We start from the raw sequence: 230686 nt of genomic DNA, 5'->3' as shown, positions 1-230686 counted from the left end.
TGTGCGTTTTCCCGCTTTTTTCAGAATCTCATCGACCATGTGGGTCGTTGATGTTTTGCCGTTTGTCCCTGTTATCCCAATCAGCTGAAGCTTCTTCGTCGGCTGTCCGTAAAACGCATCAGACAAAACGCTGAGCGCGCGAAGTGACTGCCGGACAATAATAACAGGAACATTCACATCGACCTCTCTTTCTGCCACAATAGCCGCTGCGCCGTTTTCTACTGCTTTTTGCGCAAAATCGTGGCCATCCACCGTATACCCTTTTACACATACAAAAAGACTCCCTTTCTTTACTTCTCTGGAGTCCATCTCAATTGAAGTTATTTCAGGGTCTTGTGAGTCGTTTACAGAAGGTTCGGTTGTTAAGTATGTAAGCAGCTTTGTAAGTTTCATCGTATCAAACCTCTCAACATTCTAATTCGTTCTTTTTATCATTGAAGTCACATCAAATGATGTGGTAATGATTTTAAGCATACAGTTCATATTTTAGCGTAAATAAAAGGATACATCCAGCTAATCTTGAAAGATATCAGCATTTTTTCTGCAATAAAAGAATAGGCAGCCCGAATCAATCGGCTGCCTCCTTTTCATCTTCTTCAGTCAAATACACGCGTATCTTTGAGCCTTCTTTTACTTTCGTTCCGGCAGCTGGCGATTGTTTAACGATTTTGCTCCCTTTCCCGGAAGCATCCACATTGAGATTCACCAATAGTGACTCAAGATCTGAGACAGACATCCCTACAACATTCGGAACTTCTATTGTTTTTGTGTCGTTCCATTGGTATTTTTTCTCGATTTGATTTTTCCGGGGCTTCACACCAAGTTCCGGCAGACTGTCTCTCATAATATTTCCGACAATAGGCGCTGCAACCGTTCCGCCAAACTGAATCGTGCCTTTCGGGTTATCCACCGCAACGTAGACGACTAGACTCGGATCATCAGCTGGCGCGAAACCGATAAATGATACAATATGGTTGTTCTCAAGGTATTTTCCATCTTTAACCTTTTGTGCAGTTCCCGTTTTTCCTCCGACACGATATCCTTCTACAAATGCATTGCGGCCTGTTCCTTCTGCGACGACGCTTTCTAGAGCATAGCGGATTTGTTTGGATGTTTCCTCAGAAATGACTTGTTTCTTTGCGATTGGTGATTGTTTTTTGACCGTTTTCTTCGTAACAGGATCGATCCATTCCTTTGCAATATAAGGTGTGTAGAGCGTTCCTCCGTTTACAGCGGCGGATACTGCTGAAACCTGCTGAATCGGTGTGACGGATACTCCCTGTCCGAAAGCCGTAGTTGCTTGCTCCACAGGGCCCACTCTCTCAAGCGGGAATAAGATGCCTGTTCCCTCGCCTTGGAGATCAATCCCCGTTTTTTGTCCAAAACCAAAGTCTTTGATATATTTGAAAAGCTTTTCCTTTCCTAAGCGCTCGCCTAATTCAACAAACCCCGGGTTGCAGGAGTTCTGCACAACTTCCAGATACGTCTGCAGCCCGTGCCCGCCTCTTTTCCAGCAGCGCAGTCTCGCTCCGTCCACTTCCGCATGCCCTTTATCATAAAATTGATCCCGTTTCAAATTTACTTTTTGCTCTTCAAGGGCTGCTGCAAGTGTAATAATTTTAAAGGTAGATCCCGGTTCATACGTGCTCCATACTGGCAGATTTCGATTGTAGACGGACGGATCAACAGATTGGTAATCAGCAGGGTCGAAGTCAGGCCTGCTAGACATCCCCAAGATTTCTCCGTTTTTCGGATTCATGGCTACGGCAATCATGCCGTCCGGATGATATTTGGCCTCAGCGTTATCAAGCTCTCTTTCCATTATCGTCTGGACCTTTGAATCAACCGTCAGCTTCATATCAAGCCCATCCTTAGGCGGCGTATAGTCATCCGCTTCATCAGGCATTTTTTTACCCTTGGCATCTGTATAAAACTTAACAGAACCTTTTTCCCCTTTTAAATCATCGTCGTAATAGGCTTCAAGTCCAAGGAGCCCTTGGTTGTCAATTCCTGCAAATCCAAGCACATGAGATAAAAAGCTGCCGAACGGGTAATGACGGATACTGTCCTCCGCAACATACACACCTTTTAAATCAAGCGCTTTGATTTCCTTCGCCTTCTCATTTGAAATTTTTCTCCCTTCAGGAGTGATCTTTTCGATTGACGCTTTTTTAGTCACATGTTTATATACTTTTTCTTCTGACATGTTGAGCACCGCCGCAAGCTGCTTGCTCGTTTTCATCGGATTCTGAACTTGGCGCGGCACGACGAATACGGTCGGCGCACTTTTATTTGTTGCGAGCTTCACACCATTCCGATCCAGAATCTCGCCTCTCTCCGGCTCAAACGGCAAGTTCCGGCTCCAGGAATCTTTCGCCAGCGAAGTCAGTTTTTCGCCCATCACAAACTGAACATACCCCAGCCTTGTATCAATGATCAGAAACACGATCACGCCAAAAAGCAAAACAAATAATAAACGTTTTCTAACCGTTACATTCGAGACGCGCAAGAGACCGTTCACTCCTTATTTAGGCTTGTTTCATTTTATGCCTGAAATTGGACAGGTAGAACGATGCTCCTCTAGGCATAAAAAAAAAGAAAGCCTGCATAACGCAAGCTTTCTTTTTAATCAGGATTTTTAAACTTGACCTTGATTACGGTTTTGTCTTTGATTTCTTTGTCTTTCTTAACACTTTGGCTGACAGCGTAGCCTTGCCCGTTTACTTCAATATGAATTCCCGCGAGCTCACCGTACTGCAGAACCTCTCTTCTCGACCAGCCTGTCATATCAGGCATTTTGATTTTACCGCCCGTTTTCAGGAAGACCTTTTGATTGGTGAGAACTTCCTCACCCGCTTCCGGATACTGTTCTTTTACAGCGACATCACTGCCGATGACAATTGGTGTGAGATTCTCCTCTTTTGCTTTCTTTTGAGCAGCAGCTACCGTTTGATCTGTTAAATCAGGCATTGTCTGTGCTTTTGTTTCTTCCTTATCTGAGTCAGATTTTTCAGTTGGTTCAATGTTTAGGTAGTGCAGGCTGTTTTTCATTGTTGGGTTGAAGATTTCAGATACTGGTTCTGAACTGCTCTGTCCTGCTTTTAACTGCGGCTGCTGTACAGCAACATAAATTAAAAGCTCAGGATCATCTTTTGGTGCCATACCCATAAACGAAAAGATATAGTTATCTGTGCCGTCTAAATATCCGCCTTTACCGGCTATTTGCGCAGTACCTGTTTTCCCGGCAACATCAAAACCTTCGATTTTATAAGCTTGCCCTGTTCCGATCTTCGATGTAACGACTTCTCCCAATATATCCCGCACCTTTTTCGCAGTGCTTGCAGAAATCGGAGTTCCGGCTGATTCCGGCTTATTTTGATAAATAGTTTTATCTTTATCTGGGTCAACGATATGGTCAATCACATAAGGTTTCATCATTTTACCGTCATTCGCAATTGCCGTCGCAGCCTGAAGCTGCTGAATTGGTGTGACCGCAGACGCTTGGCCGTATGCAGTTGACGCCTTATCAAATTCATATTTAAAGTTGATTTTACTGGAGACTTCTCCTGGTAAATCAATACCTGTTTTCTGGTAAAAATTGAATTTGTGCAAATATTGATTGAGGCGGTCATATCCCAGCTTTTCTTTCGCCAGTTTCGCAAAAGCGACATTCGACGACCTTAGGACGCCGTCATGATATGTTGTCGGACCCCAGCCTACTCCGTTATTGTGATCCTTAACAGGTGCTCCGCCAACTTCAAATGTTCCTGATTTATATTGTTCGTTCGCATTAAACACATTTTCCTGCATTGCAGCAGCGAGTGTGAAAATCTTCATCGTTGATCCGGGTTCATACGCATATGAAATCAAATCATTATAGTAGTTTGTCACATCGCGCTTGTTCGGATCAAAGCTTGGGCGCTGTCCCATAGCAAGGACTTTGCCCGTTTTCGGATCGACAACTGCGGCCATGATTTTTTTCGGATTATACTTTTGCGCTACTTTTGTCATGCTGTCTTCCAAAAAGGTTTGAATTTTCTGGTCAATGGTTAAATATACATTGTCACCATTTTTTGGCGCTTTAATTTTATTTTTGCTGTTCGGAAGCTCCCAGCCGGATTTGTCGCTTTCATATGTCACATATCCGTCGCGCTCCTTCAAATACTTATCCAGCACTTTTTCTAATCCCATCGCGCCGGAAATTTCATTTGTTTCTTGATCAACCTCGGCATAGCCGATTAAATTGGATGCAAAAACACCGTTTGGATAATAGCGTTTTGTATCCCGTAAAAATGAAATGCCCGGGAGTTTCAGCTTTTCGATTTTTTGCTTTTGCGAATACGTAATATCCCGGCCAGCTGAGCCAAACTCGACTTGTTTTGCATCCTCCTTATTTAAGATATCAAGGATGTCGGCCTTGTCCAAGTTTATCACTTTAGACAATGCTTCTGCCGTTTTTTCTTTGTTTACAACATGCTGAGGATGCTTGACATCAGTGGTCATTTTTTTATCGAGAATCGCAATCAGTTTATACGTCGCTGTGTCCTCTGCAATGACTTTTCCTTTTCGGTCTAAAATCGAGCCGCGGCTCGCTTCGATGGTCCGTTTCTTTTCATGCTGCTCTGTCGCTTTTGTCGCAAGCACTTCGCCATTCGCTTTTCCGGTTATTTGAATATATGCCATTCTCCCCAGGATGACAAAGAAAAAGAGAGCGAAACAAATACTTAGAATCGCTGCTCCTCTATTCATAAATTTATTCTTTTTTGGCATTTGAATCATTCCTGTATGTTTTTCACTTTTTTATCTTTTAAATTCAAGCCGTTCTTTTTCGCAATGTCCATAATGCGCTGCGGTTTGCTTAAATCAGCAACGCTTTTTTCGAGGTCACCAATTTGCTTATTTTCGGATGAAATTTGCTCCTCAAGCTTTTGCACCTCAATATTGGTTTGATATGCCGCATACGCCTTCGATACGATCAAAAGCGATACACTGAGCACCGCCGCAGCAAAGAGGACAAGAAGCACTTTTTCTCCGAGAGTAATGGAAGCCCTTTTCTTGACAATCACTTTTTTCTCAGGACTGATCGCATGCCGCTGCTGTTTCTCTGGTTGGTAAGCTAAATTGCTCATAGGCTGATGACCTCCTTTTAATTTTGCGTTCGCGTTTTGTTATTTTCTTTTTTCAGCAATCCGAAGCTTGGCAGAACGAGCCCGGTTGTTCTCTTCAAGCTCTTCTTGAGATGCCGTAATCGGTTTTCGTGTGATGAGCTTCAGCTCCGGTTCAAACTCTTCCGGTATAACAGGAAGCCCCGGAGGAAGTTCCGGAAGCGACGACTTTTCTTTAAAAGTGGTTTTGCAAATTCTGTCTTCTAGCGAGTGGAAGGTAATGACTGATACCCTGCCCCCTGGCTTCAGAACCTCAATTGCCTGCTCCAAAGCTTCTTCAAACACCCTAAGTTCATCGTTTACGGCAATTCTGATTGCCTGAAACACGCGTTTAGCGGGATGTCCGCCGCTCCTTCTCGCTGGAGCGGGAATCGCGTCTTTTATTAGATCGACCAGTTGGCCCGTAGTTTGAATAGGAGACTTCATTCTTGCCTCCTCAATTTTTCTGGCGATCTGTTTACTGAACTTCTCTTCTCCGTATTTAAAGAAAATACGGACGAGATCCTCATAGCGCCACTCATTAACGACTTCTTTCGCCGAAAGCGTAGCCGACTGGTCCATCCTCATGTCCAACGGTGCGTCATGATGGTAACTGAATCCGCGCTCCGGTGTATCCAGCTGCGGAGAGGACACCCCTAAATCAAATAAAATGCCGTCTACTTCTGTAATGCCTTGTTCATTCAAACATTCTTTTAAATACCTGAAATTGCTTTTAATCAGAATGAGCTGTCCTTTATAATCGGACAACACTTCTTTAGCATGCTGTAATGCCGTATCATCTTGGTCAAAAGCGATTAAACGCCCCTTCTCGGATAACTGCTGCAATAAGTATGTACTATGCCCAGCTCCGCCGAGTGTGCAGTCTACATATGTACCGTCTGGTTTAATATTGAGTCCGTCTACGGTTTCACGAAGAAGTACTGTCTTGTGTTGAAACATATTGTGTTGGTCCCACCTTTTATCAGGATGAATTGAAATTGTTTTTAGAGTGTTATACACGAAGAATCATTATATATCAAACCCAATCATGTTTTCAGCAATTTCAGCAAATGAATCTTCTTGCTCTTCTGTGTATTGTTCCCAAATTACTTTACTCCACAATTCAATTCGATTAGAAACCCCGATAACAACACATTCTTTTTCCAGTTTGGCGTAATTCAATAGAGATGATGCGATATTTACCCTGCCTTGCTTGTCCAGTTCGCATTCAGTCGCCCCTGAAAAGAAGAAACGGGTAAACGCGCGGGCATCTTTCTTTGTGAGAGGAAGAGCTTTTAGTTTTTCTTCAATTTGTTTCCATTCGTGCATAGGGTAGCCGAAGAGACATTGGTCAAGTCCTCTAGTCAGCACAAATTGCTCACCTAGGCCTTCTCTGAATTTAGCGGGTACGATCATGCGGCCTTTCGCATCGATGGTATGCTGATATTCACCCATAAACATGATCTCTTGCCCCACTTTCTCTCCTTAACTCACCACTATTCACCACTTCGCTCCACAACTTCATTTTACACTGTTTACCCATAAAAAAAAACCCTGAACTATTCAGGGTTCTTTAAAACTTTATTTCAAAGTTTGACAACTTGATGTTGATTTTGAAAAGAAAATGGCAGATTCTTGAATGTCGTGAAGAATTTTGGACCATACCTGTTCAAATAATACATGATATTCCAAATCCGTTCTTGCGGCGCAAGCAGCGGCTTAATGCTATTTTGAATTCTTTCATAATCCTTCAAGACGTAGCCTTCTTTTTCTTCAATTCGCTTCGTCACTGTGCGCTCTAAGAATTGAAGCTGATCCTGAATAAAAGCGGCATTTTTCAGGAGTAAAGGTTCCAAGCTTTGATCAACCTTTAACGCCTCCTGCCGGACCGTTTTGTGTATCGCTTCAATTTGGCTTTTCGTCTGATCCATCACCGCCGTAAACTCTTCCGGAATCTGGCGCTCAAAGTATGTCTCTCTTTGATTCTCCGTTCCGCGCTCAATCGCGTCTTGTAACGAGATATTCCGTTCAGCCAGTTTTTTCTCAATATGCCGCTCAAGTATCGTAATGTTCAGCCTTGGCATGACAGGAGGCATTTTGAAGCCCATCACCGCAAAAGCCTGTTTGAGCTCGCCCCAATAGTTGATTTCTCCAGGCCCTGCAATAAATGCTAAAGTCGGAATGAGAAATTCCTGCATTAACGGCCTCGTTACAACATTGTTGCTGAAACGCTCTGGATGTTCTTCCATATGTGTATGAAGTTCATCCATCGTCCATCCTAGATCAAGCTCTTTGATGACAAATCGGCCGTTATCTTTTTCAATTAAAAAACGCTCTTCTTCGTATTCATAAAACAGATTCGCCTGCTCTTTTCCGGACTCGATAATCGGTTTGTAGCCTGCTTGACGCATGAAGGCCTGCTGATCTGATACAGCCCGGGCGAGTTCATCATTTTCTCGAAGAATCTTTTGGAACATGGCCGTTTCCAGCTTTTTAATCCCCGGATCTCCAGAATTTAATAAAACTAAGCCCTCTTCTTGGAACAGATCCGCTATCAGCAGTTCAAAGAAGTCAGTAAACGTAACAGATTCCCTTAAACATCGTTTCACATTGTCGAGAAGTGTATTCGTATGGTCTGTTTCTTCAAAAGCGGCAAAAACATCATCTATCCACGCGGCACACTTTTCCTGATCAAGCGATGTACTCGCTGCTGATGATTTCTTCCAATAAGACTGAGGCAGCTTTTTTTTCACAGGCCCATTCTCTTCAGATGTATGAACAAAATTAATCTCATCCAAATCGTGGTCTTCTCCAGCCACCCAGAAGATTGGTATGACAGGCACTTGCAGTTCCTTTTCTTGTTGCTTTGCTAAAACAATGATTGAAATGATTTTATGTATGGTGTAAAGCGGTCCTGTTAAAAGTCCAGCCTGCTGTCCGCCGACTACAGCGGCACTTGACGGGTCCTTCAGCTTCTCAATAGCAGACTGCATCGCACTTGAACCGAATTTATTATGGTAAGAGGTTAAGTACGCCGCCAATTCCTCTCTTGCGAAAAACCGGGAAGATAAGTCTTCCAGTCTTTCGCGCCACATGTCCTTATGATGAATACTGTAATCAAAAAAAGAAGACATTTCTTCTTTGCCATCTATATAGTGCTGTACAAACACATTCTGATTTTTGATGGAAAGTTCAGTTAGCTGCATCTTCTAGAACTTCCTTTCTCCAATAAATAGTTAGTGATCCGAAATGAGTATAGCATGTTACCGAAAAAGCTCAAAAGACTTTGTTTGTATTTCGCTCCAATGCTTTGATGCTGCCATATAAAAACTCTAGGTGGACGGCATCAAGACCTTGAAGACTTGCTTCCTTCAATAAGTATCCGATAATGGCGTCAGCTTCCGTCTGCCGGCCTCCAATGACGTCAACCAGCATTGATGAACGATTCTCTTTCGTTTGCCCACAAACGGCCTGAACCCGCTCCCAAGCCTTTTCTTCGTTTTCAAGTTTTAAAATGCGGCATGCCTCCTGAAATACCAGCTTCATAAAAGCCAGATAAGCTGGCGTTGTCAGCAGTTCTCCATTTTTCACCTGCAATAACGCAGTTAAAGGATTAATACACGCATTTACAATCAGCTTGCCCGTCAGCAGACGGTACCAATCCGTCTCATAATCAATCGGAAAATCCGAATGGTTATGCTGAAACATGATGTTCAGCCGGTCAGGTTCAGCATCGTCGAACGCGCTCCATTTTATCGCACCTAGGCCTGTATGATCAACAGCTGTATCCGATTTTCTTACAGCTCCGTGCTCAACGATTCCAACATAAATGGAATGGCCAACGTGCCAGTCTTTTAGGTCGTGGATATGCCCCATGCCGTTTTGCAAAAATAATATATTCGTCTTCCCGATCCGTTCAAGCGACGAAAAAACAGATTGAAGCTGATGCTGCTTCACTGTCACGACAAGCAGGTCAAAGTCCGAATTGATACTCGTGTCCGCACTGCAATCAGCCCTGAATTCCTCCCCGCCTTTATAAAGCCGGATTCCTTCAGACTGAATGGCCGCAGCCTGTTCTTGCCGCCTCGTCACAACAGTCACGTTGTGATAAAGTGACAAATAATAGGCGCATAAAAGACCGACGGAGCCTCCGCCGATAATTCCAATTTTCATGATGTCACACCCAATTTAGCATTTACGTATTATCATAGCAGAAGTAAGAAGAAATTACTTCTCAAAGATCCCATGTGCTTAAAATTAAAGTTTAAATATTTGGATTTTTTAAATAAAGCGTTTACAATATATGTAGAAACAACAAAGGGGGAGATTTGTTTGACAAAGGTAGAACGTCTGCTTATCAACTATAAAACGCTGGAAGAATTCAAGAAATTCAAAGAATACGGCATTCAGGAGCTTTCAATGCTTGAAGAACTTCAGGATAATATTATTGAAAATGACAGCACCTCGCCTTTTTACGGGATTTATTTTGGCGATAAACTTGTAGCACGAATGAGTCTGTATCAAGTTAACGGCAAATCGAATCCCTATTTTGACAACCGCCAGGATTATTTGGAGCTGTGGAAGCTTGAGGTTCTTCCGGGCTACCAGAGCAGGGGATACGGGAGAGCCTTGGTTGAATTTGCAAAATCATTCAAAATGCCGATCCGGACAAATCCGAGAATGAAATCAGCGGAATTTTGGAACAAAATGAACTTTAAAACTGTTAAGTATAATATGGCGCGGGACAAAGGGGAAAACCCGCTCATCTGGCATCCTGATATGGACCATGAAATGACACCGGGAGAGTCTGCATAGAAATCAAAACAACCGGCCTATTCTTACTATAGGGCCGGTTCATTTCAGGCGTTTCTTTACGTTTCTTGAGCCGCTTTTTTCATTCTTCCGTCTTCCTTCGAAACAACCATTTTTCTGGCCCGATCCATGATATCGATCAGTGCCTTGTAATCCTCTTCTGTCATCTCTAGCTGATTCCGCAATGTCTGATTTTCACTCCGCAAATCCTCAAGCTCTTTTTGCAGCGATTGGATTTGCTCCTTCAATTTTTCCCTTTCAAGCTGAAATTCTTGTGCAGACGGTGCTTCTTTGAATTGTTCGAGAAATTGAATGACATCCTGAATGGACAAATCTCGTTTTCCTTCTGACGATGCCGAGGCAGTCTGCTTCATGGAATTCGGCATATTGACCGAATGAACGCCGATTTGCTTTCTCAGTTCTTTCCTTTGCTTTTTTGCAAGCTCTATACCTGACTGGTATTGTTTTCTCACATACGAGTTCCACCTGAAACCACAGGCTGCCGCGGTTCTGGTCAGCGCCCTTCCAACCTCCTCAAAGGCTGAAAGCTGTGTTCCTCCCTCTCGAATATGACGAAGCACCACTTCTGCCAGCAGCAAATCCTCATCCTGAGTCCAAGCATCTTGTCTTGTAATGGTCAAATTCAATCTCCCTCCATGTCAGCTTATTTATCTCATACATATGCCGGTAATAGATTAGATAGACTATTTGCACTCACAAATTTTCCGCAAGCTGACAGGAAGAGAAAAAGAAAAAGCGCAGGGCTTTCACCCCGCGCTTTTCTTATTAGTTACTTTTTACATTTATGTCTTTGCCGTTGTATGATCCGCATGCTTTGCATACACGGTGAGACAACTTCATCTCTCCGCATGACGGACATTCTGTCATACCAGGTACATTAAGTTTGAAATGTGTACGGCGCAATCTTTTCTTCATTTTAGAAGTTCTTCTAAAAGGTACAGCCATTATTCCCACCTCCTTAAAGAGTTAAGATTCATCATCTTGTTTTAAGAGCTTTTCGAGGGCTGCAAGTCTCGGATCAACTTGATTCTTCTTGTCTTCTTCCGAAATGACTTGCCAATCCTTTCCTTCTTGAGGAGCAGCTCCTTTTTCTTGTTCAGATTCACAAAAGATTTGCATAGGGATTTCTAAAAGAATTTCTTCTTTCACGATCGGAGTTAAGTCGATAGTATCGTCCTCAACAATATGAACGTCATCATCTTCTATATCATCCGTGTGATGAAATATAAACAGTTCTTTTGTTGAAATTTCAAATGGATACGGGACATCAACGAGTGTTCTTGAGCATGGCAAAATCATTTCGCCTGAAATTGTAAAATCAAACGAAACCTGTTTGGATTTGATATCCGCTCTGCCCTTCACCCGGACGGGAGAAATGCGGCGAATGTCAGAATTCAGCTTTGTCAGCTCATTTAACTCAACTGTTTCATCAAACTCAAAACTTTGTTTTGGCATTTGATGCAGCTGATAAATCGTCCATTTCATTTGTATCACCTCAGGAAAGCAACAAACATGATTATAGCTTTTAAGATTGTTTTTGTCAATATTTTTTCTTTACAGCATAATGCTGCCATTGAAGTATCGTTGACAGCGGAATATGCTATGCATACACTTAAAACAAAAATAAGGCGTAAGAGTTTTCATTTGCAAATGTACCATACGTTTTTAAACATAGCAAGAAAGGCGGAAAAAATATGAAAGCTGTCGGATTGGTGGTTGAATATAACCCCTTTCATAACGGTCACCTTTATCATGCCCAAACAGCAAAGCGGCAAACCGGATGTGACACGGCTGTCGCGGTCATGAGCGGGCATTTTTTACAGCGCGGGGAACCCGCTGTTGTATCAAAATGGGCCCGAACAAAAATGGCGCTGCAAAGCGGAGTTGATCTTGTCATTGAGCTGCCTTATCTTTATGCCGTGCAAAAAGCAGACATTTTTGCACGCGGCAGTGTTTCCATCCTGAACGAACTTGAATGTGAGGCGCTGTTTTTCGGGAGTGAAAATGGGGATATCAAGCCTTTTTTAGAAACAGCACAGCTTATTGATGAGCATAAACATATATTAAATGACCGAATTAAAGAAGAACTTAAAAAGGGGGCCAGTTACCCAGTAGCGGCGGCTAGCGCCTTCAGCTCCATTTTGCATACTGAAAGTGCACTTGACTTGTCAAAACCAAATAACATTTTGGGATGCCAGTATGTGACCTCGATTCTAACCGGGGGATATCCTATGAAACCTTATACTACGGCACGCATCTCTTCGAACTATCATGATGCCGATCTCCCTGAAGGCGAAAACCATATCGCAAGCGCCACAAGCATTAGAAAAGCGATGACTGGCCAGAATCTCGAAGCTTGCTTTCGTTTTCTCCCTGCTGCATCTGCACGTGAATTAGCAGCTTACCGCAAATCTTTCGGATTGTGGCATACACCTGAGAGCTACTTTTCTTACTTAAAATACAGCCTTTCAACTGTAACAGCACAGGAATTACAACAAGTATACGAGGTGGAGGAAGGTTTAGAGCACAGAATTCTTCGTTCGATCAGAAAATCCAGCTCCTATCAGGAATTTATGGAGCTGCTGAAAACAAAACGCTATACGTGGACAAGGCTCCAGCGGATGAATACACACATTTTAACCAGAACAAAAAAACAGGATATGCAAAAGCTGCTTGACGACGATAAGGTGCCGTATATCAGGCTTCTCGGCATGACGAAAAAAGGACAGACTTATTTATCCGAAAAGAAAAAAGCACTGTCTGTTCCGCTTGTCAGCAAACTGTCCTCTTTCGCCCATCCAGCTCTCGATCTGGACGTAAAAGCAAGCAGGATTTACAGCCTGCCGATAGAAGAGCCGCTGAGAACTGAGTTTGACCTGCAGGAATACGGACATGCACCGATTCGATATGACGAAGATGAACAACACTTTTTAAATGTATAGAAAAAGCACCTGAGAATCAGGTGCTTTTCGCTTTCAGCTTATTCAAATAATCAATCGCATCCTGCATGGTATCAACAGGAACAATCTTCATATCTGAATCAATATCTTTTGCTGTTTTTACTGCGTTCTTATAATCGGAATTGCTGGCGCCGTTTTGATTTGGCGCGAAGAAAATGTCTTTTCCGGCTTTGTCTGCGGCGACGACTTTTTGATCAATGCCGCCGATCGGGCCTACTTTTCCGTCAACATCAATCGTACCTGTTCCCGCAATATCGTAGCCTTTTGTTTCGTCTGGTTTTGTCAGCTGATTATAGATTTCAAGGGACATCATTAACCCTGCTGACGGGCCGCCAATATTTTCGATTTCAAAATCAATATCAGGCTCTACCTTCACGTTTCTGTCTGTATAAAGTGAAACTCCGATTCCTGCCCGATCCGGCTCATCAGGAAATTGTTTTAACGTAAGGGTGACACGCTTTTCTTTTTCTTCTCTTTCGATCTTTAACGTGACTTTATCTCCCGCTTTTTTGCTGCTGATATAATCAATTAGCTTTTCAGCAGACTGATAGTTTTTGCCGTCTGCGCTGATGATTTTATCACCGACTTCTATTTTCCCTTTTGCCGGCATGTTTTCTACAACAGAGCTTGCGTATATGCCGTTAAAGGAATAGCTGACTTTTTTTCCTGCCTTTTGATAGGCGGCTATAACCGCATTTTCTTGCGAGCTTTTCATCATTTGGAGCTGTCTTTTCATATACTCCTTATCTGACTCGCCTTCCTCCTTAATGCTCTCATCAGGAACAATTTCATAATAAGGGTGCATCTTTGCCCACACATATGTAAACGGATTAGCCGGTCCCACTTTAACAGTCATTAAGGACAGGCTTCCTTTTTCCGGGTAGCCTCCCTCCACTTTTATCAATGAAGCAAGCTCTGTCGCTTCTCCCGGTTTTGTAATATAGTATGGAAGTTTTATAAATGATAAAACGGCGATCAGTATGAGGATGACGAGCATCCAGCTAAAATGTTTTTTACGTAGCAAATTATGAGCCCTCCCAATTCTCTATTTCTTTTCTTATCTTGCTGACCATTCGGTTTGTCGCCTCTTCGCCTGCCGATATCATTTCTTCAATATTGGCAAACGAGCTTGAGCTGTATGTTTCAAGGGAAGGGCGAATCATGATATCTGCGGCAATTGTTTGATGCCGCACTAATTCATTTTGCAGTATATCCATACTTTGCATAATCACATCAAAAATATGCACTGCTGTTTCAGTTTTTCGAACCCTGGAAACATCCGAAGCGATGATAATATCAGCTCCCATGTCTTTCACAACAGAAACCGGAATTCGATCGACGACCGCGCCGTCTACAAGAAGGCGTCCGTCCAGCCGCTGCGGAATAAAGATACCCGGTATGCTGATGCTGGCCCTCACTGCATCTGACACTGATCCTTTTCGGAACACAACCTTTTCTCCCGTCTGTAAATCACACGCAACAATGCCCAGCGGGATTTGGAGCTCTTCAATCGGTTTTCCGAATGTATAAGCATGCACAAGCTGTCTGACGCGGTCACCTTTTAAAAAACCGAGCTTCGGCACCGTATAATCAGCATAAAGCCTTCGTTTAAAGGCTTTGGCTACTTTTTTCATCGTTGCCACGTCATGTCCGGCGGCATAAAAACTGCCCACCAAAGCGCCCATGCTGCTTCCTGCAATCATATCCACTTCAATTTGGTGCTTATGTAAACTGGAAAGCACACCGAGATGAGCAAGCCCTCTGGCCCCTCCCGATCCTAACGCTAACCCGATTTTAGGTTTGGCCAAAGCGTTAACCTCCTGCCTGAATTCCCTGTATACCGAATTCTATGGTCTAAACTGAACCCCTATGCTCGTATATTAGTACAAAGAATCAAGAGGACAGGTACTGCTTGGCCGTTTTACATCATACATTATTTTATCATGATATACATGTCATTGGGCATTTTTAGCATCGGGGAGGTAAGAATGAACTTGTCGAAGATTAATACACTTTTGATTGCCTCGTTTTTTCTTTTTTTAACAGCGACTGTCATCTCACATCCACAGGCCTCATTCGAAGCCTCTAAAACCGGGCTGTCTATGTGGTGGGAGGTTGTGTTTCCGTCATTGCTGCCATTTTTCATTCTGTCCGAACTCTTAATCGGCTTTGGCATTGTGCGGTTTGTCGGTGTTTTGCTTGAGCCTTTTATGCGGCCGATCTTTCGCGTGCCGGGTGTCGGCGGCTTCGTTCTTGCTATGGGAATGGCATCAGGAAACCCAGCGGGAGCAAAACTCACTGCCCGTCTGCGGCAGGAAAATCAGATTTCAAGAGTAGAAGCAGAACGGCTCGCGTCGTTTACCAATTCTTCAAACCCACTCTTTATTTTCGGCGCTGTTGCCGTCGGTTTCTTTCAAAACGCGTCACTAGGCATTTTATTAGCTTCTGCACACTATTTGGGGAATCTGGCTGTCGGTTTAACAATGCGTTCCTATGGCCGCAAGGAAGAGCAGCATCTCAGAAGAAAGAAAACGATACCTTTCCCTTCAGTCAAAGATGCTTTACACGCTCTTCATACCGCCAGACTTGCAGAAAAACGGCCCTTGGGTAAAATTTTAGGCGACGCCGTGACGTCTTCTGTTCAAACGCTTCTTATGGTAGGCGGCTTTATTATTTTATTTTCTGTCTTCAATCGGCTGTTGTCAGTGGTCCAGCTGACTGATGTTTTGTCTGTTTTCACAAAAGGAGCACTAACTTTGTTTCAGCTTCCGACTCAATTGGACATTCCGCTTTTATCAGGGATGTTTGAAATTACATTAGGCAGCAAGCTTGTCAGCGAGACAGATGTTTCTCTTCTGCAAAAAGCCATTATCGTCAGCTTTATTCTCGGGTTTAGCGGCTTTTCCGTACAAGCTCAGGTGGCAGGTATTTTATCGGAAACCGACATTAGATTTAAACCATTCTTTATCGCACGTTTGCTGCAGGGCGTTTATGCCGCTGTCTTCGTCATGCTTTTATGGAAACCTCTTTACACGGCATGGCATGATCCGTATCAGTATGTATTTAAATCTCTTAACAGCAGTGAAATGCCAACTGCCTTCATAAACGGCTGGAATCTGCTTGTGCAGATCGGACCTGCTGTCACACTATGCGCGCTGTTTACGTACATTATCATTTTTTCTTACAGACTGACAAACGGAACAAAAAAAGGATGAGTCAAAACCCTCATCCTTGTCTGAATTTTTGCTGAAGCGCCAGCTCTACTTCCGGCGGTACAAACTCTGATACCGAGCCGTTGTATCTCGCCACTTCTTTTACGATGCTTGAACTTAGAAACGAATATTGATTGTTTGTCATCATAAAAAACGTCTCAATAGATTCATCAAGCACACGGTTTACTGATGTCCCCTGCATCTCGTATTCAAAATCAGATACAGCTCTCAAGCCTCTTAAAATGGCTTTCGCATTTTTTCTTTTTGCATAATCAATTAACAGGCCTTGCGATGTTTCAACTGTTATGTTCGGAATGTCTTTTGTCACTTCTCTCAGAAGCTCACACCGTTCTTCCACACTGAACAAAGGCTTTTTTGAAGAATTATTCAGCACACATACATACACTTGTTCAAAAATATGCGCCCCGCGTTTGATGATGTCCAGATGCCCGTAGGTCACCGGATCAAAACTGCCGGGACAGACAGCTATACTCGCCACCTCACTACCCCCTCTTTTTATAAATCGCCACACCTGTAAGCCCATAGGTTTCTTTTCTTGTCATCACAAGATCTCCTACGGTTTCGGGAAGCTCGACTTCTCTGTCATGCTCAGCGACGATAAAGCCGTCTTCTTCCAGCATTTGATATTCGTCAATCATCGTTAAAAGTGCTTTCAGCTTTTGTTCCTTATACGGCGGATCGAGAAAAATTCCGCGAAAGCCGGTTTCTCTTTTAGCAGCAGCGTGCAAAGCACGTTCCGCATCATTGCGGTATACCTGTGCATGTTTGGTAAGCTCCAGCGTTTTCAAATTAGATTTTACCGTTTGAATCGCTTTAAAATCACGGTCAACGAATATACAATGCTCAAACCCGCGTGAAAGCGCTTCGATTCCAAGACCTCCGCTCCCTGCGAATAAGTCAAGTCCCCTGCCCCCGTCAAAATAAGGGCCGATCATATTGAAAATGGATTCCTTCACTTTGTCGGTTGTCGGTCTTGTTGATGTTCCGGGTACAGCCTTTAGTGAACGGCCTTTTTTTGATCCAGAAATTACTCTCATGTTCCACACCACTTTTTCTACAAGCTATTTTGTTTCTTTATTCGGCCGGACGCCGCTATGTACATAGAAAAAATCAATCCTATCTTAACATAAAGCATTCTTCCAAACAATGAACGCTAATCTTGATAAACAGGTGTATAGGCAGCAAGATCCTTGACCATACTATAAGCAACAGCATCTAGAGGATGTTGTTGCCAACCGCGGAGAAGACTTACGTTTCCCCATAAGTTCTTCCTCCGGTTTCTCCTCTCCCTTTGCCTTCTCCTTAACATATTAAGGAATAGAAGGACCCCGCAGATGCCTGCGGGGATTTTTTTATAGCTATATGCCGATTTTATAATCGTATTCTTTTGCCTTATCAAGCTTTGACTCGAATTCCAATTTTAAAAACGGTTTATAAGAAGGCTCCACTTTTTTCACAAATGAGTAAGACGCAATCTTGTCCATTGTTTTTTCAATTTGGTCCATATCACAGTACAGTACGACATATTTTAATCGTTTTGATACATAGTGCACATTCCCGAACTTCCTCAGCATTTTGCTCTGCTTTAGGGAGTGCAGATACACAACCATGCCCTGGCGCCTATTCTCCAATACAATCACCTGCCTGTTTTCTCTTATATGTAAAAGACGAGACGGCCAGTCTCGTCAGGACACTTTACATCCGCAGCTTCCACCTGAACCGCAGCCGCCTCCGCATGAAGACAAACCGTCAAAATAAGGGTTCCCAGTCGGAACTTTCACATGCTCCGAAACAGCTGTCCCAATCTCAACGCTGACCTCATCAAGAATAGACTGGAGCTCATTTTCAGCTCTCTTGAAGTCAGCCACCTTATCGTTCAGGTCCAGCTCACGTTTGATCTCCCTCATTTTCCGGGATATTTCTCTATAGTCAGGATGATATTTGCCAAAACGCTGTACATCCTCATACTGCTCTTTTATTTTGATAAAAGAACGAATAATCCGACCTGCCTCTTCATCTTCCTGGAGACGCTTGTAACAATTGCGGTAGTTCTCAGCCGTCTCCGACTGCAGAATCATCTCGGCAAGCTGCTGAGCTTCACTTTGAAGCCGCACGGATTCCATCGTCGCATACATAACATGCACCTCCAGTTGTTAGTTTACCATGAAACCAGCCAATTGGAAAATGCTTAACCGCAGCCGTATACAAAACCTTATGTCCGCATGAAAAAAGACCCTTTTTCGGGGCCTTTTAATCTTTTGTCCGCATCGCTTGAAACATTTGCATCATCATTTGCGCCATTTGAATCCCGTTCGTAAACTGATTCACCCGATGCGGAATGGTTTTTTCATAAAAATTCATCATTTCAAGCTGAAAGGAGGACAGATCATCCGGTTTTCTTGAAAGCCTGCGGTACCATATCGGCTGTTCTCTGATGAATCGTTTCCGTTCTTCGTTTGCTAAAATATATTCCTGAACCTCTTTGCGCATATGAGCTCCCCTTTTTTAATCCTTTCGAAAAGAAAAAGGATGCTGTCCAGAGCCTGGCTGAGAATGCTTCTGTCCGCTTCCGGAAAATGTATTAAGAAGGCTTTGCAACGATGAGATCGACTGGCTCATTTTATTGATTTGTTCGTTCATTTGATTGACATCCATCTTTTTCACCGCTGTCACCATTTTCGAGACAAAATCATTTTTTTGCGGTGTTTCAGGCACAGCTTCAGAAGCTTCTTCCGGTTCCCGATAAGGATCCCAAATCGGGTCGCTCTCCCCGAAGAGGACCCAATTTTCATATACGTCCTGCCAGCTTCTTTGTTCTTTGCGCACTTCTTTTATCAGCTTGGGATGCTTCTTGACGAATTGTTTAAAGTCATTGATTGAATGATTGGCATGTTGATTCGCCACAATCCTCACCCCCTCCGAAAATCGTTACCTACTACAATGTATCGTTTTGTCGGGCATTGTGTTCGCCTATATTCATTCCCAAATGAATTTTTAGCGATATCCCTATACACTGGTGAAAAAGCCTGATTGAAGGGATGGGAAACGGCCTTATCTGTAAGCTATCAGCACATTCATTCAGACCAGCTTGTATGGAAATAGAAAAAGCCGGGAACCATTCGTCCGCGGCTTTCATTACCATCGCTTAATAAAATTTTGGGTGTAATATTTCCGGTCTACTCCGACACCAAGATGCGTATAATCTGAATTCAGAAGCGCTTTTCGATGGCCTTCGCTATTCAGCCAGCCTTCTACAGCAGCCGGACCGTCCACATAATTGTATGCGATATTTTCTCCCGCTTGCTGAAAGTCAACATGCCCTTCTTCTAAGCGGTCTTTCAGCGAGCCGTATTTTTTAGAGACATGGGAGAAATAATTATTTTCCTTCATATCCTCACTATGTCCAAATGCCACTTCCGCCGTTGGCTGATCCCACTCAAGCTTCGCAAGTCCATGTTTAACGCGTATGACATTCGTCAAATCAAGGATTTGCTTTTCGCTCGTTGTTTGGATCTTTTTCCATTTCTCATCTGAAACGACTTTCGGTTTAATTAATTCCCCGCGGTACACTACCTCATAAGGTCTTTGCTTTACAAAGGTTTGCGCATCAAACGCCCTGATGCTGGATAGCTTCCCCTCAAATTTGTCCATATACAGCTGGACATACATCTTTCCTACCTTTACAGTCGGTCTTGTATTGATATCTTCTTCAGAAAATTCAAACCGATAGGAATTTCCTTTATACTCTACATTCACAAATGGTGCCACCTGGGTGGTCTTGAATACTTCGCCAGTTGATTCTCCAATTTTGAAAGGCTTGGCGTTAATATCATTACCCGCCGCGAATAATGTGACCACTTTATTGTTTAATACCCCGATTTGGATATATTGATCCTTACCTTGATTGTATACCCACCAATCGTAATCATAAGCCGAAGGGTCAATACGTTCAGGTTCCCCAAGCTTTTTCGTTACTTCATCGGCGGGCTTGCCCATGAAGGACAATAACCCTGAAGTCGGCATATGTATTCGTTTGCCGCTTTGCGCTTCCTCATTCGACACCTGAGGCTCGCTGTCATTTGATTTCTTTTCAGGAACAGATCCATATTGAATAAACAGAACATAAGTTCCGCAGATAATCAAAAGGATAACCATTGCTCTCAATATATTTTTCAATCTATCACCCCCGTGGCGATTCACAATCTCTTGCTTACATCCCATTACAATACAGCCTATTTAACATGTCAAAAATTTATGTGTTAATGAAAAAAGCCTTCTTCTCTATTATCACCCTCGGAAATATCCGATAAGGCGCTGCCGGCACGTTCATTCGTTTGCTCAGATAAAGAAAGATCACCGAGCGTGACAATTCCAGTCAGTTTTTTATTTTTTGTAACTGGTATCCTTCTGAGCTGATGCGATGCCATCAAATGAAGAACCTCATCGACTGAAGCATCTTCCTCCACACTGACAGGATTTTCGGTCATCGCGTCAGTGATTTTTTGCGAGTTCGGTTTTTTGATGGCGATTCCTCTTAATACGAGATCGCGGTCGGTTACGATGCCGACCAATGTTTCCCCGTCCTCATCAACTACCGGAATTGCTCCTACATTTGCGTCCTTCATCTTTACTGCAGCTTCATATACATTATCTAATACCGTGCAATATTGCAAGTCGGCTGTCATCAGATCTTTTATTTTTGTCATCCGTTTAACCTCCTTTAGTCTAGTGCTATTGTCGTCAAAATTTAATTTTTGCATACTTTCAAAAGAAGAAGATTCATTGAAAGTTTAACGCTTTCATACTATGATTGTCAGGAAAGGTAATTTTTATAAGGAGGGGTCAGTGTTGAAGTTTACTGAAAGCGGACTTGAAGGGGTTAAGGCTGAGCTCAGCTGGCTAGACGACTTAATGGAAAGCAAAGGTCTTATCAGAGCGGGTCAATGGGATTACGAGAGAGTCACCTATGACAAGAAGTTTTCGACGATTGAGGGTACGTTTTACCTGCGGATACAAGGCATTGCGGCAGAAGGCGATGTCGGAAGCGGGCGCGCCGTGATTCAATTAATGTCCCCTCTCCTAGGAAAGCATTACTACCCGCATGGAGTAGAATATGGAGAAACGGAAGAGTTTCCCGTACAGGTTGTGACAAAAAGCAAGGCACTGATTCAGGACATAGCCAACATGTTAAAAACAGTTCAAATGTAACGAAAAGGTACAGCATATTTCGCTGTACCTTTTATGATATCGTCTGCTGAATATACGGCGGCTCCTCCTGCCCGTCCTTTTCCCTTTCTTTCTTCACCCATTGGAAAAAAATAATGGCCAAAAAAGTACCGTACACAATTTCCTGAATGATTTTCATCATGACTGCTCCGAGCTGCTGATCCTCTAACAAAGGCAGTGTATTCAACATCTCTGGCCCTGTTAATGGGACCTGCCCCATCATATCCGCTGGCACGCAAAGCCTCATTGCCTCAGCCCATACAGCCGGATCTGTATAGGTGGCGTATAACGGTGCACCGCTGAACATGATCAAGGCGCAAGCAGGTGTGAGCAGCATACCATCCGCCATAATATAACCCAGCTTCATCAAGCCGCTGAGCTGCCGTAGACGCTCAACCTTATGAACAAGCGGCCACCACATGAAGAACGCAAGCACAAAGATAAGCCAAGTGATTAATGTATGGTAAAACGGATCCGTTTTGACAGTATCAAATATAAGCGGTACATGATATAAAGAAAAAATGCCGTTAAACAAAAGCAAAGCAATTAAAGGCGTTGTAAAAAAGGAAAAAACCGGTTTGATTGAAGGCCTGAAAATGATTTTTTCCCAGAGCCATGCAGGAATTCCCGCGATTAACAGCGGCGGGACAACCAAATACAGGACGGCCATTTGCACCATATGCGCGCTGAACATAATATGTCCGAGCAGATCAACCGGGCTTCCCTCGGCTGCATATAAAAACAGCATCGCCGACAGAAAGCATACCATCTCTTTACCAGTTATTCGATTTGGCTTTGAAGACATTCGCCTGTAAAAATAGAGATAAAGCGCCGTAATGCCTAACAGGATACAAAAAAGATAAGGGCTCCACATCGCGCGAAACCCGAATATCTCCAACTGATTCATTTCTTCACCTCCGGCGGCTGTTTCAAATTACCACCATATAATTGTCACAAACGCAAGCACAGTGATAAACGCGACAAACACCCCTGAATACAAAAACAGTGCCGGCGCCTCATGCCCTTTCTGATTCATATGCATGAAATAATACAGCTGAAAGATGACTTGAATAGCAGCTAGCAAAATAATGAAAGGAATCGTAAACCAGCTGCCGACACCGTCCGTGGCCACAGTCAGAAATGCAACAATCGTAAGACCGATCATTAAACCAAAAGACAGGACTTGATATTTCATCTCTCGGGCATGCTTTTTTTTCTTAAATTCAAGGTCGCTATTGATATGCCCTCTGCTTTTTTTATCGACCATGTTTATCCCACCATCCCCATTAAATATACAACGGTAAAGATGAAGACCCACACGACATCAATAAAGTGCCAATAAAGGCTGGCAACGTAAAACTTAGGCGCCGTATACAGATTCAGCCCTCTCTTGGCATTGCGAATCATAAGCGTGCTGATCCACATAAGCCCAAATGCCACGTGGGCGCCGTGTGTACCGACAAGCGTGTAAAACGCAGAACCAAGGGCAGAGCTTGTGATGGTAAAGCCAAATTCATGGGTGTAATGCTTGAACTCATAGATTTCCAGTCCTAAAAAGCCCGCCCCCAATAAAATCGTAATTCCCAGCCAAAGCTGCATCTTGCCGAAGGAAAAGTTCTTCATGTGGTACATCGCGTACACACTCGTTAAACTGCTCGTTAATAGAAGCATTGTGGCAATGAATACAAGTGTCACATCGAACATTTCCGTCGTAGGCGGATCACCGGCATTTGAATTCCGAAGCGCAAGAAACGTGGCGAAGAGAGACGCAAACAGAACAGTCTCTCCGCCAAGAAAAAGCCAAAAGCCTAAAAATTTATTTTTCCCTTCCAGGGTTACTTTTTCGGGAGAAGCTGGAAAGGTTTCTGCGGTGAATTTTTCTTGAACTTGCATTATGCCTTCACCCCTTTATCATCGTTCGGCAGTTCCTCTTTATGAATATGATAGCCGTGATCATCAATTACTGAACGAAGCAGCATCGTAATAAATGTGATGCCAAGCCCGATAAAGATCACTGGCAGGCCCCAAGCATAATCACTTCTGTACAGCAGCCCGAACGCTGCGACAAAAAGGCCGAAGGAAATGATGAGCGGCAGGATTGAGCCGTTTGGCATATGAATATCATCAACCGGTTCCGCCGGCGTCATTGATTTGTGCCCTGCCTGCTTCTCGATCCATAGCGGATCAAGTCCTCTGACAAAAGGAAGCTGTTTAAAGTTATACTCCGGCGGCGGTGAAGAAACGGTCCATTCCAGCGTACGTCCGTCATGCCATGGATCAGCACCTACATATTCACCTTTTACCGATGTCCATATGACATTGACCAGCAGAAGAATAACAGCTGCCGCCATAAAAAACGCCCCGATTGTACTGATCAAGTTGCCGGTTTCCAGACCCTGTCCTGGCAAAAACGTATAAACCCGGCGCGGCATCCCCATTAAGCCGACAAAATGCTGAATGAAAAACGTGAGGTGAAAGCCGATAAAAAACAATACAAATGAAATTTTCCCCATCGTTTCATGCAGAATTTTACCGAACATTTTCGGCCACCAGAAATGAACACCGGCTAAAAGGCCGAATACAACGCCGCCAATAATGACATAGTGGAAGTGCGCAACCACAAAATACGTATCATGGAACTGATAATCAGCCGCAGCAGCTGCCAGCATGACTCCCGTCACACCGCCGAGCACAAAGGATGGAATAAATGAGACAGCATACAGCATAGCGGTTGTATACTTCACATTTCCTCCCCAAATCGTCAACAGCCAGTTAAAAATCTTAATCCCGGTCGGAATCGCGATAGCCATTGTTGCAACCGCAAAAATCGCATTTGCAATCGGGCCGAGACCAGTCGTGAACATGTGATGCACCCAAACCATAAAGCCCAGAAAGCCAATGAGCACGATTGCAAAAACCATTGAAGAATAGCCAAACAAACGCTTTCTGGCGAACACAGGGATGACCTCAGAAAAAATACCGAATGCAGGCAAAATTAGGATATAAACCTCCGGGTGGCCGAAGATCCAAAATAAATGTTCCCAAATGACCGTATTTCCGCCAAGCTCCGGGTTAAAGAAATTGGTTCCGAACAGTCGATCCAGCATCATGAGAGCCAATCCAACCGTAAGCGGCGGAAACGCGAACAAAATCAATGCCGAGGCCACAAATGTCGTCCATGTAAACAAAGGCAGCCTCATATACGTCATGCCCGGAGCCCTCATGTTGATAATCGTGGCCAAAAAGTTAATCCCGGCTATCAGCGTCCCGAGCCCCGATATTTGGAGTCCGAGGACGAAAAAGTCTATGCCGTGCCCTTTAGAATGAAGCGAAAGTGAGGCATATGACGTCCAGCCCGCATCTGGCGCTCCGCCCAAAAACCAGCTTAGATTTAAGAAAATGCCCCCGAAAAAGAAGAGCCAAAAACCAAGCGCGTTTAAAAATGGAAACGAAACGTCCCGAGCCCCGATCTGCAAAGGCACAACCGCATTCATCAAGGCAAATAAGAGCGGCATCGCAGCCAGAAAGATCATCGTCGTTCCGTGCATAGTCATTACTTCATTGTATGCTTGAGCACTGAGAAACGCATTTTCCGGCTTTGCAAGCTGAATTCTGATAAACATCGCTTCAATTCCCCCGACAAGAAAGAAGAATCCCCCTGCCACTAAATAAAGAATCGCGATTTTTTTATGGTCCACCGTCGTCAAATAATCCCAAAGCATAGATCCGCGCGTCCGCTTTTCTGTAAGCGCATTCAACATATGTGACCTCCCCCAATATCTCCCTTTCTTCCCTACTTGCTTTCCGCTTTTAAGCCTTTTAAGTATTCATAAAGCGCATCTGTTTCGCTGTCTGAGAGCTTTGGATATGTGCCTGTCATTTTGTTCCCCGGCTTTATGCTGTCAGGGTCCTTCAGCCAAGCCTTCACATTTTCTTTGTTGGCCTCTTTCACCCCTGCCACTTTTGTCCTTTCACCGAAGGTCGCCAAGTTAGGTGCCGTTCTAGCGGCTTCTGCACGCTTATCATTCGGCTCTACCGCATGGCAGCTCAGGCAGTTTTTCTCTTTAAACAGTTCTTCACCCTGCTTAGCCAAATCGCTCTCTGCTGTAGATTTATAGTTTTTCATTTCTTTTGTCCAGCCCTGAAATTCTTTTGCAGACATCGTCTTCACCTTAAAATCCATCAGCGCATGTGAAGGGCCGCAAAGCTCTGCACACTTCCCAAAAAACATATCTCCTGCCTCTTTGCTTCGTTTTGAATCAAATGTCAGGAAGAACTTATTTTCATTATCCGTATTCGTATCAAGTTTTCCTCCAACTGAAGGAATCCAGAAGGAATGTTTTACATCAGAGGCTTTTAAATTAAAATATACACGCTGATCTGTCGGTACAATCAGCTCCTGGCTTGTGATAATGCCGTAATCAGGGTACTCAAACTCCCACCAGTATAAATTTGCCCTAACATTGACTACAAGAGCATCCTCAGCTTTGCGGCCTTTTTTATCCATTGGTGATGTGTCCGCTAGCTCCAGCGTATATAATACAACAGGAATCACAAGAATAATGAGCAGCAAAATCGGGATCACGGTCCATGTGATTTCTAAAAATTTATTCCCCTCTACCTGTTTCGGTATCGTGTTCTCACCGACCCGTGATCTTCTGAATCTCACAATCACATAAAAGAAGATAACAGATACTACTGCAACAACAACCACCATAATCAATGTGCTGAGCACTGTCAGGTCATACTGTTTATCAGCCACCTCGCCAGCAGGCTTGAGCGTGGATAAAAAAGGTTTTCCACATCCGCTTAATAGAAGCGGCACTAAGGCTAATAATAAAATAAGACGCCAATGCTTTACCATTTCACCCAACCCCTTTTCTGGTCAATACAAAGGCGGAAAGCGGATCGAAATCTATCGCCATCCAACCTATCACCAATAAAGCACTTACATTTCCTCTTCTCTTAAATTATGAGTTTTTTTACTCAAAATGCCATCTATGTATAAAAGTAAAGCCGCCTGATTAAACAAGAGGTCAAGGCGGCATTTACTAGTTGTCATCGTTTATTTTGAAGCGATAAAACAAGCATCATATCTATTTTTTAGAAAAGCGTCAAGACAACCATGGCAACGAAATAGATTGTCATGTAGTTAAGCGAGTAAACGAACATCTGCGTTGCCCACTTCATGATATTCTTGGAGCGGAATCCCATTAAGCCAAGAATCAGCCAGCCGATATTTAACAGCAAGCCGAGAATGACAATCGGAAGACCCAGGCTACCAAGGAAAAACGGAAGCGGCATCAGGCACGCAACCCACACAATAATTTGTCTTTTTGTCACTTCAAATCCGTATACGACAGGAAGCATCGGAATATTTGCAGCTCTGTAATCCTCAGTTTTCTTAATAGCCAATGCTAAGAAGTGAGGAATCTGCCAAATAAATAAAATCATGAATAACACCCATGCTACGACACCGATATTCCCTTCCACTGCCGTCCATCCAATAAGCGGCGGCACTGCACCGGAAACGCTTCCTACTACTGTGTTAATCGTATAGCGGCGTTTCGTCCACATTGTGTACAATACAACATACGTAAAGACTCCGATAAAACCGATAACAGCAGCCATGACAGTTGTCATCAGCAGCATGATCAATCCTAAAGCAACCAGCAAAATTCCAGACCATAACGCCTGACTCGGCTGAATTTTACCCGTAACCGTCGGTCTTACTTTCGTACGCTCCATAAGATGGTCAATGTCCCGGTCATACCAGTTATTGATCGCGCAGGAGCCCGCAATAATCAGTGAAGACCCGATTAACGTAAGAAGAACGGTGTTTATATTGCCTAAAAAACTTAAACCGGAAATATGCAGTGCAAGCCACATTCCAGTGAAAGTCGTGATGAGGTTAGAATTGACGATCCCTATTTTAATAAGGGACAGAAAATCTTTCCATGCCGTTGTTTCTTCAATTTGTCCGTCTATAGCTGTATCATTTAAGATTCTGGAGTTAGCCATAACGTAAACCTCCCTTACAAACCTAACGCAGGAAAATAAAATAACCTGCAACTCTATCATACAAGATAACATCTTGTAAAAAAACATCCTATTAAATATTAAACGACAAACAGGAATTTATTTGTGAACTTTTTATGAATTTTACCAAAGATGAAGGCAATCTCCAAATCGTCATTGCGTTTACCTTATTTCTATCAGACCCGGCATGAATAATCAAGTGTACATTTTCCAGAAGCCGTCATTCTATTATATTTTTGTGAACAAAAGGCTCTGGGAATTGCCACAAAACACATATTCGCTTACACTTGGAACGTATATAAAATTGCAGCAGTATGTTGAGAAGGTGAATATTGTATGAATAAAGCATTAAAAGCTCTCGGTGTTCTGACGACATTTGTCATGCTAATTGTTTTAATCGGGGGTGCCCTCGTTACAAAAACAGGTTCCGGCCAAGGATGCGGCAGACAGTGGCCGCTGTGTCACGGCCGTTTTTTCCCTGAACTGAATCCGGCTTCAATTATTGAATGGAGCCACCGATTCGCAAGCGGAATCTCTATTGTCCTTGTGCTAAGCCTTGCGTTTTGGTCATGGAGAAAAATCACGCCGATTTTCCGTGAAACAACGTTTCTCGCGATCATGTCAATTATCTTTTTATTTCTTCAGGCATTGCTTGGCGCATTGGCTGTCGTATTCGGTTCGAACGCGCTGATTATGGCGCTTCACTTCGGCATATCATTAATTTCTTTTGCTTCAGTGCTTATTTTGACATTGCTCATATTTGAAGCTGATAAATCAGTCAGAACACTGGTTAAGCCGCTTCAAATCGGCAAAAAGATGCAATTTCACATGATAGGAATTTTGATATATTCCTATATCGTTGTGTATACAGGCGCATATGTAAGACACACTGAATCAAGTCTGGCATGTCCTGATGTGCCGCTGTGCAGCCCGCTGAACAATGGACTTCCGACCCAATTCCATGAATGGGTGCAAATGGGCCACAGAGCAGCAGCCTTACTGTTATTTGTATGGATTATTGTTGCCGCTGTTCATGCTATTATCTCCTATAAAGATCAAAAACAGATCTTTTGGGGATGGATCTCATGTCTTATTTTCATTACATTACAGGCACTGTCCGGGATTATGATCGTATACTCTGAACTGGCTCTGGGCTTTGCACTTGCCCACTCGTTCTTTATTGCCTGTCTGTTTGGCGTTCTATGCTACTTCTTATTATTGATTGCTCGTTTCCGTTACGAATCCAGGCAATCATAAGGACTCAAGACCAAAGCCTTAGGCGGCTTTGGTCTTTTTTCATGTCTTGTTTTTTGGAACTTTATGCGTTTTAATCGCCAGCCTTCGCTGAACTTGATGATCAGTGAGCGGCTCACTTCAGTCTGTCCCTTTCTCATCGTATTATAGAAATTTCATATGGATCTATAGCCCGCGAACATAAGTATTAAAGCCTTTTAAATCAGATAGTGCTTAAAGAAATATGCATGGACTACTACAAAGCATCTAAAAAATTGGTGGTATATAAGCCTCTTTTTATTTTGGGCTTGTGACAGTACTGTATAATCTCTGAAGTCCCCTTATATCTCTTCTAACCATCTGATTCACTCCACATTTTCTTTGTAAAAAACAAGAGTGTATATCAAATGACATACACTCTTGTTTTTTATGCTTTTTCAATTTCGAGAAGCAGATCTCCCGTTTGGATTGGCTCGCCATTTTTCACATGAACCTGCTTGATTGTTCCTGAGAAAGGCGCCTGAACCGTTGTTTCCATTTTCATCGCTTCATTAATCATCAAATGATCACCTTTATTGACTTTTGTACCTGCTTCAGCCAATACCTTAATAACGGTTCCAGGCATGGAAGCTGCGATGTGGCTTGGATTTGTCCGGTCTGCTTTCAGCCTTTCCTTAACGGAAGACTTAATGCTTTCATCTTTAATGACTACTTCACGCGGCTGCCCGTTCAGTTCGAAATAAACGACGCGAGTGGCGTCAGGCTGAGGCTCACCGATTGAAATCAGCTTAACGATCAGCGTTTTGCCGCGCTCAATTTCAACTTCTATCTCTTCACCTAATGTCATACCGTAGAAGAATGTCGGTGTATCTAATACCGAAATGTCTCCATAGCTTTCTGTCGTTTTCACATAATCAGTGAAGACTTTAGGATAAAGGGCATACGCCACAGCATCCTGATCTGAAATTTCCAAGTTATGCTGCTCTTTAAATTCCTGTTTGATCGCTTCAAATGACACCGGCTCAAGCAGTTCGCCCGGTCTGACTGTAATCGGCTCCTGCCCTTTTAAGATCAGCTTTTGCAGTTTTTCCGGGAATCCGCCATGAGGCTGGCCGATATTTCCTTTGAAAAGCTCCACGACAGAATCAGGGAAATCTAAAGATTCGCCTCTTTCGTAAACGTCTTTTTCAGTCAGATTGTTTTGCACCATGTAGAGTGCCATATCTCCGACTACTTTTGAGGAAGGCGTTACCTTGACGATGTCACCGAACATATCGTTCACGCGTCTGTACATTTCCTTGACTTCGTTCCAGCGGTCGCCAAGGCCTACTCCCTTGGCTTGCTGCTGCAGGTTGCTGTATTGACCCCCTGGCATTTCGTGCTCATAAATTTCAGTATGCGGAGACTTCATTCCGCTTTCAAATTCACTATAATATTTACGTACCGACTCCCAATATTGGGACAGCAATTCAACGCCTTGGACATTCATTTCCGGACGGCGGTCGTTGCCTTCCATCGCATGATAAAATCCGCTCGCGCTAGGCTGTGACGTTAATCCCGCCATTGAGCTGACCGCCACGTCTATGATATCAACGCCGGCTTCAACAGCTTTCGCATACATATAAATACCGTTTCCGCTCGTATCATGCGTATGAAGGTGAACCGGAATGTCGATCGTTTCTTTCAACGCAGAAACGAGTTCATATGCAGCCTGCGGTTTTAACAGCCCTGCCATATCTTTAATCCCGAGAATATGGGCTCCGGCCGCCTCAAGCTCCTTCGCCATCGATGTATAATAAGCAAGATCGTACTTCGTCCGGTTCTTGTCAAGTATATCTCCCGTATAACAAATCGCAGCTTCTGCCACTTTTCCGGTATCCCGAACGGCATCAATGGCTAACGTCATCCCTTTTACCCAGTTTAAGCTGTCGAAAATACGAAACACATCAATACCGGATTGAGCTGATTGCTTCACAAATTCTTTAATCACATTGTCCGGATAATTCGTATAGCCGACCGCATTTGATGAGCGAAGCAGCATCTGGAATAAGGTATTTGGCACTTCTTTGCGAAGATCTTCCAAACGCTTCCACGGATCTTCTTTTAGGAATCGGTAGGCTACATCAAAGGTCGCGCCTCCCCACATTTCCATACTGAATAGTTCAGGCCATAACGCAGCCGTCGGATTTGCGATTTTTTTCAAATCATGCGATCTGATTCTAGTTGCCAATAACGATTGGTGGGCATCCCTGAATGTCGTATCAGTTAAAAGGACAGATTTCTGCTCCTTAACCCAATTTGCAAGCCCTTCTGCACCTTTTTCATCGAGAATTTGCTTTGTTCCTTTGGCAGGCTGCTGATCAACGTCTACCTTTACGCTTAACGGTTTGTCAAACGCCGGTTTTTCTTTTTTCCCGATTCCAGGGAAGCCGTTTACTGTCACATTGCCGATGTAAGTGAGCATTTTCGTTCCGCGGTCTTTTTGTTTAGGGAAATTAAATAATTCAGGCGTTGTATCAATGAAAGATGTATCATATTGCCCTGTCAGGAACTTCTCATGTTTTGCAACGTTCTCAAGGAACGGAATGTTCGTTTTTATGCCTCTGATTCTGAACTCCTGAAGGTTTCGCACCATTTTGGCAGCTGCCTGTTCAAACGTTAAAGCCCAAGTTGAAAGCTTAACGAGAAGTGAATCATAGTATGGTGTGATCACGGCACCCTGGAAGCTGTTTCCGGTATCAAGACGGACACCAAAACCGCCGCCTGAGCGGTAAGCCATGATTTTTCCTGTATCAGGCATGAAATCATTTTGCGGATCTTCAGTCGTAACCCGTGACTGAATGGCATAGCCGATTGTAAAAATGTCCTTTTGCTCAGGAATATTTACTTTTTTGCTGTGAAGGCTGTGCCCTTGGGCAACAAGGATCTGAGTTTGAACAATATCGACACCAGTAATCATTTCTGTTATCGTGTGTTCAACTTGTACGCGAGGGTTTACTTCAATAAAGTAGAACTCGTTGTTTGCAACAAGGAATTCGACCGTCCCCGCATTTATATAGTTTACATTTTTGGCAAGCGCAACTGCCGCCTCACAAATTTGGTCCCTTAATTCAGGTGACAGCGAGACACTCGGCGCCACTTCAATGACTTTTTGATGGCGTCTTTGAACGGAGCAATCCCTCTCAAAAAGATGGACGACATTTCCCTGCTTGTCTCCAATGACCTGAACCTCAATATGTTTCGGATTCTCAATTAATTTTTCTACATAAACTTCATCATTGCCAAAAGCTGCTTTCGCCTCTGATTTAGCACGCTCATATGCTTCTTTAACTTCACTTTCAGATCTGACAATCCGCATACCGCGGCCGCCACCGCCAAGCGAGGCTTTAATGATGATCGGATAACCGTTAGTTTGTCCAAATTGTTCGACGGCTTCAAGCGTTTCGGCAGGACCGTCGCTTCCGGGAATCACGGGGATTCCCGCTTTTTCTGCCTGCTCACGCGCTTTTACCTTGTCACCAAACATATCGAGATGCTCGGATTTTGGCCCTATGAAAACGATGCCTTCTTCTTCACATCGTCTCGCAAAATGAATATTTTCAGATAAGAAACCGTATCCCGGATGAATTGCATCGACTTTGTTTCTTTTCGCAATATCAATGATACCTTCAATATCCAGGTAAGCATCAATCGGTTTTTTCCCTTCACCGACCAAGTATGCTTCATCCGCTTTGTACCGATGGTAGGAACCGGAATCTTCTTTTGAATAGACCGCAACTGTACGAATATTCAACTCGGTACACGCCCGGAATATTCGGATTGCAATTTCTCCCCTGTTTGCTACTAATACTTTTTGTATCGATTGCTGAGACAAACTTTTCTCCCCCTTACCCGAATGGAATATAATCTATCATAGCGGAATATCCTTCCCCTGTACACACTTGTTTTTTACAGATAAACAGTTTTTTTGAGCTGTTTCTTTTTCATTCCCTTCGGCGCCAAGGGCTCTTTCTTTTTCTTATTCTCTGAATATTTCACAAACATGCTGATATTCGCTAATATCCCCATACTCCCCAGCAGCAGCACCAAAGAAGAGCCCCCGTAACTGATAAATGGCAGCGTAACCCCTGTAATCGGAATTAATCCGCTGACACCGCCAAGGTTAATAAACGACTGGATGGCAATCATGCTTGAAATGCCGATCGCCAGAAGACTTCCAAACGGGTCCTCGCATTTTCTGGCAATATAAAAACCTTTTATGACGACAAAACCCAATAAGAAAATCACAAACAATACCCCAAAAATGCCGAGCTCTTCAGCAATGACAGCCATAATAAAGTCAGTGTGTGATTCAGGCAGATATCCGTATTTTTGGATACTTTCACCGAGCCCCAGGCCGAAAATGCCGCCTGAGCTGATCGCATAATAAGAATTGATCACTTGCAAACCTGATGAATTTGCATACTTAAATGGGTCTTCAAGACTCTCAAAACGCGCCAAACGGCCTTTAGTTAAAATTTGATCCTGATTTAAATAGAGAATCGGGCTGACTAAAATGAAAACAATTCCGCCGAGCAAAAGCAGCCTCACCAGCGTCTTTCCGCTGAATCCGGAGCACAAGATCATGCACGTCGCAATTAACCCTATAATCATGGCTGTACCGAAATCTGGCTGCATGGCAATTAACCCGCAAATTATAAGCGTCATGACTACCGGAGGGGCTACTCCCGTTAACAGATGGTCGATATAACTTTGTTTTTTTGCATATACGGCTGCAAGGTATAAAATCACGACCAGTTTCACAAACTCCCCCGGCTGAATACTCATTCCGCCGATTTTAAACCAGCTCTGCGCGTTGCCGGCAACATGCCCGAAAACAAACAGTGAGATAAGCGCAAGAACAGATACAAGCAGTATCCCCTTCTGAAACTTTTGATGGGCCAGTGCTTTATAAGGAAACAACGCCATGAGAATAAATAGAGCGCCACCCGCAATTAAAGCAAACAGCTGCCGCATGAAGAAAAAATTACTGCTTACACCATACCGGGAGACAGCCGTAATCATACTTGAGCTGTATACCATCACTAAACCGAATCCGCATAATAAAACAATTGCGAATATCAGTGAGTAATCATAAGATTTTAGCATTTTTTTTAACATAACATCCTCTTCCCTGCTTCTAACTTCCATTATCTATGGTTTTTATGTATTTATCTTTTTTATTTTACTACAATTTATCAAACGAGACGAAGAATCTCTATACGATTCGGAAGGAATGTGTAAAAAAAGACCGTCTTTTATGAGATGAGAGAAAAATAGCAGTTATAAAAAAACCCAAACTGTTAATAAGTTTGAGTTTTATCATTTATTTAGCTGTAAACGCGTCATGCAAAGCAGACAATTCGCGCTCCAATGTGTATAAAAGGTCTTTACCGTCTTTTTCATCAACCAATCCCAGGCGGACAGCAAAATCGATTTCCCTCGAAAGCCCGAACATTTGAGTATCTAAAACCTCTTCATATAGAGGACATTGAGGCATCGTTAAGTTATCCATTTGTACTCGGATCAGCTTCAAAATCTTCTCAGCGTCCACTTTTAAGAGTTCAAAAGCTTTTTGCCGATGGTCAACTATCATCTCTGAAGCCAAAAGTATCCCTCCGTTCCCCAGGCGAGTACCTAATTCTTCTATTTATCATAAAGGGTATCAACAGAAAATGCAAGAGGATTTAAGCATATGACATAAATTAAAAAATACTCAGCCTGTACATCTCAGACATTATTTCCAAAAGCTTTACACCTGCAATGCTGTTCCCTTTTTCGTCTAATGCGGGGCCGAATATGCCGATCCCGAAATCGTAAGGCGAAATGCCCATAATCCCGCCGGATACGCCGCTTTTCGCAGGAATTCCGACCTTAATTGCGAATTCCCCGCTTGCATTGTACATTCCGCACGTCACCATAAACGTTTTGCAAATTCTAGCGACATCTTTTGAGATGACTTGCTCCCCAGTCTCTGGATGTCTGCCGTTCAATGCAAATACAGATCCGATTTTCGCTAAATCCAAGCTGTTCATCTCAATCGCGCATTGCTTCGTGTATAAATCCATTACTGCTTCTACATCATCTTCAAAAATGCCGTACTGCTTCATATAATAACACATCGCCCGATTAATCATTGAAGTGCTGTATTCAGATTCAGCCACTTCCCGGCAGTATGTAATCTCTTGGTTGTTTGTCAGCCTTCTGATAAAAGAAAGCAAATAATCAAGTCTCTCTTTCACCGTTCTTCCTCTTATCAGACTTGTCACTACCAATGCCCCGGCATTAATCATAGGGTTTAACGGCTTGCTCGGATTCACTGTTTCAAGCTTGATAATTGAATTAAACGGATCACCGGTCGGCTCCTGTCCAACATAACTGAAGACCTTATCTTTGCCGTATTCCATTAACACCAAAGCAAGGGAAAGGACTTTCGATATACTTTGAAGCGTAAATGTTTTTTCTACGTCACCTGCTGACAGACAAACATTATTGGAATAATAAATCGCCACTGACAGGTCGTGTTTATCAGCTTTTGCCAAGGCGGGAATATAGCTGGCTACCTCCCCCTTGTCTGTTACTTTTTTCGCCTTTTTCACTAAGGCTTCAAGCTCATCATTATGCTGGCATACCATGCAAACACCCTCGTTCCCTCAGCATTTCAATACACATAATTTGTACACAAAGTGACAATTCATGCGAAAACTTTTATAATTTTGAGAGAAGGGGGTCATATCATGAGCGTTATCCAAGTAAAAGGCAATGTTACATATCCAATTACCATTGATCCAAGCGTATGGATTTTTGATGATCGCAAATTTTCGTTTGACCGCAAAGGGGACAGTCAAGACACATATTTACAATCAGCCGGGGATGAATCCGACCTTGATCCGGAACGCGTCATCAGAGAGGGGCGAATCGCCCCGCCTACATTAAAGACGGAAAAGCAATATGAGAAGCAAAAACTGATGAACGGCAGTTTCGCAATGAGACTTGGGACTGTCCTGAAAAATGCTGAGCCGAACAGCTCTGCGACACAATGTGTATTTGTCACAAGTTCGGGAAAGGCCGCCGTTTCTCTGGAAACCGCTCTGAACAGTATTGTCCATTTCAGTGAGGCAGGCAAGCCGATTCAAGAAGGCGGCCCCGTGCATATTTACTTTGAAGACCCGATTCATCACAAACAGCCGATTACCGACGTAAAAGAGATCGAAATTATTTAATGTTACAGCAAATCAGCTGCGAGCTGGGCGAGACCTGATCTCTCACCTTTTAACAGCTTCACGCTGCCTGAGATGGGTTGTCCTTTAAACCGCTCAACCACATAGGCTAAACCATTGTTCAGACTGTCTAAATATGGGTGATCAATTTGTTCAGGGTCACCCATTAAGACAATTTTACTGCCCTCACCGACTCTCGTCAGCAAAGTTTTCACCTCATGCCTGGTCAAATTTTGCGCTTCATCAATGATAATAAATTGATCTGGAATGCTTCTCCCTCTGATATAAGTCAGCGCCTCTACCTGAATTGAGCCAATTCCCGCCAAAATAGCATCAAGCTCCCCTGGTTTTTTCGCATTAAACAGAAACTCTAAGTTGTCAAAAATCGGCTGCATCCAAGGCTTTAGCTTTTCCTCTTTTTCGCCTGGCAAATACCCGATGTCCTTGCCAACAGGAACAATCGGCCTTGCGACGACCAGCTTTTTATATATTCCCAAGTCTTCTGTCTGTAATAGCCCTGCCGCCAAAGCTAAGAGCGTTTTTCCGGTTCCCGCTTTTCCGATCAGGGTGACAAGCGGAATATCTTCCCGCAGCAAAAGCTCTAATGCCATTGTCTGCTGTACATTTTTCGGCCTGATTCCCCATATATGTTCATCATCAAATACGAGTCTTTTTAATACCGTTCCGGTTTTATCTGCAATTCCGACTGCCGAGGAGGACCCTCCTAGCTCATCCTTCATTAAAGCAAACTGATTCGGATAAAACGCATGCTGTTTCACATCGTTTACTGAAATTTGATTTTTTCCGTAAAAAGAGCTGAACAGCTGCTGGCTGATATATAAATCTTTATAGCCGCTGTACATTTCATCATTGTCCACAACCCGGTCATTCAAGAAATCTTCAGCAAGCAGTCCGATTGCGTCGGCTTTAACCCTGACCAGTACATCCTTACTGACGAGGATAACCGGCCTGCCATTTTCCTTGGTTTCTTCCTCGAGGCTCAAGTTTTTCGCAACGGCTAATATGCGATTATCGTTCGTCTTTTCAATAAAGATCTCTTGCAGCTGGTGAAACGAACGATGATTCAGTTCAATTCTCAGTGTGCCGCCGGTGTCAAGCGGGACATGCTCATGCAGCCTGCCCTTTTGTCTTAGCGCATCGATTAGCTTAGATACGTGCCTTGCATTCCTCCCAACTTCGTCCATATACCGTTTTTTTGAATCAACCTCTTCTAAAACGACAGCAGGGATGACAACCTCATTTTCTTCAAAAGAAAATATCGCGTTAGGATCCTGTAATAACACATTCGTATCTAACACATAAATTTTACTCAAGTCTCAGCCTCCTGATATAAGGGTCAAAGTTCTTCCTGCTTCTCTTTTGATGAAAAAGGTGAATGCCTGCTAAAATATATGTTTTTGTGCATAAAGATAGAAGGTTAATTCAACAATAAAATTAATGAAAGCATTTCAAGGAGGGAACCCGCAAGTGCGAATTCTTTTCATTATCATACAGCTGACACTTATCCTGTCCGCTTGTGCCTATCAACAAGGAAAACAGGGCCAGAATGTTGAAAAAGAATCAACAAGACAGCAGGAGACTAAACCGATTCACGTAAAGGACACAACTCAAGAAACAAAAGACAATGGAACAAGAACGGATATTGCCAAGCATCTTGTCAGCGTTGCTGAAAAAAACCCCGACGTCAAGGATGCAACAGCCGTTGTGCTGGGAGGTTATGCTGTTGTTGGGATTGATGTCGATGATACTTTGGACAGAAGCAAAGTGGAAACCATTAAATATTCTGTAGCCCAGGCGCTAAAGAATGATCGATATGGCGCCAACGCAGTAGTCATTGCTGATCCCGATACGGTCAGCCGCCTTCGCGAAATGAGCAGAGAAATCAGCGAGGGCCATCCGGTAACAGGTATACTGGATGAATTAGCTGCAATTGTCGGCCGAGTGCTTCCCGAAGTGCCTAACGATGTGATTGACAATGAAGACGAACCGCAAACAAAGCAGCAAAATGACCAATTAAATAGAAAACAGCAGCAGGAAATGGAGAAGGAGCAAAACGATCAATCTGATCATCATATGAAAAAGAACAACAATGACTAAGCTATAGCCTTGCGCTTTAGCTTTTTCTTATTTTGGACAGCTTCTGATCCGTGCTATAATACATGTTAGTGAAAGAGGTGATATGATGAGGGTCAAATGTTCTATTTGCGATAAAATTGAAACAATTGATGATGATACCCTGATCGCGAAACGGCTTCGAAACCGCCCGATCCATACATATATGTGCCAGGAATGCCACGATCGGATTGCCAAAAAAACAGAGGAACGACTGAAAACGGGAAAATTTACTTTTCACCCGGGACAGCAGAAAAAAGAAAAAGTCAAAAAATAAAGTGGCCGCTTAACCATACAGAACACAAAAAAGACTCAGCTTTCAGCTGAGTCTTTTATGATTTTGCAGACTGTCCTTTTTTCGACTGATACAGCCGGATTTTGTAAATGATTAAAATCAGCGCAGCGACGACCAATCCTTCTGCCACGGGCAAAAACACCCCTAAAAAAGTCAAAACAGTGCAGCCCAACGCCAAAAATACATACACCACTGCAGATTTTAATACAGGAAGCCGTTTAGCAAATCCAAGCTTAAATACAATAACGGCCAACACAAAAATCGTGCCGTACAGCAGCCACATGCCTGCCGCAGGCTGCCGGTCTACTTGATATAGAGCGGCGAAGAACGACAGACGTTCGCTTACGTCATTCAAAAAGATTCCCTCCCCTGTAAACGTACGGGTTCTATCTTTTCAAATTCTGCACGAGATTAAGACAATCCTGCTGTTTTTTTCTTTTTAGCTGCTTTTTCACGTTCGTTCTTATTGAGGATCTTCTTTCTTAAACGGATGGATTCAGGCGTTACTTCACAATATTCATCTTCGTTTAAGTACTCTAGAGACTCCTCAAGAGACATGATGCGCGCTTTTTTAATTGTAGTTGTCTGATCCTTTGTCGCAGAACGGACGTTTGTTTGCTGTTTCATTTTGCTGACGTTAACAACAAGGTCATTGTCACGGTTATGCTCTCCAACGATCATTCCTTCGTATACTTCAGTACCTGGCTCAACGAAGATGACACCGCGGTCTTCAATTCCTTGAATTCCGTATGATGTTGCTTTTCCGTTTTCCATTGACACAAGTACACCTTGACGGCGTCCGCCGACTTGGCCTGCCTGCATCGGCTGGTAGCTGTCAAACGTATGGTTCAAAATACCGAATCCGCGTGTTAATGATAGGAATTCTGTAGAGTAACCGATCAATCCGCGGGAAGGAACTGTAAAGATGAGACGGACTTGGCCGTTTCCGTTGTTGATCATATCAACCATTTCGCCTTTGCGGGCACCCATTGATTCCATGACAGAGCCAGTATGCTCTTCAGGAACATCAATTTGCACACGTTCAACAGGCTCACAGCGTACGCCGTCTATTTCTTTGATAATAACTTCAGGTTTTGACACTTGAAGCTCATAGCCCTCACGACGCATATTTTCAATTAAAATTGACAAGTGCAGCTCACCGCGTCCTGAAACAACCCAAGCATCAGGAGAAGCTGTTGGCTCAACACGCAAGCTCACATCCGTCTGAAGCTGTGATTGAAGACGCTCTTCGATTTTGCGGGCTGTTACATATTTGCCTTCACGGCCTGCAAACGGACTGTTATTCACGACAAATGTCATTTGAAGTGTCGGCTCATCAATGCGAAGGACCGGAAGCGGATCTTGATGGTCTACAGGACATACCGTTTCACCAACGTTGATATCTTCCATCCCGGAAACCGCAACGAGGTCTCCCGCTTTTGCTTCTTCAATTTCCACACGCTTTAAGCCTTGGAAACCAAAAATCTTTGTAACACGGAATGACTTAGCCGTTCCGTCAAGCTTCATAAGAGAAACCTGCTGTCCGACTTTCATTGTGCCGCGGAATACGCGTCCGATTCCGATACGGCCTACATAGTCGTTGTAGTCAAGAAGGGCAACTTGGAATTGAAGCGGCTCCTCTGCATTATCAACAGGTGCCGGAACATGCTTAATAATGGTTTCATATAAAGCTTCCATGTTTTCATCCTGTTGTTTCGGATCAAGACTCGCTGTTCCATTAATCGCGGAAGCATATACCACTGGGAACTCGAGCTGCTCTTCATTGGCATCAAGCTCAATGAACAGATCAAGAACTTCATCGATAACTTCCTCTGGACGAGCAAAGTCACGGTCAATTTTGTTTACAACAACAACAGGGTTCAGGTTTTGCTCAAGAGCTTTTTTCAGAACAAAACGAGTTTGAGGCATACAGCCTTCATATGCGTCAACGACAAGCACTACGCCGTCTACCATTTTCATAATCCGTTCTACTTCTCCCCCAAAGTCTGCGTGTCCAGGGGTGTCCAAAATATTGATACGTGTATCTTTATAGTTAATCGCAGTATTTTTCGCCAAAATTGTAATGCCGCGTTCGCGTTCAAGATCATTTGAGTCCATTGCGCGTTCAGCAACCTGTTCGTTGGCACGGAACGTACCAGCCTGATGTAAAAGCTGATCGACTAAAGTCGTTTTCCCATGGTCAACGTGGGCAATAATCGCGATGTTGCGAAGATCATTTCGAAGTTTCACTTTTTCATCTCCTAAAAAAATTAGATAACTTTCATATTATATCACACATCCTCTTTAAAAGCGTCACGTTTTTCTGTAAACTTAATATAAGACGTAAAAGGGGATGGAATTTATGAAAAAAATGAATTGGCTTTTACTATTATTTGCATTTGCAGCGGTTTTCAGCATTATGCTGATCGGCGTCTTTATCGCTGAAAAAAGCCCTGCAGGCATTATCGCCAGCATTGTACTTGTTTGCGCTGTCATGGGCGGCGGATTTACATTAAAAAAGAAAATGCGCGAACAAGGCTTGCTTGATTAAAAGCATTGCCCCGCCGGCGACATTGTAATCAAAAAACACCGCAAAGAAAGCGGTGTTTTTCATTTCTTTAAGCCTTATCTCCCCTGTTTCTTAGTCAGGAAGATGCAAATCATCCTTCATACATAGACAATCGTTCTAACGATCACACGTGCAGCCTTCAAAAAGTAGTTCGGCAACGATACACATAAAATACCATAGCGCCTATTCCTCCACCGGAAACTACTCCCTATAATGGAATTTGTAGCACAATTCATAAAAGGGAGAGAAGAAACATGAAGAAAACATTTGTAAAAAAAGCTATGTTAACGACTGCCGCAATGACATCAGCTGCTCTATTAACGTTCGGTCCTGATGCAGCCAGCGCAAAAACACTGGTTGATAACACTGCTGTTCAACTCCAGCATCAGGCGAGCACTAACGAAGATCTCAATACATTCATTGATATATTAAATCAATGTATTTACGAACAAGACGGTGTATATTATTTTGACAGCGAAAAAGCTGTCGAGTTAGGAATGACAAAAGAAGAGGCTCAGGTAATTGCTACACTCTGGGAATCGACATCAGAATTTTTCGGCATTGTTTCACAATGTGTGTATCTCGAGGATGGAAATTACAAATTTGATACAGAAAAAGCAGTTGAACTTGGCTTCACAGAAAAAGAAGCACTTGCACTTGAACAATTTTTCTCCGCTGTTTCTCTCAAGATTCACATTCTACAAGCAGCCATTGTGCTACAAGATGATGTGTACAGCTATGATAAAGACGCAGCGCTACAAGCAGGTGCAACGCCACTGCAAGCTGACGTTTATGAAAAACTCTTCAGTGCCCTGTCACAAGAACAGCTTGCCGCTATTTACGATATGATTCATCCCCAGGCTTAATGTAAAAAAGCGCTTGCCGGAATCGGACAAGCGCTTTTTTATATCAGCAGTTTGATGATCAGCATCATGGCAACCGCCGCTCCAAACCAGCAGGCAGCTTTCATGATCAGTAAACCATAGTACCTCTGTTTAAAACGCAGTTCTTCTTCCGGCAGAAAAGCCTCCTCAACGGCCTGTTCGCTTTCCAATTCAAATGGCTCAGCCATCGTGTCATACATGTCTCTGCAGCTGCTGCACATTTTTAAATGCTCTTCTATAACGTGTTCCGTTTCTCTTTTACAATCACCTTCAAGATACAGAGGAAGCAGGTCTCTTACTAGAAAGCAGGTCATATCCGCTCCTCCTCTCTACTTTTCGTCATGTTTTTCTTTAGCTCTAATCTAGCCCGGTGCAATGTGGTTTTCACCTTAGAAAGACTCCATCCTAATATCTCAGCGATTTCTTCATAAGAAAGCTCTTGGAATTCTCTTAAAATCAAAACGGATTGATGCTGATCTTTTAACTTCAGGAACTCCTGCCGCAGTGTTTCGCTTTTCACCGTCCGTGACAGATACTGTTCAGGCTGCTCATAAGTTGTTTGCGTTAACCCTTCATTTTTGCTGATATCAATAAATTGGTATTTGACATCCCTGCGGTACCAATTGATAAAGGTATGATGCGCAATGGTGTAGAGCCATGTTCTGATGGAAGAATGCCCCCTAAACGAAGCCAGACCGTTAAGAGCTTTCACAAACGTGTCCAGCGCTAAGTCCTTGGCTGTTTCAAGGTGATGAGTCCTTCTGAATAAATAATTTAAAATTTCTTGATAATACTGCCGATACAAGTCCTCAATGGAATCCTTATGCTTCATTAAAAGTGAAACCACACCGTCATCCAAATGGCCAATAAAATGAAACAGATATACATGGAAGACAGGTATACTTTCATATATCTGATTTGGCTTTCTTCTTCAGCACCGGGACTTCTCTTTAAACAAGTTTTACTCTTTAAGTCTTCCGCATTCTTTTGAAATAGGGATTCATGCTGTTTCATCCATTCCATTGATTCATCCTCTAGCTCTCCTTCTTTATACAGGTCGTATAAGTCTACAAAAACAGACTCTTTTTCTTTATGATTCATAAAGACATTTCACCTCTTGTGTTTCTCCATCCACTACATAGGCATCATGGCGATTTGAATCAAACGGCTGAATAATGATCAGCCATGCATAATGCCGTTCATCCCCTCTTTGAACGATAATCGGACGCATACGCTTTTTGTAAATGACATCCTGATATAGAGAAGCTACTTTTTCGTAAGCCAATGTTCCATTACGATACGTATAGGGGAATGACTGATCAGGTGTATCGCTGTATACATAAACGTTTAGCTGACCTTGATCTTCAAAAAACTCATATGTTTTAGAAGAATCAGTATACATCACCATGTCACCCTGACTGCTTTTTTTCTTCTTTTCTGATCCACGAGCATCGAAGATCGATAATATCTGATGCTGCAGTCGGCTGTTAGCCATTGAGATATTCTTTTTCATCGGAAGCGAAAGACTATGTAAACAACCGGATTCGCCCTCAAATTCCAAAACAATTCCACCTTTTGTTTCCACTCTCACCATGCTTCCGAGCAGGCTATTGCTTTCAATATCAGTGATCTGATAAGGCTGTTTTGAGATGTTCAGTACTGTAAACATTTGTTCCACTTTGTCTTGAATGTCTTGTTCTGTTATATGAACATGCAGAAGAGAGTCAAGCTGATAAATCGAAGGATCTTCACTAAAACCCATTAAGGTTTCCTTTTCCCAATAAAATACCGCGCCATCATCAGCATGATCTTTTTTATGAAGTTGATTTTTCAGGTAAATACGTACGACTGTTTGGCCGTCTTCTTGAGATACCTTTGTTTCGATATGATCCTTATGTAACACACGTCCGTGTCGCTCAAGGAATGCGATGGACTTTAGCTTGTACTCCTGATTCGTTAGCTTTTTTCCATGTGCTTTTTGTAAGTATTCATAATTACGAATCAGCTGCGATACTTCATCTACCTCAGCTTTATAACCTTTGCTTTCAAATGAGTAGAAATAATGCACATCCATGTTTGTACCATGCAAATAAAGTGTTTCATCCGTAGGAAAAAATGACTTTAGTATCTGTTCCGCTTTTTCTGATGAAATGTGCTCCCCGACATAATTGAATGAATCATGGACATTTATCGGTTTTGATACAGCGAAAGCAGCCGTTCCTATGTTATATATCGGATTTAACAGCAGGACAAAAAACACCATGACAGCCATCGTCAGCCACTTATTCACACGCACATAAACCTTTCCTGACTTTTGGAACAGATGATAGCTCATCAAAAATCCCGCCATTGTCAAATAAATCGTATATGGCATTACTGCACCATAATCTTTTGAGATTTGATTTGGATATGGCGCAAGCAGCAAGACAAGCAGTCCGATAATCAGCGTATAAAATATGCCTAGTAAAATCTTATTTGTTCTCCAATACAGCTTGAAAAACACAACATTCAACGCAATGGGAAGAGTGATGATGAAAAACAGAAACACGAATGCAATCGGCTCCATCCCATCCGGGTATTTCTTCCAATACGAAAAGAAACTGAATATCATTTGTACGATTGGCAAACTGACAACGGCCAGATCGAACGTATAAAACATACCCTTTCCGCCATGATCACGCGGCATCAGCATATAGTGAAAAGCCGTCAGCAGCACATATCCGTATAACAAAAAATGCAGCAGCGGCAGCAGTTCTTTTCCGTCCTCTCTTAAGTAAGCGCTGGTGAAGTTTGTTGATTGCACCTGGTGAATAAGTTCAACAGACACTCCCGCCAGCAGCACAATCCGCAATATAACACCCGCCAAGAACATTGTGCGCTGCCGGTTTATTTTGGGATGATGCACCAAAAGATATAAGCCCGCCAGAACAACAATTGACCATTGAATCAGCAAAGTGCTTTGTCTGCTTAATATAAAATAACGTTCGAAATGCAATACATAATGACTGAATAACTCCAACACAAACAACAATCCTTTACTTCTTATTAAGGCCTCATTCGGTTAGACAGCGGACTTTTCAAAAAGTTTCAAGATGAAACAAAAATATCTCATCTTCCCCTTGATATGTAAAAAACAGAACTCTTGAATGAACCATCACATGACACTTGACTCATCTTGATATTATTCAACAAAAACAAACACAGGACAATACTATCAATTTTGTCTAGTTATGTTAGTTTTTGTTGAGTATTCCAGAATGCTAGTTTAATATAACAATATAAAGTTTTCAGTATTTTCAAAAAGGGGGATTTATTGTGGGTTTAGGTAAGAAATTGTCTGTTGCTGTCGCTGCTTCGTTTATGAGTTTATCAATCAGCCTTCCTGGTGTTCAGGCTGCTGAAGGTCATCAGCTTAAAGAGAATCAAACAAATTTCCTCTCCAAAAACGCGATTGCGCAATCAGAACTCTCTGCACCAAATGACAAGGCTGTCAAGCAGTTTTTGAAAAAGAACAGCAACATTTTTAAAGGTGACCCTTCCAAAAGGCTGAAGCTTGTTGAAAGCACGACTGATGCCCTTGGATACAAGCACTTTCGATATGCGCCTGTCGTTAACGGAGTGCCAATTAAAGATTCGCAAGTGATCGTTCACGTCGATAAATCCGATAATGTCTATGCGGTCAATGGTGAATTACACAATCAATCTGCTGCAAAAACAGATAACAGCCAAAAAGTCTCTTCTGAAAAAGCGCTGGCACTCGCTTTCAAAGCTATCGGCAAATCACCAGACGCTGTTTCTAACGGAGCGGCCAAAAACAGCAATAAAGCCGAATTGAAAGCGATAGAAACAAAAGACGGCAGCTATCGTCTTGCTTACGACGTGACGATTCGCTATGTCGAGCCTGAACCTGCAAACTGGGAAGTCTTAGTTGACGCCGAAACAGGCAGCATTTTAAAACAGCAAAATAAAGTAGAACATGCCGCCGCCACTGGAAGCGGAACAACTCTAAAGGGCGCAACTGTTCCTTTGAACATCTCTTATGAAGGCGGAAAATATGTTCTAAGAGATCTTTCAAAACCAACAGGCACCCAAATCATCACATATGATTTGCAAAACAGACAAAGCCGCCTTCCGGGCACGCTTGTCTCAAGCACAACGAAAACATTTACATCTTCATCACAGCGGGCAGCCGTTGACGCACACTATAACCTCGGTAAAGTGTACGATTATTTTTATTCAAACTTTAAACGAAACAGCTATGATAACAAAGGCAGTAAAATCGTTTCTTCCGTTCACTACGGCACTCAATACAATAACGCTGCATGGACAGGAGACCAGATGATTTACGGTGATGGCGACGGTTCATTCTTCTCTCCGCTTTCCGGCTCATTAGATGTGACAGCGCATGAAATGACACATGGCGTCACCCAAGAAACAGCCAACTTGATTTATGAAAATCAGCCAGGTGCATTAAACGAGTCTTTCTCTGACGTATTCGGGTATTTTAACGATACAGAAGACTGGGACATCGGTGAAGACATTACGGTCAGCCAGCCTGCTCTTCGCAGCCTGTCCAACCCTACAAAATACAACCAGCCTGACAATTACGCCAATTACAGAAACCTTCCAAACACAGATGAAGGCGATTATGGCGGTGTACACACAAACAGCCTGAATTCCAAACAAAGCCGCTTACAACACCATCACAAAACTTGGTGTATCTAAATCACAGCAAATCTATTACCGTGCGTTAACAACGTACCTCACGCCTTCTTCCACGTTCAAAGATGCCAAGGCAGCTCTCATTCAGTCTGCCCGTGACCTCTACGGCTCAACTGATGCCGCTAAAGTTGAAGCAGCCTGGAATGCTGTTGGATTGTAATATTAGGAAAAGCCTGAGATTTCTCAGGCTTTTTTTGTTACATATCTTGATTTCTCTCTCAGCAGAAACGACGAAAAGATGCTGCCATGAGACAGAAACCGCTCCTGATTTGCAAAAAGAGGGATGCAGCCGCAAGTACGCATTTTATAAAAGCTAATGATTCAGTCCACATAATTGATAGACGAATTCTGCTCCAGGTCACGTGGCTATGTAAAGGATCGCGCGTCCAATTAAGAGCAAAAACATTGACAAAAAAATTTATTTATGCTAAAATTTACTATTAATATATTTGTATGTATAATAAGATTCTCCTGGCCAGGGGAATCTTATTTTTTGTGGAGGATCATTTCATGAGGAAAAATGAGTCCAGCTTAACGTCTTTGATTTCAGCTTTTGCCCGTGCATATCACAGCCGATATGACACACCACTTATTTTTGATGATTTTATCGCAAAAGATCTCATTAACGAAAAAGAGTTTATCGACATCAGTAAAAATATGATTCAAGGAATATCGTTTTTCAACAAAGAGATCGCCGAACGTTTCCAAAATGATCCTGAAAAAATATTAAAATGGGTTGCACAAATCCAGCTGTCTCCCACGCCCCTAGCACGTGCTTCTTATTGTGAAAAAGTCTTGCACAACGAATTAATGCTGGGAGCAAAACAGTATGTCATTCTTGGAGCAGGGCTGGATACTTTCTGCTTTCGGCATCCAGAATTAGAAAACAGCTTACAGGTTTTCGAGGTTGACCATCCGGCTACACAGCAATTGAAAAAAAATAAGCTGAAGGATGCAAATCTGACAATTCCGGATCATCTTCATTTTGTTCCTATGGATTTCACCAATACGTTTTCGTATGATCCTCTCTTAGATGAAGGATTTAAGAACACAAAAACATTCTTCAGCCTTCTCGGAGTGTCTTATTATGTAACACGGGAAGAAAATGCAAGCTTGATCAGCAATTTATTTTCTCATGTCCCGCCTGGAAGCTCTATTGTTTTTGATTATGCAGACGAAACACTTTTTACAGCAAAAGGGACGTCGAATCGAGTTGAACATATGGTGAAGATGGCTGCCGCAAGCGGAGAACCGATGAAATCATGTTTCACTTATCAAGAGATTGAACATCTGTTAGAGTCATCTGGTTTACTGATCTATGAACATCTATCACCAGACGACATCAATGACCTTTTCTTTAGTAATCGAAAAGACAATTTGTCAGCGTTTGAAACGATTCATTATATTCATGCGGTAAAAAAATAATTTTCAAATCATCAGAAGCCTCTCAATGTTTGAGAGGCTTTTTATTGAACCCGCATGCAGCAAATAAGCTGCCGTTATCATATGGAATCTTCTGCTAAAGGCTTCACCAAGATCATAAATGATTTGCCTTTCTCATCTTTTTCCGTTTTCAGCTGTTCAAAGCCGCATTGGCTTAAAAACAGTATCCATTCCCTGCGCTCAATGGGAACTCCCGCAAACATCGCTTTGTGTTTGGCTCTAAGCAATTTGCTGATCTGTTCAATGATCATCTTCGCATGTCCCTTTTTTTCTTCAGCCGGGTCAATCAGGACCGTTCCGAGCCACGGCTTACCGTTTGAAGGAGACCACTCGAGATGGTAGCTGACGGCAACAGGCAGACCGTCTTTTTCCCATACAAGCCATGACCCGTTGTACATGGAATAGGAGATGATATAGTCTTCTGCATCTTTATCTCCAAACTCCTCCTCTTTCCATACAGGATGAGCCTCCGCGAGCTTTTCTAACAAGCTGAGATCATCCTGCTCAAATGGCCTACTTCCCAGCATGAAGATACTCTTCAAATATCGTTTTATGTATAGATGGGTTTCCGGCTAGCACACTGTGGTTTTCTAAAAAGGTAAACGGCTCTCCTTCAATGGTCGTATAGATGCCTCCTACTTCATTTAACAGCACACAGCCAGCTGCGTAGTCCCATGGCGCAAGCCGCATCGTGATGTAAGCATCTATTCTTCCTGCCGCGACATTTGCCAGCTCTAAAGCGGCAGAACCGTAGGAGCGTGTGCCTCTGACTCTTTTCACAAGTGGCGCTAACACACTTTGATCAATTCTTCTGTTTTCCGTTACCCATGTTGCATTAATGGCAAGAATCGCTTCTTCAATGACGGTTTCTTTTAAAGGAGCCAGCTTCGTTTCATTCATATAAGCCCCTCTGCCGCTAAAAGCGTGATACAGCTCATCGTGCACCACATCATAAATTAAACCGATTTTCCCTTCACCGTTTTCAAAAATCCCAATGGAAATCGCAAAATTTCTTTGCTGGTGCACAAAATTCATCGTCCCATCAATCGGATCAATAATCCATACGACTCCCTCAAGTGAGTGGATTTTGTCTCCTTGCCCCTCTTCACCGAGTATCCGATGTCCCGGAAATGTTTCTTGAATTCGATCAATGAAAAACTTTTCGGTTTCTTTGTCAATATTGGTGACTAAATCATTCGGATTTGATTTCGTTTCAATTGTTAGGCTTTCATGCATGGATTGTGTAATTCTCGCGCCTGCTTCTCTTATCCATTTCTTTGCAATCTCATCAATTTCCGTCCAATTTGTCATTCGTTCGTACCTCTCTTCTATGTAGACCTTTTATTTTATAGGATACTGATAACGGCAATGAAAAAGCAAGGAAAATGAAAAATATCCCTTCTCACGTAAAAACGAACCATTCATGCGGTTCGTTTTCACTATCGCTTTTTTACCCGTTAAGACGAATCCATTCTTTTCTAAGTCGCTCAAGTTTGTTTTTGCTTTGTTCAATCTGCTCTTCATTTTCTTTCTGCATTGCTTCATATAGGGTTGCCAATTCATAATCAACCTCTAGTCTCCAGACAGCAACACGATTGTTTTTCTCTTCCTTAAATCCCTCTTTTACAACTTGCCTCATTGTCTTTCGCCCCTTCCAGAGATCATTTGTTTGTAAAAAAGCATCCCATTTTGCCATTCAACAATGATTACTTCTTATATCGTATGATTGTTCTATTTACGCGCAACATGATTCTGAAAATTGTGTGTTTACCTATTCGTTTATTACCACATTTCCCCTTACTTCAAACGCACTCAATCTTTTTGAAGCTCGTATGAACTGTGATAAAATATGTATACTTAGCATGAAGGAGGAAAATCATGACACAAATGCGTTTCACTGAAGAGGACTTTAACACATTTACAATAGAAGGCTTAGACGCGCGCATGGAAGTATTAAAAGAGACGGTCCGTCCGAAGCTTACAGCTCTAGGCGAACATTTTGCCCCAACTTTATCAGCTTTAACCGGAGATGAAATGTTTCCGCATGTGGCAAAGCACGCAAGAAGATCCGTCAATCCTCCGGCTGACAGCTGGGTGGCGTTCGCAAACAGCAAAAGAGGCTATAAAAAACTGCCGCATTTCCAAATTGGTTTATGGGAAAGCCACGTCTTTGTGTGGTTCGCGATTATTTATGAATCCCCTATCAAAGAAGAATACGGCAAATTGCTTGAAGTGAACCAAGAAACCATTACGAAAAATATCCCTGACAGCTTCGTTTGGTCTGCAGATCACACAAAACCGGGAGTACATAAACAGTCTGAAATGGACAAGGAACAGCTAAAGACACTGTTTGAGCGTTTGCAGACTGTAAAGAAAGCTGAGCTGTTATGCGGCATCCAGCTCCAAAAAGAAGAAGTGCTGAATATGAATAACCAGGAATTCCTTCAGCGTATCGACGATGCCTTTAAGCAGCTGGCTTTTCTGTACCGTCTCACCCAAAAAGTATCACAAGCATAAAAAAGAGCCGGGATATCCCCCGGCTCTTTTTCTTACATTTTAATCTTCGCGTGATCAGATTCTCTCGCCTGTTTGACCGTGCGATAAGGAGAATATGTACTTTGTTCCTCAAACTCGCCGCATAGCTTTTTTTCCTCGGCCTTCCCCGGTACAATTTCCTTGAAACGGCGGTAAGCTTTAAGCAGTTCTTCACGATCCGCCCCTTTTTCATATGCAAGCTCAACCTGCTGGAAAAATGCAATCACATCCACTGCTTCTTCGGTTGTCCAATCTTCATTCATCGGATATTGATACTCCATTTTCTTCACTCCTTATAGATTTACTTCCCTTAAGAGAAAGCATCTTCATTTGATCATAAATTGTTCTTTACATTCTTTCAAGTTCATAATATAATTCATTTGTTTTACGTCTAAAAAACGGTTGAGAAACTGATTTTAATACACACTATTATGCATAGGTATGATTACAAAGGTGGGAAAACAATTGTCGCAACATGAAACACCCTTATACACAGGACTGAAAAAGCATGCAAGCAGACAGCCTGTTCAATTCCACATTCCCGGCCATAAAAAAGGGGCAGGAATGGACCCAGAATTCAGACAATTTATCGGTGAAAACGCGTTAAGCATAGATTTGATTAATATTGAACCATTAGACGATCTGCACGCGCCAAAAGGCATTATTAAACAAGCACAAGATCTGGCTGCTGAAGCATTTGGCGCGGATCACACATTTTTTTCTGTTCAAGGAACAAGCGGCGCCATTATGACAATGGTAATGGCTGTTTGCGGACCTGGCGATAAAATTATTATTCCAAGAAATGTTCATAAATCAATTATGACAGCTATTGTATTTTCCGGAGCGGTTCCAATTTTTATTCATCCTGAAATTGACAATGAATTGGGCATCTCCCACGGCATTACACTTGAATCTGCTAAACGGGCGCTTACCGAACATCCGGATGCAAAAGGGCTTCTCGTCATCAACCCGACATATTTCGGTGTTGCAGCCGACTTAAAAAGCATCGTAGAACTCGCTCATTCGTTTGATGTGCCAGTGCTTGTGGATGAAGCACACGGCGTTCACATTCATTTTCACGACGAATTGCCGCTATCGGCTATGCAGGCAGGAGCGGACATAGCAGCGACAAGTGTACACAAGCTGGGCGGATCACTCACGCAAAGTTCGATTTTAAACATGAGAGAGGGTCTTGTATCAAAAGACAGAGTGCAATCCATACTGAGCATGCTGACAACTACGTCAACTTCTTACTTGCTTCTCGCTTCTTTGGATGTTGCCAGAAAACGCCTTGCAACAGAAGGCCACCAGCTTGCTGAGGAAACACTAAAGCTTGCCAATCAGACGAGAGATCGCCTCAACCAGATTGAAGGCATTTATTGTGTCGGTTCTGAGATTCTTGGGTCGAAAGCAGCTTACAGCTATGATCCGACAAAATTGATTATCTCTGTGAAAAGTCTTGGCCTGACAGGACATGACGTGGAAAAATGGCTTCGTGAATCCTTTAATATTGAGGTTGAGCTTTCTGATCTGTACAATATTTTGTGTATTTTCACTCCTGGTGACAGCCAAAATGATGCAGACCGGCTTGTAGAGGCTTTAACTGAGATCGCACAGCAAATGTCAGAACAAGATGTAACACATCAGCAAACTGAGGTTCTGCTTCCAGAAATACCTTTATTGGCAATGACTCCGCGTGATGCTTTCTATGCAAATACGGAAGTCATCCCATTAAAAGAAGCATCCGGACGGATTATTGCTGAATTTGTCATGGTATATCCGCCTGGTATTCCAATCTTCATTCCAGGAGAAATTATTACAGAAGAAAACATCAGCTACATTTTTAAAAACCTTGACGCAGGCCTCCCTGTTCAAGGACCTGAGGACTCGACTTTACATATGATCCGAGTCATCAAAGAACAAAAAGCAATTCAATAAAAAATAAAAAGCATGCGGCTTAAAGCCGCATGCTTTTTTTACTCTTCATCAACAGGACATTGACATTGTCCGCAGCATGTTCCGTATAATGTTGTCACTTTCTCATCTTCAAAGTAATGAATGGCTTCGTTGCAATCTTGGCAAACAATCGTACCCATCTCTTATTCCCCATTTCTTTGAAATTTGAAAACGCTTAATTTCTTTTGTTGTTATTATATTAATATGTCACATTTAAAATGTCAACAGCAAACTGTATAACACATTTTATTTTATATCATCATATTCACCTTGTTTTTCATTTTCCATCATACAATATCTTCTTCATACAGAAGCTTTACTCGATATATATGCCACAGCACATAATGTAATTTCACGTTTTCTTGAACTTTCATCCAAGAATGCAGCAAAAAATTCAATATACCCCAGGTTGCTATTTTAAACGATTGATATAATATGTAATCTCACTTTAAAAACGGTTTCAATTATATAACAATTAGGTAACAAGAAGCAGATTAAGCCGCCTCTCGTGATAAACTAAAGCTAGTTAACTACTGTTTATACAGAGGAGAAGATAGATGCGATATCGCGCGGTATTCCCCATGCTGATAATAGTATTTGCTTTATCGGGCTGTACGCTTTCCACCATCAATCCGATGAAAAAAAGCCGGATTGACAACATTCATCATACACAAATCCTGTTTTTTTCTGATGAGAACCAAATAGACCAGGAAGCGCCTTATTACGATGCACTGCTTGATTTAGAAAAAGATTATCCCGAGCAAATAGATAAAATGAAGGTCTATGATAAAAAAGAAGGCTGGGAAGATGAGATTGAAACTGTCCCTACCCTTATGGTTGTTGATCAGCGCCATGTCGTGGTGAAAATCGAGGGATGTGTGAAAAAGAAAGAAGACATCATTAAACCATTACAGCATGTGCTGTCAAAATAAAAAAACAGCCCCGCTTTGAGCGAGGGCTGTTTTTGATATGAAAATTATTTTACGATGTGAATCGGACTTCCGATTGCCACTTCAGCAGCTTCCATTGTGATTTCGCCCAATGTTGGGTGAGCGTGAATTGTCATCGCGATATCTTCAGCAGTCATGCCGCCTTCAATCGCTAAGCTTAATTCAGAAATCATATCAGAAGCACTTGCTCCGGCGATTTGCGCACCGATCACAAGACCGTCCTCTTTACGAGTGATCAGCTTCATGAAGCCGTCTGTTTCGTTAAGAGAAAGCGCGCGGCCGTTTGCTGCAAATGGGAATTTAGCAGCAACAATGTCAAGACCTTCTTCTTTCGCCTGTGCTTCAGTGTAACCAACTGATGCAAGTTCAGGCTCGGAGAAAACAACCGCAGGAATACCAAGGTAATCGATTTCTGCAGGCTCTCCAGCGATAGCTTCTGCAGCGATTTTACCTTCGTAAGATGCTTTATGAGCAAGCGGCGGTCCTTCGATGATATCACCGATTGCATAAATGTTAGGTACGTTTGTGCGGCACTGTTTGTCAGTTTTCACGATACCGCGGTCCGTCATTTCGATACCGACTTGCTCAAGACCAAGCTCATCAGTGTTTGGACGGCGTCCTACTGTAATCAATACGTAATCAGCATCAACAGTTTTTTCTTCGCCTTTTACTTCGAAAGTAACTGTTACGCCGTCTGGTCTTTCTTCAACGCCTTTAGCCATCGCGTTTGTATGGATTTCAACGTTGCCTTTTTTCTTCAGTCTGCGTGTAACGAGAGAACTCATTTGTTTTTCGAAGCCAGGAAGAATTTCATCTCCGCCTTCAAGAATAACAAGTTCAGTACCGAAGTTAGCATACGCAGTTCCAAGTTCAGTTCCGATGTATCCGCCGCCGATAACAACGAGCTTTTTAGGAATTTCTTTAAGAGCCAAAGCGCCAGTTGAATTCAGGACACGCTCACTATATTTGAAGTTTGGCAATTCGATAGGACGAGATCCAGTAGCAATGATTGCGTTTTTGAACGTGTATGTTTGAGCAGAGTTCTCATCCATAACACGAACTGAATTGCTGTCTACAAAGTAAGCTTCACCTTTTACAACATCTACTTTGTTGCCTTTAAGAAGACCTGCTACACCGCCAGTAAGCTTGTTGACAACAGAAGCTTTCCATTCTTGAACTTTTGTGAAATCAACTGTTACATTCTCAGCAGTGATTCCCATGTCATCAGAATGTTTTGCATTCTCATAACGGTGACCTGCATTGATCAGCGCTTTTGAAGGGATACATCCAACGTTCAGACAAACGCCTCCAAGAGTTGCTTTTTCAACGACTGTTACTTTTTGTCCAAGCTGTGCAGCGCGGATGGCAGCTACATAGCCGCCAGGTCCCGCACCAATTACAAGAGTATCTGTTTCAATAGGGAAATCTCCTACTACCATAACATTACGCCTCCATTAAAATTAATTGTGGATCGTTCAGTAAACGCTTGATGTGATTTAATGCATTTTGCGCAGTTGCTCCGTCGATCATACGGTGGTCGAAGCTGAGAGAAAGAGCTAAGACTGGAGCTGCTACGATTTCGCCATCACGAACAATCGCTTTTTCTGCAATGCGTCCGATACCAAGAATCGCAACTTCTGGATGGTTGATAACCGGAGTGAACCATTGTCCGCCGGCAGAACCGATGTTTGTAATTGTGCAAGATGCGCCTTTCATTTCAGCTGGAGCAAGCTTGCCTTCACGAGCTTTTGTTGCAAGGCCATTGATTTCATCAGAAATTTCAAAGACAGATTTACGATCTGCATTTTTCACAACCGGTACAAGCAAGCCTTTTTCAGTGTCAGCAGCGATACCGATGTTGAAGTAATGTTTTTGGATGACTTCATCTGTTTTATCGTCAATTGACGTGTTTAAAACAGGGAATTTTTTCAGTGCAGATGTAAGAGCTTTTACAACGTAAGGCAAGTAAGTCAGCTTGATTCCTTGATCAGCAGCAACTTGTTTGAACTGTTTACGATGTGCAACAAGGTTTGTTACGTCCACTTCGTCCATTAACGTTACGTGAGGAGCAGTGTGTTTAGAGTTAACCATCGCTTTTGCAATTGCTTTACGGATACCGCTCATTTTTTCGCGTGTTTCTGGGAATTCGCCCTCTGGAGCTGGTGCAGCAGCCGGTTTAGCAGCTGTTTCTTGTGGTGCAGCTGTTTCTTGCGGTGCAGCTTCTTGCGCTCCTCCGTTTACAAAGCTGTCGATATCTTCTTTTACAACACGTCCGTTGTTGCCTGAACCAGTAACCTTACGGATGTCTACACCTTTTTCACGAGCATATTTACGTACGGAAGGCATAGCGATCACGCGTTTGTTCGGGTCAACTTCAGCTTGATCCTGCTGTCCTGCGCCAGTAGCTTTTGCAGGCTCTTGAGCTTGCTCTTCTTTCGCAACGTCTTGTCCAGCTTCTGCAGTTGACTGAACTTGTGCTTCAGTTTTCGCATCGTCAGACTCATCGCTGCCTTTAAATTGAAGATCTTCGTAACCAGGTGCATCAAACGTAATAATCGTTTGTCCAACAGTTGCAACCGTTCCCTCTTCAACTTTTAATTCTAATACTTTTCCTTTAACAGGTGAAGGAATTTCTACTACTGCTTTATCATTTTGGACTTCAGCCAGTACATCATCTTCGTCTACCTCGTCGTTAGGCTTGACAAACCATTTTACGATTTCGCCTTCGTGGATACCTTCCCCGATATCTGGAAGTTTAAATTCAAATGCCACAGTTCTCGACCTCCTAGTTTGATTAAGCAATTTTAAAGTTTACATCGTAAGCATTGAAAACAGATATATAATAGAGGGAAAACGTTCATCTTCCCTCTCGATTATGCAGTTTGATTAAAATTCAAGCACTTTTCTTGCTGTTTCAAGAACGTCTTTATGGTTTGGAAGCCATACGCTCTCCGCTTGAGAGAAAGGAAATACTGTATCTGGCGCAGCCACGCGAAGTACAGGTGCTTCCAAGCTCAGGATCGCACGGTCATTAATTTCTGCTACTACGTTTGCAGCAATACCGGCTTGTTTTTGTGCCTCTTGAACGACAATCGCGCGTCCTGTTTTTTCTACAGAAGCGATAATAGTATCGATATCAAGTGGGCTTACTGTACGAAGGTCGACAACTTCAGCAGAAATGCCGTCTTTTTCAAGCTCCTCAGCAGCTTTTAATGATTCATGAACCATTGCGCCGTAAGTGATGATTGAAAGATCAGTACCTTCACGTTTCACGTCAGCTTTTCCAAGCTCAATTGTGTATTCTTCCTCAGGAACTTCCTGACGGAAAGAACGGTAAAGCTTCATGTGCTCTAAGAAGACAACAGGATCATTGTCTCTGATCGCAGAAATTAAAAGTCCTTTGGCATCGTAAGGAGTTGATGGAATAACAACTTTGATACCAGGCTGTTGTGCAACAAGACCTTCTAAGCTGTCAGCGTGAAGTTCAGGAGTATGAACACCGCCGCCGAAAGGAGAACGAATTGTTACAGGTGAAGTCCAGCGTCCGCCAGAACGGTAGCGCATACGAGCCATTTGGCCAGAAACTGAATCCATTACTTCATAAACAAATCCGAAGAATTGGATTTCCATTACCGGACGGAAGCCGTTTAAGCCTAAACCAAGGGCAAGACCGCCGATACCAGATTCAGCAAGTGGCGTGTCAAACACACGGTCTTCACCGAATTCTTTTTGCAATCCTTCTGTCGCACGGAATACGCCGCCGTTTACACCAACGTCTTCTCCGAAAACTAAGACATTTTCGTCATTTTTCAGTTCTGTGCGTAACGCATCCGTGATTGCTTGAATCATTGTCATTTGCGCCATGGCTTACTTCGACTCCTTCTGTGTATAAATTTCAAATTGCTCCTCAAGGTTGTGAGGCATTTTTTCGTACATGATTTTCATTAAATCAGTTACTTTTTGCTTCGGTTCAGCATCAGCTTTTTTGATCGCTTGCTTAATTTCTTCTTTCGCATCCTCAATTACTTTTGCTTCTTCTTCTTCAGACCATAAGCCTTTGTTTTCAAGGAACGCACGGAAACGTACAAGCGGATCTTTTTGTTCCCACTCATTTTCGATTTCTTTTGTACGATATTTAGTAGGATCGTCACCAGCCATTGTGTGCGGGCCATAACGGAATGTAAGTGTTTCAATTAGTGTTGGACCTTCGCCGTTGATTGCGCGCTCGCGTGCTTCAGCAGTTGCTGCGTATACAGCAAGCGGATCCATTCCGTCTACTTGTACGCCGACAATACCGGCAGCTACAGCTTTTTGTGCAATTGTTTCAGCTGCAGATTGTTTTTCAACAGGAGTTGAAATCGCGTAACGGTTGTTTTGTACCACGAAGATTGCAGGTGCTTTATAAGCTCCGGCAAAGTTAATTCCTTCGTAGAAGTCCCCTTGAGAAGCTCCGCCGTCACCAGTGTAAGTGATTGCGACAGCTTTCTTACCGCGTTTTTTAAGACCTAGCGCAACACCGGCAGTTTGAATGTATTGAGCACCGATAATGATTTGTGGAGAAAGGGCATTCACATCATCAGGCATTTGGTTTCCTCTGAAATGTCCGCGAGAGAAAAGAAACGCTTGATATAATGGAAGGCCGTGCCAAATTAACTGAGGCACATCACGGTATCCAGGAAGAACAAAGTCTTCTTTTTCAAGCGCGAAATGCGTTGCAATCTGAGAAGCTTCTTGACCCGCAGTAGGAGCGTAAAATCCGAGACGTCCTTGACGGTTTAATGAGATAGAGCGTTGGTCAAGCACACGCGTAAATACCATGCGGCGCATTAGCTCTTTTAATTGATCATCAGTTAAATCAGGCATCGCCGCTTCATTCACGACTTCTCCCTTTTCATTTAAAATTTGGAACGTTTCGAACTGCTTTTTAATGGCATCAAATTGCTTCTTACTGTCAACGATAGCTTTTTTCGTTTTTGCAGCCATACTAAGTCACCTCTTCCTTTCTTTTAAACAGTCATTAGACGTGCATTCCTTTTATACATACAAACTTAGGGTACCCTAAAGTATCAGCAGTAAGTCGTATTATATTTTAGCCGATCCCCAGTTTGCCAAAACCTTTTATGTAGGATAGTTACACTCTGCTTTGAACTGTATTATTTCGAAGTTGTAAAAAACTAATACAACACCGCTTAACATGGATTAGTTTACACCAAATAAAGAAGAACCGTCAATCGTTTTCATCGCTGATTTTCAATAAATGTATTCGCTTTACATTTTCAACAAAAAAACAGATGCCAACCGCACCCAAAACTGTACTAGTATACCTCACTATACTGTACTACAATAGAAATGAAAATTTTGAACGAAATCCGAATCGCATTTCATTCAAAAAAAGAGCTGATCGAGTCAGCTCTTTTTCACACGATAGCCTGCAGCATCATATAAATCTTCCCGGGCTTTATTATATTTTTCGGTTTGTTCATTAAATTCTCCGCTATATTTAAGGATCTTTTCATAAGAAGCATTGACTTTATCGATCTGCTGATCCAGACCATCTCTTGTCAAATCTTTGTCTTTCAGCTGCATATACAGTTTTTTATTAAGCTCAAGCGCTTTTTTATACTCTTTATACATGGTGCCATATGATGTATATCTTTTCTCCATATGGTTTGCTGCGGCATCGGCCTTTTCTTTTATGTCTTTTTCCTTAATATGTTCCGCTGACGTTTTTGCTTCCTCAAATTCTGTTTCCGATTTTTTCATGCTGTCATTTTCAAGCTTTAGGTGTTCTTCGCGCTTGCTGACATTTTCAAGCGCCTTATTAGATAAAGCAACAATTTTTTTATAATCATCCATATTGAGCTTCATAACACTATCGTAAAGCTGATTTTCTTTGGCCTCTAATTCTTTGAGTGTTTTTTGTTCTTCTTGAAACGGCTTTTCCGATTCCGCGGCTTTTTCTAATGAATGATGAAGTGAATCAACCGGGTCCTGTCCCATGCATCCTGTTAATATCAGTGCCATGGCACAAAAAGCTCCGATCTTCATTCCAGGCCGCCGTTTTATTGCGTCTTTCACGTTAAATCCCCCAATCTTGACAATTTCTACTATAGAATCCATGGGGACATTTGGCAATAGTCGTGCTGTATTAATGCAATACTGAAATTAAATCAAAAAAGTGAAAAATCAGGACAGATGACCATACAATTTTTTTGTTTTTACATAGGTTATATTAGACGCTATGCCTACTTATAAAGGCTCTGGCGTAATTAAAAGAGGAGGTTATGTAATATGTATGGATATGGTTACGGCGGAGGCTGCTGCAGTTATGGTGGTTACGGATATGGTGGCTGCGGATATGGCTACGGCCGCACCTTTGCGCTAATCGTTGTTTTATTCATTCTGTTAATCATTGTCGGAGCTGCTTATTTAGGCGGAGGCTGTTGCTAACCACACAGCATGAAATTGACCAGCCATATACGGCTGGTCATTCGTTTCGTTGCACCTTTGTGAAGAAATCCGATATAATTTACATATTAAGCTTTAGGAGTGAAGTTTCTTGATTACTATGGAAAACATCGTACGTGACGGCCATCCAGCCCTCAGAGAGACTGCCGAACCTGTTTTTCTGCCTCCAACTGAGGCAGAAAAACAGCAGCTGGCCGACATGATCGAATTTGTTAAAAACAGCCAAAATCCGGAATTAGCCGAAAAATACAAGCTGCGCCCTGGCGTAGGACTCGCAGCTCCTCAAATTAATATCAAAAAACGAATGATCGCCGTTCATGCGGAAGATGCTTCCGGTAAATTATACAGCTATGCTCTGTTTAATCCTAAGATCGTCAGCCATTCAGTTGAAAAAAGCTACTTAACAAGCGGCGAGGGCTGCCTCTCTGTAGATGAAGCGATTCCCGGTTATGTTCCCCGCTATGCTCGCATCAGAGTAAAAGGAACAACACTAGAAGGCGAAAATATTGATATTCGTTTAAAAGGATTTCCGGCTATTGTGTTTCAGCATGAGATCGATCATTTGAACGGCGTTATGTTCTATGATCATATTGATAAGGAAAATCCTTTCAAAGAACCTGAAAATGCAATCGCAATTGAGCGCTAATAGAAAAACGGCTGGCACAATGCCAGCCGTTTCTTTATTTTAAAAGGCCCAATTCTTTGACAGCGTATGCAATTCCATCCTCGTCCACCGGCTTTGTTACAAAGTCCGCGATTTCTTTCAGTTCGGGAACAGCATTTCCCATAGCAACGCCTGTCCCTACATATTCAATCATTTGCAGATCATTTAATCCGTCGCCGAAAGCATATGTATCGCCGATATCAAACGGAAGACGCTCAATCACTTTTTTGATTCCTTCTGCCTTCGAACCTCCGTGCGGCAGAACATCAGTCGATAGCTCATGCCAGCGAACTAGATCAAACTCAGGAAAAGCGGCATAGGCTTTTTCTTCTTCATCCTGACAAAATAAAAGAAGCTGAAAAATTTCTTTCCCTTCATAAAAAAGGTCATCGGTCTCTGGGTAATCGGTTTTAAGGCTGCCGATTCCCTCGAGAACATGAGGGTGATCCGCAACAGTCGCTTTCATCGTGTCCTCAGCCATAAACACAACAGGATGCTTGCCTTCATCCGCCTGCTTTAATAATCGCCTAATTGCATCTTCAGACAGCGGATTTTTATAAATCACTTGATTTTCAAAGACAACAAACTGTCCATTGTAGGAAATAAATGAGTGGATGCCCAGCTCCTCCAAAATCGGCTTAACCAAAAATGGAGACCGGCCGCTGGCAATAAACACATGATGCCCTTGGCGCTGCAGCTCCGCCACGGTTTTTCTCGTACTTTCCGGTATATTCTTATCATGATCATATATTGTGCCGTCAATATCAAAAAAGATTAATTTAGAATCCATCGCAACTTCCCCTTTATCGTCTTGGTCTGCAATTCCCACCCTCATCATACAAAAAGATTGTCATTCAGCAAACAATTTCGTTCAAAAATCATATTAAATTCCATTAATAACCACGAAAAGTCTTCCTCAATCTCCGTATACTATTTTTATAAAAGAACTCTGGGACAAATATTTTAATAAAGGAGGAACTGGCTAATGCTGCGTAAATTAAGAAAAAAACTCAGAAGACAATGGAACGGAATGCTCCGCAAGAAAGCAATTGCCTGACAAGGGATCTTTCACTTTTTGAGAGATCCTTATTTTGCTCAAGGCTTTCCTTATATTCCGTTTTCGAATATAATAGAATGAGCGAGTCTAACATACGGCATTTAAGGAGAGATTTGGAATGATTTATAAGGTATTTTATCAAGAGAAGGCTGACGAAGTACCTGTTCGGGAAAAGACAGATTCACTTTATATTGAAGGCGTATCTGAGCGTGACGTCAGAACAAAGCTGAAAGAAAAGAAATTTAATATTGAGTTTATTACACCTGTTGATGGTGCATTCTTAGAATATGAACAACAGAGCGAAAATTTTAAAGTATTGGAGTTATGAGCGGTATGAAATTTGTAAAAAATGATCAGACTGCTGTTTTCGCCCTCGGAGGTTTGGGCGAAATCGGTAAAAATACGTACGCGGTGCAATTCCAGGATGAAATTGTACTGATTGATGCGGGGATCAAGTTTCCCGAGGACGAACTGCTCGGAATTGACTACGTCATCCCTGATTATACGTATTTAGTCAAAAACGAAGATAAAATTAAAGGGCTTTTTATCACCCACGGGCACGAAGATCACATCGGCGGTATTCCATACCTGCTCAGACAAGTGAATATTCCTGTATACGGCGGAAAACTCGCGATCGGCTTACTTCGGAATAAACTTGAAGAGCATGGTTTATTGAGACAGACGAAACTGAACATTATCGGCGAGGATGATATTGTAAAGTTCCGCAAAACGGCTGTGTCATTCTTCAGAACAACACACAGTATTCCGGATTCCTACGGCATTGTTGTAAAAACGCCGCCCGGAAACATCGTACATACTGGGGATTTCAAATTCGACTTTACTCCAGTCGGCGAGCCGGCAAACTTAACGAAAATGGCCGAAATCGGTAAAGAAGGCGTTTTGTGCCTTCTTTCAGACAGCACAAACAGTGAAAATCCGGAGTTTACTATGTCTGAGCGCCGTGTAGGAGAAAGCATTCATGACATTTTCCGCAAGGTGGACGGCCGAATTATCTTCGCTACATTTGCGTCGAATATTCACCGCTTGCAGCAGGTAATTGAAGCTGCTGTACAAAATGGAAGAAAAGTTGCCGTATTTGGACGCAGTATGGAATCGGCTATCGAAATTGGACAGACACTCGGTTATATTAACTGTCCTAAAAATACGTTTATTGAGCATAACGAAATCAATCGTATGCCTGCTAATAAAGTAACAATTTTATGTACAGGAAGCCAAGGGGAACCAATGGCGGCGTTATCAAGAATTGCAAACGGCACACACCGCCAAATTTCAATCAATCCTGGGGATACAGTCGTATTTTCTTCATCCCCTATCCCAGGCAACACAATCAGCGTGAGTCGAACAATCAACCAGCTGTATCGTGCGGGTGCTGAGGTTATTCACGGCCCTCTTAACGATATCCATACATCCGGTCACGGCGGACAGGAAGAACAGAAGCTGATGCTTCGTTTAATCAAGCCTAAATTCTTCATGCCGATTCACGGTGAGTACAGAATGCAAAAGATGCATGTCAAGCTTGCAACAGATTGTGGCATCCCAGAGGAAAACTGCTTTATCATGGATAATGGTGAAGTATTAGCGCTTAAAGGCGATGAGGCTTCAGTTGCAGGAAAAATCCCGTCCGGTTCAGTGTACATTGACGGAAGCGGTATCGGTGATATTGGCAATATCGTACTTCGTGATCGCAGAATTCTCTCTGAAGAAGGACTTGTCATCGTTGTTGTCAGCATTGACATGGACGACTTCAAGATTTCAGCGGGTCCAGATTTGATTTCCAGAGGATTTGTGTACATGAGAGAATCTGGCGACTTGATCAACGACGCTCAAGAGCTCATTTCAAATCACTTACAAAAAGTAATGGAACGAAAAACGACTCAATGGTCTGAAATCAAAAACGAGATTACAGACACTCTTGCGCCTTTCTTGTACGAAAAAACAAAGCGCCGTCCAATGATCCTGCCGATCATTATGGAGGTTTAAAAAAGAGGCACTCCCTAAGGGAGTGCCTCTTTTTATTGCAGTGATATGTGTTGAAATGATTTTACATCGAATAATCCCTTAGTCGTCATTTTAATATCAGGAATGACAGGCAACGCTAAAAACGACAATGTCAAAAATGGATTAAATCCGCCTGTGAAACCGATTAACGGCAATTTATCATGCAGCGTCAGCAAGCTTTGATTCACTTGCTCTGCAGATTGGTCGGATAATAACCCTGCAATCGGTAGCGGTACTGAATGGAGCTCTTCCCCATTTTTTATAATCGTTAATCCTCCGCCAATTTCCTGCAGCTTATTAACTGCCGCCGCGATATCCTCATCATTCGTTCCGACGGCAATAATATTATGGGAGTCGTGTGAAATGGTTGTGGCAATCGCTCCGCTCTTGAATCCAAAACCTTTCACAACACCAAGTCCGGTTTCTTTTAATCCTTTATGCCGCTCGACAACTGCAATCTTTAACAAATCAAACTCAGTGTCAGGCTCAAATTCGCGGGCATCAGGAGCCGGAACTTGTACTAATCGTGTTTCAAGCTGATTTGGTATGATTTGAATGGCATTGATCTGCTGCTCTGAATTGATTGGCATATGAAAATCCTGTTTGTTAAGAGGAGCAGCAAGCTTAACAGAATCAAGCAGTGCCTGATCTGGTGCTGCAGTTGAAGCATGATCCTGATAGACCGCTTTGCTGTCTTCAGCAACAGTCTGCCCTTTTACCATCGTCATTGTGACAGTGACATTTTCCAGATCAGATACAAAGAGCAAATCAGCGTCAAAACCCGGGGCAATCGCTCCCTTTGTATCTAATCCATAGCATTCGGCTGCATTGAGGCTTCCTAGCTGATAGGCTAAAAACGGATTAAGTCCGGCTTGAATCGCCATTTTTACCTGATGGTTTACACTTCCCTCTGACAATAAATCATCCACATGCTTATCATCCGTACAGAAAAAGAACCGGCGTGCGTTCTTTTCATTTACCGCCGGCAGCACATTGAGCGTGTTTTTGGCGACTGATCCTTCACGCATCATGACATACATGCCCCTTCTGATACGATCAAGGGCTTCTTCCTTCGATGTTACTTCATGGTCATTTAAGACAAATGCGGTTCTGTAAATGTTAATGAGGTCTGTTGATAAACCAGCTAAATGACCGTCTATCCTTTTTCCTGCAACACGGGCATCGAGCAGTTTCTGAACCATGTCTTCTTCAGCCTGATGAACCGACACATAATCCATAACTTCAGCCAGCCCTAATACTTCTTCTTCTTCATAAAAAGGCTTGAGATCGGCAGCTTTGAGAATTGCGCCTGATCGCTCAAAACTTGCGGCAGGCACACTGGAAGGAAGCATAAAATGGATATTCAGCGGTGTATGCCGAGCTTGTTTAAGCATAAACACAATCCCTTTTTCACCAGACACATTCGCGATCTCATGAGGATCTGTAACAACCGTCGTCACGCCATGAGGCAACACTGCTTTAGCGAACTCAATCGGTGTAACCATTGATGACTCAATATGTACATGTCCATCAATAAAACCCGGAACAATCATTTGTCCCTCTGCATCAATAGTATTTTCGCCTTCATACTCACCGAGGCCTACAATAACTCCATCTGTAATCGCAATATCTTCATATATCCATTCTTGATTATATACGTCCATGATTTTTCCGTTCTTAATGACGATATCAGCTTTTTGTCTTTTGGCTGAAGCATTCAGCCTATTGACTAGCGCTTCTTTATTCAAATAGGCCCCTCCTCTTTTTTATTATATGGTACAATATGCTATCGGAACGCCTGTGCTTAGTCAATGAAATTTTAAGAAATTGGCGCTCAGTTCATTAAAGTTGTTATATTCTGATAATACGAAAAACCGCCCTTTGAGGACGGCTTATTTGACTGCTATTTAGTATGAAGAACTCTTTTTTCGAAACGGGAGATATCTGTAACTGATCCAATAACAATGAGTATATCTTCTTGGTGGATGACTTCGGTTGCAAGCGGTGATACGATGACTTCCTTGCCCCTTTTTATGGCTACGATGTTAATACCGTATTTTGCGCGAATATCTAAATCGAGAAGTGTATTTCCAGCCAGACGGCTGTTGGCTACGATTTCAACAAGACTATGCTCTTCAGACAGCTCCAAATAGTCAAGTACATTGTTGGACACGATATTATGCGCAATTCGTTTTGCCATATCGCGTTCCGGGTGGACGATGTGATCCGCGCCAATTTTAGACAGCACTTTTTCGTGATAATCGTTCTGCGCTTTAACTGTAATCGTATGGACGCCAAGTTCTTTCAGAATGAGTGTCGTTAAAATACTCGCTTGAATATTTTCCCCGATTGCTACAATAACGTGGTCAAAATTTCGCAGGCCTAAATTTTTCAGGACAGATTCGTCTGTCGAATCACCGATAACTGCGTGAGATGCAATCTTGGCATACTCGTTAACTTTATCTTCATCGATATCCATTGCCATAACCTCGACGCCTTCTTCGCTTAATGCTTTGCAAATACTGCCACCAAAACGGCCCAGCCCAATTACCGCAAATTCTTTTTTCATCGTGGTGCTCCTTTATATGACATGATATTGATCAAATTTTATCATATTCTTTTGTTACAGTGTTATCCTTTTGGCAGCGAATTCATATGCCGCTTGAGCTTTTCAGTAAACTCAGGCGACAAATACAGCTCCGCTCCGCGTTCGATTTCAATCTGATAGTGCTGAGGCGGGGCAATTTCCGCTTCTTTTTGGAGGACGAGAAAGGTTAAGCAGTCTTTATAGTGCCTACCGCCAGCTTCAACGTCTACAAATGCCGGCCGATACGTAAGAGATTCGACGCCCTCCCTTTTATATAGATAGGAGAGAGCAGAATAAGGAATACGGTATAAAACGCCTTCTGTTGTTCCTCCGTCTTCCAACATGTCCGCTCTTGAACCGTCATCCCTTTTTAGCGTGAAGCGGGTTGTGTATCCTTTTAAAACAGCTCTTCCTACTGGATCTTGAAAATAGTGATCGACTCCCGCTTTTTGAAAGCGGGCATTATCCATGCATGATCCATAGGCAAAATAATAAATGGGATTTTTCGATTTGCTGATCATCTGATGTTCTTTCCAGTCGCCGCTGCTTATTTTCGTAAAACCGGCACACCCTTCTTTGTTCATAAAATAAATAAGTGCATTTTTAATCCCGACATCCGTTACTACAAACACCGTTTGTTTATGATATCCTTGAAAAAATTGATCGAGCTTATGTATACACAATTCATCTGCTTCATATACTTCGCCGTATATATAGCCTTCACCATTTAAAACAGCTGTGGGCCCCTCTTTTGCAGCAAACAAACTTCCCTTTGTTCTCGCCTGCTCATTGATACATGCCGATTGTGCCAGCAAATGATGGTTTTTTTCATGCTTTCTTAATGTCCCGTATACAAACAGAAGCGAGCTCACTTTATTTTTCTCCTCTCAGCTGTCTGATTTTAAAGGCAAAACCACTTGAAAGACGCTGCCTTTTCCAGCTTCACTTTCGATTTTCAATTCCCCGTCATGTTCCTTCAGGATTCTCAAACAAATGGGAAGTCCCAGTCCAGTGCCCTTTTCTTTTGTTGAATAAAAAGGTTTGCCAATCTGCTTCAGCTTTTCCTGCGGCATGCCGTTTCCTTCATCCTTTACGCTTATCACTGCATGAGAGGCGGTTTTAGCAGTTGAAATGGTTACGACACCGCCCTTTGGCATTGCCTCAATTCCGTTTTTAATGATGTTGATAAAGACCTGCTTCAGCTGATTTTCGTCTCCATTAATCATACAGCCATCTGTCTCTTTGAAATTTTTCTCTATGACGATATTGGACAGAATTGCATTGGTATCAAGCAATGTCGTGACTTGTTTCAAGATCTCATTAAGCTGGTGTGTTTTAAATGTGATTGCCTGCGGTTTTGCAAGCAGCAGCAGCTCGCTGAGCACTAAATCGATTCTTTTAATCTCTGAAAAGATGATGTCAAAATAGTCTTTTCTGTCCGGATATTGTGTTTTCATAATCTGGAGGAAACCGCTGACAGATGTTAAAGGGTTTCTGACCTCATGAGCAATACCTGCGGCAAGTTCACTTGTGATTGATAGTTTCTGGGATTCCCTCGCCAGCCGTTCATTAATCTCAATGAGCTCATCTTCAGCCTCTTTCCGCTCAGTGATATCTGACATTGTACCCAGGCTGCCTGTAAATTGGTCATCCCGATCATAGTAAAGTTTATAATGAACTTCTCCCCAAAAAATCGTGCCGTTTTTTGTCACGTATTTTGCCGTAAACATGCCAGAAGACGCTTTGTTTTGGATTTGGGTGTTAATGTGGTCGGCTACATGCTTTTCTTTTATGAAGTAATCGTTATACATTGTTCCCATACATTCACTGATTGAAAAGCCGGTTATTGATGCCCACGCTTGGTTTAAATATGTAATTTCGCCTTTTGCATTCGTTTGAAATACGATTTCCTGCAAATTATCCATGATGCGGTTTTTTTCTTCAGAAAGCTGTTTATACTTCCATTCGTTATCCTTCATTTTCTTAACCAGCTGCTGTTTCTCATCAATATAATAAGCCAGCATCCATACACTTACCAGCGTGACTGCAGTATACACAATATCAACAGGCCAATTAATCGGATTTTTGCCTATATAATAAAATAAATAATCCCAAAACATTATAAAAATCATTGCCAAAATGATGGAAATGATACGAGCTTGATATTTTCTCATATGACCACCTGCCGCTTGTGTTTCTCTACTTATTGTACCATTCTTCGACAAATAATTGAGTAAAATATGTAAAGTATCCCAAATCATTCATTACCAAATATCTTGATGTCTTATCTTAGGCGGCGGTAATCAAAAATTGGCACGCAAAAAAGGCGGAGATGATATCGCTCCGCCTTTTTTAGCATGATTTTATTCTTTTAAAGCGGCTTGAATTTCTTCGAGAAGCAGCTGTGCACCCTCAGGGCTTAGCGTAATTTTACCGTTGCCGTATTCTTTATTTTCTGAAGTGATTTCTCCAGTCATTAAACAAACGCCATGAGGTTTGTACTTTTTCAAGATAATTTTATCTCCGTCAACAAAAAACTCAATGCTGTCTTTTATGGCAATATCCAATGCCCGTCTCAACTCAATCGGCATGACAATGCGGCCTAATTCATCTACTTTTCTCACAACACCTATTGATTTCATAAAAACCCTTCTTCCTTTAAATGTTTCTTTTCTCATGTAATGTTTTAAGGATGTACCTCAATATATCGTAGACGAATGAAACTTTGAAAAAGTTTCCCGCTTTCTATAAGAATTACAAGATATTTTTTCCATAAAACCGAAAAATGTATTACTTCTGTTACACAGTTCCTTGATTTTTTACAAAAACATTTCTTTACCGACGCACACCCCCAAAAATCGCAGTATTTCTGAGAAACTTTAAATGTAGAATCATATTAAATTAGGATAGAGATTGGGTGAAAACATGTTTCAATCAACTGAAATCGGGATTGACTTAGGAACAGCTAATATACTTGTTTACAGCAAAAATAAAGGGATTATCCTAAATGAACCATCTGTTGTCGCAGTGGATACGACGACAAAAGCAGTGCTTGCAATCGGAGCTGACGCGAAAAACATGATCGGTAAAACACCGGGAAAAATTGTCGCTGTCAGACCGATGAAAGATGGCGTGATCGCAGACTATGATATGACAACTGATCTGTTAAAGCACATTATGAAAAAAGCCGCAAAAAGCATCGGCATGTCGTTCAGAAAACCGAACGTAGTCGTTTGCACACCGTCAGGCTCAACAGCAGTAGAACGCCGCGCCATCAGTGACGCGGTGAAAAATTGCGGCGCGAAAAACGTTCATTTAATCGAAGAGCCAGTCGCAGCCGCCATCGGAGCGGATTTACCGGTTGATGAGCCGGTTGCCAATGTGGTAGTAGATATCGGCGGAGGGACGACAGAGGTCGCTATTATTTCCTTCGGCGGCGTTGTTTCCTGCCATTCTATCAGGATCGGCGGAGACCAGCTTGATGAGGATATCGTTTCTTTCGTCCGTAAAAAATACAATTTGCTGATCGGCGAACGCACAGCTGAGCAGGTAAAAATGGAAATTGGCCATGCTCTGATTGAACATATACCAGAGGCAATGGAAATTCGGGGACGCGACCTCGTGACAGGTCTTCCAAAAACCATTATGCTTCAATCCAACGAAATTCAAGATGCAATGCGTGAATCCCTCCTGCATATTCTTGAAGCCATCAGAGCGACACTTGAGGACTGTCCGCCTGAATTGAGCGGAGATATTGTTGATCGCGGCGTTATTTTAACAGGCGGCGGCGCGCTCCTTAATGGAATTAAAGAATGGCTCACAGAAGAGATTGTCGTGCCTGTACACGTGGCGCAAAACCCGCTTGAATCTGTAGCAATCGGCACAGGCCGTTCTTTAGAAGTGATTGATAAGCTGCAAAAGGCAATTAAATAGTCTTTACCCGCAAAATTCTCACACGCGGCAAATTTCTTGCTTCTTTTTTCCTCACTTCCTTCATATTGTGGGAAATGGAGAAACGTTAAGGAGGAAACAGATGCTAAGAGATTTAGGAAGAAGAGTAGCGATCGCAGCCATTTTAAGCGGAATTATTCTTGGAGGCATGAGCATTTCTTTGGCAAATATGCCCCATTCGCCTGCAGGCGGCACTGTAAAACTGAATCATCCATAATATTGAATAAACCCAAGACGTGTCGTTTTGGGTTTTTCACTTTGGGCTCCTTCTTTCCTTTATAGGATCATATTTGATATGATGAGAAAAAAGCTTGGAGGAATGATTCATGGATTCATTTTCACAGAAATTAAATATATATGCACAGCTGGCGGTAGAAGTCGGTGTTAATGTCCAAAAAGGCCAGTATGTAGTCGTAAATGCTTCAACAGACGTCCGGGATTTTGTCCGTTTAATTGTAAAACACGCATATGAAAAGGGCGCAAAAAACGTCACCGTGAATTGGCAGGATGACGAAGTCGCCAAATTAAAATACGAACTAGCGCCGTTTGAAGCATTTGAAGAATATCCTGAATGGGAAGCAAAAGGCAGAGAAGAGCTTGCCAAAAATGGAGCTGCTTTCATTTCTGTTGTGTCTTCAAACCCAGACTTGCTAAAAGGTATAGATTCCAAACGAATTGCGGCATTCCAAAAAGCAGCAGGCAAAGCATTACATACATACAGACAATATATTCAATCAGACAAAGTCAGCTGGACTGTCGTAGGTGCGGCTTCAGCAGGCTGGGCTCACAAGGTGTTTCCTGGCAAATCAGAGGAGGAAGCGATCCACCTTCTGTGGGAAGAAATTTTTAAAGCGACGCGCGTAAATGAAGACAACCCGGTTCAGGCGTGGATCAATCATGACCAAAATCTTCATGAAAAAGTTGACCATTTGAACGAGAGACATTACGCTGCCTTACATTATCAAGCTGAAGGAACTGATTTAACAATTAAGCTGCCTAGGAAGCATGTTTGGGCAGGTGCGGGAAGCGTGAATGAAAGCGGCCATGAGTTTATGGCCAATATGCCGACAGAAGAAGTGTTCACGCTGCCGCAAAAAGACGGGGTTGACGGAGTGGTATCAAGCACAAAACCATTAAGCTACGGCGGAAATATTATTGAAAATTTCACCCTGACGTTTGAAAATGGCCGTATAGTCGACATTAAAGCTGAAAAAGGTGAGGATATTTTAAAAGAACTGGTGGAAACAGATGAAGGTTCTCACTATTTAGGTGAAGTGGCACTTGTTCCTTACGATTCGCCTATATCACAATCAAACATTCTTTTCTATAACACGCTGTTTGATGAAAACGCGTCAAATCATTTGGCGATCGGAAGCGCCTATGCCTTTAATATTGAAGGTGGAAAGCAGATGTCTCGTGAAGAGCTTGTTAAAGAAGGCCTAAATGAAAGCATTACACACGTGGACTTTATGATCGGTTCTAAGGATATGAATATTGACGGAATTACGGCAGACGGGAAAAGAGAGCCTATCTTCAGAAACGGAAATTGGGCTTTTTAAGTAAATAAAAGGAGGCTTTTCCGCCTCCTTTTTTTATTTTTCTGCTTCATACATTTGCAGATTCGCATAAACGGTTTCTAATACTGGTGCAGCGAGAGATAAACGTTTAGCTTTTTCAAGCAAAAATCCATGCAGGTGGTCGCCTTCTGTCGTTTGGCCGTTTTCCATATCCCGAAGCATGGAGGACTTCATATGATAAGACATGCTGGTCATCGTACGAAAGCTCTCTTCCTCAAGATCCGGATCAGCCGGAACACCTTCTTTTCGTAAAACAGCGCAAATTTCCCCAATAAGAGTTTGGGCCGTGTGACGTCCGGCTTCTGTGGCGAGGATTGGGCCAAGCGGTCGTTGAAATAACGTTGTGATCCCCGCTTGCGCTGCAATAAAGAGATACTTTTTCCAAATGTCCTTCTCGATATGCCCGCTAATGATGACTTCAGCCTTCACACCTGAAAATGCCTCTTCAAGCGCTCTTATTCGCTCCGTACGCTCGCCGTTCCATTCTCCAAATACAAAACGATGCGATGCGCTCGTATGATGAATTTCTCCTTTGTTGTCTAAAGCACTTTCTATAAAACACAGGCCGCCCAGCACCTGTTCTTTTGAAAATGCCGCAAATAGCTGCTCATAGTGGCGGTACCCATTTAAGAAAGGGATCATGACAGATTCCTGATGGATAAATGGTTTGACATCGTCTATCACTTGGCCAAGCGAGTATGCTTTAGAAGCAATGATAACGACATCAAATTGCCCTGTTTCTCCTGCACTGATTAGTTCGGGCTGAAATGATACATTCCCTTTTTCACTATGGATGACAAGCCCGGTTTCTTTCAGCTGCTCAGCTCTTTTTTGGCGCACAAGAAATGTCACATCATTTCCTTTCTCCGAAAGCCGTGCGCCAATATACCCGCCTACTCCACCTGCTCCGACAACCAAAAATTTCATGTTGTGATCTCCTTTCATATTTAGGTATCAAAAAAAGCAGAGAAATCTCTGCTTTTTTTATTCCGCGTATAGTTCAGTCAATTTTTTCTGCACATCAGCATTTTCAAGGAACTCGTCATAGCTCATTTGCTTATCGACGATGCCGTTAGGTGTAATTTCTATAATTCTGTTGGCAATGGTCTGCACAAACTGATGGTCATGGGAAGTAAACAGCATAGCGCCTTTAAAGCTGATTAAGCCGTTATTGAGCGCTGTAATGGACTCTAGGTCTAAATGGTTAGTTGGCTCATCCAAAATTAAAATATTGGCGCCAGAAAGCATCGCTTTCGACAGCATACAGCGGACCTTTTCTCCCCCGGAGAGTACGTTTGCTTTTTTGTGGACTTCCTCTCCAGAGAACAGCATGCGTCCTAAGAAGCCGCGTAAAAAGCTCTCACTTTGGTCGTGCGGAGAATATTGGCGAAGCCAGTCTACAAGGTTCAGATCACTGCCTTCGAAATATTCGCTGTTGTCTTTTGGAAAATACGCTTGAGATGTGGTAACACCCCATTTAAACGTTCCGCTGTCAGCTTCCATTTCCCCGGAAATGATTTTAAACAGCGTAGTCACAGCAAGTTCGTTTCGGCCAGTGAAAGCAATTTTATCTTCTCGATTCATAATAAAGCTGACATTGTCAAGCACCTTTACGCCATCGATTGTTTTTGTTAAGCCTTCCACGCGAAGAACATCATTTCCGATTTCCCGTTCCGGCGTGAAGTTAACATAAGGATAGCGGCGGGAAGACGGTTTAATATCATCCAGCGTGATTTTTTCGAGAAGTTTCTTTCTTGATGTAGCCTGCTTAGATTTAGACGCATTGGCGCTGAATCTAGCGACAAACTCTTGAAGCTGTTTAATCTGCTCTTCTTTTTTCTTGTTCGCTTCTTGAGAAAGCTTTAACGCCAGCTGGCTTGACTCGTACCAGAAATCATAGTTTCCGACATAGATTTGAATTTTGTTAAAATCAAGGTCGGCAATATGCGTACATACTTTATTTAAGAAGTGACGGTCATGGGACACGACAATAACTGTGTTTTCAAAGTTAATTAGAAACTCTTCAAGCCACTGGATTGCCTGAAGGTCCAGGTGGTTCGTTGGCTCATCGAGCAGCAGAACATCCGGCTTGCCGAATAATGCCTGTGCCAAGAGAACTTTTACCTTCTCCGAACCGCCGAGGTCTGCCATCTTTTTTGTGTGCAGATCTTCTGAGATACCAAGGCCTTTTAACAGGATCGCAGCTTCACTTTCCGCTTCCCAACCGTTCAGTTCCGCGAATTCACCTTCTAGCTCAGCAGCACGAATCCCATCCTCATCTGAGAAATCAGGCTTCATGTAAATAGCGTCTTTCTCCTGCATGACTTCATACAGGCGTTTGTGGCCCATAATGACCACTTTCAGCACTTCATACTCTTCGTACTCAAAATGGTTCTGCTTCAAGACGGCAAGACGCTCGCCAGGACTCATATTCACGTCGCCTGTCTGAGGCTCGATTTCGCCTGACAGCACCTTTAGAAACGTTGATTTACCGGCACCGTTTGCACCAATTAACCCATAGCAGTTGCCTGGGGTAAATTTAATATTAACATCTTCAAATAACTTGCGATCCGCAAACCGCAAGCTTACATTATTTACAGCAATCATTTATTATCCTCCATCATGTCTATCATCAATAAAAGTATACCATGAATGCAGGGCAAGAGAAATGATTCCATGATAAAACAGAGAGAAAACACTTATACACCCAAACCAGCCAGCTGTGTTACAATTAAAGAGAGAGAATGCATCCGCCTGGAAAATTACACACTCTCATGGAGGAACACGTTGAGGCTTTTAACACTTACTGAATATTGCTTACTGATCTTTTTTACGGGCTTTTACCTTGCCGTAACAGGCTTTACCGCCAAAGATATCGGCTTATATATAGGCATAGCCCTTATTTACATATTTTCGCACATTTTTTCTAAACGGCTTTTAGAAAAGCGCGGAAAAGAGAACAAACAGGTTCACCTTTTCTTCAGTGTGCTAGCTATTATCGGTTCAGTGTTCATCACGGTTTTATGCATTGCATTGGTCGCTTCTTTTTCAAAATAAAAACGCCTGCTGTCCTAGGCCAGCAAGGCGTTTTTATTTTGTTTGACGCATTTCGTTAAACGGGAAAAAGACAAACTTCGATGTGCCGACAATTCGATCTTCCGCGATCAGTCCCAGCCCGTTTCGGCTGTCCATCGAATTCAGCCGGTTATCTCCCATGACAAAGTATTTGCCTTTCGGAACCTTAACCGGTCCAAAGTCTCCTGTCAGACTGACACCAAGTTTTTCTGCTTCCTTCTTGTTTTTAGACAAGTAAGGCTCGGCTACTTTTTTACCGTTTATATAAAGCGTGTCATCCTTCATTTGAACGGTTTCTCCAGGCTTTCCGATCAATCTTTTTACATAATGGATTTTAGAAGTTTCACCGTTGATAATAACGATATCTCCGCGCTTCAGCTCGCCGATATAGTTGACTGTTTTATTCACAAACAGCCTTTCTCCGTCATGTAATGTGGGATACATAGATGAACCTTCAACTAAATACGGTTCAAACAAAAAGTGACGGATCAGGAGAGCCAGCAGAACAGCGATGACAATCGCTTTACCCCATTCCAGGTACGTATTGGTTTTTTTCTTCGCCGTTTTCTCAGTATTCGTATTTTTTTCCTCGGTCAAAGTGTTTCCTCCTAGACAATTGCTATGTCAGTTGTTTCTCTTCTTTTACTTTATCATAAAAAAGAATAAAATACATAACTTAACCGCGCTCCCTGCCGGCCGGATAAGAAAAAGCGTCCTTTCGAACCAAGGACGCTTTTTTTCTTATTTTTCTGTAACAGGTTTTTTGACGATACCGAGGATAATTGCCATCACGACAGCACCGATCACGATACTTAAAAGGTAAAGCATCGGATGGTTTGTAATGAAAGCTACGAATACTCCTCCATGAGGGGCTGGAAGCGTTACACGGAAGAATTCAGTTAATCCGCCGGCAACAGCTGCACCGACTACAGCAGCTGGTATGACGCGAAGCGGATCAGCCGCAGCAAATGGGATTGCTCCCTCTGTTACGAAAGCAGCTCCCATGAAATAGCATGTAATACCGGCTTCACGGTCACGCTGAGTGAATTTGTTTCGGAAAATGGTTGTTGCAAGTGCGATACCAAGCGGAGGAACCATACCGCCGGCCATGATTGCTGCATGAGGTGCATAGTTGCCTGCATCGATCATGGCGATACCGAACGTAAAGGCTGCTTTATTAAGCGGGCCGCCCATATCGATCGCCATCATGCCGCCCAAGATAATACCCATTAACACAAGGTTTCCAGTACCAAGGCTTTCAAGCCAGTTTGTTAAGAAATTCATAAATGCCGCTACAGGTGTATTGACGACAAATTGCATTAATACGCCAGTGATAAAAATACCGAACAGCGGGTAAATCAAAACAGGTTTTAATCCATCAAGTGACTGAGGGATAAACGTAAATACTTTTTTCAGTAAAATCACGACATAACCGGCAAGGAATCCGGCAATTAAGCCGCCTAAGAATCCAGCATTCGCTTGAGTTGCCATAAATCCGCCGACCATACCAGGCGCAAAACCAGGACGATCTGCAATACTCATCGCAATGAAACCGGCCAGAACTGCAACAATCAGTTTTAATGCATTGTCGCCGCCGATAAAGTTTAATGCTGCTGCAAACGTGTTGTAGCTAGGATCATTCGGATCAGCAGAGTGAATTCCCCAGAAGAATGAAATCGCAACGAGAATACCGCCGCCGACTACGAACGGAAGCATGTTGCTGACACCGCTCATCAGGTGCTTATAAAACGCGTTTCCGATACCGCTTCCAGACTTGCCTCTCGCTTCTTCATCATCGTTTGAAGCTGCTGAACCGCCGCCGCTGCCTTGATAAATCGGCGCATCTTGATTCATCGCTTTTTCGATAAGCTCTTGCGGACGTCTGATACCCGCCGTTACAGGAACTTGAAGTACGCGCTTGCCTTTAAAACGTTCCATTTCAACCTGCTTGTCCGCTGCGACAATGATTGCAGGTGCATCTTCGATTTCTTGGGCAGTGAGCTTGTGCTTAATGCCGCTTGACCCATTTGTTTCGACCTTAATGTCCACACCAAGCTCTTTCGCTTTTTCTTTAAGGGCATCCGCAGCCATGAATGTATGGGCAATACCTGTCGGACATGCAGTAACCGCTAAAATTTTTCCTTTTCCGGCAGGTGCTGGTGCCGCTTCTTCTTCTTCTTCCTCTTCGTCATCATCTTTATCGTGCTGATTAATAATGTCGATGATGGCATCTTCAGACTCAGCTTCAAGGAGCTGCTTACGGATTTCTTCACGCATTAACAGTGTTGAAAGCCTTGACAATGCTTCAAGGTGAGTGTTGTTTGCGCCTTCAGTCGCCGCAATCATGAACACTAAGTGAGCCGGCTGACCGTCTAATGATTCATAATCGACGCCGTCTTTTGAACGTCCGAACGCGATCGCCGGGTTGATAACGCTTGCCGTTTTCGCATGGGGGATAGCGATTCCTTCACCGATACCCGTGGAGCTTTGGCTTTCGCGATTTAAAATGGCTTCTTTATAGGCTTGTCGGTCATTTAACTTTCCAGCCTTATCAAGAACAGTGACCATTTCGTCAATAACATTTTCTTTTTCTTTGCTCTCAATATTAAGCTTTATCGTATGCTTCGTTAAAAGCTCAGTTATTTTCACTTGTGTTTCCTCCTCTATAGACGTGTGACCTTAACTTCAGGAAGAAGCTGCTGGACAAATTCTTCTGTTCCAAGTTCTTCAGAGAACGCGGTAGCACTGCCTGAAGTAACTCCTAAGCGGAATGCTTCTTCAAGCGGCAGCTGTTTGGAAATTCCGGCAAGGAAACCTGCAACAACGGAATCCCCTGCTCCGACTGAGTTTACCAATTTCCCCTTTGGCACGTTAGCAAAATAAACAGCTTCGTTCGTAAACAGAAGCGCTCCGTCTCCGGCCATTGATACGATTACATGTTCAGCGCCTTGTTCTACAAGCTTTTTCCCATAAGGAACGGCTTCCTCAACAGATGTAATGGTCGTGCCGAACATTTCTCCAAGCTCATGATGATTTGGCTTCATCAAAAATGGTTTCATTTCTGTTGCTTTCAAAAGAGCCTCGCCTGAGATATCCAGAACAACTCGTGCGTTCTGCTGTTTGCAGGCCTCTGCGATTTTTTCATAAGTATCGTGAGGGAGTGAAGATGGAATGCTTCCTGCAAGAACGACGATATCTCCCTCTTGCAAAGATTGGAACTGTTCTAAAAAGGCTTTGAAATCTTCATCCGAAATTGTCGGTCCCTGCCCGTTAATTTCAGTTTCATCACCAGTTTTCAGCTTTACATTGATACGGGTATCCCCTTTTACTTCAGAAAAAGCTGTTTCCAGGTTTTCTTCCCGTAAAAATGTTTTGATATATTCTCCGGTAAATCCGCCGACGAATCCGAGCGCTTTAGACGCCACATGATGTCTTTTCAGCAGTCTCGATACGTTGATGCCTTTGCCCCCTGGATACTTGGTATCATACGAAGAACGGTTCAGGCCTCCTACAGTAAAATCTTCAACGTGAACAATATAATCGACAGATGGATTAAGTGTTACAGTGTAAATCATGGTTTCACTACCTTTACGACAGTTTTTTCTTGGTAATTATCGAATGTAAGCTCTTCAGCGTCAGTCGTAATGATTGTTGCGTCGCCTATTCCGGCGAATGCCGAAAATGAAATTTCTCCGAACTTCGAAGGGTCTGCTAAGACGTAAGCGTGTTTTGCCTGTTTGATCGCTTTCTGTTTTAAAAGGGCCTCATCAGGGTCCGGCGTTGTGAATCCAGCCTCTGTATGGACACCGTTTGTCCCCAGAAAACTCTTGTCAAATCTGTACTGGTCCATAGCAATCAATGAAGCGCCTCCAATAATCGCGCCCGTTCTGTGCTTTACGTATCCTCCAAGCAGATAAAAAGAAATTTCTTTCCTTATTAATGCATCGATATGCATTACCCCGTTTGTGACAACGACAATATCTTTGGTTTTATCCATAAAATCAATCATGTGCAATGTCGTCGTGCCTGCATCAAGGTAAATGCAATCCCCTTCTTCTAAAAGAGAAGCTGCTTTTTCAGCAATCTTCAGTTTATCGTGAAGGTTTTTGGATGATTTTTCAAGCATATCGGGTTCAAGTCTGATATCGGAAAGCTTGGCCGCTCCACCATGAACGCGCTTTAAAAAACCGCGTTCTTCAAGTGTCGATAAATCTCTTCTGATTGTTGATTCAGAAGCATTAGTCAGATTTATAAGCTCTTGAATCTTTACCACATCATGCTTTTCTATTTGATCAATAATCAATTGATGCCGTTCAGGAGTTAGCATGCTTCACCTCCTAATGAAAACGTATTCATTTTGAATACAATTTCATTGTAAACGCTATTTTCGGTTTAGGCAACTAAAATCATTCAAATTCATTCAATAACTATCAAAATCTTTCACGTTTCTCCATATTAACGTATGTCTATAGGGTTTGTAAACTGTAAATTCGACAAAAATAAGGACAATTGTACGACATTTTCTTCTTATTTTAATGAAAAAAGTCTTTTATATTCATAGTAGAAATCACTAAACATAAAAAAACCTCATGCATGTTGCATGAGGCTACTCATAACGCAGCGCTTCAATAGGATCAAGCTTTGCGGCTTTATTTGCAGGAAGCATGCCAAAAATAACACCAATGAGCATACTGAACAGCACGCCCCCGCATACAACCTGCCAGGATATGAGTGACGGCCAGCCCGCAATGGCTGAAACAAGCGCCGCCCCTCCGTATCCAATACCAATCCCGACCAGACCGCCAATCAGCGTCAATACGACTGACTCAATTAAAAACTGAGTCAGAATCTGTCCCCTCGTCGCACCGAGGGATTTTCTGATTCCAATTTCCCGTGTCCGTTCTGTGACTGATACGAGCATAATATTCATGACACCGATTCCGCCGACCAAAAGGGAAATACCTGCAATTGAGCCGATAATCGTCGTCATAATTGCCGTTACCTTGCCAATTCCGGCCGCAATCTCTTCCATGTTCATCACTTGATATGAATCCTCTATGCCATGATTGTCATTTACCAGCTGTGCCGCTTCTTTTCCTGCCGATTTTATGTCATCTGCTGATTCGACCTGCAATGATACGTTACTGAAATCACTTGTGCCAAAAGAGGATTTCATCATATTAAATGGCACATACATTTCACTTAAATCGAAAGAAAGCAAGCCTGTTTCTTTTTTCAGCACGCCGATAATTTCAACGGGCTGTCCGTTTATCCAGACAACTTCACCTAAAGGGGAGGTTTTATCGAACAGTTCTTCAGCCATCTTTTGAGAGATGATTCCGGCTCTATTCCCCACGAGAAAGTCATTGTCGGTAAATGTTCTGCCGCTTTCGATTTCTAAAGAATTGACAGTCATGTATCCATCATTTATTCCGTTAACCGTAGCATCGGTTTCTTCTTCGTGATAACGCGCTTTCATACTTTCAGAAGTCGAAGCAACGACTTGTTTAATGCCTTCTATTCCTTTTAAACCTTTAATATCGTTTTCTGTAAACGTAGATTCAGCTGCAGCGTTCGGGTTGCTTGCAAGCTCCTCGTCGCTAGGCATATAGTACAGCTCCACAGTATTTCCCGGGCCGCTGATCGACTGCTTCAGCATTTGCTCGCCGCCCTGTCCTACCGCAACGACAACAATGACAGAGCCTACACCAATGATAATGCCGAGCATCGTTAAGATCGAACGCATTTTATGGGCAAGGACAGAGCTTAGAGCCATTCTGATGTTTTCTAACAGGCTCATTCTCCCACACTCCTTTGTCCGGAGCTGGCAGGAACAATGTTTCCGTCACGCACCATGACGATCCGATTCGTGCAATCTGCTACTTCAGGCTCGTGAGTAACCAGAACGATTGTCGTTCCCTCGGCATTTAATGCTGTAAACTGATCCATAATCGCCTCGCTTGTTTTCGTATCCAGCGCGCCGGTCGGTTCATCAGCTAAAATCAATTTCGGCTCATTCACGATCGCCCTCGCAATCGCCACCCGCTGCTTCTGCCCGCCCGACAGCTCGTTGGGCATGTGGAGCATTCGATCGGCTAACCCGACCTTTTCCAATGCTCTCTCAGCCCGCTCTTGACGTTCTTTTTTGCCTATCCCGGAGTAAATCATCGGCAGCTCGACATTTTTTTTTGCGTTCAGCCGCGGAAGAAGCTGAAATTGCTGAAATACAAAACCGATGGACCGGTTACGGACTGCCGCCAGTTCTTTATCTTTATATGAAGAAATGTCTTCGCCGTCCAATTGAAATGTACCGGAAGTCGGCCGATCAAGACAGCCGATAATATTCATGATCGTCGATTTTCCTGATCCTGACGGCCCCATAATCGAGACATATTCACCTTGATGAATGTCCAAATCAATAGAATGGAGAACATCAAACGTTTCCTTTCCGATCTGGTAGCTTTTTCGCACATTAGAAAGCTGAATCATTTAAGATTTCACTTCCATTCCGTCAGTCACCTGATCAGATGGATTCAAAATGACTTGATCATCTTGGGTAAGCCCCTCTTTAATTTCTGTCAGGTCATCTGTCACTTCGCCGATTTTGACATCAACTCGCTTTGCTTCTCCGTCTTTTACTGTATACACATAATATTGGTCATCTTCTTTTTTGACTGCCTTTGAAGGAAGCGTATTTGCTTTCCGTTTATCTGTTTCAATATTCATGATAAATTTAAAGCCTGGCTTTCCTTCTGGAAGATTTCCTTTTATTTTCACTTGAAGCGGGTATTGGACCGCCTGTTCTGTTCCTTGTGCCGCAGCGCTCTCCTGCTGATCCGGAACAAGCCCGACTGCGGAAACCGTGCCTTTCCATGTTTTACCCTGTATTACATCTGAAGTGAGTGTGACCTTCTGGCCTTTTTTGACTTTCAATGTATCGTATTCAGACAATTTCCCTGAGACGACAAGGTCTTTTGGGTTGCCGATATGTATGACAGGCTCTTGAATATCTGACTTTTTGGATGCCGCTTCTTGGTTGACAGAAATAACGGTGCCTTCAATTTCGCTTTTCACTTCAAGATCTGATACCCGGTTGGCAAGTGACTGTCGCTGAAGCTCGGTTTGTTTTAATTCGATCTCCGCTGTTTTTTTCTGCATTTGAAGCTCTGTCCGTTCAGATTCGATTTGTTTTTCTGCTTCTTTCTTTCCTACCTGTTTTTCCAGTTCTCTTTCTTTGCTGTCTAAGGATTTTAACTTTTCTTGAATTTGGTCAATTTGAAGCCGATTGGATTCAGACGTTAACTGGTTCTGTTCTTTTTCCAGGCTCAGCTGCTCATTTGTATAGGTGACTAAAGGCGTGCCCTTTTTAACTTTATCGCCTTCCTTTACTTTAATGTCTTCTAATGTCCCTTTATCCGCTTCATAAAAGACATACTGTTCATTTGAAAATTTTAGCGTGCCAGGAACCATAACCGTTGATGAGATTTCATTTTCTTCAACGCTCCCCGTCTGTATCTCCTTGCCGGCGCTGCCGCTTGTCGGAGCGGCAGACCGGTATATATTGATTCCAATAAAAAGAGCGACTATAACTGCGATTCCAATTCCGATCCAGACTTTTTTCATGAGCTTATGCACCCGCCACAGAATTGATTAAACCTGAAAAGAATGAAAATACAACTAAAATTCCGAATAGAATAATTGCTGAAATCCACCCGGCTTTTTTGGAGATGCCTCCCGTTTTGTGAAGCCCGATTGCTAATAATACAAAGCTCCAGATGCTGAAAATTTCAAAGGTATTTAACACGCTGGCAAGAGCCCCATCAGATGAGATAATCCCTGCCAGTGACGTCGTGCTGTAAAGAGGATTCACGTCAGTCGTAAAAGCAACGATTCCATTAACCAATAATCCGAGACTGCTAATTAAAGAGACAAACAGACCGAGAGAAAGCATTTTTTTATATGTCGTAACTCCGCCTGATATTTTTACACAGAGCCAATAAATAAGAGGGGCAATAAATAATGCTGCGATACCGCCGATAATAGCGCCTGCCATTCCGCCAAATTTGGTTATTGTTGCGACAGTTTCCATTTGTTCAGCAGATAGCCCTTGCGTATCCTGGCTTTTCAAAAGCTCACTATAATCCGTACCGAGTGATTGCAGCACGGCACCGACGATGATAATTGCTGCAACAATCAAAAGCGGTCCCCATACAGCCGGCCTTTCTCTTATTCTTTCAAATTGAACGGACGGACTTGTGATTACTCCGAAAAGTGAAGGCTTTTCAGTCGCCGTTCCGCTGTTTTTTTCTACATTCGTTTCCATTTCAAAACCTCCTTGAGAATATCTAACAAATAGTACGGGAAGGATATCAAAAAGTTTCATGTTTTTCTAATAAATTTCCAAAAGTCTTCAATATTGAAGGCTTTTCATATTATTCTATCGCTGTGCTGTATTGCGCTTTCACAAGCCCGGCATAAATGCCTCCTTTAGCGATCAGCTGATCATGGTTCCCTTCTTCTATTTTCCTGCCGTGATCAAGAACAATGATGCGGTCGGCGTCGCGGATCGTAGACAATCTGTGAGCGATCATCACTGCTGTACGCCCTTTCAGAAGCGTTTTTAACGCTTGCTGAATTTTTACTTCTGTCTCTGTATCAATGCTTGCCGTTGCTTCGTCAAGGATGATAATAGCCGGATCGGCGAGCAATGCTCTTGCAAATGAAATGAGCTGACGCTGACCGGCAGACAGTACGCTGCCCCTTTCCTCTACCTCTGTTGCGTATCCTTCCGCTAAATCGGAAATAAACTCATCCGCTCCGACCGCTTGGGACGCTTTCATCACCTCTTCATCCGAAGCATTTGGCCTTCCAAAACGAATATTTTCCATGATGGTCCCAGAGAAAATAAATGTATCTTGCAGGACAATGCTGATTTGAGAGCGCAGACTGGCAAGGGAAAGATCCTTAATCGGTATACCGTCTATTTTAATGGTGCCTCCGGTCGCATCATAAAAACGGCTGATTAAATTCGCAATCGTCGTCTTCCCGCTCCCTGTATGCCCGACAAGCGCAAGCGTCGAGCCCGCCGGAATAGAGAAAGAAACGGCGTGAAGGGCTTTTCGTTTTTCATCATACGAAAATTCAACCTCTTCAAAACTGATCTCCCCCTTTATCTTTTCATTATGAATGGCATTCGGCTTCTCCTTGACATTTGGCTGTTCGTCCAGAAACTCAAAAATCCGTTCTGATGATGCCATCCCCATTAACAGCTGATTATAGACCTGACCCAGTCTCGAAATAGGTTCCCAAAACATCCCCAGATAGAAAGCAAAAGAAACGAAGACGCCAATCGTAATGGTTTCATTCATGATGAGTGTGGCTCCATACCAAATCAAGACAGCCGTCCCAATCGCATTCGTCATTTCTACAAGCGGACGGAACATGGCATTTTTTCTAGTTGCTTCCCGCCATGATTCGTAGTTCTCCTGATTGACACCGTCAAAATACGCCATGTTTTCTTCTTCCTGCGTAAATGCCTGTGTGACCCGGATGCCCTGAATGCTTTCGTTTAGATGAGAGTTGAGCTTCGATTGCTTTAGCCGTACCGTTTGCCAGGATCGGCGTATTTTTTTTCTGAGACTTGTTGAAATAAAAAACATAATCGGCAATGTCACCATGATGGCTATAGTCAGCTCAGGGCTCAGCGTAAACAAAATGATAATCACGCCGGCCAGAAGCAGCAAGTCAGTCAACAAATTGATGACTCCGCTTGTAAAGAGCTCCTGAAGAGAGTTAATATCATTCATGATCCTGACTAAGATCGATCCCGCCGACCGCTGATCAAAAAATCGATGGGATAAGCGCTGCACATGGGTAAATAAATGCTGTCGCAAATCGTAAATGACATGCTGGCCAAGCTGATTCATCCACCTGATTCTTAACACATTGGCGGCGTAATTGAGGACATATAAACCGCTAATAATAAAAATGAGCTGAATCAGCAGCTCCGAGTTTCTTCCTGTAATCGCTTGATCAAGAACATAAACGCCGATCAGAATGGGGATCACAAGCTTCACAGCAGTGCCAATCAATACGGTGAGAAAAGAAAGCGGCAAAATTGTTTTTCGATATGGTTTGACATAGCTCAGCAGCCGCCACATTTGAGCCCAGTTAAACGGCTTTTCAATGATTTCATCTGAAGAGTAATAGAAACGCTCTAAAATCGCCTGTTTTTTCGCTTGTTTCATTTGGCCCCTCCCTATCCGACCTCATGCGGCTCATTAATCATTTTGACATCACGGTATTGCAAATCGTAAATCTTTTTATAGTATCCGCCTTTTTCAAGAAGCTCATGATGTGTTCCCCTTTCACGAATGCGTCCTTTATTAAAAACGAGAATTTCATCGGCGTGTTTCAGTGAAGAAATGCGGTGTGCGACGATAAAGGTTGTGCGGTTTTTCATGACTTCTTTTAAGGCAAGCTGTATGTTGTGCTCCGTTTGCATATCTACTGCACTTGTGGCATCATCCAATATTAAAATGCTCGGGTTCAAGCAGATGGCTCTCGCAATGGCAATACGCTGTTTCTGTCCGCCGGAAAGTCCCATTCCCCTCTCTCCCAGCATGGTGTCATACCCATCAGGAAGCTCCATAATAAAGTTATGAGCCTGCGCCCTTTTTGCCGCTTCGATGACGTCTTCCATTGAGGCATCCGGCCGCCCATACGAAATATTTGATCTGATCGTAGATGAAAACAAGAAGGATTCTTGAAGTACGACCCCGATATTGGAGCGAAGGGTTTTTAACGAATAATCTGTGATGGGTTTGTGATCAATGGTAATCATTCCGCTAACAGGACTGTAAAATCTGGTGAGAAGCTGTGTCACTGAACTTTTGCCTGAACCTGTCGGGCCCAACAGTCCGATTACCTTCCCGCTGTTTGCCTCAAAGCTTACATTGCACAGCGCGTTTGTTTGTTCTTTCCCGTATGCAAGAGAAACATTTTTGAAATGGACATCTCCGGTTAATTTTTGTTTATGCAAAGCATGAGGATGATCTGTAATGTCTTCTTCTTTTTCCAGAATGTCGAGCAGGCGTTCCCCTGACGCTTTTGCTTGAGAGAACATATTGATGACAAAACCTAAGTTCATAATCGGCCACATCATATAATTGACAAGGCTGAAGAAAGCAACAAGCTCGCCGGGATTGAGCTGATTTTGCATAACCAAGTAACCGCCGTATGAGAGGAGAGCTACAATACAAATGTTACCAATGAACTCCATTAAAGGGAAATACGCAGACCAGATGGATGATGTTTGTAAATACTGCGCCCTGTATTCTGCATTGGCTTTATTGAAAGTGCTGATCTGAAAATCTTCCCTTGAAAGAGATTTAACCGTATTAATGCCGCTGATATTTTCCTGGACTTTTGTATTGAGTTTCGCAAACGATTTGCGGATGCCTCTGAAGGCGGGATGGACTCTTTTGTCAAACCGGTATACCGCAACCGCGAGAAATGGCAGAACAGCTATTGTCACAAGCGTGAGAGGAACAGAATAGTAAAACATAACCGACAGGCTGATGGCTACCAGCAGGCCGAATCGAATGAGCTCAGCGAGACCGTATGATAAGAAAAAACGAAGCCCTTCAACATCAGCAGTCAGCCTGGACATCAAATCTCCTGTTTTCGCGTTATCATAGTAAGAAAAAGAAAGCCGCTGCAGTTTTTCATACAGACCATTTCTCAGCCGATAAACGGATTTGATCCCGAACATATCACCTAAATACTGATGAAAAAAGGTAGCCATTCCTTTCAAAACCATTACCGCAATAAATCCTAAGCTGACCCACGCCGCAAGCTGATACTGCCGTCCCAGCACGATCTCATCAATCGTAATTTGCAGGATAATCGGATAAACGACAGTAATTGCAGTCATCAAAAGCATGGCTAGAAGCGACCACATAAACACTTTTCTGTACGGCCAATAATACATTTTTAATCTTTTAAATGTCTCCATATCCAGCACCTTTCCAACATTTATCATCTTCACTATATCGATATCCGAAATAAATTTCTATTATTTTTCGAAATTTCAGTCTAATTATGGAGTGAGTCTCTTACTTTATAGGGAGTAACATATGTAGAATAAACGCTTACAGAAAATCATTGTATGCTGGGGATACTTGGGGATATGCCAATGAAATACAGAAAAACCGGACGGCTGAAATGCCGTCCGGTTTTCATCCCCCGCTGACCGGCGGTATGATGGCTACCGTGTCACCCGAAGATACAGAGGTATTTTCTTTTACATAGCTTTCGTTAACGGCAATCATAGCCGTATCAATAGATTCAAGACCGTATTGTTCTTTTAGACTCGCTTTTATTTCATCTGTGGTTGCTTGTTCCACATCTATTTCTATTGCTTGTGTACCGGCCTGTTCAGCCAGTCCTGCAAATAAAAGAATTTTAATCATGCTGCTCTCCCTCGCTTAGGTCTGGTTTTCCGTTCGGATAAGCTGTTGTTTCTAGCTGGTCGCCGATCCATTGCTCACCGTCTTCCCAAATTTCTTTTTTCCAAATCGGCACAATCTGTTTAATGCGTTCAATCGCATACTCATTGGCTTCATATGCGGCTTTTCGATGGGGAGAAGATACAGCAATCACTACCGCTGCTTCACCGATATCGAGCACACCTATACGGTGCGTGATCGCAGCTGAGGCACCTTCCCATTTTTCTTCGATTTCAGCGCCGATTTGAGCAAGCATTTGCACGGCCATCGGTTCATATGCCTCATATTCAAGCCGAACCGTTCTTTTTCCGTTTGTCCATTCCCGAACCGTACCAATAAATGTCGTAATGGCTCCTGCTTCCCGTTTCTCCACTTTTTTGATGATGTCTTCAGTATTAATGGGTGTTTTCGTAATCTCAAACCGTTCCATTATGCAGATTCCCCCTTCAGCTGTGAAAGCACAAAATCCACGGCAACCGGATCATCCGCATGAAAAACGGGTAATCCCTGATGCTCTGTCATATGCTCTTTTTTTTCTATAGATGATGGCGATTATATTTACTGCTTGCAGCGCTTCCAGATCTTCCTTTTCACTTAGGATAACCACTTTAGGATAAGGGGCTTTTTTAAAGCCTTCAATCAGAAGACAGTCTGTTTCGAGAAATTGGTATAACTCGATCAGCCGTGCCAAATCCCAATTGCGGCGGGCAGTCAGCTGTAACACACCAGCACCTTCTACCGCTGTTACATCAGCACCTGCCGCCTTGTAACGGTCCGTGTCTTTTCCTTCCGTGAGCGTTTGCGGTTCACCGCCGTGACCATGATGCTTCAGGCAGCCCAAATGGACTCCCTGTTCAGAGGCTTTTTCAAGAATGCGCTCAATAAACGTTGTTTTCCCGCTGTTTTGAAATCCTACAACTTGGACGATCGGGAAAGGACGGACCAAGGCCATTCACTTCCATTCTCTTCTCTGATGAGCAGCACTTGAACCGTTCTGCCAGATTCGTAGCCTCGCGTGCCGCCCGGCAGGATAATAAATGCATTGGCATCTGCAAGTGATGTGACAGAGCTCGACTTATCTAAGCCAACGGGTGTCGCCAACAGCTTCCCTTCCTGATGGTGCACGAACGCACGAACAAATCGGGTAAATGGGTTCGGCTTCGGAAAATCCTTGATCAAAACAGCTTCCGCACAAATTGAATGCGGTGTTTCATTGAGCAGCCATGTCTGGATTATTGGTTTGACAAACAGTTCAAAACCGACATAGCATGCCGACGGATTACCTGAAAGGCCAAACAGCAGCATATCGTTTGCATGCGCCACCGTTGTCACGCTGCCCGGGCGCATGGCAACTTTATTAAACAGCACGTCCGCTCCAAGTTTTTCATAGATCGCAGGCAAAAAGTCAAAGTCACCGACTGACACACCGCCAGTTGTGATCAGGAAATCCACCTTTTTCATCGCTTCTTTAACTGCAGCAAAGCTTTTATCCAATTCATCAGAGATTTTCCCTAAATAAAGCGGTGTTGCGCCTGCTTCTATCGCTTGCGCATATACCATACTCGCATTGCTGTTGCGGATTTTTCCCGGTTCCAGCGGATCACTGACATTCAGCAATTCGGTACCGGTTGCGATAATCCCGACTACAGGCTTTCTCACGACAGGCACAGATGCGTATCCGAATGTTGCCAAAAGAGCCGTCACTCCTGGTGTCACCCGGGTGCCCTTTCTCAGTAAAACACTCCCTTTTTGAGCGTCCTCACCTGTTTTTGAAATATTATCCCCCGTCTGAAAGCGGCGTTTTAAAGACATAAATGACTTCCCATTCTCCTCAAAGGCTTGAGTCAGTTCAATCATGACGACTGCATCTGCCCCTTCAGGGATTTGCGCGCCAGTCATAATCCGCACGGCCTGAAACGGGCCAAGTTCTTTTTCAGATACTGCTCCCGCTCCAATATGGTCAATAACTTCAAACCGAACTGGGTTTTCACGTGAAGCTTCTGCCGTATCGCACGCTCTGACAGCAAAACCATCGTATGGCGAACGGTCAAACGCAGGTACGTGGTGATCCGCAGTTATATCTTCGGCTAAAAACCGATGAAGGCTGTCTTCAAGCGCCACCCATTCTGTTTCACCTTGTTTTTGAAAATGGCAGACACGCCGAACTGCCTCGTCTACCGGTATCGGTGTTCTTTTCTCCAGCATTCTGACCCCTCCTGTTGTTACAATCCAATCACTCTTGCCAACACGGAGTTGGCTTCTTTCACATCATTTGTTCCATGCACCAGTGCCCGTCCATCATTGAAAATGACAATTCTGAAATCCTCGTAAAAAATATGCAGCAAAAACGCATTGGCCTCGACCTTGCCGATTGTTTTCAGCCGCTTAATGAGCTCCTGTTTCGGGATTCTTTTTAATGATTCTGACCTTACCTGCACTGTATCACGGCCGCATAATACAGCAGCTTTTGGTGTGTTCCAATCCTGAAGATAAGGATATACCGCATTAGCTCCGCAAGATGGGCATTCCTCACGGCGTACATGATTAACGTTAATCTTCATATGCGAATTGTTCCAGACATCAAATGTCACAAAACCCCGCTGTATTGCTTCTATTTGGCCGGTTAACAGCTTTAATGCCTCAGCCTGCTGATATGCTGAAACGATATGCACAGCAGGCGGAATAATGCCGGCAGTATCACACGTCGCCCCGCCGACAGGAATTTGCTCAAACAAACAAGACAGACAAGGGGTTTCTCCGGGAATGACCGTCATGAACATTCCCTGGCTGCTTACACAGGCGCCATAGACCCAAGGTGTCTTTGTTTTCTGGGCAAGATCGTTTATCAGCATGCGGGTTTCAAAATTATCTGTCGCGTCGATCACGACATCTGCTTTTTCAATCAGCGGCTCAAGCGTTTCGGCTGTTCCTTCGGTAACATACGCATCAATATGTATTTCGCTGTTAATCGCTGATAGATGCTCTTTGGCAGCCATGGCTTTCGGCATGCGGAGTTTGGCATCGCTTTCTGTATAAAGCTGCTGCCTTTGAAGATTGGTCCACTCCACATAGTCACGGTCAATAATGGTAATAGTACCGACTCCCGCTCTCGAAAGCCCTTCAGCTCCTGCAGTGCCGAGCGCTCCCGCTCCGACAATCAGCACATGGCTGTCTGCCAGTCTTTTCTGACCCTCTTCCCCAATTTGCTTAAATCTGATTTGCCGTGAATAACGTTCCTCCATCAAACCTGTTCTCCTTATCTTTTATGTCATCTTATCATGTTATTGCCCCGTCAGTCCCGCTTGAGGGAATTCGATTTTTCTTCCAAACAGCTAAAATCATCACGTGTATTAATGTTGATAAACTCTGCCGGGTTTGCTCCGATATTTTCAGCCTGTACGTAACAAACCGAAATTCTGCCTAATAAATCTGATATTCTCAACCTCTTCTCAGAAAGCTGATCGTATAGAACTGGCATGATACGTTTGTGGTAAATCGCAATCAATGGCTGCACTTGTCCGTCTGAAATTGGGACTACCGCGTCCGCACCGGCAGTCATCAGACGTTTGAGCTCCAGCATCGTCCTTCTTTGTATCAGCGGTGTGTCACAGGAAAGAACAGTATAAAGATCACCGTCTGTCTTTTTAAAAGCGGTATATATACCAGCCAATGGCCCCATGCCTTGAAATGGCTCAGCATCTTGATACACTTCATTTTCACCGTTTTCTTGAAATCTATCAATAAATTCGGGACGGCTGATGATAACCGTATGTTCTCCAAGTGCCTCTTTAGCGCATTCATAAAGCATCCTGCCCTTCCATTTGACAAACGCCTTCGGTTCTCCAAATCGCCGCGAGACTCCCCCTGCCAGCAGTACGTGTACATGCTTCAAATCATCTCACCTCTAGTTTCGTTAAAAGCATAGCAAAAGCAAAGGCTCAACGCTACTGCTTGTCTGTTTATTAAAGAGGAATAGCTGTTCAGTATTTGCATATTGTAGTGTTAACATCATGAGGGAGATGGTTCGAATGAAAAGATCAGGTCCTTTTTTCCACGACGTGTCTCAGGAGAACCTTTATTTAAAATCCGAGCTTTCAAGGTGCCATAAGCTGATTTCTGAACTTGAAGCAAGCTACTTTCATCAGAAAAATAACAAACTGCTCAAAGAAAATAACGATATGAAAGAAAAACTCCAGCAGCTGTCTGCCGAATTAACACATATGTCAACAAAAGAAAAACATGCCTCCCACACCAGCCAAACCCTGCACCAAATAAGAGCTGAATTGCTTGATAAAATCGTTGTTTTGCAGGAGCTTCTATCTGCTGAAACCTATAAACGCAGAGCCGAAATCGAAGAAAAACATAAACTTCATATTGCTAAAGTCAAAATCGAAGAAGAAAATAAAAATCTTCATAAACGGATCAGCGAACTTCAAGCCTCAATTGAGCAGGAACAAAATGCACTGCTTCAGGCAAAACAGCAAGCCGAATTGATAAAAGCCGAAAATGGGCGTCTTAAAGAGCAAATGGTAGAAAAAGAATATCAGCTAAAACATATTAAAATAGAAGTTGATCATATGAAAGATCGAATCATAGAAACGAAAGAAAGACTGCTAGACATAGAAAAAACGAAAGAAAAATTATTTCACGAAACTATTATATCGTATAAACGGCAGCTTGATGAAAGCGATGCCTGGATTGCTTCTCATTTTGCTGATATTGATGGCGGCACGACACAAAAAGAAAAAACGGAAGAAGAAGCTCCAGCGGTCTACGCGCAGCCAAATCATGTAGAGACCATCCTTGAAGATGTCACCAAACAGATACATGTGCTTCAAAAACAGCTTGCCCGCGCCCAATCATCAGACCAGGCCAAGAGCCATACAATCGAAGAGCTGAAAAACAGAGCCGCTGAAGAAAAGCCTTATCAAAAGTGGGTGTATAAGCTTAATCTTGAAAAAGAAAACAAACCTTCACAGAAAAAACCTCAATAAAAAAACTGCTTGAGCGATGCCAAGCAGTTTTTCTTTATATTTATTCATTTGCTGATTCTGCAGATTCGATTTCACCCTCTAAAATGTACTGCCCGCGATATGGCTTTTTCACTTCCGGGTACATTTTAATTAAGCTTTGCATAAACGTTGTCATATTAGGGATTTCAAGACCGCTTTCTTTTTCAATCTCTTTTTGAAGCTCCGAGCTCTTAATCGCCGCGTTGTGGCGTTTTAATGTTTTAATAGCAGCTTCACGCAGCTTAGCTGCTTTTGATCCCGGTCTTGCCGTTCCTCTTCTTCTTCGTGTTGTTCCGTCTGGTATACCGGCAGGAAGAGAGGAAATAGATTGAAGCTGAGGCTGAACAGACTGCTGCTGTGATTGCGGCTGATAGCTTCTGATTTCCTGAGCCGCAAGCTCAGCGAGAACCGGCAGAGAGTCAGGTTTTTTTTCAGAACGGAAATCCTTTTTGATTTCGGAAGGGCTTCCATTTCTGTCCAGCTCTCTTAATTTTGCGTATATTTTATCACGTTCAATTTGATATTCACGAATGACTTTCACTTCAGCTTCATTTAATTGTTCTAACCGCAAGCGCAAAGCTTCTCTTTCATTAAACATTCCTCAATGTACCCCCTATCAAAATTAACATCTTTAATTAAGATATTAGATTACAAAAGTAATTTTATCAACTATTATTTTAGCATTTTACTATTATATTTACTCTATGAAAAATTCCTTATTTTCTGAAAAAGTTTTATTTTTCAAAAGAGTCCTTTATTCTCAAGGGGTCAAGGGTCTTTCTAGTTTATTTGGTATAATGTTGAAAATATATATTTTACTTACTTCTTTAAAGAAATTTAGTGTAATATCTACAATTTTCGAGTTATGAGATATGAGATTTATCTAAAATTGAGGAAAAACATCAAAAATCAGCTGTGTTTTTTAGCGTATCAATCAAACAAATCATCAATTCCTATACCCAAATTTGGAAAAATAAGCTTCTTACTCTTCTTCCATTGCTTTTTGCACAAATAAAAAACCTGATGTGATCAGGTTTTTAGGAAATACTATTTAGTCAGATACCTATTCCGTTTCAGCCAGAACGCGGTTCACACGTTTTTCAAGCATTTTCATACCGCTCCCGCCGGCTTGGAAGTGACGGAGCTGTCCTGTTTTATCAAACACATAATATGCAGGTACATATTCATTTTCAAATGCATCGGTTAAAGCATGGTCACTGTCAACAAAAATCGGCTGAGTGATATCGTGTTCAGCAGCTGTTTCTTTAATTTTACCAAGGTCAAGATCATCTTCGGAACGAGGCATATGCACAGCTACAACATTCAGTTGATCTTGATATTTATCACGAAATTCATTCACTTGCGGCATCGCTTCTTTGCACAAGTGGCAGCTGATGGACCAGAAATGAATAAGCGTCGGCTTTTCCCCAATCAAATGCCTTCTCGTCACTTCACCATTTAACCAAGCTTTTTCTCCCGTCAATTCCGGCATGGGCTGACGTAATTTCATTGCTTTTTCCCTCCTATTTAACAGAAAGGCCTAACGAATATGCTAGACCGCTTTTCGTTCTTGGAAAGAATTAAAGTGTTTTTTGGCCTGGTTTCCAGTTAGCCGGACAGAGTCCGCCAGTTTGCAGCGCCTGGAGAACACGAAGCGTTTCATCAACATCACGCCCAATGTTGTTGTGGAAAACAGTTTGATATTGAAGCTCCCCTTCAGGATTAATAATAAACAATCCGCGCAAAGCCACACCTTCTTCTTCGATTAAGACGCCATATTCCCGGGATACCTCATGGTTTGTATCAGCAGCAAGCGGGTATTTCAGCTGGCCAAGACCGTTTTCTTTGCGGTCTGTATTGATCCAAGCTAAATGAGTATGGATGGTATCAGTTGAAACTCCGATGAGACTTCTGCATCAAGATCTTCGAACTCGTCATAGCGGTCGGACATTGCTGTAATTTCTGTCGGACAAACAAAAGTGAAGTCCATTGGATAGAAGAACAGCACTGTCCATTTGTCGTTTTTCATGTTTTCCTCAAGACTTACTTTGCCGAATTCTTTGCTTGCAAGGACTGCTTCCATTTCAAAACGAGGAGCTTGTTTACCTACCATACGTTCTGCCATATGTATCCCTCCAATTTATTGTTTGGCTTAAAGGTCGAAATAGCTTGAAAATAAAGGGTGATTAACCATTTTTAGTTATATTGCAATGCCATTATATAAAAGTAGATTTCCTGAGTCAATTTTTAACAAATCATGCATGTCTTTGGCTTCGACATTTTTGAATAAAACGTTTAACATGGTCATGTACAGGGTAACTAGCCTCAATGTGCAGCAATCAATTAGAAAAGGAGCTCAACATGGACTTTATTAAACAATATGATTGGGCGGGACTGATTACAAATGCCGGTGTTCTGCTCATTAAACTCGCCATTATGATATTGCTCTATTTTATCGTTCGATCATTAGGCATGAAAATCATTAAACATCTGTTTGCAAAATTCGAGGAGCAGAATAGCTTGTCTATCGGACGTGCACATACGCTCCGAAGCCTGACTCTTAACATATTTGCTTATACTTTGATTTTTATATTCTTCGTCATGGTTCTAGATTTGTTTCATTATGATCCAAGCGCTCTTTTAGCGGGGGCAGGAATCGTCGGCCTGGCTGTCGGATTTGGCGCCCAAGGGCTTGTCAGTGACATCGTGACAGGTTTTTTTATTTTGCTTGAGAAACAATTGGATGTCGGAGACTATATTACCGTTTCCACCTTTGACGGAATTGTCGAGCAGGTTGGCTTAAGAACAACTCAAATCCGCAGCTTTGACGGAACATTGCATTACATCCCCAACAGAAACATCACAAACGTGAGTAATCATTCTCGTGGTACCATGCAGGCTCTTGTTGATATTAAAGTGCCGGCTGAAAGAAACATTGATGAAATGATTCATATTTTACAGCAGGTTTGTGATGAAACGGCAGCGGCTCTTCCACAAATAAAAGAATGCCCAAATGTCATCGGGATTCAAGAACTGGGGACTTCCGAAATTGTAATCAGGGTCATTGCCAAAACAGAAAATATGGAACAGTGGCGAGTCGAACGAGTGTTGAGAAAAGAAATAAAGAACGCGTTCGACCGCGCTTTCCCTAAAGAAACAGAATAAATAAAAGAACCGAAGCTTTTTGCTTCGGTTTTTATATTACTGAATTCTGCTTTCAACTTCGCTGCAAATTTCTTCAGCCGTCATCCCGGAAGCTGTAATGACAGGTGCTTGTGTTACCGTATCGGCTATCCCTTGCACATTATTATCAAGACCTGTTACGACACAGCAGTCACAGCCTTGAGCATCAGCAGGGCTTTTCATCATTACAACGTCATATCCTTTTTCTTTTAAAGCAGCTTCTACATCTGATAACGATTGTTCAATTCCAATTTTTTTAGCCATTTTTGAACACCTCCGTTTACTAGAGTGCTCATTTTATGGAATTTTATTCTTTCATTTGTACTTAATTGGCATAAACAGAAAAATAACCTGTCATGACATTAACCGCTGTTTCTATCGCATTTTCATCGGGATTCAGCTTAGCATGATGAAGCCCATGTTCAGAATCAGCGCCGAGCCAGAACATGAAGCCGGGATATTTTTTCAGCATGTAGCCAAAATCCTCTCCAGTCATAGCTTCTTTTGCTTCAATTACTGTTGCCAGTTGATGTTCAGCAACAAAAGACATAAATTCTTCTGTTAATCCGCTCGTATTGTAAACTTGGTGATAAACAGACGGATATGTCACTTTTCCTTTGCAGCGAAATCCGATTTCGATTCCTTTCACCACATCTTCAATCCGTTCCTTTACCTGTTTCATCGATTCTTCAGAAAGCGTGCGGATCGTGCCTTCCAGGTGGGCCGTTTCCGCAATGATATTTTGTGCCGAGCCTCCGGTAATGGTACCAACTGTAATAACAGCACTGTCTAGCGGATCTGTGTTTCTAGAGATAATCGTTTGCAGCTGGGTGACAAGTGTACTTGCCGCTACAACCATATCCTCCGCCAAATGCGGATATGCCGCATGTCCCCCTCTGCCTTCCAGATCGATGACTAGCTCTGATGTATTCGCAAATAGAAGGCCGCTTTTTGTCGCAATGGTGCCTACCGGAAGCTCTGGAGCAATATGAAGCGCAGTGATGAAATCAGGCTGCCATTTTTTTAATACATCGCTCTCAAGCATTGGTTCCGCACCGCCAGGCCCTTCCTCTGCCGGCTGAAACAGAAAAAGCAAATCATGTTTGACTGGGTGGTGAACAAAATGATCAATAATGCCGAGTGCAATCGTCATATGCAAATCGTGGCCGCAGGCGTGCATGTTGCCGTGATGCTCTGATGCGAATGGAAGACCAGTTTGCTCTTCTATAGAAAGCGCGTCGATATCCGCTCTGTACGCCAGCATTTTTTTCAGCGCCGTCCCGTTCACTTTTACAAAAAGCCCTGTTCGCCATTTCTCAATTTCAATTCTGTCTTGGGGATATTGTTCCAAGACATGTAATAAATACTGCTGGGTTTTGAACTCCTGAAATCCAAGCTCCGGTATACGATGCAGATCTCTGCGAATTGCGATGAGCTCCTCTTTCTTCATTTCTATTCCTCCTGCCTATACGAATAAGGCGTGGATACATTATCCACGCCTTTTTTATCAAACTTTTCCTTACAGCTGGCGTAATTCCTGCTTGATTTCAGTTTTGCCTTTTGTTTTTTCATCAATGTCTTTGATTTTTTTAGCTGGTGTGCCTGCAACGACAGTGTATGGCTCAACGTCATTTACCACGATCGCTCCCGCAGCAACAACAGCTCCTTTACCTACTGTTACACCTTCAAGCACAACAGCATTTGCGCCGATTACGACGTCGTCTTCAATCACAACCGGTTTAGCGGATGGCGGCTCAATAACGCCCGCAAGTACAGAACCCGCGCCGATATGGCAGTTTTTTCCAACAGTAGCTCGTCCGCCAAGCACAACGTTCATATCAATCATTGTGCCTTCGCCGATGACTGAACCGATATTAATAGAAGCACCCATCATGATAACTGCGTTATCACCGATTTCAACTTGGTCGCGGATGATCGCGCCCGGCTCAATCCGCGCTTTGATGTTTTTAAGATCAAGCATTGGGATCGCAGAATTGCGGCGGTCATTTTCAACCACATAGTCTTCGATTTTGCTTTGGTTTTCTTCGATTGCTGTTTGGATTTCGCTCCACTCACCGAAAACGACACCAGTGTTTCCGTTGATAAAAGCTTTCGCAGATTCGCCGAAATTGATTCCTTCCAGCTCACCTTTCACGTAAACCTTTACAGGTGTAGATTTTGTACTATTTTGAATAAATGAAATAATTTCATTTGCGTCCATCATTTTCATATGTATAGTCCTCCTCCTGATTTTCTACCTCATTACTGTATCAAAGGAAAGATACAAAGACAAGAAAAAAAGGAACAGCCGTTTTAGCAGTTCCCAGTGAGTGATCAGACAGCGCACCCGCTTTTCTTTGCGAATTGTCTCCCGAAGTTTATTAATTCTTCCTCTTCTTCACCTTCTGGATTATTTTCGATTTTTACCGAAGGCAGCACAATGTCTCCACCGCGTTCTTTTATTTTTGCCTCTAGCGTATCAACCGCTCCGCTGAAAAATTCATATGCTGTATCACCGGAACCGAATACAGCGCATGTTTTGCCGGAAAAATCAATCTCCTCCATGTCTTCAGCCAGATCTAAAAATTCATCAGGCAGATCTCCGTCTCCCCACGTATAGGTTCCCATTATGATATGGTCATAATCGGTAAACAGCTGGGCATCATCAATATCCATTGCTTCGAAACGGTCTACTTCTGCTTCCGCCTCCTGAAGCCCCTTTTCAATCAAATCTGCCATTGCTTCAGTATTGCCTGACATTGTTGCATAAACGAGCAAAATCTTCGCCAATTCCTTGTTCCTCCTCTAATGAATCATTGCTGAAACCTCGTACGGCTGGACAAATTTACATTCATACAAGCCTGCGCAAAAGAAATTCTCTTTCTGATTGGCCACTCTCCATCCATGCCCCTTAATGGTATCGAACCATTTTAACGACCGGGCTTCGAGATCAGCCTGGTAAATTCTCGAAAAACCATTTTCATCTTGTGTTGTAGTGACATATATAATGCCATCATCCTCTGAAAGATCAAGAAATGATTCTTCTATTCTGATCATGCTGGATTGAATGATGAATTCTTCACCATTCAAAAGATTCCGTACAGTGACAGCACCGTGCTTTCCTTTCACAGAACCCATCGCCGCCACCAGCCAATCTTCATTGAACACGAGCATGGATGCCGTCATCCGGTTTTTTTCTTTTTTGACAACTTGGACATTGTCACGCTTAATGTCGTAAGCCCAAATGCCGCCAAAATATTCGTGTATTTGCGTGCCGATAAAAAGATTGCCCCCGTGAAGGCATAGCGACCGGATAACAGGGGGATTATGAAATTCGGCAAAAGGTTTGGCTACGCGCCATGAGACACCAAAATCATCCGATACATAAATACAATGCTTACCGTGGGCGCAGACAAACCCGTTGTTTCTGCCGGTAATCGCCCACACTGTTGCATTTGTCGGAAAGCTCGACATCGTCCAGGTTTTCCCTTCATCAGCCGAACGAATGACTGTTCCCTTTTCACCGACGCCAAATAAGTAAGGCCCTATGTAGCTGATACAGTGTATCTTACTTTTCAAACGAAAAAGCTTTCTCCAGCCCCGCTCCAAAGAATAATGAAAAATGCCTTCTCTTTGTACCGCCACAAAATATCCAGAAAACGCCGATGCCGTAACAGCAGTTGCTCCTTTATGAAACATGGCTTTTTTCCTTGTTCATATAATCTGCCCATGCAAGAAAACCTCTCGCAAACGCTCGGCAGCTTTCCACATCTTCATCTGTTTCAGGCGCTAATTCAATTTTTAGTGTTTCCTGGTAAACAGCAGCTCCCGCCTCTTGCAGCATGGCATTGAACAAATTCACCGCTTCGCAAAACTGTGGATAAGAATAATCGCCAGACCCGAAGCAGGCTGTTTTTAAACCATTAAGCTGAAGCTGTTTGACCTCTTCGAAAAAATCCTCCGCTTCGTAGGGCAAATCGCCGTCCCCCCACGTATAGGTGCCAATCAGTACATAATCATAGGAGGTTAAACAAGACGCATCCACATCATCTATCTCGACACAATCGATATCCAACTCATATTCCTGAAGCGTATCTTTTATTATGAAGGCAATGTCTTCTGTATTTCCTGACATGCTGGCATATGTAATCAAGGCTTTAGCCATGTTATCACCCCATTAATTGATAATGATTTTCAATATCATATGTATCACTTTAAATGATAATGATTTTCATTGTCAACAGATAAATAAAAAAAAAGACAGCACCTCGCTGTCTTTAAAATGGATTTTCCTGATCCAGCATATCCTTTATCACTTGTACAAAAGCTTGAACTTGTTTCAGTTCAAAGGCAGGCTCATAGCCTAATAACCATGTATCCCGACCGATCGGATGCCCTTTCATGTCTAAAAGAGGCATTTTATTCACTTTATCTTCATTTTGAAGGGTAACAGACGGCAAAATAGCATAACCGATTCCGTGCAGCGCCATCTGTTTGCACGTTTCAATCTGATCAACCAATATCGTCTGTTTCGGCGACGTTTTAAATTTTTGATGCCACCAGTGCTGAATTTCCTGAAAATAAGTGCTATCACTTTTAAACTGGATAAACGGCCGTTCTGTATGGGCAATATCTTCGATGCAGGAAATTTCAGTATCCACTAAATACAGATGATCTGTCATTAAGTAATCTTTGCGCCCCTTCCACTCAGGGTTGCCTCTTATAATGCCGATATGAACCTGATCCTCATACAAGCTTTTCAGCATTTCGCTGCTCCACCCGGTTATGAGCGAGATCTTTGCATTCGGATACTTTTCCACATACGTCTTCAGGACTTTAGGGAGCCAATGCTGACCGATTATGGAGGCGACGGCAAGCTTCAACGTGCCGTGAATTTCACCTTCAAGCTCGTCAATATTTTCTCTTATTCTTTCCTGCTCTAATGTCACATCATTCGCAAACTGAATGATTTTCTCACCGGCGGGCGTTACCGTTAATCCTTTTTGGGATCTTAAAAAGATTTTTGTTCCCCACGCCTTTTCAATGGTTTGTAAGCGCTGAGATAAAGCCGGCTGAGATACAAAAAGCCGTTCTGCCGCCTTTCTCATATTTAATTCCTCAGCTAAAACTACGAGCATATGAAGCTCTTGAAGCTGCATGTCGTCCTCCTTTTTGTTATCAATAAGTTTTTCTTATCTCCCATTCTAATAAAATCTTAGTTTCTTATTCAAGCCCTATTCTCGTTTAAATTATGTATGCGCTTTCTTTTTCACTCTGCCTATATAATAAAAATAGGCTGTACAGCCTACTTATTCAATGAGCGTATATGCTTATTCAATTCCTTTAAAACGACTCTTCTCGTAAAAATCCCTTCAAAAACCTGCTCGTCATTTTCAACACAGACAAATCCGTTATTAATGACCATGCCGAATCCCTTCATAATCGGATCATTGATATGCAGGCGCGGAATGTCAGTCAGCATGACTTCCTCAACAGTGATTTGGTCAAGCTTTTCAAACTCAATTCGCTCAAGCCCAAAAATACTGTTCATGATCATATTTGTCCCGATTAAGCCATGTAAACGATAGGAAGGATCCAGAACCGGGATGGCTGTGTATCCGGTTTTTGTCAATACTAATAATGCATGCTCAAGGTTATTTCCGACTTGCACGTGCGCTACTTTGTCTGCCTCAATCATAAATTGTCCGACTGTTGCCTCAAGAAGTTGATCTGATTGTAAGCTTATCATGTTTTCGACCCCTTTTCATTTTCATCATCAATACATTCCCTATATTGCAATAATATAAACTTTATCAGTATTTGTCGAAAAGTTTCCTTTCAATAAAAAAGATACTCTTTGTGGAGTATCAATTATAGGGTGTCCCATTAATTTTCAAATCGAAATCGGTCGTATAGCGTTACAAGTTTTTTGTAGGTGGTTCCGTCAACGTTTTTGGTCCCTGTCTCTATATCGTTGATCTCACTGCTTAATAGCTCGATGGCATACTCATGGTTGATCAGGATATTCAGCAGAAGTTTTTGTTCTTCTTCTGTAAATCGTTCACCGATAAGACTCATTCGCAATCAGGCCCCCTGTTTTATACTGAATACCTCTGAAAGCAAGACAACTTACTTTCAGCTCTACCGCTAGAATAAGTAATCAGATAACAAACGTCAACCGCATAATTCGACATTTACCTTGGCTTTTCCAGCCAAATTATTTTGTGAAACGATTTGCATAGCTGAAGGCAGTGTATGAATCCGGCTTTATTTTGGCCTCAATCCCCATGGAGGTAATACGTCCAGTCATTTCTTGGATCAGATCTTTTGTAAGCCCTTTTTTCCCAATATCCAAGTGAACTTCAAAGGTAAGATCCGCCCCCTCACCGGTAAAGGGCAGGAGCAGATCGGTAATATCCATTAAGTGTCCATCAAGAATATGAGCGGCCGTTTCTTGGCTGTACGCCGTTTCTAACGAAATCTTCTCCCGAAGGCTATGTATGGGTCTGTCGACTGTATGATTTTTCAAGCAGCCCCAAGCTCCCTTGCCTGTACGATGCAAATGCAATGCGGTAATAAACTTTGTGTAATCGCGGTAAACCTGTGAATCGGTTCCGATCGATAACACATAAGAAGAACGGGGGTCCTTTTGAACAAAGGCTTTAAGCCGTTCCATCACATCTTGAAAGGTCATCTGTGCTTCTGAAAGATTATAAAACAGAAAAGAATCAGCCATCACGACACTCCTTTTCAAGGATTTACAACCATGAAACAAGTATGTTCCTTACCGTTTATTTCGATTACTTTTGCAAAGGCGGAAGCTTGTTCCCCCCTATTTCAGGAATCTTACTGAAGAAGTTCAAAGATTTCGATGGAAACCATGTCGATATTATCAAACGGATATGTGTTAGGTTTTTCACCTTTTTGGAAAACCGTCAGTTCAAACGTTTGATTTTTTTCGAAATATTTAACACTGCATATTTTCTCACCATTCACTTCGAAATAGCGTTGCATTGGCTCGTTAGCCGCTTCCGCTGTTTCTTGCAGACTTTGCAGCCGTGTGATGATACCCATTAATTGTGACATTCTAAAAAAAGACTCCTTTCAAAAAGCAACTTCAAATCAACAAGTATTTATTATAATACAAGTTCTATTGAGCATCATACCATAAAGTCGGACAGGATGGCATTTTCACTGCTGAATTTAAGCAAAGAAAAAAAGTGAAAAAAACTATTTTTCTTTAGTTTGAGGCTTTTTTTGAATGTCATGCACACAATTATAATTTTTTTCGAATCTTTGCAGCATTAAGAATGCCTTTTTGCAACTTTGTCAAAACCTTCTTTTGAATTTTCTGGTGAAGTCCCGCGTGGCCATAATCAATGGGAGTCATGCTGGATAGAGTAAACACGGACCTGAAATAAATAATCATTTCAGAACGAATTTTCCTCCTCACCCGTGCAGCAGTGTCAGGGGTGTTCGGCACTGAATGTTTCTCCCCGTGTTAAACGTTTACCACTAGTTAGGTTTATTGTTTCATTGGATTGTCCTATGCTTTGACAAATAAAAAACTTGGCGGGGGTAGCGCCAAGTTTTTTCGGATCTTGATCTGATAGAGGGGTTGGGGAACAGAGAGTAGCTTCTCTCTATAATTAAATGATAATGATTCTCAGTATCAATGTCAATTGTTTTTTGATATTTTTTTCAATTCATAAAAAAAACGGCCTCTCAGCCGTTAAATCAATCCATCCTGCTCATATAAATATGAATAAGGCAAGTCTATAAATAAATACACCTGATCCTCCATCGGATACGAAAACGTTCTAATCATTTCACCTGTTTCCAAATCACTATACAGATCACTGAAAAAACCTTTTCTGAGATTTCTCATTCTCATAATGTTCTCCAGAAAATAAGGCGCCAGCTCCAGTTTTTCTCCGCATATTCCGGCTGATAAATCCATTCTCCATCTTGCTTAAACACATTTCCCGTCAGCTGATCGCCTTCTTCATCACACATGTAAATCCTGAAGCTGCAATCTGTCAGCTCTTCCGCCAGCTTTTTAATAAAGTCATCATCAGAAGACAGATTGTTTTTTCTCAAAGAGGTCACAGCCTGATGCACTCGTTTGTAAAACTGTTCGGAGTGCTCATAGACTGTTTCCAGTTTCTTTTTCTCATGTGTGATAAATTGGTGAAATTCAGTTTTAAGTCTTTGTTTCAATACATCTCTCTCTAGAAACGTTTCAGATGGAGACACCAAGTAATAGCCCTGAAAATAGCGGCCTCCGTTTCTCCAAGCGTACTGAAGCTGGAAGTTCGCCTCAATGTCTTCATACAGCAGCGCCGCACCGATTTTTCTCGCTAATAAAGAGATGCTGTACAGCACATGCTCATATGACGGTGACGGCTGTGACACTTTCAGCGCCTGCAAATCGATTTTTAACAGATCTGGTGAGAGCAGCGCGATTCTGTCCAAGTTGCTGCTTTCTTTTCCGATGTTGTCAACTGCGATTTTAATTCCGTATGTACGATAGTATGCAAGCATATGGTAGAGCTGCTCAATATCCCCTTCAAAATTGTGCTCTGTAATTTCAAGCACAAAACGGTGGAGTTCGATTCCCTTCGCTTCATATTCTTTCAGAAGCTCCAGAAAGCTTTCACCATGATCCAGCATCAGCAGATTGGCATCCTGATTCATAAAAATCAGCAGATCAGAATCCGCCTCTAAAAAGCGGTCAAGAGCCTGGCGGATAATTCTGTTATCAACCTCTAATTTATATTCTTCGGGTATCCCTGCATCTAAAAAGAAGGGCCCGAGACTTTGGATTTCTGAATCTGCCAAAATTCGTCCAAGCACCTCATATCCGACGACCTTCTGTTCCTCGGCACTGAAAATCGCCTGGTAATATGGAAGGACATCATCAATGTTCGTTAAAATATCAAGTGGATCCAACATGTTATCACCTGCTTCTCTATCTTTGTCTGATTATACCACATTGAATCCAAAGATTAATATTCTTTAAAACGGATAAGGATTCAGCCATTGTCCCCCGTCCATTGTGATACAATCCCCGTTTATATAGGATGCTTCATCAGAAAGCAAAAACGCTGCCAAAGCGGCGATTTCCTCCGGTGTGCCCAATCGGCCGAGCGGCACACTGTTCATCGTGCGGGCCATCGCTTTTTCCGATTCAAATAGCTTCTCCGCACCGCCTGTTCGTTCAATCGGTCCGGGGGCTATCGCGTTTGTGCGGATGCCGTACTTGCTCCCCCACTCAACGGCCAGCGTTCTTGTCAGTGACAATACCCCTGCTTTGGCTGCAGCGGAATGAACGACCCCCGCTCCCGCTCCCCAAGCGTACGTGGCTGCCATATTTAAAATGACACCCTGCTGCTTCTGGTCAATCCAGTGCCTTGCCGCTGCTTGGTTGCAAAAAAATGTGCCGTTTAAAACAATCTCAATAACGGCTTTCCATCCATTGGGCGTCAGCTTTTCTGCCGGACAAATAAAGTTTCCGGCCGCGTTGTTAATCAGCGCGTCAAGCCGGCCAAAGGCTTTTATCGCTTCTTTAATCATGTCTGAAGCGGCGGAATCGGAACGGACATCCATTTGAAAACAAGCGACCTGTCCCTCAAAGGTCTGAATTTCTTTTTTTGTTTCCTCAAGTGCTTCATGGTTTCTCCCTGTCACCATAACGTGCCACCCTAATTCAGCCTGTTTTTTTGCCATCGCTTTTCCCATGCCGCTTGACCCGCCGGTAATGATAACCGCCTTTTTTTCCATGTTTCTCCCTCCTATTGTGAATGAGTATTCATTCAATAATATTCTATCATTATATCCCTGCCTCTGTCAGCACATGCTCATATGAGATTTTTATCAGATACAGATGATATAATAGAAAAACTCTATTAAAGGTTGGTTTGAAATGAAAAAGATGTCCAGAAGACAATTTCTAAAAGGAATGTTCGGCGCTCTTGCTGCCGGGGCTTTAACGGCCGGCGGGGGATATGGCTATGCCAGATATCTCGAGCCGCATATGATCGAGACAACCGAACACACAATAAAAAGCTCTCTCATTCCGCACGGATTTGACGGTTTTAAAATCGTGCAGTTCAGTGATACACACTTGAGTGATTACTTTACTCTCGAAGATTTAAAAACTGTCATTTTTACAATTAATGAATCTAAACCTGATCTCATTGTTTTTACAGGTGATATCATCGATAATCCTGATACGTACCAGCACCACCAGGCAGTCATTCCATTATTGAGAAAGCTTAATGCTCCCTTCGGCAAGCTTTGTATTTACGGCAATCATGATCACGGAGGCTATGGAACTGCCGTTTACAAAAGCCTGATGACGGCCGGCGGTTTCACGGTATATCGCAATGGCTATCAAACATTGTCACTCGCAGATGGCAGCAAAATCGAGATTGCTTCGCTTGATGACTTAATGCTGGGAAACCCAGATTATGAAGGCACCCTTTCAAGGCTGAGCGACAGACTTTTTTCCATTCTTCTCGTCCATGAACCTGATGCGGCCTTGAAAACAACAGATTATCCCGTGAACCTTCAGCTTTCCGGCCATACACACGGCGGCCAGATTCAGCTGCCTTTTTACGGACCGATTATTACGCCTCCATATGGAAAAGTCTACACAGAGGGAATGTATCAAACGGGCAGCACTCATATTTACGTAAACCGAGGCCTCGGGATGACCAGGCTGCCTTTGCGGTTTCTGGCCAAGCCTGAAATCACTGTCTTCACCTTAAAAAGCACAAATTAATGTAGCAGGATGGGCTCCTCATCAATACTTATAAGTAAAAAAGGAGGATGAGGAAACTGCTTACGTACCAGGTGAAGCAAGGTGATACACTGAACAGCATCGCGGCTGATTTCAGAATCAGCACGGCTGCATTACTCCAGGCTAATCCGTCACTGCAGGCAAGGCTCACCGCGGGACAGTCCATAGTCATCCCCGGACTGCCGGACCCTTATACAATTCCGTATCATATCGCAGTCTCAATCGGAGCGAAGACCCTTACGCTGTTCCTAAATAATCGGGTAATGAAAACCTATCCCATCGCCGTTGGTAAAATACTAACGCAAACGCCTACTGGCGAGTTTTACATTATTAACCGCCAGCGCAATCCCGGGGGCCCATTTGGCGCTTATTGGCTGAGCCTTTCAAAGCAGCACTACGGAATACATGGGACGAATAATCCCGCTTCGATTGGTAAGGCTGTTTCTAAAGGCTGCATTCGCATGCATAACAAGGACGTGATCGAACTTGCTTCAATTGTGCCAAACGGAACAAGAGTCACGATTAACCGGTAATGTTTTCTTATTTGTTTCAAAAACAGGCGGTTTATAATATGATAAAGTGGGACCTTTAGGGTAAGGAGCGTTTTTATGGATATATTTAAAAATCGTAATTTTGTTCGTCTATTTTTCGCAGCACTCGCTTCTCAAATGGGCACGACAGTAGGCAACATGGCCTTTGCTTTTTTTTTGCTGGACCGATTCAGCAGCCAGCCTTCATATACGACCTTGGCGGAGCTGATGTATTCTCTTCCGACCATATTTGTATTTCTGATCGTGGGAGTCGTCGCGGACCGGTTTGACAGAAAAAAGGTGGCAGAAAATTGTGATTGGATCAGAGCAGGCCTGACTGTCGTCCTTTTTTTCACTTTATTTACCGGCAATATTCCTCTTGTTTTTTGTATCTTATTTATCAGAAGCGCTGTAACAAAGTTTTTCTTTCCGGCAGAAAACAGTTTGGTACAAGCCATTCTGCCGAAGGAGCATTATGCGAAAGCCGCAGGGCTTAATCAGATGCTTTTTAGCATTTTTATGGTGTTTGGAGTCGGTATAGGCGCGTTTATGTACAACACCATCGGTATTGAAGGCGCCATTATTCTTGATTTTGTCAGCTTTATCATTTCCGGGCTGCTGATCCGCAGCTGCCGGATTCCAAAAGAAGCCCGACAGCCAAACGGTGCATTCAGCTGGAGAAAGACTTCTGTTAAGGATTCAATAAATGACTTTAGAGAAGGCATCCTCTATATTTTAAAAAACAAATTGCTGGCATCTCTTATTTTCGGCTTCTTCATTTTTGGATTTGTCAACGGAGGATTCGCCGTATTGCCGATGTTTACAATGAAATATGGATTGGCTCCTGACCGATATGAGTGGCATACGTCTGTATTTACGATCGCACTCGGGTTTGGGCTTCTGGCAGGAAGCGTAATCGGCACGATCATCTCTAAAAAAGTGAAGCCGCACTTTTTAATGTCGATACCGATTTTCATTGCAGGTTTGCTGATCTTCGTCCTCGGCTACACCAATATTTTATGGGTATATTACGCGGCAGCTTTTGCACTGGGAATGTGCATCGGACCGATCAACATTGCAATCGGAGGGTGGATGCCCAAAATTGTTCATCCAAAACTGATGGGACGTGTAAGCGGCATGCAGGACCCTTTTATGATGTTTGCACAGTCTTTGACACTTGGCTTAGTCGCACTGTTATTCCCTAAGTTTGTTTCAAACATTGATTATCTTTATTACGGCATGGGTGTTATTATCCTGCTCGTTTTTATTTTTTATTTTATTGCACTGCCAAAATACAGTGCTCAGGCTGTGGAAGTGAATGTTCAGGAAGCATTTCAAGAACAGCCGAAAAAGAAGGCAAGATCTGTATAATGCAGGTTAAAAATGCGCTTTTTTTCTTAGAAAAAAGCGCATTTTTACATTCAATATTTGCATTTCAACTTTAAAAAAGTATAATCTAAACATATAGAAATTGATAAGAGCAAAGGAGAGAAATAATGGACGACCATGCATATACGAAAGATCTGCAGCCAACCGTAGAAAATCTTTCAAAAGCAGTTTACACTGTGAACCGCCATGCAAAAACCGCCCCCAACCCTAAATACCTATATCTGCTGAAAAAACGGGCTTTGCAAAAGCTTGTCAAAGAAGGTAAAGGAAAGAAAATAGGGCTTCATTTTTCAAAAAATCCAAGGTTCAGCCAACAGCAATCGGACGTGCTTATCTCAATCGGAGACTACTATTTTCACATGCCTCCAACTAAAGAAGACTTCGAACATCTTCCGCATTTAGGTACACTTAATCAATCGTACCGAAATCCTAAAGCTCAAATGTCTTTAACAAAAGCGAAACACCTATTGCAAGAATATGTCGGCATGAAAGAAAAGCCGCTAGTGCCAAATCGCCAGCAGCCAGCTTACCATAAACCGGTCTTTAAAAAACTTGGCGAGAGTTACTTTTAAAATAAAAACAGCCGTGCCTCTTTCTGGCAACGGCTGTTTTTATTTATTCGATAACATACGTATCCACTTTTTTAATCAAATCACTGATCTCAGGCTTGCTGATTTGCTCATCTGCCCCTACAACTTCACCGCGGTGACGCAGATCATCCGTAATTAACGATGAGAAAATCATAACCGGCACATCTGAGCTTTTCGGATTTTCCTTCAACAGCTTTGTGAGCCTGTGTCCGTCCATTTTTGGCATTTCAATATCAGTGATGATCATATCAATCTGTTCTGATAAATCAGTTTCGTTTTCAGCAAGGTTCATAATGTATTCATATGCCTCTTTTCCATTTTCAAACGAAGCGATATTGTTGTACCCTGCTTCTTTTAATTCATCCTGCAAGAGGCGCATCAAAAGCGGTGAGTCCTCTACAATGATTAGCTTTTTATCAGTTCTTCTTTCATCGAAGCCCTCGGTATGCATATTATACGTGTCAACACCTGAATCTGATTCAATGTCATAAATAATTTTTTCATAGTCAGGCAAAAAGATCATCAGGTCTTCAAGCTTAATAATCCCGGTAAGGTGCCGCTCCATTCCTTGATTTAACGATGTCGGCTTTTCAATCGCTTCCCAGGATACTCTGTGAATTTGAGACACAGAGCCGACATGAAAAACAATTTTCCGTTTATTAAATTCAGTCACGATATATTTCTCATCTTTTGATCCTTCAGGCTCTACTCCAAAAAATGAGAAGAGACTGATCACAGGGAGGATTTCTCCTCTGAGTTTAATCATTCCTTCTACATGCTGATGGGAGTGAGGCACTGATGTCACCTCGACAGGCTGAATAATTTCTCTTACCTTCATGACGTTAATTCCGAAAGCATTTTCACCCACACCAAACTTCACAATTTCTAATTCATTTGTACCAGAATCCAATAAAATCTCGTATTGTTGTAACGACAATTCAATCCCTCGCTATTCGCATTCAGTATTGTACTGTATATATCGGCGTAATTTGTAAAAAGTGAATGGCAGCTCCTCAAAATCAAATTCCGAAGGCAGCAAACTGAGTTCCTCAAAAAAGAAACTTTTTTCCTAATAACCATTGACTTTCCAACTAACAGTGATAAAATAGTCAAGGATTTTTCCAAAGAAGGGTGTAAATAATGGGTACCTTAGTAATATTTAAAGAAAACGAAATGACTGTTTTAGAGGATATCAGTGAAGAAACTTACCTGAATATGAAGAAAGAATCAGCTGACCTTCAAGAAGAGCATCCTCCGTATCTGATTTGGCACGAAGACCTTCATTTTGATTATGGCTATTAATGAAATTGGCACATATAAACAATAATAGAACATGATACAATAAAGACAATCAAATCGCTGGTTGTCTTCTTTTTTTCTGAAAAGAAAGGTATGTTTAGAAAAAAGGCGCATACAATCGAAATATATCAGTTAAAAAGGTGACAAATGATCAGCTAGTGGTAAAATAGGATAAACTCATTATATTTGTTAAGGTGATGAATTATGGAACATTTGCTGAATCCGAAAGCAAGAGAGATCGAAATTTCAGGAATACGCAAATTCTCGAATCTTGTAGCCCAACACGAAGACGTCATTTCACTTACAATCGGCCAGCCTGATTTTTTCACACCGCATCATGTGAAAGCTGCCGCAAAAAAAGCCATTGATGAAAACGTGACGTCATATACTCCGAATGCCGGCTACCTGGAGCTGAGACAAGCTGTGCAGCTTTATATGAAGAAAAAAGCGGATTTCAACTATGATGCTGAATCTGAAATTATCATCACAACAGGCGCAAGCCAAGCCATTGATGCTGCATTCCGGACGATTTTATCTCCCGGTGATGAAGTCATTATGCCAGGGCCTATTTATCCGGGCTATGAACCTATTATCAATTTGTGCGGGGCCAAGCCTGTCATTGTTGATACTACGTCACACGGCTTTAAGCTTACCGCCCGGCTGATTGAAGATGCTCTGACACCCAACACTAAGTGTGTCGTGCTTCCTTATCCGTCAAATCCTACCGGCGTGACTTTATCTGAAGAAGAACTGAAAAGCATCGCAGCCCTTTTAAAAGGCAGAAATGTCTTCGTATTGTCCGATGAAATATACAGTGAATTAACATATGACAGACCGCATTACTCCATCGCAAACCATTTGCGGGATCAAACAATTGTCATTAACGGCTTGTCAAAATCACACAGCATGACTGGTTGGAGAATTGGATTTTTATTCGCACCGAAAGACATTGCAAAGCACATTTTAAAGGTTCATCAATACAATGTGTCGTGCGCCTCATCCATTTCTCAAAAAGCCGCGCTTGAAGCTGTCACAAACGGCTTTGACGACGCATTGATTATGAGAGAACAATACAAAAAACGTCTGGACTATGTTTATGACCGTCTTGTTTCCATGGGACTTGACGTAGTTAAACCGTCCGGTGCGTTTTATATCTTCCCTTCTATTAAATCATTTGGAATGACTTCATTTGATTTTAGTATGGCTCTTTTGGAAGACGCTGGCGTGGCACTCGTGCCGGGTAGCTCGTTCTCATCATATGGTGAAGGATATGTAAGATTGTCTTTTGCGTACTCGCTGGACACACTGAGAGAAGGCCTGGACCGTTTAGAATTATTTGTATTAAAAAAACGTGAAGCAATGCAGACGATAAACAACGGCGTTTAAGCCGTTGTTTTATTTTTTTGGAAATGAAATTTTAAACGCTGTGCCTTTTTCAGGATGGCTGTCCACATGTATAACTCCCTGATGGTTTTCAATGATATTAAATGTCACCATTAATCCAAGCCCCGTACCTTTTTCTTTTGTTGTTAAAAATGGCTCTCCAATCCGGTTTAGTACCTTTTCAGGTATACCTTCCCCTTCGTCTTTGACAGTAACATGAACAGAATGCTCATCTTCGGTTATGATAATGTCTACTGTTCCCCCATCAGGCATTGATTCAACTGCATTTTTGATTAAATTAATGAATACCTGCTTTAATTGGTTTTGATCCCCGTTTATATAAATGCTGTCTTTTTCATAGCTGGTTCTGATAAAAATGCCATTTAAATTTGCCTGTGTTTCTAACAGGGCTGAGACCTCACCAATTAATTTTTTCAAGTTCAAATATTCTTTGACAGCATTTTGCTGAGGCTTCGCCAGCATGAGCAGTTCACTGAGTATTAATTCAATGCGGCTGAGTTCAGAAAACACAATATCAAAGTAATGCTCGTTTCCTTTCATTGTCGGTTTCATCAGCTGTAAAAATCCTTTGATCGCTGTAAGCGGGTTGCGGATCTCGTGGGCGATTCCCGCCGCGAGCTGGCCTGCGATTGATAATTTTTCCGATTTCAGCATCAATTCTTCTGTTTGCTTTCTCTCTGAGATGTCCCGAAGAATGACCTGGACGGCCGCTTCACCAAAAAAGGTCGTCGGAATGCAGACCATCTCCGTATAGATGACCCTGTTCTGAAAGGTGAACCAGGATTGCTTGACAATTTCTGATTCTGTTTTTTGCTCAGCGATATTTTGGATTCTCTCTTTTACATCCTCGTGATCGCAAGGATGCAGCTGATCGTATATGTTTTTGCCAATTAAGTCCTCATAGGTAGCCGCTTCAAACAGGGAAATTCCAGACTCATTCATAAACACCCATTTTCCATTGTGAATCACCGCAATGGTATCAATGGAATTTTGAATCAGCAGCTGATATCGTTCACGGCTTTTTTGCAGGATGGTTTGGAATTTTTTCCTTGAAGAGATATCGATCAGCAGCAGCAGCTCAGCCTGCTGGTTTTTGTAGACGGTCGGGGATGCTTTCACTTCTAAATGAACAGGTGTGCCATCAAGCCTTTTCCACGTCTGTTCAATCATTCCGACTTCCATTCCTTTTTGCATTCGTATAATCCTGTTTTTCACGATATCATGATATTCTTCTTCAATAAATTCATAGGACCATTTACCAATAATAGCATCCTTGCTTGTGGCTTCCAGCATTGAAAGCATCGCGCTGTTTACATAGACGATCTTGCCTTTGACACTGATGCATAGCGGACTCGGGAGATTTTCAACCAACCGTTCATAATCATCCGTTATATATGTAGTCGATTCCGGGCTTGCAGGTTCGATTTCATGTTTTTCGCAGTTTAGGGATTGATGGCCTGTTTCTTCTTCAAGAACCTTCATTTTCAAAATGATTTCCCGTTCTGTCCGCTCAGCTCTTGTCGTAACAATTTCTACCGCAGCCTCCACCCACACAATCGTATGATCTTTTTTAATAAAACGAAAGGTGCACGGCATCAGATGATGTTCATTATAAAAATAGCTTTCAACCAAAAATTGGTCTTCCTCATGCAGAAACGTTTTGAGGAATGATCCGATCATCTCTCCTTGGAGATAGCCCAAATGCAGTTTGGAGTTGGCAGATATATAAATGATGCGTCCATTAGAGGCCAAGACTGCATGAATATCGGTTTTTGTTTGAAGTGGTTTAACATGCTGCGTATCCTGTTCCACAGAATCCCTCCTTTGCATGATCATCGTGTTTCGACATATACAGATTGACTTTTACCTAGTATGATTCGCTAGAAAATGAGTATTCTCCTTCTATTCTTATGGTGAACGTCAATTTTTGAATAAAAGAAAGGGCACACAATCTTTTAGTTGTGCACCCTGTTTTTTATTTTTTACTGTGTTTTTTTTCGAGCTCTGCGTAGGCGTGGATAGCTCTTTTGGCAATGAGTTTGTTGATCGGGTCGTGGTCGTTCGCTACAGAAGGGACAACAACACTGAATGCCACTTTTGGATTTTTTGATGGATAATAGCCGACAAATGTTAGATTGTACGTGCTTTTTCCCCACCAATTACGATTTGTTCCGTAATAAAATGTTTGAGCAGTTCCAGTTTTTCCGGAAACATCCTCTGCAAACGTATTTCTAGCTGTTCCCGAAGTGGTAACTAGCTTCATTCCAGTCTTCACCTGCTGAATGTCACTTTCTGAGTTATTAATTTTATTGAGAATGTTTGGCTTTCTTTGTTCAATGGTCTTCCCAAGGCCTTCTTTTTTGCTGGGCTCATGGATACTTGTAACAATTCTTGGCTGCACACGGTAGCCCCCATTGGCAATTGATGAGATGTACTGTGCCATTTGAAGCGGTGTATATGTATCGTATTGTCCAATGGCCAAGTCTAAAATTAACCCCCCTACCGCATCAGGTGTAGTTTGCATTCCGGCTGATTCCTGCGGAAGATCAATACCTGTCTTTACTCCCAGGCCAAATTGGCTGTAGTAATTTCTCATTTTGTTTAAATCCTTCTGGTCAGCAGGAAGAGGTCCATGCGGCTTGTATGTGACACCGGCAATGTGCATGGCGACATTAAACATGTATACGTTTGAGCTTTTTTGCAATGCCGTTAATTCATTAATAGTTCCCATATTCATATACGACTTCTTAGGCTTATTACCGTTTCCTGCAAAATACAGTGGCATGTCAACAAAATATTTATAATGCGGGATCCCGTCCTGATAGCCGGCTAGCACGGTGGCCCCCTTTACTGCTGATCCCATTTCATATTGGGTGGTAAATGCCCCTATCGCATAATCTTCAATTTTGTTGGTTTTTAAATCTATCTTTTTCCCTGCCATCGATAAAATATCGCCGTTATTCGGGTCCATCATCACGACAAAGGCTCTGTCAAGCATGTAATTTCCGCGTGCACGGCTGTTTCTTACTTCTTCTTCAATGATCTTTTCTACCTTTGCCTGAAGCTCCATGTCAAAAGAAAGCTGAAGATCGTATCCCCTGCTGCCTTTATCAATGGTTTTTTGGCTGACGACATTTCCTTTATTATCTTCTACGTATTCCACTTTTTCTTTATGCGAATTTAAATATTCTTCATATTGATACTCTAAATAACTTTTTCCCACCCTGTCATTATTCGCATAGCCTCTTGTTAAGTAGAAATCTTTCCGGTCGCTCAGCAGGCCCTGATCAGGTGTCGTGACGCCCCCGAAAACAGAATAAAGGGTTTTGTCATAAGGATATTTTCGTGTCCAATCGTTTACGATATCGATTCCCGGAAGTTCTTCTAAATGCTCAGAAACAATGGAAATTTCATCATATGTTAAGTCATTTTTTGGTCTTTGCGAGGAGTTTTTCTTCTCATCAAGCAGCGCTCCGTTTTTTCCATTGCTATTGCTCTTATTTGGATTCATTGCCTTTACGATTTGAGGTTCGTAAGCATTTCCGCTTGAAAACCTTGTATATATCGCAGCAGTTTCCATTTCTTCGTCATCTTGCTGAATAGCCTTTAATTCTTGATCCGGAACACGCTCTATTTGAAGCTTGTATGCCTGGTCTCCTTTCAGATTGCTTTCTGATTCCTTAAGCAGAGCGGCGGCTTTTTTCGGATGAGCTGCGATCCAGTAATCACGAAGATCCCTTTCCTTCAAAAATTCGGTATCAATATGAATGAAAGAAGCAAGCCGCTTCGCTGTTTTGATTTTATCTTCTGTTTTTGTGCTAGATGTTGATACATACACAATTTCTGGAACGCTCTGGTTGTCGACAGCAACTTTCTGGTTTCTGTCGTACATCTTCCCGCGAGGCGCAGGATAGTAAGCTGTTTTTGCATTTGATTTCTCAGCGTCTTCTTCATGCTGTTCGCCTTCAACAATTTGAACAACCCCGAGCTTAAAAATTAATGCAGTGAATAGAACAAAGACAGCTAGGAAAAAAAGATTCATTCTGATTGCTCTGTTTCCTTTGCTCTTTTTCTTTGGTTCACGTCCTATTTCAGTCACTTCTGGTTACCCCTCTCAAATCATTCAATATATTTACATATACTGAGATTAATTGTAACACCTTTGTAATAGTTGTTACAGCGAAAAGGAGTAAAAAAAGCTGTCAATATAAAAACACATTAAAATATAACTAACGGTTCAAAAAAAAGGAAGCTATGTAACGGTACGATAAAATCATATATACCGATGATTCCCTTATTCTTAGTGATTCAACGGATTTACTTTACGAAAATGACAATCTCTATTTGTCAAAGGAAAGTGCTGGAATCTTTATGACAAAAAAGCTATGTTATGATTTTTCTGTAGAAACAAACAACTCTAGGAGGTTACGAACTAATGAAGAAAGCATTTATTTTATCTGCTGCCGCTGCGGTTGGATTATTCACATTCGGGGGCGTACAGCAAGCATCAGCGAAAGAACTCTCCTGCCAGCCTGTGGTTACAGTAAAAACGGGGAACACAGTACAAAACATGTCACTTAACGATGCAGTGAAAAAACTGCATATTAACACAAATGTCAAAACGTTAAACGCTGCAAACGAAAAAGAGATTAAACAGCTTCTTCAAAAACATGCGAAGCAATCTAACGTGAAAGTTCAGGATGTTCAAAAGACAGAAACGGCAAAACCTGCACAAAAGACTACTGAAAAAGCAGCTGCTGATCAAAACACTGCTTCTAAAGCACCCGCAACTGCTGAAAAAACAAACACAACAACATCTGCACCTTCATCTGTAAGTGCATATGAGAAAAAAGTTGTTGAGCTTACAAATGCAGAAAGACAAAAACAAGGCTTAAAACCGCTTCAAATTGATGAAACGTTAAGCAAATCCGCACGCGCAAAATCTCAGGATATGAAAGACAAAAACTACTTTGATCACCAAAGCCCAACTTACGGCTCACCGTTTGATATGATGAAATCTTTCGGAATCAGCTACAAAACAGCAGGTGAAAACATTGCTAAGGGCCAAAAGACACCTGAAGAAGTAGTAAAAGCTTGGATGAACAGTGAAGGACACAGAAAAAACATTCTAAACCCTAACTTTACTCACATCGGTGTTGGCTACGTTGAGTCTGGAAGCATCTGGACACAACAATTCATCGGAAAATAATAAAAAAAGATTGCCTGTTTCGTACAGGCAATCTTTTTTTATTTCACCCAGAGCTTATAGATACTCTGTGTACCGCTGTTTTCTTCACCTTGTGCAGCGAGCTTGTCATATAAGGATTTTGCGAGCGACAAGCCTGGCATTTCTTCCCCCATTAATTCTGCTTCCTCTAGTGCAATTCCCATATCCTTAATAAAATGCTTCACATAAAATCCCGGTTCAAAGTTGCCTTGCAGCATACGGGGAGCAAGATTTGACAATGACCAGCTTCCGGCTGCGCCCGTTGTGATGCTTTTCAGAACATTTTCCGGCTCTAGGCCTGATTTTTGGGCATAAGCCATCGCTTCAGCAACACCGATCATACCGGCTGCAATTGCAATCTGATTGCACATCTTGGTATGCTGTCCGCTTCCAGCCGGTCCTTGATACTGAATGTTCTCTCCCATTAAAGAGAAAATCGGCATGCAGGCTTCAAAAGCTTCTTTTTCTCCACCGACCATAATCGCGAGTGTTCCGTTTTGTGCACCGACGTCTCCACCGGAAACAGGAGCGTCTAAAGCGAACAATGCTTTTTCTTTGGACGCTTCAGCAATCTTCTTCGCAAGCGAAGGCTTAGATGTCGTCATATCAATAAGATATGCGCCTTCTTTTGCGTTTTCAATAATTCCATTGCTTCCGAAATACACTTCTTCAACATCACTGGGATAGCCGACCATTGTGATGATAACATCCGCTTCGTTCGAAAGATCTTTGACCGTATCTTTCCAGATCGCGCCTTTTTGAAGTATGCTTTCTGCTTTTTCTTTTGTCCGGGTGTACACCAAAATAGGGTGGCCGTCATTCAGAATATGTGATGCCATGCTATTTCCCATCACTCCAAGACCGATAAAACCAATTGTTTTTTTCAAGGTCATTCCTCCCAGATGTTTCGTTTTGATTTTAGTTAAAATTTATCATTTTTCCTTCATTTTTTAGACTACCATATCTATTCATCTTATAAAATAAAAAATCCCCAAAACAAATGATGTTTGGGGATGTAATTGGATTACAATGTGAATTTTGCAATTGTGTTCATAAGCTCTTGGCTTGCATGTTTTAGTGTTTCCGTTGAGTGTTTGACTTTATCAAGGGTGACAAGCTGTTCATCGGTTGATGCGTTCACTTCCTCTGCTGCGGCAGCTGATTCCTGTGATATGGCTGAAATGCTTTGAATAGCTTCAGATATCGCAAGCTGTTCTTCACTCATTCTTTGAATTTCCGCGTAAATGTGATCAATACCTTGTACCAGTGACTGCATTTCTGCAGTTATCGTATTTAATACCTCTCCAGTTTCGTGAATTGCACTGTTTTGTTCATCATTCATTCTGCTTGCCTCAACCATCGCGTGAGAGGCCTCTTTTGTCTCAAGCTGGATAAGCTTCACAGTCTCGCTGATATGCTTTGTAGAAAGGGCTGATTGCTCAGCTAACTTCCGCACTTCATCGGCTACGACGGCAAAACCGCGCCCGCTTTCTCCGGCTCTGGCTGCCTCAATACTGGCATTTAAGGCAAGCAAGTTGGTTTGATCAGATATGTTTGAAATCGCTGTAACGACTTCTTCAATATTCTTAGTTTGATTTTCCAAATCCAGTAGCATCGTTTCAACCTTTTTCGTTTCCATATTGGCTTCGTTTGATTTCATCAGCAGCTGGCCGAGCGCGTCAAGTCCTTTATAGCTTGCATCCTCGGACGATTTTGAGCGTTCTTTAATTCCGCCTGCCTCCTCAGCGATTTGCCTGATTTTCGTTGACAGGCTTTCCGATTTTTCATTAATGGTTTCAACTTCAGAAGCCTGTTCCGATGCCCCTGCGGCTACTTCTTCAATCGCTTTTGCAATTTGTCCGCTTGTTTCATTTGTTTCGGCAGAGACAGCCGTTAATTGTTCAGAGGTGTCAGATACTTTCCCTGAAGAGAGTCTCACTTGCTCAACCATCTCCTTCATATTTTCAACCATCAGATTGAAGTCTCTTGTTAAAATACCGACTTCATCCTTGGATTTTGATTCCGCGCGCACTGTTAAATCGCCTGCGGAAACAGCTTTCGTTTTTGCGATCAGCTGCTGTATCGGACCGGTTATCGTTTTGGCCAGGAAGTAGCTGAGAATAATTGTTATGATGAGCGCAATCAATGATATCCAAAGATTTGCCCGATTCATTTTATCTGAAATCCACATTAATTGATCGGTATCAAATTGTGTTCCGACCTTCCAGCCCGTTTCGCCAATCGTTTGGTACACAACCATTTTCCCATTCACATCTTGTATCCCTTGTTTCTCGGATGCGATGGTTTGCAGTGTTTGATCCTTTGATATATTTTTTCCTTGATTTGACGGATGGGCTAAAAGATTGCCGCTCTCATCAGCTAAAAAGGCAAATCCATTGTAAGGCACCTTTTGTTTATTGACCATACTCTGGATAGCAGAGAGTTTCAAGTCATAGCTGGCAACCCCTATCACTTTTTGCCCGTCTAAGATTGCTTTCGATGCAGTAACAATCATATCTCCAGTCACGACATCTTTATAAGGTTCCGTCCAAACAACTTGATCCGGGGTTTCAGCTGCAAGCTTATACCACGGTCTTGATGTTGGATCATAATCCTCAGCGAAATCCGCTTTTGGATATGTAAACATTTCTTTTTTTGCGGTGCCTATGTAAGCCATCGCAACATAATCATCGTTATCTTTGATTTGCTTAATGTCATCGTGAAACAGCCGAGCAGCTTCTTTACTTGGTTTCGTTACAAATGTATGCGTTAATTCCCCATTAGCCAATCTTGATAACGAAATGGCATAACTCTTTAATTGCAATTCAATATTTTGTTCAAGTGACTGCGTCACGTTTTGAGTTGTATTTTTCCCATCCTCTGTAATCATCGGTTTTAGCGTCAAATAAGAAGACAGCATTAAAAGAACAACTGTGACGATTAACATAATCGAAACAAAAACAGCAATCTTCATGTGAAGTTTTTTAAACAAACCAATCCCCTCCTAATTTCTATATCGGCCCTTTTGTTTGAAAAATGAATAATCAAAAAATAAATTATAAGAAAATCGGAATATATTTACTAAAAATTCAATCTTCTTTATAATGAAACAACATAAGGAGAGTGATGATCATACTAAAACAAATGTATGTGCACAACGGCAGAAAATTTGAGGCTCTGACCATCAGAAACTACACTGAGACTGACATCGAGAGGCTGATTTCTCTTCAAAAAGAATGTTTCCCTCCTCCGTTTCCCCAGGAATTGCTGTGGTCAGAGGACCAGCTTGACAGCCATATCAAAACCTTTCCGGAAGGCGCATTATGCGCGTTTATCAATGGCAGAATTGTCGGTTCCATGACTGCTCTTATTGTACAATTTGAGCCTGAATCTCCTGATCATACATGGGCACAAGCAACAGACAACGGATCGATTAAAAACCATGAACCTCAAGGAAATACTTTATATGTAGTGGATATTTCTGTTTCTCCTCATTATCGAAAGCTTGGAATCGGAAAATGGCTGATGAATACGATGTATGAGCTGACTGTTGATAAGAGACTGGAGCGCCTTCTCGGCGGCGGCCGCATTCCTTTATATCATAAATACGCACACGAGATCAGCGCTGTTCAGTACGTTGAAGATGTGATGGAAGGCAGGAAAAACGACCCTGTGCTGTCCTTTCTCCTCCGTTGCGGGCGTTCACCTATTCGTGTAGTCAGCAATTATATAGAGGATAAAGAATCATTGAATTACGGCGTTTTGATGGAATGGAAAAATCCTTTTTATAAAAAGAGAGCTGTTGATCACAACAGCCCGTTTAAGTGAAATATTCAATTTTCGCGTTAGGAAAAAAGGTATCAATATAGGATTCAAGTGCTTCTCGAAGTGCATGCTCTTCATCTTTCTGATAAATATATTTTCCGATCCCGTAACGGCCCCATTTATAACGGCGCTTTTCTTCATCTAATTCGAGCTTCGTCTTCGGATAATTTTTCTCTATCACTCGTTTGGCCGGTTTTGTAAAACGGTGTTGAATTAATTCAAACGTTATGTCATGTCTAACGTCCTGCGGCAAAGCAGCATCAAGCTTTTCAAACAGATGTCTGTATCCTTCTTCCCAGCCTTCATGAATATAAATCGGAGCAACAATAAAGCCTAGCGGGTAGCCTGCTTTTGCAACTTTTACTGCCGCTTCTATCCGCTTATCAAGAGGTGAAGTTCCCGGCTCAAAGTTTTTAATCACATAGTCGGCATTAATACTGAATCTGAATCTCGTTTTCCCGTTATGCTTTGCGTCTAATAGGTGATCGACATGATGAAATTTCGTTACAAATCGGAGCTTTCCGAGATCACTTTGGCCAAAATGTTCAATGGCGCGCTTCAGCGTGTGTGTCAGATGATCAATTCCTACAATGTCTGACGTACATGATGCTTCGAACCTTGTGAACTCTGGTGCGCGCTCCTTCATATACTTATCTGCCTGATCCAAAATCTCTTCGACGTTTACATAAGTTCTGATATACGGCTTTGATCCCATGGTTGTTTGCAGGTAGCAGTAATGACAATGCCCCATGCAACCTGTTGCAAACGGAATAGCATACTCAGCCGAGGGTTTGGATGAATCAAACTTTAATGTTTTCCGGACACCGATAACTAAAGTTGATTTCGCATTGCGATATTGCTGAAGATGATTTTTCCCAGGAATATTACGCACCTGATTGTGGGATGTTGTTTCTCTGATTTCAATGCCCATATTCTCAAATTTATCTTGTAATTCTTGGCCTAGCGGATATTCCAGCGCCCTCGGTTCTATATATACAAGCTGCGGAACAAATGGGTTCTGCATGATGCCACATCCTTTTCCTTTACTAACGTTACTTTTCTCACTAGGCGGAAAGGATATGAGTTGTAATGATTTCCTTGTTACTCATACGGATCAATATCAAAGAGTTCTTTGTAAAGCGATTTAGCTTCTTCATAGCTTGCAAACACAGCATCGTCCTCTGCGAACGGATGATAGGTTTCATAAATAAACAGGGAAAGCTCGCCTTCATGGTATGGATGGTGCACAATTTCGGCTTCCTTTATGTGGGCTACATTGGCGGCGTGCGGATTTCTGTAGATCACATAAACAGTATCTCCTGCGTTAAATTGGTTTGACATACTATCCCTCCTAGCCATGTTATTGTGTCCTTCTATACCCTTACTTATGAAAAAAACCAGACAGGCCGGAGGCCGTCTGGTTTTTGTACATTACTTGAATGTTTCTTTTACGAACGCGACAACTTCTTCTGTCGTGCTCATAGATAAGATTTTCTCTTTGAATGACTCAGCTTCTTGTTTAGACAATTTGCTGATTTGTGTTCTTGCCGGAAGGATAGACGTTGCGCTCATTGAGAACTCATCTAAGCCTAAGCCGAGAAGGATAGGAATCGCAATCTCGTCTCCTGCCATTTCTCCGCACATGCCAACCCATTTTCCTTCTTTGTGTGCTGCTTCAATTACTAGTGTAATTAAGCGAAGGATTGCCGGGTTGTATGGTTGATACAGATAAGATACACGTTCATTCATACGGTCAGCTGCCATTGTGTATTGGATCAAATCGTTTGTTCCGATACTGAAGAAATCAACCTCTTTAGCAAACTGATCAGCGATGACTGCAGTTGACGGAATTTCAACCATCATACCGACTTCAATATCATCAGATACAGCCTGTCCCGCTTTTACGAGCTTTTCTTTCTCTTCAAGAAGGATCGCTTTTGCTTCTTTGAATTCGTTAACTGTCGCAATCATAGGGAACATGATTTTCAAGTTTCCGTATGTACTTGCACGAAGCAGCGCGCGAAGCTGTGTTCTGAAGATTTCTTGCTCTTCAAGGCAAAGACGAATCGCTCTGTATCCTAAGAACGGGTTCATTTCTTTAGGAAGCTGCAGGTAAGGAAGCTCTTTGTCTCCGCCGATATCAAGTGTCCGCACGACAACTGATTTTCCTTCCATACGCTCAAGAACCGTTTTGTAAGCATCAAACTGCTCATCTTCTGTAGGCAGCTGATCTCTTCCCATGTAAAGGAATTCTGTACGGTAAAGGCCAACTGCTTCTCCGCCGTTTTCAAGAACACCTTTTACATCATCAGGAGTACCGATGTTCGCTGCAAGCTCTACATGATGTCCGTCTTTTGAGACAGTCGGTTCATTGACAAGCTTCGCCCACTCAGCTTTTTGAGCCAAATAAGCATTATGTTTTTCTTCATACTCTTTTACAGTTTCCGCAGATGGGTCAATAATGACATCGCCATTGATACCGTCAACGATAACAGTCACGCCGTTTTGGATCGTGCCTGTAGCCGCTTTCGTTCCAACAACTGCTGGAATCTCAAGAGAACGTGCCATGATGGCAGAGTGAGATGTGCGTCCGCCGATATCAGTAGTGAATCCTTTTACGAACTCACGGTTTAATTGAGCTGTGTCAGACGGTGTTAAGTCTTCAGCTACAATAATAACCTCTTCTGAGATCATGCTTGGGTTTGGAATTTCGACGCCAAGCAGGTGGCCGGTTACGCGTTTTGTTACATCGCGGATATCTGCCGCACGCTCTTTCATATATTCGTTGTCCATAGATTCAAACATAGTAACGAACATAGAAGACGTTTCTTTTAAAGCGAATTCAGCGTTCACTGAATCAGTGCTGATTTTTTCTTTCACAGGGTTCAGAAGCTCAGGGTCACTGAGAACTAAAAGGTGAGCAGAAAAAATATCAGCTTTATCCTGACCCAGTTCTTTCAAAGCGTGCTCTTTGATTTTTTCGAGCTCTTCTTTTGAACGTGCAATCGCTTCATCAAAACGGCTTACTTCCGCTTCAGAATCAGAGATGTTTTTCTTTTCAACCGTTAAATCTGGCTCTTCAAGCCGGTATGCTTTTGCAATCGCGATGCCGGCTGAAGCGCCAATCCCTTTTAATTCTTGCATTACTCGCCGAGTCCTTCGCTTTTCATTGTTTCTTCTAAAGCGTTAAGAGCATCGTTTTCGTCAGCTCCGGAAGCAGAGATTGTGATCTCAGCGCCTTTAGCGATACCTAAAGACATAACACCCATAATAGATTTAAGGTTAACTGTTTTGCCGTTATATTCTAAATTAACGTCAGCGTCGTATTTGCTAGCAGTTTGTACAAGAACTGTCGCAGGACGAGCATGGATTCCAGAATCTGCAGTTACTTTAAATGTTTTTTGTGCCATTTTTATCATTCTCCTTTTAACTTAAAGCTTTATTACTTCACAATATTATATCATACAACCGTACTTGTCATCTGACAAGCACGGCGTACTAACACCCTTATTTTTCAATCTTCACAATATCTTCTTGTTCTCTGTTGACTGAACCGCTTGCTTTAATGCTGACTGTTTCTCCTTCAGCAAGGTTTGTAAATACAATCGGTGTCATGAGAGATGGTACATTCGGTTTGACTGCATCCAGATCAACTTCAAGAAGTTTTTGTCCAGGCTCAACGCGGTCTCCTTCTGATACGAAAGACGTAAATCCTTCGCCCTTCAGGCTGACGGTATCAATACCAAAGTGGATTAAAATTTCTCTTCCGCCGTCGGATTGCAGGCCGATCGCATGTTTCGTCGGGAACACATTGAGAATTTTTCCGCGAACCGGTGATACGACAATTCCTTCAGAAGGGAGAATCGCAAAACCGTCACCCATCATTTTCCCTGAGAAGACTTGGTCAGGAACATCCGTAATCGGGTGAATTTCCCCGGTAATCGGAGAAACGAAAACTTCCTCGCCGATTTCATTTTGCAGCGGTTCTGCAATCACTTCCTCAACCTGCTGGCCTACTTCCTCTTGAGCAGATGTTTTCGGTTCAGGTCTTGGCTTGCGTCCCGCAATAATGTCTTGCATTTGTGTTTTTAACCCGTCAGAACGCGGTCCGAAAATAGCCTGAATGTTGTTGCCGACTTCCAGCACTCCCGAAGCGCCAAGCTGTTTCAGACGGTCTTTATCAACCTTTTTCTGATCGTTTACAGTCACACGCAGACGAGTGATACAAGCATCAAGGTGTTTGATGTTTTCCTGGTCACCCATTGCCTGCAGAATCTCATAAGGAAGATCCCCTGCTTCACCTGTTTTCCCAGGTGCTGCTGTTTCTTCCGCAGCATCCTCGCGTCCAGGTGTTTTCAGATTAAATTTGCGGATGGCAAATCGGAATCCGAAGTAGTAAATGACCGCTAACCCTAAGCCGACAGGGATGACAAGCCACCATGCCGTCCGGTTCGGTAAAATACCGAATAGGAAATAGTCAATTAAACCGCCGGAGAATGTCATACCAATCTTAACATTCAACAGCTGCATGACCATGAATGAAAGTCCCGCAAACAAACAGTGAATCGCAAACAGGACTGGAGCAACGAATAAGAAAGAAAATTCCAATGGCTCTGTGATCCCCGTTAAGAAGGATGTCAAGGCCGCTGAACCCATAATACCTGCAACAAGTTTTTTGTTTTGCGGTTTTGCTTCATGATAAATGGCAAGCGCCGCAGCAGGCAGACCGAACATCATAAATGGATATTTACCTGTCATGAACGTACCTGCCGTTAACTGTACGCCGTCTTTAATCTGCGCCATAAAGATACGCTGATCCCCGCGGATAATTTCTCCTGCTGCACTCTTATAGCTGAAGAATTCATACCAGAACGGCGAATAGAAAATATGGTGCAATCCGAATGGGATAAGCGAACGTTCAATCACCCCGAAGATAAATGCAGCAAGGGTTGGATTCGCTTCCACTAATCCTGTTGAAAAGGCATTCAATCCATGCTGGATCGGAGGCCAGATCACTAACATAATAAGACCCAGAATCAGTGCAGAAATTGACGTAACAATTGGAACGAAACGTTTACCCGCAAAGAAACCAAGGTATTGCGGCAGTTCAATTGTGTAAAATCTGTTAAACAATAATGCAGCTAACACACCGACGATAATACCGCCGAACACCCCTGTCGCCAAGGTAGGTATACCAAGCATGTTTACATATGCAGGATGGTTTTCCGTAAAGAACTTTGCTCTTTCAACTGAATCCGAAGGAATGGTTCCGTTTGCAAGAAGAACCGCACTCATGGATACATTCATTACAAGATAACCGATAATTGCTGCAATCCCTGCAACTCCATCACCATTGGCAAGCCCGATGGCTACACCTACTGCGAAAAGAAGCGGAAGGTTATCGAAAACAATCTGCCCAGCGCTTTCCATTACACCTGCTACAAGCTGAACATTGTCATTGCTCAAGAAATGCAGGACCTGAATCATGTCCTTATTTTGCATCGCATTCCCGATCGCAAGCAAAATACCCGCAGCCGGAAGGATCGCAACTGGAAGCATAAGCGCACGCCCAATTTTTTGAAGAACGCCGAATAATGCTTTAAACATAAGAATTGACCTCCTCTTTTTACTAGTCTGACCTTACAGCTAAAAATCATGACAACGAATTCACAGGCGTAAGTCTTCCAGTTTAACCGTTTACATTTGCCCTTTTACACAACAAAAAGGCATGAGCAAAATTGGGTGCGCAAAAGAACGAGAATGAACTTCCCGTTTTTTTCCCTCAATCACTCATGCCTGATCGAATCAGTAACACGTTATAAGGATAAACTGAATTTATGACATTTTATTGGTTAATCGGTACAGATGAAGCGTCAGATAAACCGCTTCCGCCTCATGAACTGGTTTCTTCAATGTTTGCTGCAAGATTTTAATCAATTTCCAAGCTGTATTGTAGCATAGCGGATATTCATTTTTCAATAACAACATTAATTTTTCTGGTTCTTTAGTCGGTTCTTCTTTTTTAATTCTTTCTATTGTAAATCTGATATGCCTGATCAGCCGCAAATAGTTGACACTTTCCTTATTTACTTTCATTTGAAATGAGTCTTCAATCACCTCGACAAGCTGCGCCATGAGCTGAGAGTGCTGATTGACCTCGGACAGCGGACGGTTTGTTAACGCTGAATGGATATGCAGAGCGATAAAACCAATCTCCCCTTCAGGAAGACAGATTCCCGCTTTTTCATTGATTATATCTATGACTTCTTTGGCAATTTGGTACTCCTCAGGATATAGTGACTGAGTCTCCATTAAAAATGGATTTTTCATATCAAATCCCTGCTGCTGCCTTTTGATCGCAAATGCGATATGGTCTGTCAACGCAATGTGAATATGTTCATTTAATGAGTGATTAGTCCTATTGCTTATGTGATAGATGACATCGTTTGAAATATCAACGAGCTTTTCATCAACATAGTCAAGGAGCTTTTTAAACTGCTTTTGTTCCTTCTCGTCTTTTAAAATGAACATTTTATCGTAGCCTTTATCTTCAATGACATCATCTTGTTTTTTTCCGAAACCAATACCTTTTCCGATTAAAACGACTTCGCTGTATTTATGATGAGAAGCAATTAATACGTTATTATTCAGTACCTTTTTCACTGTGAAGGACCCATTCACGATCCTCAGCTCCTTTGTCATTCAATACCTCATATCGTACATAACGAACAGAATGCACGTCAAACCTTTTTTCAATGCATTCACTAAACAGTCGATCTTTCGATGAGACGGTAATCCAGAACTTTCCTTTCAATCGGCTGTCCTTGAATTCTTTTTTCCAGTATGGCAAATGCCTGCTTTCCCATTTCCCTTGTCTGAATATCGATCGTTGTGATTCCAAGCGCTTGGCTGATTTCGTGGTTATCAACGCTTAAGATTGCAAGCTCATCCGGTATTGACACCCGCTGGTTCTTTGCTTCAAGAAAAAGCCCTGCTGAGACTTGGTCATTGGCAACAAAAATAGCCGTCGGCTTTTCCTTCCACGTTTTCCATTTATGAAAAAGCGCCTTCCCATCATTGATTGTAATCGCTTTCTCGATTACCCAGTCTTCACGAAATACCTCGCCGATCTCTTCCAATGCCTCTTTGTAGGCTTTGATTCGAAAATGGCTGTTCATGCCTTTTTTTCTTGCCAAACAGATGGCTATTTTTTTGTGCCCTTTGGCAATTAAATAGTCCAAGCCGTTCCGAAATGCTTCTTGGTGAGGAATACTGATGGTTGGGAAGCGGGCATTATCTGAATTCTGGCAAAGCAAAATCGGGCCCTCCCATTCCATGAGTTTCTCATCAGCAAGCGCCTTTGAGCAAAAAATCAGACCGTCAACCTGGCGCTGCTTTAATTGGGACAGCGCAAAGATTTCTTTTTGTACCTCATAGTTTGTTTGGAATAAAGAGAGGTGAACCCCGGATTCCGCGGCTGCGTCGGCTATTCCTGCAATCAGCTCTGCAAAATATGGCAGATTAACCGTCGGCAAGACAACACCAATCATGTTTGAAAATCCTTTCGACAAATGTACAGCGTGAATATTTCTCGTGTACTCCAATGATTCCATTGCCTCAAACACTCTTTTTCGTTTGTCTTCACTGACGTATGGATGATTGTTTATGACTCGGGAAACCGTTGTAACAGAGACACCGGCTTTTTCTGCAATGTCTTTAATATTAGCCATAGATTCCCTTCTTTCTAAATCCCCTTGATCTGGAATGCGTTTCATACAATATGATATGGACGTACCAGATATCTTTTTGTGTTTTTAGCTGAAAGGAGAAGATCACATGGGTTTCTTCATTTTAATTGGGTTATGTCTCACTGTTCTCGGTGGCAGCTGTCTAGCTGTAAAACCTCTCAACCAAAAACATGAAATTAAACCCTTTCGAACATTTGATGATTTTTTTATTTAATGCAGATAAAAAAGGACGATGTCGAGAACAAAGTCCTTTTTTATTTCTATTACGGCAGTATGATTAATTCCTTTGGATATTGGGTCAGAGCAACTGCTCCGTCCTTTGTTACGTGAACGTCATCCTCAATGCGCACGCCGCCGATCTCAGGCACATAAATCCCCGGTTCGATCGTGTAGACCATGCCTTCCTGCAGCAGTGTATCGTTGGCCTGACTCATTGATGGATACTCATGGACAGAAATTCCGAGTCCATGCCCAAGCCGGTGAGGAAAATAATCACCGTATCCCGCTTTTTCAATGATTCCGCGGGCAGTTAAATCCAGATCTCCGATTCTCACACCGGGTTTGCTTGCCTCAATCGCGGCTTTTTCCGCTTGAAGCACAGTCTCGTAAATGGCCTCCTGCTTCGGATTGATGGTTTTGTATGCAAACGTTCTTGTAATATCAGAGCAATAGCCATCAAGAATAACACCGAGATCAAATAAAACAAAATCACCTTTCTTCAACGTGGCTGTACCAGGATTTCCATGAGGCTGGCCAGATTTTTCTCCGAATAAAACCATTGTAGAGAAAGACATGCCCTGAATTCCTTTTTTCTTCAGCTCATACTCAATTTGAGCGAGCACTTCCACTTCACTGATGCCTTCACGCAAAGCGGCTGTGCCAACTTCAACACCGTAATCTGCAAGCTTTGCCGCCTCTTTCAGCAAACGAATCTCATTGTCATCTTTAATCAGGCGAAATTGATTGAGTGTTTCTTCTGCTGAAACAAATTGAGCCCCGCCCGTCGCATGCTTCAGCTGTTCTGCACGTGATAGCGAGATTGAATCCTTTTCTACCGCAAGCATATGTATGCTGATATTTCGCTTTTTCAAGGCTTTCTCTATCAGCTCCCACGGATTTTCGTGATCCGCATAGCCAATGATTTCATGATTCCAGCCTGCGTTGCGGGCCTGTCCTGCTTCCATTCCTGGACAAACAAAGAAAGGCTCCTCTTCTTGAAAAATAAATAACCCCATTAATCTTTCATGCGGCTCTGTGTAAAAACCGGTTAAGTAAAAAACATTTTCTTTTGTATGAATAAATGCGGCAGTATGCCCCGCTTCCTTCAGCCATGAAGAGACGCGTTGTATTCTATTCACTTCTTGTTCCTCCCTGCCATTTGCAATGCATTGTTCTGTCTTCCATTGTAACAGGTTTTACCGGTGTTTGCCTTTCACGACGCCTTCATTTTCTAATGCATTTTATTTCCTGCTCCTCTTCCTGTATACTGACAGTAACGTTCAATCGCAGGGGGGTTGTTCCGTTTGCTGATGAATTTTTTCAGACGAAAAGCAGTTATGCTCTTAACGGTTTTGGGAATTTCCGCTCCTTTTATCGGGATGAAGATGGTGGGCTTTTATTATTACAGCTCTATCATAGGCTGTGCAGCGGGTTTCCTTTGCTGCATCCTCGCTCTCATCCTGGTTATGAAAAGATCTGATAAAGACAAAAATGAAGGGAAAGCTTGATACATAAAAAGCCAGCAGCCTGATGGGGCTGCTGGTTTTATTTTAGGAGTCTTAATCCGTTTAGTATGACCAAAATCGTACTTCCCTCATGACCAATCACGCCAAATGGCAATTCCATCACCTGCAAAAAGTTTGCACAAATCAGCAGGCAGATTACAGCTAGAGAAAACACGATATTTTGTTTGATGATCCTGTTCATTTTCCGAGACAAGCGGCACATGTTTACGAGCTTTTTCAAATCGTTTTTCATGAGGACCATATCAGCGGTCTCAAGTGCTACATCTGTTCCGCCGCCCATCGCAATGCCGACATCCGCCGCTTTGAGTGCCGGCGCATCATTGATTCCGTCACCCACCATTGCAATCGTTCCGAATTCTTCTTTTAACCGTTTGATTTCATTCACTTTTTGGTCAGGCAGGCATTCTGCTACGACAGTTGTCATGCCGGCTTCCTTGGCAATCGCTTGAGCCGTGTCTTCGTGATCTCCTGTCAGCATGGCCGTTTTAATCCCAAGTCGGTTCAGTTCTTCCATGACCTCTTTTGCTTCAGGCCTGATTTGGTCCTTCAGTGCGATACAGCCTGCTATTTGATCATCCTTTTTCACAAATACAATTGTATGACCGCTTTGAATGACATCTGATGCTGTTTGTTTCAAAAATTGTGCTGCCATTTCCTCGCCGATAAAACCTGCTTTACCGACCTTCCATTTCGCACCCGACACTTCTGCCATAACGCCAAACCCTGAGGTTTCTTCTATAGATATGTAGCCGGACTGATTCACGCCGCGGCTTTCAGCGTACGCCGTTATGGCTTGGGCGAGCGGATGGCTTGATTGCATTTCGATGGCATAGACAGCCTCAAGAACTTCCGCTTCACTGAATCCTTCTGCTATTCTGATCGTTTCTACGGCAGGCTGGCCTTTTGTTACAGTGCCGGTTTTATCAAAGGCGATCATTTGCACTGAGCCCAGCTGTTCAAGAAAGACGCTTCCTTTCACAAGCATACCGTTGCGGGCGCCATTTGAAATCAGGGACAGCGCCGCCGGCATAATAGAGGCGACAAGCGCACAAGGTGACGCGACAACCATAAACACCATTGCGCGGTAGAAGGTTTCACTCCAGCTCCAGCCCAGCGCAAAGTGCGGGACGAATAAAAGGAGCCCCACCGCAATTAGCACACCTTTCACATAAGCATTTTCAAATCGTTCGATGAAAGCCTGCGCAGGTGAAACACTATTTTGCGCTGATTCAACCAGTTTGATAATTTTTCTGAATAACGAATCTTCATTTGCTTTCGTGACTCGGACAGTCAAGGAGCCATTGCGATTCACCGTTCCTGTGAATACAGTGTCGCCTGTGTTTTTTTCTACAGGCATTGATTCACCTGTTAAAGCCGACTCGTCAAGGCTTGTCGAGCCCGATTCAATGATACCGTCTGCCGCTACGCGTTCTCCAGGTTTGATCACAATCATATCACCGGCCTGCAAGTCTGAAACCGGAACTCTTTTGGTTTCACCATTGACCATCAATGTCGCTTCTTCAGGCTCAAGCTGCATTAAAGACGTTAAATCTCTGCTGCTTTTATTCATCGTGTATGTTTCTAAAGCTCCGCTTAAGGAAAAAATAAATATTAAAATAGCACCCTCTGCCCAGTATCCGATCAAGGCGGAACCAACGGCAGCGAAAATCATTAAAAGTTCTACATTCAGCGTTTTGGATTCGAGTGTTTCTTCGATTCCTTCCTTTGCTTTAGCAAATCCGCCGATCACAAAAGCCAGCAAGAAAAGTATTATGGATAATACCTGATATCCGGATAAGAGCCAGCCTGCCAAAATAAGAGCGCCTGATACAAGTGCTGCAATAAGCTCCGCGTGCTGTGTCCAGTTTTTTTCCCTCTTGTCTGTTTTCAATGGCTCATGCGGGTCACGTTGAACGATAACTTGTTCATTCATATCGAATTCTCCTCTCTAATTGAGAACGCAAATCATCTTCATTTCTCTTATAAAAACAAAATCGCTGCCCAAAAGGCAGCTTTATCGTCAGTTATTTCTTGATGTCTTCCTTTATTATAGCACGCACGAAGAGAATTTCAATTATAATTATTTTAATTTCTTTTTGATAATAAGTATCATTAATGTTTATTCACTTCTTCTCTATATGAAAAAAGCTGAGAGTCTATGCTCTCAGCTATTCTTCCGTCCATTCCTTCAGTTGTTCCGCTGTCATCGGGCCAATTTTTGTTTTTTCAATTTCTCCCTTTTCATTCAGCAAAAATGATGTTGGGATCGTAATGATATGATACTCCTTCATCAATTCCCCTTTTGAGTCAAGAACAATCGGGAACGTCAGCTTGTTTGCTTTAATAAAGTCTTCAACGACTTGCTTATTTTGTTCCGAATTCACTAAATTCACCGTTACCAGCTTTACACTGTCGGATGGATGGGCATCATAAAACGATTGAAACTGGGGAAGCTCCTTTTTGCAGGGCGGACACCATGACGTCCAAAAATGGAGAATTGTTTTTTGCCCTTTTTTCGGAATCGAGATGTCCTCCCCTTCTATCGTTTTCATAAGAAAAACAGCGGGAACAGCAGGCTGTTTTTCCTCAGCCTGTGCCGCACCTGGAAACCATGCAATCAACCCTAATAACATAATGTATATAGTAAGCAAGCGCTTCGTCAACATGGAATCTTCCTTTCATGCTTTTCAATTAGCTTGCCCCTGCAGTTCCTATATCATCCTTCAATTCGCGGCGTTCTGGTCCTTCCCGTAAGGAATACGGATACCTTCAATGCTTTGCAGATCGTGGCATAGTGCAGGCTCGTCAAAAGAATCATGCCAGTGTTCATTCCAAGGATGATCCCGAGCATTTGCAGATTCTCCATTGATCCCAGTACATACATCATACTTAGCGCAACGATATGGCTCCATACATTGTGATAAAAAGCCTCTTTCACAAAACCCATCCCGATTAAGCACGCCTGCAGCGGCATGACAAACAGATGAAAGAGAAAGTAAGGCCACAACAGCTGCAGGTAATACTGCGCTTCAGGAGAGTGAAAAAACAAATGCGTGAGAGGTCCCGCAAACTGGAACATGACCCAGACGGCAGGTATACCGTAACCTAATGTAATGAAAATCGACTGCTTCAGCCTTTTTAACACGATGTCATACTGAGAAAGTGCATAAGCTTCCGAAATACTCGGTATCATGACGACCATTAACGAATGGGCAATAAAAGCAGGGAACGACCCTATCGTCACAGCCACTCCTGCCAGCATTCCGTATTGATCGATCGCCGCTGTCCCGGCAACGCCCGCAGCCAAAAGAGCTCCTTTTACTAAAAAGGGTTCAATTGCATTGACAACCGCATGAAAAATGCGCAGTCCTGTTGTAGGAATTGAAACAGCAAGCAGCCTTTTCCTTACATCCTTTCCGCGCAAATGAATGTGCTGCTGGCCGGATAACGCCCGCCTTGCCATGATAAATTGTGAATATAAATAAACAAGCACGACCACATCACTCACAACTAGAACAAACAAGGAAATCAGCACAGCCATGTCCAATTCAAATGAGTACCATTGAAAAAAGAGGAATAAGCACAAGAGCTGGATGATTTTTTTCAGCACATTGGCAATTGCGATCTTCCCCATTTTCTGCACACCCATAAAGTAGCCCCTGGCGATTGAAGTAAAGGCGACAACAGGAATTAAGCCGATGACAATCCCTTTAATAAACGGGTGGTATGTATCAAATACCGGTATAAACGGAAGCGCAATACTAGCGGCGGCAGTAGAAAAAGCAGTAAAAATGGCTGTCATTCTGAAAGCGTGCCTCAGCATGCTTTCATGAAGCTTAGGATTTGACTCGGCAATGAATTTAGAAATGGATATCGGCAGTTCCAGGCTCGCGATGACAATAATTAAAAAGATCGTGGGCAAAATACTCATGTAAAGCCCCATCCCATGCTCGCCAAGCTCCCGCGCCAAAATCATATTGACGACAAATTCAAGGCATTCAGCGAAAAAGGCGGCAATGGATAAAAGAATGATCCCTTTCACAAATCGATTCATGATGTCTCTCCTTGTCTCTTGTACTACCAACATCATATGAGACAAGTTCAAAAATTATTTTATTTTTACTCTTTATATGAAAAAAAGCACAGCTGAGACAAATTGTCTCTTCTATGCTTAGACGGCAAAAACGTGTCTGCCGATTTTTTCTACGATTTTTCTTGAACGAATCCAATTATCTGACGCTGTTTTCGGATTATAAAAGAATATGGCATCTGTTTCTCTATTTTTTGAGGACAGCGCTTCTTCGGCAGCTTCAATCGATTCTTTATCAGGCTTTTGGTTAATGCTCCCGTTTGCGACCGGTTCAAAGGCGTTTTTCTGATAAATAACCCCTCTTATCGTATCAGGAAAACCTTTTTTCTCCGTCCTGTTCAGTACAACGCTTGCTACAGCGACCTTGCCTTTATATGATTCTCCTTTGGCCTCTGCGTGAACGAGACGGGACAGCAACTCTTTTTCAGACTGTGTATATGTTTCTTTCTCATCATTTGTTTTGTCGGGTTTATCTTTCTCTTTCTTTTCAGTGTGTGCTGATAGCTTAATCGGTTTTATTTTCTTGTCCTTATCAGCAGACAGTGAAGGGAAAGATTCATTCGTATTTCGATCTATATGTGTAAGCCATTTCGCTTCTTCATGTTTTGTCTTCTTTGCGCTCAGTAGTGAAGCTTGTGTATGCTCAATTTTGGCTGCAGGCATGAAACAAAGAAGAAAAACAGCCAGAGCAGTGAATTTCGTTGTCATACAGTTTCCTCCTTAAAGTGCTCCAAAAAACACTTCATAACCTTAACAAGAGATCCATTCATTTTCACGGAAAAAGATTTTCCAACTCTCCCAAGGAGGTATCAGGATGGAATAAAGAGGATGACTCACTGCTTAATGGCAAAAAAACAGTCTGAAATTCTATAAATATTGTCAAATTAAAACATGTTTATCCATCTTTGGCACTTTACATTTTATTTACACCTGTTACAGACAGCTGTAATAAAAGGCTTGTATTCTGTCATATATGATAAAAAGGCTTCTCACGTATGAGAAACCTTCAGCTTCTTGGCTGTTCTAAGTATTGAAAGATAACATCTCCGCCTTGCTGGGCAATTCCTCGGAAATGTTTAAAATCATCTTGTTTAGATAACACGGCCCTGAAATTAAGAAAATGCTCTTTCTGGACTCTCAGTTCGGTTATGGCGCCGGTGCGCAGCTGTTCAATCATTTCTGTTATTTCTTCGGGACGCAACGAAAATTCCCCCCTTTTCTTTCTATTGACGAAAATCAATATATCATCTTTATAGCGACAGAACAATTCATAAGGGAGATAAAACTCCTTATCGCTTTACTTCTCAATGAAAATACTGCAAAATACTTTCAAAAGGCATTATTATGTTTAAAGGAGAGGAAGCTTGTGAAAATCGCTAAGGTTGGGAATGTCATTGAATTTAAAAACGGATTAACCGGTGTTGTTGAAAAAGTAAATGAGAATTCTGTTATCGTTGATGTGACAATCATGGATAACTATCGGGATCTTGAGTTAGATTCATTGACAGTTGTTAATCATAAAAATTATAAGATCATCAGAGACTCCTATTAAAACCTCCTTATTTCCACATTTATTCAAAAAACTGCAAGACGGACAATTTAACACCTTACATATGAAATTCGCTTTCTCAAAAGCTGCCGGCCGGCAGCTTTTTTACATAAAAAACACCGATCATGAATCGGCGTTTTTTTCTATTTCCGTTATTTCTATATAGAACTCGCTGACGGACCCTGGTTCGTACAGGTTGGTCAAAGATGTTGAATAATTTGTCATTTCCCCCCGGAAGGCAAGATCGCGTTCCGGAACCTCGACATTAAACGTTTTTTCATACAACAGGACAGCGATATCATGGTAAGTCTCACTCGTAACGTTTAAGGTAAATGCAATTTTACGCTTCGGCTCGCTCTCCTCTTGATATGCAGCCATTTCTAACGTTACATTGTTTAACCGCAATGTCTTCACTTCATATCACTCCTTTATAGTCCATGCATCTTAGCATACCTTAGCGAATATTTACAATGAATCTGTTCTTAACGGTTATATGAACCAATTCATTCGAAAAGACATCTTCACAAACATATGTTCGTTAAATTATAATAAAACAGACGAGCTGCCATCCAGCATCCCGTCTTTTCATTAGAAAGCGGCGAGTGGAATTCCCCCCGGATTCGCTCGTCTTTTTTATGTAAAACCCCCCTCATTTCTGAGGAGAAACTATATGGTCGATTATCAACAAGTCATGGTTCTCCATGCGTACCTTGGCGCCGAATTCCCCATCCTTTAATGAGATAACCCAGCATCCATTCAGGAAGTATATGAGGTAAGTTTTTAAAGTTCTAGTTATTCGTGCGCTTCCATATCGATCCTGAACAATTCTGAATGAAATGCAATAATCCCGCTATCAAGGTAGCGTGTGTATGACATAAATCATGGAAGCAGAATAAATTCAAGTCATCCGTAATTACTTGAAATGCGTTCTATAACATAAGTTTGAATGTGTATTTCAAGGCCTCGTATAGAACATTTCGGGACAAGGGTCTATGGAATGCCCTCACTGTTTTACCCGCACTCGTAATAAACACCTTTCAGTATGTCCAAGATTTAGAGATTCATTGCAATTATCTTCGAATTTTGCTTTGAACTATAAATCATTATATATTTTTAAACACTGTATTCCAGACTGACGCATCCTCTTGTCCAAGACTCCAGCTGCCAAGACCTTTCAGATTATATTTTTGAGCGAGTTTTATTTTTGCTCTGAGTGACTGTTCATTTTCAAACCATAATGTATATGTTCCCGAAGGCAACAGCCCCTTGTTATCGTGATTGACAGTAAAAATAGCTTTTGGAGATTGACTCTTTGTGTCAAAAATAATTGTCCCGTTATGCCTTTTTACTAATGAGTCAACAAGGTAAAGGGGAATGGCTTGAGAGGCAGATTGGCCTTTCATCCAACAGCGGCCATAGAATGGCAATCCTAAAACTAGTTTTTGAGGAGAGATGTTTTGGGTCAGAGCATATTGAATGGACTTTTCCACCCATCCTACACTTGCAGTAGGCCCAGCAAGGTGGCTTTCATCGTAGGCCATAATCATAAGGTAATCTGCATATTTAGCTAAATACTCGTAATCATATGATCCGTGCCAGCCCTTCGTCCAGCCAAAAGGATTTGCCGCCACTGCAACTGATACTTCTTTTTGTCTAGGAATACTTTTTCTTACCAGTCTAACAAAATCTATAAATAGATTCCGATCTTTTTCTGTAAGGTTTTCTATATCGATATTAACTCCGTCCAAATCCAGTTCTTCTATTGCATGAGAAATTTGTTTAGCTAAAAGAACTCGGTTCATTAATGCAAATCGTCCCAAATCCTGATCCCAATGATTGCTTAGAAAAGGAACTACTTTTAATTTCCTTCTATGAAGAGCTTTAATCACATCGGGATTAGCTGAACGGAGAAGTAATGATCCATCTTTTCTGATATAGAAAAAATCAGGAGACACAACATTTAATACTCCGTTCGTTTGATCAACGTGTTGAATAAAATCCCATCCTAATCCAGAATAGAAATAGCTCATTTGAAACATCTCATAACCCCTTCATCCTCAAAAATATGAATTCCCTACAAATAAAAAAATGAGGATTATCGTTTCAATTTGTTTCGTTTCCGAAATCTCAAAGATTACCTTTCTTTTATCTTTATAATTTGTCCAGGATAAATTATATCTGAAGAAAGCTTATTAAGATTCATAAGTTGTTGTACCGGGATATTGAAGGATTTAGAAATCGTCCATAATGTATCGCCGGATTCCACATGATATACTTCGTATGTCACGGGAAATTCCATATAACGAGGCGTTCTTTTTACTATATTCGCTTGATTTCTTATTTTAGGTATTTTCCCCTTCATTCATATTACTCTCCTTTAGAAAAATTTGTTATCAATATTTCTAAACAGTTTCTCTCTAATCTTAATGATTTGTCCAGCATATATTTGATCTGATTTGAAATGATTAAGCTCCATGAGTTGCTGCAGGGAAACATTATACTTCCTGGCAATTATTGATAATGTTTCACCGGGAGTAACATGATGGATCACGTATTTTTCTTTGAGAACATCTACATAATGAATGGTTTCCCCTAAGTTTCTTATAATTCCTCTGCTTTTTAGCACCTCAAGCATTCTCTCGGCTCTATGCCGATAGGAATCATTCTTTACAGCCTTTTTACCGTTTATCTGAATCTTTTTTCTCTCGCTATCATGATTCAAATAGTATTTCACCTTTTCCAATGTTTCTTTTGGGGAGGAAGAAACGATGAGATCGCGGCCAGGTTTGAATTTACCTCGAACTGCTGGTGTATCCGATGTCAATAAAAACCCCCCGGAACGAAGAATCTCATAGGTGCGTTGCGTAAGTTGGCTTTCACAGTTTTGCAAACCGATAATGATTTTTGCTGAACTGTAAACTTTATATGCTTCAGTATAATCAAGGTATCCATGGATCCAATTGCGGGGAATTTCTCTTCCTATATATTTACTCATTTTTTCCCAGTTTCTCCCCCAAAAATCAATGCGAATACCCTTCCGTATAAGAGGACGAATCAGCGTTTTTAAAGAGGACGAACGGAACACTTCCGGATGTTCTTCAAGAAAATTAGGGTAAGCATTAGCCACCACTGCTATATCACAACTGTATTTTGCTAATGGTTTAATCTGGTGATGTATACTTTCGTGAAATGCAAAGTCTAAGTGAGCTGCTTTAATCCCCATGCTTTCATAAGTTTTACACAGAGAAGGCGTAACCGTGAAAACAAAATCTGGTTTCATCTTTTTAATTAACGGGATAGTAAAGTTTTGAGTGTGCAGCGGGTCTTCAGTTGCCCAATAAACGAGAGGGATATTCACCTTTTTAATAGCGTTGCGAATCCAGGCCTGCTTTTCCCTTGAATGCTCTGGTGTCCATCCCATAGATACTATTAGATCTGGTTTAAATTCGTCTATCATTTCAGTGATATTTTCCCGACTTACAGGACCGGAAATCATTACGGTATGTCCTGCTTCCCTAAACCCATTCGGTAAACCATAGAGCCACATGGGATGACTCTCAAGGAAAAGAATTTTCACACATTTCCATCCTCTCTTTCACTTTTTAATGTCTACTTTATTGGTATGTATATGTAATATAACTTGTCGCGGTACTAGTCTATAAAAAAACGTTCAGGTGTGAGATCACGTGATAGCTTGTGTGGGATGCCCCATAAAAAAAGAAAGCAACCTACAACATATTTTCCTATGTGGTTATTCAGGACATAAGGATTCCTTTAAATATTTTCAAAAGTATTAGAATACAAGGACAGGGATATTATTTTTTATTAAAAGTCAAGAGAATGTTTAATTTTATTAATAATTAAGAAACCAAATGAAATGTCACACATTTTATAAACAAAAAGAGAGGATAGATGAACAGGGTGAAAATGCCTGTATTCAACTATCCTTTTTTTGTACAACAAATGACCTCATTTACTACAACAACGGTGTTGTTTGTTCTTCAACTAACGCCCCCGTTACTTTAAGTACATTTATTCACAGTGTAATCTTTTTTACAGGTCATTTAGTGGTAGCCCCAGGAAAATGCGAATTTACAACGTTAATCAAATTGAAACATAAAAAAGTCGAATTCCCTGTCCTTTAAGGAAAACGACTTTTTTATACGACTTCTTCAAGTAAATCCCCATTAACCTTTTTTGGGGACTATTTGTAATCTCTGCGCAGTGAAATTATACCTGTGCTAGCCCGCCATCTACGAACAATTCAACACCCGTCAAGTAACTGCTTTCGTCTGAAGCAAGGAAAGATACAGCGTTTGCTACTTCTTCAGGTGTCCCAACTTTTCCAGCTGGAACAGTATTTCTGGTATTTTCCATTGCTCCTTCAAGTGCATCACCAAAAAGCTCATCGTATGCAGGTGTAAGAATAACTCCTGGACTAACCACATTTACACGGATTTCAGTACCTTTTAGGTCAAGAATCCAGTTGCGAACTAGTGCTCTTAAAGCTGCTTTAGATGCTCCATATACACTAAACGCTGGGTTGCCAATTGATCCAGCAGTAGAGCCCGTTACAATAATAGAACCTACTTTGTCCGGGAATAGTGATAACGCTTTTTGAACAGTAAAGATGGTTCCTTTAACGTTAATGTCGAACGTTCTATCAACCTGCTCTTCAGTAATTTCACCTAATGGAAGGAAGTTGCCGATCCCTGCATTAGCAAAAAGAATGTCCAACTTACCTTTTTCCTGCTTTATAATGTCATATAGTTTGTCTAAGTCTTCAAGCTTAGAAATATCACCTTGAACACCGGTTACGTTCTTGCCAATTTGGTTAACAGCTTTATCAAGTTCGTTTTGTCTACGTCCTGTGATATAAACATATGCACCTTCGTTTACAAACTTTTGTGCTGTAGCAAGACCAATTCCACTTGTTCCACCCGTTACAAGCGCTATTTTACCTTCAAATTTACCCATACTTAACACTCCTTTAGAATTAATATTATTTTATGTCTAGTACCTTTAAGTACTTGAAGAACAACTTACAAGATATAGTATCCTTCAGTAAGCACATTATCGGAAGTACCCACTTTTTTGTGATATAGTAACTAAAAAGTAATAAATGTGGAATGGAGAGCTTTAGACATGAAAAAATTTAGCTGTGGGTTTGAAGTGACAAAGGAAGTTATTGGCGGAAAATGGAAAGGCCTTGTATTATACTTTTTAATGAATGGACCAAAGAGAACGAGTGAATTAAAGCGCATTATCCCAAATATAACTCAGAAAATGCTGATTCAAACACTTAGAGAGCTTGAAGCCAGTGGACTTGTGAGCAGAAAGATGTATAATCAAGTACCGCCGAAGGTTGAATATTCATCCACTGAACTTGGAGAATCTCTTAAACCTATCTTGCAGGAGCTCTGTCAATGGGGAAGCCATTATGCGGAGCAAGAGTATGCAGAAGGTGAATATGAAATTGTACAACCAGAACAACTAAGTTAGGATTGATGTAGCTGCTGAAGTAAATGCTAAACAACTTCAATACCATCACCTAACAGATGAAGAACAGTCAGAAATAAATGAGATATTCAATTTTGAAAGTGAAGTTCTAATAAGAAGTGTCATGGACTATATTCAGGAGAACTTTGATGAAATTCAAAAAAGAGCTGTTTCAAATGTTAAAGAGAAGGTTCAGAAACTTAGCCAAAAAATAATGAAGATATTGATAATAATATTTAATGCCTATGATCTCTAGATAGGCATTTTTTCTTTCGGATAAAAAAGAAAAGACGTACAAATTGTACGCCTTAATCTGCTTCTGTACTATCAATTTTTCACTGCATAAAAGTCACAGTTCAGGTTGCACCTCAGGTCACACTTTTTAATACAATTCCCATGAGTAGAGCCATTTTCAGGTGTGACTTTTCCCACTTTTAGTGTGACCGGGTCACACTCCGGTCACTTCGGGTCACAGTCGGGTCACACTTCGCTGTGACTCGGTTACAATTCCGCTGAAAATTAGCACTGAATGTTCGGATTTTACTGTGACTCCACTTCGTTTCACACTCCGTATCACACAACGGAATAATTAACGATTATCAATTGTCTCCGGATACAAATCATGGTTCATCATGCGGTACTCGGCCATTTTCTCATACTTCGTGCCAGGTTTTCCGTAGTTTGTGTACGGGTCAATGGAAATTCCGCCTCTTGGCGTGAATTTGCCCCATACTTCAATGTAGCGCGGGTCCATTAATTCGATCAAGTCATTCATGATGATGTTCATGCAGTCCTCGTGGAAGTCACCATGGTTTCTGAAACTGAATAGATACAGCTTTAATGATTTGCTTTCCACCATTTTTTCATCAGGAATGTAGCTGATGTAGATTGTTGCAAAGTCAGGCTGCCCTGTTTTCGGACATAAAGATGTGAATTCCGGGCAATTGAATTTTACAAAGTAATCACGGTTTACATGTTTATTCGGGAAGGATTCCAGCACGTCCGGTGCATATTCGAACAAATAATTTGTACCTTGGTTGCCTAGCAATGTTACACCTTCTAATTCTGATTCTTTTCTTGTCGTCATGTTCATCTTCCTTTCTATTATACTCCGCGTTTGTTGCCCCATAACAGGGTGTGCAGCTGCGGGAGCACTCTGACGAGATTCAGCTCCGCATCGACAGCTACCTTATCAACAAGCGCTTCATATTTTCCAAGCAAATGTGCAATCAGTGACTGATCATCTGTCGTATGCACGTCATCATTTCCGACTTGTAAATAAAACGGGATTCCCGGATACCGCTTGTGCACAGTTTTGGCAAATTCCAGATCTTCATCATTAAAGATGACAACCTTCAAGCTGACAGCATGCTGTCTATCATTCTCTTGAAGTGAAGTTAAAATGTGGTCAAGCTTTTGAAAGTTCGTTACCATTTTTGAGCTTGGCGGTTTTGGAGAAATTGTCAGGTCATCAATCAGCGTAAACCAATCCTGATAAACGGTCCCTTGAGTTTCAAGCGCTGCACGGATGTTATTTTCCTTCAGCAGTTCAATAAAAGCATCCAGCTGTTTTAACAGGGCCGGGTTGCCGCCTGAGATCGTCACATGAGAAAACGCGTCTCCCCCAATGTCCTTAAGCTCCGCAAAAATCTCCTCCGCCGTCATCCAGCGAATATCTTTTTTAGCAGACCCGTCCCAAGTGAAAGCGGAGTCACACCAGCTGCAGGAATAATCGCAGCCGGCTGTCCGGACGAACATCGTTTTCTGTCCGATCACCATACCTTCTCCTTGAATCGTCGGGCCGAAAATTTCTAATACAGGAATTCCTTTAGCCATTCAAACCACCCTTTTTCGGACGGTAGACACAGTAGCTTGTCGGTGTTTCACGGACAAACACCTGTACACAGGTCGGCTTATTCTCCAAAGTGTCTAAATAAGCCTGTACGTTGTCATAAATCGTTTTCGCCACGACTTCAGTTGTCGGCAGCGAATACTGGTCGTCCTGAGAAAAATCTTCATGATCATTTAATAGCGTGTGATCATAGTTTCCGTGCACCAGTTTTTTGAGTACGCTGAAATTGACGAGGAAGCCGGAATCGTCAAGTTCGTCGCCGGCAACGGTTATATTTACGGTATACGTATGCCCGTGAACCCTGCTGCACGCTCCCGCACTTTCCCTAGGGATAAAATGAGCGGCTGAGATATGCATGTCCTTATTCAGTTCAAACGAATAAGGATGCTGGGCCTGCGGATAAATTTGAGATAACAATTTATGCACGCTCTCCTTTCATCACCATATATTCTTCATAACCTTTTGAACGAAGATGACATGCCGGACATTCGCCGCAGCCGTCGGCGATGATGCCGTTATAGCATGTCAGCGTGTTGTTTTTCACAAACTCCAGCGCGCCAAGCTCATCTGCAAGCTTCCACGTTTCCGCCTTATTGAGCCACATGAGAGGCGTATGAATCACAAACGGCTTCTCCATCGCCAGATTTACCGTTACATTGCAAGATTTCACGAATTCGTCACGACAATCAGGGTACCCGCTGAAGTCTGTCTCGCAAACTCCTGTAATAATGTGGCGCGCGCCAATTTGGTAAGCCAGGATAGACGCAAAGGATAAGAAAACCAAATTGCGGCCTGGAACGAATGTGGATGGCAGTTCGCCGTCTTTTACTTCTATCTCAATATCATTTCTAGTCAGGGCATTCGGTGCAAGCTGATTTAAAAGTGACATATCAAGCAAATGATTTTTCACACCAAGCTTTTCCGCAATGGATTTTGCCACTTCAATTTCCTGCGAATGTCGCTGATTATAATGAAAAGTCACCGTTTCGACTTCTTCGAATTCTTTTAAGGCCCACAGTAAGCATGTGGTGCTGTCTTGGCCGCCGCTAAATACGACAATTGCTTTTTCTTTTTTCATGATTCCTCTCCTTCTCCGCAATAAAAACGCCGGCGAGAGACATCGCTACAGCTAATTCACGCAAAAAAACACCTTTTTTCGGAAGGTGCTCTAGAAAAACATAAAAAAGGCCGTATCCAAGGATACAGCTCGTCCTTAGTTTTTTATAGAGGGTGTAGCTAGAACCTCTCCCGCATATCGCACGGATTTTCTTCAATTTTTTCACTTCTGCTATCTTACCATAATGTTGTTTTTCTTGACAATAAAAAAGTCAGTCCCCGGTTCCAAGATCAATTATCGCTCTATAGTGACGGTTCGCTTCATTATATATATTTATAAACTGCGCCGCCGAGGAGCTTTTTTGCAAAGCAAAGCGCCTATGAAGGCCAGGCTCACATAGCCAAACAAGGGATAAATCGTTGAAATAAGCCTGCCGTACCCTATTTGGCTCGTAATATAAGCCGTGATCATAATGGCCGCAAAGATATATTTGCTTTTCACCGGAAGAAAGCTTTGCACTTGTTTTTCTAATCCATATAGATTGCCGATAACTGATGTGAACACTTCTCCGAAAATAATGAGTAAATAAATCAAATGGACAGATCGTGCAAAGAGATAAACCACTTGCGCCATCGGTATATCATACAAAAATACATCCGGAAGAGTCGACAAAGACAGAAAACTCGCGGACAGCACAATCGTCAGCATCGTGCCTCCGATTAAAGCGCCTTTTTTTATCACTTTCTCCGATGACATTTCATTCGCCAGCGGAACCAAAACCGCTTGGGCAAGCGATAAATTCAAAGCCCCGTAAGAAACAGCTGATAACAGCCAATCCCAGCGATGCGGCCAGACCCACTGAGCTGCGTTTCGTGATTCGCTGAATATAAAAGAGTCGGCCACCACAATCATTGAAAAGATGATTAAAAGAGGAACAACAAACACATTGACACCGAAAATGCCTTTTACTCCTCTAGTCATTACAATTAAACTCAGACCGATTGTAATGAGCATCCCAATCTGAGCGGACATCCCCAACTGTTCCTCAAAAAGCGCCCCTGCCCCTGAAAGCATAACAGATGTAACTCCAAGGAGAACAAACAGCATAAATACATTGATAATCCGCCCAGCCGTCGCCCCGAACAAAAATATGTTCATTTCTTGATATGACTTGGCATTGATTCGCTTTGAAATGATCATCAGCTTGGCCCCCAGTAACGTAAACATTCCGCCGCTGACGAGAATGCCGAATAAACCGAACCAGCCGAACTTCAGAAAAAACTCAACAATTTCCCTCCCAGTCGCAAATCCAGCTCCGACTACTGTGCCGACATACACAAAAGCAAGCTGACTTGCAGACCCTTTTGATTGTTCCATTTCTTCCCTCCGAACGAACCGCAGTTTTGTCCATATATGCCTTTTTATAACCTATGAGACAAGTTCCTTGAAAAGACGAAGAAAACATGTTTTACTTTGTAACAAATCAAAAATTTTTTGTGCATAAGACTTGAAAGTCAAAGATAGTCAGAGTATACTATTAATCAAAGTTGGTCAAACAAACCGGCCTTTTTTAAAAATCAATTGGTCAAAGATAGTCAAATATTCAGTCTGCTTTGAGCATATTGGTTTGAATGCCGTTAAGTTTGCCGTATACTAATAGTCAAAGAAGGTCAAATCCAATAGACCTTTTTATTCACTTTCATTGGTCAAAGAAGATCAAATTATTAAGGAGGTTTTGGCAAATGCGTTGTCAACATTGTCATCAAAACGAGGCGACGATTCGCCTTAACATGCAAATAAATTCCGTTCATAAACAGATGGTTCTTTGTGAAACTTGCTATAACGAACTGACCCGTAAACCTTCAATGAGTATGGGTCCTCAATCTTTCGGATTTCCGTTTGAACAGGCATTCCAGCCGAAAGAACACAGCGCAGCAAAACAAAGCGGAAAAAAAGGGTTGCTTGATGAGCTGGCTCAAAATATTACAAACGGTGCAAAAGCCGGTCTCATTGACCCCGTCATCGGCCGTGATGATGAAGTGGCGCGAGTGATCGAAATTCTAAACCGCCGGAACAAAAACAATCCGGTTCTTATTGGTGAGCCGGGTGTAGGGAAAACTGCCATCGCTGAAGGGCTCGCTTTAAAAATTGCTGAAGGTGATGTTCCAAACAAACTGAAAAACAAAGAGCTGTATTTGCTTGATGTTGCATCCCTTGTTGCAAACACAGGGATCAGAGGCCAATTTGAGGAGAGAATGAAACAGCTGATCACTGAGTTGAAGGAACGAAAAAATGTCATTCTGTTCATTGATGAAATTCACCTTCTCGTCGGCGCAGGCTCTGCAGAAGGATCAATGGACGCCGGCAACATTCTCAAACCGGCCCTAGCCAGAGGCGAACTGCAAGTCATTGGCGCGACAACACTGAAAGAATATCGTCAAATCGAAAAAGATGCCGCACTGGAAAGACGTTTTCAGCCTGTCATGGTGCAGGAGCCTTCAATTGAACAGGCTATCCTCATTCTGCAAGGGATTAAAGACAAATACGAGGCGTACCATGGCGTAACATTCAGTGATGAAGCAATCAAAGCGTGTGTCACTTTATCTTCCCGCTACATTCAGGACAGACACCTGCCGGATAAAGCAATTGATTTATTAGATGAAGCAGGTTCAAAAGCCAACCTGTTAATTGATGAATTGAATGATGAGGATGCCGCTGAACGCTTAACTGCAATTGAAGCCGAAAAAACAAAAGCCCTGGAAGAAGAAAATTACGAACTGGCGGCAAAACTCCGTGATGAAGAACTCGCATTGGAGAAAAAACTGAACAGCTCCTCCGCTCATACCGCTGTCACTGTGGAAGCTGAGCACATTCAGGAAATTGTTGAACAAAAAACAGGCATCCCTGTCGGCAAACTGCAGGCAGACGAACAAACGAAAATGAAAGAGCTTGAAGCAAAACTTCATGAACGCGTGATCGGACAAGAAGCCGCTGTTCAAAAAGTGGCAAAAGCGGTAAGACGAAGCCGCGCCGGATTAAAATCCAAAAACAGACCAGTCGGCTCCTTCCTCTTCGTCGGTCCTACCGGCGTAGGGAAAACAGAGCTTTCTAAAACACTGGCAGATGAATTATTCGGGACAAAAGACGCTATTATCCGACTCGATATGAGCGAATACATGGAGAAACACGCCGTATCTAAAATTATCGGTTCACCGCCTGGATATGTCGGCCATGAGGAAGCTGGACAATTAACTGAGAAAGTGCGCCGCAATCCTTACAGCATTGTGTTGCTGGATGAGATTGAAAAAGCACACCCAGACGTTCAGCATATGTTCCTGCAAATTATGGAGGATGGCCGTCTGACAGACAGCCAAGGCAGAACCGTAAGCTTCAAAGACACTGTGATCATCATGACAAGTAATGCGGGTGCTGGTGAGAAACAAACGAAAGTCGGTTTCCAATCAGATGACAGTGTCATCGAAGAACAAACATTGATTGATTCACTGAGCATGTTCTTTAAACCTGAGTTCCTCAACCGTTTTGACAGCATTATTGAGTTCCGCTCATTGGAAAAAGAACATCTTGTCAAAATCGTCAGCCTTCTTCTTGGAGAACTTGAAGAAACATTGGCTGAACGGGGCATCAGCTTGAATGTGACAGATGAAGCGAAAGAAAAAATCGCTGAGCTGGGCTACCACCCTTCATTCGGTGCACGTCCGCTCAGAAGAACCATCCAAGAATGGGTTGAGGATGAAATGACCGATCTGCTGCTTGATAATGGCGAGATCACAAGTTTTCACGTGATTTTAGAAGATGATAAAATCAAAGTGCGAGCGAAATAACAATCAGCGGTTTCCTTTTAGGAAGCCGCTTTTTTTATGCTTGCTTTCATACTCTTGACTTAGAAATTACCATCCCTTCCCCTGAAGCGCTACTTCCCTTCATCCTTTACACTTTTTTTAAGGAGGGATGGAACATGTTTATATACAGTGAATATGTATTTCTACTATTATATGAATACCATCTGAAGGACAGCTTGCAAGCAAGCTGCCAATTTCAGTAGACCCCCGGGCTTTTCAATTTTGGAGAGCCCGTTTTTGTTTATTTCTCCCTTCTATGCCTCTTCCTTGAATATTTCATGAACAAATTCACAATGTCCCTAAAGTTCCGGGCACCAAAACCGATATTAACCATAGACAAGCTAGTAAAAAAGGATTTGGTGAAAAACTATGGATAAAACTTCGTTAATCGGTATTATTCTTGCTTTTGTGGCATTGAGCGTCGGGATGGTTCTGAAAGGCGTCAGTTTCAGCGCCCTTGCAAACCCCGCTGCCATTTTAATTATTATCGCCGGGACAATCTCAGCAGTCGTTATTGCGTTCCCAACAAAAGAAATTAAAAAAGTGCCTGCGCTGTTTCGAGTGTTATTTAAGGAAAATAAACAGCTCACAATAGAAGAACTCATTCCTATGTTCTCTGAATGGGCTCAGCTTGCACGCCGCGAAGGTCTGCTTGCTTTAGAAGCAAGCATTGAGGATGTAGATGATGCTTTCTTGAAAAACGGGCTCAGCATGGCTGTTGACGGGCAAAGCGCGGAATTTATAAGAGATATTATGACAGAGGAAGTCGAAGCAATGGAGGACAGGCACCAAGCCGGAGCCGCTATTTTTACACAAGCGGGAACGTACGCCCCGACACTTGGAGTACTCGGTGCTGTAATCGGGCTGATTGCCGCTCTCTCTCATATGGATAACACAGATGAGCTTGGACACGCCATCAGTGCCGCCTTTGTTGCCACACTTCTCGGTATCTTTACAGGGTATGTGTTATGGCATCCTTTCGCAAATAAATTAAAACGAAAATCAAAACAAGAAGTAAAACTGCGTGAGGTCATGATTGAAGGTGTTTTATCCGTTTTAGAAGGACAGGCACCGAAAGTCATCGAACAAAAGCTTTTAATGTATCTTCCTGCGAAGGACCGCTTGAAATTTGCAGAACAAGGAGAGGCGCAAAATGGCGAGAAAAAAGAAGAAGAAGCATGAGGACGAGCACGTTGATGAATCATGGCTCGTTCCTTACGCCGACATCCTTACTCTTCTCCTGGCATTGTTTATTGTGCTGTACGCGAGCAGCTCGATTGACGCAGCTAAGTTTCAAATGCTCTCAAAATCATTTAATGAAGTTTTTACAGGCGGCACCGGTGTACTGGACTACTCCAGTGTCACTCCTCCTGAAAACGAGTCAGACGGCATCGATGAAGTGAAAAAGGAAAAAGAAGAGAAAGAGAAAAACAAGAAAGAAAAAGAAAAAGCAGCTGATCAAGAAGAACTTGAAAACGTGAAGAGCCAGGTGGAAAAGTTCATCAAAGATAAAAAGCTGGAACATCAGCTGGAGACGAAGATGACTAGTGAAGGCCTTCTGATTACGATTAAAGACAGCATCTTCTTTGATTCTGGAAAAGCGACCATCCGTAAGGAAGATGTGCCGCTTGCAAAAGAAATTTCAAATCTTCTTGTGATTAACCCGCCAAGAAATATCATTATCAGCGGACATACTGATAATATGCCAATTAAAAATTCTGAATTCCAATCAAACTGGCATTTAAGCGTCATGAGAGCGGTAAACTTTATGGGGCTCCTGATTGAAAACCCCAAGCTCGATGCAAAAGTGTTCAGCGCCAAGGGTTATGGCGAGTATAAACCGGTGGCTTCCAATAAAACTGCGGAAGGCCGAAGCAAAAACCGGCGGGTTGAAGTTCTCATTTTGCCGAGAGGCGCAGCGGAAACAAATGAAAAATAGCAAAAAAGGAAGCCTTGTGACATATCAGGCTTCCTTTTTTTACTTATTATGAAACTGTTTTGCGTTTAATCCTACTCTTTTTAACATTTCGGTGCACATCTCTACCTCTTCTTCGCTTAATACGCTGATCATTTCATCAATTTCAGCAGCGTGATCAGGGAAAATATCGTTCAAAAGACCGATGCCTTTTTCAGTAATTTGCGCAAATGTCACTCGTCTGTCTGTAGGAGACGCTTTCCGAATGAGAAGTTCTTTTTGCTCCAGCTTATCTACAACGTATGTGATGCTCCCGCTAGCCAAGAGAATTTTATCTCCTATCTGCTGCAGCGGCTGATCGCCTTTATGGTACAAAAGCTCTAGCACAGCAAATTCAGTCGGATTCAGCCCATGCTTATGAATATGCTTATTCATATGATCGTTAATAGACCGATACGCGCGCGACAGCACGATAAATAACTTCAGTGATTTTTCTGTCATGTCTCAATCATCCTTTTAGAAACCGTTACAGAGAAACATTAATAAACAAAGACCAAAATGTCAATAAAAATCTTTCCAATATTTCTCTTCTTTTTTAAAATGTAAGCTTGCCAACACCTTTTTCTAATTTTTTTGGTTATTTTTTCTTATTAAAGAAGAAGAAACAATGATATAATACCTCTAATCAGGTGTATGTTGGAGCGATGCAAATTGAAAATACTAAAAGGCGCCTGCGGGAGAGTCAAACTTTATATCATACTAGTCGTGATTCCGGCAATCGTCATCAGCTTTTTCGTATATGAAAAAGAAAAAGATACAATAGCTGCAGAACATAAACAAGAAGCAAGTGTCCTGCTAAACCTTCACCGCAACAAAATCAATTATTTAATCGGAGAAACAATGGCGAGAATGACCTCCTTGTCCATCGCCATCGACAGACCGGTTGATATAAAGAAAATGCAGTCAATTTTGGAAAAGACCTTTGATTCAGAGCCGAGATTTTCCGGTCTCTATTTTCTCAATGCCAAAGGAGACGTCACCGCAAGCACAACCGAATTAAAAACGAAAGTAAACCTGGCCGACAGATCTTTTTTTACAAAAGCAAAGGAAACTAAAAAGACAGTCATTTCAGATAGTTATTCGAGCAGAATTACTGGTCAGCCAATTTTCACAATTTGTGTGCCTGTTTTGGACTCAAAACGTAATGTGACAGATTATCTTGTCGCAGCAATTCAAATTGATTATTTAAAAAATCTCATTAACTTACTGAGCCCTGATGTTTATATTGAAGTTGTGAACCAAGACGGGAAAATGATTTTTGCGAGCGGACAAGCCTCTCATGCAGAGGATCAGAAACCTGTCAGCGGATATCTGGATGATATCAGCTGGAATATGAAAGTCTATCCGAACCCGGTCACAATAGAAGAACTGACGAAAAGCCTAGTGCTTCCGCTTTCATGTATTATTGTTCTGCTGAATATCCTATTTATTCTCGTGCTGTATTATTTGCTGAAGCGGCAGACCCAGCTGGAGCGCTCAGAAAATGAGGCGCAAAAATTAGAGCTGATCGGGACGCTTGCTGCCAGCACAGCCCATGAAATCCGTAATCCCCTCACCGGGATAAGCGGCTTTATTCAGCTGTTGCAAAAGAAATATAAAGGTGAGGAAGATCAGCTTTACTTCTCCATTATCGAACAGGAGATAAAGCGCATCAATCAAATAGTGAGTGAGTTTCTTGTTCTCGGCAAGCCGACAGCTGAAAAATGGGAGCTGAACTCACTTCAGGACATTATCGGAGAAATTATGCCGATCATTTATTCTGAGGGCAATCTATACAATGTTGAAGTCGAATTACAGTATTTAACCGAGCAGCCCTTACTCGTAAAATGTACAAAAGATCATATTAAACAAGTGATTTTAAATGTAGCAAAAAATGGCCTCGAGTCAATGCCTGAAGGAGGCAAACTGACGATCTCCCTGGGAGCTTTAGATAAAAAAGCCATAATCAAAGTTGTGGATAACGGTGAAGGGATTTCTCAGGAAATGCTGGATCACATCTTCCTCCCCTTTGTTACTTCTAAAGAAAAAGGAACCGGTCTCGGCCTTGTCGTTTGTAAACGGATCGTGCTGATGTACGGAGGCTCTATTCATATTGAAAGTGAAGTGCGAAGAGGCACAGAGGTGACAATCACCCTCCCCGTATCCGCTTCATAGCCCCCCTGACCATGTCAGGAGGGTTTTTTATCTTCGTGACCGGGCATTGCCATTCGATTTGCTTTCTGGTCTGCCAGAAAAAAGGATTTTGATGAAACCCAACAGCATTTTCAAAAGCAAAAAAAACATAAAAAACACTAAAAAACCCTTTATACCTTCCGTGGCATCTAAAAACTCCATATTCCCTCTCCCCGTCACCTTTTGCTGAATCTCAATCGCAAATACGATGACAATGATGACTGTAATGGTATAGATAAAGGACAAGGCTGTCATACTCCATTTAGAAAGCCATGTAAACACAGCGTGAGTGACGCCGAAAAAGAATATGCCAAAAATGCCGATCACCCAAAAATGCATTTCTTTGTCAGTTAAATCAATGCCAAATATTCCGCATAAGGAAATAAAAGCATCATGAAATTGATTGACCATTTCGGTAATGAGAATCGCCAGTTCTTTCATTAGTTCCCTCTTTCATATGAATTTTTCCCAGAAAAAAAGAGCGCTTCCGAAAAGCTCTCTCTTTATATATGCATCTGATAGGCCACTATTTATTTGCATCATATGCTGGCATAACATCTCTGCGGGGCCACAAGCCTAATTTCTTTACAAGGCCTTGAATCCCTTGGGAATGTTCGTTTTCTTGCATAAGCTGGTGATATTCATTTATTAAACAATCCAGCTCCTGACTGTGCCTGATCGTGTCACGCCCTGTAAATCCCTGCTTTCTAGCGGCATCTATCATTAACTTTCTTTTTTCATCAATAGACACCAACAATCTTTCTTGTTCAGAAGAACCGCCCATTCACTTCACCCCTCGCCGCTAAGAAATAGGAAACAAGTTTGATTGGGTTATTGTGCATTATTACAGATTATACTTTATTTGTAAACATATTTTCATTAAATAAGTTAATTTTTCAGGTATAATAGATATATTGATAGGATTAGAAGAACAATACCCAGGAGAAGAATATCTTAAACACGCCGCCAGGCAGGAGGTATGCCCAATGAAGAAAAAGAAAGCAATTATGCTCGGAGCGGCAGGCGGAAAAGCAATTTTGAAAAGGAAAAACCGAAAAAAATGTATTCAGCACATCACTACTTTTTTTCAGATGCTTCGCGATTGGCGAAATGGCGACTACCCTCGTTCACAGGTTAAAACACTTTTGCTGTTAACTGCCGCAATTCTGTATATCGTCATGCCGCTCGATATCATTCCAGACGTAATCCTCGGTATTGGGTTCATTGACGATGCAGCTGTTTTAGGTTTGATTTGGACACTGATTAAAAAAGAACTGTCACAGTATGAAAAGTGGCGTTTGCAATAAATATAAAAAGCCCCGTTCGATGAACGGGGCTTTCTCATGCTTATTGATTCACGCTGTCTTTTTCATAAATAGGAACCCAGCCTTCAGTTGTGACAAAAATTCTCACCGCGACAACTTTGCGGTCCTCCTGAAGCGTGAAGTAATGGCGGATATTCTCAGGCACAGAGATTAAATCTCCAGGGTTTAAACGGACATCAAAAAACGTGCCGTCCTTGCCTTGAATGACAAAAATACCGTGTCCGCTTACAATAAAACGAACCTCATCATCTGTATGGTGATGCTCTCTTTTAAAGTTTTCAAGCAGTTCATCAAGTTTCGGATTGCTGTCTGACAATGAAATAACATCCTGTGCTTTATAGCCGCGGCGGGTTGAGATATCTTTAATTTCAGTTTCAAAGGTATCAAGAATTTGCTGTTTTTCTTCTTCTGTCAGGTCATACTTCTCTGAAAGATGTTCCGGAAGCTTCGTGATATCCCATTGCTCATAAATAACCTCTTGACTGTCCAGAAAGCTTGCTACTTCCTCTTGATTTTCAATCGTTGTATTTGCCTCATCATGAATTTGAATTGTAGCCATTTCAATTCCTCCTTTTATTTAACCAGCTGATGCTGGAGTGTTTTCAATTTCAAATGGTAGCTGAACAAAAATTCATACGCTTCAAGCACTCTTTTTGCCTCAAATGCTGTTCTCCCCCAAGCCGTAATACCATGATTTCGGATCAGAACAGCTCCTGAATCTTCTGAAATCTCTTCCGCAAACAGTGCCGCAAGCGTCGGGATATGTGCCGGATTTTCTATAATCGGAATGGTCACTTCTTCGTTCTCTTCCCACAAGCCGAGTGCTTTTATAATTTCCTGGCCTTTGAATGTGATTTTCTTTTGGTCTCCGTATAACTCTGAAATCACATTATTGTTTACCGTATGGACATGCAGGCAGCATCCGGCATTGGTTTTATTGTACAAATGTGTATGCAAAAGCGTTTCTGCTGACGGTTTCAGAGAATGCCCGCTTTCAGCAGGCTCTCCGTTTTGGTCGACCAGCAGAAAATCTTCAACCGTCTCTTTGCGTTTATCTTTTCCGCTTGCAGTGACGAGAAATGTTAAAGGCTCATCTGTAACCTTAATTGACAGGTTGCCGCTAGTCGCCGGAAACCAATCTCTCTCTGCCAATTCCCGTTTTACTTCAGCGAGCTCTCGCCAGCGTTCTTGTTTTGCAGCCATTCCTGTACCTCCTTTACATTCTCAATTTCCTTTCTTATCTCATAAAAATCTTGATACGGAAGATGATTGAGGTTTTGCTCTCGGCATTCGTTTAATAAATAATCCCTTGCAAAGCATAGGTCAGACAGCTTTGCTGCCTCCACATCTGTAACCGAATCACCGATCATGATGATATATTGGTTCGGTTCAGAAAGTTCATGGATGACTGACGGCTTACAGCACCCGCATTGATTGCTGCAGGTGCCCTTGCAGGAATGAGGCCAGTCAATATGGATATAGTCATTGTCAAATGAAGCATGGTTGCAATAAATGCGGTCTTTCTCCACAATGCCTTCAAGCAAAGGATATACAAAAAAGTCCATTCCACCGCTTATGACATAAAACGGAATCTCGTGCTCATTGATAAATGCTACAAATTCCCGAAAGCCTTCCCTGATTTTTGCATCTTCCAATACAAAACTTGTAATCTCTTCTTTTAAACGGCTGGGCAGAAGGCCGAACATCCGCCCGACACCTTCCTTGATCGACAGCGTTTTGGAAAGCACGCCGTCTTTTAATGCCACCCACTCTGGGGGAGCAAATGTTTTCATGATATTTATAATGTTGTCGTTCATCGTGATGGTTCCGTCAAAATCACAAATAATAAAAGGTTTTCGAGTCGTCATACGGCTTCAACCTTTCCCCATTTATCTAGCGCAAGCTTAAGATCCTTGCATTGTTCGGCTTTTTCATCAATCGGCTGGGCCTCTAGGACTGCATCAATAATGGCTCTGAAGGCTCGCCCCCCGCCTTGGACACCGTTCGGATGTCCATGTACGCCTCCTCCGGCGTTAATAATGTGGTCTATGCCGAAATCACGCATTAATAGCGGAACCATGCCGGGATGAATGCCTGCTGACGGAACCGCAAATGTTTGGTTAAAAGCATCCTCTCTCACACATTCTTCATGAATCGCCAGTGCGTCCGCTCTTGGAAGCGCAACCGAACCATATGGAGACGGAAAGAGGCTGAAGTCAGCACCGCAATATCGGTTTAATTTTCCGAGTAAAAGAGCGTGAGAAAAACCGTAAAACGGAGAAGACGTAAACGCTCCGCTGACTGCTGGATGCGCCATAATCGGAACTGGGATTTCAGGATCTTCCGCAAGGCCTTGCATAACGTCCAAGCCGTAAGCGAAGACATTAAACAAAAGCGCATCCGCTCCCAACTCGGCGGCGCGTCTCGCTTTGTCTTTCAGATCAGTCGTACGTCCGGTCAAATTCACCGCATACAGCGTTTTATGTCCGGTTTGCTCATACGTTTCTTTCAATATTTGTTTTCCTTCTGCAATTCTTGTTTCAAAAGGTGCTAGACCTGTCTCAAAGAAAATTTCATCGTCTTTAATCAAGTCAACTCCGCCAAGCGCCTGCTGCCGGAGCTGTTCTTTAATATCACTCAGGTCCCTTCCGATTACGCCTTTAAATATGCTCATTAACAGCGGTCTCTCAAACTCTCCCAGCAGCTTCCGGATGCCGTATACGCCAAACTTCGGTCCCGGCAGTGCACGCTTAAATGCTTCAGAGAAGTGAAGATCGATTAATTTGATTTTTCCGTCCAGCGACAGCTTGCCAAACACTGTTGTCAGCAAAGCCGGAATATCCTGAGAGAAATTGATTTCAGGATAGGCAATTGTGATGACCGCTTGTTTTTCTGATGCAGCAGTTCCCTCTCTCTCCTCAACTTTTATCACCCGTCCCTTGTGCTTTTGCATTTGCTCCTGTTTTACAAGGGGCAGATCAGTCCAGGAGCCTACTGTCAATCCTGTTGCGATTTGTTCTGCTTTCTTCTCTGTATCGGCTCCCGGTTCGGTCAGGAGATATGTCGCTAATAACTCACTCATGCCAGAGCTCCTTTCATTTTCATCCATATCAAAAAACCTCTTCAAACTGCAATCGCGTCTAAAGAGGTTTCGTTTCTCGTCCGAATCTTATCTCTCAGCCGCTAGCTGCAAGAATTAGCACCGTGCTTTATAAGTCGGTTGCCGGGCTTCATCGGGCTCGTCCCTCTGCCTGCTCTTGATAAGAAAATATAGATTTTATAAATTATTTTGAATTATCCCATCGTTATAAGGTCTTGTCAATGCTTTTTTGGGTAAACAGGTTCAGTTTGCCAATTCGATAAGCGGCTTCCTTAAGTCTTTCTTCACTTGTTAAAAGTCCGACTCTGACGTAGCCCTCGCCATATTTACCGAAGCCATTTCCAGCCGCAACCGCCACATTCGCTTTTTCCAGCAAAAGATCTGAGAACTGCTCAGAAGTATAGCCTTCAGGCACAGGCAGCCATGCAAAAAAAGAACCTGCAGGAGCTGTTACATCCCAGCCGATTTCCCGGCATGCCGTGATCCAAGCGTTTCTCCTGCTCTCATATCTGGCATTTTGCTCTGCCACACACGTCTGATCGGCTAACAGTGCCTCTGCTGCAGCCTCCTGAGTCGCTCTGAAAAGACTGACAAACATATGGTCTTGATAAAGATTGATCGCTTCAATGACCGAAGCGTTTCCGACGGCAAAGCCAACCCGCCATCCTGCCATGTTATACGTTTTTGACAGCGTGTAAATTTCAATTCCGATATCCTTCGCACCTTCAGTCTGCAAAAAGCTTAAAGGCTTGCAGCCGTCAAATCCTACAGCGCCGTAAGCAAAATCGTGAACGACGCAGATTCCGTTTTCAGTCGCAAAACGCACGGTATCTTCAAAGAACTCGGAAGTAGCAACAGCTCCGGTCGGATTATTCGGATAATTTAAATACATCAATTTCGCCTGTTCCCTTGCTTCAGCGGCTATGCTGCTGTAATCAGGGAGAAACGCCCTGTCCTTTACGAGCGGCATCATTTCCATCTTCGCTTTTGCAAGTGTGACACCCGACCAGTAATCAGGATAACCCGGATCGGGAACCAAAATCGTATCACCGGGATTCAACAAGCATTGCGGGAGCTCGACTAGACCGGCTTTTCCGCCGAATAATACAGCGACTTCGGTTTCCGGATCCAGATCAATGCCGTATTCTCTTTTGTAAAATGCAGCAGCCGCTGACTTCAGACGGTATGAGCCGCGAAAAGACGAATATTTATGATTCTCAGGATCAGCAACAGCTCGTTTCATCTCCTCGACAATATGTTCAGGAGTCGGCTGATCTGGATTTCCCTGTCCTAGATTGATAACGTCATGTCCTTCTGCGAGCTTTCGGTTCACTTTCTGCACCAGAGAAGCGAAGAATTGTTTAGGCAATTCCTTCAATACATGAGACTGTTCAAATTTCATCTATTCTCACCTTCTAAAAAAATCTTGAAATGATAGTCCATCATCATATATGGTTAAATGAAAAAAGTAAAGAAAAATTTGGGGTGTTAAAAAGATGAAATGGACGATATCTTGTCTTCAATTTGATATTTCATACGGAAAACCTTCGGAAAATATAAAAAAAGCTGAATTTTTCATCGAAAAAGAAAGCAAACATGCTGATGTTCTTGTTCTGCCTGAATTATGGACGACCGGATATGATCTGGCCAATCTTGATGAACTCGCTGACGAAGACGGCCGCTCCGCTCAGAGCTGGCTGAAGAAAACGGCAAAAAAACATGGTGTTCATATTGTCGCCGGATCGGTCGCTGTCAGGGAGAATTCTGATGTTTATAATACAATGTACATCGCGGATAAGGAAGGGCAAATCATTAAAGAGTACAGAAAAGCCCATCTTTTTCAGCTGATGGATGAGCATCTGTATTTATCAGCCGGTTCCGAAGACGGATACTTTGAGCTTGACGGCGTCAAAAGCTCAGGATTGATCTGTTACGATATCCGTTTTCCGGAATGGATCAGAAAACATACGACAAAAGGCGCCAACGTGCTGTTTATTTCTGCGGAATGGCCTCTTCCCCGCCTTGATCATTGGAAAAGCCTGCTTATTGCGCGGGCCATTGAAAACCAATGCTTTGTCGCAGCCTGCAATTGTACCGGTTCAAATCCGGATAATGAATTTGCAGGTCATAGTCTGATTATTGATCCATGGGGGCGTGTACTTGCTGAAGGCGGCCGGGAAGAAGGCATAGTCCGAGCGGAAATTGACCTTCAAGAAAGCGCAGAAGTTCGGGAGAGCATTCCTGTTTTCGATGATATCAGAAAAGATTTATATTAAAAAATATATTGACAACTAACTAAATTACCTGTTACCATGTTCATCAACTGATAAATTAGAATTGTCAAACAAGTGAATATATTCTCTTATCGAGAGTTGGGCGAGGGATTTGGCCTTTTGACCCCAACAGCAACCGACCGTAATTCCATTGTGAAATGGGGCGCATCTTTTTCGCGCCGAGACGCTAGTCTCTTAAGGCACGGTGCTAATTCCATTCAGATCTGATCTGAGAGATAAGAGAGGCGGACATAGATGTTAAGCCTCCTTCTCTCTGAGAAGGAGGCTTTTTTACGGCCACATATTAAGTGATTACATAATTGGAGGTTATGATGATGGGAGTCACAAAAACACCTTTATACGAAACGTTAAATGAAAGCTCCGCTGTGGCGTTGGCGGTGAAGCTTGGCCTTTTTCCAAGCAAAAGCACGCTGACATGCCAGGAGATCGGAGACGGCAACTTAAATTACGTTTTTCATATTTATGATCAAGAACATGACAGGGCATTGATCATTAAACAGGCGGTTCCGTATGCAAAAGTGGTGGGAGAAAGCTGGCCGCTGACAATCGACCGTGCAAGAATCGAAAGCAGCGCTCTCATCCGTCAGGGCGAGCATGTGCCTCACCTGGTTCCAAGAGTGTTTTATTCTGATACGGAAATGGCGGTTACCGTCATGGAGGATCTCTCTCACCTCAAGATCGCAAGAAAAGGACTCATTGAGGGTGAAAACTATCCTCATCTGTCACAGCACATCGGTGAATTTTTAGGAAAAACACTTTTCTACTCATCAGATTACGCGCTTGAACCTAAGGTGAAAAAACAGCTTGTTAAACAGTTTACAAATCCAGAGCTATGCGACATTACGGAAAGACTTGTTTTTACAGATCCTTTCTTCGACCATGACACAAATGATTTTGAAGAAGAGCTCCGTCCTTTTGTCGAAAAGCTTTGGAATAATGACAGCGTTAAAATCGAAGCCGCTAAGCTGAAAAAGTCATTTTTAACGTCTGCAGAAACGTTGATTCATGGTGATTTGCATACAGGAAGCATTTTCGCAAGTGAACACGAAACAAAGGTGATTGATCCTGAGTTTGCTTTTTACGGACCGATCGGCTTTGATGTAGGGCAATTTATCGCCAACTTATTTTTGAACGCACTCAGCCGTGACGGGGCTGACAGAGAGCCGTTATATGAACATGTCAACCAGGTCTGGGAAACGTTTGAAGAGACGTTTAGTGAAGCCTGGCAGAAGGACAGTCTGGATGTTTACGCCAACATCGACGGTTACCTCACTGATACGCTCAGCCATATTTTTGAAGAAGCAATCGGATTTGCGGGCTGTGAGCTGATACGACGCACGATCGGCCTTGCCCATGTAGCTGACCTGGATACGATCGTGCCGTTTGATAAACGAATCGGCAGAAAACGCCTGGCGCTCGAAACCGGCACAGCCTTTATCGAAAAACGTTCGGAATTCAAAACGATAACAGATGTTATTGAATTATTTAAGTTACTTGTAAAGGAATGATCCATTCATGACCCATTCATTTGCTGTTCCACGTTCTGTTGAATGGAAAGAAACAGCTATTACCATTTTAAATCAGCAAAAGCTTCCTGATGAGACGGAATATTTAGAGCTGACGACGAAAGAGGATGTATTTGAAGCGATTGTCACGCTAAAAGTAAGGGGCGCTCCGGCGATCGGCATTACGGCTGCCTTCGGACTAGCGCTTGCTGCCAAAAACATTGAAACAGATAATGTCACGGAATTCCGCCGCAGACTGGAAGACATCAAACAATATTTAAACAGCTCACGGCCTACCGCCATTAATTTGTCATGGGCGCTTGAGAGACTGAGTCATTCGGTCGAAAACGCGATTTCCGTAAATGAAGCAAAAACAAACCTTGTCCATGAAGCCATTCAGATTCAGGTCGAGGATGAGGAAACGTGCCGGTTGATCGGCCAAAACGCCCTGCAGCTTTTCAAAAAAGGCGACAGGATCATGACAATCTGCAATGCCGGCTCAATCGCGACAAGCCGCTATGGAACGGCGCTAGCTCCGTTTTACTTGGCCAAACAAAAAGATTTGGGATTGCACATTTATGCCTGTGAAACAAGGCCTGTCCTGCAAGGTTCACGCCTTACTGCTTGGGAGCTGATGCAGGGGGGCATTGATGTCACTCTGATCACAGACAGCATGGCCGCCCATACGATGAAGGAAAAACAAATTTCCGCTGTTATCGTCGGAGCCGACCGAATTGCAAAGAACGGTGATACGGCAAATAAAATCGGCACATACGGTCTTGCTATTTTAGCAAACGCCTTTGATATTCCGTTTTTTGTCGCCGCACCTTTATCTACATTTGATACAAAGGTCAAATGCGGCGCTGATATCCCGATAGAGGAACGGGATCCCGAGGAAGTCAGGCAGATTTCCGGAGTTCGGACCGCTCCATCCAATGTGCCTGTCTTTAATCCCGCTTTCGACATTACACCTCATGATCTCATCTCAGGAATCATCACAGAAAAAGGGATTATGACCGGAAACTATGAAGAAGAGATTGAACAGCTGTTTAGAGGAGAAAAGGTGCATTAAAAAACCGCTGGACTTTGCTCATTTGGAGCCGAGTCAGCGGTTTTTTTGTTTCTTTTTGTTAACATTGATGATTTCATCTTTTTGAGCGCTTGATAAGATATGCAGTTTCACAAACAGTTCGGCAAAAACGGCAAGTTTCTCAGAGCGGCTCGGCTTCAATTGCTTTGTCCTCCTTTTTCATCAGACCAACTTTTTTAACTTAATAAAATGATATGTCGGCCGTGAAAAAAAGGGAACGTGCCATATGTTTTATTTTTCTTTATAGGAGATTCGCTCGATGTTTAGCAAAAATGCTTTGATCTCGGTTTTGCTTCCGGCGTATCCTGTTAACGCACTGTTTTTGCCGATCACTCTGTGGCACGGGATAAAAATCGGCAGGTCGTTACGTTTATTAGCCTGTCCGACAGCCCGCACCGCTTTCGGACTGCCGACCGCAGCGGCAATATCCGCATAGCTTCGGGATTCACCATATGGAATCCTCTCCAGTGCCTGCCACACTTTTTGCTGAAAAGGAGTGCCCTTTTGGCTGAGCGGCAGGGAGAATGTCTTCCTTTCGCCTTCGAAATATTCTTGAAGCTGTTGTTTCGCTTCTGCAAGATTAGGTGTTTCCTTGTGCTCAGTATTCTGAACCGTTTCTTTCCAATCCACCCAATCTTCCTGACTGAGAAATAGACGAGTGATCCGGTCCTCCTCTTCGGCAATGATAAGTTCACCGAGCGGCGTTTCGGCTGTCGTATAGTAGTTCATTCATCATTCCTTCTTTCTTCAGCATTCTGTCTGACAGGAAGCGTAATATGGAAAACGGTGCCCTTCCCTTCTTCACTTTCTACCATAATCTCGCCTTGATGTTCTTCAATAATTTTATAGCTTACCATAAGCCCAAGTCCAGTTCCCCGTTCCTTTGTCGTATAAAACGGTTCACCAAGTCGCTTTAATTTATCTTCTGTCATTCCGATTCCCTCGTCTTTTAAGGAGATAAGAACATGATCTGGATCCAATGCCTTTATCGTTACAAAAATATTTCCGCCGTCAGGCATCACTTCGATGGCGTTTTTTAATATATTGATAAAAACCTGTTTCAGCTGATTCGGTTCACAGTAAATCGGGGGAATGTCGTCAATTAAATCAAGTTGCATTTGTACATTGCTGAGATTGGCTTGCGCATTTAGAAGGTCTATCGTGTCCCTCATAATTTGGGTAACATGTTTTTCCTCATACATAATGGCCTGGGGCTTGGCTAAAATCAAGAATTCGGTGATGATGGATTCGATGCGCTTTAGTTCTGAGGTGATCACGTTGAAGTAAAGGGCGTAGTCTCCCTCGACACTCCCTTTCAGAAGCTGAATGAAGCCTTTAAGAGCAGTCATCGGATTTCTGATTTCATGAGCAATGCCGGCTGCAAGTTCGCCGACAACATGAAGGGTATCTGATTTGCGCAGGCGTTCCTCCAATTCTTTTCGCTCTGTTACGTCTTTAAAGATAGCCAAGTTCATATTTTGAATAATATTCCGTTTAAATGAGAATTCGAGTTTTCTGTTATCACCGCTGCTCAGCAAAAATGGAATTTCGTTGTCCATTTCATCAAAATTAATCTGCCTTGCCGGTGATGCCAGATTTTCTATTTCATAAGCAGAAATAATATCTAACAGGCTGTGCTGTTTTATCTCTTCATGTGACAGTCCCAAAATATGGCTTGCTAACGGGTTGGCGTCGATGATCCTGTATTGATTGTCGAACAATACATTGCCGTCCATTGAGCCGTTGAACACTTTTCTGAATTTCAGCTCGCTTTCCCGAAGCTCCTTTTCCATCCGCTTTCTGTCGCTTACATTTCTTAAGATCGTCAAATGCTGATTTTCAAGGATTGTCCGTTTTGAAGTAAATTCAAGCTCTTTGAATTGCCCGTTCCCCATTTGAAACAGCAGCTCTTCTCTGATCTCTCCGTATTTTGCGTATTTCCTTTTCGTTATGCTGTATTTCTGCTGCGAGTCAACGAGAAAATCACACAGCTTTCTTTTCAACAGCAAATTCATCGGCAGCTCAAAAATTTTACAGGCTGATTGATTCGCTTTTACGATTCTTCCGTCATTCGACCAGATGATGATGGCGTCCATTGCATTTTCAAAGATTTCTCTGAAGCGCTCCTCACTTTTAAAGAGCTGCAGCTCCATGGACCGCTTCTCTGTGATATCCCTCATAATGGACATATAAAAACCGCTGATGATGTTTGATGTAATCGTGAATTCAAATAGTTTTTGAACTCCTGAACGAAGCTTGACAGGCAGCTCGCCCTTCGCTTTTCCCTTGCGGTTGAGCGCCTGCCAGATATTGTCGAAATCTTTTCGTGAGCCGCTGTCTATGAACTCATACAAAGATAAATGAGACAGCTCATTATGATTGATTTCAAAGCTTTTACAAAAGGACAAATTGGCATCAATAAAACCGCCATCTTTATCAAACAGGACGATTCCGTCAACTGCTCTGTCAAACAAGTCCTTAAAAAGCTGTTCATTCATAGAGAATTCCCGCTCCAGAATCTTCTTAGAAGATATGTCCCTCATGACAACAAAAAAGAAATCCTCACCAATGCCTCTTTTGGCCAGAAACTCTATGTATTTTGTTGCCCCGCAATCAAGCCTGATCGGAACCTCCTTCCACAGAAAGCCTTTTTTAAAAAACTTCTTTACGGAAAGATTCAGTTCATCCTTTGGGATTGAAAACAAAAAATCCAAAACAGAACGCTTTTTCAAATCTTCCGAGTCAACTTGAAGCATCCTTTCTGTTGCTTCATTTGCCTGAACAATCCGCATTTCGTTATCACAAATAAAAATAGCATCGAGCGTATTGTTGACAATCACTTGATGCTGATTCAATTCCTTTTTCAGTCGCGCGTTTTCTTCTTTGAGGCGATTCAGTTCCTCTCGCAGCTCCGAGTTTGTCTGGACACCAAGAGTTTCCATGCATGTACACTCCTTCTTCAAAACCTATCCCTCAATATTTCTACAAAATGCGGGAACTTCCTTCATTTGCCCTATAAATTTCAGAAAATTTCAGCGCCATTACATTACGAAGACATTTTCTACGATCCTTACCGTCACTTTACATCGACCTAACAATCAGCATTTTTTTAGATTCCTTTTTCATCTTTTATTTTAAAATATGTACCAGCAGGGAATAATCTCTTAGTGACTGATGAAAGAGAAGGTGATGCTATGAGTAAATCGCGGGACAGTTATTTCGATAACGCAAAATTTTTATTGATATTCCTTGTTGTATTCGGTCATATCCTTCGTTCCTTTATTAATGATAATCATTTTATGCTCTACCTCTACAAGTTCATTTACACATTCCATATGCCTGCATTTATTCTTGTATCCGGTTATTTCGCGAAAGGCTTTAAACGGGCGGGATATGTAAAAAAGCTGGCGGTCAAGCTGATTATTCCGTATTTGATTTTCCAAATCATTTATTCCGTCTTTTATTACATTATGCAAGATGAAAGCATGGCAAATGTGAACCCGATTGATCCGCAATGGTCGTTATGGTTTCTTGTAAGCTTATTCTTTTGGAACCTGCTCCTATATCCTTTTTCAAAGCTTTCAAAGCAGTGGGCGCTGTTTGTCAGCTGCGGAATCGCCGTGCTGATCGGTTATCTGGACTTTGTCAGCAGCACGCTGAGCTTGTCACGGACATTCGTATTCTTACCGATGTTCCTTGTCGGTTTTTATTTAAATAAACATCATTTTGATTTATTGAGATCAAAACGCGGCAAACAAATTGCGCTCGGAGTGCTTGCCGCCGTATTCGTCATCTGCTGGGGCATTGATTTTGACTATTCTTTTCTGTTTGGTTCAAAACCGTATTCTTCATTTGGAGACGTTACCCTGGTAAGCGGACTATCCCGAATCGGCTGGTATGTACTCGCCTTTGGGGCAACCTTCAGCTTTTTAGCGCTTGTTCCGCAAAAACGGTATTTCTTTACCAGATGGGGAACCCGGACATTTTACGTGTATCTGCTTCACGGGTTTATTATTAAAACATTACGGCAGGTCGGGCTTGAGGATTGGCTTACTGACTATCAAAGCTTAGTGATCCTCTTGCTTTTAACAGCAGCCCTGACATCAGTCCTCTCCAGCAACTTTGTTAAGACAGTCGCTCAGCCCTTCATTGAGCTGAGGATGACCAGCTTATTGCAATTTGTCAGAGGAACGGGCAAAAATGCTTATTTAAAATAGAAAAGCACCTCTTAGGCGGACACCGCCTAAGAGGTCTTTTTTATTGTTGTTTTTTATTTTTGTTTTTTTCTTTTTTCTTTTCAGGCTTGGTGATTTCCAGCGTTTCGATGATCTTTCCGGCATTGTAATCCCCAAGTTCACTTGAGAACTCTTCCTCCAGCACCTTTTTATTCATAGGCTTTTTATGATTTTGCATGTCTTTGCTATGACGGTTTTTCTTCACAATTACATGCCTCCCTGCTGGCCCTGTTTGGAATTGCGGTTTGCCCCTCTAAAATTGGGATCATCATGATATTGTGTCTTATATGAATTGGGGTCCATGCTCTCGGTAGGTGTATTGTTATTTTTAATGGCTTCATTCACTTCAGCTTTACGCTTCATACGAATCCTCCTCGCCAGTTTTCAGACATTTTAAGATACAGGAGCGTAAATTGCACCTGTCGAAGTTAGGTTCTCCAACTGAACAGGAGGCACACATCTTTTTTTTGGCAATCAAAAAACACCGCAAAGTATGCGGTGTTTAGCCTATCCGATAATCACTCTTTCCTTCGGATAGTGATAATTCGCTTCAATTTCCTTTCTTCCGATCAGATACAGGAAGGTCAGGATGCCGATTCGCCCGATAAACATGACAATCATAATGACACATTTTCCAACACTGCTCAAATCTGCCGTAATTCCAAGCGACAGACCGGTTGTACCGAATGCCGAGCACACTTCAAACAAAAGCTCCAGCAGGGAATGTTTTTCTGTAATGGTCAGAATGAGTGTCGCGCCAAAAACGAGCAGGATCGCCATCATCGTGACAACAAGCGACTTCATCAAGTCAGCAGGGTGAAGCTCCCGTTTGAATACCTTTACGGCCTTATTGCCGCGGGCAAAATGAAACAGCGCAAGAAGGTTCAAAGCAAAAGTCGTTGTCCGTATGCCTCCCCCGACTGAGCTTGGCGACGCTCCAATAAACATCAGCGCACAAATAAAAAAGAGTGTGGAATCTGATAATTGGCTGATATCGATTGTTGCCAGCCCTCCGCTTCGGGTTGCCGTTGATTGAAACAGGGACAAAAACAAAATATCATGCCATGATTTTCCTGCGAACGCATGGTTTGCTTCCAGGGCAAAGATGCCAATGGCTCCAAACAAGACAAGTGAGCCGAACGTAATCGTCGTGATCTTTGTAAAAAGCGTAAATGGATAACGCCGATGCTTTGAAAACAGGAAATCCTTTACTTCAACAAGCACGGGAAATCCAATCGCTCCAAATATAATTAAAAGCATTGTAATAAACTGCACAAAGTAATCGTGGCGAAATGGAATCATCGAATTACCGGTAATATCAAATCCGCCGTTTGTCGTTGCACTGATACTGGCAAAAAATCCGTGTAAATAGGCTTCCTGATAGGAGTCATAGTAGGTTAAGAAATATGTGCCGAGAATCAGCCCGCCAAAAAATTCAATCCACAAGATCAGAAACAGTACCTGCTTCATCAGATTGACAATTCCTGAAAACTGGGATTGGTTTTGATCAACCATAATCAGCTTCCGTTCTTTCAGCCCGATTCGTTTTCCCATGATCAGCCAAATGAACGTTCCGAGCGTCATAATTCCGATTCCGCCAAATTGCAGAACAAATGCTAATATAAAAATGCCTATTGTGCTGAATGTATCAGCTGTATCAACTACCGTCAGCCCCGTTACGCTGACTGAACTGACAGCTGTAAAAAGCGCATCAATAAACGTCCAATCCGCCCCCGGTTTATGGGCCGCCGGCAAACTCAGCAATATAACGGCCACAGTAACTGCAAGAAAATAATATAATGCGATCAGCTGGGCCGGTGACAAGGCCTGTATCAATTTTCCAAACTTTAATCTCATGTAAAATCCTTCTGCCTCTCTTTTTAAGTACGGTAATTATTCTAAAGATATTAGGTCCATTTTTAAAGGCTTTTACGAAACATTTTCTTAACTTGCTTATTTTTTTATGATTTTAGTCAATGGATAAAATAAAAAACCTCTGAGAATTCTCTCAGAGGAACAATGTGTTTGTATTATTTAGCTTCCAGCCGTCTGATTCGCTCATCTAAATCAGGGTGAGTAGAGAAAAGTGAAGAGCGCTTCTTGCCATTAATCTTTAACGTTTGGACAGCTGTCTGATCGTCTTCCATAATCCGGGAAGAATAGCTTTTAAGCGTCCGAAGCGCATGAATCATCTTATCCTTGCCGGCAAGATCCGCTCCTCCCCTGTCAGCATGGAATTCACGATGGCGTGAATACGCAAACACAACCAGGCTGCCAAGTATCGAAAAGACAATCTGAAAAATAATCATTGCAATAAAATGAACGATCGGCGCTAGATCTTCTTTGACAAAACGGCTTGCTATCCAAGCGGCGATACGCGATAAAAAGACGACAAAAGTATTAACGATACCTTGTAAAAGCGTCATTGTTACCATATCACCATTTGTGATATGCGCGACCTCGTGGGCAAGCACACCTTCAACCGCCGCGTCATCCATCTGCTCCAGCAGCCCTGACGATACTGCGACAAGTGAACGGCGTTTTGACGGTCCAGTCGCAAACGCGTTTACTTCAGGTGAACGGTAAATCCCGACTTCCGGCATTTTCGTTAAACCGGCAGAGCGGCTTAATCTGTGAACACGATCAACCAATTGCTGTTCCTCATAGCTGAGCGAGTGTTTTTTCGGATTCAGCACTCTGACGCCCATCATCGTCTTTGCCATCCATCTGGACATCGCAAGAGATGTAAAGGAACCGACAAATCCAACAACTAAACTGAACACAAGAAGCGCCATTGGATCGATACCGCCATCAGCTGTAAAGTACGTCCCGACTCCTGTAACAGAGCTTAAAACAGACAAAACGATCCCGATTGTTGTAAGCACCAAAATATTCGTTAGAATAAACAGAAAAATTCTTTTCGCCATAACAACCTCCGTTATTTTAAGTTCAAAAGAACCCGTATATTTAAATTATAAAACATCCATTTGAAAATGCAAGGAATTCGACGTATGATGTTAATGTAATTTGCTGACGCTTGAACTTTGAATTTATACATAGACCTATATCCGCGTCAAATTGTCTAACGAGGTGAACAATGAACATTTTTAAACTCTCTCGAACCGATATGGTGCGGCTGCTCTATTCCCTAAAAGGACAAGGAGAACATAGCCCGCTCGACATTCTCGTCCAATCAGCGAATATGTCAGCAGAAAAAGCAGCCAATCATCTAGAAATTCCTGAATTTCTTACAAGATATGAACGAAAAAAACAGAAAAAAGAATACGGTCTTTCTACAAATGAAATCGTAGAGCTTGGCAACTTGTGCGAGCTGACTTCGTTAAAGTCAACCGCGATTCAAAACTGGGTAAAGCGTGATATCAAGGATCTGATCGGACACCCTGAGCTGGGCAAAAAATACTCAGTTGAACAGGCAGTTATTCTTTTAATTGTACGTGATTTAAAATCCATTTATGACTTTGAACACATACGGGCTATTTTAAAAGTGGCCTTTAACACAATCTCAGACAGATCTGATGATGTCATCAGCCCGATTGCTTATTATGAAAGCTGCGCATATGTGCTTGATGCCATCCATCACCAAGAAACTCCTTCTATGAAAGAATCAAATCTGCAGGAGATCGCCGAACAGGAGACAGAGCGTCTCCGTCACCGTTTTGAAGAACTGAATCACAGCCAATGGCTTAAAATCAGACAAATTATCGCCATTACAGTCCTCTCCATTTTGACGTTCCATATTCAGGCAACCGCACATAAAATGACAGCAGACATTCTATAGTCTGCGTCACCCCGGCTCAGAGGCCGGGGTTTTATTTTTCTCCACAACAATTGCCAGCATAAATAAACCCCGTATATTTCAAACTAAATACGCGTTAAGAATTTCTTTATCGAAAAAGGAGATGAAAAAGATGGCGAGCAGAAATAAACTCGTTGTTCCAGGGGTGGAGCAGGCACTCGACCAATTTAAACTCGAAGTGGCTCAAGAATTCGGTGTGAACCTTGGTTCTGATACAGTCGCACGCGCTAACGGCTCTGTAGGCGGAGAAATGACAAAGCGGCTGGTACAGCAAGCACAATCACAATTAAATGGCACAACTAAATAAATTCAGGTCTTTATTCGCCGGGGGCACTCGGCGAATCTTCATTTTGAGCTGAATTATTATCACTGCTGTAGCCGTTTGGATTACGTCGGTCTGAAGCGTTATCCCTTCTGGACGAAGAACGGTTCTTGCCTTGTTCACCATTGTTCCAGTCCCTGTGATATTGGCTTTGGCCATTGTCAGCGCCGTTATTTTCATTTCCTTTATCTTGAGGATCTTGTATTGGGGTTTGCTCATGGTCCCCATCTTTTTCGGTATTTGTGTTTTCATCTGATTCCTTTATTTTTTTATCTTTGTCACTATCATCAATCTGGTCATCCGCTTTATCTTCTTTCTGGTCTCCGGAATCCGCATCATTCAGCTGTTCATTATCTCCTTGCTTGCTGTCCTGGGTGTCAGTTTGATCGGTGTTTTCATCCTCATTTTCATCACTCTTTTGATCCTCTTCCCCGGATGGTTTGCTGGAGTCATCTTTTAAATCTTTATTGTCATTCTTTTCATTTGATTTGATGTAGCTGCCTGTTGAGACGCCTTCTTTCTTCGCTTTTTCCCTCGTTTGCATATCTGACTCGAGAGATTCCATGCGGTATGTCGTTTTATATTTTTCAGTCACATCATTCAGCTGTTTTTTCACAGCCTTTTTATATGTATTGTCTTCTGTGTTTTCATAAACAGTGGAAATCAATATTTCTTTCGATTTCTTTACATACCCGTGTTCACTGCAGTCGGTTATAATATCGTCAATCACCTTTTTAAAATCAGTCTTCTCCCAATCATCTATATCATTCACGACTTTCTGTCCCTCATCGTTTAGAGGCGTCAGTTCAATCACTTCATAATCACTGTTTAACGCCATTTCGACGCTTGGATTGATATCGATTGTCATATACGCATAGGCCTTATTATTAGAAAAAACGGGGAGAACTATAAATATAAAAAGCATAATAGCAGTCATCGTAAAAATCCCCATTTTGAAAGGGCGCAGTTTAAAAAAATCAAAAAAGCTGGCCCTTCTGCCCATGCGTGTTTCACTCGGAAGCATGATTTCTTCTCCGATTTCATAGCTGTGTCGATCATTTTTGGCTTTTAAAAATTGTCCGTCAGGGGTCAGCAACGTGACGAATTTTTTATTTTTCTCTACTATAATCCCTCTTCTCATGAGTGCAGCACCCCTTTAAGATAATCTTTTAAATAAATATAATCACCCGTAATGATAATACACATCGCAATAATATATTTTCTGTTTCTCTCAATCGTTTTTCGGCTTACAGAGACAAGCTGTTCAAGCTGTTTGACTGGAAGCTGCTTCTTTGTATACAGGATAGCGGCCAATTCTTCATGTTCAACAAGCGTCATTGCCACCTTTATGGCGTTTTGTCTTGCATCCGTGTGCTTTGGAGAATTTTCAAGCAGTTCTTTAAACGATAAACCATAATCCTTGAGCTGCTTTTGAAAATAGAGAATTTCCTCCCGCCTCTGCTCCTGTTCAATCTGACGGCGGTATTCATCTATGGAAAGCTCGGCTTCAATCAGGCTTTGTGATGACTCCTGATCGTCTCCTTCCTGTAAATCAATATTTATATTTTGTGCGCTTCTGGCTTCTTTTCTAATGTAATCAATGACTTTTCTTTTTATAATAAGCTCAGCAAATGCGAGCAGAGAATTTCCTTTTTCAGGTGAATATTTTTCTATAGCTTCATTAAACGCGATCAGTCCAATACTGAACTCATCGTCTTTTTCATCTATATATCGTTTACAAACGGATGAAACCGTCTTTGCGATAAATGGCTTATATTGCTGTATTAATTCATTTTGCAGATCTTTATTGCCTTTTTGTATACTCTCAACAGCTTTTTCAAGTGTTTGCTTCTTTTTTCCCAATTTAAACAAAAGGCTAAGCACTGGTTTCACCTCAGTTCCTCCCTATAACTACTCATTAATGATAGCTAATTTGATAGGGATTCGCAAAGGAGAAAAAGAAATATTGATTTCCAATGTCTCAATTATGACAAACCATTCTGACGTCCTATACATGATTTCGTGCCTTTCTAAAGAATTAAGGGGGTTTTATGCGTGTTTTTTGTAACAAAGATGTTATAAAAATGTTATTTTATTTCGCTTATGAAAACGCTTCAAACACAAAAAGACTCTGCTTTTAAGCAGAGTCTTTCAGATTACGCCCGTTCACGGGTGCTGTTTTTTTGTTCGTTTTGTGCGCCCTCCGGCTGTTTTTTCCCACCTGACATAAACCAGCCGCAAACCGCGATTGCTGCTAAGACACCCCAGAATATCAGCTTCCATATTCCAGAATGAATAAAGTGCTCAGAAACAACCGCTATGTCGCGATGGGCAAGCGTATATAAAGCAAGCTTCACTCCGACCCAGCCGACAATCACAAAGGCTGCTGTTTCTAGGCTTGGACGTTCCTTTAATAACTTCACAAACATGGAAGCCGCAAACCGCATAATCACCAGTCCGATGATACCGCCGGCCAAAATGATGAGAAATTGTCCTCCGTCAAGTCCGCCGATCTTCGGGAGTGTTGTCCCAGGAAGCGTAACCGCCAGCGCTACTGCTGCTAAGATGGAATCAACAGCAAACGCGATATCTGCCAGTTCAACTTTTAAAACAGTCGGCCAAAAACCGCTTTGCTTCGTCTCTTTATGTGTGTCTTCTTTCTTAAATACATATCTTTTCAATAAGTGGCTTGCTGAGATATACAGCAAATAGATCGCGCCAATCGCTTGAACCTGCCAAACGTTGACCAAAAATGAAATGGCGAATAAAGAGCCAAATCGCAGAACAAAAGCCCCTGCCAATCCATAAAATAACGCTTTTTTTTCTTTTTTCCTCCGGCAAATGTTTTACCATTACCGCCATAACCAGCGCGTTATCGGCGGCTAAAATCCCTTCCAGCCCGATCAAGACGAGAAGAACCCAACCATACTCTAATAATAATGCTGCATCCATAAATAATACCCTCCCAAAAAAGTTGTTTTCTTTCTCTTCATCCGATCTTATGCCGGCCGGACCATGCAAAAAAGACCTTTGCCGACATAAGGCAAAGGTCTTGCTAGACATGAATTCAGGCATGCCAACAAAGCCGATGGATACAATCCATGAAATGACGACTTTGTTTCCGGAATACATTCCGGACGCTACTCCCCTTTGGGATTTCAAGAAATATGATTTTATACGTCAATGATATGCGCAGCGCAATGATTTGTCAACGTTTATTTTTTAAAAATACAGATAATTGTTCGGAATGCGTGCGTTTCTTCCTCTTTTTCAACAGTAAGTAGAGCAGGAACAGTGCCAAAATCGCTATCCCGATCGGAAGCATGTATTGATCAAGAATAGAGCTGACTTCCTTCCAATTTTCACCGAGCTTCACACCGAGATAAACATATACAAATGTAATCGGAAGCATAGCAATGAATGTATAAAGCGAAAACACCCAAACATTCATTTTTGCAATTCCGCACGGTATGGAAATCAATGTCCTGATGCCAGGCAAGAAACGCCCGCTGAACGCGACAAAGCCCCCATGTTTTTTGAAAAATTTATCTGATTTATCAAGCGCTTCAGGTTTAATAAAGAGATACTTTCCAAAACGTTCAAGAAACGGCCTTCCTCCGTACCGGCCTATCCAATACAGCGTAAGCGGACCGGCCACTCCCCCAAGCGATCCTGCCAAAACAACGCCGGCAAGTGTCATATCGCCTTTAGATACCCAATAGCCCGCAAGCGGCAAAACGACTTCGGCCGGGATAAACTCAATACTGAGCGCTAGAAATATTCCAAAATAAGATAAGCTTTTAAATGCTTCTATCCATGACATAACCAGCTCTTCGATAGCCACCAACTCCCTTGTTTCATGTTTATGTATCATACATTTTTGTTTTTTCGGAAAACGTCAAGATGATTTTAACACATTTTTCACGGTCAGTTGAACTAAAAATAGATCTCCCTCGTATTTCTATCGTTTTGAAGGCTGAAACTCTGCGGTTAAGCAGCCGATAATAAAGAGAGTCAACAAGACTGGAACACACGATACGGGGGGAATCTCCATTTGGAAATACACGCTACATATAATACGACGCTCATATGTTTATCTATTCTAATTGCCTGTACCGCCTCGTATATTTCCCTTGAACTTTCCAGGAAAGTCACCATCAATACAGGCTTAAAAAGTAAAATTTGGCTGATCGGCGGCTCACTTATTATGGGATTCGGTATTTGGTCAATGCATTTTGTAGGGATGATGGCCGTCCATATGGAAATGCCGATGGAATATGAATTCATGCCTTTAATGGCAGCCATTGGCGCATCTGTTTCGGGATCATTTGTGTCATTATATTTTGTCAGCCGGCACATTCTTACATATTACAGACTGCTTACCGGATCAGTTGTGCTTGGCGCATCTATTGCTTCTATGCACTATATCGGAATGTCTGCCATTTCCCGGGTAATGATTATTTACGAACCGATTTTATTTACAGTTTCAATTATCATTGCGATTGCAGCCTCTTTCGTCTCGTTAAAAATATTCTTTGACTTGGCCGTGAAAAAACATTCTGAGCATCTTATATTCTATAAAGTCATCAGTTCAATTGTAATGGGTATTGGGATTTCGGGCATGCACTACACAGGGATGCTTGCGGCAACTTTCCATAAGGACATGGCTCCGCCCGGAAGCCCTATGGAGGTACAAACGTTTCATTGGTCAATTTTTGTTACTTTAATTATTTTTTGTATCCAAACGTTATTGTTATTCAGTTCCCATGCAGATCGAAAGTTTATTAAACAGAGCGAACGCATAAAGGATAACGAACAGCGATTTCAGTCATTAATCGTCCACAATATTGATGCAATCTTTATTTTATCATTAGAAGGAGACATAATATCTTCCAATCACGCTGGTGAGGAAATGATCAGCAAATTTGGCTTCAGCATGCATGACTGGAGGAATTACACATCACAGAAGATTAAGCGCCTTTTTGAGCAAGTTAAAAAAGATAAACAAGCGATGAACAGCGATAGCGATCTTATCACTGAAAAAGGCCAGTTTCACTTAAATATTACGCTTATACCTGTTGAGGTCAATCAGGAACTAGACAGCATTTATGTCATTTGCAAAGACATGACGAAGCAGTACAAAGCAGAAAAAGAAATCCATAGAATGGCTCATTATGATTCGCTTACAGACTTACCTAACAGAAGGCATGCCATCTCTCATCTAACAAAGGTGCTGAATCGCGAGCATTCCTTGCATTATAACACCGTTGTATTCTTTCTCGACTTAAACCGGTTTAAAGTGATTAACGATGCATTAGGGCATAATGTCGGTGATCAACTGCTTCAGTTTGCAGCTAAACGCCTGTCATCTGTAGTCCCTGATAACGGATTTATTGCCCGTCTTGGCGGTGATGAATTTATTATTATATTAACAGACGCCAATACAGGAACAGGCGAAGCAGATGTTTTAGCAAGAAAAATTATCCAAAAATTCAAAAAACCTTTCAAAATTCAAGATCACACCCTTGTCACATCTGTCAGTATCGGGATTGCGATATCTCCAAAAGACGGGACGGATGGCCTTGAATTGATGAAAAAGGCTGATATGGCGATGTATGCGGCTAAAGAACGAAACAAAAGCAAATACAGATACTATTCTTTTTCAATCGGCAACAAAGAAACCGTCAAGCTTAACCAAGAGATGGTACTCAGAGAAGCAATCGAAAACGATAGATTTGTCTTGCATTATCAGCCGCAATTCAGTGTAAAAAAACAAAAAATGACAGGAGCAGAAGCACTGATACGCCTTGTGACACCAGACGGGCAGCTGCGTCCGCCCGGAGAATTCATCGGTGTTGCAGAAGAAACGGGACTTATTATTGATATCGGAAAGTGGATTATAGATGAAGCATGCAAGCAGGCAAGGATTTGGCATGACAAAGGCTATGATCTTTCTGTCGCCATTAATATTTCCGCCAGACAGTTCCAATCTAAAGATCTGATTCCCCTCATCAAGGATACGCTTAATAAATACCAGCTTCCTCCGCAGCTTCTTGAAGTGGAGGTGACGGAAAGCATGACAATGGACAATCTCGATCACTCCAAAAAGGTTTTGTCATCCCTAACAGAATTAGGAATCAGAATCAGTATTGACGATTTCGGTACTGGTCACAGCTCTCTTAGCTATTTGAAGGACTTCCCGATTCACAGGCTGAAGATTGACAAATCATTTATTGACGATATTCAGACCCATCCTAAATCAGAGCAAATTACCGGAGCTATTATTGCCATGGGGCATCAGCTGTCTTTGCAGGTGATTGCCGAAGGTGTGGAAAATGCAGCTCAAAAGCAGCTTCTTTTTGAAAAAGGCTGCGACCATTTGCAGGGCTTCTTTTTCAGCAGGCCAATACCTCCGGAACAGCTCGAACAATTCATTACTGAACAGCCGTCGCAATAAGTGCGCCGGCTTTTTTTCACCCATAAGTTACTACACATGAATCGTACTCCTTCTCTTCACACTAAAGAAAAAAAGGGGTTTATCGATATGCATACAATGTGGAAGGGATCGATCAGCTTTGGATTAGTAAACATCCCCATCAAGCTATATGCGGCCACAGAAGATAAAGATATTAAACTGCGCAGCCTCCATAAAGAGGATCACGCACCAATCAAATACGAGAAAGTTTGCACAAATTGCGAAAAAACTCTTAGTCCTGATGAAATTGTGAAGGGATATGAATATGTAAAAGGGAAATATGTAGTGCTGACGGACGAAGATTTAAAAAGCTTAAAACAGGAGCATGAGGAGAAAGCGGTTGAGATTGTTGACTTTGTTCAGCTCCAGGAAATTGATCCGATTTATTTTAACCGCTCCTACTTTGTCGGCCCCGGGGATAATGGGACGAAGGCCTATACCCTGCTGCGTGAGGCGCTGCGCTCAACCGGAAAGATCGGTATCGCCAATATGACAATCAGGTCAAAGCAGCAGCTGGCGATTCTCCGTGTGTATGAAAATTGTATCGTCATGGAGTCTATCCATTATCCCGATGAGGTCAGAAGCGCCGCTCATGTCCCAGGTGTACCTGATCAATCGAATGTAAACGATAAGGAACTGCAAACCGCTATCACATTAATAGATCAACTGACTGCTGAGTTTGAGCCTGAGAAATATGAAGACACGTACCGACAGGCGCTGCTGCAAAGAGTCAACGACAAGCTAGAAAATAAAGAAACGGCCGTCACTCCTGATAAAGCGCCACCTCGTGAAGATGTCATTGACCTGGTAAGCGCTCTGCAAGCCAGCATTGACAGAACCAGAAGGCCGAACCGGGAGACACCGGCTGCCACACCTGCACAAGCCGCTGAACCGAAAGGAGCCGGAGATAAAAAACAAAAAACAACTAGAAAAAAAGCCTCCGGCACGTCATAGCCCATGGCGTTTACCATGCAGCCGGTCCTAACTTCGTCACCGCCAATCGGAGCAGAATGGCGTTACGAAGTAAAATATGATGGGTACCGCTGTATTCTCCGCATCCATTCTTCAGGTGTGACCTTAACCAGCAGAAATGGTGTGGAGCTCAGCAGCACCTTCCCTGAAATCACACAATTCGCCAAAACTGCCTTTCAGCACATGGAAAAAGAGCTTCCGCTGACACTTGATGGTGAAATAGTATGTTTGGTGAATCCTTGTCGTGCAGATTTTGAACACCTTCAAGTGCGGGGGCGTTTGAAAAGACCAGACAAGATTCAGGAATCGGCAAACGCGCGGCCGTGCTGCTTTCTCGCCTTTGATTTGTTAGAGCGAAGCGGAGAAGATGTAACGCTTCTTTCGTATTTGGACCGCAAAAAATCGCTGCGTGAACTCATATCCGCAGCAAAGCTTCCTGCATCTCCAGATCCTTACGCAAAAGAAACCATTCAATCCATTCCCTGTTATGATCATTTTGATCAACTCTGGGAGATGGTAATAAAATATGACGGAGAAGGAATTGTAGCGAAGAAAACAAACAGCAAATGGCTTGAAAAGAAGCGGTCGTCCGATTGGCTCAAATATAAAAACTTTAAACAAGCTTATGTTTGCATAACAGGGTTCAACCCTAACAACGGGTTTCTGACGGTATCAGTATTAAAAAACGGAATAATGACACCGATTGCCTCTGTTTCGCACGGAATGCGCGATGAGGAAAAAAGCGCTATACGCGAGATTATGGAACAGCACGGACATCAAACACCCTCAGGCGGATTTACGCTTGAACCTTCGATTTGTGCAGCTGTTCAATACTTAACAATTCTCCAAGGCACATTAAGAGAGGTATCGTTTGTCGGTTTCGAATTCCAAATGGACTGGACCGAATGCACGTATGCGCAAGTCATACGACACTCCAAACCGGTTCACCCAAAGCTGCAGTTCACAAGCCTGGATAAAATCATATTTGAAAAGAATAAAAAAACAAAAGAAGATTTTATTCAGTATATGATTGAAGTCAGTGACTACCTGCTCCCTTTTCTGAAAAACCGGGCTGTCACCGTCATCCGCTATCCGCATGGATCTAGGAGTGAATCATTTTTCCAAAAAAACAAGCCGGACTATGCGCCGGATTTTGTTCAATCTTTCTATGATGGAAGCCATGAACATATAGTCTGTGAGGATATGTCTACATTGCTATGGCTTTGCAACCAGCTTGCTTTGGAGTTTCACGTTCCTTTTCAAACCATTAAAAGCAGGCGTCCGGCTGAGATTGTCATTGATTTAGACCCGCCTTCGCGAGATGACTTTCTTATGGCCGTGCAGGCCGCAAATGAACTGAAGCGGCTGTTGGATTCCTTTGGCATCACATCGTACCCGAAGCTGTCCGGCAACAAAGGCATCCAGCTTTATATTCCCTTGTCTCCCGAGGCATTTACGTATGAAGAAACACGCCAATTTACGCAGCTGATCGCAGAGTACTGCACCAATGCATTTCCCGAGCTATTTACCACTGAACGCTTGATTAAAAACAGACACGGCAAATTGTATCTTGATTATTTGCAGCATGCAGAAGGAAAAACGATTATCTGTCCCTATTCGACGAGAGGAAATGAGCTTGGGACTGTTGCAGCCCCGCTCTACTGGCATGAGGTGCAATCATCTTTAACACCCGCTCTGTTTACAATTGATACGGTCATCAATCGAATTAAGAAGCAGGGCTGCCCATTTTTTGATTTTTACCGCAACCCGCAAGACGAACCGCTTAGCGCTATTTTACATCAGTTGAAGAAAAAGAGCTGACTAATGGAGTCAGCTCTTTCCGTGTTTAACTGTACTTTTTATCTAACCGCTCTTTTTCCTGGCGCTGAAGCGGGCTCAGCTGCTCATTATACAAATCAATATCAATCGCGTATTTCGGCCGTCTTTTCACTTCAGAAAAAATCGTTCCAATATACTCTCCGATGATTCCAATTCCCATCAATTGCAGCCCGCCCAAAAACCAAATGGATATGATGAGAGACGCCCAGCCTGCATTCGTATGTCCGAGCATCTTTTGAATAAACGCGCCAACCCCTGCCACAGCGCTGAGGAAAAACAAAACAAACCCTAAAAGCGTAAAGAATCGAATTGGTGCGACACTGAATGAAGTAATCCCGTTAAAAGCGAAGGATAGCATCTTTTTCAGCGGATATTTCGTTTTGCCGGCAAAGCGTTCCTTGCGGTCATACAAAACTTCGGCCGATTTAAAGCCGATCATAGGGACAATACCTCTTAAAAACAGATTCGCTTCCGGATAACGCTCAAGCTCTTCAAGGGACCTTTTATTCATTAAACGAAAATCAGCATGATTATAAATTAATTTAATCCCAAGCTTATTCATGAGACGATAAAACCCTAACGCGGTCGTGCGCTTGAAAAAGGTATCGGTTTTTCTGCTCTGGCGTACACCGTAAACGATCTCGCAGCCCTCATGATATTTCAGCATAAAATCCCGGATCACAGAGATGTCGTCCTGAAGATCAGCATCGATCGAAATGACGCAGTCTGACCTATTCTTCGCTTTATGGAGTCCGGCTAAAAGCGCTTTTTGGTGGCCGACATTGCAGGCTAATTTTAAGCCGGTAACCTTCTTGTTTCTTATGCTCTCCATAGCAATCAAAGCCCAAGTGCGGTCTTTGCTGCCATCATCGACAAACAGAATTTTACTGTCTTCAGCAATTAATTTTTCTTCAATTAAATCATCTACAACCTCTGTCAGCTGACGGCTTGTTTCTTGAAACACTTCCTCTTCATTGAAACACGGGACGACGATGGTTAATACTGGCTGTGACTGTTTCAATCGATATCCTCCTTATCTTGTTTCATATAAATAAATGCGCCAGGCGGAATCTTTATGGTCAAACGTCTTTACGAGCGCGAGATGGTTTTGTTCAGCATTCATGATCGGAACTGAAGAAAAAATGTACCGGCCGCCCATTTTTTTAAATACATCTGTATTTAATTGAAGGTTGTTGATCGTTTTCTTCGAGTTCTTTTTGAAATCATATCGTTTACCGAGTTCATCGACAAAAAGGTAGCAGCGGCTGCCCCATTCATCAAAGTATTGTTTCAGCCGAGAATTTTTTTCCAGCTCTTTTTCGATGATTTTCCTAAATTCATATTTATATGAGAGCGGATACAGATTGTTATACGTATCTAACGTATAAAACCCGTTATATTGGGCGATAGACGGATGCAGTCCGATGCTCGCCACCCTGTACGAATCCTGCGGACGTCCGATATATTCCTTAATCTCTTTGAATTGCTCCGATGCATAAAACTCCTTGAATGTCGGCGCGTTGTAATGAACGCCATACGTATATTCTTCATTAAAAGGCGCCAACACCATTAGCTGTGCAGCGACTGCGGCGTACACAAGCCATTGCCATCCTTTCCCCATCCGCCAAATGAGATATAAAGCAAGCGCAAAGCTCACGTATATAACAAGCGGCCGAAGAAAATGAAAACGGGCAAAATTAAATTCTGCTAAAAAGGCAAATTTCTGCTTTGGAACAGCCCAAATTTTGTTGAACCAAAACGCATACCATAATGACAATCCATAATTAAGCACACATAAAAACAGATAAACATTTTCTGGCTTTGTCCGATTTCGTTTGAACAGCAGAGCAGCAAATACGACCAGCAGGATCGGGAGGATGACAACGGTATGAACGGTCATCACATGATTATGGCCATAGACAAAGTTTTTTACGGATAGCCGAAGAGAATGCCAAACATCATGCCTGGATGAGATAAATTCGATACGATGCATTGGTGCGTGTTCAAAGAGCATCGAATAGACAAGCCGATATTCAACGAAAAGATAGATACTCGTCATAAATGCAATACTGCCTAAGAACATCAAATTCCATCTTCTTTTTGTAATGGCATCATACAGCCAAAAACACCCCATCCCTGCCAGGAAAAAGAAGAAGCCTAGAACAAAGCTTGAGTATAGAGGGAGCAAGCCCAGCGTCAGCCACTCTCTCCATGAAATATCCCCTTTTCGCATATTTAAAAAAGCCCACAGTGCCAAAGGGTACCCAAGCGTACTCAGCATTCCCGAAGGCCAGAACGGTGTTAAGGCAAATGCAAGCGATACGCCAATTCGGATGAAAGCCGCTTTTGGTTCCGGGATTATATGTTTCTTCAGCAGCACATACATTCCAAAAAAAGCGACAACTCTTGTAACCGTCTGGCTTATTGCATAGGCGGTCATGGAAGAAAAGAAAGCATGGAGCCAAACAATTCCGCTCCACTCGGTGCCAAAGGCATCCCGGGGCAGCCCGTTAATGATTTGCGGAATGGCAGCGTCAACCTTGCCGACGATTTCTCCGCTATCGGCCAGAACCTTGTACCAAGCGATGTTGGAATCTAAATTATCGTGGACCCGGATATGGGCATCTTCCTTTAAAATAAAAAGCGGGGATACATACAATAAAAGAAGAAATAATGCGATCCAGAGATAATATGTTTCTTTTTTTTGTTGTCTCATCAATCGTAACATTGCTTACACATCCATTTGTTATTCTGACTCCGTCGGCATGTTCTGCCTCATGTGTCAAAATTTATTATCCCTTTTCCCTTCCAAATCATTCATCATATGACAATCCGTTTTTCAGCCTGTCTCTACCCATTAATTCCCGCTATCCATAGGGCTTGATCACTTACTATACTGATAGGAGGGAGGGGATATATTTTGTTTACAATCTTACTTTCATTGGCCATACTCGTATTTGTGCCATTTCTATATAAAGCGAACCGCAATACAAAAGATGTGAAAGTCAACACCATTTCAATCGACCAAAAAGACGGCCTTCCAGCCAGAAAAAAATTAAATATCCTTCATTTATCAGATCTTCACTTGGAAAACATTTCAGTCTCACCTGAGGAGCTGTATCATTTAACAAAAGATCAGCCTGTGGATATCATTGCTCTTACCGGGGATTTTCTTGATCGGAAACGTAATATTCCGAAGCTGGCAGGTTACTTGAACGCCTTGCAAAAGCTGAAGCCTGCATATGGAATGTACGCGGTGTTCGGTAACCACGATTATGTATTAAAAGAAGAGGACTTTCAGAGATTGAAGCGAGTTTTAGAGGAAAACGGCTGTATCACGCTGCAAAATGAACATGTTCGAATTGAGACGGCTGCAGGGCCAGTCAATATTATCGGCATTGATGATTACAGTACGAATCGAAGTAATATCACCGGCTCTTATCAAAGTCTGGAAAATGGCTATCATCTTGTCTTAACACATGACCCAAATATTATTCTGGATATGAAAGATGTTCACTATGATTACCTGCTGTCAGGGCATTTTCACGGCGGGCAAATTCACTGGCCAAAACCGTATCATTTGGTGAAAATGGGAAAGCTCGTGCGAATGAACATGATTAAAGGCCTTCATTATCATCACGATAAACCATTTTATATCAGCGAGGGCTTGGGACAAACCGGCGTAAATATCCGTGTCGGAAGCCGCCCTGAAGTAACATTTCATCAGATTTAATCAAAAAAGACTGTGCTGACCGAGGCATCAGTCTTTTTTTTGATAGGTTTTCTGCAGCTTTTCTTTTGAGATAAACAAATAGGATGAATTCGGTAAATGCCGCAAGCTCACAGGCTTTGAAGTCAAATATAAAATCGGCACATGGGACATTTTTTTAAAGAATCTGTAACAAGGATTCACCGGGGTGATCACATCAAAGCCGAGCCTTTCCACACCTTTGTCAAGCATTGTAATCCCAATGATTCCTTTGATTTTCTCGCTTTTTTTATGATTGTTGATATAGTCAAGAAGAAGCGGCATCGATTGATATACTTTCTGATAAATAATGATTCCTTTTCTGACTGCGCTCTCAATGCTTTGCAGTTCTCTTATCAGCTTAATATTGTGCAGATGAATTTTAACGAGCACATCATTTTTTCTAATATGCGTTCCATCGCTCAGCACGACATGATGTCCTTTATACTTCGTCAGCCTGACTCGAAAAACGCTTTTTTGATCGTTGTCAATCAAGCTTAGCCTTGAAAAAAAGAAATAAATCGGATCAACCATTCTCCAAATGGAAAGGAAACAGGTTTTCATCTTTTCACCTTCCTTATGATCAAAAACACCCTTATATTTTGTGAACGTTCTCCTCAAAATATAGTTGCCATATTTTTTAGGAGGACTGTCATGAAAAACATTCTCATTTTTCCTTTTTTAAGCATTTCCACCGGCCATCATCATGTGGCTGATGCATTGCAGGCTGAATTAGAGTCTCAAGGGCTGGCAGCTGAAAAGATTGATATCTTTTCACATGCGTATAGGCGGTTAGAAAAATTGTCCTCCGTAGCTTATTTAAAATGGATTCAATATTTCCCGAAAACGTACAGCGGCATTTACAGGCTCCTCGCCTGCGGAGAATTTCAGCATGATAAACGCTATTTCATGTACGAATGGCTGTTCACACAGCAAATGAGGCACATCCTCCAAGAAAAACAGCCTGATATCGCCTTCTGCACACATGCGCTGCCTTCTTATCTGCTGAACCGATTAAAGCCTGAATATCCGAATCTGACGGTTGTGAATGTATACACTGATTTTTTCGTGAATCAATTATGGGGACGGAAGAACATTGATTACCATTTTGTTCCGAGCACGGAAGTAAAGAAGCAGCTAATATCAGAGGGGATCGATCAGAACAACATATACTTGACCGGCATTCCAGTTCACCGAAATTTTGAAATGGAATCAGCAGATACCTTGCAGCACCATCCGCCATATACCATCATCATCACTGGGGGCAGTATGGGGGTCGGCGGGATTTTAAAATGGGTGCAGGAACTGTCGCCAGGCGGAAAGATCTTATACAAAATATTATGCGGCAGAAACGAAAAGCTCTACTGCTATGTCAAAAGTTTACACCACCCCTTGATTGAGGCGATTCCTTACCTTCACAGCAAAGCAGAGATGAACCGTTTGTACGAACAGTCGACAGGCATCATGACTAAACCCGGAGGCGTGACCATCAGTGAATGCTTACAGAAACGGCTTCCGGTATTTATTTATCATGCACTGCCGGGACAGGAGGAAATGAATTTAAACCTTCTACATGAAAGGAAGCTCGTCACAGATATGAGAAACTGGGACATGCAGAAAGCAGAAGAGTATATCACGGCATTTTTTCAATCGAACGAACAGATGAAGGAGTATAAAAAACACGTCAATGGATACCTTGGCGAAATGTCTGATAGGAAGATTGAAGATGTTTTAAAAAGAATCTTATAAAACAAAAAAACACTCTCCTGAAACAGAGAGTGTAGAATAGTTAACGAAACAGCAAATGCTGGCTGTGTATGCCTGCTTTCTTGAGCAGGACGATCAGCTGGTCCTGTTCATCAGGCGAAAGGCCTGAAAACGCTCTCGCAATACGCAGTGCATGAATCGGATAAATTTTATCCAAATACTCATTTCCCTTGTCAGTTAAATGTGCGTAAACAGAGCGTTTATCTTTCGGGTCCTGCTCCCTTACTAAAAACCCGTTTCTTTCTAGTTTGTCAATAACATATGTGACGTTTCCGCTTACAAGCAGAAGTCTCGACCCAATTTGCTGTAATTTTTGCGGGCCTCTTGTGTACAGGAGCTCCAGTACAGCAAATTCAGTGGGATTAAAACCGTGCTCTTTGCTATCACGGATACTATGTTCGGACACACTTTTGAAAGCCCTTGCAAAAACTCTGTACAAATTCATCGCACGCTCAACTTCTTCTTCGTTAAACGATAATCTCATCATATCTACCTCGTATATAGGATTTTTATAAAAAAATAATGAAAACCCTTACATATAATAAGAGTTCAGTCCCTTACTATACGTATTCGCTATAATTCGAGAAATTCCTTCTAAAAGCAAAAAAATCCTTATACATTATCTTGTATAAGGATAATTTTTATGATTTGTAATGCTTCGAAAGAAATATGCATATTCTTTCCGAAGCTCTGAAATCGTCATTTTGTTCATAACCTCTTTATTATAAACCCCAATCTGATAGAGTTTTTCAGAATAATGGCGTCGTTCTTTTTCTAAAGCGGATTTCAATAAATTACTCATAGCGTCCTCCTTCATTTTGAGGTATCCTATACAAAAGATACTCTTTTTAAATGAACGTGGTATGAATCTAATGTAAAGAATTTATGTTTACGAAGATTTTCGGTATTGTCCGTTTTGAACCGATCTTAATAATTGAAAAGCCTGTTCTCCGGCAAGCTGCATAAACGTCTCCAGCATTTCATCACGCTTGATATCCAACTCTATAATTTCTTTTGCCAGTGAGACCGCTTTTTCTTCCTCCATGATTATCCTTCCTCCTCGTTTGTTTGTTACATAAAGGATAAAACGCGCTTGGGTGTTACGCATTATTCTTGTTAATTTTTCTTCCGTGTTTTTTCAAAAATCTTCTATTTGATGTTAGAAAATATGACAAGCGTCAGGTTTTTTCTCTTTGTTTTTTATATACTATTATCAAAAGACATCCAGGGGTGGAAAAATGACCACAGAAGATCATTCTTATAAAGACAAAAAAGTGATTTCAATCGGAATTGTGAGTGAATTGACAGGATTGTCCGTAAGACAGATCAGGTATTATGAGGAACGAAAGCTCATTTACCCGCAGCGTTCTTCAAGGGGAACAAGAAAATACTCCTTTGCCGATGTGGAGCGGCTGATGGATATCGCCAATAAGCGTGAAGACGGCGTACAGACGGCAGAGATTTTAAAGGATATGCGCAAAAAAGAACAGATGTTAAAAAACGATCCGCAAGTGCGGAAAAAAATGCTGGAGGGGCAGCTTAATGCTCACTTTCGGTACAAAAACCGTTAAATAATAAAAGTCCGGCTCGCAGTTGAGACGGACTTTTTACGTTTATAATGAGTGAATGAATGCAGTGGCAATGCCAAAGTAGATTAATAAAGATAAAATATCGTTTAACGTTGTAATCAGCGGTCCAGAAGCAATCGCTGGGTCTACTTTCAGTTTGTGCAAAATAATAGGGATAATCGTTCCTGACATCGTGCCGATGATTAAGGTTAAGAACAGCGAAGAGGCGACAACAAATCCCAAAAGCGCATTCCCCTGCCATATGATGGAGACAATCGCAATCAGCACAGAACAAACCGCTCCGATAAAAATACTTGTTCTGAACTCCCGGAAGATCAGGCGCACAATCGTTTTTTTGTTCATTTCTTCTTTAGACAAACCTCTGATGACAACCGCGAGAGATTGTGTTCCCGTATTTCCTGTCATCCCTGACACCATCGGCATGAAAAACGCAAGCGCGACAACCTGCTTCAGCGCGTCTTCAAAATAGCTGATAATGCTTCCTGAAATCAGTCCGATAAACAAGAGTAAAATCAGCCATGGCAGGCGCCGGTATGCCGCCACGTAAGCTTTTGTGTCAAAGGTGATGTCTTTACCGGAAGCTGCAAATTTTTCGTAATCCTCATCAGCTTCCCGAATAACGACGTCGATAATATCATCGACCGTCACAATGCCGACAAGCACGTTGTTTTCTTCTACAACCGGTATTGCCAAAAAATCGTAACGTTCAATCAGGCGGGCAACTTCTTCCTGGTCCTGAAGAGCATCTGCTGATATGACGCGGGTAAACATTAAATCTTGCACCTTTTCTTCAGGTTCACCCAGAATCAAATCGCGGTAGGAAAGAACCCCAACCAGCTGTTTGCTTTCATTAATAACATATAAGTAGTTGATCGATTCAGCTATTTCAGCGAAGCTTTTCAGTTTGACGACCGCGTCTTTTACCGTGTAATGCTGAGGAATCCACACATACCGGTTTGTCATCATGCGTCCCGCTGAATCAGCCGGGTAATTCATCAAGAGCTGTACAGCTTTTGACTCTGACGCTTCCATGCTGGACAAAAGCTGTTCCTTCAATTCTTCGTCCATTTCTTCAAGCAATTGAGCGAGGTCATCGTTGTCCATTTTGTTCATCGCTAGTGTTGCTTTTGTTTTTCCGACTTTATTTAAGACGACAAGCTGAAATTCGCGTTCCAGCTCCCCGATCATATCAGTGATATCGTCTACAGTTAAATAAGATAAATAGCGGGCGCGGTGTTTTTCCGGCATTTCTTTAAAAATAAATGCCATGTCATAGGGCTGAAGCTCATCAATAACACTTCTGAAATCCCTGATTTTCCCGTCTCGCAGTAAAATAATGATGCGTAAAATGAGTTCGTCATAGGTCATGTTTTGAACCATCGGGACTCGTACCTCCTCTACGGAGACGTGCCGGCCTCGCCAGAAGGTGCGGCAGTTCGTCTCCTCATCGTGTAATCAATTGTCTTGCTGTCATAGTATATGGGTACTTCTTCAGATTGACTCGAATGGGGAGAATCCATACTCCGCACCTCCTTTGATTGGTTTCGTTTTAAAGGCATAAAAAAAGCCTTCGGGATTGAAGGTGAAAGAAGCACGGCAAAAAAAGCGTGCGGGCGCCTTCAATCGTAGAGCTTTAGCACTGTATGGCATAGGACAAGCATCCAGCTGCATTAAAAATCACCTTATGTCGATGATTTCTGTTGACCCATTGGCGTCTTTGGACATTTTTGGGCAGCAGCGTATCTCCATACAGGAGCCTCACCTAACGAAGTTCCTAATTGAATTGACACACTGAGATTACAGAAAAAAACAAGCTGTGTCAACTCAAAAAAGTAATAAATGCGCTTACATCACAATTACGGAACAAAACAAGGGCCTAAGCCCTTATTCTGTTGTTTGTGTCTCGTCATCTTCAGAAAGCAAATGATACGTTTCATGAAGAAATAAGGCATATTCTCCTTCCTTCGTCGGATGAGGGACATATTCAGCCTGATTGATGTATTGCTCCTCTTTCTTTTCCATGCGTTTCGCCTCCTTTTCTACTTAGATTGTCCAAAAGAAGGTTTCTTATCATGAAAAACCCCCGCTGCAGCGGGGGTTTTGATTAGTCATCTATCTCCTGTTTGATAATGCGTCCATCTTTTGCGGAAATTTCAAATTCTGTCTCAGTTCCTTGTTTCGTTTGGATTTCCATTTCATAGATGTAAGCACCGTCATCTTCGTCAAGCTTACTTTCCGTTACGGTTCCGCCTGTTTGCTTTAAAGCAATTTCTTCAGCTTCTTCTTTGGTTATGGCGACTTGTTCTGCTTTCTCCTTTAGCGGGTCATTAAGCGCTTGTTTTGTATGAATATCTACATATACGTCGTAGTCTTCACCTTCTTTTTCAATCTCCACTTCATAGACTTCTTTGCCGTTGTAAAGGTCTCTGTCAATGTCTTCTACTGTTCCGTCAACAACTGTTTTAGCAATTGCTTCTGCTTCTTGTTCAGTGAGTGCATCCGTCTTAGAAGAAGCCTGTCTGTTTTCATTGTTTTCTGTGGCAAACGCGTTGTAGCTGAATCCTCCGGCCGCTAGGCACCCTGCTAAAAGACCAACCATCCATTTTTTCTTGAGCATTTGTGAGTCCTCCTTTGTTTTGTATGAGTACAGTTTACACACTCAACATGAAAGGAAAACGAGAGCAAGATGAGAATTTGATGAGAAAACGTCAGTCTTCATACACAATGTTAGCTACCTTTCCTGTGTAGGCATTGATTTTCACTGTCGCTTCCTTATCATCAGGAAGATCAACGTCCACTTCAAAGATGAGAGTGCCCTCACTTTCTTCGAGATCTGCGTCATCCGCTGTTCCGCCCGTTTTTCGCTCTGCAATTGTTTTGGCTTCTTTTTTCGTAATCGGCGTTTTTTGTTGGTCTTTGCTGCTGATTTGATCGGCGGACAAGACTGTTTTTGCCTGCATGTCTACCTTTACTTCGTATGTTTTTCCATCTTCTTTTTGTATGGTATAAGTGGCAACTCGACTTTGCCGTGTTTGTTTTTTGATCGTTCCCGGCACCCGCTCAAGCGCAAGATGCTCAGCTTCTTTTTCTGTCATGGCAGATGGATTCACTGCTTTTACTCTATTCATTGAAAGAATGTCAGCCGATATTGCATCTGCTTTTACAAAGTAAGTTCCCTTTGGATTTTCAAGGGTTATATCATATGTTTTTTTATCCTTTGATTGTTTTGCTTTCGTGACGTTGCCTTCATAGGAGGCTTCGACTTTTTTTACGACAGTCTCCTTTGACAGTATGTTCTCATGGGTTTGCCGAATGATGAGAAACGTACAGATGATGACAACTAAAATGGCTGCTGCAGCAAAAGATACTGTTTTTATTGTTTTCGTCATCGGCCTCCCCCATTCTGTTCGCTGAATTGCATGGTGACAGCTGTTCCTTGTCCCGGCTTGCTTTTGACAGACAGCTCAATGCCATGCTCATCAGCGATTTGCTTGGCAATGGAAAGGCCTAAACCCGTTCCGCCTGTTTTTCTGTTTCGTGCCTCATCTGCCCGGTAGAACCGTTCGAACAAATGCGGGATATGCTCATCAGGTATTCCGATGCCTTCATCCCTCACTGATAGAAACGGCCGTCCATTCCTCGTTCCGGCTGACATCTCAATAGGCTTTTCACTATACTTGATTGCATTATCAAGCAAAATGGTCAACAGCTGCTTGATGCGTTCTTCATCAGCCTTTACAAGCAGGCTCTCTTTATCTGTTTCAAGCAATATGTCACGCTGATAAACGGACTGGAGCGTTTGCATAACCGCGCGCGTCGCTTCAATCAGATCGATTGTTTTCAGATCAAGCTCGAGTCCTTGATGGCTTTTGGCCAGCGCCAAAAGCTGATTGGTCAGTTTTTTCATATGCACCGCTTCTGAGTGAATGGCTTCTATCGACTCCTCAAGCACCTCCGGCTTTTTTGCCCCCCACCGCTTCATCAGGCTGCTGTAGCTTTCTATAATGGTGAGTGGCGTTTTCAATTCATGTGAAGCATCTTGAACAAATTGCTGCTGTTTATCATAGTGCTCCTTCAGCATCATTGCCATTTCATTAAATGTCAGCCCCATTTGATACAATTCATCGTTGGACTGTCCCTCTAAAGAAATCGTTTTAAATTCTTTGTCTCGCTGTATGTCTTTCATTGTGATCATTAATCGTCTGATCGGATTGATGATTCGGCGGGCTAGCAAGCTGCCGGCAAAAAAAGAAGCAATGCAGACAGCAGCACTTGCAGCGATTAAGATGATTTTCAACAGAAACAGACTCTCTTCTGTGTTCTCCAGTCTTTCAACCAGCTGAAGAGACACCACTTGTCCATCGGTCCAAATCACCGGAACAGCAGCCTCGGCAAACAGCTTGCCGTCATGTTTCCTCACATCTGCCGTTTCTCCGCTATGAAAAGAGAGAGGAAAATCTTTATAGGCTTTTTCTTTTGTGATCGTCATAACGGCTTTTTGATCACCATTCACTACACGCACCATGCCATTTGCCGGAAGATAGGCCTGCAGCATATCCCGCAAAGCCACTCCTTCTGTTTCAGCGGCACGCAGCGCTTCGGCAATGTTATCCGTCTCATCAGCAAGCCGGGCCGCATCCTTTGATGTCAGCGCAGACGAAAAAATGAGATATACTGCGGTATGAACCAAAATTAATAAAATCAACAGTGATATTGATGTGTATAGATGAATCTTGGTCTTCAGCTTCATCGTTTACCCCTTAATGGCATAGCCGACCCCGCGAATCGTATGGATCAGCTGTTTTTCGTAAGGATAGTCCAGTTTTTTTCTGATGTATCTTATGTAGACGTCCACGACATTTGTATCACCGATATAATCAAATCCCCATACCGAGCTTAGAATTTGCTCCCTTGTCAGCACTTGCTGCGGATGCTTTAGCATATAGACGAGCAGATCAAATTCCCGCGGCGTTAATTCCACCTCTTTGTCTCCGCGTCTCACTTCACGGGTTTTTTCGTTCACCCGCAAATCGTCATATGTAAGAAAGGTGCCGATATCTTCAGTTTTTGTTCCATTTTGCCGCAACGCCGCCCTGATTCTCGCAAGCAATTCCTCGATTTCAAACGGCTTGGTGACATAGTCATTTGCACCGATGTCCAGACCTGTTACCTTATCAGGAATACTGTCTCGCGCCGTTAATAATATGACCGGTGTCTGCGAATCCGTTTTTCTCAAGCGGCGCAGCACTTCCAGTCCGCTAAGCCCCGGAAGCATGACATCAAGAAGCACCAAGGAATACCCGCCTTCCGCTGCCGCATCCAGACCTTCTGTGCCATTGTGTTTGATGGTGACGCTGTATCCTTCATATTCCAATTCAAGCTGTAGAACCCTGGCGATTTTTTCTTCATCTTCCACAATTAATATGTGTCCTTTTTCCAAATTTGATCATCCTCTCCCGTCCCTATATGAAAAAAATGATTTCGTTGTTTACAAAATGATTCTTATCATCTATTATGATGTCAAAATAAAAAATTGTATACGGAAAGCACTAGGGGTGCTGTTTTGGCTGAGATAAAGCGCGAAAGAAACGCGCTTTGATCCCTTATGACCCGATCTGGATAATACCAGCGTGGGGAAGTGCAGGTTGACCGAATGGTGTATTTTTTTGTGCGCTTAATCGATCTATGACTGCATATTCCCTTAGGATATGCAGTTTTTTATTTTACCAAAAAAACAGGAGGTCGGAGAAATGGAGCATATTTGCGGTACAAGCAGAATCGCCGGTTTTCGCTTCTCTTTATATCCGATGACGGATGATTTTATCAGTGTGATCAAGTCTGCGCTGAAAAAAACAGATACATCCAAGGTTTGGACGAAAACCGACCATATCAGCACGGTGTTACGCGGATCGATTGATCATGTATTCGATGCTGCAAAAGCCATTTACCTTCATGCAGCAAACAGCGAACAACACATCGTCATGAACGGCACGTTTTCCATTGGATGCCCGGGTGACACACAGGGGGATACATATCTTTCCAAAGGTGATAAGCGTGTCAATGAAGATGCTGTCCAAGGCTTGAAGGCGGAAGCGCCGTGCCAATTTGCCCTTTATCCAATGAACGAGCCGGATTATATGGGATTGATTATGAAGGCTGTCGACATTGCAAAAGCCCAAGGCACTTTCGTACAGGGTGTCCATTACGCGAGCGAGCTTGACGGGGATGCGCATGACGTATTCAGCACATTGGAAGCCGTTTTCCGCATGGCCGAGCAGCAAACAAACCACATCACCATGACTGTGAATCTTTCGGCTAACAGTCCATCAAGAAAAAACAGAAAGCAGGGATAACATGAAAAGCTGGAAAGTAAAAGAAATTGTCATCATGTCGGTTATCAGTATCGTATTTGCCGTTGTTTATTTATTATTTACACATTTCGGAAACGTGCTTGCAGGTATGTTTGGGGCAATCGCCTATGAACCGATTTACGGCATTTGGTTTATCGTTTCTGTGATCGCCGCGTACATGATTCGAAAACCGGGTGCGGCGCTCGTTTCTGAAATCATTGCCGCTCTCGTTGAGTGCCTGCTGGGAAATCCGTCTGGCCCGATGGTCATCGTCATTGGCATTGTTCAAGGACTCGGGGCTGAGGCTGTGTTTCTTGCAACACGCTGGAAAGCATACTCTCTCCCTGTCCTTATGCTGGCCGGTATGGGGTCTTCAGTAGCCAGCTTTATCTATGATCTCTTTGTTTCTGGCTATGCAGCCTATTCACCAGGTTATCTGCTCATTATGCTTGTGATCCGCCTCATTTCCGGCGCGCTTTTGGCGGGGCTTCTCGGAAAAGCTGTCAGCGACTCTCTCGCTTATACAGGTGTGTTAAACGGAATGGCACTCGGAAAGGAACTGAAAAAGAAACGGAAGCGGGCGTCAGAACATGCAAGCCTTTGATGAGCTTCTGACGGTTGAGCAGCTCAGCTTCTCTTATGAAGAAGACGAGAAACCGGTTTTTCAAGACATTTCGTTTGAGCTTCAAAAAGGAGAATGTGTTTTATTATTAGGACCGAGCGGATGCGGTAAAAGCTCGCTCGCCCTTTGTTTAAACGGTCTATATCCGGAGGCTTGCGACGGCATTCAGTCCGGACATGCATTTCTATTTCAAAAGCCGGTCACAGATGCTGAAACCTCCGAAACGATTGCTCAGCATGCCGGGGTCGTTTTTCAGGATCCTGATCAGCAGTTCTGCATGCTGACGGTGGAGGACGAAATAGCGTTCGGGCTGGAAAATCTGCAAGTTCCAAAAGAAGCAATGACAGAGAAAATCAACGCCGTATTAGAAAAATTACGCATTACCCATTTAAAAGAAAAAACGATCTCAACCCTTTCAGGAGGACAAAAGCAGAAAGTGGCTCTCGCCTGTATTTTGGCGATGGAGCCTGAGCTTATTATTTTAGATGAGCCGACCTCTCTTTTAGACCCTTTCTCAGCACGGGAGTTCGTTCATCTGATGAAAGATCTTCAGCGGGAAAAAGGTTTCAGCCTCCTCGTCATTGAGCACCAGCTTGATGAATGGGCGCCTTGGATTGAGAGAACGATCGTGCTCGACAAATCAGGCAAAAAGGCGCTGGATGGCCTGACGAAAAATCTATTTCAGCATGAAGCGGAGACACTAAAGAAATTGGGCATCGCCATTCCAAAGGTCTGTCATCTGCAGGAAAAGCTGAGTATGCCGTTTACTTTATCAAAAGAGATGCTGTTCAAAGAGCCTATTCCTGCCGGGCATGCCAAAAAGAAGAAAGCCCCTTCTGGGGAGAGTGTGCTTGAAGTCAGCAGCCTTTCGTTCGCGAGAGGACCGCAGGCGATTTTCAAAGACATCAGCTTTTCGTTGCGCGAAGGTTCTTTAACGGCGCTTGTCGGTCCGAACGGAACTGGAAAATCGACGCTCCTATCAGTTTTGGCCCGTCTCATGAAACCGCAAAGCGGCAAAATCCTTCTTAATGACCAGCCGCTGCAGAAATATAAAGAAAAAGAATTGCGTAAACGGATGGGATTTGTTTTTCAAAACCCTGAGCATCAATTCGTCACCGATACGGTGTATGACGAGCTTCTGTTCGGCCAGAAAGCAAATGCTGAAACTGAGAAAAAAGCGCAACACCTGCTGCAGCGTTTTGGTCTTGCGCATTTGGCTGATCATCATCCGTTTGCGATCAGCCAAGGGCAAAAACGGCGACTGAGCGTTGCTACTATGCTCATGCATGACGTAAAGGTTTTATTATTAGACGAACCAACCTTTGGCCAGGACGCCCGCACAGCGGCTGAATGCATGGAAATGATTCAGCGTATCAAGGCAGAGGGAACCGCTGTCCTTATAATTACACACGATATGGAGCTAGTCTCTTCGTATGCTGACAGCGTGCTTGTGCTTCACGATACGGGCCTGGCCTTTGACGGATCTCCAGCGCAGTTGTTTTCTCAAGAAACAGGGCTTGTCCAAAAAGCAAAGCTCACCCTTCCCCTTCTATATGAATGGATGGCATATCAAGAGGAGGTGCGTGATGAAGCAGCCGTTACATCTCATTAATCCGACTGTGAAAGCGGCGGCGGTTTTTTGTTGTGTCGTCATGCTGTCGTTTATTTACAACCCTTACACTCCGGCATGTTTTTATATCATCATCGTTGCGGGCGTTCTACTGGCGGCCGGAATCCCATTGAAAAAATGGCTGTTGTTTACGATTCCGTTTTTGATTTTAGCATTCGGATGCGTGTGGACAGCCGCAGTTTTTGGAAAGGTGCCGACAACACCGGATAATTTTTTGTTTCAAGCAGGCCCTATCTCAATTAACAGCGATAATGTGTCTGTCGGCATCTCTCTCGGGTTTCGTATTTTATGCTTCTCCGCCTTATCGATGATGTTTGTTTTTACAACCGATCCGATTTTATTTATGCTGAGCCTTGTCCAGCAGTGCAGGCTCTCACCAAAGCTCGCGTACGGTGTCATTGCAGGCTTTCGCTTTCTTCCGCTGCTAAAGGATGAGGTCCAGCTGATTCAGCAGGCTCATAAAATCAGAGGAGGAGCGGCGGAGAGCGGCATCATTAATAAAATCAGTGCGTTAAAACGATATACCATACCGCTATTGGCAAGCGCCATCAGAAAAGCGGAACGGACAGCGCTTGCGATGGAATCGAAAGGTTTTACAGGAAGCAGAAACCGGACATATTACAGGACATTGAGCGTGAACCGGCGCGACTGGCTGTTCTTTTGCCTCGTTCTCTTGTTATTCGCAGGATCTTTTCTCGTATCTTTCTGTTTTGCCTCATAAAAAATCCGCTATCGACGATAGCGGATTTTTTCTTATTGATGATAATTTAATGCTTGGGCAAGGTTGGTTTTAATAGTAATATTCGAAAAGTCAATCCCCAGCTGTACAGCAGTTTGCGCAATTTCAGGCCTGATTCCTGACAGGGTTGACCGGACACCGATCAGATTAAGCGCCTCAATCAATTTAAAGATCTGGTGCGCCACCATCGTATCCACCACAACAACACCTGACAGATCGATTAACAGATGCTCCACACGTCTTTTCGCACAAGCTTGAAGCGTGTTTTCCAGAATAAACTTCGCCCGTTCGGTATCAATGTCACCGACAAGCGGCAGCAGAGCTGTTGATTTGCTCAGGGTAATGACAGGTGAGCTTAATTCCAATATCATTTCTCTTTGGGCGTTTAATTGCTGCTTGGCATTCATTTCAGCGTGATCAACGAATGTATAAATGGTGAAATCAAATACTTTTACAATCAAATCTGCCCATTTTTGCTTCTCTCCCGGTTCAAACGCTGATTCATTTTCTTCTGCGAACTTCTCAAAATACTTCGTATATAATCTCCTGTTTCTCATAAACTCCCGAATGACATACTGAACCGGTGTGTCGAGATGTTTTTGATCGTTGGTCAGCTCAATGACCCACTCTTGAAACTCTTCGAGAAATTGTTTTTCCGGTAAAACATACATGTAATTCAGATGCCGGTAAAATTCTCTGTCCTGCTCTTTCAATTCTTCCGTTACTGTTGCATTATGTAGGGCGTAAAGCGAATTCGGATCACTTTCCTCCATCGTTTCAATCCATTCCTCGGCCATTTGTTCCACATGCTCTGAAAAAAATGCATATAATTTTTCATTCAGTTTCATGACACTGCTCCTTTCCCCAACACTATTATAACTTGACTTACAGTTGAATCCCAGTCATACACGCCGAAGCCATCCAATATTTTGAAGATTACTAATTCTTTGGTGTGTATCCTATTTTTTCAAAATGCTTCAAATGGCTCTGTCCGAGCGCTTGCTTTTTTCATATAATATGAGGCAACACCCTTGAATCCACTTGAAAGCATAAAAAAGGAGGGCTTTTTTATGAATGGTGAAATCCGCTTGATCCCGTATGTGACGAATGAGCAGATCATGGATGTAAACGAGCTTCCTGAGGGCATTAAAGTGATTAAGGCGCCAGAAATGTGGGCAAAAGGGGTAAAAGGCAAAAATATTAAAGTTGCTGTATTAGACACGGGCTGCGACACAAGCCACCCTGATTTAAAAAATCAAATCATCGGCGGAAAGAACTTCACGGATGACGACGGCGGCAAGGAAGATGCGATTTCCGACTACAACGGACACGGCACACACGTCGCCGGAACAATTGCAGCTAATGATTCAAACGGAGGCATTGCCGGAGTCGCGCCTGAGGCAAGCCTATTGATTGTGAAGGTTCTTGGCGGCGAGAACGGCAGCGGACAATACGAATGGATAATTAACGGCATCAACTACGCGGTGGAACAGAAAGTCGACATCATCTCAATGTCCCTTGGAGGGCCAAGCGATGTGCCAGAGCTAAAAGAAGCAGTGAAAAACGCAGTGAAAAACGGAGTGCTTGTCGTTTGTGCAGCGGGAAATGAAGGTGACGGCGACGAACGCACAGAAGAGCTTTCCTACCCCGCAGCTTATAATGAAGTGATTGCAGTTGGATCTGTTTCTGTAGCGCGAGAATTATCAGAATTTTCTAACGCAAATAAAGAGATTGACCTTGTGGCACCAGGAGAAAACATCTTATCCACCCTTCCCAACAAGAAGTACGGTAAGCTGACCGGCACTTCAATGGCTGCCCCTCATGTCAGCGGTGCGCTTGCTTTAATCAAAAGCTATGAAGAAGAATCATTTCAAAGAAAGCTTTCTGAATCTGAGGTTTTCGCACAGCTAATCCGCAGGACACTTCCTCTTGATATTGCAAAAACGCTGGCAGGCAATGGATTCCTGTATTTAACAGCTCCTGATGAGCTCGCAGAAAAAGCAGAGCAATCACATTTGTTGACCCTATAAGATTATTTTTCTTATATAATATACACCACATCATGTAAATAAAAATTTCAAATTCTATGTTGACAATGAATTTGAATTACTGTTAAGATTACCAACAAATGATTCAACTTTTCAAAAAATTAATAACATTTTCTCTTATCGAGAGTTGGGCGAGGGATTGGCCTTTTGACCCCAACAGCAACCGACCGTAATACCATTGTGAAATGGGGCGCACTGCTTTTCGCGCCGAGACTGATGTCTCATAAGGCACGGTGCTAATTCCATCAGATTGTGTCTGAGAGATGAGAGAGGCAGTGTTTTACGTAGAAAAGCCTCTTTCTCTCATGGGAAAGAGGCTTTTTGTTGTGAGAAAACCTCTTAGCAGCCTGTATCCGCGGGTTAAAGAGAGTGTTTTACATATAAAGGAGGAGAAACAATGACAACCATCAAAACATCGAATTTAGGATTTCCGAGAATCGGACTGAACCGGGAATGGAAAAAAGCACTTGAAGCGTATTGGAAAGGCAGTACTGATAAAGATACGTTTTTAAAGCAAATCGACGAACTATTTTTATCCGCAGTAAAAACACAAATTGACCAGCAGATTGATGTTGTGCCTGTTTCTGATTTCACACAGTATGACCATGTACTCGACACAGCAGTCAGCTTCAACTGGATCCCGAAACGGTTCAGACATTTGACTGACGCTACCGATACATACTTCGCTATCGCCCGCGGAATCAAAGACGCTGTATCTAGTGAAATGACAAAATGGTTTAATACAAATTACCATTACATCGTTCCGGAATATGACGAGAGCATTGAGTTCCGTCTGACAAGAAACAAACAACTCGAAGATTATCGCCGGATCAAACAGGAATACGGTGTGGAAACAAAGCCTGTGATTGTCGGCCCTTATACGTTCGTTACGCTCGCTAAAGGCTATGAACCGTCCGAAGCAAAAGCGATCCAAAAACGCCTTGTGCCATTATATGTACAGCTTTTGAAAGAACTTGAAGAAGAAGGCGTAAAATGGGTTCAAATCGATGAGCCGGCGCTCGTTACCGCCTCTAGTGAAGATGTCCGCGGCGCAAAAGAGTTATTTGAAAGCATTACAAGTGAGCTTTCATCCTTGAATGTGCTTTTGCAGACGTATTTTGATTCTGTTGATGCGTATGAAGAGCTGATCTCTTACCCGGTTCAGGGAATTGGCCTTGATTTCGTTCACGACAAAGGCAGAAACCTGGAACAGCTTAAAACACATGGTTTTCCGACAGACAAAGTGCTGGCAGCCGGCGTTATCGACGGACGCAACATTTGGAAAGCGGACCTTGAAGAGCGTCTCGATGCCGTTCTTGATATTCTCAGCATTGCAAAAGTTGATGAACTGTGGATTCAGCCTTCCAGCAGCCTGTTGCATGTTCCGGTAGCGAAACACCCTGATGAGCATTTGGAAAAAGACCTATTGAACGGATTGTCCTACGCAAAAGAGAAGCTGGCCGAGCTGACAGCTTTGAAAGAAGGTTTAGTATCAGGAAAAGCGGCGATCAGCGAAGAGATTCAGCAGGCTAAGGCTGATATCCAGGCGCTTAAACAGTTTGCAACAGGCGCCAATTCTGAACAAAAGAAAGAGCTTGAGCAATTAACTGATAAAGACTTCAAGCGCCCGATTCCGTTTGAAGAACGTTTAGCCCTGCAAAATGAATCTCTCGGCCTTCCGCTTTTGCCGACGACAACGATCGGCAGCTTCCCGCAGTCTGCTGAAGTGCGGAGCGCACGCCAAAAATGGCGGAAAGCTGAGTGGTCCGATGAACAGTATCAAAACTTTATCAATGCGGAAACAAAAAGATGGATTGATATTCAGGAAGAATTGGAGCTTGATGTCCTTGTTCACGGCGAATTTGAACGGACAGACATGGTCGAATACTTCGGTGAAAAGCTGGCCGGTTTCGCCTTCACTAAATATGCCTGGGTTCAATCATACGGCTCACGCTGTGTCCGCCCGCCAGTCATTTACGGAGATGTTGAATTTATTGAACCGATGACAGTGAAAGACACAGTCTACGCACAGTCATTGACTTCCAAGCATGTAAAAGGAATGCTGACGGGCCCGGTTACAATCTTAAACTGGTCTTTCCCTCGAAACGATATCTCGAGGAAAGAAATCGCCTTCCAAATCGGGCTTGCCCTTCGCAAAGAAGTTAAAGCGCTTGAAGACGCAGGCATTCAAATCATTCAAGTCGATGAACCAGCGCTGCGCGAAGGCCTTCCATTGAAAACCCGCGATTGGGATGAGTACTTGACTTGGGCGGCAGAAGCATTCAGATTAACCACTTCTTCCGTGAAAAACGAGACACAAATTCATACACATATGTGCTACAGCAACTTCGAAGATATCGTTGATACAATCAATGATCTTGATGCCGATGTGATTACAATCGAACATAGCAGAAGCCACGGAGGATTTTTAGATTACTTAAAAAACCACCCGTATTTGAAAGGGCTTGGCCTTGGTGTATATGACATTCACAGCCCTCGTGTGCCGTCAACTGAAGAAATGTACAATATTATCGTTGATGCGCTTGCCGTCTGTCCGACTGACCGCTTCTGGGTAAATCCGGACTGCGGATTGAAAACAAGACAGCAGGAAGAAACGGTTGCAGCATTGAAAAACATGGTTGAAGCCGCAAAACAGGCAAGAGCACAGCAGACACAGCTAGTATAATTTGAAAAAACCATCTGCATTTGGCAGATGGTTTTTTCTATTAGAAAGCGGAAATCGGTTTCCGATGCTTCCCGTCCCCTTCTATTATTATTTCGGCTGTTCCATTTTCATCAAATTCCACAAGGCTCAATGATGTATCATGTATGTAAGCAGAATTCCATATGTCATTAACGCGTCTTCCCTTTATGATATTTAACAGCATTAATATAAAGACAGAATGGGTAACCAAGAGAACATTACCGGAAGAATGGCTGTCTAAAATCGTTTGGAGTGCCAGCCTTACCCGGTTTTCAAAGTCAAAAAACGTTTCACTTCCCTGCTGGCGATAAGCTTCGGGATAATGAAAATAAGCGTGAAAAAGATCTGGTTCGTCCCTTTCAATATCCTCTTGTTTTTTCCCTTCCCATGAGCCCAGTGACATTTCTCTGAACATATGATCTATCACCAGCGGGAGCCTGCGCGACCCTAGTGCGGTTTTTGCTGTCTCTTCTGTCCGCTTGCTCGGGCTGATGTATACCTGATTCAATTCAATATCCTTCAGACGCTCCCCAAGAGCACGGGCATTGTACAGCCCAAGTTCTGTTAAATCAGAATCCATCCAGCCCTGCATCCGTTTTTCTACGTTCCATTGGGTCTGTCCGTGTCTGGCAATATATAAATGCAGCATGATTACCCCTCCTCTTTTCTCCTCTTATCTTAGCAAATCCCCCAAAAACTTTGTTTATTTTACACTTTTTTGAGAATGTTCTTTGCCCTTTTTTCGGCTATACTAATAACACTCTATTGACAGGAGGGATTGGGATGAATCATGAAACGTTCTTAAAACGGGCTGTCACTCTCGCATGTGAAGGAGTGAATGCAGGAATCGGCGGGCCTTTTGGAGCCGTTATCGTGAAAGACGGAGTCATTATTGCCGAGGGACAGAACAACGTCACAACAAGCAATGATCCGACTGCCCACGCGGAAGTCACTGCTATTCGGAAAGCCTGTAAGGTGCTAGGAGCATACCAGCTTGATGACTGCATTTTGTATACGAGCTGTGAACCATGCCCAATGTGCTTGGGCGCCATCTACTGGGCCCGGCCTAAAGCCGTTTTCTATGCAGCTGAGCACACTGACGCTGCCGAAGCCGGGTTTGATGATTCATTCATTTATAAAGAAATTGATAAACCTGCTGAAGAAAGAACGATCCCCTTTTATCAAGTGACTCTTATGGAGCATTTATCCCCGTTTCAGGCATGGCGGGATTTTGCCAACAAGAAAGAATATTAAAAGGATCAGGCATGTGCGGCCTGATCCTTGTTATTTCTCCAAGTAGCCGCTTTGCCCTGTGCAAATACAAAACAGCAATCATGCGAGCCGGAATTCAGCTTGGCAGACACCGAGCCAGCCGCCCCCTTCATCTGTAACTTTTGCAGGCTTTAAACGCTGTGATCGCTTCTCTGACGTTTTATCAATAATCTGTGCCCACTCCTACCCCGTTCCGCGTCAATTCATAATGGATATAAGTCTGAATCCATTTATAAGAAATGTCTCAGACCTCGAAAAGATCACACCCGCTCCGACACAAAAAAACATCCTGAGAACCCTCAGGATGCCGGTCATTATTTTAATTCTAGTTTTACATCAACATTTCCTCTGGTTGCCTTTGAGTAAGGACAGAATTCATGAGCGGCGTTGACAAGCTCTTGTGCCTTTTCCCGATCTAAATCTTTCGTGTTCACAACAAGTGTGACACCAATTTTAAACCCGCCGTCGCTCTCATCCTTCATGAGGCTGACCTGCCCTTCAATCTCCGAATCAATTTCGATATTCTGCTCTTTGGCTACGTGTTCGAGCGCGCCGCCGAAGCATGCAGCATACCCTGCCGCAAAGAGCTGTTCCGGATTTGTGCCGGTTTGTCCTTCTTTTTTGGCATTTGGCATGACAATATCAAAATCAAGAACACCGTCATCTGATGTAATATGTCCTGCCCGTCCGCCTCGCGCGGTTACTTTTGCTGTAAATAGTGACATATTTCCCAACCTCCTTATTTGTATCTAGTTGTTATATTTCCCTTTCTGATCTTTTTAAACATGCTAAGTTTGCCGAGAATAGGAAAAGTGAGGTTTTTCAGATACAATAGAATCGAATGACAAAAAAGAGTTGGTGAACAAAATGGAAAATAAATTTGATCATATGAAATTGGAGAATCAGCTTTGTTTTTTGCTATATGCGAGTTCGCGGGAAATGACAAAGCAATACAAGCCGCTGCTTGATAAGCTGAATATAACATACCCTCAATATTTGGCTTTGCTATTGTTATGGGAACATGAAACGCTTACTGTCAAAAAAATGGGCGAACAGCTGTATTTAGATTCAGGGACGCTCACTCCGATGCTTAAACGAATGGAACAACAGGGTTTGATTACGAGAAAAAGATCTGAAGAGGATGAGCGGTCCGTGTTGATCAGCCTGACAGAGGACGGAGCGTTATTAAAAGAAAAAGCGGTTGATATTCCAGAGACAATTCTGGGGCTCTCAAAGCAGTCTGGGGAGGATCTCAAACAGTTAAAATCCGCTCTATATACATTGCTGGAAACACTTCATCAAAAAAATTGAGGATGCCTTGTACAGGCATCCTCTTTTTATTTATTCAGCAACTTCAAGTGTCACATCAATATTTCCGGAGGTTGCTTTTGAATACGGGCAGACGCCGTGCGCTTTTTTCACAAGCGCCTCCAATTCTGATGCACTGACTCCTTCTCCTTTTACTTGCAGCGTCACACCCAGCTTATAGCCCTGGTCTGCTTCATCCTTTAACAGGCTTACATTCGCCGTAACCTCTGTCTCTACTTTTACCCGTTCTGTTCTTGCGACAAGCTGCAGGGCGCTGTCAAAGCAAGCTGCATAACCTGCTGCAAACAGCTGCTCTGGATTTGTCGCTTTTTCTAATTTCTTGGCTCTCGGTGTCCCCGGCATTGCGACATCAAGCTCAAGAACGCGGTCTGATGAAATGACCTTTCCTTCTCTTCCTCCTACCGCTGAAACAGTTGCTGTAAATAATGGCTGACTCATTTTTCATTCCCCCAATATATTTTATACAATTAAATTGTACACAATTAAATTTGATATGTCAATTTTTCTCGTATAAAAAAAAGCTAATCTCGTTACGAGATTAGCTTTTTCATTGAACATTGCCCCGCTATTCACGGATTTGCCCAGTTCCTTTAATGATGTATTTTGTAGAAGTCAGTGCAGGAAGCCCCATCGGTCCTCTTGCATGAAGCTTTTGCGTGCTGATGCCGATTTCGGCTCCGTAGCCGAATTCAAAGCCGTCGGTAAAGCGGGTTGACGCGTTATGATAGACAGCAGCAGCATCGACAGCCGTTTGAAAATATGCCGCGTTTTTGTCATTTTCAGTTAAAATCGCTTCAGAATGATTGGTGCCGTATTGTTGGATATGCTTCACAGCTTCTTGGACGTTTTCAACCGTCTTTACGCTGAGGACAGGCGCTAAAAATTCGGTTTCCCAATCTTCTTTTGATGCTTGTTTGCTTGAAGGATGAAGTTCACATACCAATTCATCACCGCGAATTTCAACTCCCGCGTTTTCCAGCTGGTTCAGCAATTCTTTCCCGTGCTGTCTTGCCCAAGCCTTGTGAATCAGCAATGATTCAATCGCGTTGCATACGGAAGGGCGCTGCGTTTTGGCATTTACGACAACCTTTTCTGCCATTTGCGGTTTGGCTGTTTCGTCAATGAATATGTGGCAGTTTCCTGCTCCCGTTTCTAATACAGGAACTGTTGATTCTCTCACAACGAGATCAATCAGTTTCTTGCCTCCGCGCGGAATCAATACGTCTAAGCCATCATTTAACGTAAAGAGCTCTTTTGCTGTCTCTCTGCTCGTATCCTCAATCAGCTGCACAGCGTGAATCGGAAGCGCTGATTGCTCAAGTGCTCTGTGAATGACACTGACGAGCGCTTTGTTGCTGTGGATGGCTGAGGAGCTCCCCCGCAGCACAACCGCGTTCCCTGTCTTCAGGCAAAGGGTAGCCGCATCAACTGTGACGTTTGGCCTCGCCTCATAAATCATTCCTACGACACCGAGCGGCACACGGACTTTTTCAATAAACAGGCCGTTTTCTTTTTCAATCGTTTCAAGAGAATCGCCGATTGGGTCCGCTAAGTCGATTAAGAGCTCCACCGCGTCCGCGATATCGCGTATCCGTTTCTCATCCAGCGTGAGACGGTCAATGATGTCCGGTGTTAAACCATTCTCTTTTCCGTTCTCAATGTCTTTTGCATTCTCCGCCAAGAGAAAATCCAGTTCTTTGCGGAGTCCGTTTGCAATGAGGCTGAGCGCCTCATCCTTCTCGGCTGTTGTTTTCATGATCATTTCGGCTGCTGCTTCTTTCGCCAGCTTCGCTTTTACAGAAACTTCACTCATTTTTCCGCCTCCTAGTCTTTTACATTGACCCAGTCATTCCTATGAATAACCTCAAACGTTTTCTCAAAATCAAGTTCGTCACTGCGTTTGCCTTTGGCCTCCATAATCTCCTCAGAGGAGTAATGAGTTTGGCCTTTGCCGATCACGCCGCCCGGTCCCCTGACTTCCACAACCGCCCCTTTCGGAAAGCTCCCGTTCACACCCACAACGCCAGCGGGCAAAAGACTGCTTCCATTATGGATCATCGCCTCTTCGGCACCCGCATCAATGATAATTTCTCCCGATATCGGCGAGTGGAACTGAATCCACTGCCTTGTGTTGTTAACCGAAGATAGTTCTTTGTCTCCGATATAAGTGCCGTCTCCCCTGCCGTCCAAAATATCCGCAAGTTTTTGCTCTCCGCTGCCTGTTCCAATGAATACTTTCACTCCCAGAGACAGCGCGGTTTGTGCGGCTAACAGCTTTGATTTCATTCCGCCGGTGCCGACCTTTGATCCGGCTGAACCTGCATATCCAAGCAATTCAGGCGTGATCTCCGGCAAATAATCAAATCGTTTCGCCTCAGGATTTTCATTCGGATTTGCATCATACAGTCCGTTGATGTCGGTGAGAATCATGAGCTGGTCCGCGTGAATCAATCCGCTGACTAACGCAGAAAGCATATCATTATCTCCGAATGTCAATTCTTCAACAGATGTAGAATCGTTCTCGTTGATAATCGGAATGACGCCGCGTTCCAATAATTCCATTATCGTAGCATACGCGTTTCGGTACCGTTCTCTTTTCGAAAAATCATTTCTCGTTAAAAGGATTTGTCCCGGAGTCAGTGAGTATTGTTTAAATTGATTCATATATTGCTGCATTAACAGTGTTTGTCCGACCGCGGCCGCCGCCTGTTTTCCTTTGATGGTAACGGGGCGGGACGGATAACCGAGGCTGGAAAACCCCGCCGCAACGGCACCCGAGGTAATCAGAATCATTTCATGCCCCGCTTTTTTTAACACGGAAATCGCCTGAACATGCTCTCTGATTTTTGCCTCATCAATGCTTCCTTTGCTATTCGTGAGCGAACTGCTTCCTATTTTCACTACTATTCTTTGTTTTTTCATTTATTCTCCTCCGCGGCTCTTCTACAATAAAAAAACCCATTTCATCCTGATTCATAAGGACGAAATGGGTTTCCGTGGTACCACCTTGATTGAACGTGCTTGTGCACGCTCCGCTCTCCTGTAACGCCAGGTTATGCGCCTAGGTTTTCCCCCTAGGACTCCAAGGCAGGTTCGGCAGGTTTCATGCGGCAAAATGTTTCAGCGATTCATTTTGCTCTCTGTCACAGAAAGGTCTGCTTACTAATCCTCTTCAACGCTCAATGATTTTTTTATATTATGCAAAGAAAAAAGACACTTGTCAAGGTTTTTTGTCATCAAAAATAGCCCGCATTGCGCGGGCCTCTTGCAGTCTAGTTAAAGACGATTGTTTTATTTTCATGAACGATGACACGGTCTTCCAAATGCCATTTCACAGCACGGGCAAGCACGCTGCGTTCAATTGTTCTTCCGATGTTTTTCAGCGCTTCCGTATTATCACGGTGGTCCACGCGCTCAATATCCTGTTCAATGATCGGCCCTTCATCAAGATCGTTTGTCACATAGTGAGATGTCGCACCGATCAGTTTCACGCCGCGCTCGTAAGCCCGTTTGTACGGATTCGCACCGATAAAAGCAGGCAGGAATGAATGGTGGATATTGATGATGCGATTCGGATGAGCCGAAACAAAATCAGGAGTTAGAATCTGCATATAGCGTGCGAGCACGATGACATCAACATCGTACTGCTCCAGCAGTTCAAGCTGCTTCTTTTCGACTTCCGCTCTGATGTCTTTGTTCGCTTTCATATAGTGGAATGGAATGTTCAGGCGCTCAACCAGCTCTCTCGCTTCCTCATGGTTACTGATGACAACAGCGATCTCCGCCATCAGGTTGCCGGTTTGCCATTCCCAAATCAGCTCATGCAGGCAGTGGAGCTCCTTTGAAACGAAAATAGCGACACGCTTCAGTTCGCTTGCCAAAGTTAAGCTCCATGTCATGTCGAATTTATCCGCAACAGAGGCAAACGCCGCCTGAAGAGATGCTTTTTTCTCACGAATGCCCGCGCAGTCGAATTCGATTCTCAGGAAAAACCGGCCGCCTTCAGGGTCTGTCGTATATTGATTTGATTCTATAATATTGGCACCGTGTTCAAATAAAAACGCGGAAACGGCAGAGACGATACCCGGCTGATCGGGGCAGCTGACCAAGAGCCGCCCTTTATCCTCATTTCCGTCACGGTATTCGTCCAACCGCTGAGTCATATATGATTTCATGAATAATCCCTCTTATCTTTGTAAGTCTAAACTATTTATCCATTATACTGAAGATTTGATAAAAATCAATTTATGACAGAATTTTTAAACCAACCGCTGAGCATAAAATCAACGCGATAAAGAAGATCCGTTTGGCGTCTTTCTGCTCCTTGTAAAAGAGGATGCCGACAAGCGCCCCGCCGGCGGTGCCAATCCCTGTCCAGACCGCGTAAGCCGTTCCCATCGGAATGGTTTCCATTGCGTACGACAGCAAGGAAAACGAAGCGGCAAAACCAACAATGATCAACAGCACCCATTTCACGCTTTTTTCTTTCGCATATTGATTCATAAGGGCCACGCCGGCCATTTCTAAACAGCCCGCGCACAATAAACTGATCCAGTGCAGCATTATGCCTCGCCTCCTTTTTCCTCTGTCTCATCCTGTGTCACAAGCTTCAATCCGATTACACCGATTAAGAGCACGCCAATTAACAATAGCTTCGGCCATCCAACCGGTTCATGAAACAGAACAATTTCACTAAGTACTGTTCCCGCTGTGCCGAGTCCGGTAAAGACGGCATATACGGTACCAACAGGCAGACTGTGAGTTGCTTTTATTAGAAGATAAAAGCTGAATATGATGCCGATGGCAGTGCCGCTCCATGTTAAGGCTGAGTCAGCGTGCTTTAAGCCTATCACCCAAACAACCTCGAAAACAGCGGCAAGCACGACCAATCCCCATTTCATTTTGAGTCATTCCTTTCTATCTTTTAAGATTCTCCGAAAACAAAAAAACCCCGGACAGTCGTCTCACATGAGATTGACTCTCCCGGGCTTTTTTCCCTCCGTGTGCATACGCGCTTCTATTTACGCGTATGTGTTTTCTCTCGGACCAGTCCATGTCAATTGACATGCGGAACCCTAGAAAACTTTACATGATATCATCATACTAAACTCAGCTCTATCTTTCAATTGTAAGATTTTCTTTCATATACCGCGATCGGTTTATTCCATTTTCTGATCGTTTTGCTGTAATGCATGCCGATTTTCTCCGCTACCCGTATGGACGCTTTATTACCCGGGTCAATCAAAGCCGCCATTTTGCCGAACTGCCGCTCGTTAAAGCCATAGTCCAGACAAGCCCGAGCCGCTTCTTGCGCATAGCCGTTCCCCCAATGGCGGCGGGCAAACATATAGCCAATTTCCATTACGGTTTGATTTTCGATCTGCTGGGGAACGATGCCGCATTGCCCCAAAAACGCCCCTGTCCGCTTATCTTCGGCGATCCACAGACTAACGCCGTACCCTTTTTCATTTCGTTGGTTCCAATTGACCCACTCGCGGGTTTGCCTCTTATCTTTTAAACCGGAATAATATCTCATGACGTCAGGATCATTAAAAAGCAGCCCAAACAAAGTGGCTTGATCCTGATCTTCCATACAGCGCAAACGAATTCGATCGGTCACAAGCTTCGTTTTAGCGTTCATACTTCGCCACATCCTGCTTCCATTCTTTTTTGAGAGCTTCAATATGTGCCTGATGATAGCGGTTATGATCTGCCATATGCCAAATTCCCCATCGTATCGTCGCGGTGTCACCTTCGAAGGAAAGCGGCTGGTTCAAAGCATGTTCAGTTAAAGTGAAGCATACCGATTTCAGCTCGTCTACTACATGCTGATGTCTTTTCAGGAGTTCATCTAAGTCTGGCTGATTCAACGGTTCAGGCAGCCGTCCGCTTTTATCTGTAATCGGGCCGTATGCCTGTTCAATATGGTCCGGTATCCGATTTTCCTTGATACGCCAGACCCATCTGATATCAACATTTGTGATATGGTGCAAAAGCTGAGCCGTGCTGTTTTTTGTTTGGCAGCGCCCCTTATAGTAAAGTTCACTGTGTGTCATATGGCTTACGATAGAAGCCAGACGGAGACTGTTTTCTTCCACTGCGGAATACAGCAGACTGACCGTTGGCGCCATGTCGTTTCGTATGGATAAGTCCTTCATGTTCAGTTCCCCTCCTAACTAGGTACATTTGACACCAAACAAAAATTTCCTTTAAAAAAGAAAAAAGCCCTCATTACAAGAGAGAGCCATCTTAATTGTTATTTCCCGGTTTATATAAGTAAGGATCATGCTGCGGATCATTAGAGGTATTTAAATCAAGGGATATATCACCTCGCGCATTCATCGTGCCTAGGGTGATCGAAGACAGCAATTTAGGGCTGTACCCTTTTTCCTCAAGCTTCTCAAACAGCCAGGATCGGTTTTTTTGGAGATATTTCAAATTATGATCAAGGATTTCGCCATCCAGTATGAGCGGAATCGGGATAAAGTTCCGTTCAGCTTCCATATTCAAATCCCGCACCTGCACCGCTCTCGCTTCCTCTTTCGGGATGACGCTTACTTCTCCCGTTTCTTCAATGATAGCAAGATCAATGTCAGCCGGGTCGGCATAGCCCTTTTCCCTCAGCTTTCCGAGCAGTTCATTAACAGTCAGCCTTTCTTTACGAAGGCCGCGTTCATCAATATCCCCGTTTCGGATTAGGACAGTCGGGCTCACGACCAGGAGCCATCGCCATTTATTAGATAAAGAGAGCTTGCTCATGATAAGATAAAGCACCAAAAAAGCACCCGCATAATAAATAGACATCGGCAGCTTGGATGTAAGGATCGGCTCACTGATAATGGTTCCGATTGCGAAGGTCAAAAGCAGATCAAAATTGTTCATTTGTGACACAGCTTTTTTACCGGCAAGCCGAAACAAAATATACGCAATCGAAAATACGATAACTGGCTTCAGTAAAAATACCCATATCATCCATAACACCGATCTTACCTCCATCCGCTGGTTATATTGAGCCTATTGTGCCCCGTGGCAGGCCCTCTATGCATCAGGGTCTAAATAGGCGAACGTGCACATCGCCTGAACATAACATAATAGAAAGTGACACCGATTGGAGGTGCAATACGCAATATGAAAAATCAGAAGTCGAATACCCTTTGGCCCTTTGATCTGCCATTGGCTCCCCAACCCGAGGGCTACCAGCAGCAAACAATCGACAGGCTGGCCGGTTTGGAGCTAAGGATGGAGCAACTAATTAGAGCGATTGAGGTAAACAATGAATTGCTGAGAACAATGCAAGAACAGCAAAACCGTGTATGCACAAATGGCGGCGGGTCTGTGATTGTCCGGATGTAGAAACCGGCGCTTGTCTACCTTCTTATATCTCAATAAAAAACTCTTCTCTAAAAAGGAGAAGAGTTTCATGTATGTGTTCAAACGGACTGCGCCAAACTTAATTGCGGGCCGAATAGCTCGTAATGGATAGACTCCGGCGCTGATCCGAGCTCTGATACAAGCTTATGCATTGCCGTAATAAACGACGGTGAACCGCAAATATAGTAATCCGCATCTGTGTTGGCAATCAGTTCTTTGAGAAATTGCTGATCAATCTGCCCTTCATGAAATTGAAGATCACCTGCATGGTCTTCCTCTGTCGGCTCGCGATACACAAATGCTGTTTTAACAGCAGAATGTTTTGCTGCTTCTTCTACTTCATGGCGCAATGCATGATATTCACTGTTTTTCGCCGCATGAATGAACAGAATTTGCCGTTCAGGCTGTTTGGAAACAGATGTTTTCAGCATGCTGATCATTGGTGTAATACCAACTCCGGCACTGATCAAAACGAGATCTTTTTGTGATGCAGGATCTAAAACAAAGTCCCCTGCCGGTGCGCTGATCTCTATTGAATCTCCCTCCTGCAACCCATCGTGTAAGTAGGAAGACACGACACCATCCTTCTTCACGGAAATTCGATAATAGTCTTTTCCCGGCATATCAGACAGGCTGTACTGGCGGATATGCGTATATTCAGAATCAGGAATCCGCACTTTGATGCTGATATATTGCCCTGCTTGGAATTCAGGTAACGGCTTGCCGTCTTCCGGTTTCAAATAGAAGGATGTAATTTCTTTGCTTTCCCGTTCTTTTTTTGCGATAACGAATGGCTTATACTCCTTCCAGCCGCCGGCTTGCTCTTCCGCCTGTTCATACATGTCTTTTTCAATTCCGATGAACGCGTCAGCAATGACTCCGTACGCTTTTTCCCATGCCTGCATAATGTCAGGAGTTGCAGCATCTCCCAATACATCTTTAATGGCAATCAGCAAATATTTACCGACGATTGGGTAGTGCTCAGGCTTAATTCCGATACTGCGGTGCTTGTGGCCGATTTGTTTGACAACCGGAATGATGTTTCCTAATTGGTCAATGTTTGCCGCAGCTGCAATAACGGCATTTGCCAGTGCAGTTCGCTGTGTTTTTTTCTTTTGGTTTGTTTGATTAAAAATGTTCAAAAGCTCTGGATGGTCTTGAAACATCCGATCGTAAAAATGGCCAGTGATTGTTTCTCCATGCTGTTGCAATACGGGTACAGTGCTTTTAATAATTTCGATTGTTTTGTTATCTAACATTGTATAAACAATCCTTTCGAAAAGATGTATTCAGAATATATCTTTAAAATACATGATCTTACGAATAAAAGATATATCTAAAATGAATCTTTAATAAAGTTGTCACAAAATTATCAATTTAACATGACATTTGTTGCTTTTTTATAGAATCCCCTAGCAAAAACGGACTAACCATTGTAATAATCACCATTGAAAAGCACAAAAAAAACCCAAAACAACTTATGTTTTGGGTTTAACGTTCACCAAGGCTTATCAGTTCCGAGCGCATTTGCAAGCGCCTGGCTGTGTTTCTTGCGGTTCTTACGTTCATTAGCACGCTGTACAGCTGTATTATGCAGCATGATTTCTTCTTCTGTTTCCGGTACAACCCTCGGTACAGGCACCGGCTTGCCATTTGAATCTAATGCGACAAATGTCAAAAAGGATGTGGCAGCGAGTTCCCGTTCGCCAGTCATCAAATGCTCCTTAATAACTTTTACAAATACTTCCATGGAAGATGTGCCGACCCATGTCACATAGGACTCCAGGCAGACAGAATCCTTTTGCCCAATCGGTTTTAAAAAATCTACAGAATCCATTGAAGCCGTTACGGTTTCACGTCTGCAATGGCGCGCCGCGGAAATAGAGGCAATGTCATCGATGTAGCTCATTAATTTTCCGCCAAACAGCGTATTATGGTTGTTCGTGTCAAGCGGGAACACCCTGCTGGTTTTTACAACCTTTGACTCTTTACAAAATCTTGTTTCCGGTGTTTCCATACCTTTCTCCCCTTTGATGTCTGATCTTTTAGCTAAATGCACTTATATTCTCCTATTAAACAATATTCTCTTCCATTTGTCTAAAATTTAAAATGGTTTAATGATTTTCATGATGAGGGAATAATAAATGTATTCTTCACACTTTAGGAGGAAAAACAAATGGACGTATCCATCCCGAAATCTCAGCACAAAACAGTATGCCGAACGGAATACGGCACACTTCAGAAAGTGATCTTATGCAAACCTGAGCACATGACCATAAAAGATGTTATAAACGAAACACAAAAACATTTTGAAGATGACAATATTCATGTAAAAACCGCCAACGACCAGCACAGCCGCTTAGTGGAGGCACTTAGGTCACATAACGTTGAGGTCGTCCTTTTGCCCGTTCGCGACGGACTCCCGGAACAGGTTTTTACTAGGGACATAGGATTTGTCATCGGAGAGAAAGCCTTCCTGTCGAGCATGACTGAACCGATTCGCCAAGGAGAAGAAGCCGTTATAAAAGATTTTTTTCACAGCCAAGGTATCTCTTACACCCGTATGCTTGATACGAGTATTGAAGGCGGAGACGTCATTATCGATGATGACATTGTCTATGTCGGAATCAGCCAGCGCACCGACATTTCAGCTATCGGCCAGCTGGAAGAGGCACTTTCTGAATATACGATCGTTCCAGTGAAGCTTCATGAAAAATTTTTGCATTTGGACTGCGTATTTAACATTGTATCTGAAAGCGAAGCGTTAATTTATCCACAGGCCATTGAGCCAACGGCAGCCGATATGCTGGCGAAACGTTATGATCTTATTGAGGTGCCCGAGGACGAACAATTTACGCTTGGCACCAACGTCCTTTCAATCGGAAAAAAAACGATCATCAGTCTCCCTGGCAACCGCCATGTCAATCAACAGCTATCGAAAAGAGGCTATCACATTATCGAAATTGACCTGTCAGAAATTATTAAATCAGGCGGCTCCTTCAGGTGCTGCACAATGCCGCTGATTCGAGGCGATTGAAGAAACTTCCCCTTTTTCATGTTTTGAACAGCTTATTTTATCAAGATACGTTAATATAGAGGTGACATCATTTTTAAGGGGGAAATCGCATGACAAAATACATAGGATATGTGGGAACATATACAAAAGGCGGAAGCGAAGGAATTTATTCATTTGAGCTTGATACTGAGAAAAAAGCACTCAGCGAGCCAAAGCTGGCCGCTAAGCTGGGCAACCCGACATATGTGGCGCCGAATAAAAACAACACCATCCTTTATTCCATCGAAAAAGCAGACGGCCAAGGCGGAGTTGCTGCCTATCAAATCGATAAAAACAGCGGCGAATTGACATTTCTGAATCATCAGTTAATTGATGGCCCTTCGCCATGCCACGTAAGCGTTGATGATCAAAATCAATTCGTCCTGACTGCCAATTATCACAGCGGGAAGGTACACGTTTTTCCGGTTCAGGAAGACGGCAGCTTGCAATCACCTGTTTCAGAGGCCGCTCACACAGGAAAAGGGCCGCACGAAAGACAAGAAAAACCGCATACACACTACGCGGGGTTCACACCTGAACACAATTATGTGGTAGCGGTTGATTTAGGTATAGATAAGCTCTACACCTATAAGCTGAAAGACGGCGTATTGACTGAATCCGGAAGCCATTCCTTCGCCCCCGGTGCAGGACCTCGCCATATCGCTTTTCATCCGAAAGAAAAATACGCTTATGTCATGACAGAATTAAGCAATGAAGTGATTGCGCTTGAATACAACCCGACAGCCGGCGAATTTAGAGAAATCCAAGTCGTTTCTGCCATCCCTGATGATTTTACAGATAACAGCCAGGGAAGCGCAATTCATGTCACAGAGGACGGACGTTTTGTTTATGTCGCAAACCGCGGCCATGACAGTATCGCCGTATTTGAAGTGAATCAATATTCAGGAGAGCTGGCTTTCGTAGAAAGAGTGTCGACTGAAGGCAACTGGCCTCGTGACTTTGTATTTGACCCAACGGAAGGGTTCCTCGTTGCTTCAAATGAAGAAACAGGCAACCTCGTCTTGTTTGAAAGAGACAAAGAAACCGGCCGATTGACACTCCTCCCATCAACGGTTTCTGTCCCTTACCCGGTTTGTGTAAAGTTTTTACATCAACTATAAACAAATGGAGTGGCTCTAGTAAAAAGGAGCCACTCTTTTTATTTATCTCACTTTTTCCTTCGTTTCAGCATTTCGATACAAATGGCAAGCGACAAAACGGCCGGGTTCGATTTCTTGAAGCTGGGGACGAGATTCCCCACATTCAGGCATCGCCTCCGGACAGCGGGTCCGAAACACGCAGCCGCTTGGCGGATTGACCGGGCTCGGCAGCTCTCCTTTCAAGAGAATACGCTCACGCTTGTCCTCCAATTCAGGATCTGGAATCGGAATCGAGGACAAAAGCGCCTTTGTATAGGGATGGAGCGGTTCACGATACAAGGTGCCGCTCTCTGTAATTTCCATCATGTGTCCTAAGTACATAACACCGATCCTGTCACTGATATGCTTCACCATCGAAAGATCATGGGCAATGAATAAAAACGTAAGCCCTTTCTCTTTTTGAAGCCGCTTCAGCAGGTTGACCACCTGTGCCTGGACTGAGACATCAAGAGCAGAAATCGGTTCGTCCGCCACGATAAATTCAGGATTCAGCGACAGTGCTCTCGCAATCCCGATTCTTTGCCTTTGCCCGCCGCTGAATTCATGCGGATAACGGCTGCCAAAATCGGGATGAAGCCCAACTGCCTCAAGCAGCTCGTCTACGACGAGAAGCCGCGCTTTATGGGTATTGTAGAGATTGTGAATCTCCATCGGCTCCAAAATAATTTCTCGAACGGTCATGCGCGGGTTCAATGAAGCATAAGGATCCTGAAAAATCATCTGCAGTTTGCGGTTGAAGGCAAACTGCTCTTTTTCACTCAGTGCATGAAGATTTGTGCCGCGGTATGTCACGCTTCCTTCTGTCGGCTGATAAAGGCGCATCAGCACTCTCCCCAAGGTTGATTTCCCGCACCCTGATTCCCCGACTAGCCCGAACGTTTCTCCTTCATGAATCTGAAAGGTGACCCCGTCGACGGCTTTGACTGTCCGCTTTTTCCCTGCGTCAAAATGCATTTTCAGCTGGCTGACCTCTAACAAAGGCAGTCGCCTCATTTGTCTCCCTCCTTATTCTGAAAAACAGCGGCGCACCGCACATAATTCTTTTTCATAGATTGTCTCTTTTAATGTGAGGATTTCGATTGACTTCCCTGTCTTTGGAGAATGCAGCATTTTCCCGCCGCCAACGGAGAGACCGACGTGATGAATCGCTCCTTTTCCTTCCTCATAAGCAAAAAACAGCAGATCACCAGCCTTCATATCATCAAGCAGGACATCCTCCCCCGCCTTAGCCTGATCTCCCGCATCACGGGGGATGCTGTATCCATTCGCCTTAAATATACTGTACATAAAACCGGAGCAATCAAACCCAAACCCGCTGATTCCTCCCCATAGGTAGGGAAGTCCGAGAAAAAAAGCTCCCGTTTGAATGATGTCTTCAGCAGTCCCTTTCTGTTCGCTGACAGGCACTGCATCACTTTGCTTCACAAACCTTTCTCCCAAAACAGTCGAAACCTTAAAATATCCGTTTTCTTTTGCAATGAAGGGGAGAACCGTCAAAAAGCTTAATTCGATCTCCTTTTCCCCATTGCTTCTGTACAAAAAGGCAGCAGGTTTGCTGATCATCACATCGTGTTGTGTATGGATGGGCTTTGTTTTTTCCAGCTGGTTCTTTTTCATCCAGCCTGGGTATCCGCGTGGATCCTTTCGGGATGGCTGGCTAGGCACGATCACAGAAACCCATTCCCCCTGTTCCGCTGTCACAAGTACCTTTTCGCCAAAGAGAACCTGAGTTTGGATTACATTGTCTGTACATAATCTAAGCCGTTCATCATACGTCATGCGCTTCAGCCAGTCTCTGATCATTACAGTCGGTTGAAGCATGAATTGATCAGACGGACGCGGTGAATCAGGCGCTGTCCAGATGTTGGCCACTGCTGATATGACAGTGTGCATCATTGCTCTTTTTCCCCTTTCAAAAGCGCAGCCCCGGTGATTCCGAGACCCGGTTTGCCAGGCATCGAAATCGTGCTGCCGCTATATGTTATGCCGCCTTTGAATACATCTGTTTTCAGCATCAGCGGCGCGTCAAAATCAAAGCGTGTGATGTTTCTCTTGCTTGCCGCAAAATGCGCCGCGGCCGTAATGCCCAGCTTCGTTTCGATCATGCTGCCGACCATACACTCCACCCCGCAGGCCTCCGCCATGGCATTAATTTTCTCTGCTCCGCTGATGCCGCCCGCTTTCATCAATTTAATATTGATCAAGTCTGCGCTCCGGGTTTGCAGAACTTCGAACGCCTGGCGCGGTGTAAAAACACTTTCATCAGCCATAATCGGCGTATCTGTTGCATCTGTCACCTTTTTAAGCCCAGCGAGATCATCTTTATGGACAGGCTGCTCGACAAGCTCAATGCCTAGACCCGCATCCTCCATTTTCCGAATGGCAGTTACCGCTTCCTTCGGCGTCCACCCCTGATTAGCGTCTAAACGCAGTTTCACAGCTGATCCGACACGTTTTCTGATTTCCTGGATACGGGCGATATCTGTTGCAATATCATCTTTTCCGACCTTTATTTTGAGCGTTTGAAAGCCTTGTTTGAGATAATTTTCGGCATCAGCTGCCATCTCTTCAGGTGAGTTGACACTGACGGTATAGTCTGTTTCCAGCGTATCTCGGTATCCGCCAAGCATTTGATAAAGCGGCAGCCCGCACATCTGCGCCCAGCCGTCGTATAGCGCCATCTCTACAGCAGCCTTCGCGCTCATATTTCCTGTAAGAAGATGCTGGATGTCGTGCAGAATGGCCTCACAGCCGGACAGGCTTTTTCCAAGCAATGCCGGTTTCAACACATGGTGAATGGCACTTTCAATGCTATCCATGCTGTCTCCTGTAATCACTAACGTCGGGGGTGCTTCTCCCCATCCGACTGCACCGCTGTCATAAGTAATCCTTACTATGACTGATTCAGCCGTATACACAGTGCGAAGCGCGGTTTTAAACGGCTTTGTCAGTGGAACGGCGATTCGGCTTGTTTCGATTCGAATGATTTTCATGTCTTCAGCGCCCCTTCTGAAACGCCCGCCTCTATTACGACTGTTTTTTCTGCTGTATTCATAGCAGCTTTCGCACCGATCGGAACGGCAATACTTGGCGAGCAGTGGCCGATTTTAAATCCTCTCAGAGCAGGCCTGCCCGCAGAAATAATATAGTCTTCCAGCACCTGCTCAAGTGAGAGAGACTTCTCTCGCTTCACCGGGACACAATTGTGAAAATCACAAACTAGAATTCCCGCCGCGTCCGTCAGCTTCCCCGCCATTTTCAGCTGATTCAGCATCCGGTCGATTTGATAAGGCTCCTCATCAATATCTTCAATAAACAGAAGCTTTCCTCTCGTATCAATTTCAAATCGCGTGCCCAGTGTAGACGTCAGCAAAGACAGATTCCCCCCGACAAGCTCGCCTTCCGCTTTGCCGGGAACAAGCGCGGTCAGCGGAGAAAGCTCTTCTGTATAGGTGAATTCCGTCTCCTGGAAGAGCTGCTTATATGACGCTTTTGTCAGCGGGTGAACGTCGTCAAGGCCAATATCCGAGCTGAGCATCGGGCCATGGAAGGTGACAAGACCTGTGTTTTGATGAATGGCAGTATGTAAAAACGTAATATCGCTGTATCCCCAAAAAATTTTAGGGTGTTTGCGGATCAAGCTGAAATCAATGCCGGCGGCGATACGTCCTGTCCCAAAACCCCCGCATGCGCACAACACCGCTTTTACCTCCTCGTCTCTAAACATCTCATGGAGATCCGCCAGCCGCTCATCATCCTGTCCCGCTAAATAGCCGTGCTGATTTTTCAGCGCCTTGCCCAACTTCACCTGAAGACCGAGCTCTTCTAAAAATAAAAGCGCGGTGTCAAGCTTTTTTGGATCCGGCGGACTTGCGGGCGCGATCACTCCGACTGTATCACCCTTTTTCAGCGCTTTCGGCTTGTAATTCAACGAAAACACTCCTTTCATTTGCTCTGCACCCTACGTATACGTGCAAGAAAGAGAAAAAATACCGCTCCTTCGCATAAAGAAGCAGTATTTCCTCAATCACCGCCATCAGTTTTTATCTGCCCATTTTAAATCGATATAGCCGACAGGGTGACGGACAATTCCCTTTACTTGTTCATTTTGCAGGTGAACCTGATTATAAAAATAAACCGGAATGATCGGCGCTTCATTGATGAGCAGCTCTTCAGCTTGATGCATAAGAGAGAACCGTGTTTTTTCATCGGCTTCATTTTTCGCCTGTTTGATCAGCTGATCGTATTCTTTATTGGCCCAGCCTGTGCGGTTCATCGAATTTCCCGTTTGAAAGGCTTCCAGAAAACTGATAGGGTCCGCGTAATCAGGCAAAAATGAGCTTTGAGAGAATTGGAACTTCAGCGATTTTTGATCCTCCAAAAATACGTTCCATTCCATATTGGCCAACTTCACATCGACTCCGAGGCTATTTTTCAATTTTTGCTGAATAGCTTCGGCAATCTTTTTATGCTCCGGCTTTGTGCTGTAAGTAAGCGTGATCGCAGGAAGCTTATTATAGTTTTCTTCCTTCATGCCCTTTTCGAGCAGCTGCTTCGCTTTGCTTTCGTTAGGCTTGATCAGGTCTCCGCCTGCTTCACGGAAATCTTTGCCGTCAGGCTGCGTAAACCCAGGCGATACAAAGGCACGCGCCGGTTTTTCATTATTTTTCGTGACGTACTTTACAATTTCCTCTTGATCCACAGCCATCGCAAAGGCTTTTCTGATGTTTTCATTTTGAAACGGCTCCATGTTGACATTAAATCGATAGAAATAGAGACCCGCCTGGTCAACAATATTGACGTTATCCTGATCAAGCAGCTGATCACTCAGCTCAGCAGGGACATAAGCGGTATCAAGTTCCCCTGATTGAAACATCTGGTAATCTGTATTTCTGTCACTGACCATCGCCCATTTCACCTTATCAAGCTTCACTGTATCTTTATCCCAATACGTGTCGCTTTTCTCCATTGTGATGCTGTCATCATGCTTCCATTCCGTCAGCTTAAACGGGCCGTTTCCGACAAATGTATCCGCCTCAGCAAACCACTTTGGATTGTCTTTATCGACCTTTTCATTTACCGGAAAATACGCAGGATTGGACACAACGCTCAGAAAATATTTTTGCGGTGCTTCCAGTGTAACTTCAAGGGTTCGATCATCCTTTGCCGTCACCTTCACATCATCTTTTTTCCCTTTCCCGCTGTTATATGCTTCGCCGCCTTCAATAAAATAACCTAGGAATGCCGATGAAGCGCCTTTTTTCGGATCAAGCATCCGCTTCCACGCGTATTCGAAGTCTCCGGCTGTTACAGGATCTCCGTTTGTCCATTTCGCATTTTCCCGAATCGTAAATGTGTAAGTTTTATTATCTTTCGAAACAGACCACTTCTCCGCCATTGCCGGCTCGGGCTCATGATCTTTGCCAAGACGCGTCAGCCCCTCCATGATGTTATTTAACGGCTGCCATGACACATTATTAAAGCCGATCGGCGGATCGAATGAAGTCGGTTCATTTTCATTATTTACATACAGCACCTTTTCTCCGCTGGTTTTTGCCTTATCATGACTGCCTTCTTTTCCGGCCTGTTCATTTGCTGTGCACCCCATCAGCGCAAACGAAAGTCCTAATGCAAGACCCATGCCCCATAGCTTTTTCACTCGTTTCATCCTCTTCCCCCTTTTCATGTTCAATCCTTCGCATCCCCTGACAGCACCGCATGCTCTGCTCGTTGATCCTGCAGCCAGCAGTTGACGGTGTGCGAGTCAGATCTGATCGTCTGGCCCGGGTACACCCTGTCACACACAACCATCCTGTTCGGACAGCGGGCGGCAAACGGGCATCCCGGCGGAGGCGAAAATAAATCCGGCGGCGTTCCGTCGATTGGGATCAGCTCAGCGCCATCTAAATCCAGCCGCGGAACAGAAGCCAGCAGTCCTTTTGTATAAGGGTGCTGCGGCTGATAAAAAATATCTTTTCTCGTGCCGATTTCCGCGATTTTCCCGGCATACATGACTGCGACTCTGTCAGCTACCTGGGCAACGACCCCTAAATCATGTGTAATCAGAATGACAGACACATTCGTTTTTCTCTGAATCTCTTTAAACAGCTCTAAAATCTGTGCCTGAATGGTTACATCCAGGGCGGTGGTCGGTTCATCCGCAATTAAGATGTCAGGCTCGCAAATCAGCGCCATCGCAATGACAATCCGCTGTCTCATGCCGCCGCTGAATTGGTGGGGATATTGCTTTAGGCGCTCTTCGGGATCTGGAATACCAACCAATGACAGCATGGAAAGCACCTCTTTCCGTGCCGCTTTTTTGCTCATTTTTTTGTGGCGCAATAGCGCTTCCCCCAGCTGGTCGCCGACAGTCAGCGTAGGGTTTAACGCCGTCATCGGGTCTTGAAAAATCATAGAAATGTCGGCTCCCCTGATACCTCTCATTTCTTTGTCAGAGAGACGGCAAAGGTCTTTGTTTTTAAATAGAATGCTGCCGTCTGTCACCTTCGCCGAATAAGGCGGAAGCAGGCCCATGATGCTTTGGGAGGTAACGCTTTTGCCGCAGCCGGATTCGCCGACGATCGCAAAGGTTTCTCCTTGATACAAATCAAAGCTCACCCCTCTGACCGCCTGAACCGTCCCGCCGTAAGTCGTAAAAGACACGTGCAGATTTTGGACTGACAGAACTTTTTCCATACAGCTACCTCCTCAGCTTAGGGTCAAGCGCATCCTGCAATCCGTCCCCCAGCACATTAAACGCGTACATCGTCAGAGATATGAAAAAGGCCGGAAAAAACAGGCGCCACCAATGCCCAGACAAAATCGTAGGCAGGCCGTCATTCGCCATCACGCCCCAACTTGCAAACGGAGCCTGTATGCCGAGGCCGAGAAAGCTTAAAAATGATTCTGCGAATATAGCGGCAGGTACGGTTAATGTCATTTGTACGATGATCGCTCCCATAGTATTCGGCAGCAAATTCTTCCGGATGATGCGAAAGGTTTTCGCGCCAAAGGTTTTCGAGGCGAGTACATATTCATAATTTTTAATCTGAAGTACCTGACCTCTTACAATTCTCGCCATGCCGACCCACCCGGTCACAGTCAGCGCCACAATAATAGTGCCAAGTCCCGGTCCCATGAGCACCATCAGCAAAATGACAACAAGCAGGTACGGCAGTCCGTACAGCACTTCGATAATCCGCATCATAATGCTGTCAATCCTGCCGCCTTTATAGCCGGCAACGCCTCCGTAAATGACACCGATCAAAAAATCAATCAGTGCTGCCATCACGCCGACAAACAACGAAATTCTCGCGCCATACCATGTTCGGGTAAACACATCCCGGCCGAGTTCATCGGTGCCGAACCAATGATCGGCTGAGGGCGGAAGATTTTGTTCTGTCAGCGATTGGCGTACGACACTATGGGGCGATAAAAAGGGCCCGATAACTGCCATGACAAAAAGAAATAAAAGAATAAAGAGTCCGGCCATCGCTAATTTATTTTTCTTCAGCCTCCTCCAGGCATCCTGCGTGTATGACAAACTCGGCCGCTTGACCGAATCGGCTTCCCGATTTTTTTCCTGATTCGAGACAAACCACTCATCAGGCACCTGATTGTGCTGTTCTAGCTGGCGTTCATCCGTTTGTACAGGGAGATTCACACGCTTCACCCTTTCTTATGCAGTTTAATGCGCGGGTCTAAGAGACCGTAGGCCAAATCGACCAAAAACAGCATGATAATCAGAATGACGCTGTAAAAAACGGTCGTTCCCATAATCACGGGATAGTCCCGCTGATTAATGCTTTCAACAAAATATTTTCCCATTCCCGGAATGGCAAAGATTTTTTCAATGACAAAACTTCCTGTTAAGATGCTGGCGACGAGTGTGCCCAGGACGGTAATGACGGGCATGAGTGCATTTCTGAGTGCGTGTTTTACAATAATTTTGAACGGAGAAAGCCCTTTTGCTTTTGCTGTGCGGATATAATCCTGTGTCAGAACTTCGACCATGCTCGACCGTGTCAGCCTGGCAATGATCGCCATTGGCCCTACAGCAAGCGCTGCGGTCGGAAGCACCATATGAATCGGGCTCGTCCATGTGGCAGCAGGAAATAGTTTGAGATTGACAGCAAATTGCTGAATGAGCAATGTTGCCAGAATAAAATTCGGGATGGAGATGCCGAGTACTGCAAGACTCATCGCGGCGTAGTCCAAAAAGCCATTGCGGCGGAGTGCAGCGATTACGCCCAGCACCAGCCCAGAAATCACAGCAATGACAATCGCTGTCATCCCAAGCTCAAAGGAAACGGGAAATCCGCGTTCCAGCATATCATTTACACTGTCCGACGGTTTTTTAATTGAAGGTCCGAAATCGAATGTAATGATGGATTTTAAGTAGAAAATGTATTGGAAAATGAGAGGATCGTCTAAGTGATAGTAGGCTTCGAGATTTTTTTGAACGGCTTCATTTGTGCCTCTCTCCTCGTTAAAAGGAGATCCAGGAATGACCTTCATGAGAACAAAAGTCAGGGTGGTAATCACCAAAATCGTAGCTGCCATTGCCCAAAAACGCTTTATCATGTATCGCGCCAAAGCCTAAAACACCCCTTTAGCAGAATGATGTCCGCATCGCAAGCTCAGTCATGACAAGCATCGCCTGATAGGCTTCAAGCATGTCCTTCGCCTGAAATTGAACGGTTGTAGTTCCCGTCTTGATTTCCGTTCCCGGCATCAGATTCGCCCATTCTGCTTGGCCATAATTGGCGAATTCAATGCTCAGAACTGGCCTGTCAGGCGGTGTGAGCGGCTTGACTTTGTCCTTGTTTTGCAGGGCAAACGCGGTTTTTTCTGTCAACAGCCGTCCGGCTTTCGCAGGGGACAAGCACTTCACTGCGGATCTTGAAATGGTTTGTTTGACTGCGGCTGTCGTCACGTTCGGGATAAGCTCTTCTGCTTCCTTCGCCGCCCGGTCATCCCCGGCTACCATTAATACCGGGACATCATAATATCCGGCAACGTATGCATTTAATCCAAGCTCACCGACAGGCCGATCGTTTATGTAAAAATGACGGACGCCGAAAATCATGCTGTGTGACATGACACCGGGAGTCGAGGCTCTCGCATGATAACCGAGAAACAAAGCGCCTGTAAACGTATCATCCAGTCCCTCCACCATTGAAAATGGTTTGACGTCACCAGAAATCAAGTCTGCTTCAGGGTGAAGCTTTTCAACCATCAGATTATTCATCTTCGAATGACTGTCATTGACCAGCACCTCGGTACACCCGCTGTTAAATGCTTCAGCAATACAGTAGTTGGCTTCTTCAGTCATGATAAGCCGTCCGCGTTCATAATTCCGCTTGCCGGAATCCACAAAGGTATCGTCCGGAAGACCCGAAATACCTTCCATATCTACTGACATGTACAATTTCATAACGCTCCTCCTTTTTTACTAAATTATGAATATTCTAACAGATTATATTAAAAAAAGAGGAAAAATGCAATATAACTGGGGAAAATCTCAACCACTCAGTGATAAAAAAAGAATCCTTTTTCAAGGATTCATGTCTGTTTACCAACCAGTTCTGTAAGCAGTTCATATTTTTTCAGGGTTCTTTCAAACACCTCATCAAAAACGTCCGGCACAGAGGCACGTATCACCTCAGCTTCCTCTCCCGTTATTCCGCCTTTGGTTGCGACACGTTCCAGCGTCTCCTCGAAAGACATATTTTTTTCGATCAGCAGCTTGCCAGTTCCGTATAGCGAATGAATCAGAAAATCAAAGGCTTCTTCTTTGGACAGGCTGCTGTTTCTGACGGCAGACAGTGCCAGCTCTTCAAAGATTGCAGCTATGAATCCCGGTGCCGAGCTCGTTAAATTGCTGGCCGCATCAACATTCGATTCTTTGATTTCTCGTACACGGCTGAAAACCGATAACAATTCATTCAGATGCTCTTTCTTCTCCGCAGCCAGTGCTTCACTGTGAACGACAAGTGAGATGCCAGCTTCTGCTTCGGACGTAATGGCAGGAATAACACGTGAGATACCCGCTTCTGTTTCTGCCTCCAAAAGACGCAGCGGCACACCGGCAGCTATGGATACGATGTGAGTATTTCTGTTCACATACGGGTGCAGACGGCGCATTGTTTCGATGACATGGAGCGGCGGGACGCATATCAAAATCAATTGGCACGTATTTGCCCAATTCTCCAACGGATCAGCCGATACGTTTGGATAATCTGACATGAGTGCCCGCAGCCGCTCCCCCTTCGTTCTCGTCTCAATAAATAGCTCATTCTCTTTTATTTGATCATGTTTCAACAGCTGTCTGGCGATCATATCCGCCATGCTGCCATATCCAATCAATCCAATCTGTTCCATCGACTCAGTCCTTTCATATACAATATGAAGTGTACCGTTTTCCGCACTTTTTCACAATTTCCCATAATCTTTTCATTTTTATCCCACAGTTTTTGTTTATGATAAACTCAAGTCATAAACCTATCAATATAAATAGACATGTGAAAATAGAGAAACGGAGTGAACATGATGGATAACTATCGTGATGAAAACAGAACGAAAGGTAATGAGAATGAGGTCTTTTTAACGAAAGAGAACGATCAGAGCGCCTCCTACTCGGCCCGCAATGTCATTCATGATCAGGAGAAGAAAAAACGAGGATTCGGATGGTTCAGACCGTTGCTTGGCGGAGTGATCGGCGGCAGTCTTGCCCTTGGCATCTATACGTTTACACCGCTTGGCGACCATGATTCTCAGGACACTGCAAAACAATCATCCAGCCAGCAGCAAACGCAATCTGTTACAGCAACAAGCACCTCCTCTGAATCTAAAAAAAGCTCATCAAGCTCAAGCAGCTCATCTGCATTCAAGAGCGAGGACTCTTCTAAAATCTCAGATATGGTAGAAGACCTTTCACCAGCGATTGTCGGTATTACAAATCTTCAGGCACAATCAAACAGCTCTTTGTTCGGCTCTAGTTCTTCTGATTCCAGCGAAGATACAGAAAGCGGTTCAGGGTCAGGTGTCATTTTCAAAAAAGAGAATGGCAAGGCTTATATCATTACAAATAACCACGTCGTAGAAGGGGCATCATCACTGAAGGTATCTTTATATGACGGCACTGAGGTTACTGCAAAGCTGGTAGGCAGTGACTCGTTAACTGATTTAGCCGTCCTCCAAATCAGTGATGACCACGTCACAAAAGTGGCAAACTTCGGTGATTCATCTGATCTCAGAACAGGCGAGACCGTTATTGCGATTGGGGATCCGCTTGGAAAAGATCTGTCCCGCACAGTAACACAAGGAATTGTAAGCGGCGTGGACAGAACGGTTTCAATGTCTACATCAGCCGGCGAAACGAGCATTAACGTCATTCAGACAGACGCAGCAATTAACCCCGGTAACAGCGGCGGTCCTTTGTTAAATACAGACGGCAAAATTGTCGGCATTAACAGTATGAAAATCAGTGAGGATGATGTTGAGGGTATCGGATTTGCCATTCCAAGCAATGACGTAAAACCGATTGCTGAAGAACTGCTGTCAAAAGGTCAAATTGAACGTCCATATATCGGTGTCAGCATGCTTGATCTAGAACAAGTGCCGCAAAATTACCAAGAAGGCACACTCGGCCTGTTCGGCAGCCAGCTGAATAAAGGTGTTTACATCCGTGAAGTCGCTTCAGGCTCTCCTGCTGAAAAGGCCGGATTAAAAGCAGAGGATATTATCATCGGCCTAAAAGGTAAAGAAATTGATACAGGCAGTGAATTGCGCAATATCTTATATAAAGACGCAAAGATCGGTGATACCGTTGAAGTGAAAATTCTCAGAAACGGCAAAGAAATGACGAAAAAAATTAAACTGGATCAAAAAGAAGAGAAAACTTCGTAAGACATAACGCCTCAGGCCGCAAAAGCGGTCTGAGGCTTTTTATTAGATAAAAGACCTAATTGCTCTATGAAACTTTCAGACGAGATATCCGTATATCATACAGATTGACATCATTCTCATCAGATGCTAGAAACATCGTTTACCAGGAGGCATGAACATGAAAACCGTTGGACTGAGTATGATCTGCGCAGGATTGGCTTTTCTTTTGCTGAGCTTTCTTCTCTCTGAATCGACGTTGACGTGGGGAATTGTATTGGGTACCAGTATTCTATTAAACATAACTGGTACGGCTCTAATCATGCGTTTCTTAAAAGCCCCCCAATCTAACAGCTGACATGCAGCAAAGCCGATGACGAAATCTTTAAGTTTTGCTGTTTTTATTTCAGCATGACTGAACCGCAGTACAAGCTCACAATCTCTTCTTTACCCAATTTCCATATATCTATCAGCATCTTTTGCTTTAGATCGTGCTCAGAGCATAAAAACCCCCTGTCCGTAACGGACAGGGGGTTTGAGGTTATGACATATGCTGGTCTCTATAGAGTCTTTTATTTTTAATTCCATACGATTTTTGGACGATGTAAAGCGGCCTGTCTTTGGCTTCATCGTAGATTCTGCCGATATATTCGCCGATCACGCCCAAAATCAGAAGGACAATGCCGCTGAACAGGAGTTGGATCACAATAAGTGATGACCAGCCGGTAATCGTGCTGTCTGTGAATAGCTTCAGATACAGCACGATAAACATATACAGAAATCCAGCACCTGACATTAAAATCCCCGCATAGCTTGCCAGCTTCAGCGGTTTATGTGAAAATGTCGTGATGCCGTCCATTGACAGCTTCAACATTTTCTTGAGCGGGTACTTTGTTTCTCCGGCGAGCCTTTCATCACGTACATACTCGACCGCTGTCTGTTTAAAGCCCACCCAGCTGACTAGCCCTCTTACAAATGGATTTTTTTCTTTTAATCTCTTCATTTCATCACAGACTTTTCTGTCCATGAGGCGAAAATCCCCCGTATCAACCGGGATATCAATATCTGTCATACCGCTGAGAAGCCGGTAAAACATAGCCGCGGTTTGTTTTTTGAAAAAGGTTTCCCCTTTTCGTTTAGTCCGCACGGCGTACACGACCTCATAGCCTTCCTTCCACTTTTCAATCATATCTAAAATCAGTTCAGGAGGATCCTGCAAATCGGCGTCAATGACGACGATTGCATTCCCCTGTGCATAATCCATACCCGCCGTAATGGCGATCTGGTGTCCAAAATTCCTTGAAAAATCAATAATTTTCACTCTCGGATCGATCAGGCTGCGCTCTCTTAAAATCTCAATACTGCGGTCTTTGCTGCCATCATTGACAAAAAGCAGCTCGTAGTTTTCCTTCGTTTGATCCATGACCTCTTTTAAGCGCTGATAGGTTTCATGAATGACAAGCTCTTCGTTATACACAGGTACAACAATTGAATATTGAATATGTCTGCTCATGTTTTTGCCTCCTATTCATCAGCATGTAATTCGTATAATGTTGCTGACTGATTCATTCCGCCAGGTCCGCCCATTTTGCCTTTTTCACCTGAAGCCTTGCTGCTTGATGTATCAGCTGAATCAGTATTTTCTGTTTTTTGATCAGAACTTGATTGCCATTTTTCTGATGTTACTTCTTTTCCATTTTTCTCAACCCATTCAACAATGTCATTGTTTCCGCCTCTTCCCATTCCAGAAGCCAAGAAGTATTTCACTTTTCCTTCTTTTACAAGCTTTTTGAATTGAGTCAGCGTGATAGCCGGGTCAGAACCGCTGAATCCGCCAATAGCCATGACAGCTTTTTTCGTTTTAATAATATATGGCGCCGCTGTGTTCGAATCGGTTGTGGCGAATAAGTATTCAGCTCCGGAGTTATTCTTTTCCAGATATTTGATCAGTTTTTCATTTACAGCGGCATCAGACATTCCCATGCCTTTTCCGCTCATTGATGCGAGCTGAGGGCCTGTTTCAGGCTGTGAGCTGTTGCCTCCGTACAGAAGCGGTGTACTTGCCCAATAAATCGGCATCACCAGCAATGCGAGGAGAGCTGCAAGTGAAACATAATAACTGAACGGTTTTTGGCGCTGTTTAAACAGCAGCAAAGCAATCGCTGACAACACGCCGATAACACCTACACCGATGCTCCAGCCTGCACCGATTTGATCGTTGTAGTTTCTGAGAATAAACAATTCAAATCCAGTTGTCGCAATAATTGATCCCGGCAAAAGCCATGCTTTCCAGCCTGTCTGATTGCGATACAGATGAACAAGGGCAACCCATCCCGCACCGACAAGAGCCGCAATCGGCGGTGCCAGCATGATGAGATAATAATGATGGAAAAATTCTGCGACACTGAAGAATCCGGCAATCGGTACAAGCCACGCAACCCAGAACACCGTTTCCTTCTGCTCTATAGATAATCTTCTTCTTTCTCTCGCGCCAGCGATCAGTAAGCCCAAGATTCCAAATATTGCAAATGGCAGAAGCCAGCTGATTTGATCAGATAACTCTTGTTGGAAAAGCCGCAGTGGACCAGGTGTTCCCGTTCCAAACATCCCTGAACCCGATTGCATTTTCGAACCGGTTCCTGTACCGCCTTTCCCGCCGGGTCCGCCTCGGCCGCCATCTCCGCCGCTTGGAGGGCCTTCTTGACCGCCGCTTGGCATTTGGCCATTGGATGGAGGCGCCGCCATATTGCCATTTGAAGATTTGTCATCATTTGATGAGCTGCTGCTTGATGACTGATTAGGCGGTGCTTGAGTGTTATCAGAAGAAGACATTTCTTTTGAAGCGTCTTTGTTTGGTGCACCCTGGCCGCCGCCGGAATTTTGGCCTGTCAGCCGCTGAATCCCGTTATATCCGAAAGCCAATTCCAAAACAGAGTTGGTCTGGCTGCTTCCGATATAAGGCCGCTTGCTTGCAGGGATATTGTCGACAATGAGCGGCCACGATAACGAAACAGCTGCTAATACAGCTAACGCACTTACCAGCGAAATGATTTTTTTCTTCATCGCGGCATTTGCCGCAATCAAATAGAACAATAGGAAGGCCGGTAAAATCATGTAAGCCTGAAGCATTTTTGTATTGAAACCTACTCCAACAACGAAAAACGCCGCTAACAGCCAGATCATTTTTCCTTTTCTGATCGCTTTAAAGAGAAGCCATGTAGCCAGCAATAAGAAAAATACAAGTAATGCATCAACATTGTTTGTACGTGCCACAGCTACAGCTATCGGCGTACATGCCATAACAAATGAGGCAATGCGCGCCGCCGTTTTTCCGAATGTCGGTTTTATCAGCAAGTACATCAGAAGGACTGAACCTATACCCGCCAATGCCTGAGGCAGAATGACGCTCCACCCGTGCATACCGAATATCAGTGCGCTGATCGTTTGGATTTGGTATGTAACAGGCGGTTTATCCACTGTTATAAAGCCGGCAGCATCGAACGAAGCATAAAAGAAATTATGAAAGCTTTGCATCATACTTGTGACTGCAGCGGTGTAATAAGGATTCACCGTATCATCATTCCAGATGTTATAGATATTTAAGAATGCAGATGCGAGCAAAATGAGGATGAGGAAAATATCCAGCTCGCGTTTTTTCTTTTCCACGTGTTTTTCACTCCTTTTTGTCTAACTTGGAAATAGTGTAACAAGCAAATATGAATAAACTATTAATAAACAAAGACAATATTTTTGCCGAGGTCATTTCATGCCAATCATCCATTTCCCTTAACCGGAACCCGATACTTCCTTCCCATTGAGCGATGCTGCTTCAGCAAAATAAAAAAGCCTTCCGGCATACCGGAAGGCAAACGAATTACAATTTTATTGGATCGGTTTCAATTTTTCTTCAATTTCAGCTCTTCGATGCTCAAGATACGGCGGAAGAGCGATCGTTTGGCCAAGCTCATCAAGATTTTCATCTACCATAAAGCCCGGTCCGTCCGTTGATAACTCGAACAAAATGCCGTTCGGTTCTCTGAAATACAGCGCCTTGAAATAGTAGCGCTCCACAATGCCGGAATTGCTAAAGCCTTCCCGGCTGATGATCCGGTGCCACCCGGCAAGTTCTTCTTCATCTCTTACCCGAAATGCGACGTGGTGAACACTTCCTTTGCCTTGACGCTCGCGCGGAAGATCGTTTCTTTCTATTAAATGGATTTCCGTTGCAGCACCGCCTTCTCCTGATTCCAGAATAACGGCAGTTCCTTGCCCTTCGACTGGTTCACGGCTGATTTCTGTAAATCCAAGAAT

The 230686-nt window shown here is 43.0% G+C and carries 235 protein-coding genes, 7 pseudogenes, 8 riboswitches and 1 other annotated feature (2 of these 251 only partly in view); of the genes and pseudogenes, 66 read left to right on the top strand and 176 right to left on the bottom strand.

The features are described 5' to 3' along the window. From AC0OMA_RS08390 to AC0OMA_RS08355, 8 genes are all read right to left on the bottom strand, one after another. Positions 1-393, bottom strand: partial view of a UDP-N-acetylmuramoyl-L-alanyl-D-glutamate--2,6-diaminopimelate ligase gene (locus AC0OMA_RS08390; RefSeq protein WP_015483202.1) — the start only. The gene continues 1092 nt to the left of window position 1, outside the view; the window shows 393 of its 1485 coding nt (coding positions 1-393); its start codon is at positions 391-393; the stop codon falls past the left edge of the window. A 175-nt stretch (positions 394-568) separates the two neighbouring features. After that, the gene (locus AC0OMA_RS08385) at positions 569-2509 is read right to left on the bottom strand and encodes a stage V sporulation protein D (protein ID WP_015483201.1); all 1941 of its coding nucleotides are present in this window, start codon (positions 2507-2509) and stop codon (positions 569-571) included. Positions 2510-2625: 116 nt separating this feature from the next. Then, positions 2626-4770 carry a penicillin-binding protein 2B gene (pbpB, locus tag AC0OMA_RS08380; RefSeq protein WP_015483200.1) on the bottom strand — a complete coding sequence of 715 codons (2145 nt, stop codon included), beginning with the start codon at positions 4768-4770 and terminating at the stop codon, positions 2626-2628. A gap of 5 nt (positions 4771-4775) precedes the next feature. Further along, entirely contained in the window at positions 4776-5129 is a 354-nt protein-coding gene (ftsL, locus tag AC0OMA_RS08375) for a cell division protein FtsL (protein WP_003232200.1), read from the bottom strand. Positions 5130-5168: 39 nt separating this feature from the next. After that, positions 5169-6104, bottom strand: coding sequence for a 16S rRNA (cytosine(1402)-N(4))-methyltransferase RsmH (gene rsmH / locus AC0OMA_RS08370; RefSeq protein ID WP_014479723.1), 936 nt, complete (start codon positions 6102-6104; stop codon positions 5169-5171). A 69-nt stretch (positions 6105-6173) separates the two neighbouring features. After that, positions 6174-6605, bottom strand: coding sequence for a division/cell wall cluster transcriptional repressor MraZ (mraZ, locus tag AC0OMA_RS08365; RefSeq protein ID WP_003221402.1), 432 nt, complete (start codon positions 6603-6605; stop codon positions 6174-6176). A 125-nt stretch (positions 6606-6730) separates the two neighbouring features. Then, positions 6731-8350: a bacillithiol biosynthesis cysteine-adding enzyme BshC gene (gene bshC / locus AC0OMA_RS08360; RefSeq protein ID WP_322839605.1), complete on the bottom strand. Its 1620-nt coding sequence runs from the start codon at positions 8348-8350 to the stop codon at positions 6731-6733. Between the two features lie 70 nt (positions 8351-8420). Continuing rightward, positions 8421-9317 (bottom strand): 2-dehydropantoate 2-reductase, encoded by an 897-nt coding sequence (locus AC0OMA_RS08355; protein WP_322839604.1) that lies wholly within the window; start codon positions 9315-9317, stop codon positions 8421-8423. A 159-nt stretch (positions 9318-9476) separates the two neighbouring features. Here AC0OMA_RS08355 and AC0OMA_RS08350 point away from each other — a divergent pair, with 159 nt between their 5' ends. After that, positions 9477-9959, top strand: coding sequence for an N-acetyltransferase (locus AC0OMA_RS08350; protein WP_322839603.1), 483 nt, complete (start codon positions 9477-9479; stop codon positions 9957-9959). 56 nt (positions 9960-10015) lie between these two features. Here AC0OMA_RS08350 and gerR read toward each other — a convergent pair whose 3' ends face one another. The 3 genes from gerR to AC0OMA_RS08335 form a co-directional block, all read right to left on the bottom strand. Continuing rightward, entirely contained in the window at positions 10016-10597 is a 582-nt protein-coding gene (gene gerR / locus AC0OMA_RS08345; RefSeq protein WP_015383592.1) for a sporulation specific transcriptional regulator GerR, read from the bottom strand. A gap of 145 nt (positions 10598-10742) precedes the next feature. Beyond that, positions 10743-10922: a 50S ribosomal protein L32 gene (rpmF, locus tag AC0OMA_RS08340; RefSeq protein WP_003154457.1), complete on the bottom strand. Its 180-nt coding sequence runs from the start codon at positions 10920-10922 to the stop codon at positions 10743-10745. Positions 10923-10943: 21 nt separating this feature from the next. Next, the gene (locus AC0OMA_RS08335; protein WP_014479718.1) at positions 10944-11462 is read right to left on the bottom strand and encodes a YceD family protein; all 519 of its coding nucleotides are present in this window, start codon (positions 11460-11462) and stop codon (positions 10944-10946) included. A 27-nt stretch (positions 11463-11489) separates the two neighbouring features. Between AC0OMA_RS08335 and AC0OMA_RS08330 the strand changes: the two genes are divergently transcribed. Continuing rightward, a complete protein-coding gene (locus tag AC0OMA_RS08330; RefSeq protein ID WP_003232215.1) occupies positions 11490-11675 on the top strand; it encodes a hypothetical protein in 186 nt (61 codons plus the stop codon). Beyond that, positions 11672-12919: a nucleotidyltransferase gene (locus tag AC0OMA_RS08325; protein WP_322839602.1), complete on the top strand. Its 1248-nt coding sequence runs from the start codon at positions 11672-11674 to the stop codon at positions 12917-12919. Before AC0OMA_RS08330 ends, AC0OMA_RS08325 begins: the two co-directional genes overlap by 4 nt. A gap of 16 nt (positions 12920-12935) precedes the next feature. On the opposite strand, the gene ddcP is transcribed toward AC0OMA_RS08325, so the two are convergent. Next, positions 12936-13961 (bottom strand): protease DdcP, encoded by a 1026-nt coding sequence (gene ddcP, locus AC0OMA_RS08320; RefSeq protein WP_014476730.1) that lies wholly within the window; start codon positions 13959-13961, stop codon positions 12936-12938. Between the two features lies 1 nt (position 13962). Beyond that, positions 13963-14745 carry a patatin family protein gene (locus tag AC0OMA_RS08315; protein WP_047182573.1) on the bottom strand — a complete coding sequence of 261 codons (783 nt, stop codon included), beginning with the start codon at positions 14743-14745 and terminating at the stop codon, positions 13963-13965. A 180-nt stretch (positions 14746-14925) separates the two neighbouring features. On the opposite strand from AC0OMA_RS08315, the gene spoVV reads away from it, so the two are divergent. Then, a complete protein-coding gene (gene spoVV, locus AC0OMA_RS08310; RefSeq protein WP_072175369.1) occupies positions 14926-16152 on the top strand; it encodes a dipicolinic acid transporter SpoVV in 1227 nt (408 codons plus the stop codon). Positions 16153-16162: 10 nt separating this feature from the next. Here the strand turns inward: spoVV and coaD are convergent, their stop codons facing one another. The 8 genes from coaD to AC0OMA_RS08270 form a co-directional block, all read right to left on the bottom strand. Beyond that, the gene (gene coaD / locus AC0OMA_RS08305) at positions 16163-16648 is read right to left on the bottom strand and encodes a pantetheine-phosphate adenylyltransferase (RefSeq protein ID WP_003245283.1); all 486 of its coding nucleotides are present in this window, start codon (positions 16646-16648) and stop codon (positions 16163-16165) included. 4 nt (positions 16649-16652) lie between these two features. Next, the gene (gene rsmD, locus AC0OMA_RS08300; RefSeq protein ID WP_019258325.1) at positions 16653-17207 is read right to left on the bottom strand and encodes a 16S rRNA (guanine(966)-N(2))-methyltransferase RsmD; all 555 of its coding nucleotides are present in this window, start codon (positions 17205-17207) and stop codon (positions 16653-16655) included. Positions 17208-17528: 321 nt separating this feature from the next. Next, positions 17529-17801 (bottom strand): YlbG family protein, encoded by a 273-nt coding sequence (locus tag AC0OMA_RS08295; protein WP_009967171.1) that lies wholly within the window; start codon positions 17799-17801, stop codon positions 17529-17531. A 54-nt stretch (positions 17802-17855) separates the two neighbouring features. After that, positions 17856-18305: a regulatory iron-sulfur-containing complex subunit RicF gene (gene ricF / locus AC0OMA_RS08290; RefSeq protein WP_003221370.1), complete on the bottom strand. Its 450-nt coding sequence runs from the start codon at positions 18303-18305 to the stop codon at positions 17856-17858. A gap of 115 nt (positions 18306-18420) precedes the next feature. Beyond that, positions 18421-18660 carry a YlbE-like family protein gene (locus tag AC0OMA_RS08285; RefSeq protein WP_003232231.1) on the bottom strand — a complete coding sequence of 80 codons (240 nt, stop codon included), beginning with the start codon at positions 18658-18660 and terminating at the stop codon, positions 18421-18423. A gap of 15 nt (positions 18661-18675) precedes the next feature. Beyond that, positions 18676-19074, bottom strand: coding sequence for a YlbD family protein (ylbD, locus tag AC0OMA_RS08280; RefSeq protein ID WP_003232233.1), 399 nt, complete (start codon positions 19072-19074; stop codon positions 18676-18678). Positions 19075-19305: 231 nt separating this feature from the next. Then, positions 19306-20346, bottom strand: a complete 1041-nt coding sequence (locus AC0OMA_RS08275) for a CAP domain-containing protein (protein WP_047182571.1) — start codon at positions 20344-20346, stop codon at positions 19306-19308. An 83-nt stretch (positions 20347-20429) separates the two neighbouring features. Next, entirely contained in the window at positions 20430-20876 is a 447-nt protein-coding gene (locus tag AC0OMA_RS08270) for a CBS domain-containing protein (protein ID WP_181219096.1), read from the bottom strand. A 139-nt stretch (positions 20877-21015) separates the two neighbouring features. Between AC0OMA_RS08270 and AC0OMA_RS08265 the strand changes: the two genes are divergently transcribed. Next, on the top strand, positions 21016-21378 hold the full coding sequence (locus tag AC0OMA_RS08265; RefSeq protein ID WP_003232238.1) for a YugN family protein: 363 nt from the start codon (positions 21016-21018) through the stop codon (positions 21376-21378). Positions 21379-21409: 31 nt separating this feature from the next. Here AC0OMA_RS08265 and ctaG read toward each other — a convergent pair whose 3' ends face one another. The 6 genes from ctaG to cyoE all read right to left on the bottom strand — a co-directional run bounded on the left by ctaG (position 21410) and on the right by cyoE (position 27417). Beyond that, positions 21410-22303 (bottom strand): cytochrome c oxidase assembly factor CtaG, encoded by an 894-nt coding sequence (ctaG, locus tag AC0OMA_RS08260; protein ID WP_046664162.1) that lies wholly within the window; start codon positions 22301-22303, stop codon positions 21410-21412. Positions 22304-22330: 27 nt separating this feature from the next. Then, positions 22331-22663, bottom strand: coding sequence for a cytochrome c oxidase subunit IVB (gene ctaF, locus AC0OMA_RS08255; RefSeq protein WP_003232242.1), 333 nt, complete (start codon positions 22661-22663; stop codon positions 22331-22333). Between the two features lie 2 nt (positions 22664-22665). Then, a complete protein-coding gene (gene ctaE, locus AC0OMA_RS08250; RefSeq protein WP_003232244.1) occupies positions 22666-23289 on the bottom strand; it encodes a cytochrome c oxidase subunit III in 624 nt (207 codons plus the stop codon). Next, positions 23289-25157: a cytochrome c oxidase subunit I gene (gene ctaD, locus AC0OMA_RS08245; RefSeq protein ID WP_003232245.1), complete on the bottom strand. Its 1869-nt coding sequence runs from the start codon at positions 25155-25157 to the stop codon at positions 23289-23291. Before ctaD ends, ctaE begins: the two co-directional genes overlap by 1 nt. A gap of 32 nt (positions 25158-25189) precedes the next feature. Beyond that, a complete protein-coding gene (coxB, locus tag AC0OMA_RS08240; protein ID WP_014663859.1) occupies positions 25190-26260 on the bottom strand; it encodes a cytochrome c oxidase subunit II in 1071 nt (356 codons plus the stop codon). A 239-nt stretch (positions 26261-26499) separates the two neighbouring features. Further along, positions 26500-27417, bottom strand: a complete 918-nt coding sequence (cyoE, locus tag AC0OMA_RS08235; RefSeq protein WP_003232250.1) for a heme o synthase — start codon at positions 27415-27417, stop codon at positions 26500-26502. A gap of 354 nt (positions 27418-27771) precedes the next feature. On the opposite strand from cyoE, the gene ctaA reads away from it, so the two are divergent. Further along, positions 27772-28692, top strand: a complete 921-nt coding sequence (ctaA, locus tag AC0OMA_RS08230; protein ID WP_021479351.1) for a heme A synthase CtaA — start codon at positions 27772-27774, stop codon at positions 28690-28692. 403 nt (positions 28693-29095) lie between these two features. Here the strand turns inward: ctaA and pyc are convergent, their stop codons facing one another. The 4 genes from pyc to glsA form a co-directional block, all read right to left on the bottom strand. Continuing rightward, the gene (gene pyc, locus AC0OMA_RS08225; RefSeq protein ID WP_322839601.1) at positions 29096-32542 is read right to left on the bottom strand and encodes a pyruvate carboxylase; all 3447 of its coding nucleotides are present in this window, start codon (positions 32540-32542) and stop codon (positions 29096-29098) included. 74 nt (positions 32543-32616) lie between these two features. Continuing rightward, on the bottom strand, positions 32617-33828 hold the full coding sequence (gene ftsW / locus AC0OMA_RS08220; RefSeq protein WP_021479353.1) for a cell division protein FtsW: 1212 nt from the start codon (positions 33826-33828) through the stop codon (positions 32617-32619). 205 nt (positions 33829-34033) lie between these two features. Then, positions 34034-34315, bottom strand: a complete 282-nt coding sequence (locus AC0OMA_RS08215) for an Fpa/YlaN family protein (RefSeq protein ID WP_003245286.1) — start codon at positions 34313-34315, stop codon at positions 34034-34036. Between the two features lie 97 nt (positions 34316-34412). Next, positions 34413-35342, bottom strand: a complete 930-nt coding sequence (gene glsA / locus AC0OMA_RS08210; RefSeq protein ID WP_003245206.1) for a glutaminase A — start codon at positions 35340-35342, stop codon at positions 34413-34415. A gap of 102 nt (positions 35343-35444) precedes the next feature. Here glsA and AC0OMA_RS08205 point away from each other — a divergent pair, with 102 nt between their 5' ends. Next, on the top strand, positions 35445-35930 hold the full coding sequence (locus tag AC0OMA_RS08205; RefSeq protein WP_015383578.1) for a hypothetical protein: 486 nt from the start codon (positions 35445-35447) through the stop codon (positions 35928-35930). A 2-nt stretch (positions 35931-35932) separates the two neighbouring features. Here AC0OMA_RS08205 and AC0OMA_RS08200 read toward each other — a convergent pair whose 3' ends face one another. Next, positions 35933-37261 (bottom strand): PhoH family protein, encoded by a 1329-nt coding sequence (locus tag AC0OMA_RS08200; protein WP_003245272.1) that lies wholly within the window; start codon positions 37259-37261, stop codon positions 35933-35935. A gap of 154 nt (positions 37262-37415) precedes the next feature. On the opposite strand from AC0OMA_RS08200, the gene AC0OMA_RS08195 reads away from it, so the two are divergent. Continuing rightward, a complete protein-coding gene (locus AC0OMA_RS08195) occupies positions 37416-38045 on the top strand; it encodes a YhcN/YlaJ family sporulation lipoprotein (RefSeq protein ID WP_003232269.1) in 630 nt (209 codons plus the stop codon). 82 nt (positions 38046-38127) lie between these two features. Continuing rightward, the gene (locus AC0OMA_RS08190; RefSeq protein WP_003232271.1) at positions 38128-38337 is read left to right on the top strand and encodes a YlaI family protein; all 210 of its coding nucleotides are present in this window, start codon (positions 38128-38130) and stop codon (positions 38335-38337) included. A gap of 55 nt (positions 38338-38392) precedes the next feature. Here AC0OMA_RS08190 and AC0OMA_RS08185 read toward each other — a convergent pair whose 3' ends face one another. Both AC0OMA_RS08185 and typA read right to left on the bottom strand, forming a co-directional pair. Beyond that, on the bottom strand, positions 38393-38710 hold the full coding sequence (locus AC0OMA_RS08185) for a YlaH-like family protein (RefSeq protein ID WP_003232274.1): 318 nt from the start codon (positions 38708-38710) through the stop codon (positions 38393-38395). 56 nt (positions 38711-38766) lie between these two features. Beyond that, positions 38767-40605, bottom strand: coding sequence for a translational GTPase TypA (gene typA / locus AC0OMA_RS08180; protein WP_003232278.1), 1839 nt, complete (start codon positions 40603-40605; stop codon positions 38767-38769). A 112-nt stretch (positions 40606-40717) separates the two neighbouring features. Between typA and AC0OMA_RS08175 the strand changes: the two genes are divergently transcribed. After that, positions 40718-40906, top strand: coding sequence for a YlaF family protein (locus AC0OMA_RS08175; RefSeq protein WP_003245500.1), 189 nt, complete (start codon positions 40718-40720; stop codon positions 40904-40906). A 272-nt stretch (positions 40907-41178) separates the two neighbouring features. After that, positions 41179-41790 (top strand): hypothetical protein, encoded by a 612-nt coding sequence (locus AC0OMA_RS08170; RefSeq protein WP_047182566.1) that lies wholly within the window; start codon positions 41179-41181, stop codon positions 41788-41790. Positions 41791-41828: 38 nt separating this feature from the next. On the opposite strand, the gene ylaD is transcribed toward AC0OMA_RS08170, so the two are convergent. The 4 genes from ylaD to AC0OMA_RS08150 are packed head-to-tail and all read right to left on the bottom strand — an operon-like array spanning position 41829 to position 44839. Continuing rightward, a complete protein-coding gene (gene ylaD, locus AC0OMA_RS08165) occupies positions 41829-42122 on the bottom strand; it encodes an anti-YlaC sigma factor ylaD (protein ID WP_015383572.1) in 294 nt (97 codons plus the stop codon). Further along, positions 42119-42640 carry an RNA polymerase sigma factor YlaC gene (gene ylaC, locus AC0OMA_RS08160; RefSeq protein ID WP_322839634.1) on the bottom strand — a complete coding sequence of 174 codons (522 nt, stop codon included), beginning with the start codon at positions 42638-42640 and terminating at the stop codon, positions 42119-42121. Before ylaC ends, ylaD begins: the two co-directional genes overlap by 4 nt. Beyond that, on the bottom strand, positions 42640-42909 hold the full coding sequence (locus AC0OMA_RS08155) for a hypothetical protein (RefSeq protein ID WP_322839600.1): 270 nt from the start codon (positions 42907-42909) through the stop codon (positions 42640-42642). Before AC0OMA_RS08155 ends, ylaC begins: the two co-directional genes overlap by 1 nt. Then, entirely contained in the window at positions 42899-44839 is a 1941-nt protein-coding gene (locus AC0OMA_RS08150; RefSeq protein ID WP_474222030.1) for a hypothetical protein, read from the bottom strand. Before AC0OMA_RS08150 ends, AC0OMA_RS08155 begins: the two co-directional genes overlap by 11 nt. 284 nt (positions 44840-45123) lie before the next feature. Between AC0OMA_RS08150 and nprE the strand changes: the two are divergent. Both nprE and AC0OMA_RS08140 read left to right on the top strand, forming a co-directional pair. Next, positions 45124-46690 (top strand): annotated as a pseudogene (gene nprE, locus AC0OMA_RS08145) (neutral metalloprotease NprE). A 350-nt stretch (positions 46691-47040) separates the two neighbouring features. After that, entirely contained in the window at positions 47041-47955 is a 915-nt protein-coding gene (locus AC0OMA_RS08140; protein ID WP_015483184.1) for a class I SAM-dependent methyltransferase, read from the top strand. A 77-nt stretch (positions 47956-48032) separates the two neighbouring features. Here AC0OMA_RS08140 and AC0OMA_RS08135 read toward each other — a convergent pair whose 3' ends face one another. The 3 genes from AC0OMA_RS08135 to AC0OMA_RS08125 form a co-directional block, all read right to left on the bottom strand. Next, positions 48033-48461, bottom strand: coding sequence for a GNAT family N-acetyltransferase (locus AC0OMA_RS08135; RefSeq protein WP_474222428.1), 429 nt, complete (start codon positions 48459-48461; stop codon positions 48033-48035). 25 nt (positions 48462-48486) lie between these two features. Continuing rightward, positions 48487-49284, bottom strand: a complete 798-nt coding sequence (suhB, locus tag AC0OMA_RS08130) for an inositol-1-monophosphatase (RefSeq protein ID WP_015383566.1) — start codon at positions 49282-49284, stop codon at positions 48487-48489. A gap of 139 nt (positions 49285-49423) precedes the next feature. Next, entirely contained in the window at positions 49424-49612 is a 189-nt protein-coding gene (locus AC0OMA_RS08125) for a hypothetical protein (RefSeq protein WP_009967148.1), read from the bottom strand. Positions 49613-49851: 239 nt separating this feature from the next. Between AC0OMA_RS08125 and AC0OMA_RS08120 the strand changes: the two genes are divergently transcribed. After that, entirely contained in the window at positions 49852-50490 is a 639-nt protein-coding gene (locus tag AC0OMA_RS08120; protein ID WP_015252167.1) for a YktB family protein, read from the top strand. Positions 50491-50522: 32 nt separating this feature from the next. On the opposite strand, the gene AC0OMA_RS08115 is transcribed toward AC0OMA_RS08120, so the two are convergent. Then, positions 50523-50789: a UPF0223 family protein gene (locus AC0OMA_RS08115; protein WP_003245382.1), complete on the bottom strand. Its 267-nt coding sequence runs from the start codon at positions 50787-50789 to the stop codon at positions 50523-50525. Between the two features lie 184 nt (positions 50790-50973). Here AC0OMA_RS08115 and speA point away from each other — a divergent pair, with 184 nt between their 5' ends. Beyond that, positions 50974-52446, top strand: coding sequence for an arginine decarboxylase (speA, locus tag AC0OMA_RS08110; RefSeq protein WP_014479695.1), 1473 nt, complete (start codon positions 50974-50976; stop codon positions 52444-52446). Between the two features lie 38 nt (positions 52447-52484). Here the strand turns inward: speA and AC0OMA_RS08105 are convergent, their stop codons facing one another. Then, a complete protein-coding gene (locus AC0OMA_RS08105; RefSeq protein WP_003232305.1) occupies positions 52485-52604 on the bottom strand; it encodes a GapA-binding peptide SR1P in 120 nt (39 codons plus the stop codon). A gap of 417 nt (positions 52605-53021) precedes the next feature. On the opposite strand from AC0OMA_RS08105, the gene slp reads away from it, so the two are divergent. Further along, positions 53022-53396, top strand: a complete 375-nt coding sequence (gene slp / locus AC0OMA_RS08100) for a peptidoglycan-associated lipoprotein Slp (RefSeq protein ID WP_003245672.1) — start codon at positions 53022-53024, stop codon at positions 53394-53396. A 44-nt stretch (positions 53397-53440) separates the two neighbouring features. Here the strand turns inward: slp and lpdA are convergent, their stop codons facing one another. The 5 genes from lpdA to AC0OMA_RS08075 all read right to left on the bottom strand — a co-directional run bounded on the left by lpdA (position 53441) and on the right by AC0OMA_RS08075 (position 59492). Next, positions 53441-54853 carry a dihydrolipoyl dehydrogenase gene (gene lpdA / locus AC0OMA_RS08095; RefSeq protein WP_003232309.1) on the bottom strand — a complete coding sequence of 471 codons (1413 nt, stop codon included), beginning with the start codon at positions 54851-54853 and terminating at the stop codon, positions 53441-53443. A gap of 4 nt (positions 54854-54857) precedes the next feature. After that, a complete protein-coding gene (pdhC, locus tag AC0OMA_RS08090) occupies positions 54858-56186 on the bottom strand; it encodes a pyruvate dehydrogenase complex dihydrolipoyllysine-residue acetyltransferase (RefSeq protein WP_003232311.1) in 1329 nt (442 codons plus the stop codon). Between the two features lie 114 nt (positions 56187-56300). Continuing rightward, positions 56301-57278, bottom strand: a complete 978-nt coding sequence (gene pdhB / locus AC0OMA_RS08085) for a pyruvate dehydrogenase complex E1 component subunit beta (RefSeq protein WP_014113660.1) — start codon at positions 57276-57278, stop codon at positions 56301-56303. 3 nt (positions 57279-57281) lie between these two features. Next, positions 57282-58397 (bottom strand): pyruvate dehydrogenase (acetyl-transferring) E1 component subunit alpha, encoded by a 1116-nt coding sequence (pdhA, locus tag AC0OMA_RS08080; protein WP_003222294.1) that lies wholly within the window; start codon positions 58395-58397, stop codon positions 57282-57284. Between the two features lie 423 nt (positions 58398-58820). Next, complete coding sequence (locus AC0OMA_RS08075; RefSeq protein ID WP_322839596.1) at positions 58821-59492, bottom strand: YkyA family protein; 672 nt, start codon at positions 59490-59492, stop codon at positions 58821-58823. A 213-nt stretch (positions 59493-59705) separates the two neighbouring features. On the opposite strand from AC0OMA_RS08075, the gene AC0OMA_RS08070 reads away from it, so the two are divergent. Both AC0OMA_RS08070 and def read left to right on the top strand, forming a co-directional pair. After that, complete coding sequence (locus AC0OMA_RS08070; RefSeq protein ID WP_003232317.1) at positions 59706-59864, top strand: YjcZ family sporulation protein; 159 nt, start codon at positions 59706-59708, stop codon at positions 59862-59864. 109 nt (positions 59865-59973) lie between these two features. Continuing rightward, the gene (gene def / locus AC0OMA_RS08065; protein ID WP_322839595.1) at positions 59974-60528 is read left to right on the top strand and encodes a peptide deformylase; all 555 of its coding nucleotides are present in this window, start codon (positions 59974-59976) and stop codon (positions 60526-60528) included. Positions 60529-60562: 34 nt separating this feature from the next. Here def and AC0OMA_RS08060 read toward each other — a convergent pair whose 3' ends face one another. Continuing rightward, positions 60563-61336, bottom strand: a complete 774-nt coding sequence (locus AC0OMA_RS08060; protein WP_322839594.1) for a Cof-type HAD-IIB family hydrolase — start codon at positions 61334-61336, stop codon at positions 60563-60565. Positions 61337-61721: 385 nt separating this feature from the next. Here AC0OMA_RS08060 and rnpZA point away from each other — a divergent pair, with 385 nt between their 5' ends. Next, positions 61722-61931 (top strand): RNA polymerase subunit omega 1, encoded by a 210-nt coding sequence (gene rnpZA, locus AC0OMA_RS08055; protein WP_003222303.1) that lies wholly within the window; start codon positions 61722-61724, stop codon positions 61929-61931. 5 nt (positions 61932-61936) lie between these two features. After that, on the top strand, positions 61937-63604 hold the full coding sequence (gene rnjA, locus AC0OMA_RS08050) for a ribonuclease J1 (protein WP_003245660.1): 1668 nt from the start codon (positions 61937-61939) through the stop codon (positions 63602-63604). Between the two features lie 32 nt (positions 63605-63636). Here rnjA and ade read toward each other — a convergent pair whose 3' ends face one another. The 5 genes from ade to abhA all read right to left on the bottom strand — a co-directional run bounded on the left by ade (position 63637) and on the right by abhA (position 68851). Continuing rightward, the gene (gene ade, locus AC0OMA_RS08045; RefSeq protein ID WP_047182560.1) at positions 63637-65370 is read right to left on the bottom strand and encodes an adenine deaminase; all 1734 of its coding nucleotides are present in this window, start codon (positions 65368-65370) and stop codon (positions 63637-63639) included. A 155-nt stretch (positions 65371-65525) separates the two neighbouring features. Further along, complete coding sequence (ktrC, locus tag AC0OMA_RS08040; RefSeq protein WP_003222311.1) at positions 65526-66191, bottom strand: Ktr system potassium transporter KtrC; 666 nt, start codon at positions 66189-66191, stop codon at positions 65526-65528. A gap of 62 nt (positions 66192-66253) precedes the next feature. Beyond that, entirely contained in the window at positions 66254-67081 is an 828-nt protein-coding gene (locus tag AC0OMA_RS08035; RefSeq protein WP_047182559.1) for a gamma-glutamylcyclotransferase family protein, read from the bottom strand. 15 nt (positions 67082-67096) lie between these two features. Further along, entirely contained in the window at positions 67097-68383 is a 1287-nt protein-coding gene (kinC, locus tag AC0OMA_RS08030; protein ID WP_024572114.1) for a two-component sensor histidine kinase KinC, read from the bottom strand. A gap of 189 nt (positions 68384-68572) precedes the next feature. Beyond that, complete coding sequence (gene abhA, locus AC0OMA_RS08025; RefSeq protein WP_003244728.1) at positions 68573-68851, bottom strand: transcriptional regulator AbhA; 279 nt, start codon at positions 68849-68851, stop codon at positions 68573-68575. 283 nt (positions 68852-69134) lie between these two features. On the opposite strand from abhA, the gene mreBH reads away from it, so the two are divergent. The 3 genes from mreBH (at position 69135) to AC0OMA_RS08010 (ending at position 71719) form a co-directional block, all read left to right on the top strand. After that, entirely contained in the window at positions 69135-70142 is a 1008-nt protein-coding gene (gene mreBH / locus AC0OMA_RS08020) for a cell shape-determining protein MreBH (protein WP_003245743.1), read from the top strand. A gap of 100 nt (positions 70143-70242) precedes the next feature. Beyond that, a complete protein-coding gene (locus AC0OMA_RS08015; RefSeq protein ID WP_003238865.1) occupies positions 70243-70377 on the top strand; it encodes a protein YkpC in 135 nt (44 codons plus the stop codon). 109 nt (positions 70378-70486) lie between these two features. Next, positions 70487-71719, top strand: coding sequence for an aminopeptidase (locus tag AC0OMA_RS08010; RefSeq protein WP_015383558.1), 1233 nt, complete (start codon positions 70487-70489; stop codon positions 71717-71719). Positions 71720-71752: 33 nt separating this feature from the next. Here the strand turns inward: AC0OMA_RS08010 and AC0OMA_RS08005 are convergent, their stop codons facing one another. Continuing rightward, on the bottom strand, positions 71753-72664 hold the full coding sequence (locus tag AC0OMA_RS08005) for a ketopantoate reductase family protein (RefSeq protein WP_251218379.1): 912 nt from the start codon (positions 72662-72664) through the stop codon (positions 71753-71755). 57 nt (positions 72665-72721) lie between these two features. Next, positions 72722-74344 carry an ABC-F family ATP-binding cassette domain-containing protein gene (locus tag AC0OMA_RS08000; protein ID WP_015383555.1) on the bottom strand — a complete coding sequence of 541 codons (1623 nt, stop codon included), beginning with the start codon at positions 74342-74344 and terminating at the stop codon, positions 72722-72724. Positions 74345-74524: 180 nt separating this feature from the next. Between AC0OMA_RS08000 and AC0OMA_RS07995 the strand changes: the two genes are divergently transcribed. Continuing rightward, complete coding sequence (locus AC0OMA_RS07995) at positions 74525-74794, top strand: hypothetical protein (RefSeq protein ID WP_003232345.1); 270 nt, start codon at positions 74525-74527, stop codon at positions 74792-74794. 33 nt (positions 74795-74827) lie between these two features. Here AC0OMA_RS07995 and sipT read toward each other — a convergent pair whose 3' ends face one another. From sipT to AC0OMA_RS07915, 16 genes and pseudogenes are all read right to left on the bottom strand, one after another. Next, the gene (gene sipT / locus AC0OMA_RS07990; protein ID WP_003232348.1) at positions 74828-75409 is read right to left on the bottom strand and encodes a signal peptidase I sipT; all 582 of its coding nucleotides are present in this window, start codon (positions 75407-75409) and stop codon (positions 74828-74830) included. Between the two features lie 144 nt (positions 75410-75553). Continuing rightward, entirely contained in the window at positions 75554-77461 is a 1908-nt protein-coding gene (locus tag AC0OMA_RS07985; protein WP_181219082.1) for a PTS fructose transporter subunit IIABC, read from the bottom strand. 14 nt (positions 77462-77475) lie between these two features. Then, complete coding sequence (gene pfkB / locus AC0OMA_RS07980) at positions 77476-78387, bottom strand: 1-phosphofructokinase (protein ID WP_032725621.1); 912 nt, start codon at positions 78385-78387, stop codon at positions 77476-77478. After that, positions 78384-79139, bottom strand: coding sequence for a DeoR/GlpR family DNA-binding transcription regulator (locus AC0OMA_RS07975; protein WP_014476685.1), 756 nt, complete (start codon positions 79137-79139; stop codon positions 78384-78386). Before AC0OMA_RS07975 ends, pfkB begins: the two co-directional genes overlap by 4 nt. 279 nt (positions 79140-79418) lie before the next feature. Further along, positions 79419-80612, bottom strand: coding sequence for a sporulation-delaying-protein transporter subunit SkiZ (gene skiZ, locus AC0OMA_RS07970; protein WP_474222027.1), 1194 nt, complete (start codon positions 80610-80612; stop codon positions 79419-79421). Further along, positions 80609-81301 (bottom strand): ABC transporter ATP-binding protein YknY, encoded by a 693-nt coding sequence (gene yknY / locus AC0OMA_RS07965; protein WP_474222026.1) that lies wholly within the window; start codon positions 81299-81301, stop codon positions 80609-80611. The genes skiZ and yknY overlap by 4 nt, the downstream gene beginning before the upstream one ends. After that, a complete protein-coding gene (locus AC0OMA_RS07960) occupies positions 81302-82435 on the bottom strand; it encodes an efflux RND transporter periplasmic adaptor subunit (protein WP_474222025.1) in 1134 nt (377 codons plus the stop codon). 4 nt (positions 82436-82439) lie between these two features. After that, positions 82440-83135, bottom strand: a complete 696-nt coding sequence (gene yknW / locus AC0OMA_RS07955) for a YknW family membrane protein (protein WP_474222024.1) — start codon at positions 83133-83135, stop codon at positions 82440-82442. A gap of 109 nt (positions 83136-83244) precedes the next feature. After that, entirely contained in the window at positions 83245-85059 is a 1815-nt protein-coding gene (locus AC0OMA_RS07950) for an ABC transporter ATP-binding protein (RefSeq protein ID WP_474222023.1), read from the bottom strand. A gap of 11 nt (positions 85060-85070) precedes the next feature. Beyond that, a complete protein-coding gene (locus tag AC0OMA_RS07945; protein WP_322839591.1) occupies positions 85071-86828 on the bottom strand; it encodes an ABC transporter ATP-binding protein in 1758 nt (585 codons plus the stop codon). A gap of 223 nt (positions 86829-87051) precedes the next feature. After that, positions 87052-87285 carry a molybdopterin converting factor subunit 1 gene (gene moaD / locus AC0OMA_RS07940; protein ID WP_014476678.1) on the bottom strand — a complete coding sequence of 78 codons (234 nt, stop codon included), beginning with the start codon at positions 87283-87285 and terminating at the stop codon, positions 87052-87054. Next, positions 87278-87751: a molybdenum cofactor biosynthesis protein MoaE gene (locus tag AC0OMA_RS07935; protein WP_015715811.1), complete on the bottom strand. Its 474-nt coding sequence runs from the start codon at positions 87749-87751 to the stop codon at positions 87278-87280. The genes moaD and AC0OMA_RS07935 overlap by 8 nt, the downstream gene beginning before the upstream one ends. Further along, a pseudogene (gene mobB, locus AC0OMA_RS07930) lies at positions 87751-88273 on the bottom strand (molybdopterin-guanine dinucleotide biosynthesis protein B). The gene AC0OMA_RS07935 and the pseudogene mobB overlap by 1 nt, the downstream one beginning before the upstream one ends. Further along, positions 88234-89526, bottom strand: coding sequence for a molybdopterin molybdotransferase MoeA (locus tag AC0OMA_RS07925; protein WP_015383547.1), 1293 nt, complete (start codon positions 89524-89526; stop codon positions 88234-88236). The pseudogene mobB and the gene AC0OMA_RS07925 overlap by 40 nt, the downstream one beginning before the upstream one ends. Positions 89527-89543: 17 nt before the next feature. Next, positions 89544-90563: a molybdopterin-synthase adenylyltransferase MoeB gene (locus tag AC0OMA_RS07920; RefSeq protein ID WP_015383546.1), complete on the bottom strand. Its 1020-nt coding sequence runs from the start codon at positions 90561-90563 to the stop codon at positions 89544-89546. Between the two features lie 50 nt (positions 90564-90613). Further along, the gene (locus AC0OMA_RS07915; protein WP_474222021.1) at positions 90614-91213 is read right to left on the bottom strand and encodes a molybdenum cofactor guanylyltransferase; all 600 of its coding nucleotides are present in this window, start codon (positions 91211-91213) and stop codon (positions 90614-90616) included. Positions 91214-91349: 136 nt separating this feature from the next. Here AC0OMA_RS07915 and cse15 point away from each other — a divergent pair, with 136 nt between their 5' ends. Then, positions 91350-92315, top strand: a complete 966-nt coding sequence (cse15, locus tag AC0OMA_RS07910) for a spore protein Cse15 (protein ID WP_100506091.1) — start codon at positions 91350-91352, stop codon at positions 92313-92315. 40 nt (positions 92316-92355) lie between these two features. Here the strand turns inward: cse15 and rok are convergent, their stop codons facing one another. The 3 genes and pseudogenes from rok to ahpA form a co-directional block, all read right to left on the bottom strand. Further along, positions 92356-92931, bottom strand: a complete 576-nt coding sequence (gene rok, locus AC0OMA_RS07905) for a transcriptional regulator Rok (protein ID WP_003232378.1) — start codon at positions 92929-92931, stop codon at positions 92356-92358. A 465-nt stretch (positions 92932-93396) separates the two neighbouring features. Then, positions 93397-93843: a thiol-disulfide oxidoreductase YkuV gene (ykuV, locus tag AC0OMA_RS07900; RefSeq protein WP_181219065.1), complete on the bottom strand. Its 447-nt coding sequence runs from the start codon at positions 93841-93843 to the stop codon at positions 93397-93399. Positions 93844-93913: 70 nt separating this feature from the next. Further along, positions 93914-94458, bottom strand: a pseudogene (gene ahpA, locus AC0OMA_RS07895) (biofilm-specific peroxidase AhpA). 236 nt (positions 94459-94694) lie between these two features. Here ahpA and mscT point away from each other — a divergent pair. Then, entirely contained in the window at positions 94695-95498 is an 804-nt protein-coding gene (gene mscT / locus AC0OMA_RS07890) for a small-conductance mechanosensitive channel protein MscT (RefSeq protein ID WP_322839589.1), read from the top strand. Positions 95499-95534: 36 nt separating this feature from the next. Here mscT and AC0OMA_RS07885 read toward each other — a convergent pair whose 3' ends face one another. The 13 genes and pseudogenes from AC0OMA_RS07885 to fadH all read right to left on the bottom strand — a co-directional run bounded on the left by AC0OMA_RS07885 (position 95535) and on the right by fadH (position 105299). Then, entirely contained in the window at positions 95535-95780 is a 246-nt protein-coding gene (locus AC0OMA_RS07885) for a YkuS family protein (protein WP_003232382.1), read from the bottom strand. Between the two features lie 61 nt (positions 95781-95841). After that, positions 95842-96966 carry an N-acetyldiaminopimelate deacetylase gene (locus tag AC0OMA_RS07880; RefSeq protein ID WP_474222019.1) on the bottom strand — a complete coding sequence of 375 codons (1125 nt, stop codon included), beginning with the start codon at positions 96964-96966 and terminating at the stop codon, positions 95842-95844. A gap of 69 nt (positions 96967-97035) precedes the next feature. Next, complete coding sequence (gene dapD / locus AC0OMA_RS07875) at positions 97036-97746, bottom strand: 2,3,4,5-tetrahydropyridine-2,6-dicarboxylate N-acetyltransferase (protein WP_003218680.1); 711 nt, start codon at positions 97744-97746, stop codon at positions 97036-97038. A gap of 104 nt (positions 97747-97850) precedes the next feature. After that, positions 97851-98306, bottom strand: coding sequence for a flavodoxin (locus AC0OMA_RS07870; RefSeq protein ID WP_474222018.1), 456 nt, complete (start codon positions 98304-98306; stop codon positions 97851-97853). Positions 98307-98321: 15 nt separating this feature from the next. Further along, complete coding sequence (locus AC0OMA_RS07865; protein WP_181219061.1) at positions 98322-99215, bottom strand: exo-alpha-sialidase; 894 nt, start codon at positions 99213-99215, stop codon at positions 98322-98324. Next, positions 99205-99681 carry a flavodoxin gene (locus AC0OMA_RS07860; RefSeq protein WP_181219059.1) on the bottom strand — a complete coding sequence of 159 codons (477 nt, stop codon included), beginning with the start codon at positions 99679-99681 and terminating at the stop codon, positions 99205-99207. Before AC0OMA_RS07860 ends, AC0OMA_RS07865 begins: the two co-directional genes overlap by 11 nt. A gap of 112 nt (positions 99682-99793) precedes the next feature. Beyond that, positions 99794-100675: a transcriptional regulator CcpC gene (gene ccpC, locus AC0OMA_RS07855; protein ID WP_003232387.1), complete on the bottom strand. Its 882-nt coding sequence runs from the start codon at positions 100673-100675 to the stop codon at positions 99794-99796. A 146-nt stretch (positions 100676-100821) separates the two neighbouring features. Beyond that, a complete protein-coding gene (gene cbpB, locus AC0OMA_RS07850; RefSeq protein WP_003218674.1) occupies positions 100822-101265 on the bottom strand; it encodes a cyclic-di-AMP-binding protein CbpB in 444 nt (147 codons plus the stop codon). Positions 101266-101402: 137 nt separating this feature from the next. Beyond that, positions 101403-101600 (bottom strand): AbrB antirepressor AbbA, encoded by a 198-nt coding sequence (gene abbA, locus AC0OMA_RS07845; protein ID WP_010886502.1) that lies wholly within the window; start codon positions 101598-101600, stop codon positions 101403-101405. Positions 101601-101733: 133 nt separating this feature from the next. Beyond that, positions 101734-102252, bottom strand: a complete 519-nt coding sequence (locus AC0OMA_RS07840) for a ribonuclease H-like YkuK family protein (RefSeq protein WP_003232389.1) — start codon at positions 102250-102252, stop codon at positions 101734-101736. A gap of 110 nt (positions 102253-102362) precedes the next feature. Further along, positions 102363-102602, bottom strand: coding sequence for a YkuJ family protein (locus AC0OMA_RS07835; RefSeq protein ID WP_003218671.1), 240 nt, complete (start codon positions 102600-102602; stop codon positions 102363-102365). A 646-nt stretch (positions 102603-103248) separates the two neighbouring features. Next, positions 103249-104471, bottom strand: a pseudogene (locus AC0OMA_RS07830) (EAL domain-containing protein). A gap of 63 nt (positions 104472-104534) precedes the next feature. Next, on the bottom strand, positions 104535-105299 hold the full coding sequence (gene fadH, locus AC0OMA_RS07825; protein ID WP_474222016.1) for a 2,4-dienoyl-CoA reductase: 765 nt from the start codon (positions 105297-105299) through the stop codon (positions 104535-104537). A 142-nt stretch (positions 105300-105441) separates the two neighbouring features. On the opposite strand from fadH, the gene AC0OMA_RS07820 reads away from it, so the two are divergent. The 4 genes from AC0OMA_RS07820 (at position 105442) to AC0OMA_RS07805 (ending at position 108811) form a co-directional block, all read left to right on the top strand. Beyond that, positions 105442-106302: a metallophosphoesterase gene (locus AC0OMA_RS07820; protein ID WP_047182545.1), complete on the top strand. Its 861-nt coding sequence runs from the start codon at positions 105442-105444 to the stop codon at positions 106300-106302. A 56-nt stretch (positions 106303-106358) separates the two neighbouring features. Continuing rightward, complete coding sequence (locus AC0OMA_RS07815) at positions 106359-106853, top strand: L,D-transpeptidase family protein (protein WP_080467397.1); 495 nt, start codon at positions 106359-106361, stop codon at positions 106851-106853. A 75-nt stretch (positions 106854-106928) separates the two neighbouring features. Next, a complete protein-coding gene (locus tag AC0OMA_RS07810; protein WP_014479656.1) occupies positions 106929-108221 on the top strand; it encodes an MFS transporter in 1293 nt (430 codons plus the stop codon). Between the two features lie 125 nt (positions 108222-108346). Then, positions 108347-108811 carry a YkyB family protein gene (locus AC0OMA_RS07805; RefSeq protein WP_003232406.1) on the top strand — a complete coding sequence of 155 codons (465 nt, stop codon included), beginning with the start codon at positions 108347-108349 and terminating at the stop codon, positions 108809-108811. 43 nt (positions 108812-108854) lie between these two features. On the opposite strand, the gene cheV is transcribed toward AC0OMA_RS07805, so the two are convergent. Continuing rightward, positions 108855-109766 carry a chemotaxis protein CheV gene (gene cheV, locus AC0OMA_RS07800; RefSeq protein WP_014476655.1) on the bottom strand — a complete coding sequence of 304 codons (912 nt, stop codon included), beginning with the start codon at positions 109764-109766 and terminating at the stop codon, positions 108855-108857. Positions 109767-109969: 203 nt separating this feature from the next. Here cheV and AC0OMA_RS07795 point away from each other — a divergent pair, with 203 nt between their 5' ends. Then, on the top strand, positions 109970-110131 hold the full coding sequence (locus AC0OMA_RS07795; RefSeq protein ID WP_003245246.1) for a hypothetical protein: 162 nt from the start codon (positions 109970-109972) through the stop codon (positions 110129-110131). Positions 110132-110332: 201 nt separating this feature from the next. Next, complete coding sequence (locus AC0OMA_RS07790) at positions 110333-111514, top strand: aminotransferase A (protein WP_015252196.1); 1182 nt, start codon at positions 110333-110335, stop codon at positions 111512-111514. A 9-nt stretch (positions 111515-111523) separates the two neighbouring features. On the opposite strand, the gene kinA is transcribed toward AC0OMA_RS07790, so the two are convergent. Both kinA and AC0OMA_RS07780 read right to left on the bottom strand, forming a co-directional pair. Continuing rightward, the gene (gene kinA, locus AC0OMA_RS07785; protein ID WP_474222015.1) at positions 111524-113344 is read right to left on the bottom strand and encodes a sporulation histidine kinase KinA; all 1821 of its coding nucleotides are present in this window, start codon (positions 113342-113344) and stop codon (positions 111524-111526) included. Between the two features lie 163 nt (positions 113345-113507). Next, entirely contained in the window at positions 113508-115631 is a 2124-nt protein-coding gene (locus AC0OMA_RS07780; protein ID WP_043857405.1) for a peptidoglycan D,D-transpeptidase FtsI family protein, read from the bottom strand. Positions 115632-115967: 336 nt separating this feature from the next. Here AC0OMA_RS07780 and AC0OMA_RS07775 point away from each other — a divergent pair, with 336 nt between their 5' ends. Further along, complete coding sequence (locus AC0OMA_RS07775) at positions 115968-116741, top strand: CAP domain-containing protein (protein ID WP_015383529.1); 774 nt, start codon at positions 115968-115970, stop codon at positions 116739-116741. A gap of 38 nt (positions 116742-116779) precedes the next feature. Here the strand turns inward: AC0OMA_RS07775 and AC0OMA_RS07770 are convergent, their stop codons facing one another. Beyond that, on the bottom strand, positions 116780-117646 hold the full coding sequence (locus AC0OMA_RS07770) for an NAD(P)-dependent oxidoreductase (RefSeq protein ID WP_181219052.1): 867 nt from the start codon (positions 117644-117646) through the stop codon (positions 116780-116782). A gap of 137 nt (positions 117647-117783) precedes the next feature. Beyond that, a complete protein-coding gene (gene mcpC / locus AC0OMA_RS07765) occupies positions 117784-119751 on the bottom strand; it encodes a methyl-accepting chemotaxis protein McpC (RefSeq protein WP_322839587.1) in 1968 nt (655 codons plus the stop codon). Positions 119752-119885: 134 nt separating this feature from the next. On the opposite strand from mcpC, the gene AC0OMA_RS07760 reads away from it, so the two are divergent. Continuing rightward, a complete protein-coding gene (locus AC0OMA_RS07760) occupies positions 119886-120587 on the top strand; it encodes a GNAT family N-acetyltransferase (protein ID WP_041517836.1) in 702 nt (233 codons plus the stop codon). Here the strand turns inward: AC0OMA_RS07760 and splB are convergent. The 8 genes from splB to papB all read right to left on the bottom strand — a co-directional run bounded on the left by splB (position 120580) and on the right by papB (position 129690). Further along, complete coding sequence (gene splB, locus AC0OMA_RS07755) at positions 120580-121608, bottom strand: spore photoproduct lyase (protein ID WP_003245173.1); 1029 nt, start codon at positions 121606-121608, stop codon at positions 120580-120582. The two genes, AC0OMA_RS07760 and splB, sit on opposite strands and share 8 nt — an antisense overlap. A gap of 77 nt (positions 121609-121685) precedes the next feature. Further along, positions 121686-121925: a splAB operon transcriptional regulator SplA gene (splA, locus tag AC0OMA_RS07750; RefSeq protein ID WP_003218644.1), complete on the bottom strand. Its 240-nt coding sequence runs from the start codon at positions 121923-121925 to the stop codon at positions 121686-121688. Positions 121926-122015: 90 nt separating this feature from the next. Next, a complete protein-coding gene (ptsP, locus tag AC0OMA_RS07745; RefSeq protein ID WP_003218638.1) occupies positions 122016-123728 on the bottom strand; it encodes a phosphoenolpyruvate--protein phosphotransferase in 1713 nt (570 codons plus the stop codon). After that, positions 123728-123994 (bottom strand): phosphocarrier protein HPr, encoded by a 267-nt coding sequence (locus AC0OMA_RS07740; RefSeq protein ID WP_003154654.1) that lies wholly within the window; start codon positions 123992-123994, stop codon positions 123728-123730. The genes ptsP and AC0OMA_RS07740 overlap by 1 nt, the downstream gene beginning before the upstream one ends. A gap of 97 nt (positions 123995-124091) precedes the next feature. After that, complete coding sequence (gene ptsG, locus AC0OMA_RS07735) at positions 124092-126191, bottom strand: PTS glucose transporter subunit IIABC (RefSeq protein WP_003244661.1); 2100 nt, start codon at positions 126189-126191, stop codon at positions 124092-124094. 228 nt (positions 126192-126419) lie between these two features. Then, positions 126420-127286, bottom strand: coding sequence for a glucose PTS transporter transcription antiterminator GlcT (gene glcT, locus AC0OMA_RS07730; RefSeq protein WP_181219049.1), 867 nt, complete (start codon positions 127284-127286; stop codon positions 126420-126422). A gap of 62 nt (positions 127287-127348) precedes the next feature. Continuing rightward, on the bottom strand, positions 127349-128314 hold the full coding sequence (locus tag AC0OMA_RS07725) for a LacI family DNA-binding transcriptional regulator (protein ID WP_181219047.1): 966 nt from the start codon (positions 128312-128314) through the stop codon (positions 127349-127351). 281 nt (positions 128315-128595) lie between these two features. After that, positions 128596-129690, bottom strand: coding sequence for a di/tri-peptidase (gene papB, locus AC0OMA_RS07720; protein WP_033884222.1), 1095 nt, complete (start codon positions 129688-129690; stop codon positions 128596-128598). A 165-nt stretch (positions 129691-129855) separates the two neighbouring features. Between papB and AC0OMA_RS07715 the strand changes: the two genes are divergently transcribed. Continuing rightward, positions 129856-130059: a hypothetical protein gene (locus AC0OMA_RS07715; RefSeq protein ID WP_014476643.1), complete on the top strand. Its 204-nt coding sequence runs from the start codon at positions 129856-129858 to the stop codon at positions 130057-130059. A 37-nt stretch (positions 130060-130096) separates the two neighbouring features. Here AC0OMA_RS07715 and pfeT read toward each other — a convergent pair whose 3' ends face one another. From pfeT to AC0OMA_RS07690, 5 genes are all read right to left on the bottom strand, one after another. Beyond that, the gene (gene pfeT, locus AC0OMA_RS07710) at positions 130097-132010 is read right to left on the bottom strand and encodes a metal-transporting ATPase PfeT (protein ID WP_322839585.1); all 1914 of its coding nucleotides are present in this window, start codon (positions 132008-132010) and stop codon (positions 130097-130099) included. Between the two features lie 235 nt (positions 132011-132245). Next, positions 132246-132743 (bottom strand): sporulation thiol-disulfide oxidoreductase StoA, encoded by a 498-nt coding sequence (gene stoA / locus AC0OMA_RS07705; protein WP_322839584.1) that lies wholly within the window; start codon positions 132741-132743, stop codon positions 132246-132248. Positions 132744-132793: 50 nt separating this feature from the next. Continuing rightward, on the bottom strand, positions 132794-134131 hold the full coding sequence (gene ykvU / locus AC0OMA_RS07700) for a sporulation protein YkvU (protein WP_474222014.1): 1338 nt from the start codon (positions 134129-134131) through the stop codon (positions 132794-132796). Between the two features lie 117 nt (positions 134132-134248). After that, positions 134249-134875, bottom strand: coding sequence for a cell wall hydrolase (locus tag AC0OMA_RS07695; RefSeq protein WP_003232442.1), 627 nt, complete (start codon positions 134873-134875; stop codon positions 134249-134251). 298 nt (positions 134876-135173) lie between these two features. Continuing rightward, positions 135174-135368 (bottom strand): hypothetical protein, encoded by a 195-nt coding sequence (locus AC0OMA_RS07690; protein WP_015383518.1) that lies wholly within the window; start codon positions 135366-135368, stop codon positions 135174-135176. 165 nt (positions 135369-135533) lie between these two features. Here AC0OMA_RS07690 and AC0OMA_RS07685 point away from each other — a divergent pair, with 165 nt between their 5' ends. After that, positions 135534-135719: a YkvS family protein gene (locus AC0OMA_RS07685; protein WP_003232446.1), complete on the top strand. Its 186-nt coding sequence runs from the start codon at positions 135534-135536 to the stop codon at positions 135717-135719. Between the two features lie 120 nt (positions 135720-135839). On the opposite strand, the gene AC0OMA_RS07680 is transcribed toward AC0OMA_RS07685, so the two are convergent. The 5 genes from AC0OMA_RS07680 to AC0OMA_RS07660 form a co-directional block, all read right to left on the bottom strand. Then, positions 135840-136130, bottom strand: coding sequence for a YkvR family protein (locus AC0OMA_RS07680; protein WP_015483168.1), 291 nt, complete (start codon positions 136128-136130; stop codon positions 135840-135842). 689 nt (positions 136131-136819) lie between these two features. After that, a complete protein-coding gene (locus AC0OMA_RS07675) occupies positions 136820-137755 on the bottom strand; it encodes a glycosyl hydrolase family 18 protein (protein ID WP_474222013.1) in 936 nt (311 codons plus the stop codon). Between the two features lie 95 nt (positions 137756-137850). Then, complete coding sequence (locus tag AC0OMA_RS07670; protein ID WP_474222012.1) at positions 137851-138078, bottom strand: LysM peptidoglycan-binding domain-containing protein; 228 nt, start codon at positions 138076-138078, stop codon at positions 137851-137853. A gap of 15 nt (positions 138079-138093) precedes the next feature. Beyond that, positions 138094-139293 carry a spore protein YkvP gene (ykvP, locus tag AC0OMA_RS07665; protein WP_474222011.1) on the bottom strand — a complete coding sequence of 400 codons (1200 nt, stop codon included), beginning with the start codon at positions 139291-139293 and terminating at the stop codon, positions 138094-138096. Between the two features lie 653 nt (positions 139294-139946). Continuing rightward, positions 139947-140693, bottom strand: a complete 747-nt coding sequence (locus AC0OMA_RS07660; RefSeq protein ID WP_010334554.1) for an SDR family NAD(P)-dependent oxidoreductase — start codon at positions 140691-140693, stop codon at positions 139947-139949. 168 nt (positions 140694-140861) lie between these two features. On the opposite strand from AC0OMA_RS07660, the gene AC0OMA_RS07655 reads away from it, so the two are divergent. Continuing rightward, positions 140862-141218 (top strand): winged helix-turn-helix transcriptional regulator, encoded by a 357-nt coding sequence (locus AC0OMA_RS07655; protein WP_022553431.1) that lies wholly within the window; start codon positions 140862-140864, stop codon positions 141216-141218. 586 nt (positions 141219-141804) lie between these two features. On the opposite strand, the gene queF is transcribed toward AC0OMA_RS07655, so the two are convergent. The 5 genes from queF to AC0OMA_RS07630 form a co-directional block, all read right to left on the bottom strand. After that, positions 141805-142302 (bottom strand): preQ(1) synthase, encoded by a 498-nt coding sequence (queF, locus tag AC0OMA_RS07650; protein WP_003218613.1) that lies wholly within the window; start codon positions 142300-142302, stop codon positions 141805-141807. A 17-nt stretch (positions 142303-142319) separates the two neighbouring features. Then, complete coding sequence (gene queE / locus AC0OMA_RS07645; protein ID WP_003232460.1) at positions 142320-143051, bottom strand: 7-carboxy-7-deazaguanine synthase QueE; 732 nt, start codon at positions 143049-143051, stop codon at positions 142320-142322. After that, on the bottom strand, positions 143044-143493 hold the full coding sequence (gene queD / locus AC0OMA_RS07640; protein ID WP_322839582.1) for a 6-carboxytetrahydropterin synthase QueD: 450 nt from the start codon (positions 143491-143493) through the stop codon (positions 143044-143046). The genes queE and queD overlap by 8 nt, the downstream gene beginning before the upstream one ends. After that, positions 143486-144145, bottom strand: a complete 660-nt coding sequence (queC, locus tag AC0OMA_RS07635) for a 7-cyano-7-deazaguanine synthase QueC (RefSeq protein ID WP_014476630.1) — start codon at positions 144143-144145, stop codon at positions 143486-143488. The genes queD and queC overlap by 8 nt, the downstream gene beginning before the upstream one ends. A 129-nt stretch (positions 144146-144274) precedes the next feature. Continuing rightward, positions 144275-144319: riboswitch (PreQ1 riboswitch) on the bottom strand. Between the two features lie 138 nt (positions 144320-144457). After that, positions 144458-145501: a YkvI family membrane protein gene (locus AC0OMA_RS07630; RefSeq protein WP_015383514.1), complete on the bottom strand. Its 1044-nt coding sequence runs from the start codon at positions 145499-145501 to the stop codon at positions 144458-144460. A gap of 365 nt (positions 145502-145866) precedes the next feature. Between AC0OMA_RS07630 and clpE the strand changes: the two genes are divergently transcribed. The 3 genes from clpE to motB all read left to right on the top strand — a co-directional run bounded on the left by clpE (position 145867) and on the right by motB (position 149923). Beyond that, positions 145867-147966 (top strand): ATP-dependent protease ATP-binding subunit ClpE, encoded by a 2100-nt coding sequence (gene clpE, locus AC0OMA_RS07625; RefSeq protein WP_172861659.1) that lies wholly within the window; start codon positions 145867-145869, stop codon positions 147964-147966. 387 nt (positions 147967-148353) lie between these two features. Then, positions 148354-149166 (top strand): flagellar motor stator protein MotA, encoded by an 813-nt coding sequence (motA, locus tag AC0OMA_RS07620; RefSeq protein ID WP_003238984.1) that lies wholly within the window; start codon positions 148354-148356, stop codon positions 149164-149166. Further along, positions 149138-149923 carry a flagellar motor protein MotB gene (motB, locus tag AC0OMA_RS07615; RefSeq protein ID WP_003232473.1) on the top strand — a complete coding sequence of 262 codons (786 nt, stop codon included), beginning with the start codon at positions 149138-149140 and terminating at the stop codon, positions 149921-149923. The genes motA and motB overlap by 29 nt, the downstream gene beginning before the upstream one ends. A gap of 39 nt (positions 149924-149962) precedes the next feature. Here the strand turns inward: motB and mhqR are convergent, their stop codons facing one another. Further along, positions 149963-150400, bottom strand: coding sequence for a MarR family transcriptional regulator MhqR (gene mhqR, locus AC0OMA_RS07610; protein WP_003232475.1), 438 nt, complete (start codon positions 150398-150400; stop codon positions 149963-149965). A gap of 192 nt (positions 150401-150592) precedes the next feature. Between mhqR and kinD the strand changes: the two genes are divergently transcribed. Next, positions 150593-152113, top strand: a complete 1521-nt coding sequence (gene kinD, locus AC0OMA_RS07605) for a sporulation kinase KinD (RefSeq protein ID WP_072557174.1) — start codon at positions 150593-150595, stop codon at positions 152111-152113. Between the two features lie 27 nt (positions 152114-152140). On the opposite strand, the gene AC0OMA_RS07600 is transcribed toward kinD, so the two are convergent. Together AC0OMA_RS07600 and spo0E are read right to left on the bottom strand one after the other, a co-directional pair. Next, positions 152141-152572, bottom strand: coding sequence for a hypothetical protein (locus tag AC0OMA_RS07600; protein ID WP_181219026.1), 432 nt, complete (start codon positions 152570-152572; stop codon positions 152141-152143). An 85-nt stretch (positions 152573-152657) separates the two neighbouring features. Then, a complete protein-coding gene (gene spo0E, locus AC0OMA_RS07595; protein WP_181219025.1) occupies positions 152658-152915 on the bottom strand; it encodes an aspartyl-phosphate phosphatase Spo0E in 258 nt (85 codons plus the stop codon). A 202-nt stretch (positions 152916-153117) separates the two neighbouring features. Between spo0E and AC0OMA_RS07590 the strand changes: the two genes are divergently transcribed. Further along, on the top strand, positions 153118-153438 hold the full coding sequence (locus AC0OMA_RS07590) for a YkvA family protein (RefSeq protein WP_181219017.1): 321 nt from the start codon (positions 153118-153120) through the stop codon (positions 153436-153438). Between the two features lie 40 nt (positions 153439-153478). On the opposite strand, the gene mtnD is transcribed toward AC0OMA_RS07590, so the two are convergent. The 5 genes from mtnD to mtnE form a co-directional block, all read right to left on the bottom strand. Then, on the bottom strand, positions 153479-154015 hold the full coding sequence (gene mtnD / locus AC0OMA_RS07585) for an acireductone dioxygenase (RefSeq protein ID WP_015383508.1): 537 nt from the start codon (positions 154013-154015) through the stop codon (positions 153479-153481). 14 nt (positions 154016-154029) lie between these two features. Then, on the bottom strand, positions 154030-154659 hold the full coding sequence (locus AC0OMA_RS07580) for a methylthioribulose 1-phosphate dehydratase (RefSeq protein WP_181217029.1): 630 nt from the start codon (positions 154657-154659) through the stop codon (positions 154030-154032). After that, positions 154617-155324: a 2-hydroxy-3-keto-5-methylthiopentenyl-1-phosphate phosphatase gene (mtnX, locus tag AC0OMA_RS07575; RefSeq protein ID WP_003232486.1), complete on the bottom strand. Its 708-nt coding sequence runs from the start codon at positions 155322-155324 to the stop codon at positions 154617-154619. Before mtnX ends, AC0OMA_RS07580 begins: the two co-directional genes overlap by 43 nt. After that, positions 155321-156538, bottom strand: a complete 1218-nt coding sequence (mtnW, locus tag AC0OMA_RS07570) for a 2,3-diketo-5-methylthiopentyl-1-phosphate enolase (RefSeq protein ID WP_474222010.1) — start codon at positions 156536-156538, stop codon at positions 155321-155323. Before mtnW ends, mtnX begins: the two co-directional genes overlap by 4 nt. A gap of 84 nt (positions 156539-156622) precedes the next feature. After that, a riboswitch (SAM riboswitch) is annotated at positions 156623-156723 on the bottom strand. A gap of 38 nt (positions 156724-156761) precedes the next feature. Beyond that, positions 156762-157958, bottom strand: coding sequence for a methionine-glutamine aminotransferase (gene mtnE, locus AC0OMA_RS07565; protein ID WP_015383505.1), 1197 nt, complete (start codon positions 157956-157958; stop codon positions 156762-156764). 94 nt (positions 157959-158052) lie between these two features. On the opposite strand from mtnE, the gene AC0OMA_RS07560 reads away from it, so the two are divergent. The 3 genes from AC0OMA_RS07560 to mtnA all read left to right on the top strand — a co-directional run bounded on the left by AC0OMA_RS07560 (position 158053) and on the right by mtnA (position 161427). Continuing rightward, complete coding sequence (locus AC0OMA_RS07560) at positions 158053-158832, top strand: carbon-nitrogen family hydrolase (protein WP_047182533.1); 780 nt, start codon at positions 158053-158055, stop codon at positions 158830-158832. 83 nt (positions 158833-158915) lie between these two features. Continuing rightward, positions 158916-159072, top strand: a riboswitch (SAM riboswitch). A 92-nt stretch (positions 159073-159164) separates the two neighbouring features. Further along, entirely contained in the window at positions 159165-160358 is a 1194-nt protein-coding gene (gene mtnK, locus AC0OMA_RS07555; RefSeq protein ID WP_003244973.1) for an S-methyl-5-thioribose kinase, read from the top strand. Between the two features lie 7 nt (positions 160359-160365). Beyond that, complete coding sequence (gene mtnA / locus AC0OMA_RS07550) at positions 160366-161427, top strand: S-methyl-5-thioribose-1-phosphate isomerase (protein WP_063336182.1); 1062 nt, start codon at positions 160366-160368, stop codon at positions 161425-161427. 33 nt (positions 161428-161460) lie between these two features. Here the strand turns inward: mtnA and AC0OMA_RS07545 are convergent, their stop codons facing one another. The 3 genes from AC0OMA_RS07545 to kinE all read right to left on the bottom strand — a co-directional run bounded on the left by AC0OMA_RS07545 (position 161461) and on the right by kinE (position 164387). Further along, a complete protein-coding gene (locus AC0OMA_RS07545) occupies positions 161461-161586 on the bottom strand; it encodes a hypothetical protein (RefSeq protein ID WP_003232500.1) in 126 nt (41 codons plus the stop codon). A 90-nt stretch (positions 161587-161676) separates the two neighbouring features. Beyond that, positions 161677-162174 (bottom strand): methylated-DNA--protein-cysteine methyltransferase, encoded by a 498-nt coding sequence (gene ogt, locus AC0OMA_RS07540; RefSeq protein WP_309529641.1) that lies wholly within the window; start codon positions 162172-162174, stop codon positions 161677-161679. Then, positions 162171-164387 carry a sporulation two-component system sensor histidine kinase KinE gene (gene kinE, locus AC0OMA_RS07535; RefSeq protein WP_309529642.1) on the bottom strand — a complete coding sequence of 739 codons (2217 nt, stop codon included), beginning with the start codon at positions 164385-164387 and terminating at the stop codon, positions 162171-162173. Before kinE ends, ogt begins: the two co-directional genes overlap by 4 nt. Positions 164388-164639: 252 nt before the next feature. On the opposite strand from kinE, the gene AC0OMA_RS07530 reads away from it, so the two are divergent. Then, entirely contained in the window at positions 164640-165662 is a 1023-nt protein-coding gene (locus AC0OMA_RS07530) for an acyltransferase family protein (RefSeq protein WP_015252222.1), read from the top strand. A gap of 40 nt (positions 165663-165702) precedes the next feature. Here AC0OMA_RS07530 and AC0OMA_RS07525 read toward each other — a convergent pair whose 3' ends face one another. The 4 genes from AC0OMA_RS07525 to htpX form a co-directional block, all read right to left on the bottom strand. Beyond that, positions 165703-165885 carry a hypothetical protein gene (locus AC0OMA_RS07525; protein WP_047182531.1) on the bottom strand — a complete coding sequence of 61 codons (183 nt, stop codon included), beginning with the start codon at positions 165883-165885 and terminating at the stop codon, positions 165703-165705. A 2-nt stretch (positions 165886-165887) separates the two neighbouring features. Beyond that, a complete protein-coding gene (locus tag AC0OMA_RS07520; protein WP_003232510.1) occupies positions 165888-166043 on the bottom strand; it encodes a hypothetical protein in 156 nt (51 codons plus the stop codon). Positions 166044-166187: 144 nt separating this feature from the next. Beyond that, entirely contained in the window at positions 166188-167537 is a 1350-nt protein-coding gene (gene ktrD, locus AC0OMA_RS07515) for a Ktr system potassium transporter KtrD (RefSeq protein WP_003244672.1), read from the bottom strand. Between the two features lie 173 nt (positions 167538-167710). Continuing rightward, complete coding sequence (gene htpX / locus AC0OMA_RS07510) at positions 167711-168607, bottom strand: protease HtpX (protein ID WP_003232513.1); 897 nt, start codon at positions 168605-168607, stop codon at positions 167711-167713. Between the two features lie 170 nt (positions 168608-168777). Here htpX and htpK point away from each other — a divergent pair, with 170 nt between their 5' ends. Continuing rightward, the gene (gene htpK, locus AC0OMA_RS07505; RefSeq protein WP_015483158.1) at positions 168778-169479 is read left to right on the top strand and encodes a transcriptional regulator HtpK; all 702 of its coding nucleotides are present in this window, start codon (positions 168778-168780) and stop codon (positions 169477-169479) included. 130 nt (positions 169480-169609) lie between these two features. After that, the gene (gene sspD / locus AC0OMA_RS07500; protein WP_003218568.1) at positions 169610-169804 is read left to right on the top strand and encodes an acid-soluble spore protein SspD; all 195 of its coding nucleotides are present in this window, start codon (positions 169610-169612) and stop codon (positions 169802-169804) included. Positions 169805-169814: 10 nt separating this feature from the next. On the opposite strand, the gene rsgI is transcribed toward sspD, so the two are convergent. From rsgI to AC0OMA_RS07480, 4 genes and pseudogenes are all read right to left on the bottom strand, one after another. Next, positions 169815-170960 carry an anti-sigma-I factor RsgI gene (gene rsgI, locus AC0OMA_RS07495; RefSeq protein ID WP_015383497.1) on the bottom strand — a complete coding sequence of 382 codons (1146 nt, stop codon included), beginning with the start codon at positions 170958-170960 and terminating at the stop codon, positions 169815-169817. Then, complete coding sequence (gene sigI / locus AC0OMA_RS07490) at positions 170957-171712, bottom strand: RNA polymerase sigma factor SigI (RefSeq protein WP_003245855.1); 756 nt, start codon at positions 171710-171712, stop codon at positions 170957-170959. Before sigI ends, rsgI begins: the two co-directional genes overlap by 4 nt. A gap of 263 nt (positions 171713-171975) precedes the next feature. Next, positions 171976-172771 (bottom strand): annotated as a pseudogene (locus AC0OMA_RS07485) (TerC family protein). A 105-nt stretch (positions 172772-172876) separates the two neighbouring features. Beyond that, a riboswitch (yybP-ykoY riboswitch) is annotated at positions 172877-172980 on the bottom strand. Between the two features lie 47 nt (positions 172981-173027). Beyond that, positions 173028-173693 (bottom strand): DedA family protein, encoded by a 666-nt coding sequence (locus AC0OMA_RS07480; protein ID WP_322839576.1) that lies wholly within the window; start codon positions 173691-173693, stop codon positions 173028-173030. Positions 173694-173873: 180 nt separating this feature from the next. Between AC0OMA_RS07480 and AC0OMA_RS07475 the strand changes: the two genes are divergently transcribed. From AC0OMA_RS07475 to AC0OMA_RS07465, 3 genes are all read left to right on the top strand, one after another. Continuing rightward, entirely contained in the window at positions 173874-176276 is a 2403-nt protein-coding gene (locus tag AC0OMA_RS07475; RefSeq protein ID WP_047182527.1) for an EAL domain-containing protein, read from the top strand. 87 nt (positions 176277-176363) lie between these two features. Continuing rightward, positions 176364-177248: a non-homologous end joining protein Ku gene (ku, locus tag AC0OMA_RS07470; protein ID WP_047182526.1), complete on the top strand. Its 885-nt coding sequence runs from the start codon at positions 176364-176366 to the stop codon at positions 177246-177248. A gap of 3 nt (positions 177249-177251) precedes the next feature. After that, the gene (locus AC0OMA_RS07465) at positions 177252-179087 is read left to right on the top strand and encodes a DNA ligase D (protein ID WP_015483154.1); all 1836 of its coding nucleotides are present in this window, start codon (positions 177252-177254) and stop codon (positions 179085-179087) included. Positions 179088-179112: 25 nt separating this feature from the next. On the opposite strand, the gene AC0OMA_RS07460 is transcribed toward AC0OMA_RS07465, so the two are convergent. Both AC0OMA_RS07460 and AC0OMA_RS07455 read right to left on the bottom strand, forming a co-directional pair. Next, positions 179113-180126 (bottom strand): glycosyltransferase family 2 protein, encoded by a 1014-nt coding sequence (locus AC0OMA_RS07460; RefSeq protein ID WP_015483153.1) that lies wholly within the window; start codon positions 180124-180126, stop codon positions 179113-179115. 12 nt (positions 180127-180138) lie between these two features. Next, entirely contained in the window at positions 180139-181833 is a 1695-nt protein-coding gene (locus tag AC0OMA_RS07455) for a DUF6044 family protein (RefSeq protein ID WP_474222008.1), read from the bottom strand. Positions 181834-182025: 192 nt separating this feature from the next. On the opposite strand from AC0OMA_RS07455, the gene AC0OMA_RS07450 reads away from it, so the two are divergent. Next, positions 182026-182838, top strand: coding sequence for a metallophosphoesterase (locus AC0OMA_RS07450; protein ID WP_003245342.1), 813 nt, complete (start codon positions 182026-182028; stop codon positions 182836-182838). A gap of 27 nt (positions 182839-182865) precedes the next feature. Here AC0OMA_RS07450 and AC0OMA_RS07445 read toward each other — a convergent pair whose 3' ends face one another. Further along, entirely contained in the window at positions 182866-183417 is a 552-nt protein-coding gene (locus AC0OMA_RS07445) for a YkoP family protein (RefSeq protein ID WP_047183557.1), read from the bottom strand. 90 nt (positions 183418-183507) lie between these two features. Between AC0OMA_RS07445 and AC0OMA_RS07440 the strand changes: the two are divergent. Beyond that, positions 183508-184637, top strand: a pseudogene (locus tag AC0OMA_RS07440) (MGDG synthase family glycosyltransferase). Positions 184638-184642: 5 nt separating this feature from the next. On the opposite strand, the gene AC0OMA_RS07435 reads toward AC0OMA_RS07440, so the two are convergent. The 3 genes from AC0OMA_RS07435 to AC0OMA_RS07425 all read right to left on the bottom strand — a co-directional run bounded on the left by AC0OMA_RS07435 (position 184643) and on the right by AC0OMA_RS07425 (position 185665). Next, positions 184643-185107 carry a MarR family winged helix-turn-helix transcriptional regulator gene (locus AC0OMA_RS07435; protein WP_003232536.1) on the bottom strand — a complete coding sequence of 155 codons (465 nt, stop codon included), beginning with the start codon at positions 185105-185107 and terminating at the stop codon, positions 184643-184645. Positions 185108-185239: 132 nt separating this feature from the next. Next, positions 185240-185422 carry a stress response protein YkoL gene (ykoL, locus tag AC0OMA_RS07430; protein ID WP_003245766.1) on the bottom strand — a complete coding sequence of 61 codons (183 nt, stop codon included), beginning with the start codon at positions 185420-185422 and terminating at the stop codon, positions 185240-185242. Positions 185423-185509: 87 nt separating this feature from the next. Next, complete coding sequence (locus AC0OMA_RS07425) at positions 185510-185665, bottom strand: hypothetical protein (RefSeq protein WP_003232538.1); 156 nt, start codon at positions 185663-185665, stop codon at positions 185510-185512. A 193-nt stretch (positions 185666-185858) separates the two neighbouring features. Here AC0OMA_RS07425 and tnrA point away from each other — a divergent pair, with 193 nt between their 5' ends. After that, positions 185859-186191, top strand: a complete 333-nt coding sequence (gene tnrA / locus AC0OMA_RS07420) for a MerR family transcriptional regulator TnrA (RefSeq protein ID WP_003232541.1) — start codon at positions 185859-185861, stop codon at positions 186189-186191. 42 nt (positions 186192-186233) lie between these two features. Here tnrA and mgtE read toward each other — a convergent pair whose 3' ends face one another. The 7 genes from mgtE to ykoG form a co-directional block, all read right to left on the bottom strand. Next, entirely contained in the window at positions 186234-187589 is a 1356-nt protein-coding gene (gene mgtE / locus AC0OMA_RS07415) for a magnesium transporter (RefSeq protein ID WP_003232543.1), read from the bottom strand. A gap of 17 nt (positions 187590-187606) precedes the next feature. After that, entirely contained in the window at positions 187607-187729 is a 123-nt protein-coding gene (locus AC0OMA_RS07410; RefSeq protein WP_009967087.1) for a hypothetical protein, read from the bottom strand. Between the two features lie 91 nt (positions 187730-187820). Further along, positions 187821-187986, bottom strand: a riboswitch (M-box (ykoK) riboswitch). 107 nt (positions 187987-188093) lie between these two features. Then, positions 188094-188231, bottom strand: a complete 138-nt coding sequence (locus tag AC0OMA_RS07405) for a transcriptional regulator SplA domain-containing protein (protein WP_003218541.1) — start codon at positions 188229-188231, stop codon at positions 188094-188096. 82 nt (positions 188232-188313) lie between these two features. Continuing rightward, complete coding sequence (locus tag AC0OMA_RS07400; RefSeq protein ID WP_003232544.1) at positions 188314-188826, bottom strand: PepSY domain-containing protein; 513 nt, start codon at positions 188824-188826, stop codon at positions 188314-188316. Between the two features lie 91 nt (positions 188827-188917). Then, positions 188918-189598 carry a PepSY domain-containing protein gene (locus AC0OMA_RS07395; RefSeq protein ID WP_181218986.1) on the bottom strand — a complete coding sequence of 227 codons (681 nt, stop codon included), beginning with the start codon at positions 189596-189598 and terminating at the stop codon, positions 188918-188920. After that, positions 189595-190959, bottom strand: coding sequence for a two-component system sensor histidine kinase YkoH (gene ykoH / locus AC0OMA_RS07390; RefSeq protein ID WP_181218984.1), 1365 nt, complete (start codon positions 190957-190959; stop codon positions 189595-189597). The genes AC0OMA_RS07395 and ykoH overlap by 4 nt, the downstream gene beginning before the upstream one ends. Before the next feature lie 3 nt (positions 190960-190962). Further along, entirely contained in the window at positions 190963-191649 is a 687-nt protein-coding gene (ykoG, locus tag AC0OMA_RS07385; protein ID WP_003232551.1) for a two-component system response regulator YkoG, read from the bottom strand. A gap of 101 nt (positions 191650-191750) precedes the next feature. Continuing rightward, positions 191751-191863: riboswitch (TPP riboswitch) on the top strand. Positions 191864-191959: 96 nt separating this feature from the next. Here ykoG and thiU point away from each other — a divergent pair. From thiU to thiX, 4 genes are read left to right on the top strand one after another with little or no spacing between them, the layout of a single operon-like run. Next, positions 191960-192562: an HMP/thiamine ABC transporter substrate-binding protein ThiU gene (gene thiU / locus AC0OMA_RS07380; protein ID WP_181218982.1), complete on the top strand. Its 603-nt coding sequence runs from the start codon at positions 191960-191962 to the stop codon at positions 192560-192562. 1 nt (position 192563) lies between these two features. Then, complete coding sequence (locus tag AC0OMA_RS07375) at positions 192564-193163, top strand: ECF transporter S component (RefSeq protein ID WP_181218979.1); 600 nt, start codon at positions 192564-192566, stop codon at positions 193161-193163. Next, positions 193150-194793 carry an ABC transporter ATP-binding protein gene (locus tag AC0OMA_RS07370; protein ID WP_181218977.1) on the top strand — a complete coding sequence of 548 codons (1644 nt, stop codon included), beginning with the start codon at positions 193150-193152 and terminating at the stop codon, positions 194791-194793. The genes AC0OMA_RS07375 and AC0OMA_RS07370 overlap by 14 nt, the downstream gene beginning before the upstream one ends. Beyond that, the gene (gene thiX / locus AC0OMA_RS07365; RefSeq protein ID WP_015483146.1) at positions 194768-195532 is read left to right on the top strand and encodes an HMP/thiamine ABC transporter permease ThiX; all 765 of its coding nucleotides are present in this window, start codon (positions 194768-194770) and stop codon (positions 195530-195532) included. Before AC0OMA_RS07370 ends, thiX begins: the two co-directional genes overlap by 26 nt. A 32-nt stretch (positions 195533-195564) precedes the next feature. Here the strand turns inward: thiX and rsbRB are convergent, their stop codons facing one another. After that, positions 195565-196398 carry an RsbT co-antagonist RsbRB gene (gene rsbRB / locus AC0OMA_RS07360; RefSeq protein WP_003232560.1) on the bottom strand — a complete coding sequence of 278 codons (834 nt, stop codon included), beginning with the start codon at positions 196396-196398 and terminating at the stop codon, positions 195565-195567. 222 nt (positions 196399-196620) lie between these two features. Here rsbRB and isp point away from each other — a divergent pair, with 222 nt between their 5' ends. Both isp and metE read left to right on the top strand, forming a co-directional pair. Continuing rightward, positions 196621-197580, top strand: a complete 960-nt coding sequence (gene isp / locus AC0OMA_RS07355) for a serine protease Isp (protein ID WP_003232562.1) — start codon at positions 196621-196623, stop codon at positions 197578-197580. 132 nt (positions 197581-197712) lie between these two features. After that, a riboswitch (SAM riboswitch) is annotated at positions 197713-197868 on the top strand. A gap of 127 nt (positions 197869-197995) precedes the next feature. Further along, on the top strand, positions 197996-200284 hold the full coding sequence (gene metE / locus AC0OMA_RS07350; protein WP_003232565.1) for a 5-methyltetrahydropteroyltriglutamate--homocysteine S-methyltransferase: 2289 nt from the start codon (positions 197996-197998) through the stop codon (positions 200282-200284). A 40-nt stretch (positions 200285-200324) separates the two neighbouring features. On the opposite strand, the gene AC0OMA_RS07345 is transcribed toward metE, so the two are convergent. Then, on the bottom strand, positions 200325-200951 hold the full coding sequence (locus AC0OMA_RS07345; RefSeq protein WP_015383476.1) for a histidine phosphatase family protein: 627 nt from the start codon (positions 200949-200951) through the stop codon (positions 200325-200327). 134 nt (positions 200952-201085) lie between these two features. Here AC0OMA_RS07345 and guaD point away from each other — a divergent pair, with 134 nt between their 5' ends. After that, the gene (gene guaD / locus AC0OMA_RS07340) at positions 201086-201556 is read left to right on the top strand and encodes a guanine deaminase (RefSeq protein WP_015483143.1); all 471 of its coding nucleotides are present in this window, start codon (positions 201086-201088) and stop codon (positions 201554-201556) included. A gap of 332 nt (positions 201557-201888) precedes the next feature. On the opposite strand, the gene ohrB is transcribed toward guaD, so the two are convergent. Beyond that, complete coding sequence (gene ohrB, locus AC0OMA_RS07335; protein ID WP_015383474.1) at positions 201889-202299, bottom strand: organic hydroperoxide resistance protein OhrB; 411 nt, start codon at positions 202297-202299, stop codon at positions 201889-201891. Positions 202300-202441: 142 nt separating this feature from the next. On the opposite strand from ohrB, the gene ohrR reads away from it, so the two are divergent. Then, the gene (gene ohrR / locus AC0OMA_RS07330) at positions 202442-202885 is read left to right on the top strand and encodes an organic hydroperoxide resistance transcriptional regulator OhrR (protein WP_014476587.1); all 444 of its coding nucleotides are present in this window, start codon (positions 202442-202444) and stop codon (positions 202883-202885) included. A 30-nt stretch (positions 202886-202915) separates the two neighbouring features. Here ohrR and AC0OMA_RS07325 read toward each other — a convergent pair whose 3' ends face one another. From AC0OMA_RS07325 to AC0OMA_RS07285, 9 genes are all read right to left on the bottom strand, one after another. Further along, positions 202916-203341, bottom strand: a complete 426-nt coding sequence (locus AC0OMA_RS07325; RefSeq protein WP_003232574.1) for an organic hydroperoxide resistance protein — start codon at positions 203339-203341, stop codon at positions 202916-202918. Positions 203342-203468: 127 nt separating this feature from the next. Then, positions 203469-204716, bottom strand: coding sequence for a glutamate-5-semialdehyde dehydrogenase (gene proA / locus AC0OMA_RS07320; protein WP_015383472.1), 1248 nt, complete (start codon positions 204714-204716; stop codon positions 203469-203471). 11 nt (positions 204717-204727) lie between these two features. Further along, positions 204728-205825 carry a glutamate 5-kinase gene (gene proB / locus AC0OMA_RS07315; RefSeq protein ID WP_014479591.1) on the bottom strand — a complete coding sequence of 366 codons (1098 nt, stop codon included), beginning with the start codon at positions 205823-205825 and terminating at the stop codon, positions 204728-204730. A gap of 52 nt (positions 205826-205877) precedes the next feature. Continuing rightward, positions 205878-206088: a binding site (T-box leader), on the bottom strand. Between the two features lie 87 nt (positions 206089-206175). Then, a complete protein-coding gene (purU, locus tag AC0OMA_RS07310; RefSeq protein ID WP_015383471.1) occupies positions 206176-207078 on the bottom strand; it encodes a formyltetrahydrofolate deformylase in 903 nt (300 codons plus the stop codon). Positions 207079-207148: 70 nt separating this feature from the next. Then, positions 207149-207466, bottom strand: a complete 318-nt coding sequence (ykkD, locus tag AC0OMA_RS07305) for a multidrug efflux SMR transporter subunit YkkD (protein ID WP_014476583.1) — start codon at positions 207464-207466, stop codon at positions 207149-207151. Next, positions 207466-207804, bottom strand: coding sequence for a multidrug efflux SMR transporter subunit YkkC (gene ykkC / locus AC0OMA_RS07300; RefSeq protein ID WP_015383469.1), 339 nt, complete (start codon positions 207802-207804; stop codon positions 207466-207468). Before ykkC ends, ykkD begins: the two co-directional genes overlap by 1 nt. A 77-nt stretch (positions 207805-207881) precedes the next feature. Beyond that, positions 207882-207993: riboswitch (guanidine-I (ykkC/yxkD leader) on the bottom strand. A 32-nt stretch (positions 207994-208025) separates the two neighbouring features. Further along, positions 208026-208544 carry a GNAT family N-acetyltransferase gene (locus AC0OMA_RS07295; RefSeq protein WP_015483142.1) on the bottom strand — a complete coding sequence of 173 codons (519 nt, stop codon included), beginning with the start codon at positions 208542-208544 and terminating at the stop codon, positions 208026-208028. Continuing rightward, positions 208534-209061: a DinB family protein gene (locus AC0OMA_RS07290; protein WP_015483141.1), complete on the bottom strand. Its 528-nt coding sequence runs from the start codon at positions 209059-209061 to the stop codon at positions 208534-208536. The genes AC0OMA_RS07295 and AC0OMA_RS07290 overlap by 11 nt, the downstream gene beginning before the upstream one ends. A 91-nt stretch (positions 209062-209152) precedes the next feature. After that, positions 209153-209884, bottom strand: a complete 732-nt coding sequence (locus tag AC0OMA_RS07285; RefSeq protein ID WP_017695102.1) for a DUF421 domain-containing protein — start codon at positions 209882-209884, stop codon at positions 209153-209155. Positions 209885-210031: 147 nt separating this feature from the next. On the opposite strand from AC0OMA_RS07285, the gene AC0OMA_RS07280 reads away from it, so the two are divergent. Further along, positions 210032-210256, top strand: coding sequence for a hypothetical protein (locus tag AC0OMA_RS07280; protein WP_015252245.1), 225 nt, complete (start codon positions 210032-210034; stop codon positions 210254-210256). Positions 210257-210333: 77 nt separating this feature from the next. On the opposite strand, the gene hmpA is transcribed toward AC0OMA_RS07280, so the two are convergent. Next, complete coding sequence (hmpA, locus tag AC0OMA_RS07275; RefSeq protein ID WP_354667507.1) at positions 210334-211545, bottom strand: NO-inducible flavohemoprotein; 1212 nt, start codon at positions 211543-211545, stop codon at positions 210334-210336. Between the two features lie 227 nt (positions 211546-211772). Beyond that, positions 211773-212291: an acyl-CoA thioesterase gene (locus AC0OMA_RS07270; RefSeq protein ID WP_003232595.1), complete on the bottom strand. Its 519-nt coding sequence runs from the start codon at positions 212289-212291 to the stop codon at positions 211773-211775. Between the two features lie 159 nt (positions 212292-212450). Between AC0OMA_RS07270 and AC0OMA_RS07265 the strand changes: the two genes are divergently transcribed. Further along, complete coding sequence (locus AC0OMA_RS07265) at positions 212451-213311, top strand: dimethylarginine dimethylaminohydrolase family protein (protein ID WP_015383464.1); 861 nt, start codon at positions 212451-212453, stop codon at positions 213309-213311. 89 nt (positions 213312-213400) lie between these two features. Continuing rightward, a complete protein-coding gene (gene pgl / locus AC0OMA_RS07260; RefSeq protein ID WP_015383463.1) occupies positions 213401-214450 on the top strand; it encodes a 6-phosphogluconolactonase in 1050 nt (349 codons plus the stop codon). A 42-nt stretch (positions 214451-214492) separates the two neighbouring features. On the opposite strand, the gene AC0OMA_RS07255 is transcribed toward pgl, so the two are convergent. From AC0OMA_RS07255 to proG, 10 genes are all read right to left on the bottom strand, one after another. Continuing rightward, a complete protein-coding gene (locus AC0OMA_RS07255) occupies positions 214493-215482 on the bottom strand; it encodes an ABC transporter ATP-binding protein (RefSeq protein ID WP_015483140.1) in 990 nt (329 codons plus the stop codon). A 12-nt stretch (positions 215483-215494) separates the two neighbouring features. After that, positions 215495-216385, bottom strand: a complete 891-nt coding sequence (gene eepC, locus AC0OMA_RS07250; RefSeq protein ID WP_015383461.1) for a gamma-D-glutamyl-L-lysine dipeptidyl-peptidase — start codon at positions 216383-216385, stop codon at positions 215495-215497. Beyond that, on the bottom strand, positions 216382-217482 hold the full coding sequence (gene ykfB, locus AC0OMA_RS07245; protein ID WP_251187009.1) for an L-Ala-D/L-Glu epimerase: 1101 nt from the start codon (positions 217480-217482) through the stop codon (positions 216382-216384). Before ykfB ends, eepC begins: the two co-directional genes overlap by 4 nt. Next, positions 217479-218438 carry a S66 peptidase family protein gene (locus AC0OMA_RS07240; RefSeq protein WP_181218972.1) on the bottom strand — a complete coding sequence of 320 codons (960 nt, stop codon included), beginning with the start codon at positions 218436-218438 and terminating at the stop codon, positions 217479-217481. The genes ykfB and AC0OMA_RS07240 overlap by 4 nt, the downstream gene beginning before the upstream one ends. 87 nt (positions 218439-218525) lie before the next feature. Next, a complete protein-coding gene (gene dppE / locus AC0OMA_RS07235; RefSeq protein ID WP_474222427.1) occupies positions 218526-220175 on the bottom strand; it encodes a dipeptide ABC transporter substrate-binding protein DppE in 1650 nt (549 codons plus the stop codon). Positions 220176-220177: 2 nt separating this feature from the next. Continuing rightward, the gene (dppD, locus tag AC0OMA_RS07230; RefSeq protein WP_015715751.1) at positions 220178-221185 is read right to left on the bottom strand and encodes a dipeptide ABC transporter ATP-binding subunit DppD; all 1008 of its coding nucleotides are present in this window, start codon (positions 221183-221185) and stop codon (positions 220178-220180) included. A gap of 4 nt (positions 221186-221189) precedes the next feature. Beyond that, positions 221190-222152: a dipeptide ABC transporter permease DppC gene (gene dppC / locus AC0OMA_RS07225; protein ID WP_181218967.1), complete on the bottom strand. Its 963-nt coding sequence runs from the start codon at positions 222150-222152 to the stop codon at positions 221190-221192. Positions 222153-222157: 5 nt separating this feature from the next. After that, a complete protein-coding gene (gene dppB / locus AC0OMA_RS07220) occupies positions 222158-223084 on the bottom strand; it encodes a dipeptide ABC transporter permease DppB (RefSeq protein ID WP_003245446.1) in 927 nt (308 codons plus the stop codon). A 16-nt stretch (positions 223085-223100) separates the two neighbouring features. Then, the gene (gene dppA, locus AC0OMA_RS07215; RefSeq protein WP_014479576.1) at positions 223101-223925 is read right to left on the bottom strand and encodes a D-aminopeptidase DppA; all 825 of its coding nucleotides are present in this window, start codon (positions 223923-223925) and stop codon (positions 223101-223103) included. A gap of 128 nt (positions 223926-224053) precedes the next feature. Beyond that, positions 224054-224872, bottom strand: a complete 819-nt coding sequence (proG, locus tag AC0OMA_RS07210; RefSeq protein ID WP_474222006.1) for a pyrroline-5-carboxylate reductase ProG — start codon at positions 224870-224872, stop codon at positions 224054-224056. Positions 224873-225040: 168 nt separating this feature from the next. On the opposite strand from proG, the gene htrA reads away from it, so the two are divergent. Further along, positions 225041-226399 (top strand): serine protease HtrA, encoded by a 1359-nt coding sequence (gene htrA, locus AC0OMA_RS07205; protein WP_041344803.1) that lies wholly within the window; start codon positions 225041-225043, stop codon positions 226397-226399. Between the two features lie 517 nt (positions 226400-226916). Here htrA and AC0OMA_RS07200 read toward each other — a convergent pair. From AC0OMA_RS07200 to AC0OMA_RS07185, 4 genes and pseudogenes are all read right to left on the bottom strand, one after another. Next, on the bottom strand, positions 226917-227888 hold the full coding sequence (locus AC0OMA_RS07200; protein ID WP_181218963.1) for a glycosyltransferase family 2 protein: 972 nt from the start codon (positions 227886-227888) through the stop codon (positions 226917-226919). Positions 227889-227899: 11 nt separating this feature from the next. After that, on the bottom strand, positions 227900-230041 hold the full coding sequence (locus AC0OMA_RS07195; RefSeq protein WP_474222005.1) for a glycosyltransferase family 39 protein: 2142 nt from the start codon (positions 230039-230041) through the stop codon (positions 227900-227902). Positions 230042-230048: 7 nt separating this feature from the next. Further along, positions 230049-230156 (bottom strand): annotated as a pseudogene (locus AC0OMA_RS07190) (hypothetical protein); the annotation flags it as partial. Between the two features lie 101 nt (positions 230157-230257). After that, positions 230258-230686, bottom strand: the 3' end of a protein-coding gene (locus AC0OMA_RS07185; protein ID WP_015383451.1) for a ring-cleaving dioxygenase. 522 nt of this gene lie beyond the right edge of the window; 429 of the gene's 951 nt are visible here — the last part of the coding sequence; its start codon lies beyond the right edge, outside the window; the stop codon is at positions 230258-230260.

The sequence above is a fragment of the Bacillus sp. AMCV2 genome, assembly GCF_056033925.1.
Note: the sequence above shows the minus strand (reverse complement) of the source record. Positions and strands in the feature narration are given on the sequence as shown.

What these genes read in the sequence shown, in the direction of transcription:
- AC0OMA_RS08285 (WP_003232231.1), bottom strand. Translation starts at nt 18,660, where the DNA reads ATGCGCAAAGAGGTTCAGGAATATATTTTAGCAAACGAAGAACGGAAA.
- ftsW (WP_021479353.1), bottom strand. Translation starts at nt 33,828, where the DNA reads ATGTTAAAAAAAATGCTAAAATCTTATGATTACTCACTGATATTCGCA.
- ykkD (WP_014476583.1), bottom strand. Translation starts at nt 207,466, where the DNA reads ATGCTGCACTGGATCAGTTTATTGTGCGCGGGCTGTTTAGAAATGGCC.
- AC0OMA_RS07925 (WP_015383547.1), bottom strand. Translation starts at nt 89,526, where the DNA reads ATGCTGGAGAAAAGAACACCGATACCGGTAGACGAGGCAGTTCGGCGT.
- AC0OMA_RS07795 (WP_003245246.1), top strand. Translation starts at nt 109,970, where the DNA reads ATGGGTACCTTAGTAATATTTAAAGAAAACGAAATGACTGTTTTAGAG.
- AC0OMA_RS07670 (WP_474222012.1), bottom strand. Translation starts at nt 138,078, where the DNA reads ATGAAGGGGAAAATACCTAAAATAAGAAATCAAGCGAATATAGTAAAA.
- AC0OMA_RS07950 (WP_474222023.1), bottom strand. Translation starts at nt 85,059, where the DNA reads ATGAAACAAGCGAAAAAACAGGCGATTTTAGAGCGTTTCTATTACTCT.
- stoA (WP_322839584.1), bottom strand. Translation starts at nt 132,743, where the DNA reads ATGTTGACGAAGCGCTTGCTTACTATATACATTATGTTATTAGGGTTG.
- AC0OMA_RS07790 (WP_015252196.1), top strand. Translation starts at nt 110,333, where the DNA reads ATGGAACATTTGCTGAATCCGAAAGCAAGAGAGATCGAAATTTCAGGA.
- ctaD (WP_003232245.1), bottom strand. Translation starts at nt 25,157, where the DNA reads ATGTTGAATGCGCTTACAGAAAAGCGGACGCGCGGATCTATGCTTTGG.
- ctaA (WP_021479351.1), top strand. Translation starts at nt 27,772, where the DNA reads ATGAATAAAGCATTAAAAGCTCTCGGTGTTCTGACGACATTTGTCATG.
- cbpB (WP_003218674.1), bottom strand. Translation starts at nt 101,265, where the DNA reads ATGATAAGCTTACAATCAGATCAACTTCTTGAGGCAACAGTCGGACAA.
- moaD (WP_014476678.1), bottom strand. Translation starts at nt 87,285, where the DNA reads ATGATTAAAATTCTTTTATTTGCAGGACTGGCTGAACAGGCCGGTACA.
- AC0OMA_RS07480 (WP_322839576.1), bottom strand. Translation starts at nt 173,693, where the DNA reads ATGATACATAAACATGAAACAAGGGAGTTGGTGGCTATCGAAGAGCTG.
- proB (WP_014479591.1), bottom strand. Translation starts at nt 205,825, where the DNA reads ATGAAAAAACAAAGAATAGTAGTGAAAATAGGAAGCAGTTCGCTCACG.
- AC0OMA_RS07660 (WP_010334554.1), bottom strand. Translation starts at nt 140,693, where the DNA reads ATGGGTAAATTTGAAGGTAAAATAGCGCTTGTAACGGGTGGAACAAGT.
- rnjA (WP_003245660.1), top strand. Translation starts at nt 61,937, where the DNA reads ATGAAATTTGTAAAAAATGATCAGACTGCTGTTTTCGCCCTCGGAGGT.
- ykoL (WP_003245766.1), bottom strand. Translation starts at nt 185,422, where the DNA reads ATGAGTAATTTATTGAAATCCGCTTTAGAAAAAGAACGACGCCATTAT.
- AC0OMA_RS07945 (WP_322839591.1), bottom strand. Translation starts at nt 86,828, where the DNA reads ATGGAGACATTTAAAAGATTAAAAATGTATTATTGGCCGTACAGAAAA.
- rsgI (WP_015383497.1), bottom strand. Translation starts at nt 170,960, where the DNA reads ATGAGAAGAGGGATTATAGTAGAGAAAAATAAAAAATTCGTCACGTTG.
- rok (WP_003232378.1), bottom strand. Translation starts at nt 92,931, where the DNA reads ATGTTTAATGAAAGAGAAGCTTTGCGCTTGCGGTTAGAACAATTAAAT.
- lpdA (WP_003232309.1), bottom strand. Translation starts at nt 54,853, where the DNA reads ATGGTAGTAGGAGATTTCCCTATTGAAACAGATACTCTTGTAATTGGT.
- mtnX (WP_003232486.1), bottom strand. Translation starts at nt 155,324, where the DNA reads ATGACGACTCGAAAACCTTTTATTATTTGTGATTTTGACGGAACCATC.
- dapD (WP_003218680.1), bottom strand. Translation starts at nt 97,746, where the DNA reads ATGAAAATGATGGACGCAAATGAAATTATTTCATTTATTCAAAATAGT.
- purU (WP_015383471.1), bottom strand. Translation starts at nt 207,078, where the DNA reads ATGAAATCATATATGACTCAGCGGTTGGACGAATACCGTGACGGAAAT.
- AC0OMA_RS07865 (WP_181219061.1), bottom strand. Translation starts at nt 99,215, where the DNA reads ATGTTTCATAAAGGAGCAACTGCTGTTACGGCATCGGCGTTTTCTGGA.
- pbpB (WP_015483200.1), bottom strand. Translation starts at nt 4,770, where the DNA reads ATGCCAAAAAAGAATAAATTTATGAATAGAGGAGCAGCGATTCTAAGT.
- AC0OMA_RS08190 (WP_003232271.1), top strand. Translation starts at nt 38,128, where the DNA reads ATGATGAGGGTCAAATGTTCTATTTGCGATAAAATTGAAACAATTGAT.
- thiX (WP_015483146.1), top strand. Translation starts at nt 194,768, where the DNA reads ATGAAGCAGCCGTTACATCTCATTAATCCGACTGTGAAAGCGGCGGCG.
- AC0OMA_RS07400 (WP_003232544.1), bottom strand. Translation starts at nt 188,826, where the DNA reads ATGCTCAAGAAAAAATGGATGGTTGGTCTTTTAGCAGGGTGCCTAGCG.
- pfeT (WP_322839585.1), bottom strand. Translation starts at nt 132,010, where the DNA reads ATGAATGAACAAGTTATCGTTCAACGTGACCCGCATGAGCCATTGAAA.
- AC0OMA_RS08335 (WP_014479718.1), bottom strand. Translation starts at nt 11,462, where the DNA reads ATGAAATGGACGATTTATCAGCTGCATCAAATGCCAAAACAAAGTTTT.
- yknY (WP_474222026.1), bottom strand. Translation starts at nt 81,301, where the DNA reads ATGATTCAGCTTTCTAATGTGCGAAAAAGCTACCAGATCGGAAAGGAA.
- queC (WP_014476630.1), bottom strand. Translation starts at nt 144,145, where the DNA reads ATGAAAAAAGAAAAAGCAATTGTCGTATTTAGCGGCGGCCAAGACAGC.
- AC0OMA_RS08140 (WP_015483184.1), top strand. Translation starts at nt 47,041, where the DNA reads ATGAGGAAAAATGAGTCCAGCTTAACGTCTTTGATTTCAGCTTTTGCC.
- AC0OMA_RS07740 (WP_003154654.1), bottom strand. Translation starts at nt 123,994, where the DNA reads ATGGCACAAAAAACATTTAAAGTAACTGCAGATTCTGGAATCCATGCT.
- AC0OMA_RS07295 (WP_015483142.1), bottom strand. Translation starts at nt 208,544, where the DNA reads ATGAACGCTAAAACGAAGCTTGTGACCGATCGAATTCGTTTGCGCTGT.
- mtnE (WP_015383505.1), bottom strand. Translation starts at nt 157,958, where the DNA reads ATGAAATTTGAACAGTCTCATGTATTGAAGGAATTGCCTAAACAATTC.
- AC0OMA_RS07520 (WP_003232510.1), bottom strand. Translation starts at nt 166,043, where the DNA reads ATGAAGCGTAAAGCTGAAGTGAATGAAGCCATTAAAAATAACAATACA.
- eepC (WP_015383461.1), bottom strand. Translation starts at nt 216,385, where the DNA reads ATGATGCACACTGTCATATCAGCAGTGGCCAACATCTGGACAGCGCCT.
- AC0OMA_RS07395 (WP_181218986.1), bottom strand. Translation starts at nt 189,598, where the DNA reads ATGACGAAAACAATAAAAACAGTATCTTTTGCTGCAGCAGCCATTTTA.
- ogt (WP_309529641.1), bottom strand. Translation starts at nt 162,174, where the DNA reads ATGAACTACTATACGACAGCCGAAACGCCGCTCGGTGAACTTATCATT.
- bshC (WP_322839605.1), bottom strand. Translation starts at nt 8,350, where the DNA reads ATGCAGCTAACTGAACTTTCCATCAAAAATCAGAATGTGTTTGTACAG.
- AC0OMA_RS07880 (WP_474222019.1), bottom strand. Translation starts at nt 96,966, where the DNA reads ATGAAGAAAGAGGAGCTCATCGCAATTCGCAGAGATCTGCATCGTATA.
- coxB (WP_014663859.1), bottom strand. Translation starts at nt 26,260, where the DNA reads ATGGTAAAGCATTGGCGTCTTATTTTATTATTAGCCTTAGTGCCGCTT.
- AC0OMA_RS07425 (WP_003232538.1), bottom strand. Translation starts at nt 185,665, where the DNA reads ATGGAGGAAGAAAAAGCGGTCTCACTGGCAAAAGAAATTATAGAGTTG.
- htpK (WP_015483158.1), top strand. Translation starts at nt 168,778, where the DNA reads ATGAACATTTTTAAACTCTCTCGAACCGATATGGTGCGGCTGCTCTAT.
- AC0OMA_RS07820 (WP_047182545.1), top strand. Translation starts at nt 105,442, where the DNA reads ATGAAAAAGATGTCCAGAAGACAATTTCTAAAAGGAATGTTCGGCGCT.
- AC0OMA_RS07530 (WP_015252222.1), top strand. Translation starts at nt 164,640, where the DNA reads ATGAGTAAATCGCGGGACAGTTATTTCGATAACGCAAAATTTTTATTG.
- AC0OMA_RS07805 (WP_003232406.1), top strand. Translation starts at nt 108,347, where the DNA reads ATGGACGACCATGCATATACGAAAGATCTGCAGCCAACCGTAGAAAAT.
- ohrB (WP_015383474.1), bottom strand. Translation starts at nt 202,299, where the DNA reads ATGTCACTATTTACAGCAAAAGTAACCGCGCGAGGCGGACGGGCAGGA.
- ctaE (WP_003232244.1), bottom strand. Translation starts at nt 23,289, where the DNA reads ATGCAAGTTCAAGAAAAATTCACCGCAGAAACCTTTCCAGCTTCTCCC.
- mtnD (WP_015383508.1), bottom strand. Translation starts at nt 154,015, where the DNA reads ATGGCTACAATTCAAATTCATGATGAGGCAAATACAACGATTGAAAAT.
- ykvU (WP_474222014.1), bottom strand. Translation starts at nt 134,131, where the DNA reads ATGAATCGATTTGTGAAAGGGATCATTCTTTTATCCATTGCCGCCTTT.
- ricF (WP_003221370.1), bottom strand. Translation starts at nt 18,305, where the DNA reads ATGTATGCGACGATGGAATCCGTGCGGCTTCAAAGTGAAGCTCAGCAG.
- kinC (WP_024572114.1), bottom strand. Translation starts at nt 68,383, where the DNA reads ATGAGAAAATATCAAGCTCGTATCATTTCCATCATTTTGGCAATGATT.
- mgtE (WP_003232543.1), bottom strand. Translation starts at nt 187,589, where the DNA reads ATGGTTCAAAACATGACCTATGACGAACTCATTTTACGCATCATTATT.
- kinE (WP_309529642.1), bottom strand. Translation starts at nt 164,387, where the DNA reads ATGGAAACTCTTGGTGTCCAGACAAACTCGGAGCTGCGAGAGGAACTG.
- pdhA (WP_003222294.1), bottom strand. Translation starts at nt 58,397, where the DNA reads ATGGCTGCAAAAACGAAAAAAGCTATCGTTGACAGTAAGAAGCAATTT.
- metE (WP_003232565.1), top strand. Translation starts at nt 197,996, where the DNA reads ATGACAACCATCAAAACATCGAATTTAGGATTTCCGAGAATCGGACTG.
- rpmF (WP_003154457.1), bottom strand. Translation starts at nt 10,922, where the DNA reads ATGGCTGTACCTTTTAGAAGAACTTCTAAAATGAAGAAAAGATTGCGC.
- AC0OMA_RS07920 (WP_015383546.1), bottom strand. Translation starts at nt 90,563, where the DNA reads ATGGAGGAACGTTATTCACGGCAAATCAGATTTAAGCAAATTGGGGAA.
- AC0OMA_RS07935 (WP_015715811.1), bottom strand. Translation starts at nt 87,751, where the DNA reads ATGGAACGGTTTGAGATTACGAAAACACCCATTAATACTGAAGACATC.
- AC0OMA_RS08015 (WP_003238865.1), top strand. Translation starts at nt 70,243, where the DNA reads ATGCTAAGAGATTTAGGAAGAAGAGTAGCGATCGCAGCCATTTTAAGC.
- AC0OMA_RS07290 (WP_015483141.1), bottom strand. Translation starts at nt 209,061, where the DNA reads ATGAAGGACTTATCCATACGAAACGACATGGCGCCAACGGTCAGTCTG.
- guaD (WP_015483143.1), top strand. Translation starts at nt 201,086, where the DNA reads ATGAATCATGAAACGTTCTTAAAACGGGCTGTCACTCTCGCATGTGAA.
- ftsL (WP_003232200.1), bottom strand. Translation starts at nt 5,129, where the DNA reads ATGAGCAATTTAGCTTACCAACCAGAGAAACAGCAGCGGCATGCGATC.
- splB (WP_003245173.1), bottom strand. Translation starts at nt 121,608, where the DNA reads ATGCAGAACCCATTTGTTCCGCAGCTTGTATATATAGAACCGAGGGCG.
- AC0OMA_RS07345 (WP_015383476.1), bottom strand. Translation starts at nt 200,951, where the DNA reads ATGCTGCATTTATATATTGCCAGACACGGACAGACCCAATGGAACGTA.
- AC0OMA_RS07410 (WP_009967087.1), bottom strand. Translation starts at nt 187,729, where the DNA reads ATGGATTCTCCCCATTCGAGTCAATCTGAAGAAGTACCCATATACTAT.
- AC0OMA_RS07240 (WP_181218972.1), bottom strand. Translation starts at nt 218,438, where the DNA reads ATGAAAGGAGTGTTTTCGTTGAATTACAAGCCGAAAGCGCTGAAAAAG.
- AC0OMA_RS08205 (WP_015383578.1), top strand. Translation starts at nt 35,445, where the DNA reads ATGAGCGTTATCCAAGTAAAAGGCAATGTTACATATCCAATTACCATT.
- AC0OMA_RS08355 (WP_322839604.1), bottom strand. Translation starts at nt 9,317, where the DNA reads ATGAAAATTGGAATTATCGGCGGAGGCTCCGTCGGTCTTTTATGCGCC.
- AC0OMA_RS08155 (WP_322839600.1), bottom strand. Translation starts at nt 42,909, where the DNA reads ATGAATCATAAAGAAAAAGAGTCTGTTTTTGTAGACTTATACGACCTG.
- AC0OMA_RS07435 (WP_003232536.1), bottom strand. Translation starts at nt 185,107, where the DNA reads ATGATGAGATTATCGTTTAACGAAGAAGAAGTTGAGCGTGCGATGAAT.
- AC0OMA_RS08070 (WP_003232317.1), top strand. Translation starts at nt 59,706, where the DNA reads ATGTATGGATATGGTTACGGCGGAGGCTGCTGCAGTTATGGTGGTTAC.
- mraZ (WP_003221402.1), bottom strand. Translation starts at nt 6,605, where the DNA reads ATGTTTATGGGTGAATATCAGCATACCATCGATGCGAAAGGCCGCATG.
- sspD (WP_003218568.1), top strand. Translation starts at nt 169,610, where the DNA reads ATGGCGAGCAGAAATAAACTCGTTGTTCCAGGGGTGGAGCAGGCACTC.
- ktrC (WP_003222311.1), bottom strand. Translation starts at nt 66,191, where the DNA reads ATGAAAAAAGAATTTGCGGTAATTGGGCTGGGCCGTTTTGGTGGCAGT.
- isp (WP_003232562.1), top strand. Translation starts at nt 196,621, where the DNA reads ATGAATGGTGAAATCCGCTTGATCCCGTATGTGACGAATGAGCAGATC.
- mreBH (WP_003245743.1), top strand. Translation starts at nt 69,135, where the DNA reads ATGTTTCAATCAACTGAAATCGGGATTGACTTAGGAACAGCTAATATA.
- AC0OMA_RS08120 (WP_015252167.1), top strand. Translation starts at nt 49,852, where the DNA reads ATGACACAAATGCGTTTCACTGAAGAGGACTTTAACACATTTACAATA.
- AC0OMA_RS08000 (WP_015383555.1), bottom strand. Translation starts at nt 74,344, where the DNA reads ATGATTGCTGTAAATAATGTAAGCTTGCGGTTTGCGGATCGCAAGTTA.
- abhA (WP_003244728.1), bottom strand. Translation starts at nt 68,851, where the DNA reads ATGAAATCAATAGGTGTTGTGAGAAAAGTAGATGAATTAGGCCGCATT.
- AC0OMA_RS07600 (WP_181219026.1), bottom strand. Translation starts at nt 152,572, where the DNA reads ATGAAAGAACTGGCGATTCTCATTACCGAAATGGTCAATCAATTTCAT.
- spoVV (WP_072175369.1), top strand. Translation starts at nt 14,926, where the DNA reads ATGAACTTGTCGAAGATTAATACACTTTTGATTGCCTCGTTTTTTCTT.
- mtnK (WP_003244973.1), top strand. Translation starts at nt 159,165, where the DNA reads ATGGGAGTCACAAAAACACCTTTATACGAAACGTTAAATGAAAGCTCC.
- dppD (WP_015715751.1), bottom strand. Translation starts at nt 221,185, where the DNA reads ATGGAAAAAGTTCTGTCAGTCCAAAATCTGCACGTGTCTTTTACGACT.
- ctaG (WP_046664162.1), bottom strand. Translation starts at nt 22,303, where the DNA reads ATGAATCAGTTGGAGATATTCGGGTTTCGCGCGATGTGGAGCCCTTAT.
- ykoH (WP_181218984.1), bottom strand. Translation starts at nt 190,959, where the DNA reads ATGAAGCTGAAGACCAAGATTCATCTATACACATCAATATCACTGTTG.
- AC0OMA_RS07630 (WP_015383514.1), bottom strand. Translation starts at nt 145,501, where the DNA reads ATGGAACAATCAAAAGGGTCTGCAAGTCAGCTTGCTTTTGTGTATGTC.
- splA (WP_003218644.1), bottom strand. Translation starts at nt 121,925, where the DNA reads ATGTCAAACCAATTTAACGCAGGAGATACTGTTTATGTGATCTACAGA.
- AC0OMA_RS07590 (WP_181219017.1), top strand. Translation starts at nt 153,118, where the DNA reads ATGAAGAAAAAGAAAGCAATTATGCTCGGAGCGGCAGGCGGAAAAGCA.
- mhqR (WP_003232475.1), bottom strand. Translation starts at nt 150,400, where the DNA reads ATGACAGAAAAATCACTGAAGTTATTTATCGTGCTGTCGCGCGCGTAT.
- motA (WP_003238984.1), top strand. Translation starts at nt 148,354, where the DNA reads ATGGATAAAACTTCGTTAATCGGTATTATTCTTGCTTTTGTGGCATTG.
- thiU (WP_181218982.1), top strand. Translation starts at nt 191,960, where the DNA reads ATGGAGCATATTTGCGGTACAAGCAGAATCGCCGGTTTTCGCTTCTCT.
- AC0OMA_RS07695 (WP_003232442.1), bottom strand. Translation starts at nt 134,875, where the DNA reads ATGACAACGAAATTCACTGCTCTGGCTGTTTTTCTTCTTTGTTTCATG.
- cse15 (WP_100506091.1), top strand. Translation starts at nt 91,350, where the DNA reads ATGAAAAGATCAGGTCCTTTTTTCCACGACGTGTCTCAGGAGAACCTT.
- AC0OMA_RS07325 (WP_003232574.1), bottom strand. Translation starts at nt 203,341, where the DNA reads ATGAGTCAGCCATTATTTACAGCAACTGTTTCAGCGGTAGGAGGAAGA.
- kinD (WP_072557174.1), top strand. Translation starts at nt 150,593, where the DNA reads ATGTTGGAGCGATGCAAATTGAAAATACTAAAAGGCGCCTGCGGGAGA.
- AC0OMA_RS07560 (WP_047182533.1), top strand. Translation starts at nt 158,053, where the DNA reads ATGAAATGGACGATATCTTGTCTTCAATTTGATATTTCATACGGAAAA.
- pfkB (WP_032725621.1), bottom strand. Translation starts at nt 78,387, where the DNA reads ATGATTTACACTGTAACACTTAATCCATCTGTCGATTATATTGTTCAC.
- motB (WP_003232473.1), top strand. Translation starts at nt 149,138, where the DNA reads ATGGCGAGAAAAAAGAAGAAGAAGCATGAGGACGAGCACGTTGATGAA.
- AC0OMA_RS07270 (WP_003232595.1), bottom strand. Translation starts at nt 212,291, where the DNA reads ATGGAAACACCGGAAACAAGATTTTGTAAAGAGTCAAAGGTTGTAAAA.
- AC0OMA_RS07655 (WP_022553431.1), top strand. Translation starts at nt 140,862, where the DNA reads ATGAAAAAATTTAGCTGTGGGTTTGAAGTGACAAAGGAAGTTATTGGC.
- AC0OMA_RS07465 (WP_015483154.1), top strand. Translation starts at nt 177,252, where the DNA reads ATGGCGTTTACCATGCAGCCGGTCCTAACTTCGTCACCGCCAATCGGA.
- AC0OMA_RS07775 (WP_015383529.1), top strand. Translation starts at nt 115,968, where the DNA reads ATGAAGAAAGCATTTATTTTATCTGCTGCCGCTGCGGTTGGATTATTC.
- AC0OMA_RS08060 (WP_322839594.1), bottom strand. Translation starts at nt 61,336, where the DNA reads ATGGATTCTAAATTAATCTTTTTTGATATTGACGGCACAATATATGAT.
- ylaC (WP_322839634.1), bottom strand. Translation starts at nt 42,640, where the DNA reads ATGAAGCATAAGGATTCCATTGAGGACTTGTATCGGCAGTATTATCAA.
- AC0OMA_RS07835 (WP_003218671.1), bottom strand. Translation starts at nt 102,602, where the DNA reads ATGTCACAATTAATGGGTATCATCACACGGCTGCAAAGTCTGCAAGAA.
- AC0OMA_RS07960 (WP_474222025.1), bottom strand. Translation starts at nt 82,435, where the DNA reads ATGAAAAAAGTCTGGATCGGAATTGGAATCGCAGTTATAGTCGCTCTT.
- ktrD (WP_003244672.1), bottom strand. Translation starts at nt 167,537, where the DNA reads ATGAGATTAAAGTTTGGAAAATTGATACAGGCCTTGTCACCGGCCCAG.
- ykfB (WP_251187009.1), bottom strand. Translation starts at nt 217,482, where the DNA reads ATGAAAATCATTCGAATCGAAACAAGCCGAATCGCCGTTCCACTGACA.
- ku (WP_047182526.1), top strand. Translation starts at nt 176,364, where the DNA reads ATGCATACAATGTGGAAGGGATCGATCAGCTTTGGATTAGTAAACATC.
- fadH (WP_474222016.1), bottom strand. Translation starts at nt 105,299, where the DNA reads ATGGAAAAAAAGGCGGTTATCATTACCGGCGGGTCAAGCGGCATGGGA.
- ccpC (WP_003232387.1), bottom strand. Translation starts at nt 100,675, where the DNA reads ATGCAGCTTCAAGAGCTTCATATGCTCGTAGTTTTAGCTGAGGAATTA.
- AC0OMA_RS07405 (WP_003218541.1), bottom strand. Translation starts at nt 188,231, where the DNA reads ATGGAAAAGAAAGAGGAGCAATACATCAATCAGGCTGAATATGTCCCT.
- AC0OMA_RS08270 (WP_181219096.1), bottom strand. Translation starts at nt 20,876, where the DNA reads ATGACAAAAATAAAAGATCTGATGACAGCCGACTTGCAATATTGCACG.
- rsbRB (WP_003232560.1), bottom strand. Translation starts at nt 196,398, where the DNA reads ATGAAACTGAATGAAAAATTATATGCATTTTTTTCAGAGCATGTGGAA.
- AC0OMA_RS07760 (WP_041517836.1), top strand. Translation starts at nt 119,886, where the DNA reads ATGATCATACTAAAACAAATGTATGTGCACAACGGCAGAAAATTTGAG.
- proG (WP_474222006.1), bottom strand. Translation starts at nt 224,872, where the DNA reads ATGGAACAGATTGGATTGATTGGATATGGCAGCATGGCGGATATGATC.
- AC0OMA_RS07375 (WP_181218979.1), top strand. Translation starts at nt 192,564, where the DNA reads ATGAAAAGCTGGAAAGTAAAAGAAATTGTCATCATGTCGGTTATCAGT.
- glsA (WP_003245206.1), bottom strand. Translation starts at nt 35,342, where the DNA reads ATGGTATGCCAGCATAATGATGAGCTTGAAGCCTTAGTGAAAAAGGCG.
- queF (WP_003218613.1), bottom strand. Translation starts at nt 142,302, where the DNA reads ATGACGACAAGAAAAGAATCAGAATTAGAAGGTGTAACATTGCTAGGC.
- AC0OMA_RS07200 (WP_181218963.1), bottom strand. Translation starts at nt 227,888, where the DNA reads ATGAGCAGACATATTCAATATTCAATTGTTGTACCTGTGTATAACGAA.
- AC0OMA_RS07860 (WP_181219059.1), bottom strand. Translation starts at nt 99,681, where the DNA reads ATGGCTAAAGCCTTGATTACATATGCCAGCATGTCAGGAAATACAGAA.
- suhB (WP_015383566.1), bottom strand. Translation starts at nt 49,284, where the DNA reads ATGACAAATTGGACGGAAATTGATGAGATTGCAAAGAAATGGATAAGA.
- ykuV (WP_181219065.1), bottom strand. Translation starts at nt 93,843, where the DNA reads ATGAAATTACGTCAGCCCATGCCGGAATTGACGGGAGAAAAAGCTTGG.
- cyoE (WP_003232250.1), bottom strand. Translation starts at nt 27,417, where the DNA reads ATGGCTAACTCCAGAATCTTAAATGATACAGCTATAGACGGACAAATT.
- clpE (WP_172861659.1), top strand. Translation starts at nt 145,867, where the DNA reads ATGCGTTGTCAACATTGTCATCAAAACGAGGCGACGATTCGCCTTAAC.
- proA (WP_015383472.1), bottom strand. Translation starts at nt 204,716, where the DNA reads ATGAGTGAAGTTTCTGTAAAAGCGAAGCTGGCGAAAGAAGCAGCAGCC.
- AC0OMA_RS08125 (WP_009967148.1), bottom strand. Translation starts at nt 49,612, where the DNA reads ATGAGGCAAGTTGTAAAAGAGGGATTTAAGGAAGAGAAAAACAATCGT.
- rnpZA (WP_003222303.1), top strand. Translation starts at nt 61,722, where the DNA reads ATGATTTATAAGGTATTTTATCAAGAGAAGGCTGACGAAGTACCTGTT.
- AC0OMA_RS08105 (WP_003232305.1), bottom strand. Translation starts at nt 52,604, where the DNA reads ATGGGTACGATTGTTTGCCAAGATTGCAACGAAGCCATTCATTACTTT.
- AC0OMA_RS07580 (WP_181217029.1), bottom strand. Translation starts at nt 154,659, where the DNA reads ATGGCTGCAAAACAAGAACGCTGGCGAGAGCTCGCTGAAGTAAAACGG.
- AC0OMA_RS07280 (WP_015252245.1), top strand. Translation starts at nt 210,032, where the DNA reads ATGAAAAATCAGAAGTCGAATACCCTTTGGCCCTTTGATCTGCCATTG.
- spo0E (WP_181219025.1), bottom strand. Translation starts at nt 152,915, where the DNA reads ATGGGCGGTTCTTCTGAACAAGAAAGATTGTTGGTGTCTATTGATGAA.
- AC0OMA_RS07445 (WP_047183557.1), bottom strand. Translation starts at nt 183,417, where the DNA reads ATGAAAACCTGTTTCCTTTCCATTTGGAGAATGGTTGATCCGATTTAT.
- ptsG (WP_003244661.1), bottom strand. Translation starts at nt 126,191, where the DNA reads ATGTTTAAAGCATTATTCGGCGTTCTTCAAAAAATTGGGCGTGCGCTT.
- pgl (WP_015383463.1), top strand. Translation starts at nt 213,401, where the DNA reads ATGACAAAATACATAGGATATGTGGGAACATATACAAAAGGCGGAAGC.
- AC0OMA_RS08330 (WP_003232215.1), top strand. Translation starts at nt 11,490, where the DNA reads ATGATTATAGCTTTTAAGATTGTTTTTGTCAATATTTTTTCTTTACAG.
- AC0OMA_RS07725 (WP_181219047.1), bottom strand. Translation starts at nt 128,314, where the DNA reads ATGGCTAATATTAAAGACATTGCAGAAAAAGCCGGTGTCTCTGTTACA.
- dppA (WP_014479576.1), bottom strand. Translation starts at nt 223,925, where the DNA reads ATGAAATTGTACATGTCAGTAGATATGGAAGGTATTTCGGGTCTTCCG.
- AC0OMA_RS07265 (WP_015383464.1), top strand. Translation starts at nt 212,451, where the DNA reads ATGGACGTATCCATCCCGAAATCTCAGCACAAAACAGTATGCCGAACG.
- AC0OMA_RS07255 (WP_015483140.1), bottom strand. Translation starts at nt 215,482, where the DNA reads ATGAGGCGACTGCCTTTGTTAGAGGTCAGCCAGCTGAAAATGCATTTT.
- AC0OMA_RS07675 (WP_474222013.1), bottom strand. Translation starts at nt 137,755, where the DNA reads ATGTTTCAAATGAGCTATTTCTATTCTGGATTAGGATGGGATTTTATT.
- slp (WP_003245672.1), top strand. Translation starts at nt 53,022, where the DNA reads ATGCGATATCGCGCGGTATTCCCCATGCTGATAATAGTATTTGCTTTA.
- ohrR (WP_014476587.1), top strand. Translation starts at nt 202,442, where the DNA reads ATGGAAAATAAATTTGATCATATGAAATTGGAGAATCAGCTTTGTTTT.
- AC0OMA_RS08115 (WP_003245382.1), bottom strand. Translation starts at nt 50,789, where the DNA reads ATGGAGTATCAATATCCGATGAATGAAGATTGGACAACCGAAGAAGCA.
- ylaD (WP_015383572.1), bottom strand. Translation starts at nt 42,122, where the DNA reads ATGACCTGCTTTCTAGTAAGAGACCTGCTTCCTCTGTATCTTGAAGGT.
- skiZ (WP_474222027.1), bottom strand. Translation starts at nt 80,612, where the DNA reads ATGAGCCTGTTAGAAAACATCAGAATGGCTCTAAGCTCTGTCCTTGCC.
- AC0OMA_RS08175 (WP_003245500.1), top strand. Translation starts at nt 40,718, where the DNA reads ATGAAAAAAATGAATTGGCTTTTACTATTATTTGCATTTGCAGCGGTT.
- AC0OMA_RS08005 (WP_251218379.1), bottom strand. Translation starts at nt 72,664, where the DNA reads ATGAAATTTTTGGTTGTCGGAGCAGGTGGAGTAGGCGGGTATATTGGC.
- mtnW (WP_474222010.1), bottom strand. Translation starts at nt 156,538, where the DNA reads ATGAGTGAGTTATTAGCGACATATCTCCTGACCGAACCGGGAGCCGAT.
- AC0OMA_RS08010 (WP_015383558.1), top strand. Translation starts at nt 70,487, where the DNA reads ATGGATTCATTTTCACAGAAATTAAATATATATGCACAGCTGGCGGTA.
- AC0OMA_RS07840 (WP_003232389.1), bottom strand. Translation starts at nt 102,252, where the DNA reads ATGGCTGATTCTTTTCTGTTTTATAATCTTTCAGAAGCACAGATGACC.
- ykkC (WP_015383469.1), bottom strand. Translation starts at nt 207,804, where the DNA reads ATGAAATGGGGATTGGTCGTGCTTGCCGCTGTTTTCGAGGTTGTTTGG.
- rsmD (WP_019258325.1), bottom strand. Translation starts at nt 17,207, where the DNA reads ATGAGAGTAATTTCTGGATCAAAAAAAGGCCGTTCACTAAAGGCTGTA.
- AC0OMA_RS07975 (WP_014476685.1), bottom strand. Translation starts at nt 79,139, where the DNA reads ATGCTAACTCCTGAACGGCATCAATTGATTATTGATCAAATAGAAAAG.
- htpX (WP_003232513.1), bottom strand. Translation starts at nt 168,607, where the DNA reads ATGGCGAAAAGAATTTTTCTGTTTATTCTAACGAATATTTTGGTGCTT.
- AC0OMA_RS08325 (WP_322839602.1), top strand. Translation starts at nt 11,672, where the DNA reads ATGAAAGCTGTCGGATTGGTGGTTGAATATAACCCCTTTCATAACGGT.
- rsmH (WP_014479723.1), bottom strand. Translation starts at nt 6,104, where the DNA reads ATGTTTCAACACAAGACAGTACTTCTTCGTGAAACCGTAGACGGACTC.
- yknW (WP_474222024.1), bottom strand. Translation starts at nt 83,135, where the DNA reads ATGGAAACGAATGTAGAAAAAAACAGCGGAACGGCGACTGAAAAGCCT.
- mscT (WP_322839589.1), top strand. Translation starts at nt 94,695, where the DNA reads ATGGACTTTATTAAACAATATGATTGGGCGGGACTGATTACAAATGCC.
- AC0OMA_RS07810 (WP_014479656.1), top strand. Translation starts at nt 106,929, where the DNA reads ATGGATATATTTAAAAATCGTAATTTTGTTCGTCTATTTTTCGCAGCA.
- pdhB (WP_014113660.1), bottom strand. Translation starts at nt 57,278, where the DNA reads ATGGCGCAAATGACAATGATTCAAGCAATCACGGATGCGTTACGCACA.
- AC0OMA_RS08170 (WP_047182566.1), top strand. Translation starts at nt 41,179, where the DNA reads ATGAAGAAAACATTTGTAAAAAAAGCTATGTTAACGACTGCCGCAATG.
- htrA (WP_041344803.1), top strand. Translation starts at nt 225,041, where the DNA reads ATGGATAACTATCGTGATGAAAACAGAACGAAAGGTAATGAGAATGAG.
- tnrA (WP_003232541.1), top strand. Translation starts at nt 185,859, where the DNA reads ATGACCACAGAAGATCATTCTTATAAAGACAAAAAAGTGATTTCAATC.
- queE (WP_003232460.1), bottom strand. Translation starts at nt 143,051, where the DNA reads ATGGCTAAAGGAATTCCTGTATTAGAAATTTTCGGCCCGACGATTCAA.
- AC0OMA_RS07455 (WP_474222008.1), bottom strand. Translation starts at nt 181,833, where the DNA reads ATGTTACGATTGATGAGACAACAAAAAAAAGAAACATATTATCTCTGG.
- AC0OMA_RS07885 (WP_003232382.1), bottom strand. Translation starts at nt 95,780, where the DNA reads ATGGCTAAAAAAATTGGAATTGAACAATCGTTATCAGATGTAGAAGCT.
- ctaF (WP_003232242.1), bottom strand. Translation starts at nt 22,663, where the DNA reads ATGGTCGATAAAAAAAGCAGAGGGCATATCAATAGCGACCTTGAATTT.
- ptsP (WP_003218638.1), bottom strand. Translation starts at nt 123,728, where the DNA reads ATGCAAGAATTAAAAGGGATTGGCGCTTCAGCCGGCATCGCGATTGCA.
- dppE (WP_474222427.1), bottom strand. Translation starts at nt 220,175, where the DNA reads ATGAAAAGGGGGAAGAGGATGAAACGAGTGAAAAAGCTATGGGGCATG.
- AC0OMA_RS07370 (WP_181218977.1), top strand. Translation starts at nt 193,150, where the DNA reads ATGCAAGCCTTTGATGAGCTTCTGACGGTTGAGCAGCTCAGCTTCTCT.
- mtnA (WP_063336182.1), top strand. Translation starts at nt 160,366, where the DNA reads ATGACCCATTCATTTGCTGTTCCACGTTCTGTTGAATGGAAAGAAACA.
- glcT (WP_181219049.1), bottom strand. Translation starts at nt 127,286, where the DNA reads ATGACAAAGGAGCTGAGGATCGTGAATGGGTCCTTCACAGTGAAAAAG.